Origin of the sequence: Pseudalkalibacillus hwajinpoensis, from assembly GCF_039851965.1 — a bacterium.
Lineage (GTDB): Bacteria > Bacillota > Bacilli > Bacillales > Guptibacillaceae > Guptibacillus > Guptibacillus hwajinpoensis_E.
This window is the reverse complement of record NZ_CP156674.1, coordinates 1611553-1842238: the sequence shown is the minus strand read 5'-3', so window position 1 is coordinate 1842238 and position 230686 is coordinate 1611553. Positions and strand designations below refer to the sequence as shown.

Here is a 230686-nt window from a genome sequence, read left to right as displayed (position 1 = left end):
ATAAAAATTTGGAAAAATACCGTATTTTCAGACAGCTTTTATACGAAGATAGATTCCGAAGCATAAAAATCTATTATACATGGCTAGAGAAGCATTTAATATAAAAAGTGTAACATAATCTTACGTTGTAAAATTACTGATTTAATTATTTTTACTAAAAATAAATTATCATTACTAGTAATGATAACTTTTTCAGTAATTCTAAGGAGGAATTATGAGTAAATCCAAAGCAAATACAATGTTACATCCCATCAGGTTGAAGATTGTTCAAACACTAATTAATGGAAGGAGGTAGACAGTTCTCTAAGGAAAACAGCAGTTGAAGACCTGATGTCCGCCATAATGAGCGATTACAAACATCAGGTAAAGCATCCTGTAGATCAGGAACTGAAAAATATTATTGCTGAATGGTTACGGAAACACATGTGAATCAAGAAAAGACTCATTTGTTGAAAGGATAACATCGTAAGTTGAAGCAACGCGTGTAAGAAGCACTTTTTCAATCCCTTGAATTGTTCTCTTTCTTCATATGGATGAGAGTGGTAAAATAAAAGTGGAAGCAATTAAATTAAGCTCTTCCAGGGAGGTATTCCAATGATCGAGCAACCCCAGAGTGTTACCGTTATCTCGAATCAACGACATATCCAATTACGTGTGGAGAGGCTCGCAATTCATCATAGAATTAAGATTCTTGAAGCCGTGAAGGGAAATGGAAGCAAATTTTATCTCTTCTTTTATAAAGATGATTTCATCACTGGAAAAACCGCAGACGTGAAAAGTGGATCTCTCATCGAAAAAGCTTTTCAGAATGGGATTGTGCTTAAATCTCCTCATCCGCTCATTGATCGCTTTCTTTTCGAAAAAACATTCCATCTAAAATCCACAAAGCAGGTCTTTCATTCTGTTCAAAAACGATACACTCCCCAGGAAACAGCCTTTATTTTCTCATATTTTGACTCTTTTCTTTCCGCAGACACCATTATAAAACTCATGAAAAAACACTTTTACGAATATAGAAGAAATGGCCAGATGCGTCTTGCCTTTCAAATCCTTGCGACGTTGCTTCATTTTGACCCCGTCAATAAATGGGCCAGAGAGCTTACTCGAAAGTTAGAATACCAGAAAGTGAGAAGTCTCTATGATGGAGGAGTCCATGAATTAAGTGAGGCTGACCCACTATTTGCTGAAATATACGCTTATGATGATCTTAGGAATCATCACGCTTACCTTGAATCCCTTTTTTTGAAAGAAAAACGTAACACTGATCTTTCTGCATTACGCCTTCAGCTTTACCTTCTATCCTCAGACAATAATGAAATTGATCCACTGGCCATAATCGACGATCAATTTTCTGAATCAGAACGTGCACTCCTATTATGGAATATGCATAGAGAGGCACCTCATCATCCAACTCTTCGGAAGAATGCTTTTCAAGCCTTCATGTATTTAAAGAAAACAAGCGAAGCCATTAATTTGCTGACTGAACGTCAGGATACCATTACAAAAAGTGAGTGTGCTCTTCTTATCACGGCTATAGAAGATCAAGAAACAACGTTCTCTTCTATTAACCTCGATATGCTTCAATCCTGTCTTCGAGTAAAGGGTAATCAGAACTATCTCGATCAATTGCTCCATGCATTAATTCCGAGAATGCTTCATGAATTTGATCTCACATATGTCTACAACTGGGTGAAACCTCTCGATAATGATAATCAAGATATTTCCATTCTATCGACAATCCAAACTATGGCTGAAATTCAGGATGATCCAGATAAACAGTTTCAACTTGGAAAGCTCTATCACAAACTAAAGCAATATGATGAAGCTATCACTTGCTTTGATTGGGAGATGGAACTTCATCCAACAGACCCTACACCGGTTCAGTGGTTAACAAAGGTCTACCGCGAAATGGGGAAGGTAGAAGAATCGAACACCTATATGTCAATTTACTCGAAAATGCAGAGAGTATCGAATTAAACAAAAGCGCCGGCTTAAGCCGGCGCTTTTGTTTATGGGCCTAAATATGCAGATCTATGTAGAACGAGTTAAAAGTATCATTCTCTTTCGTTCCGAAGAATGATTTGATATAACCTATATAGTTCAGATAAACTAAAAAGTAATTGCTACTCTATTATTTCAGTCCTGACAGGAGCGAACAATGGAAAAACAAACTAGTTATGTATATGACGTTATTAAAGTATGCCTGTTAGCCGGAAAAGTAATGCTACAGAATGGTGGTGAAACATACCGGGTAGAGGATACAATGACAAGGATTGCGGACGCGTATGGGGCCACGCAGTCGAATAGTTACGTAACACCTACAGGCATCATTTTTTCTGTTGAAGGGCCGGAACCATCCAAAACACAGTTAATCCGTATTTCGGATCGTACAACGGATCTTTATAAAGTAACGAAGGTAAATAGTATATCTCGAAGAATTAGCAGTGGAGAATTATCTATACAAGAAGCGTATTATGAGTTAGATAAACTCGACAAAATGACAGAGAGGTATACGTTCCCAAAACAACTTGTTGCAGCAGCGGTTGCAAGCGGTTGTTTTCTTATTATGTTTCAAGGTGTATGGGGTGATTTCATCCCTGCTGTTCTCGCTGGAGGGGGAGGCTTTTTCAGTGTGACCCTATTTAATCGTCTCGTGCCAATTAAATTCTTTTCCGAGTTTCTAGCTTCTTTTGTGATTGGCCTTCTAGCTGTGTTGTTTGTTTCCCTGGGACTAGGCGAACAACTTGATAAAATTATTATTGGTTCTGTTATGCCACTTGTACCGGGCCTTCTCATTACAAATGCAGTTCGAGATTTGATGGCAGGGCATCTTATTTCGGGTTTATCAAAAGGGGCTGAGGCATTCCTGACTGCCTTCGCAATTGGAGCAGGTATTGCTCTGGTTGTGTCATTTCTGTAGAAAGGGAGTGGGGATATGACTATAATGGCTCAAGTCTTTACGAGTTTTATTGCTAGTGCTGCGTTTGGTTTGCTCTTTAACGCACCTAAGTCTTCCCTCTTAAAGGGTGGGTTTGTTGGCATGTGCGGATGGATGATTTACTACGGTATGGAAGCCTCTGGGATTGATCCTGTTATTGCCACAGTAACAGCTTCATTTTTTATTGCGGTTATCAGCCAGTTTTTCGCTAAAAAGTATCGAACTCCCGTCATCATTTTCAGTGTTGCCGGTATTATTCCGCTTGTCCCTGGTGGGCTTGCATATGATGCGATGAGAAACTTTGTACAAAATGATTACAATACTGCTATTAACCTTGCTGCTCGAGCATTTATGATATCTGGATCAATTGCAGTTGGTTTAGTCTTTTCTGAGGTAATTAATCAAATTATTCGTCACTCTACCTTTACGAGAAGGCAAAAACAGCGTTGAAATAAGTCATAGTTCTTTTGCAATCCATACGTACACTATGATAAATTTTAAAAGGATCACTGTGTCGAACGGTGTTAAATAATGTTAATATCTAGGGAGGAACTATGATGAAAACCTATCCCCATCTCGGGTTGTTAACAATTCGTTTGGTAGTAGGTATGCTTTTTTTTGCTCATGGATTTTTGAAGTTCTCTGAAGGTATTGCAAGTACAGTTGCTTTCTTTGAAACAATAGGGTTGTCAGGTTTCCTTGCCTATATTGTTGGCTTTATTGAATTAACAGGTGGAATTGTAATGATTCTTGGAGTAGGAACTCGGATTGTGAGTGTCCTGTTTTCAATGATCTTGATCGGTGCTCTTACAACTGTGAAACGCTCAACAGGTATGCTCGGCGGATATGAATTAGACATAGCTCTTCTAGCGATGTCCGTCTCTCTTTTTCTTAGTGGGGGTGGACCATACAGTCTCTGGACGTTCATGAAAAACAGAGGATGGTCTTTGCCAATCATTCAACAAAAGAAGGACTAGGGAAGTGACAGGATGGCCAAGTCAAAAAAGAAATTAAAGCGCAGTTCAAAGTGGATGCTTTCACTCGTGGCAATTATCATTCTACTTATGACAGTGTATTTTATGAACCAATCTACTTCTACGAAAGGTTTCAAAATAGAAGCTCAACCCCATTTGGGCGAGGAAACAGCTCCGGTTGAAATCATCCAGTTTGGGGATTATAAATGTCCTTCTTGCAAAACCTTTACCGAGTCTTTCTTTCCGTTAATTCAGGATGAATTAATCGCAACAGGGAAAGCAAGGTTTTATTTCGTGAATGACCCGTTTATTCAGGCGGATTCAAAACGAGCTGCAGAATTTGCAGAGACGGTGTATCACGAGCTCGGCAATGATGTATTCTGGCAGTTCCATCACGTTCTTTATGAGCAACAACCCAAAGATAAAGAATTAGAAAAGCAGGAAGTATATACTCCCAAATTCTTAATAGAGACGCTTAGTGGCTTAGTTAGTGAAGAAGATACAAATCAAGTGATTAAAGCGTTTAAAAAAGGAGCCGGAGAAGGTGCAGTTAAAACCGATCGTTCATTTGCAGATGAAATGAATGTATCTGGAACACCAGCGCTTTTTGTTGATGGCAAACGGTTTAAAGGATCTACTATTTCAGAATTAAAAGAGATGGTAGATCAATCTACAAATGAATAATGTGAAGTTTCTATAAGACGAGTCAACCCTTTGATGATGGAATAAATAAGAAGGCATTTCAAATTGGAATGTCTTTTCTTAATGGAGACGGGATGGATGTTAAATAAACGTTTGTTTAAGGAAACGCCCAAAGGCTATACATTGTTAAACAAACGTTTGATTAAGGCAAGGGATTGACTTTGTCTTATAAAACGTAAAGAATAGAGTTGTACAATTCAATAATATGGAAAAGGTACGCTGATCCAGCGTTTAATAGGGAAGTTGGTGAAAATCCAATGCGGTCCCGCCACTGTAAGAAGGAATAAGAAGGTGCATGATCCACTTATCAAGGATAGGGAAGGAGCGCCGTTAATAACCTTCAAGCCAGGAGACCTGCCTTTTCTAAAACACTGTTTACCTACGGTCGATAGGAGGTGTCGCTTGAAGGACTATTTGTATTGTCTATTCATTGCGCATACTTTCTGATAGAAAGTATGCGCCTTTTTATTATCTACATAGGGGGAAACCAATGAAGAAACAAGTAAAAGAATCGAGAGTGTATAAGAGTAGTCGAATTTTTCCACCTGATCTAAATAGCCATGGGACGTTGTTTGGAGGAAAACTTCTTGCGGATATGGATATGCTTGCCTCTATAGCTGCGACGAGACATTCCCGTCTTGAATGTGTAACTGTTTCTATGGATACTGTTGAATTTCTCCATCCGATAACGGAGGAAGACTATGTCCATTATGAAGCGTTTGTGATTTGGACTGGGAAAAGTTCAATGGAGGTGTTTGTAAAAGTGACTGCCGAACAACTATTAACAGGTGACCAACGGATTGCTGCTACCTGTTTTATCACATTTGTCGCGTTAATCGATGGAAGGACAGCGACTGTTCCTGGGATTAAGCCTGATACAGAAGGTGAAAAGCACCTTCATGATCTTGCAAGACAGCGAGCTCAGAAAAGAATTGACCGAAAAGCCACAAGTGAAAATTTAGCCCATATCTTAACGATGCTATAAAGTAAGGCTAGCTATTGGAGCTATAATCTGCTGATAAGGATTGGAAAGTTAAAACAGAACCATAATGGTTCTGTTTTTATTTTTAGGTCTGTTTATAGTAGGATATTCAAACTATTTATTATTTTTTCTTGAATGTAAGTTATGAATCGATGGATGTGTGGTATATGAAAAGTGCGACTAAACTTTATTAAGGAGACTGCCTATGTGGATCAAGCACGACTTTTTTAAATATATCACCGGTATTATACTTGTCCTTATTTGTATTTATTTTCTTACGGAACTTGATTTACTGAAACCTTTGAAAACAATTATTGGAACACTCTTCTATCCAGTGTTGATAGCCGGATTTCTCTACTATGCGATAAAACCCCTTGTTCGTTTAATAAAGAAGCTACCGTTTGTGGCAGACATAACAGCGATTTTAATCGTTTTCTTAAGTATCGCTGGTTTGTTATATACTGCTTTTACATTTCTTGCAAACCCTATTCAAACACAGATCTCCAAGCTCACGAAAGAGCTACCTGAGAAGCTTAAGCAGTCAGCGAGCGAAGCTGAAAAAATGATGGAGAAGAATGACATGGGCATGCTTTCTATGGAGAATTTGAGGCAAAAAGCCACAGGCTTTCTCGGAGATCTCACACAAAATCTTGGAGATCATCTGATGCAGGTTATTGGTGCTGTTACAAGCGCCACAACTGTTCTTGTTATCGTGCCATTTGTATTATTTTACTTTCTTAAAGATGACCACAAGCTAAAGCCCTTCTTGTTGAATTTTCTTCCTTCGAATCATCAGGAAGAAGGTAGAAAGGTTTTGCGAAATATAGACCAGACTCTTTCGGCTTATATTATTGGTCAAATTATTGTCGCGGTAGTTGATGGTACACTGATGTATATTGGTTATCTCATCATTGGATTACCTTATGCATTAATACTTGGTCTGTTCGTCGCTCTTACTGCAGTTGTGCCATTTTTTGGACCGATTATAGGGGTGATTCCTGCACTTGTAGTTGCTTTAACTCAGGATCCCATCATGGCTTTTTACGTCCTCATTATCATGGTAGTGGTTCAGCAGCTTGAAGGGAATCTTGTGGCTCCAGTTGTACTGGGGAATCGCCTGAACATTCATCCATTAACAATAATCTTGCTATTAATTGTAGCGGCAGCATTGTATGGGTTTATCGGTATGCTGATTGCCATTCCTTTATATTCTGTTGCAAAAGTAACACTGAAGAACTTCTATCAAATCTATCGATTGCGTCATACTCGTATTGAAAGTGAATAGTTGCAAAACCCCCAAACATTAATGGCGTTGGGGGTTTTGTATGTTATTTATTATAAATAGTAGCCAGTCGTTCATAAGAATTCCTTCGTTCCTCATAGCTGTGAAGGTTCGTAAGCACCATAAATTCGTTTGTTCCGTAAAGCTTTGAAAGTTCGTCGATTTGTTGTTTTACAGTTTCATGGGAACCAATTACCATTCGGCTTCTGTTATTTTTTATTCGTACTTCATCTGTTTTAGAATAATGATGGTGTTTTGCTTCTTCAATAGAAGGCACGCGACTATCGAGCCCCTTTTCAACTCGTAGAAGCCATAGGTCCTGGCTCAGTGCCAGATCCTCAGCATGTTCGCCCGTTTCACCACAGACAACAAAAATGGCAATGATCGCCTCCGGTTGTGAACTGTAATAGGAAGGTTGGAACAATTGATGATAGGTTTTTAATGCATTTGGGCCACGATCAGGCTTAATAAAATGGCCGAAGACGTAGCCGATGCCAAGCTCAGCAGCAAGCTCTGCGCTATTTTCTCCCATACCAAGAAGCCAGAGCGCGGGAGGCTTTTCTGTGTGGGGAGAGGCTTTAATTCCGGCATATTGATGGTCACGTGGCATGGTATCTGTCAAATAATGAGACAAGTCTTTTAATTGACGTGGGAATTCATTCAGACTCCTAACCATCTGTTAGTGCAAGTCTCGTTTTTGCCGTTCCACCTGGTGAACGTCCAACTCCGAGGTCAATTCGTTCAGGGTGAAGGGCTTCAAGTTGACGGAAGTTTTCAGCGACTTTGAAAGGGCTATATTGGGGCAGTAAGACACCACCTGAGCCTACTTTTAGTTTAGATGTACTCGCTGCAATATTAGCCATCATTATTTCTGGAGAAGTACTTGCCAGCCCTTTTGTACTGTGATGCTCTGCAAACCAGTATCGCTTATAACCCAGTTTCTCAGCAAGAATAGCTAAATCACGCGTATGCGTAAGTGTTGTATAGGAATCGCTTCCTTTAGGGATGGGTACCTGATCAAGAATACTTAAAGAAATCAATGAGGAGCAACTCCTTTTCGTTAACAGTATGTTCATTTATTTTCTATCCTAACGCGATAGAAGTAGAAGGGGTAATATTTTGCTTTAAAGGCAAACGCGAATAAATTGTGAAATATTGAGCAAACATGTTGCAACTCTCCTTAAGATCACATATACTAAGAATATAGAAATTGTGAAATTAATCACAAATTATAAGCATTTATGTGAAATCATTCACAATAAATTGAGGAGGAATCATTTATGAAAGTAGCAGTTGTAGGTTGTACACATGCTGGAACAGCAGCAGTTTCGAATATAGCTAATTTTTATCCTGAAGCGGAAATCACAGTTTATGAACGAAATGATAATGTGTCCTTTTTATCATGTGGTATCGCGCTCTATGTTGGTGGAGTTGTAAAGGATCCACAGCGGCTTTTCTATTCCTCTCCTGAAAAGTTAGAAGAGATGGGCGTTTCAATGAAAATGAAGCATGAAGTGCTTGAAGTCGATACGGAAAACAAGCGAATCAAAGTAAAAAATTTAGTGACGAAAGAAGTGCTGGATGATGCGTATGATAAGCTTGTGATGGCTACTGGATCATGGCCCATTGTTCCACCAATTGAAGGAATTAACCTTAACAATATTTTACTATCCAAAAACTATAACCAGGCAAATACGATTATAGAAAGAGCTAAAGATGCGAAACGAGTAACGGTCATTGGAGCAGGTTATATCGGTGTTGAATTAGTCGAAGCCTTTCATAAATACGGTAAGGAAGTCACGTTAGTTGATGGTGAAGACCGTATTTTAAGTAAATACCTTGACCCGGAATTTACAGACGTGATTGAAGAGGATTTCAGAAATCGTGGCATTCGATTATCTCTTAATGAGACAGTTACGCGTTTTGAAGGGCAGGGAACGGTATCGAAAGTTGTTACAACAAAGGGAGAGTATGAGACAGATCTGGTTATTCTTTGTGTAGGTTTCCGTCCGAATACAGAACTTGTTAAAGGACAGGTCGATATGTTGCCAAACGGTGCGATAACCGTAGATGAGTACATGCAAACAAGTAAAAAAGATGTCTATGCTGCAGGTGATAGCTGTGCTATTCGCTATAATCCGACTGGAGAACATGCATATATTCCGCTTGCAACAAATGCTGTCCGGATGGGAACGCTTGTTGGACGGAATATAATGAAACCAACAATCAAATATATGGGTACGCAGGGAACATCTGGTCTACACCTATTTGATCTTAGTATGGCTTCGACTGGATTAACAGAGAAAGCAGCTCTTCTTGTAGCTAATAATGTGAAAACAATCACAATTGAGGAAAATAATCGTCCGGAGTTTATGCCAGATTATGAATTGATTACGTTAAAAGTGGTTTATGAAGAAGAAAGCAGGAGAATCCTTGGAGCACAGGTAATTTCTAAAGCCGATGTTACGCAGTCAATTAATACACTGTCTGTCTGTATCCAAAATAAAATGACTGTGGATGAACTTGGATTCATAGATTTCTTTTTCCAACCACATTTCAATAAGCCATGGAACTTCCTTAACCAGGCCGGTCTTCAGGCTGCACAGTAACATGTAAACCGCTCGCTGGCATGCGGCGGTTTATTGGCCGATTTCTTGCATCATAACCGTGTGAAAGACATAATAAAAGCATCAAAGTATGTAGGAGAGATTGAAATGATGTTATTCATTAAGAAAGTAATCCGGGGCAAGGCGGAAATGCTATGACGCGAGTCTACCTTGTTAGACACGGTGAGAGTGAGTGGAATGCAGCAGGTGACCTTTATTGCGGACGGACCGATATTGGGTTATCGCAACTGGGTAGGAAGCAGGCAGAGAAAGCAGGTCAGTTTTTAAGTGATGTGTCATTTGATGCTGTCTACTCTTCGCCTTTAATCCGAGCGAGAGATACAGCGACACTTATTATGGGTAAAAATGATCACCCTGTTAAAACAGATGAAAGGATCTTTGAGGGGGATTTTGGCGAATGGGAAGGAAGGTCTAAGAAGGAGTTTATTGCTGAAGACCCAGAATCATGGGAAAGCTGGATGGCTGATCCCTGGCAGACAAAGGCTGGTAGGACCGGGGAGACAGCAAAAGAAATGCATGACCGGGCATCGTCCTTTTTTGAAGAAATTGGTAACAAGCATCCAGACGAAACGATTCTTGTTGTTGCACATAATAATACTATTCGCTTCTTTCTTGCTGGTGTGCTTGGAATGCCATTCGCAAATTACCGTAAACTCTTCCAGGACAATACTGGAATAAATATTTTTGATATGCAAGGGGCTTCGATTATTATTAAGAGCCTTAACGTAAGCGCCCATCTCGGTTAAGGGATATTAAAAAACGAGACACTAACTAGTTAGTGTCTCGTTTTTTTTAGATTGATAATTCTTTATATGTTTTTTTCACAATGCTACTTAATCCGATCAGAGCGATAACGTTAGGTAAAACCATAAATGCGTTGAACGTATCAGCAAGCTGCCATACAAATGGAACATTTAACACAGTTCCGCCAATGATGAAAAGAAGAACGGCGGCCCGATAATAGGGAATTCCTTTATCACCGAATAAATAACTAACATTTGTTTCACCGAAATATGCCCAGCCAAGTATCGTTGTAAAACTGAAGAATAATAAGCTGAAGGCGATGAAATAAACTCCGAAGCTGCCAAGTCCGCTTGTAAAGCTTGCTTGTGTAAGCTCGATTCCGGTAAGATTCGAATTTGCGCCATCCGTTACAAGAATTACGAGAGCTGTTACAGTACAAATAATAACCGTATCAATTAAAACACCAACCATCGCAACAAATCCCTGCTGGGTTGGGTGCTTCACTTCAGCTATAGCATGTGCGTGTGGCGTAGAGCCCATGCCTGCTTCATTTGAGAATAAACCTCGAGCAACCCCATAACGGATCGCTTCTTTAATAGATGCCCCAAGAACGCCTCCTCCAGCAGATTCGGGAGTGAAAGCAGATTCGACAATGAGAGAAAGTGCAGGGAGCACCTGATCAAACTGCAGGATTAAAATAACGAGCGCACCGATAATGTAAAGAAGCGCCATGATTGGTACAACGTTACCAGCGAATTTTGCAATCCGGTTAATACCACCGAACAGAATTAAACTGATGAGAAACGCTACCGAAATCCCGATTACTAACGGTGGAATTTCAAAAGCGGTATGGAATGCTTCTGCAATTGAGTTGGACTGTACCATATTGCCAACGAATCCAAGAGCGGCAATAATGGCCACTGCGAAAAATGCGGCTAATTTCTTACTACCGAGACCATCACGGATGTAGTAAGCCGGTCCGCCTTTTACTGTACCATTTTCCTTAACACGGAATTTCTGAGCTAGAACGGCTTCAGCAAATATAGTGGCCATGCCGAGAAAGGATGAAATCCACATCCAGAAAATTGCGCCAGGACCACCAGCGGCGATTGCTGTTGCGACACCGGCTAAATTCCCTGTCCCAACTTGTGCCGCAATGGCGGTAGAGAGCGCCTGATAGGAAGAAATACCTTCCTGCTTCTTTTTAGAAAATAATGGGCCGAATGTTTGACGTATTCCTTCTTTTAAACCTGTAAACTGAATAAAGCCGAGACGGACCGTGAAAAATAGTCCAGTTCCAAGAAGAAGGGTAATCATGATTGGTCCCCATAGGATGCTATTTATTGCCTCAATTACTTGCATAGTTGTCAACTCGCTCTCATGAAAAAATAAGATTCTCCAATAATAGCTTATTCTTTCATGATACTTCAACCCATTAAATCGCTATGGTAAGCATTTCCTTAATAGTCGGTTTGAGATTTGTAATTTTTTTCGGGTTTTCTTTGCTTTTGAATCCATTGATAGAAAAGCATAATGGCAATCACAAAAATGCCGAGAATCATATAAAGGTTGGCGTAACCCAATGTTGTGACGATAATACCGAGCACGTAAGACCCGGCTGCAATTCCGGTATCGAAGAACGTAAAGAAGGTTGCTGTTGCATGAGCGCTTCGCGATTCAGGTGCAGCCTGTATTGCGAGCGTCTGGAAGCTCGGTACGATTGAGCCATAACCTAAGCCAATGAAAGCCCCTGCAAGAAGGAGCATCCAGGCGTAGTTGGTGAAGCTGAGTGTAACTAGGCCAATTGCAAATAGAACAAAGGCAGGTAAGATAACGGTGTTAGGGCCTCTCATATCAAACAATCTTCCAGTGAATGGTCGTGATACTAGCATCGCTACAGCGAAAACAGCAAAGAAAAAGCCTGCTGTTTCTAAAAGTCCGAGCGATTTTGCATATAGAGATATAAATGAAATCACGCTCGCATATGAGAAAGCGACAAAGAGTCCAACGAATGCAATTGGAAATGATCGTCTTTCAAATAAGTCATCAAATGATAGCTTCGTTTTCTTAACTGGTTCACCCGTTTCGACCGTCTTTACCCCAAGTGTACATAAAAGTCCAATCACAATAATGCCACATAGAACTAGAAAGATCGTCACATAGGAGACAAATTGAAGTAGTGTGAGGGCAAGGAACGGCCCAGTAACAACTGCTAGATTCATAGACATGGCAAAGTAACCAAGCCCTTCCCCGCGCCTCTCTCGTGGGATTGAGTCTGCGGCAATAGCACCCGCAGCAGTAGTCACGATGCTGAACCACACACCATGGAAGAAGCGAAGTACGAGTAGAGTCTCGTACTGCTCGATGAAAGGATAGAGAAAGGATGCGCAAGCAAACATACCAGCACTCGTAACAAGCATTTTCTTCTTTCCAAATCGATCAATTAATCTTCCAGAAAAGGGACGAACAATAATGGCAGATAGCAAGAAAATGGTAATGATTAAACCTGCCTGTGACTCACTACCACCAACTACATCTGTAACATAAATCGGTAGCAATGTTAGTAAGGCATAGAAAACAATGAAGATAAAGAGATTACTAATGGATATATTTACAAAGCTTTTTGTCCAGATTGGTCGTTTAGCGGACATAAGTTCCAGACCCTTCCTTAAAACCGATTTGATTCAAGAGGTGAAGAAAAAGCTCTCTCTCTTCTAAAGAAAGCTGTTCTAGAAGTAACTTTTCCATTTCATGAATCGATGTTTTGATTTCTGGTAGAAGTTCTTCAGCGTTTTTGGTTAAACTTACGATCCTCTCGCGCTTATCTGATCCCTGTTCGCGATGAATCCAGTTGTTTTTTTCCATTCTGACAAGGGTTCGCGTCGTGGTAGGCGCTTCTACATTTAAATACTGCCAGATCTCAGTCTGTTTCATTGGACCAAATTGATCAAGGCAGTAAAGAATGGACCATTGTGAACTATACAGGTTATAGGCCTTCAAGCGTTCGTTTGCTTCTTTGGTTACAAAACGAACTTGTTGATGAAGCGTGTGAAAAATAGAAGTTGTTGATGTCATATGTTCCTCCGTTCCAAAAGTTACCTGGGTAAATAATGATATAATTATACATTTTACAAGGATTATGAACGGTTGTAAAGAAAGGAGGCGGGAGATTTATATCATAACAAAAGTCAGAAACGTTACCGTTTCTGACTAAAGAAAGCATAATCTTAAGTGATGTAGGTTTCTACTCAAGTTCACCTGTTAGGTCTATAAGGGGTTTTTCAGCGGGACCTTCAACTACCTGACCATCAATATTAAAGCGCGATCCATGGCATGGACAGTCCCAGGTCCTATCATCATCATTCCAGGCTACTTCACAATGCAGATGTGTACATGTAGTATCAACGACGTGTAACTTGCCATGTTTATCTTTATAAGCTCCTGCTTTTTTTCCATTTACTCGTACAACAGCAGCTTCATCAATATTCAGATCAGAAACCTGTTTAGTTGGAAAAGAAAGTTTCCCTTTAACGAACTGTCCTGCCACATCGGCATTTTGAACAAGGAAGGTTTTAATACTTGGATCAGCATAAAAACGTGACGGTGTAAATAAATCGAGATACGGATTGGTCTTTTCAAGAATGTAATCTCTAAAAAGTAATGCAGCTGCCGTCCCGTTCGTCATCCCCCATTTATGGAAACCAGTCGCGATGAGAATGTTTGGCTCACTCTTGGTGACGGGTCCTATGTACGGCAACTTATCGAGAGTGAAAAGATCCTGGGCGGACCATCTGTACAAAACCTCTGTAAGGCCAAATGTCTCTTCTCCGAAAAACTTTAGCGCCTGATAATGATCGCTCATTCGATGCCCCTGTCCTGTCTTGTGGCTCTCACCACCAAAGAGGACAAGTTTTTCACCGCCTAACGTGTGGCTTCTCAATGACCGCTTTGGGTTTTCTGCACTTAAATACATGCCACCTGGATATGCCTTTTTTGTTTTGGCAGCAAGTACGTAAGATCGCTCGGCGTACATTCTAGAAAAATAAAGAGCATTCCCATCATAAAAAGGGAAATGCGTGGAAGCAATGATGGTTTCACACGTTATTTTTGCTCCGGTTTTTGTAATTATGACTGGGTTTGAACCTTTTTCAACATCGATGGCTACGGTTTGCTCGAATACTTGCCCTCCTTTTTCTTTGAAATTTTGAATGAGGGGAGCAAGATAGGCGATAGGATCAAATTGTCCCTGATTTTTCATTGAAATGGCAGCTTTAACAGAAACATCAATTGGGATGCTGTTCATGAATTCTCCTTGAATGCCTAGTTTCTGGTAGGCACGCATTTCGTTTGACAGTTTTCGAGCATACTCCTCTGTACTAGCATACAAATAGGCATCTTCCTCTGAGTAAGAACAAGAAATAGATAACGTATCAACTGTTTGTTTAATAAATTGTAAAGCATCGTTATTTGCTTCATAGTAGAGCTTTGCCTTCTCTTGCCCAAAATGATTAAGAAATTCATCATAGATCAAATCGTGCTGAGCGGTTATTTTGGCTGATGTGTGCCCAGTGGTACCATTGAGAAGCCGATCAGACTCAATGATAATGACCTTCTTGCCTTCATTAGCAAGAAGATACCCTGCAGTTATTCCAGTTATCCCTCCGCCAACGATCACAACATCTGTGGACATGTCTTCTCTAAGGGGGGGATGGGCTTCAAGAGAATTTTCCACTTTCCAGAGAGGTTCTGGAGCATTTGGCCACGTATGATTTGAATTCAATACGATCTCCTCCTTTAATGGTGGTTCAATATCCACCTATTTTTTCCATTAGAAAAAAATTCATTCATCCGCATGTATTGAATTCGAAATATTACACAATGAATCTTGTAGAAGACTCTAAACTAAATTATGATGATATTATTTGAGGATTTAAAAAAATCCACTCTTGATATCAAGGGGGGAGGCTTTAAATTGGAGAAGTACAAGAAGAAATTTGTTTCTAATATGAAAGAAAAATATGAGGATATAAAGACTAGAAATAAGAGGATTACAGAGAAGGAGATGTAACAGCTACTGGGACTGTTGGCTATCACGAAGCGGCAGAAAAGGCAGAAGCATTGCTTTCGAAATTTGAATTGGAAAGCGAGCGTTTACTTACTAATGAAGAAACCATCAAGCTGCTAGACTTGAGTGATTGAGGTAATTCCTGAAGCAGCTGAGGTAAATAAAGGCATGAATGAAATTCCACTTATTTTAACAGATTCAGAGAATTCCATTCCCAATCGAATCAAAGGTTATCGTTTTGGTGCGGATGATTTTCTGGACCAAGATGTTTCTATTGAAGAGTATTTGTTAAGAGTTAATCGAAAAATTTCAAAACGAAAAATGATTGTTCATTCTGTTCTAACAGACGAATTGACAGGTGCATATAATCGGAAATTTCTGGACAGTCAGCTGAATTACATGCGTTATGACCTTGTCCGAAATGGTGAAAAGGCCACACTCGAATGGCCATTGTTAAGTCCCTAGTGAACAAAAACAACAATGGGAAGATCCTTATTCCTGATTACTCAATTGAAGACATAAAAGAAGGCTTGTCCAAATAATCGGATAAGCCTTCTTTCTTGTTTATATTACTAAACTAATTTAGTTGTCCAATCCTCACAGTTCCACACGTCTGTTGCAATGTCCTGATAAAATTCAGGTTCGTGTGAAATGAGAATGATGCTGCCTTTGTATTCGTTCAATGCCCGCTTTAGCTCTGCTTTTGCTTCAACGTCAAGGTGGTTAGTAGGCTCATCAAAAACGAGTAAATTTGATTCGTTGTTCATGAGTTTACAAAGTCTTAGTTTGGCCTTTTCTCCACCACTGAGAACATCAACCTTGCTTTCAATGTGTTTGGTCGTTAATCCACATTTGGAAAGCGCTGCACGTATTTGTGCCTGGCTATAATGAGGGAATTCTCTCCAGAGTTCTTCGATACACGTGTTAGACGTCCTTGTCTTGATCTCCTGTTCGAAATAGCCTGTGTAGAGGTAATCACCAAGTTCAACTGAACCGCTAATTGGTTTGATTTCACCAAGAATGCTGCGGAGAAGGGTTGTTTTACCGATCCCGTTTGCTCCCATTAGCGCAATTTTTTGGCCTCTTTCCATAGAAAGATTTAATGGACGAGACAATGGCTCATCATATCCGATAACGAGATCTTTTGTTTCAAAAATAAGCTTTCCAGATGCACGTGCTTGCTTGAAATAAAATTCTGGCTTCGGTTTTTCTTTAGCGATCTCTATGACATCCATCTTATCCAGCTTCTTTTGCCTGGACATGGCCATGTTACGTGTCGCAACTCTCGCTTTGTTTCTTGCCACAAAGTCTTTTAGTTGCGAAATTTCCTGCTGCTGCTTTTTAAACGCTGCTTCTACCTGCTGTTTCTTTACTTCGTACACGGAAAGGAAATTATCATAGTCCCCTACATATCTTGTTAACTCTTGACTTTCCATATGGTAGATCAGATTAATAACGCTGTTTAAAAATGGGATATCATGGGAAATTAAAATAAATGCATTTTCATATTCCTGCAAATAGCGTCTTAGCCAGACAATGTGCTGCTCATCAAGGTAGTTTGTAGGCTCATCGAGCAACAGAATATCAGGTTTTTCTAAAAGAAGCTTAGCAAGAAGCACTTTGGTTCTCTGGCCGCCACTTAAATCCTGAACATCTTTCTCCAGACCAATCTCATCAAGACCGAGTCCACGTGCGATTTCTTCAATCTTCGCGTCAATTACATAGAAGTCATTGTTAGCGAGCATATCCTGCATCGTACCTGTTTCTTCAAGTAATTTCTCCAGCTCTTCTGGGGAAGCTTCACCCATCTTGTTAAATAGCTCATTCATTTCAGCTTCGTAATCAAAAAGGTATTGAAAGGCCCCTTTTAAAGCGTCGCGAATGGACATGCCGCGTTCAAGAACTGTGTGTTGATCAAGGTAACCCACCCTCACATTTTTTGACCATTCCACAGTTCCTTCATCAGGTTCAAGCTTACCTGTGATAATGTTCATGAAAGTAGATTTTCCTTCACCGTTTGCGCCAACTAGTCCAATATGCTCGCCTTTTAGGAGACGGAATGATACATCTTCAAAAATGGCACGGTCACCGAATCCGTGCGTAAGGTTTTTCACGGTCAATATACTCATAGGAAAACACCCTTTATTAATTGTTTAGCAATCCTCATTGATTATATCTGACAACGGACCGGGATGAAAGTCAGGAAGGGGGGAAATCGATGGGAATTTTATTTGAAATAATTTAAGTAGTAAAAAAGGCATTGAATTAAATAGTTGTATTACGTTAGTCCTATGAAAAATAAAGGAACATTTACATCGTGTTTCCGCTAGCTTAATAGTGTAGGTTTAAGCTAGAAGGAGCTTCATATGATGGGAGCTATTACGAAGGGGAGGATAATCAATGAACAACACACGTCGTCGTACGTATGGCACGGTTGCATTCATGGTTGTTGTATCACTTGTCATCATGTATTTTTCGATTACACCATCACATGCGACCGGCACAGGAACATCATCTTCACCTTATACAGTTGCACAGGGAATAGCGAATCAGGGAAGCTCACAGGTTAACGTAGAAGGGTATATTGTTGGTAAGCCGGTTTCCTCATCTTCAATTACAACAAGTGATTTTTCTGATGATTATGCGGTCGCGATTGCCGATGATGTGAATGAAACAAATGTAAATGAGATGCTTTTTGTTCAAATTCCATCTTCATTTAGAAGCAATTATGGGTTGCAAAGCAATCCTGACTTAATGGGGGAAATGATTGAAGTCAGTGGCTCTTTAACAGCCTATTTCGCTCACCCGGGTGTGAAAAGTGTTTCCGATATGTTAACTAGTGGAGATGTCAGTGATCCTGGTTCTGGTGGTACTCCTCCTTATGATGATACATATTACAATTCAGCTATCGGGAAGACAGGTAATTCACTTAAGACAGAGTTACACATGATTATTGATGATCATGTAGAACTTTCTTATAGTGATGTCTGGAATGCCCTTCGTGTTACAGATGAAGACCCATCGAATCCAAACAATGTCCTTCTTCTTTACAGTGGCAAATCACAAAGTAAATTTGATAATGGTGGAAACGTCGATGACTGGAATCGTGAGCACGTCTGGGCAAAGTCCCATGGCGATTTCGGAACTTCAATGGGGCCAGGGACAGACATTCATCATTTACGGCCAACAGATGTAACAGTGAACAGCTCTCGAGGTAATCTGGATTTTGATAATGGTGGTACTGAACATGGTGAAGCACCTGGAAATTATTACGACGGGGATTCATGGGAGCCACGTGATAGCGTAAAAGGTGATGTGGCCAGAATGATTTTCTACATGGCGGTACGTTATGAAGGAGATAGCGGTGAAGTTGATCTTGAAGTGAATAATATTGTCGATAATGGATCAGCTCCATATATCGGTAAAGTTTCGGTACTGAAAGCATGGAACGAAATGGATCCAGTTGACTCGTTTGAGGAGAATCGCAATAACATGATTTACGATCAGTTCCAGCACAACCGCAATCCGTTTATTGATCATCCTGAATGGGTTGAAGCAATCTGGTAGAAAGAAGCACCTGTCTCCCCGAGGAGTACAGGTGCTTTTCTATTGATCGGATTTATCAGGATACTGAAAAGAAATCTGCTTTCTAAGGTGCTAGAAATGATAAGATATAACTGTCGAACTATTCAAAAATGAATAACACATGATTTCCTTTAATTAAAGGGGAGACTGCATGTTTAAGTCATCACTATTCAAAAATGAATAAAGAGGTGTTTAAATGACAGAATGGAACGAATATAAAGCGATCTTTCATTCCTTACAGGAAGATATCCTTGTAACGGATCTGAATGGGATCATCGTTAAAGTAAGTGAAGGGACAGGAATGGTTTATGGTGTTAAAGCGGATGATTTAATGGGGAGGTCCGTTTTTGAGCTTGAAAAGGAAGGGTTATTCACACCACTTGCAACGCCGATGGTCGTAAAATCAAGGAAGCGCGTCACTTTTGTCCAAACGGGTCCTGATGGCAAAAAACTCCTTGTGACAGGATTGCCTGTATTTGATGGGAGCGGAAAGCTTGTACGAATTGTGAGCTACTCACATGATATTACGGAATTAATGGAAATCAAAGCGGGCATGGAGGAGATGTCTGTAGAGATGGAGCGTGTCAGAGGTGAGCTTGAGCGTCTTAAGCAGCGACAGGATGACGGCGGTATTGTCGCAAGAAGTGAGGCAATGAGGAAAGTCATGGCAACAGGGAAACAGGTGGCAGGAGTTGATGTTAATGTATTGCTCCTCGGCGAGTCAGGTGTAGGGAAAACCGAAATGGCACAATACATCCATCACAAAAGTAGCCGTAGAAGTGGTCCTTTTATTGAAGTGAATTGTGGAGCCATTCCAGAGGCGCTATTTGAAGCTGAATTATTTGGATATGAAGAGGGCTCATTTACGGGCGCTAGAAAAGGGGGGCGTATGGGACTTGCAGAAATGGCCACGTCAGGAACGCTATTTCTAGATGAAATCGGTGAGCTTTCACTACAGAATCAAGTGAAAGTATTAAAGCTCATCCAGGAAAAACGTTTCTATCGCCTTGGAGGAAGAAAAGAAATTCACTCTGATTTTCGACTTATAAGTGCCACAAATAAAGATCTGGATCTTTCCGTGCGGGAGAAATCGTTTCGAGAGGATTTATTCTTTCGGCTGAACGTGGTCCCACTAATGATCCCGCCACTTCGAGAACGTAGAGAAGACATTCCACCCCTTATCCAATCATTTGTTGATCGCTTTTGTGAACAGTATAAACGAATGCGTCTATTGAATAAATTTGTCCTCCATGAGCTCAGTCAGAATGAATGGAGAGGAAATGTACGGGAGCTGATGAACTTAATTGAGCGACTGATTGTTACTTCAGATTCATTCATTATACAGGTTGAAGACTTGCCGAAATCATACAGGATTAAAGAAGAGCGTTATTCAAAAATGAATAATTTTAATGAGACGTTACAGGAAACAATTGAAAGAGTTGAAAAAGAGCGATTAGAGCAAGCAAAAAAACAATTCCGCACCACAACTAAGATTGCTGATGCACTGGGGATGAGCCAGCCAACGGTAGTCAGGAAACTCAGAAAATACAGAATAAAATGATATCTGGCATAATACTTGCATGTTAAAAGAAGCAAGAAATGAAAATTTCTCTTGCTTCTTTTCTGATTTATATGCAAAGATATGCATTAATATTAAAAATGTCGAAGGAGAGTGAAATATGGAAGTAAAACAAGAAAAGTCCTATTCGCTAAAAGATGACAATCAATCTGCAAAAGCTTCACATTCTAATAGCACGTATGCATGGTTTCTCATCCCGTCTTTAATTGGTATTTTATTATTTCTCGTACCTGTCCCTTTCAACGGAAAGATTACGATTGGGGTCGGGATCATGGCGGAATCAATCCAGACCGCGCTAGCTCCAATCTTGCCAGGCTTTATGACCGCTATTCTCGTTTTGTCAGCTCTTATTCCAATTATTGCAAAAGCATTTGAACCAAAAGTCATTATGCTCCGCCCGTTCTTAAAGCAATTATTCTATGTTAACTGGTTCTGGATTGGTACAAGAATCATAGGTGCACTTTTTGCGGTGATGACATTGCTTCAATTTGGCCCAAGCTTCATTATTTCTGATGTTTCCGGCGGAACAATGCTTTACGCGCTCGTTCCCGTCCTTGCAGCGTGGTTCCTTTTCGCTGGACTATTAATGCCTTTACTTCTTGAATTCGGGTTAATGGATTTTATAGGGACCGCACTTCGAAAAGTGATGCGTCCATTATTTAAGCTTCCTGGTCGCTCTTCAATTGATGCACTCGCATCATGGATGGGTGCAGGAACAGTAGGGGTTCTAATCACGACAAAGCAATATGAAGAAGGGTACTATACAAAACGAGAAGCTGCTGTTATTGCAACAAACTTTTCGATTAACTCAATTGCTTTCAGTCTTGTAGTCATTAGCTTCATCGGATTAGAAGATATGTTCGTTCCATTTTATTTCACCGTTGTTGTCGCTGGTCTAATAGCTGCGATTATTTGCCCGCGTATACCGCCTCTTTCGAGAAAGGCTGATACGTATTATGAAGGGACAGGTAAACAAATTTCTGAAGATGTACCAGAAGGAGTATCAAGTTATCAGTGGGGGCTCCAAAAAGCCTTAGAAAAAGCTTCCGAAGTAAAAGGAGTTAAGCAGGTTGCCCAACAGGGAGTAAACACAGTGCTTGATATTTATTTTGCCCTGATCCCACTCGTTATGGCGCTTGGAACAATTGCATTGATTATTGCTGAATTCACACCATTCTTTACTTATCTATCCTTACCAATCGTTCCAATTCTTGAATTGATGCAAATTCCTGAAGCCGCTGCCGCTGCTCCTGCCATGCTTGTCGGGTTTGCGGATATGTTCTTGCCGGCGGTCATTGGTACGGGAATTGAAAGTGAACTCACTCGCTTCGTAATTGCAGCTGTTTCATTAACCCAGCTTATCTATATGTCTGAGATTGGTATTTTACTAGTGAAATCTAAAATTCCAATTTCTGTTCTTGAACTCGCAATTATTTTCCTGCAACGTACGGTTATCACTCTACCTATTATCGTAGTTATGGCTCATTTCTTTTTATAAAGAGAGAATCAAAAGGAGGATACCTAAAATGTCGACATCATTTGAAGCACGATACAACAGAATGTCAGAACTATTAGCACCCAGTATGGCGAAGGATCATCCAAACCTACCTGTGGTAAAGGAAGAAGGTTGCTATTATTACGGAGCTGATGGCAAAAAGTATCTTGATTTCACATCTGGGATTGCCGTAGCCAATACGGGACACCGCCATCCGAAGGTCGTTCAGGCAATTAAAGATGGAGCGGATTCCCTTATGCACGGACCGTCTGGCGTGATAATGTATGATTCCATTCTCGAGCTCGCTGAACGTCTGCAGGGGATTATGCCAGAGAACCTTGACTGCTTTTTCTTCGCAAACAGCGGTACAGAAGCAATTGAAGGGGCGATGAAACTGGCGAAGTATGTGACGAAACGACCATACGTTGTCTCGTTTACGGGATGTTTCCACGGTCGCTCACTTGGCGCTCTCGGGGTAAGTACATCAAAAAGTAAATACCGTAAATTTCTTCAACCGAATGGGCTAACCTATCAAATTCCCTATGCAGATGTACAGGGATGTCCTGAAGGAGAGAAGGTTGCAGACTATTGTGTGAACGAACTTGAGAAAGACTTTGAGCGTCTCTTTGATCATCAGGTGACATCAGAAGAGGTGGCATGCGTGATAGTAGAGCCAGTTCTTGGCGAAGGAGGCTATTTAATCCCTCCAAAAGAGTGGCTTCAGAAAATAAGGGAGATATGTGACCGTCATGGGATGCTGCTGATCTTTGATGAGGTTCAGACGGGATTCGGTCGAACTGGTGACTGGTTTGCTGCCCAAACATTTGATGTCACACCTGACATTATGGCGATCGCAAAAGGAATTGCTTCAGGGATGCCGCTTAGTGCTACGGTCGCTTCGAAAGAGTTAATGAGCCAGTGGCCAATGGGGACACACGGGACAACGTTCGGCGGGAACCCGATTGCCTGTTCAGCCGCACTTGCTACGCTTGATGTAATAGAAGAAGAGGAGTTGCTTGAAAATTCTCGTAAAATGGGTGCATATGCACTGAAAGGACTTGCGGAAATTAAAGAGAAACACGATTGTGTTGGGAAGGTCCGAGGAATAGGGCTTATGATTGGGATCGAAATCGTTGATCCTGAGACGGGAGCCCCTGACGGAAACGGTATGATGAGGATCCTTGATCTATCTCTTGAAAAAGGGGTCTTGTTCTATCTCTGTGGGAAACATCAGGAAGTGATCCGTATGATCCCACCGCTTATTGTCACGAAAGAGCAAATTGATAAAGGTCTTTGCATTTTTGAAGAAGCTGTTACCGCATTTGAACAGGAGAAACAGGTAGTACCTGTTGGTTAGGAAGTGATCCCCCATCGCGCTGCAGGCGGTGGGGGTATTTTACGAGAAAGTTGCATTTTCGCGAAAATGTGGTTTAGAGGAAATATTCGTTTTTCCGCGGAAATATATATAAAAATCGCGGATAATTCGTCAAAATAATGCAATTAAAGTGAAAATGGAAGATTAAAACAGTGTTACAACGGTTTCAAGCTCGATTTTCAGGGAATTTAAAGAGGAGTAATAAATTGAGAATAAAGGAGACCCACTATGCTGGAATTTCTGATTAGTTTCCTGAAGGAGCTTGGAATCTGGGGCCTTTTCATAAGCAACGCTATAGAAGCATCATTATTACCCTTTCCCGGGGGAATGATGACACTAACGTACGGTTATTTATTAAATCCATCATTTCTTGAAATGGTTGGATTTGCGTTTCTCACGAGTGTTATTTACACCTTATTTAGCTTTATTCCATATGGTATTGGTTTAAAAGTGAAGGACAAAGTGGAGAAAAAGTTAAAGAAGAAGAAGGTAGAGCGTGTCCAGAAATGGTTTCGAAAGTGTGGTTCATGGAGCATTGCGATCACGCGCCCGCTTGGAGTTGGAAACTACGTCTCATATGTTTCAGGTATGAGTAAAGTGAAGCCATGGATTTTTGGTTCTTTAACATTTATAGGTATTTTCCCTTGGACGATTGCGATGTTATGGATTGGTCGTAACGGAAACATTAAATCGGTGCAGGCGATTTTTGGAAGCATTCAAAAATATGTCTTTTTGTTCATAGCAGTAGCTATAATCGGCTATATCGGGTACCGATATTACCGTAAGAGGTGTAAAATAAATAGTGAAAGACAGGTCGTTCATACAGATCAAACGTAATGGTTTTAGTAGAGTAAGAGAGGATGGATGGTGTTGAACTACCAACTCGAAATTCCAGGAAGTGTGAATGTAACACTCGAACAGTTGATTAACCAAAAGAAATCAATGGTGGTTTTTGTTCGTCATCTTGGCTGACCAGTCTGTCGAGCATATCTTACGCAGTTGCGTGAGCGTGTGAATGAAATTGAAAAACAAGGTTTCCAGGTAATTGCCATAGCGCCTTCAAATGCTAAATATATCAGCCAGTTTGAAGATGCGTTTGGCGAGTTCCCATTTGTGATAGCTGGTGATCCAAAACGAGAAGCATATCGTGGAATGGGTCACCACACGATGCCGAAATGGAAGTTACTTGGACGGGCATTTGTTGGTTTTGTTACTCGTAAAATGGATGGGTTTATCCCTAAAGAACAAAAGAAAAAGGATTTTGTTCTTAAATCGATGAAAACTCAAGATGTTTATATCCAAGGTGGAACATGGATTTATGATGAAAAGGGGAAGCTGATCTGGAAACATATTGATCAGTCTCCTGAAGATCATGCGAAGATTGACTCGGTGATTGATGTTCTGAAAAAAGAAAACTAGTGAAAAAGCGCATCTGTATTTAAGCAGATGCGCTCTCTTTTATAATGACCAGACTCTTATGCGTTTATCGGCAGAGGCGAGAGCTAGCCATTTTCCGTTTGGAGAAAAGTTCATGTTGTAATTTCCTTTTGCCTGAACATCTAGTGAACTTATTTTATCGAGCGTTTCCAGCGTATAAAGTTGAACGGAATAAGGCATGCAGACGGCGATTGTTTTTTGATCAGGTGATAATGCGAGGGAGTAATAGCCACAATCACCAATTTTTATTGTTTTTAACGCTATTTCCGATTCAAGATTCCAGAAAGTCAGGTCACTGTTGTACCCAATTGAGATGGCTTTTCCCGCATCAAGAAACTGAAACGACATGACCGCGGTTTCGTGCGCTTCTATAGAGGAAGCGAGGTGGCCATCAGTAAGGGAAAAGAAACGAACTTGGTTTCCAAGTCCCCCAATAGCAGCAAGCTGCTTTTCGTGACAAATATCCATAACACCAAGGTTTTTGGCATCGCTTTTTACTTGCAGGGTAGCTGAAAGATCTTCTGTAGATAAGAGAGAAAGCATATATTTTGGTGTACCAACTACAGCGAATCCTGGCACAGTTCGCAGTGACCCTGCACCTTTTTTGTCAATTAGGATTTCCTGAAGAAGTTCTCCGGACTTTGCCTGCCATTTCATCACTGAACCATCTGCAGCGCATGATAAAAGCGTATCGTCACACAATACTTCAATGCCATTAACGGATTTGGTATGTCCAATAAAATCGTGAGATTGGTCCCAATTTTCGGTCGACCAGGCTCTAAGTTCACCGCTGAATCCAGCTGAGAAAAGAAGCTTTGAATCATTTGAGAATTTCACTTTATTCACGTGTGAAGAGTGAGCTTGAAGTGTGATTGGTTTCATACTACATCCTACCTCTCATCATATAGGTTTAGTATACACCTATAAACAAATGAAAAAAGACAGAGAAGCCTCGCTTCTCTGTCTTTTCATATTTATTAAAAGGAGGAACTCATGAATTATTGATTAATCATTCTTCTTCTGATAGCAAATGCAGAACCTGCTGCTAGGGAGCCAAGTGTGATCCATAGTGCAATTAGATCTTTTGACTGTTCACTTGCACCACCCATACCTGTTTTCGGCATGTTACCAGGCATCGTTTCTCCTGCAAATTTTTCAGGCATTTGTGTTACGATGGCACCACCAAGAGATTGACCTACACCGAACATGATTGCATAGCCTTTACGGAATTGGTCTGTTGAAGCCTGGTAGTCTCCATTCATGTAAGATTCAAATGAACCCACAACTTGCTTTTCATGTGTCATTAGCGCTTCTGTAGCAGCATCGGTTGGCAAGTTCTCTGCTGTAGCTGAGCCAAGGAAAGCACCAAGGTTTTTAGGGAACGTTGTAAGGAGACGTTCTTTTGCCATTTTTATTGATTCTTCGTCTTCTGAAAGTGATGCTACGACAAGGTCAGCTTACGCTCCGATGTGATCTTCCTGCCAGATTTTTTCAAATTGAGCAGCATCTTCATCACCATAAATTGAAGCAATCGCTGCTTTAAAGTCAGCAGTATTTCGATCTTCAGCCCAGTTTACAAAGTCATAGTCTTCAGCCTGATCATATCCTTTTTCAAGACCTAATGAAGATAGGGTAAAGTGTTCAGATGCAAGACTATTAAGTGTTGAGCGTAAGTCAGCGGCTGGCGTATCAGCTTTTGTATTCTCAAATTTATCAGGCATTTGCGTTACGATTGCACTAGATAGTGCTTTACTGATCGCAAACATGTGCTTGTGTCCTTCACGGAATGTTGTGTAAGCAGCTTCGTAATTTCCTTCAGTGTATTCATCGAATGTTGTAAGAACTTGATCCTCGTGAACTTCTAATACTTCTGAAGCTGCTTCTTTCGGAAGGTTACCTTCAGTAGCTGTATCAAGGAAAGTTGAGAACTCATCAACAAATTCATCGACTTCCATCTCAGCTTCTTTACGAAGCTCTGCGTCATCTTCTGTTGCGGCTTGTACAAAGTCAGCAGAATAGTCATTATCTCCTCTGAAAATTTCTTCGAACTGTGCAGCGGCCTCATCACCGTAAACAGAAGCGATGGCTGGCGTCATGTCAGCCGCATTCTGGTCAAGCGCTTCGGTTACTTCTTCAGCATCTTCAGCTCCATCATACGACTTTGTCATAGAAGTAACAGCTAATACAAAGTGTTCAGATAAAAGCTGGTCAAGAGTAGCTCGCAAATCTGCTGCTGGTGTGTTTACGGTTGGCTCAGCACTACCTGCACCTGCGACTGTTGGGAATAAAAGGGTAAGACCTAATGCTGGAACCATGAGCTTTTTAAATGCTTTCTTAAGATTCATGTTATTGTTCACTCTCCTTTTTTATTTACCGTACTCTTTTGATTACATACAGCTAACGAGAGGCGAATAGATTTGGATCAGTTTTTATGTATAATTTTTATAAGTATAAATGCTTTATTTTGAAGTTTCAAAAAACTCTTTGGTAAACGTTCTATTTTATGATAGGATTAATATTCTGTCTCGGGTATTTGAGACAAATCTCATAAGGAGGTAACTGATCTTGGAAGATAAGTATCAAAGTGCCTATCGGAAAGAGAAGCAGCAACTCGCTAACATCGCTGCCGAGATTTCAAAACAACAGAAAAAGCTAGAACGTTATCCTCGTTATTCTGGAGACAACGTAACCGAGCAAGTATTAGAAAGCATCCGGGAAGAAAATCGGACATCGCTTCGTATTGCAGCAAAGGAACCTTATTTTGCGAGGATGGATTTTCAAGAAGATGATAAAGATACGTGTCCTTACTACATAGGTAAGGTGGGGCTCGCACATGAAGATTCGCAAGAATCAATTGTAGTTGATTGGCGGGCTCCTGTAGCAAGTATGTTCTATGCATTTACGGGGGGAGAAGAAGATGTCTACTACGTTTCTCCTGAAGGGGTGATTGAAGGAAACATTGAGCTCAAACGCAATATTGTCATCCGGAATCAGGAACTTCAGAGAGTGGTGGATACGTATGTGGAAGGCAGCGATGACTTAAGTGGTTCAGATGAGTTTCTCATTTATCGACTGAGTGAAAATAAGGATAATCGCCTGCGCGATATTGTTTCGACGATTCAAGCGAAGCAAAACGATATTATTCGAGCGGAGCGGACGAAGCCGCTTATTATTCAGGGAGCCGCGGGTAGTGGAAAAACCACTGTTGCACTCCACCGACTTGCCTTTCTTCTATATGAGTATCGAGATACAATCCAAGCTAGTAGAATGATCATTTTCGCACCGAACCGCATGTTCCTGGATTATATTTCGGGCGTTCTACCTGAATTGGGTGTAGGTGGGATACAGCAATCTACTTTTTCAGATTGGACGCTAAGGTTACTTGAAGAAAAAGTACAGTTCGATGAGTCACAACATGATCTGGAAAAATGGTTCGGTAATAAACGACCTGCTGTTGAAGAAGCAGAGGGAAGGATAAAAGGGTCACTTGCTTTTAAAGAATGGATTGATGAAGCAATTAAAAGGTTTGCATCATCGGTTAGTCCTGAAGGTTCGTTCATTCCGTTTGAAGGGGCAAGTCTTTCTGAGCAGAAAATTCAACAGTGGCTGGTTGACCTTGGATCTTATCCGATCGGGAGAAAGCGTGAAATGATTGTTAATCGTTTCAGAATATGGATAAAAGATGAGGTTAAGAAGATTGAAGGAAGTCATCTTCAAAAAGAATATCGAAAGCAAGCAAATGAGCAGCTAAAAGCTTATTTTAAAAAATGGCCAAAGCAGTCAGCGATATCTTTCTATACATCACTTTTTCAAGGGAATGTGCCTTCGTATGTATCTGAGAGAGCTGGGATCATAAATGAGCCATTACTGACAGACACGGCTAAGCGTCTGAAAAAGAAACAGGTTACTGCTGACGATCTTGCTCCACTTCTTTATATCCAATTTAAGCTAAATGGCATTAGCAAAGAGAATGTATTTCAGCATGTTGTGATTGATGAAGCACAGGATTTCTCGCCGTTTCAGCTTGCGCTATTACTAGAAGTAAATCGAAGCCGTTCATTTACAATTCTTGGGGACCTTGCGCAGGGCATTCACGCCTATAAAGGCATTCATCGCTGGGAAGAAATTCAGGAAATTTTCAATGGAAAAGAGCTTTATATCGAGCTTGAACAGAGTTACCGTTCAACAGTGGAAATTATTGAATTTGCGAATGAAATCATTTCACATGCGAACATTCCCGTACAACCCGCGGTTCCTGTCTTTAGAAGCGGAGAGAGCGTGAAGGTAGAAAAGACGGAACGATACGAGCATATCAGTACATTATTAACTTCTTCTAAAGAAATGAAAAAGCGTGGAATGAAAACGATTGCCATTGTAGGAAGAAGTGAAGAAGAATGCAGGGAGCTCTTTCGTGAAGTAAGTAAACTTGATAAAGAGGCAAATCTTATTACACCTGAAGATCGATCATATGCGGGTGGTGTATCGATCGTTCCTATTTATCTTACTAAAGGCCTCGAATTCGATGGGGTTATCATCGCGGATGCATGTGAGGAAATGTATACCAAAGATGCCGAACATGCGAAGCTACTTTACGTCGGGTGTACACGCGCACTACATGAATTGAACATCTTCTATATCGAAAAGCCTTCTCTGCTGCTTCCTTTCTAATTAAACGTTTTATTAATAGGTTATAAGAGGGGTCAGACCCCAACCTGACCCCACCTTCTCTTGGCTATGGGACACGCGCCAAATTGAAACAAAACCTGAGGAAGGTGCTTCGGTTTCTAGAGCAAAAACAGGTTCTGAGTCTTCCTCCGCACTAAGTAGTTTCTCAATCCATTATCTCGATAGCTGGTCAACATTGAAACCATAATCATGAAAACACCCCGGGCTTATATGCTCGGGGTGTTTCACTTTGTCCCACCCATAAGAGGCAGTAAATCCCACCTTAACAGGGAAGGGAAACTGTAAGTTTAGGTGGAATCAACAGCCTCTAAGGGTCCGATTAGTTCAACTAACCATCAGAAAAGCCCCCTTCTGATGGTTAGTTGAACTTTAAAGTATCGTTTTTACACGTCCAACCTGTCCATCCTCAAGACGCACTTTAATTCCATGCGGGTGAGTTGGTGACTTGGTCAGAATGTCTTTCACAATTCCCTTTGTCGTTTTACCAGTTCGCTGATCCTGCTTTAGTACAATTTCTACCGTTTTACCTGGTGATATATTACTTCGATTCTGTCCGTTCATGTTTAACCTCTTTCTCTGTCGATTCATTACGGTGTTCCTCAGGCAACGGATCAACAGTATGTTTTACACTGTACCCTTTTGATACAGCAAGTCCAAAAGCTGCGGCAATGACAATTGTCATGATGACAACAACAATTATTGTAATTGTAATAACCATCCCCGGGCTCCTTTCCGTGGTGTCTGCTTACACTTTACCATGATTAGCTAAGTTAGGATAGAAGATGCTTAGTTAGTGGGGGATTCCTGTCATTATTATTGTCTCCACCGTTTTCAATTTTGAGGGATCCAGTGCCAGCCGGGTCTAACCGGGAGCTTTTGCTTTTCATTAGCCTTATCTTTACTAAGCCTCTGGTCCTACTAAAAGATATAGCTCTGGCTCGTTATGCAATATAGTGGGGGGAGATAAAATGGGAGTATGAAAGGAGGCGAGGATGGTGAAGAAAGCAAGCTTACTGATACTGGGCGTGATTGCTGCTATTGTTCTACTTTCGAATCTCGGTTCGTTAGTAGGTATGGCAATCAGTCTTGGGATCCTATATGTGGCGGTTAAGCAGTTTATTAAAACTGATTCAACAGCAGGCAAAGTCATCTGGGGAATCGTTGGATTCGTCGGTTTAAGTATAACAGTAGCTAATGTGCCGGCTATTCTAGGAATCGTAGCGATTTATGTTCTCTATGTTGTGTATAAAAAGTGGAATGCAACAGGTGAAGACAAGCAAGCGAACGATCCGTTTACGAACTTCGAGAAGCAATGGAACGAATTAAAACGCAGCTAAATAATAATGAATAAGGGAGAGAGAAGCATGGCAAATTTACTTAATCGCATTAAGGATACAATTGAAGCAGATTTTCACAGTATGCTTGATCATAAGGAGCAGAAAAATCCTATATCCCTTTTGAATCACTATCTAAGGCAATGTGAAAAGGAAGTGGAGAAAGCTCGAAAGCTAGTCGAGCGCCAGGCAACGCTTCAGGGAGAGTTTAGAAGAGAGCTTGAGAAGGCTAGAAAGTATGCTGAGAAGCGAGCTGGACAAGCAGAACTGGCTAATGAAGCTGCTGAAATGGATCTATACGAATTTGCTAAGCAGGAACAGTTACAATTCGAAGAGCGCGCAGATCGACTTTCCCAGGTAATGGATGAAGCGGGAATAGAGCTTAAAAGACTTGAACAAAAATATGAGAAAATGAAGCACAAGCTCAAGGATATGTCGATTAAGCGCATGGAGCTGATGGGTAAAGAAAACAGTGTACGGGCCCATCATAAAATGGATCTTGTTCTGGAAAATAGCAGTCCAAACCAACCATTTAATCGTTTCGATGAGATGGAAAGTTATATCGATCAGTTAGAAAAAAAGGTCAACAGGGATTACTATATGTCCAGCATCGATGCAAGATTTGTAGCACTAGAAAAAGGTGTGGAAAAACAGGAAAGTCATTCAAGTACTTAAAGAAATAGTGGTATTCTATAAGAGGCACAGTCAGTGCCTTTTTTACACGTGATAATAACTTAGCGTCATCATTAAATGACATGGATGGAGGGACGCCTGTGTGGAAGGGTCGAAATATTGATACCGTGAATGGACTCCTGATTGTTGGAGTTATTCTCCTTTTACTTGAAATATCCTTAAACGGCGGCCTTCTATTCTTATTTGTTATAGCCGCGCTATTTATATATATGGGGAGAAAGCGACTACCGAAGACATCTGGTAAGGTGTTTATCGGCATTGGACTATTCTTCTTTCTAACCACCATCATGAATATGGTTGTAGTGAAGTTCTTTCTTCTTGTTCTTCTCATTTACCTAGGCTTCCAGTTTTATCAGTCCAAACAGAAGCCTAAGAAAATCAGGCCAGTGTTAGAACAGCCGGTTGAAAAAGAGGAAGGAATTCTCAAGCAGGAACCTCTTTTTCAAAATAAATGGTCAGGACGTCAGAAAACGCATGATCATGTTTATGAGTGGGACGATGTTAACATCCAGACTGGTTTTGGTGAAACAATCATTGATTTAAGTTATACCGTTCTCCCAAAAGGAGAGTCGGTTATTATGATACGAAACGTTGTAGGGAATGTTCAGATTCTTGTTCCTTATGAACTTGAGGTGAGTATTCATCATTCAGCTATGGTAGGCTCGGCATCTCTTTTTCACCATGAAGAACCAAGGGTTTTTAACCAGGTGCTTTCATATAAAACGAAGGGGTATGAGGAAGCATCTGAAAAGGTGAAGCTTGTCACATCAATGTTTGCAGGTGATATTGAGGTGAAGCGGATATGAATGTGATTCAGCGTCATATGTTTGTTGGTGCCTCATTATCTCTCATCCTGCTTCTATTTTTTTCAATCGTCTATTTCACTGTTTTTCCTCCAGCTACCCTTGCTCTCCTATTTAATAAGGAGTTAATGGACTTGCCTTTTGGCTTCATTGTTCCTATTGTGACGATAATGATTGGAATGCTAGTGGGCTTTCTTTCAGGTATCTATTCAAGAAAAGAGCTTCAATTCGTTGCAGATACACTTGAGGAGCTTGATAAAGGGAGGCCGATACATAATAAAAGCGGTCCAAGTCTTGAGGGGATCTTTCTTCAGGTTGGCAAACTTCAGCATCGCATCAATGAGCAGGTTAGGCTTGCACAGAAGTTGGCGAATGAAAAGGCAGAGGATCATGAGAAGCGTGTCCAGCAGGTCGTCTCTGAAGAAAGAAACCGGCTCGCTCGGGAGCTACATGATTCAGTCAGTCAGCAGTTGTTTGCAGCGTCAATGCTGATGAGTGCCATAACCGAAACCCGCGAATCACAGGATGACAGGGAAACAAAGCACCTAAAGATGGTGGAAGAAACAATTCACCAATCACAGTTAGAAATGCGTGCGCTTCTCCTTCATCTAAGGCCAGCTGCGCTCAAAGGAAAGTCACTTGAAGAAGGAATTAAGGAGCTATTAAACGAATTATCTCAAAAGGTACCGATTGAAGTGAAATGGAAGCTCGAATCGATTGAACTTGATAAAGGGGTAGAAGACCATCTTTTTCGCATTTTACAGGAATCAGTTTCGAACACTCTCAGACATGCTAAAGCGACCACACTTGATGTTCTTCTAATTCATAGAGAGGAACGGATTATTTTGCGTATTGTCGATAACGGCGTTGGTTTTAAAATGGATGAGCATAAAACTGCGTCATATGGCCTTCAAAACATGCACGAACGAGCACTTGAAATTGGGGGAGCGCTTAAATTAGTAAGCCTTCCACAAAAAGGTACAAGGTTGGAAGTGAGTGTACCACTGGTTGGGGGGGAACGGAATGATTAACGTATTATTTGTCGATGATCATGAGATGGTGCGAATTGGAGTATCTTCCTACTTATCGACTCAACCTGATATTGAAGTAGTTGGGGAAGCTGATAATGGGAGAAGGGGAGTAGAGCTTGCCCTTTCTCTTCGGCCTGACATCATTTTAATGGATTTAGTTATGGAAGAAATGGACGGCATTGAAGCAACGAAAGATATTATCGAAAAGTGGCCTGAGGCGAAGATTATAATCGTAACAAGCTTTCTCGACGATGAGAAAGTATATCCGGCGTTAGAAGCTGGTGCGACTAGTTATATGCTTAAAACCTCTAAAGCAGTCGAAATTGCGAATGCTGTTCGAAAAACGTATCATGGTGAATCTGTTTTAGAGCCAGAAGTAACGGGCAAGATGATGTCACGTATGCGGAGTCGTGCAAATACTCCTGCGCATGAGGAACTGACAGAAAGGGAAATGGAGATACTCTTGCTGATGGCACAGGGGAAAACGAACCAGGCCATAGCGGATGAACTGTTTATTGCTCTTAAAACGGTGAAGGTGCATGTTAGTAACATTCTCAGTAAGCTTGAAGTACACGATCGTACACAGGCAGTGATTTATGCTTTTAAACATGCACTGGTGAAATAAACTAGAGTTTGCACAGGGTCAAGTAAGTGTTCCTGTGTTTTTTTATTAAATGATCAATGGGTGAAAAACTATTGATTTGCAAACGTTTCTGGAACGGAATATTTGGAATGTTTGTGTATATTCGTGTCGAAATACACAAAACTCATAGTTCTTATTGCCTGTTTTTAGAGTGAAACCGCTTCATTATAAAATCTTAGGTTTAGGTTGTTTACAAAGCTCTAAATCCCTATTATAATCCCGATTGTGCTTATGAAACGAAAACAAAACAACGGGAGGGATAATAGATGCTTCATCACATCAAAACTTATCTGCTAATTACGCTGGGGGCGCTCGGAGTTGCCACCCATGTTCATTTTTTCCTATCTCCTAATAACCTTGCAACCGGGGGAGTCAGTGGTTTGTCGATTTTGATGAACCATCTAGTCCCGGACATGTCAGTCGGAATGTTTATGATTATTTTGAACGCAGTACTTTTGTTAGTTGGAATTCTTTTTCTCGGTCCTAAATTCGGTGTTAAAACCATCTATGCAAGTTTTGCTTTATCTCTTGCAGTTTGGGCATTTGAGCGTTTTATCCCGGTGACAGAGCCATTCAGCCAGGATATTTTGATCCAATTGATCATCGGACAGTGTATCGCAGCGGCGGGTATGGGTCTTGTCTTCCATCAGAAAGCCTCTACTGGAGGTACTGATATTATTGCGATGATCCTTAACAAATACTTTTCAATGGAAGTTGGTAAAGCCGTTCTTATATCTGATATTTCGATTGCTTTATTTTCAGTGGCCCTGTTCGGACCAGAAATCGGTATGTATGCCATCTTCGGCGTTATTTTAAATGGTTTAGTGATCGATTATACGCTTCAGAGTTTCGAGGCGAAGAAAGAGATCGTCATTATTAGCAAAGAGAGCGAAATGATTCGCACATTTATCGTTGAGGAAATCGGCAAGGGTGCAACGATTCATACTGCCCGAGGCGCATTCACTTCAGACGAAAAGGAAGTAATCACTACTATTCTCGGTAGAAAAGATCTTCTTAAATTGAAAAAACATGTTGGTGTTGTTGATCAAAAAGCCTTTATCACTGTTCACAGTATGAAGGAAATTCTCGGTCAGGATTTTAAGTCACTTGCATAATAGAACAAAGCCCCTTTTCCCAGTTGGAGAAGGGGCTTTGTAATGGGTTACCTGTTTCATATATGAGGGTAATGATAAAAATCAGAGCTGCGAGTATATAAGAAGAGTAAACAACTAAAGGGACATCTCCATTCTGGTTTTTCACACCAATCCCAATAAAGGCCGAGACAAAGATGAGTGGGTAGACCCAATTATTCTCACTTTTCAAGAAGAACAGTGCAAGAATGGTTGCAATGATTAGTAGAAGAAATGTTTTCTTAAATTAGGATATAACAAATAGAAGATATAGAAACACCCGCTCTATGAATTGAGCGGGTGTTTAGTATTAACTGTTTAGCGTGGCGTATTCAGGATCAGCAACTTTAACAAGCTGTTTCCCAAGGTTAGTACCTTCAAAAAGACCGAGGAAAGCGTCAGGAATATTTTCGAAACCTTCTACAATTGTTTCCTCGTATTTTAACTTGCCTTCCTGAAGCCATTTGCCGAGTTCGGCAGCACCTTCATGTAAACGATCTGAATAATCGCCTACAACAAAGCCTTTCATAAGGGCACTGGATTGAATAAGCTTCGTTTGAACACGTGGTCCAAGATCAGCTTCTTTTTTGTTATATGAAGAAATAGCACCACACACAGGGATACGAGCAAACTTGTTTAGTAAACTAATGGCCGCATCGCCAATTTCTCCACCAACGTTTTCGTAATAAACATCAATGCCATCTGGACAAGCATCTTTTAGTGCCTTATATACGTCCTGTGTTTTGTAGTTAATCCCTTCATCGAAACCAAGTTCATTTTTAATATAGTCGATCTTGTCATCTGAACCTGCAATTCCGACTACTCTGCATCCTTTGATTTTTGCAATTTGACCTACAACGGACCCTACTGCACCAGCTGCGCCGGAAACAACAACGGTTTCGCCTTCTTTTGGTTGACCAATATCAAGTAAACCAAAATACGCTGTTTGACCTGGCATTCCAAGAATCCCTAGGTGAGATGAAATTGGGGCTACGCTTGGGTCAATTTTACGAAGATGCTTTTCCTTCGCTACAGAGTATTCCTGCCAGCTAAGGTGCCCAATCACGATATCACCCTGACTGAATTTAGAAGAATTCGACTCGGTGACCTCTGCAATAACGCCACCATTAAGAGGTTCATTGACCTGAAAAGGTGCAACGTAAGATTTTGCATCTCTCATACGACCTCTCATATAAGGGTCTACCGATAAATAAAGTGTGCGAAGTAGTACTTCACCTTTCCCAGGTGAAGGAATTTCAGCTTCAACGAAATTGAAATGTTCCATTGAAGGCATGCCCTCCGGACGTTTTGCGAGATGAATTTGTCTTTGTTTACTCATTCAATATCCCTCCATTTTTATGATTGAATCTTCATTCATATCAAAGCTGTTTCCCCTAAACGGTATCACATATGGTTACAGTTTATCAAAGTTTTCGCATTGTAAAATCATTTCAAAGATAGCGTGTATCAGCTTGCGGTATTAGGCCTATGTGAATACTGCTAACACATCGAAAAATTCTTCTTTATTGAACAAAATGCACAATATTGGCTATGCTATATTAAAAGAGGGGGAGATCAAAATGAAAAGTAGGAAGAATGGCTGGATTATGAAACAAACGTGGGAGAATCTTCTGTTTCTTCACTGGCCAGTAGAGGCTTCCTGGCTACAATCATTGCTTCCTCCAAAATTAGAGCCAGATACATTCAATGGACGCGCCTGGATTGGAATAGTTTCTTTTGAAATGAATCACATCAGATTTAGAGGTCTCCCGCCAGTCCCGTATGCTTCCCGATTGCTGGAATTAAATGTGAGAACGTACGTTAAATATGGGAACAAGCAGGGAGTTTATTTCTTTAGTCTTGATGCAAGTCATAATCTTGGTGTATCTATCGCGAGAAACATTTTCCATCTGCCATACTTCCGTGCAACCATGTCGGTATCTATTGATGCAGAGCGAGTAAACTTTTCATCACATCGAACTCATAAAGGAGCAAGAGAAGCAGATTATCAGCTTACATACAGACCAATTTCTGATCCCTATGAAGCACAGGGAGGCAATCTGGATTACTGGCTGACAGAAAGGGATCGGTTATTTATTGTACGGAAAGGGAAGGTCTTTCAAGGGAAAATCAAACATAAGAAATGGCCACTTCAACAAGCTGATAATGATGTTCTTCTTGACTCGTTATCACAGCCATATAAGTATCAAAAAGATGAGGCGATTGCTCACTTTTCAAAATCTGTAACAACATATCTCTGGCCACTTCAGAATGTAACTCATACATGAAAAACCCACACAAGGAAGTGTGGGTTTTTCATGGCGTGTTTACGATTCGAAAGATTGCTTCGCTTGAAAATATCTCGGTTCAATTCTGCGGAAGAACTTTGTGCGAGCGAGTGTGAAGATCAAGAGAGCTATCCAGATCAAAGCGAAGCTTATCAAGTGAGCAGATGTAAAAGTTTCTCCGTATAGAAATACACCCTGAATCAACATAAGGGTTGGTGCTATATATTGAAGAAAGCCAATCATCGAAAGGGAAATACGGTTTGCCCCACTTGCGAAGAGTAAGAGTGGAACAGCTGTTACAATTCCAGCACCAAGCAATAAAGCCGTGATCCCGGTATCCGATACATACAGAGCATCTGTAAGGCTATCTCCTGCCGTAATGAGGTAGATCAAGGCAAATGGTGTAATGAGTAACGTTTCAATTGTGAGGCCTGTTAATGCACCGAGTCTCGCTGTCTTCTTGAGTAGACCATAAATTCCAAAGCTTAAGGCAAGAACAAGTGACACCCATGGCACTTCTCCGAAACGAAAGACAAGGTTGAGCACACCAATGGCAGCCAGCGCGAACGAAATCATCTGCCAGAAGGATAGTCGTTCTTTTAGAAAAAAAATACCGAGTAAAACGCTAATTAATGGATTGATATAATAGCCAAGGCTTGTTTGGATAACATGATCGTGGTTCACTGCCCAAATAAACGCAAACCAATTTATTGTAATAAATAATGAAGCGAACGTGATTGCAGTAAGTTTTTTTGGTTGTTTAAAAATCGAAATTAGTTCTTTTTGGAAAGATGGTAATTTTCCTAACAGCAGAAGTATCACGATCATAAAGACAAACGACCAGATAATCCTGTGGGCGAGCACTTCTTCAGATGGCACTTCTGCAACAAGCTTCCAATATAAAGGGAGAATTCCCCACATGAAATACGCCCCGGCACCAGCAGCAATGCCGAATTTATGTTCTCGATCTATTCCAACCATAGCTTTTCCCCTTTTCAATAGTTTCACTTTACTAAGTTTAGCTTCCTTTCCAGATCATTACAATGAAAATGGGCCGGAACCTTAACATAGACTACCAAAGAGAGGGGATGGTCATGATTAGGAATGAACGGATTATATTAGATCAAAAAGTCGGAGATGTCACGGGAGATGGAATTCCTGATAGAGTCGTTATTACAGGAGTAAAGCCTTATGGTAGTGAGTCGCCCTTTGTAGATGAAGTGATATTAACGATTAGAAATGGTTCAACCTCCGATGCATCTTTCGCTCTACCGGGAAGCAGCGGATATAACCCGACACTATATCTTGGGGATTTTACTGGAAACAAAGTGAACGAAATATTGGTGCGTTCCGATTCAGGAGGGAGCGGAGGGATCACGTATGATTTTCTTTATTCCTATTTGAATCAATCATTAAGGCTCCTATTTGATCAACAAGGTTTCTATAACGCTTTTACGTATTCCGTAAATTACCTGGATTACTATCAGGCCAAAGTAGAAAATCAAACATTAAAGAACACCTATATTGTGAGTCTTTTATATAAAGGGGAAGAATACTTATCAGAAATTTACGATGAAGATGGAAAGTTGAAACAGCCAGTTCGTGGCGACGTTCTGCCGCCAGGAGGTGTTTATCCAATTGATTTACAACGAGATGGCATTGATGAGTTGCTCGTTTATCAGAGGGTAATTGGAAGATACAATGCGGATGGTCTTGGCTTTCTATCTACACCAATCCAGTGGCAGGGAAATCAATTTGTACCAATGTATCAGACATTATGTATTTTCGGGTAGTGATTATGTAAAAAGGGAAGATCTCTCTTCCCTTTATCGTATTATTGTTTTTCAAGAAGAGAAGCAAGTACGTGTTTCTTGAACTTTTCAGTCTTGCGTCCTTCGACATAACGTACATCGTGTTTTTTAAGCTGTTCAACGTACCAGCCTTTACTTGCGTAATGCATCGAACCATCCTTTCTCTAATGAAAGTTCTATAAGGATTATTCAAATAAACCCTAACCGAAAACCATGTTAACATCCATACCCTACTTATGAAAAGGGTGAAAACTAAGTTTTTAATAATAAATTTGCGATGGAATTCATGACAAATCACCTTGAAAATTAGATAATAAAAATAAGGAGGGATGAGGATGGATTTCGCCTGGCTTGTTGCAGAAGATAAAATTAAAACTTCGATGAAGAACGGTGAATTTGATGATTTACCTGGAAAAGGTAAGCCAAAAAAGCTTGATGATTTATCCATGATTCCAGAAGAATTGCGCATTGCATACAAAGTACTTAAAAACAGTGGATATCTTCCAGAGAATGTTCAATTGCAAAAAGAGTTAGTATCACTCGAGGAGCTACTGAGGTTCTGTGGTGACGAAGAAGAACGGATGCATCTAAAAAAACGGATCTCTGAAAAAAGCTACGCTATAAACAGCTCTCGAGCGAGCGACGATCCAGACTTGCCCCGGAGTATCGTAATAAAGTAGAAAATAAATTAACTGAATCTTGAGCCAGGACCCTTATCAGCAGATAAGGGTCCGCAGTCAGTGCCTCCAAAACCCGTTAGCACTGATTAACATAGTGAACTCGCACAGGTTGTGCGGGTTGTTTGCATTATAGCGTAATGGCTCTCAAGAAAAAACGATGTGAAGGGAAATCGATGTACCCCTTTTCGATGATTTCCTTATGAATTTGGTAAAGCCCATCTCGATAGAAGCGGGTATACGGAAATTCCTCTTTTGCATCAATTATTTTAAACCCAACTCCTTCAAGCTCATCAACAGCATAAGTGAGGCTCCAGTGCTCAAATGGCGAGTCAACTGGTGCACCAAGCTTGCGATTAAGTTCGCTCATATCCTTTCCGCCAACCTGTTGCGTGATAAATACGCCATTATCCGTCAATATTCGTCTGAGCTCATGAGGGGAATAGGATTCATGCTTATTCATCACTAATGAAAAGGAGAGGTCATCAAAAGGTAATCTACTGTCCTCTTCAAAACCGTAAACATTCACGCCAAGTGGTTCAAGTCGTTCTTTTGCAATTGCATACCCTTCAGTAGCTGATAGTTTTTCAGGAAATGGCTGAAGCGTTTCAAGGAATTCACCACCGCCTGTCCCCATATCCAGTACACTTTTGCTTTCTCGGAACCTAGTAAGGACTTGTGATCTATACGACCACGTTAGTGGCTCCGAGATGGTCCGCTCGGTAGTTGTAATGTAGGAAAAATCCCAACCAGAAAATGGAGTCTCCATTTCAGACAAATGATATTCAAACAAAGTATTAGTAATCAAAACCCACCCCTGTCATTTCTTACCATTGTATCAAAACAGTTTAAATTAAGGGGAAATGCTTCTTAAAAGATTTAAAAATGTCAGTAATAGGGTAAAACAAGATATGCATGAGAATCTTTCAACTAGTGGCTATACCGGTCCATGATGAAAGAGCATTGAAAGTAGTTTAAAGGACGTGACGACATTGAACAATGATAAAATATACGATCTTGCCGGGATTGGGATTGGACCATTTAATCTCGGGATGGCAGCACTGGCTGAACAATCAGAATTAGATGCGATCTATTTTGATAAAAAGGCGGAATTCAATTGGCATCCAGGGATGTTAATTGATGGGATGGATCTTCAAGTTCCTTTTCTAGCCGATCTAGTTACAATTGCAGATCCCAAAAGTCCTTATACATTTCTTAATTACCTGCATGAACATAATCGCCTTTACCAATTCTATTTTTTTAATAAATTAGATATACCGAGAAAAGAATACAATGCTTACACGCGGTGGGTTGCAGGCAATCTTTCAAATTGTCACTTCGGTAAAGAAGTCATTGACGTCGTATATCGTGATGGGGAGCAGTACTATGAAGTGACTATAAAAGATGTACAAACGTCACGAAACCAGGTGGTAAAAGTAAAACATGTTGTGCTGGGTACAGGTAGTGTGCCAAATATTCCAGAAGGATTTGATCAGTATCCGATTGAAGATGTTCTTCATACAAACCACTATCTTTATCATGAGAAAGATATGAAGCAAACGAAATCAGTCACTGTAGTAGGATCTGGCCAAAGTGCAGCTGAAGTGTTCTACGATTTGTTGCATGATCAAGAGAGATATGGCTACAGCTTAACGTGGCTAACTCGTTCTCCGGGGTTCTTTCAGCTTGAATCTGCTAAACTTGGACAGGAAGTATTTTCACCTGACTACGTCAGCTATTTTCACGGTCTTCCTTTTGAAGAACGAAAAGAAGCGCTCGGAACGCTTGGAACGCTTAGAAAAGGAATTGATCCTACAACACTGAAATCTATTTATCATCTTCTATATCATCGATCTACTGAGGTGCAGCTTGACGTCACAATACAACCGTTAACAGAAGTGAATGCCATTACTAAAGTTGGTCACTGCTATCGGCTTTCATGCAGACAGTGGCAGGAAGATCACGAATTCACCGTTGATTCAGACAAAATTGTACTTGCGACTGGATATAAGCCACATTTTCCTGAATGGTTTGTTCGAATTGGAGAAGAAATTGAATGGGAAGATGACAAACGTTTTAAAGTAGGAATGGACCAGGAGCTTATCTTTAAGGATGGTCGAGAGAACCATGTGTTTACTCTTACAAACCTGGACCATTCTCATGGAGCTGGAGCTACAAACCTTGCTTTATCTGTTGAGCGCAATAAGCGTGTGCTAAACTTTATAGCTGGTAAAGAGTTGTATTCGGTGAATATGAACACTGTATTTCAACAATTTTCCAGTAAAAAGATGTGAGAAGTACTGTTATACAGCGCTTCTTTTTTATTGTGATGTGCTTCATTCCTTGGCGTCGAATGATGTATATTACTTGACTAAAGATGGGGGAATCAAATTTTTCCAACAGTATCAAGAGATAATAAACGTCAGGACGGAACTTCTTTTATGGCTGAAAGCTATTGCTTCTGGAAACAAAAAAACTGAGAGCTAAGCCTCAGTTTTTCTCGTTATCGATGGGAACAATTTTGAACCCTTCCAGCTGTACAACATGATTAATTCCCTGTCGAAATGTAGCGAAGGTAGGAATTGAAGGGTCAAGATCGATTGTCATGAGCCATTGTATTTTGTCATCGTTTCACACAATATTCGCGCTGATCTTTCTCCCATTTCGGCTAAATCAGAAAAATCGAACAGTACATAATCAGTTCCGTGAGTTGCACAATAGTTGAGAACGCTCTCTACTAGCCTTTCAGAGCGAACATCAGTCATTTTGCCGATACATGGTACCAGTATGGCATTGTCGATTATTGTAGGAATAACAGCTGTCGATAATTCGTTTACAAGCTTTTTATTTTCTTCAAAGTCCTTTTGCTTTTCGGTAACGTATCGCCAAACAAGTAAATAACCAATCTTTTGATTGAATTCACTAAGGAATTCAGAAACCACGATATTGGCTGCAAATCGACCGAACAACGTAATCGTACTTTCATATTTTATTTAATAACGAATCGAAAAGGAAAGCTCATTTTCCAATACTTCTTTATCCTCCGTAGTGACTTCTTCTACAGAAGAGTAGGGGCTACCGGTACGAATAGCTGAAATAAACCGCTCAAGCTTCTGTTCATCTCCTTGGGCTTCGATACCAACAGATCCATCCATATGATTCATAACGTGACCACTTACCTCATATTGAGCTGCCTTTTGTTGAGTGAAAGCTCGAAATCCAACTCCCTGAACTTTTCCTTTCACAATAAGATAATACCGCTTCATCTGGATTCATCCTTTCAATCTCTTTATAGTAATTCATTTCCTTTTTAGTTAACTACTAAACGAAGAGATCTTTCTTCGTGTTTTGTTTAACCATTTGGAGAAAGTAAAAGGCAAATATAGAAGATGAAAAGCTACAATTGCTACACCTTCTAGTGAAAGCAAGTACCAAGGCCAGGGACCAAGGTAAGCAAATAGTGTATTACTTAAGGGCTTTTCCATTAAAAACATATAGTTTGCATTAAGTGTGATGTTCAGAATGAAGATGAGTGTTACATACGCATTTAAAGCAAAGAAGGCTTTCCAGATTGACCGATAAGAAGGTACAAATCCTTCAACGATAATCATGGACCATGTGGCAATAACAATTCCTCCATGTGCAACAAAAAAGTGAAAGAAACGAAAATGTGGGTAACCATAAACACCAAGATCGGGTGTAAGCATAGCAAGAATGGCACTTCCTGCACCTGCGAAATAGGTGATTTCAAAAAGGCTTCTGTTTTTCGTAAGAACAAGAAAAACAGCCAGAAATAGGGAAATGCTACTGAGTTGAAGAGGTAACCCAACTGCAACATCCCATTCATTATGATAAATGAACCAGATGTGAAAGCTAGCTTCAGACAGAAGAATAATAATCGCAATCCCTATTCTGAAGATAAAGTTTAAGGAATGCTCTCTTAAGTTATTTCTAAAGAGGAACATAAGAATCATCATCACTACAATTGTGCCGAGTACCACAAGATGCTCGTTTGAAAAAAGAGAGAAATCGTGATCAGTGGACCATGAGAAAAAGGCATGCATAGGCGGAACCTCTATTCTGAAAATAAATAGCAAAATGGTTTAAAGGAATGGAGCTTAACGCTATGATAAAAGATGGAAAGGGGATTATTATGAAAAAGATACTTGTACTTGAAGGAAGCGGTAGAAGTAATGGTAATACGGAAGCCCTTACGAACCATGTCCTTGATGGATTAGAGCGCACTAAAGATCCATTTGAGGGAATTATCGGTTCAGCCCATTCATGATCAACGCCATAACGAGGGTGGTTTCACTCCTGTGGAAGATGACCACCATCAAGTAGTAAAAGCAATTCTTTCGAGCGATATTATTCTTTTCTCTACACCCTTATACTGGTATGGCATGTCAGGTATTATGAAAAACACAGTGGATCGCCTCTCACAGGCTATGCGCGATGACCGTTATGAGCTTAGAAATCAGCTAAAGGGCAAGGAAGTATACGTTATTGTATGTGGCGGCGACCAACCACGCTTGAAAGCTCTTCCGCTTATTCAACAATTCCAGTATATCTGCGATTTTCTTGGAATGACTATGAAGAGTTATTTAATCGGTGAAGCCGGTAAGCCTGGTGAGATTGAAAAGGATGAAAGAGCCCTACAGGAGGCTAGAGCGTTAAATGCAGCAATTAAGATTAAAATATAGTTTAAGGAGGAAGAAGCTTTCGAACACTGTTTCGAAAGCTTCTTCGGTAACATTCATTTCAAAAGCATGAGTTGCTGCTCTGTTATTGAATAGACACCAGGGCCTGCTTAACAGATGAAAAGCTTTTAACGGTTGAGAGGGAGAAGTCTGACTCTATGCCCTCCAAAATAAACTCTGGTCTGATCCCTGTAATCATGAGCATAGCACCCATTAACTTTATAAGCTGGTTAAGTTGGTAAACTCCTTTATGAAGCTGACTTGTAAAGTGGCTAACTCCAGACAAGTCCAGAATTAAATACTCATCACCGCTTTTTTGAATATGAGCACTAACATTATGAAGCAGAAGTTCAAGACGTTCATCATCAATTTCCCCTACAACCGGAACGATAGAAACATTGCGATCGATTGGAACGATAGGGGTTGAAAGGCGCTTTACTTGTTCAAGATAGTGGTCAGATCGCTCTTCTGCATACTTCCGTTTCGAAACATCCTGCTGCACTCCTACAAAGTAGGTCTGGTGCTCACTTTCAATAAATACCGGGTAGATTTGAAGTTCATTCCAGAATACTTCACCATTCTTCCGATAATTTTTTATTTCGAGTTTTATTTTCTCTTTATTACTAATCGCTAAACGTAGCTTGTCGATGTCATCCTGATTTGTATCTTGTCCTTGAAGGAAACGACAGTTGTATCCAATGGTTTCGTCAGCTGAATACCCGCTGAGTTTTTCAAACCCATTATTTGTGTAAACAATCGGATTATCAGGGAGCTCTGGATCCGTTATGACTACTCCGGCGTCTACATATTCAATTGCAGTTCTGACAAATTCATTCTTCTTCATTCGCTTTAATTGATCTTTATTTACCCTCATTTTTACATCTCCATGACTGAACAATTCTCATTCGATCATCACCTTTTGCATTCATTTTACTACTAGTATAAAACGCTCACGGATAAATTCCAACGATAAGTCCACTAATTCAGGTGAATTTGGGCAAAATTGTATCGTCAATTGGTGAGAATTTTTGCTCAATAGTGAGTGATTTTAAAAAGGCAACGCAAGGTTCATGATATAATAATAGTATTTATTTTGATCCGTGGGAGGGGTTATGTAATGGATGCACTTGATGTAATGGGAAAGAAAGATAAGATCTTCCCATACTTTCAACCGATTGTTAGCGCTGATAAGCAGCAAATTATTGGGTACGAAGTCCTTGGAAGAATCCGTACTGAGGAGGGTATTAAAAGCCTGGGATTCTTCTTTGAGGATTCTTCGATACCAGAAGAGTATATACTTGAAATTGATACTCATATACGTAATGCAGCGATCGATTATTTTCAGAAGAGAGAAAGTGATCAAAGCTTATTTTTAAACTGTAATGCAAGACACCTTCTTTACGACCACGGTGAAACCATTACGAACTCTCTGGAGGACTATGCTACTAGTGGCATCTCTTATGGGAAAATCGTGATTGAAGTTTCAGGATATGACGTAGAGGATGACCAACTCCAGAAGCTACAGCATATTCTGACCTATTATAAAAGTCTTGGTGTTCAAGTGGCCATTAGTCATGCAGGGAGCACAATGAGTAATATTGAGAAGATCGCCTTCCTTAATCCAAATATCATCAAAGTTGATTTAACAAACTTAAAAGACAAAGGCATGCCTCCTGAGTATCGGGAAGTGCTTTATGCTCTTTCTATGCTTGGCCGAAAAATCGGGGCAACCCTTCTATTCGAAGGGATTGAAGGAATCGGTCAACTCAAATATGCCTGGGAAAATGGCGGACGCTATTATCAGGGATACTACCTTGGCAGGCCGGGACCCGAATTCCTTTCGGTTGATAAGTGCAAACCACTATTAACAAAGGAGTTCCATCACTTTATTGAGCATGAGAGAAAGCGCTTGCTGTCTCTCTACACCTTATCGCAAAATTTTAATCACCATTTGCAGCAGCAGGTAAAGCGTACGAAGCACAACGATTGGAATGTCATCGTATCTGAAGCAGCGCAGTCTCTTGGAGAAGCATGTTTTAGAGGGTATATTTGTGATGAAGACGGTCGACAAGTATCTGCCAACTATTATCGCAATGGAGAAGGGATCTGGGAATCTCAGCCTGAATATGAGGGGGATAACTGGAGTTGGCGCCCTTATTTTCTTGAAAATATCGTTAGGATGAGACATGAACAGGTCGGCATTCTTTCCGATTTATATAGTGACATAGAAACAAATGAGCTGATTCGAACCTACTCCTATCCAATTAACGAGACGCATTATTTGTTTTTGGATATCCCCTATCTTTACCTTTATGAACGTGATGATTATTAATGGATATAAATGGATATAGAAGAGTAATTGATCAATTGAATGAAAAGAGCGGAAGAAGGGTAGTACAAGTATAGTGACATTGGGAGGGATGGAGATGTTAAAACGAATTTCTGTAAAAACAAATCAGCGAGATGAGATGCAGGACATTACTTCTGAAGTAAGGAGCGCACTTAAAGAAGACAGTTTTCGAAACGGCATTGTTATCGTCTATTCAGCACATACGACCGCAGGCATCACCATAAATGAAAATGCAGACCCTGATGTGAAACACGATATGCTAATGAGGCTGGATGAAGTGTATCCATGGGAGCATCCTAAATACAGACACGGTGAAGGGAACTCTGCTTCTCATTTAAAGACGAGCACAGTGGGAGCATCACAGACAATCATTGTTGAAGACGGCAATATGATATTAGGTACATGGCAGGGCATTTATTTCTGTGAATTTGATGGGCCACGTAACCGTACAGTTTACATCAAAACATTGGAGGGATAACGATGATCCGTGTATTGTTCGTTTGTCTGGGAAATATTTGCCGCTCACCAATGGCAGAAGCGATTTTTCGCTCTAAGGTCAAGAAAGCTGGATTGAATCAACAACTTGAAGTAGATTCGGCCGGAACAGGAGACTGGCATATTGGTGAACCACCACACGAAGGTACGTCGGAAATTTTGTTTAAGCAAAGCATTCCGACGGACGGAATTAAGGCAAGGCAGGTCAAGCAAACGGATCTTGATACGTTTGACTATATTGTAGCGATGGACGCTGGAAACTTAGGAGAACTCCATGAAATGGCGGGAATGAAGTCGACTGGTTCCATTTCTCGTTTAATGGACTACGTTACAGACAGTGAGTTTGAAGACGTCCCTGATCCTTATTTTGATGGTAATTTTGAAGAAGTATACGAAATGGTTGAAGTAGGGTGCGAGAAACTGCTTCAGCATATTCAGAATGAAAAAAGCTTATGAAACAGGCAATAGAAATGGCATTGAGTAAAATTGGTGACGAAACAAGCATCGTGAAATGGGAATCCGTTTCTGGTGGGTCAATTAATCAAGCCTTCTATGTGAGTACAGGCAAGCAGGAATACTTTGCGAAACTGAATCGCACTGCACCGGATGGTTTCTTCAAGGCGGAGGAAAAAGGTCTTAACATTCTTTCCAGTCACGGTATTCGGGTTCCTAAACCACTTGTGCTGTTACCTCGCGGTGAAACGGAAATGGTTTTTCTAATGGAATGGATTTCCCCAGCAAGATCAAATAAACAAAGTGAGCGTTCGCTTGGTCGTCTTGTCGCAAATATGCATCATAATACCGTGGATATGGCAGGGCTAGATCACTCCAATTACATTGGCGAACTTCATCAGGAAAATAATCAGACAGATGATTGGGTCACCTTTTACCGGGATCAGCGACTCGGTATCATGCAAGACATAGCCAATGAAGCAGGAGTCCTTTCTGGAGACCGAGATCGCCGCTTAACAAAGATGAGAGAAAGGTTGGACTTATTCATTGGACATAAGCCTGACTTTTCACTCCTGCATGGTGATTTATGGGATGGAAACAGGCTTGTGAATGAAAATGACGAGCCTTACTTAATTGACCCTGCAGTTTACTACGGTGATCGAGAAATTGACATTGCTTTTACATATTTATTTGGAGGATATACAGAGGGTTTCTATGCGCAGTATGATGCGGATTACCCCCTTGAGAAGGAATGGGAGGATCGTATTCCTGTTTATCAGTTGTATTATCTTCTTGTTCATCTTGTCCTATTTGGGGAAAGCTATGGAAGTGCCGTGGATCGCATTCTTCAAAAATATACCACTTGATGGTAATATTTGCGTTTCAAGGTGATCAATAGAGGGAAATTAATCTCATCTTTATAAATCGAGGAGGAAATCAAATGAGTCAGACATATCAGAGTCGAAATCAAAATAAATTGTTTAAGGCAGTCCTTATCGGTGGACTGGCAGGTGCTTTAATTTCACTTCTGGATAGCGGTACAAGGTCGTCGATTAAAAGTGGTTCTAAACGCGCAGGAACAATTCTCCGAGATGTTAAAAACAATCCTTCCTACTACACTGATAAATGGAAGCAGACGGTTGACGATGCGAGTGAATTAATGAAGGAAGTGCAGGATGATATTTCCACTCTTTCTGAGAAGTTTAGTGGTCTAAAGGACAGTTCAGTTGAAGCTTTTAACCTCGTGAAGGAAACGCAGCATGACTTAAAAGAAATCGGTTCGAGAGTCGTTGAAGCAGGTGAAGAGCTAACAGGAAACAATGATGGATCAATAACGCACTAATCGAGCCGCAGGAGGGTATATGGTGGATGTATCACTAACTAGGTTTTCAAAACAGCTTTTCTCAAGAATGAATGAACACCAGGTGACAGACTTATCAGCACAGCTTGCCTACTATTTCTTACTGTCGCTTTTTCCGTTCTTAATCTTTGCCATTACCCTTCTGGCTCATTTTGATTTTTCTCAGGAACAGATTCTCGACCTAATCGCCCAATATGCGCCATCTGAATCATTCGTAGCCATTCAAGAGAATCTTATTCTGGAGGATGGGGCACGGAAAGGGCTTTTGTCCTTTGGGATCATTGCAACAATCTGGTCTGCATCTAATGCGATTAATGCCATTATTAAGTCACTTAATCGAGCTTACAATGTGCATGAGAGTAGACATTTTTTATTAGCGCGCGGACTATCGATCTTATTATCAATCGCGATGATTTTTGTAATCGTTATTGCGTTAATTTTACCGGTTTTTGGTGAAACGCTCTGGCGTTTCTTCGTGTCATTTTTTGATATTTCCGAATCGTTTGGATTTATGTTCGCTATTATTCGCTGGGTTTTGAGTCTTTCCATTATGATTGTCGTGTTTATGTTTATCTACTATTACGCTCCGAATAAGCGCTTGCATTATAAAGACGTTTTGATAGGATCTGTTTTTGCTTCGGTACTCTGGCAGCTTGTTTCACTTCTGTTTTCTTATTACATTAACAATTTCAGTAACTATTCTGCTACATATGGCAGTCTTGGTGGGGTGATTGCGCTAATGCTCTGGTTCTATTTGACCGGGCTTGTGATTATTGTAGGTGGAGAAGTGAACGCGACATCTAATTATTTTCGGAAAAAATCCCAGTCTTAAGAAAACAGCAGCCATTTTGGCTGCTGTTTTCTAGTTATTTTAGTAATCGAAGGCCATTCAGAATAACAAGGATCGTACTGCCTTCATGTCCGAGGACACCTAGTGGAAGAGATAAGAACTGAAAGAAGTTAGATACGATGAGGAGCAGGATGACAACAATTGAGAATATAACATTTTGTTTTACGATTTGATTTAGACGATTCGAAAGGCTTACTGCTCTCGTTAGCTTTCCGAGGTCATTTTTCATTAAAACAACATCTGCTGTTTCAAGGGCTACGTCAGTGCCCTGGCCCATTGCAATACCTACATCTGAAACAGCCAGAGCAGGTGCGTCGTTTATGCCATCTCCGATCATACCAACTGACCCATATTGTTCTTTCAACTCCTGCATTTTTGTTACTTTATCTTCAGGCAGGCAATTTGCATAGAAGGTTTTGATTCCAACTTCTTCTGCAATTGCTTTTGCTGTTTGTTCACTATCTCCGGTCAGCATAACGGGTTCAATACCGCGATACATTAATGCTTTTACCATTTCCGCTGATTCGCTTCTTACTTTATCTTTTAGTGCAATCATTCCAGCGATTCCGTTTTGGTCAGATGCAAGGACGATTGTTTTCCCGTTTTTTTGGAGTCGATTGTATTGAGTTTCAAAAGAGTCGAACCCAACTGCAGTAGCGAAGAATTCCAATTTCCCAACCTTCCACGTTGTTTCATTGATTTTCGCTTCAACACCCCATCCCGAGTGATCTACCATTTCATCAGGTTCAAACCATTTGACTGATCCAGCATAGGTGACAATCGCTTTAGCGAGTGGGTGAGTCGATTGGCGTTCAATTGACGCCACGGCTTTGATAAAATCATCTTCGTTCACGTCGTGCCGTGTGAGAACATCTGTTACCACAGGTGATCCTTCAGTAAGTGTACCTGTTTTGTCAAGCGCTACAGCCTTCATTGACCCAAGTTGCTCAAGGTGGACGCCACCTTTAAAGAGAATCCCGTTTCTTGCACCTGCAGAAATGGCTGATAATGTTGCTGGCATAATCGATGCAACGAGGGCACATGGTGAAGCTACAACAAGAAAGACCATCGCTCGGTAAATGGTTTCCTCCCATGTCCAACCGAATGTGTAATGAGGAAGAACCATCAGGAGAGCACCTGTTAAAAGAACAATTTTTACATACCAGCCTTCAAGTTTTTCAATAAATAGTTGTGAAGGGGCTTTTTGGTCCTGTGCTTCCTGTACGAGCGAGATGATTTTCTGGAAAACAGTATCTTCACTCCGCTTAGTCATTTCTACTGTTAGATGTCCTGAAATGTTTAATGTGCCAGCAAATACGTCATCATCAATTCGTTTAATAACAGGAATTGATTCTCCTGTTATCGCTGCCTGATCAAGTGATGTCTGCCCTTTCCTGATCACGCCATCAGCCGGTACACGCTCACCAGGTCGAATGAGGATGGTATCTCCAATCGATAAGGAGGAAGATGGAACGACTTTTTCTATGCCATTTCTAACAACCGTTGCAGTTTCTGGCTGTATTTCCATTAAAGACTCAAGTTCACGTTCACTTTTGTTTAAAGTATAGGTTTCCAGTGCCCCACTTAGCGCAAAAATAAAAATGAGAATAGCGCCTTCTGTCCAATAGCCAATGCTACCGGCTCCAATCGCCGCAATAATCATAAGAAGTTCTACATTCACATCTCTGTCCGCGATCGAATCCTCGATGCCTTCTTTTGCTTTTGCAAAGCCGCCAATGACAAACGCTGTGATATAGAGGATGGATTCAATAGAAGGAGTAAAAGTACCTTCCATTACCCAAGCGAATGCAATGATAAATCCACTTAATAAAGCAGCTGCAAGCTCACCGTGTTGTTTCATCGCCTGCCACCAGAAGGAAGTGTGCGATTGATATGCGTGTGATTGAATATTTACCTGTTCCATTATCATTCCTCCTTTTTCTAATTGAGAAAGATAGTCATCTTCATTTGCCTTATAAACATGCAATGCTGCGACCATTGAACAGGTCACAGCAAATTTAGGACTGATAAATCAATTTTTTATAATGCTTATTGAGAATGCTTTTCATTAGATTAGAATAATTATCATGTTTTAATAATTTCATTCTACCATAAACCATTCTCATTGACTATATCTAATCTTACAATTAGATACGTATTATCTTACGTTTAAAATCAGGAAAAGAAAGGGAATGGAATTATTAACAAAGAGAACAAGAGGAGGAGATAACATGTTATTAACAGAAAAGCTTGATCAACTAAAACGTGCACAGGTGCAAAAACCAGATAAAGTCTTTACCCTATATTTAAATACAGACCGTCGTGATGCAGATCGCCAAAACGGCGAATGGAAGATCCAATTGAAAAATGGCTTCCGAAACTTTGAAGATTACTTGAAGCAGAGTGACAATAAAGAAGAGATGGCTAATTTTGAAAAAGTAAAAGAAAAGGTTCAGGATGAGATTAATCGTATAGAAAATGACTTAAAGCGCGGACTGGTTATCATTGCATCTTCAGACGATCAAATCTGGTTCGTTGAGAGAACGCAGGTACCGGTTGAAACCAACCTTTACTGGGAAGAAGAAGCACAGCTAGATCAGTTAGAAGAGTTGAGGAATCACTATCCGAACACAGGTATTATCCTCGTGCATTATGACTATGTACGTATCCTTGAAACGGAGCTTGGCTTCCTTACAAAAAGTGAAGAATACGCATGGGACCCTGATCAAGATAACTGGAGAATATATGAAGGGACGACTGGAAACGAGAACATTGCCGGTAACGGTAGTACCGCCCAACGCGAGCTTTATGAAGATCGCGTAAAAGCAAATCGGGAAAGATGGTACAAATCGATGGCAGCGAAGCTTGATAAAAAAGCAAAAAGCCGTCAATGGGAGAAAATTTACGTAGCTGGCGAAAAAGAAGAAGCAGGCGAATTAAACGAGTTGATGAACAAAGAAGCGGTTGTAGTTGGTAAAAATTATGCAGACAAACGAGATGATGAAGTAATTGATGCACTTGTATCATAATGTAAAAAGCACCCTTTATGGGGTGCTTTTTGTTGGTTTTATCCTCCTTAAGGGCAGTAACTCCACCTAAAGGTCCGATTGGTTCAACTAACCATTAGAGGGGATGTAGGAAGCCCCCCTCTGATGGAAGTTACTGTTTCATAGCCTTAACGGTAAACACTTTTGGGATACCACGGTCATTAAGTTTTATATTCGGTTCCTCAACGACTTGCCTGATAATAAGACTTTCATCCGCCATGCTTGTTAACACTTCTCCAAGCGTCCACTTTCGCTGAAGAACGACGTTTCCATCTTCGCTCGACAAATGTTTTTCATAAGCAACGCCTATTTTATGGATGGATGGATCAAAATAATTCCCATCTACCTTATGTTTCTTCCCTTTAGAAGTTATCAGTTTAGTAGAAACCGGGTGGAAATCCTGGAGAATGAATGTACCTTCTGGTGAAAGAAGACGTTTAACTACTTTGAAAAGCGGATGTAGATCAAGAAAGTAATGTAAGATCCCGAGTTCCATAACTACTACATCGAATTTTCCATTATGTTCAGGACCCAGTTTTAGAATATCTGATACATAGTATGAGATAGTGACACCACTTGCAACAGCCAGTTCTTTGGCGTAACGTTCATTCTCATAAGAAAAATCGATGACTGTAACGTCCGCTCCAAGTAATCCCATTGAAGTGGCTTTCATTCCGTGTGAACCCATTAAATTAGCCACCTGTTTTCCTTCTAGAGGAGGAAGATAGGGAATAAGAGATTTTAAACGTCCGGTTGGGTTCTCTTTTAATTTTACTGCTGCTTCCTGTGGAGATCCGAAACGATTAAGAAGAGCTTCATAATTCTGCTGGTTCCATGAAACTTGATTTTGCTCTGTCATGTTGTCCTGCATTGTTTTAAGATGCTCATTTACGATTTTAGTCCATTTAGGAAATGGTTGATAATAATAGAGCGAAAGACACGGTATTGTGTGATCGTTAAAGGGAACTTCGATTAAATAAGGGTTTGTACGAACGACTGTATTGTACGTGCATTCAACATTTACCATGTAGCCGTCGATCTCATAAACAACACAAGATCGGTCGGTAGAATGGATCGGTATAGAACCCCCGTATCGGTTGTTTAATTCTTTTGTGACGGACTCAAAACCATCCCATTGAACCGAAATCGCTATAGAATCAAGTTCAGTAAGGGCTCCTTGAAGCCAGAGTGCGGTTTCATTTATAAAGAAATAAGGAATGTTATAGTTGTTTAGTGCTGAAGAAAGCTGTAATATGACGTTTTCCTTTTGGTCAGGCATTTTTCCACCTCAATTTTGTTACATGAACATATTTTGTATAGAATACTATAGCATAAATGCAGGCCATCAGGCATCTTGAGAATAGGAGAGAAACATGAACTATGCAGACTCAGAATGAAGATGTACAAGCGGGGAAATGGATGAAGAAGAGTGGTGCATTCGCTTTATGTATTTACTTATTCGCTCTTTTCTACGCAACATTGTTTATTTATAATTACTATCCATATGGAAAATCGGTTAATCTCGTTTTGTTCGACAGTATCAAGCTGATGTGGGAGAGTGGGAGTTACTGGCTAATCTTCAAAAACATTATTGGCAATATATTACTCTTTATGCCGCTTGGTTTTTTAGTGCCAGTTGTTAGTAAAAAAGGTGAATCGATTCTACTCATCGCCATCATCGGATTAGTAACGAGTACTATTATTGAACTGCTTCAATATTTTATCGCTCAACGGATTTTTGATATTGATGATATTCTATTGAATGCTCTCGGTGCAGTTGTAGGCTATTTGGCCTTTAAGCTTTCGTTAAAGTTGTATAAAGTGATAAGGAAGACAAAATAAACAGGCAGTGATAAGCTGCCTGTTTATTAGTTCTAGTCTTCTTTTTTTGCTTTATCTAGAAGTTTAGTGATTCGTTTTGTTAGCATTTTGCGTCCTTCTCCACCAGCCTGGAAGTGGCGAAGCTTACCTTCTGAATCGAATACATAATATGCTGGGACGTACTGGTTCTCAAATGCGTCAGTAAGCTTGTGGTCACTGTCGACAAAGATTGGCTGACTAATATCGTGTTGATCTGCCACTTGTTTGATTTCATCAAGGTCCAGATCTTTTTCAGAACGAGGCATGTGCACAGCAACGACGTTCATGTCGTCCTTATATTCGTCACGGAATTCATTTACCATCGGCATTGCTTCTTTACATAGTCCACAGCTGATAGACCAGAAGTGAACAAGTGTGAGTGGTTTATTTCCTACTAGGTCCGCTTTTGCAACTTCTCCGTTAAACCATGCTTTCGCGCCTTCGAATTCAGGCATTTCTTCACGTAATTTCATCCTGTATCGACTCCTTTATCGGGAATTAATTATAATAATTATCAGATAATCACAATTATTATTATAGAATACATTCTATCAATAAGTCAACGAAAAGGGTTTTTGATTATAGTATTAAAATGGCTAATTAGATGTTTCTTTACTCATGATGAAGTTGAATAATTTGCAGTGTGGTCCTGACTGCGATGCATGGCAGTAGCGGTAAATAAGAATAGCAACATCCCACTGATGGCATAAAAGATACTACCTTCTCTAAACCAATCGATGAAGACTCCACCAAAATACGGTCCGAGTATACTACCAATGCCAAAGAATATACCAGCTAGAATGTTCCCTGTTGGTAGCAGGTTGTTTGGAAGGAGATCAGCTAAGTACGTAATACTTAAAGAAAACAATGATCCAACCATCATGCCTGCAAGAAAGAATAGGATAAAGAGAATAGGTACAGATGTAGTGAAAATGGCACCTGAGAAGCAAAGCCATCCAATTGAAATACTAATAAGTAAAATGGTTTTACGACCATATTTATCGCTTAGGATTCCTAGTGGCATTTGAAAAATGAGACTTCCAACGACAAATGCTGGGAGAAGAATAGAAACCGCATGTACATCAAGTCCTGCTCTAAGGGCGTAAACCGGGAAATTTCCGTGAAGAGAAGCTTCTAGAAACCCATAGCCGAAGGAAGGGAGCAGTGCTGCCCATCCAATTTTAAGAACATGACCGTATTTCGAGAACACTCTCCCTGAGCCCTCTGTTAGTGAATCTGGAAATTCATTTCGAATTCTTGCTAACATTAGCCACGTGAGTAGAGCAATTCCTGAAGCAAGGAGGAATGGTAAGTAGATAGAAAAGTTAACAAGAATGGTCGAGAGTGGTCCTGCAGCAAAGCCAAGACCGAATGCTGATCCATAAATAGCAATTTTTCGTCCCCGTTTTTCTTGTGGGGTAGTTGTCGTAATCCATAGTTGTGTAGCAAAGTGAAGCAGGTTGTCGCCAATTCCAACGATAATTCGAAGAACAAACCAGAACCAGAACGCCTGCCAGAATGGAATCAGCGTGATCGACACGATTACAAGAAGAAGTCCAACAGAAATGGCTGGTTTGTAGCCGAACTTGCGCACCGGTTTTTCGATGAAAGGTGATGCAAACAAAATGCCGATGTAGAGTGCAGAGGCATTTAATCCATTCATGCTGGAGGAAACGCCTGCTTCTTCTAACAATATAGATAAGAGAGGCAGTAGCATCCCTTGAGAATAACCAGAGATAAAAACAATGGAAATAAGGACGATAAAACGATAGCGATTTGTTTCAAACAAATAGTTCACACTCCATCTGGCCAAAAAAAGGAATTCTTATCAGTGCCATTATAATGGAATTGTTTGAAAAGAGCCACCGTTCGCATTTTCTCAACTGCTGTTTTAAAATAAGATCAAAGCTGATAAATAGGAGTGAGTAAATTGGAATTTAAAATGAAAAAAGAAGAAACTGGTTTTACAGCTGATTTTGAATACGGTAGGTTACATATTTCAGGTGATGAACAGTTTGGTTTTCGGCCATACCAGCTTCTTGTTTCATCCGTAGCGGTTTGCAGCGGTGGTGTGCTTCGTCAGATTCTGGATAAAAAGCGTATGGTATATAAAGATATCAAAATTAAAGCAGACGTTACCCGTAATGCCGAAGAAGCTAATCGGGTTGAGAAAATCAACCTTCACTTTACGCTAATAGGTGACCTTGATGAACAAAAGGTTGAGCGAGCACTCAAATTAACAAAGAAACACTGTTCGATGGCTCAATCCATCATAGGAAGTATTGATTTAGAAGAAACATTTGATATTGTTTATAGCGAATAACAAAAAGGGACACCAGACGAGGTGTCCCTTTTTGTGTTAGTACACAACTTCACTTATCTATAACTCAAGTGTTTCAGGTGTATTTTCTCCTTCATTCATAAGGCGAATCGTATCCGGAGTGATTTTAAGGACAACGTAGTTTGGATCCTCTGGAGATTCGAACCAGCGCTTCAATTGATCTCCCCATAACTTTTCCTTAGTTTCTTTTGAATCGTCAATTGTTACGTGACCCTGGACTTCTACATAGCGATCGTGCCAACCTTCGCCATCATATCCGAGAAGAACATGGACGTTGTGGTTCTGTTCAATATCTTCAACCTTATGTGTCTCTTTACTTGTTGGTGTCATTAACGTTAGTTCGTCATGGAAAAACGTCATGAATCTTGAATGTGGTTTATTATCCTTGACCGTGCTGAGTGTACCTACATAATGAGAATCAAAGATGTTCAGTACTTTATTTTTAATTTCAGATTGTGACATTGCCATTGGTAATTCTCCTTTCGAATTTAACTCCAGTCTTAATCTTCCTCTATTTATGAATTAATATGCCATTATTTACTATAGGTTATTGAAGCACATCGTTCCGTTTTTTCGGTGATGTACGAGGGTATACCAAATAGAGACTCTAATTTGAACTAAAGAAGGTAATCAGATGAATAAAAGCTACGATTTTACTCAGGGAAATATTACGAAGCAAATGGTTTATTTTTCTTTACCTATCTTTTTAACGAACCTCCTTCAAACGTCATATCAATTTATCGATAGCATCTGGGTAGGGAATTTACTTGGCTCCAATGCACTTGGGGCTATTTCAATAGCAGCACCGGTCATTTTCACAGTCCTTTCATTTATTATAGGTGTTAATAGCGCAACACTTACTGTTTTATCCCAACGCAAAGGGTCTGGTGATAAAAGAGGCTTAGTTGAATCATTAAATGCATTTGTCGTCGCTTTAACCATCCTATCGGTTACATTTGGGATTATCGGATTTATTTTCACTGATTCTATCCTGAGATTTTTAGGAACTCCAGATGAAATTTTCAACAGTACGAAAGTGTACCTTCGCATTAACTTCCTTGGAATTCTCTTTCTATTTGGTTACAACTTTATAGGGACAGTGCTTCGCGCACTTGGGGATAGTAAAACGCCGATTCGGTTTGTGTTCTTTGCGGTTATTTTAAATGCAGGTCTCGATCCGCTCTTTATCAGCTATTTCAACTGGGGAATTGAAGGTGCGGCATATGCTACCATTCTTTCTCAAAGTGCCGCCTTTTTGTACGGTGTGATTTATTCAGTCTGGAAGTCGAAGGTGCCCTTTACCATTCCTCATTTTCCAGATATGAAAGAGCTCAAGCTGATATCTAAACTCGGATTCCCTGCTGGTCTCCAGATGATGACGGTATCTGCAGGTGTAACAGCTATAATGGGAATTGTTGCAGGGTTTGGAACTCAAGTTGTCGCCGGTTTTGGGGCAGCGCAGCGTCTTGATCGGATCATTATGTTACCCGCCTTCACGCTGGGAGCAGCTGTTAACAGTATGGCTGGACAGAACATTGGTTCAGGTAAATGGGGGCGTGTTTCGGATATTTCAAAAAACGGGATTATTCTTATTTTGACCGTTTCTTTTACGATAAGTGCAATCATTTTTCTAAGCGCAGAATCAATGATTCGATTATTTATTAATGATCCAAAAACAATTGCCTTTGGTGAAACGTACTTAAAAACAGTCGCGTTTTTCTATCCTTTTCTAGGCATTAATTTTGTTTTAAATGGTGTTGTGAAAGCAGCAGGAGCAATGTTCCAGGTTCTTGTGCTTAATATTATTTCGTTCTGGGTACTCCGTGTGCCATTAACCTATTTATTCTCTCAATGGCTTGGTGCAGAAGGGATCGCTTATGGAATCGGAGTAAGCTTCGTGATTTCAAGTATTTTCGCGATTGGTTATTACCGTTTTGGCAAGTGGCGGACTATTGAGATCTTTGACAAAGAGCAAGAATCGAACAAAGAGCGCGATGAGGTTCCTGAAGGAAATAAAGCTTAAGAAATTGGAGTGGAAGTATCGTCTTATAGCTGTCATCTAAGGTACAATAACGAATGGGTGTATAGCGATAGAGAGGATGCGGAAGTTGAAAATAAAACGGTTCTTGTTCTATGTAATCGGTCTTTTTGTATTAACGGCAGGTATAACATTTACAATTAAATCAGATATCGGAGCGGGGGCATGGGATGCTCTCAACGTTGGATTAGCTGATACGATTGGATTGACGGTGGGAAGCTGGGTCATTATTGTAGGTATCATACTAATGTTTGTGAATGCTTTTCTGATAAAAGCATGGCCTGATTTTTTTGCTCTAATTACTATTTTGGTTACTGGAGTGTTTATTGATTTCTGGCTGCTTTATGTGTTTGAAAGCTGGATAGTGGAAGACGTTTTCCTTGCTTATGGCATTTTTATTGTTGGAATGATTTTCATTGGTCTTGGTATTGCCATTTATCTTCAGGCTAAATTTGCGGTTATTCCAATCGACGGGCTTATGCTAGCGATTCATCAGAAGACTGGATTAAGCATTCGAACATCCAAGACGATTGGAGAACTTATTGCCCTTCTGGCTGCCGTTCTATTTAGTGGTCCAATTGGTATGGGGACTCTTTTCATTACATTTGGCATTGGGCCACTCGTACAGTTCTTCTATCCTACTTTCGAAAAAATGAACGCTTAGGCGTTCTTTTTTTGTGGATAAATTCAGAAGGAATTCTATTTGAATGGAGAGAGTAAAGCCCTTTCTAATTTCTTGGATAAAAGATCTGCTTCTAGAAAAAAATACTCATAAGAGTCTGATGTGTTCCTTATGAACAGATGTATACAAAGGAGAATTGATATGAAGAAAATAGTTCTTATGATCTTCCTTTTAACCATGATCTTACCGTTAACAACGATGGCTAAGGAAGATAAGACGGCAGAAAAGAAATTAAAAGTTCCTGATTCTGCTGTTAATATCTCAAAAGAAAATACGTACCCAAACCCAACACAGGACCTTCCGACACTGCAGCCAAGTGAGTTGACAAAAGAATTAACGGAATCGACAGAGGTGACAATCGATAATCCTGAACTTATCCAGATACTGAATGATTCGTCGATTTCACCATCAAAACTAGCGATTGGATATCGAGCAAGCATTTACCTTGGTAAATGGGCCTTGAATTATGAATCGCATGAAACAAATGTCAACTGGCAATACAAACAGTCGAATGTGAATAGAGTTGACAATAGAGGTGGAACAGGCCCGGTGCAAATAACTTACCGCCAGGAAGAAGAAAAGAAGGTGAACGGTGGTTTAACAGCCTCGATACCGGATAGTGAAGATGTAAAGAAGATGATGATGATGAAGGCATCTGAGAAAACGAAGCTTTCACTTTCATTCCAGACGATGATTGGAAGAGATACAAAGAAAAGTAACGTCTACAATGTTGGTCCAAAGCATTATGGTACGCTTACAAGCTATGTGCCCGCTGTTAATGAAAAAGGTAAAGTAACGTACGGTGAAGTGTACCTTGTGTTAAAAGGAAGCAAGAAGAAAATAGAAGTGCGAAATGTAACCCAGCAGGGAATCGGTGCGTGGATCCCTGTGCAGGATTACTTGAGTTTTGAATTTTATACACGCCAATAACCAGCAGACATGCTGGTTTTCTATCGAAGAATGCCGTAGTAAAGGAGGGGCAATATGAGGATGGTGGCAATTGTTTTTGCCCTGCTCGTGAGCTTTACGTCAGTAGAAGCCCAAGCAGTAAGCAATGAGTCGCATGATTGGTATTTTAAACGAAGTAATGATCACGCTCCTGCAACAACGGAGCCCGAGTTCTTAGAAATGCTAACAAAATCAGGTGGGTATTTTATTGGAAACACTGATCAAAGAGAATTGTATCTTACGTTTGACAATGGGTATGAAAATGGCTATACAAGCGATATTTTGGATATTCTCAAGCAAGAGGAGGTGCCGGCGGCTTTCTTTGTAACGGGCCATTATTTAACGGATCAACCGGATCTTGTAAAACGAATGGTGAAGGAAGGTCACATTGTTGGTAACCATTCCTGGAGTCATCCTGATATGACAGCTATTTCTGACGACAGGATAAGAGAAGAATTGCAAAAGGTAAAAGAAGAATACACACGACTAACAGGTGATAAATCGATGCAGTACTTGAGACCGCCAAGAGGGGTTTTTAGTGAAAGGTCTCTCGCAACCTCAAGAGAAGAAGGATACCGCAATATCTTCTGGTCACTTGCTTATAAAGATTGGGAAACTAATAACCAGAAGGGCAGTAAATATGCTTATGATTCCATTATGAAACAGGTCCATCCTGGAGCTATTATGCTTCTTCATACTGTTTCAAAAGATAATGCAGAGGCGCTGCAAAAGGTGCTCCGCGATTTAAAGAAGGATGGGTATCAATTTAAAAGTCTCGATGAGCTCGTGTTTACTCGCACGCTACCGCGACCGCTTGCGCCTTAAGAGGACTGCCAGAAATGGCGGTCTTTTTTGATTGATTCAAGAAATATCTACTCTAACCGATTCCGCTTTTTGGATCTAGGCTGCAGTGCCTGACGGATCTAACCGGCCACTTTCGCTTTTCCTGGTCTTTTGCGATAATAAAGACTATATAACATGATCGGGGGCGATTAAATGTGGACTGTGAGCATATATCCTCAAGTACCGTATAATGTTGAAAGGTTATTTGACAGGGTTCGTATGGATCCTCTTCAATATATGGATTATGATAGAAGATTGCTGAAAGTTCCGCTTGTACTTAATAGTGGTGAAGCTGTGATCTCGGTTCAAGCTAAGGGAACAACAGAAAATCCTTTATTTGAGATTTCAGGAGAAGATGAAAGGCAGAAGGATGAAGTGATCAATTACGTGTCTTTTATCTTTGATTTTAATATGAATACACAGCATATTTCCGAAAGGCGTGGGACCATGGACGGTTGAGTGTGTGCTTCTTTTTGGTCTGGGCAGGAAAGATATTTTGCCAGCAGGTGACGTCGGCATTCAAAACGCGATAAAGAAGTGGTTTAAACTTTCTACCAAACCATCAAAAGAGGAACTTTACGAATATAATAATAAATGGTCGCCGTATTCGAGCTATGTGTCCATGTATTTATGGGAAAGCTTAAGCGGGTAGATAGAAGGAGCGATGAAAGTGAATAACAAAGAGGTAAAGGGGACAGGCCTTACGAAAGGGCAAACAATTCCCCTTACAATAAAACGATTGGGTATAAATGGAGAAGGTGTAGGATTTTTTAAGCGCACAGTCGTCTTTGTACCTGGGGCATTACCAGGTGAAGAAGTTACAGCAGAAATCACCACTGTTTTCCCGAATCGGGCTGAAGCAAAAGTGAAACGACTTCGCAAAAAATCAGGTGATCGAGTCACTGCTCCATGTCCTGTATATGAAGAGTGCGGGGGCTGCCAGCTACAGCATCTTAGTTATGAAGGACAACTTCGTGAAAAGCGAGATATTGTGGTTCAATCGTTTGAGCGGCATGCGAAGTTAAGTGAAAAGGACATTACAATCAAGCCGGTGATTGGAATGGAAGACCCGTGGAACTATAGAAACAAGAGTCAGCTTCAGGTTAGAAAACAGCAGGGCAAAGTGATTGCCGGTTTATATGGTGCTGGTTCACATGAACTAGTTGAACTTACAAACTGTCTCATTCAACATTCTGAAACAAACCGAGTTACTCGCCAGGTTGTCAAGATTCTGGAAGGTTTAAATATATCGATCTATCATGAAAAGAAACGGAAGGGGCTTGTTCGGACGATTGTAACGCGAGTAGGCTTTGAAACAGGTCAGCTTCAGCTTGTGCTCGTTACGTCTGAAGAGAACATCCCACGAAAAGAATTATTAATCAAAGAAATTAAAAAGCGACTTCCAGAAGTGAATTCAGTTATACAAAATGTAAATGGAAAGCGAACTTCGCTCATATTTGGGGAACAAACTTTTGTGCTTGAAGGAGAAGAGGTTATTCAGGAGTCTCTTGGTGACCTGCACTTTGAATTATCCGCACGTGCATTCTTCCAGCTAAATCCTATTCAAACAGTGAAATTGTACAATGAGGTTAAAAAAGCAGCTGAACTTTCCGGTCGTGAAAACGTGATTGATGCTTACTGTGGGGTTGGAACAATTGGGTTATGGCTTGCTCCTGATGCGAAAGAAGTTCGTGGGATGGACGTTATAAAAGAGTCAATTGATGATGCACGTAAAAATGCGAAACGGCATGGTTACGATTCCTTTGTGCAATATAAAGTTGGAAAAGCAGAAGAGTTAGTGCCGAACTGGATTAAAGAGGGCTTTAAACCGGATGTGATTGTTGTGGACCCACCACGAACAGGCTGTGATGATAAATTGTTATCCACAATGGTGAAAGCAAAGCCGAACAAAATCGTTTATGTTTCCTGTAATCCATCCACACTTGCGAAGGACGCCGCATTTTTAAGGAAGAGAGGATTTGAAATTGAGCAGCTACAGCCTGTCGATATGTTTCCTCAAACAGCTCATGTGGAAGTAGTGTCTGTATTCAAGCGAAAAGAGGTTATAAATTAAAGCTACCGCTATAGCGGTAGTTTTTCCAAAAAGTTTGTCTTTTCTTAACATTGTGACTGTTAACTTAAAATAGTCATTAACACTTTCCACAAGGTTATAAACATAATAAACAGTGTTATAGTGCGTTATACACAACTTTATGCACACTATCCACAGGTTAATGAAGTTTTTATCCACAATCCTTTGTGTTTATAACCACATGTGCTAGATAAAGGCTTGTTTGAATTATCCACATTGTTAACAGTGTGGGGATAAAGATGTCCACAACGTGCTTCGTTATAAAAAGGACCTAAGTAGGTCCTTTTAATTTATCTATTCTTTTTTGCTCGCTGATCAGCAGATCTTGCTCTTTCCGCTGCTTTTGCATCAGCAGTGTCAAATTCACTTGCGAATTCTACATCTTCATTCTGTGCTGCCGGAATTGGGTTTTGCGCCTGTCGCTTTTGTTTACCTTCTGATTCATTTGGACGCTTTGTCATCTTAATCAGCTCCTGTAAGTGTTTGGAGATCATCTCTCCACTAATTAGGATGGCATTTTCATATCATATTATTCATGAAAACTACTTTTGTCCAGCTCGATCAGCTCGTTTAAATTCACGACCAAACAATACATCCTGCGTTTTCGTAAGGGTCATTTTTGATTCTTTATTTTCTCTTCCTTTTTTCTTATCTATTCTAATCCCTCTCTTCCTTAAGATGGTACTAGCATTGCCATCATGAAGAGATCTATTCAGATGATGTTGGAGTGAAAGTTATCGAAATAAAAAAAGTTCCTACAAGTAGGAACTCAAGCTTCGAGTTGAACTTCAACTGATTCTCCACGATCGCGCATCGTGTGGAGTAAATAGTTGTCGCGTTCAATTTCGTATAGGTGATAGGATTTTTCTCCGGAGTTGATCTTCTCATATATTTCGGGCCATTTCTCGTTTGCTCTTCCTATATAAGGGATTTTTTCAGCAGCCTTTTGAGAGCGCACGTTGTCTTTATTAATCCGCATAAAGATGGTTTGAATGTGGTTATTGAAGAATAACTCACTGAAAAAGGCATCTTTCGCTAGTTGATTATAGCCTTTTCCATGATAGGGTGTTCCAATCCACGTGCCAAGAAACCCGGTTTGTTGTTCAATGTCAAACAGGTTAATGGTACCAATTGGGGCTCCCCATTCATCAAGGATCGTTCGTGAGATGAGTTCACCTTGTTCTTCAGCCTCGATTAGCTGTTTAGTTAAGAACAGGTATTCTTCGTAAGAGCTTGCTTTATGACGTACAAATGGGAAGACAGCTGGGTCAACCATCAAGTCAAATAACACATGACATTCCGACAGGTCACGATGTTTAATCATGAGTTTCCCTCCTGTCGAGGGCAGACTTTACCCCACCCTCGAATAATAGTATGTTGAATTATTATTCGGGGTGGGAATCGAACCCACTAGAACCAGTCATTGCTGGTGGCGCACCAATTGCCTTCCCATATTCATTTATCCCACCTTAAGGGGCATTAACCCTAAAGGTCCGATTGGTTCAACTAACCATCAAAGGGATAAATGAAAACTCCCTTTGATGGAAGTTTCACTTTTATGAAGTTGTTAGTTCATTTTATTTTAATTACAAAAGTATAATACTCGATTTTATTTAAAAAAGATACTATCTTTTCGTTTATTTTTTATGAATAATTTTACCATCAATCATCGTTAAAAGTGGACGTGCTTCGTAATGAAAAGGATGATGTGACCATAGCACTAAGTCGGCATCCTTGCCTGTGTCAATGCTACCTATACGGCTGTCTACGCCAAGGCTTTTAGCAGGGTTAAGAGTAATCCCTTCAAGGGCTTTTTCTTCACTTAATCCTTCACGAACCGCAAGGGCAGCACAAACATTGAGGTATTGAATCGGCACGTATGGATGATCGGTTGTAATGGAAACTTCTATCCCATGATTGTTTAGAATGCCATAAGTTGCCCATGTCTTGTTTTTTAACTCGATTTTGGATCGTCTTGTCATTGATGGACCGACAGTTACTTTTAAGTTCTGACCACTAAGCTCATCAGCGATCAAGTGCCCTTCCGTGCAGTGCTCAATCCTAAGGTCTAGATTGAATTCACGAGCGAACCTTACAGCGGTCAGGATATCATCAGCTCTGTGTGCATGGATCCGTACCGGAATCTCTCGTTTAAGTGCTGCAATAATGGGAGCAATACGAGGATGCTCCTTTCGATCAGAACGACTTGCATGATAGAATGCTTCACGTAGAAGTCCCATGATGCCCATGCGAGTAATGGAATCATTGTTAGAGTTACTATGAACTCGTTTTGGGTTTTCTCCAAGCGCAATTTTGAGTCCAGCGGTTTCCCTGACGATCATTTTCTCTACGTTCTTACCATATGTTTTTAAAACCGTCGTGGTACCACCAATAATGTTAGCGCTCCCGGGCATAACCTGAACAGATGTAACGCCAAATGTAATGGCATCCTTGAAGGCGACGTCAAGTGGATTTACGCCGTCAATCGCTCGAACGTGTGGTGTTAATGCTTCTACCGTTTCATTGGCATCATTGCCTGCCCATCCTGTACCTTCATCATAAAGACCGACATGTGTATGAGCATCGATTAAACCTGGAAGAAGGTGAAACCCTTTCCCATCAATCACTTTCATATCAGGATCTTCTGCAATAGAGGGAGCAACTTCATGAATCAGCCCTTCTTTTACAAGTACATCAGCACAAGGAAGAACAGGGGAAGAGATAGGATACACTCGTGCTTGTTTAATTAATATTGCCACATTATTCACCTATTATCTGTTAGTTTTTGTAGTGGGCAAAGTGCCCTAATTAGCTAGTTAATTTATTATATCCATTTACAATTTTGGATGCCAGGTCATTTGAAAAGTTATGCATATAGCGATAAATAAAACCTGCTGGTCTAGACCAGCAGGTTCTCAAGAGCATCTTTTAACTTAATATAGCGGAATGGGTACCCTAATTCTTTAGCTTTTTGAGGAAGAACGCACTGGCCTTTAAGAACAATGCCGCTTTTCTCGCCAAGTGCCGCTTGGACTGGGGCTTCAGGGACAGGCATCCAGTGAGGACGGTTGAGAACTTCCGCTACGGTTTTTCCAAAATCATTCATTCGTTTTGGCTCAGGAGCGGTCACGTTTAAGGGACCCTGAACTGATTCATGATCGACAGCAAAGCGGATCATTCCGATTACGTCACGGATATGTACCCAAGAATACCACTGACGACCGTCACCAAGCTTTCCTCCCATAAATAGTTTATATGGTAGAACCATCAATGGTAGTGCCCCTTCTTCACCAAGAACAATTCCAAACCGAGCCAGGACAGTACGAACACCGTGGTTCTGTGCATTCATTGCTTCATCTTCCCATTTCTTAGATACGTCTGCTAGAAAGTCTGTTCCGGGTTCGGTATCATTCTCTGTAAATGATCGGTCAAGTGATGAACCATAAAATCCCGTAGCGGATGCATTAACGAGAACACGTGGCTTTTGATCAAGTTTCTGAATGATGGAAATAATTTCTCGAGTTGAGGAAATTCGGCTATCCAGGATTCGTTGTTTTCGTTCTTCAGTCCAGCGACCACTATTAATGGATTCTCCTGCAAGGTTCACGACAGCGTGAAGATTAGTTAGTTCTTTTTCTGGCTCAGCATCTTCCTGAAGCCATTTTACATACGTGACGCTCTTTTTTGCTGGTTTATCGTCGGGATTGCGTGTCAGAATGTAAACAGAATGACCATCGTTAACGAATGATTCTGTAAGAGCACTTCCGACAAATCCTGTTCCACCTGTAATAGCAATCTTCATATTATTCTTCCTCCTCATGCTCGGTGTGTTTATAATAACTTCTTTACCCGTATTGATAATCCTCTAATCAAATGCTCTTACTTCAAAAGTGCTACAATAATATTGGAGGTGAGTGCATTGGTCAAGATTACGCGTATCACAACACAGAAAAATAACAATGAGCGATTTTCGATTTTTATAGAAAAGGGCGTTGGTGAAGAATTCGCGTTTGGAGTCGACATAGACGTCATGATTAACTATGGCCTTCATAAGGGAGTTGAACTGGACGACGAAATGCTTGAAGGGATCCAGTTTGAAGATCAGGTTAAGAAAGGCATGAACTTCGCGTTAAATTACCTGTCTTACCGTATGCGCTCTGAAAAAGAGGTGAATGACTACCTTCTTAAGAAAGAAATGCCTGAAGAAGCAATCCCATCTATTTTCGAAAAGCTTAAGCGTTATGGTTATTTAAACGATCTGGAATTCGCAAAAGCATTCGTAAGAACCAAAATAAACGCAGGTGGCAAAGGTCCTTTTGTTATTGGACAGGAGCTCAAACAAAAAGGAGTTAATAAAAACATGGCTGATAAAGCACTTGAAGAATATTCATATGAGCAGCAGCTAGAACATGCCCGTACTGCAGCAGAGAAAAAAGCAAACAAGCTCAAAAAAGCATCTTCCACGGAGCTTAGACAGAAAGTGAATCAGGAATTAAGAGCCAAAGGCTTTGATCGTGATATTATCCAGGAAGTCATGCAGGAAATTGAGCTTGAAAAAAGTGCCGATGAAGAATGGGAAGCGCTTGTGTTACAAGCACAGAAAGCTGAACGTCGGTATAGCAACCTTGATCGTAGAGAATTTGATCATAAGATGAAGCAGTTTCTATACCGAAAAGGGTTTCCTTTCCCACTCATTAATCGGTACCTGGAACAACTTAACGATCAATAAAGATTTCTGACTGTCCTTCGTCCTGATTAATAATTTGTTTCGCTTTTTCTAATGGTGATTTTAACCTGGTCGAATCCTTTACATGATCTGTATTCGACCAGAAAGGTGTATTCATGCCACCCATATAGACAGCGGTTGCACTTACGCTCGTTCCTTCAAGTTCCTTCCAGAGACTCTCTGTAAATCCTCGCACCGCATACTTTGAAGCAACGTAAACTGCTTCATGATTTTTCCCTTTAAGACCTGCAGTGGAAATGATGTTCATGATACGTCCGCTAACCTCTTTTAAATGAGGAAGAAAAGCCTGAGTCATAAAAATTGTTCCTTTTACATTCGTGTCAATTACGGTATGTACATCTTCTGTTTCAATATCTTCGATTGCTCCAAAAGCTCCCACTCCAGCATTATTCACAACCAAGTCAACAGATAATCCGTCTTGTTTGATTGATTCCTTCATCCGAGCGATTTCTGATGGAACAGTGATGTCGCATAAATAAATTGAGCTCAAGCCATTATTGTTGCTAATGGTCCTGTTAACTTCTTTAAGCGTTTGTCCGGTTCTTCCAACTAAAATGATGTGACTTCCTTTAGATGCCCATTCTTTCGCAAGTGCAGCTCCAAGGCCAGAACCAGCCCCAGTAATTAATATTGTTCTCATTGTATATCACTCCTCTTTGTAAGCGTAGCATATTTTTGTCATAAGCCTTAAAATAAACTATACTTAGGGGAATAGTGAACCATAAGTAATGGAGGCTTGACATGGAAAAGCGTTTCAGTGAAATGAGTGAACAGGAACTGCGAAGTTCTATTGCATTATTAAGCGAGAAAGCACGTCGAGCTGAGCAAATGGGAATGGTGAATGAGTTTTCAGTTCACGAACGCAGAATTGCCCTCGCTAAATCTTATTTGTTAAACCCTGATGATTTTGTTGCAGGTGAACAATATGAAATTGATGGTGACCCTGGTTCGACTTTCATGATCGATTATGTGAACGGAACATTTGCCTGGGGTTATCGGACAGGAAATCGTGAAATAGAAGCATTTCCGATTTCAATGCTCATTAAGAAAGAGCAGCAGTAAAGCTGCTCTTCATTTAGAACTATGATCGTTTTCTGGTTTGAACCTGGAGAACGATATCGTTGTATGCCTGTTGAGTTTGTCCGTTTACCTGATGATGGGCGTGTTTTGGATTGGCGTGAGGAGCTTGAAATGGATCTTGATATTTCGGATGAAGTCGATCACGGTTATCTTTACCCAAAGGTACCGCCTCCTGTTGAAATGAGAGTTAACCCTGTCGATTAGCTGTACGGTTTGAAGCGTTCATACGCTCCTGTGGTTGAGTATTTGTAGTCCCGTCAGCCCGTTTCGATGCAAACTCTTCTTTTGCACGTGGTTCACCTGAAAATTTAGCATCTGGAAATCCCGTTTTCTTATTTCTCATGTTTCTGCGCCCCTTTCAACGATTAGTCCTTAACAGGCACAGAATTAGTATGTGGATATACGATGAGAGATATGTGAGAACGGCGAATCTTATCGACCCGGAAAGCAATGGAAAACAACATGAAAGGAGAATGCCTGATGGAAGATCTATTTCAAAGGCTTACTCACAACCTTCTTGAAAAAAATGACCATCTCTCGTATGGACAGGCGAGAACGATGGTTGAACTGCTCTGGGAAGATTTTGAGGCTTCACGAGCAAAGGCTGGAAGAGAATATAAAGGCAGTGATGTAACAGAGAAAATTGTAAAGCAGTGGATTGATTATTATGGCCCTGTTTTACATGATTTTATGATGAATAACCCCAAATATAAGGGATATTTCGGAGATGATCGAAGCATCAAGCACTAATACAAAACCGGTTGGACATTTGTCCAGCCGGTTTCTATTTTGGTCAAACATTCGAAGTGTGACTTAGTCGACAGCAGGGTCTAATTTTTTCCTTAAAGTGTCTTCGCTGTAAACCCAGCCTGTATAAGAGCTTGTAATTTCAAGCTGGTCTTCCATCTGTACGACTGCTACGAACGGATAGTGACCTTTATTTCGGTAACGAAGATCAATGAAGCGAACTTCGTAACCGACTTCCTTTTCTTCAATTTCCCAGCGATAAACAGGGGAGAATGAGAGGAAGGCACTTAAATTTGGATCTTCTTTAGCGGACTCAAGTACTGGTGTCTTCGGAACAGGAACGCGATCGAATTCATCCTGAACATGAATGGTGGTTCCTTCAGCACGAGCAACATAGAATTGTGTTTCAGATTTTACAGCAATATGCCATCTGCTCCACCGTATTGTAGGTGAAACAATGACTTCAACAGCGTCCGGAATGCGTTCTTTAACGGCAGAGATGACTTTGTGTTGTTCGTAAATCCTCCAACAATAATACAGGATCATTATTCCATATATTGCCAGGAAAGTATAACCGGGATTAAAACCGAAATACCAGAGGATCAGTCCACCAATGTGACTTAAGAAGATAAATGGATCAAATATATTGATTACGCCAAGCGCTACCCATCTATTCGAAAGGGGTCTAATTGCCTGTGTTCCATAAGCATTAAAAATATCAACAAATACATGGAGAAAGACAGCTAGAAATGTCCAGAGCCAGAGGTGGAGCCAGTTAGTTTCTGGATAGAAAAGCATGATCCCGCTGCTTATAATGATTGGCCATGAGAGAACAGCCGGAATGGAATGTGTTATCCCACGATGGTGGCGGATGTAAACCGCATTGTTCTTTAGTTTAAGCACTGTGTCAAAATCCGGTGCCTGGGATCCAATCAATGCTCCGATTAGAACGCTTTGAGCGGTAATGGGGTCCTGCGCGATAGCTGGATCCAATGTTGCAAGAGCTCCAATCCCAAGTCCCATGACCACATGTGTCCCAGTATCCATAGGGTAAGAATCCTCCTTATGAGACGCTTCCGTAAAAATTCGTATACAGAATTTGTAGCGGTAACATTAAATCAATAATTTTCGTTCGTTCTATACTTAGTTATACCCAAATAGTCGCATAGTGAAAAGTTAAAAGGTGATTGAAAAGGTATGATACGTTATTATATGTGTTAGAAGAAATTTGAGGAAGTTTGAGAGAAAAGTGAAATAATTCTTTACATTACCATTACTATACCATATCGGAGAGTTGATTCATGCCTGATAAAGTGACAGACCTTCTACAATTTATTGATAAAAAGCAATTTCAAAAGGATTTAATTTCCTGGTACCAACAAGAAAAAAGGGAACTGCCATGGCGGGAGAATCAGGATCCATATCGAATATGGGTTTCTGAAATTATGCTTCAACAAACGAGAGTAGATACTGTCATTCCTTATTTCGAGCGATTTATGAATAAGTTTCCCACAATAGAGGCGCTTGCTTATGCAAATGAATCAGATGTATTAAAAGCCTGGGAGGGACTTGGCTATTATTCAAGAGCAAGAAACCTGCAAAGCGCCGTTCGAGAAGTAGCAGAAACTTATAATGGAACTGTTCCGAATAATCCTGATGAAATAGCCAGGCTTAAGGGGGTTGGGCCTTATACAGCGGGGGCAGTTCTTAGTATTGCCTATAATATCCCAGAGCCTGCAGTTGATGGAAACGTGATGCGAGTCCTATCCAGAATTATTGGAATATGGGAAGATATAGCAAAACCATCAGCGAGAAAAACATTTGAGGAAGCAACGAGGCAGCTTATTTCTAAAAAAGACCCTTCTTCGTTCAATCAAGGAATGATGGAACTTGGTGCATTAATTTGTACCCCCAAGTCACCGTCTTGTCTACTTTGTCCTGTCCAGGACCATTGTCTGGCCTTTCAAGAAGGATCACAGGAAGAGCTGCCTATTAAATCTAAGAAGAAAGCCCCGAGACCAGTGCCTATTGCAGGTGTCGCTCTCCAGGATTCAAGCGGTAAATATCTCATACGGAAACGGCCTGAAACTGGTCTTCTTGCTAGCCTTTGGGAATTTCCGAATGTTGAATTAACAGATGTAGGGCCAAAAGAAGAGCAATTAAAAAGACATCTACACGATATGCATGAAGTCGAAGCCACAATTGAGGATGAAATATCATCCTATCACCATATTTTCAGTCATCTTAAGTGGCATTTAACTATCTATAAAGGTAAATGCAATGGGCTTATTGAGAGCGAGAACATTAAATTAGTGGATGTTAATGAAATGAATCAATATGCTTTTCCGGTAGCCCACCAAAAAATTGTAGCTATCATTAAGAAAGGGGAGTAGAAAATGGATTTAAACTTAAAAAACCGGAGGGTTTTAATAACCGGGGGATCAAAAGGAATAGGAAAAGCGATTGCAAAAGCATTTTACGAAGAAGGTGCCAAAGTAGGCATATGTGCTAGAAATCGAGAAGATCTAGAACAAGCAAAAAGTGAAATTGGAGAAAACCTTGCCATATTCGAAGCTGATATTACGGAAGAACGGACACGTGCTCAGCTTATTGAATCATTCTTGGTGGCGTTTGGTTCAATCGATATTCTAGTTAATAACGCTGGTGGAAGTAGCGGGACAACAATTATGGAAACGGAGGTATCTCAATTTCATAAAGCAATGGAATTGAATTTCTACTCAGCCGTACATCTCAGTCAGATGGCTGCAGCTGAAATGAAGAACAGAGGAAATAGGGCAATCGTAAATATCTCTTCTATTTATGGTCGGGAATCCGGCGGCAAACCTACTTATAATAATTCTAAGGCTGCGATGATTAGCTTTACGAAAGCAATGGCAGATGAGCTTATTGGCTCAGGCATACGTGTTAATGGCGTGGCTCCCGGAGCCATTCTTCATCCATCAGGTAACTGGCAAAAGCGTCTTAATGAAAACCCTGAGAAAATCAATGCTTTTGTTGAACGAGAAATTCCTGGAGGCAGATTTGGCACACCCGAGGAAGTCGCGAGTACAGTCGTCTTTCTCGCTTCAGATAAAGCTTCGTGGATTGCTGGTGCGACAATCAATGTTGATGGTGGTCAGTCAAAATCGAATTTCTAATAACGAAAAAGTAGCACTCCTTAACAAGAGTGCTACTTTTTTCGTTATTAATCGGGAATAAAGGCTGAGAGACCGCCTCGCTGTTCAATTTCTTTCATTATTTCTTTGTGTATTGCGACGCCTTCGCTGTTTAAATAGGGGGCAATTTGCTGAAGGCTATAATGGAAAAAAGCCAGTTCATCATCTGCCCAGTCATCTTTTGCCATCATTGAAAGTTCTGTCATATCTCTATGGTGGTTCATACTATTTCCTCCTTTTTTATCAACTTAGTGTGCAGCATAATCAAACAGGCTATGAACGAACAAATTAAAAATATTAGGATTTCCTTTTTTAAAATATCGTACATAACAATGTGATAACTGGTTATTCTATTGTTTGTGGGAGGTGATAAGCCATGGCAAAGAAACCAGGACAAACACAAGCTGGAACAAGCATTCAACAAGTGAAACAGCAGAACCAACAAGCTTCTGCTGGTAAAGCAGGTCAGCAACAATACGGTGCTGAATTTGGTAGTGAAACGGATGCTCAAGAAGTAAAAGCTCGTAATGCGAAGTCTGCTCAAAACAAACAGCAAGCTTCTTCTAACAATCAGCAACAACAATAATGTACTCCCAGGCAGGGCTGACTAGCCCTGCTTTTTAATTTGGATTCTAATAGGAAACGGTGTCGATCTTTTTGGATCATTTATGCTACATGAGGAAGAATTCCTCCTCTGAGATAACAGGAATTTCGGTAATGACGACGAACCAAATAACTTAAGGAGTAGGAGGGGTTTTATGTGCGGTCGATTTTCACTAACAACAGAACTTGATGCGTTACTTGAACGCTTTCAAATTGAAGAAATTAGTATGGAAGACACCGGTCCAAGGTACAATATTGCACCTGCACAGCAGATTCCTGCTGTCATTCGGGCGAATAACAGAAATCGGATGGGGACGTTACGGTGGGGATTGATTCCATTTTGGGCAAAGGATGCTTCTATTTCAAATAAATTAATCAATGCACGGAGCGAAACAGCAGATGAGAAAGCAAGCTTTAAACATGCGCTTCAAAAACGTCGGTGCTTAATTCTTGCTGATGGATTTTATGAATGGAAGCAAACGGCAGATCGTAAAGTTCCTATGCGTATTCAGATTAATGGGGGTGAACCGTTTGCGATGGCAGGATTGTGGGAGAAATGGAAGGACGGAGAAGAGTCGATTTATACATGCACGATTTTGACAACAGGTGCCAATGCGTTTATGGAGAACATACATAGTCGAATGCCAGTGATTTTAACAAAAGAGATGGAAGAGATCTGGCTTGATACAAATGGTGAAGATATGCAAATAGTAAAAGACTGTATGCATGCCTATCCATCAGAACAAATGCATGCCTATGAAGTGTCGACACTCGTTAATTCACCTAAAAATGATGTCCTTGAGTGTATAGAGCCAATTGAAAACATGTGACAAAACTTCCTACTTCTCTACACAAATAGCCAAAGGAGATCCTCTTTCATTATTGAATTTCTTTTCTGATGACAAATTGGTTTAACGAAATGAGGATGAAAGGAGAGGTCGCATGGACCGATTCGATGAGCTCATTCAACAGCAACTTAAGCTTGCCGATCAACTGATTCATACGAGGGAAGAAATTCAACAATTAGAGGTCCTTGATTATTCTGAAGCAAGGAAAAGCATGTTAATAGAAAGAAAAAACGATCTATCCAGGATGGAAAATGATTTTGAAAGTCTTATTTCAGCAGTAATAACCTGTTTTGAAAAAACGCCGATTTAAGGAAAACGGGCAGCGCCATTCACCTCGAATGGCGCTTTTATTTTAATTTTAATTTGTTAAGCGTTATAATAGAGAAGAATATAGATGAGGTGTAAAATTTTGATGGTATGTATTGAACGGTAAGAAAGAAAGGATGCTGTGAGTCTGCCTGTTTGTAAAAGGCATTCATCGTTTTCCGGAATTTCTTAAGAAAGGAGAAGAAGATGAGTTTCCCAACGACCGGGACGAGAATTCAAATTCAAAGCTATAAACATCGCGGAACGTTACATCGTACATGGGAAGAAAGCATTGTACTTAAAGGTACTTCTAAAGAAATAATTGGGGGCAACGATCGTATTCTCGTGACAGAAGCGGATGGAAGACAGTGGAGAACGCGTGAACCTGCGATTTGCTATTTTAGTGCCAACCACTGGTTCAACGTCATAGGTATGATTAGAACGGATGGGTTATACTACTACTGTAATCTTGGAACTCCGTTTACCTACGATGAAGAAGCATTAAAGTATATCGATTACGATCTTGATATTAAGATTTACCCTGATATGACGTTTAAGCTTCTAGACGAAGATGAGTACGAAGTGCACCGTGAGGAAATGAATTATCCCGAAGCGATTGACCGCATCATACAACAGAATGTTAAGGAGCTGATGAATTGGATTCATCAGCGTAAAGGCCCGTTTGCACCAGGGTTTGTAGATCAGTGGTATGAACAATTTCTTCAATATAGGTAAGAAAAACCTGTTGAATATTATTCAACAGGTTTTTATATGATAACTCTGTGGAAAGCGGTCACTAGACAGTTAGCACAGTCTCTATGAAAAAACAACTTGTTCTGCAAAGGACGTGTTTAGCTAAAGGATGATGTCATCTGGGTAGTATAAAAAGATATATGACGTTTGTCAGACCTTATCGTAAACAAATTGGTATAACCATTGGAATTGGGATATTAAAATTTGGAATTCCGCTTCTTTTACCTTTGATATTAAAATATGTGATTGATGATGTTATCAATGCAGAAATGCCGGTTGGTGATAAATATGAACAACTTATGTGGTTAATGGGGGGAGCTTTCTTCCTCTTTGTTATTGTAAGACCACCGGTGGAATATTTCAGGCAATATTACGCGCAATGGATTGGTAGTAAAATTCTTTATGATATTCGAGATAAGCTTTTTGCCCATATTCAACAACTCAGTTTAAAGTTTTATTCAAATAATAAAGCAGGCGAAATTATTTCAAGGGTTATTAATGATGTCGAACAAACAAAGACATTCGTTATTACAGGAATGATGAATGTCTGGCTTGATCTTATTACGATTATTATTATTATCGTGATCCTGTCGTTTATGAATATTTGGTTAACCCTTGCTGCGATCATCCTTCTCCCATTGTATGGATTATCAGTTAAATTTTTCTATAAGAGATTACGTGATTTAACGAAGGATCGCTCACAGGCTCTTGCAGAAGTTCAAGGTCATCTTCATGAACGTGTTCAGGGCATGTCGGTGATTCGGAGCTTTGCGCTTGAAGATTATGAACAAGAACAATTTAATAAACGCAATTCAAAATTCCTGGATCGAGCGCTGGACCATACACGATGGAACGCAAAAACATTTGCAGTGGTCAATACAATTACAGATGTTGCTCCCCTTATTGTGATTGCGTTCTCAGCATACCTCGTAATTTCTGGTAGCCTGCAAATCGGGGAGATGGTCGCGTTTGTCACGTATATGGATCGTCTTTACAGTCCGCTGCGTCGTCTGGTGAACTCTTCTACAACGCTTACCCAGTCAATCGCATCAATGGATCGCGTGTTTGAATTTGTGGATGAGAAATATGATGTTGTTGACCGTGATGATGCTAGAACGTTAACAAATGTAAAAGGTGATATTAGCTTTCAGGATGTGTCATTTAAATACAATGAAAACGATCTTCCGGTGTTAAAGGGAATTAACCTTGATGTTCATGCAGGGGAAACCATTGCACTAGTAGGAATGAGCGGGGGAGGTAAGTCTTCGCTCGTAAGTTTAATTCCAAGATTTTATGATGTTACAGGGGGAAGTGTGCTTATTGATGGCACTGATATCCGCGATTATCAGGCTAGGAGTGTTCGCGATAATATTGGAATGGTTCTTCAGGATAATATATTATTTAGTGAATCTGTTCGAATGAATATTATGATGGGTAATCCGGAAGCTTCAGAAGAAGCTGTCATCCAGGCGGCTAAAGCCGCGAATGCTCACGAGTTTATCTCAAATCTTCCAGAAGGATATGATACACCTGTTGGGGAACGTGGCGTTAAGTTATCAGGAGGACAAAAACAGCGTATTGCTATTGCGAGAGTTTTCCTTAAGAATCCACCAATTCTCGTTCTAGATGAAGCGACGTCAGCACTAGATCTTGAAAGTGAACATCTGATTCAGGAAGCACTTCAAGATCTTGCAAAGGATCGAACAACGTTTATCGTTGCTCATCGTCTGGCAACCGTTACTCATGCAGATCGCATCGTGGTAGTGGAAAATGGCCAAATTTCAGAAAGTGGTAATCACCTGGAATTAATGAAGAGAAAAGGGTCATACCATAATTTATTCCAGGTTCAAAACTTATGAAATCACATCAAAAAAGCACCCGAATCGGGTGCTTTTTTGTGTTTAAGAGCACATTATCGCATAAAAGCGTCAAAAAAAGACAGAAAATTACCTCAATACACATTGCTAATCTGTCAAATTAATGTAATAATGATAAACAGATTTTAGTTAAATTAAAAAATTCTGAATTTGGTGAAAGGGGTGAGAGAGTGGAACAGCCCGTGTTAAACGTCAGCAGGTTAGAAACTCACTTTTTTACCGATGACGGTGAAATTCCGGCAGTCGACTCCGTAGATTTTCATGTTAATAAAGGAGAAGTACTTGGGATTGTAGGCGAATCGGGTTCGGGGAAAAGCGTAACATCATTATCCATCATGCAGCTCATACAGGCACCGGGAAAAGTTGTGGGTGGAGAAATTACATACAAAGGCGAAAACCTGCTTACGAAATCGGAAAAAGAAATGCGGAAAATTAGAGGGAATGAAATCGGGATGATTTTTCAGGAGCCGATGACATCGCTTAATCCTGTGTTTCGAATTGGAAATCAGCTTATCGAAGGTATTCGAATACATAAGAAATGGGACAAAAAGAAATCGTGGGCACACGCGATTTCCATACTTAAGCTTGTAGGACTTCCGAGAGCTGAGGAGCTAATGAATGAATATCCGCATCAACTTTCTGGCGGGATGAGGCAGCGTGTCATGATTGCCATGGCGATGGCATGTGATCCTGAGGTTTTAATCGCGGATGAACCGACAACGGCACTTGATGTAACGATTCAGGCTCAAATTCTTGAATTAATGAAGAAATTGAATCGAGAGATGAATACATCGATTATTTTAATTACCCATGATTTAGGCGTGGTGGCAGAAATTTGCGATCGGATTGTTGTGATGTACTCAGGAAAGATTGTTGAACAGGGAAAGACAAATGACATATTTCAACATCCAAAGCACCCGTATACGATTGGTCTTATTGAATCAGTTCCAGATGTTCGTGTTCGAAAAGACCGACTTTATTCTATTCCGGGAAACGTACCGAAGCCAGGATCAATTAAAAAAGGGTGTCACTTTGCACCGCGTTGCAGCTTTGCCTTTGATAAGTGCTATGAAGAAACCCCAGTGTTACTCGATGCAGGGTCTGCTCAGCAGGCAAGATGCTGGCTTCATGAAGAAGAGGGTAAAGCAGCTGTATTAGATAGAGTAAATAGCTAAAGGAGGCGCCTATATTGCAGGAAGCATTACTGGAAGTAAAACAGCTTAAGAAGCATTTCCCAATCGAGGGAGGCGTGCTCAAACAGCAGATAGGGACAGTAAAAGCCGTTGATGATGTAACCTTCACGCTACATAAAGGGGAAACTTTCGGACTGGTTGGTGAAAGTGGGTGTGGAAAGTCCACTACAGGGCGTATGTTGATGCGTCTTTTAGAACCCAGTGAAGGAGAAGTACTTTTCGATGGAAAGGAAATGACTTCACTGAATAAAAAGGATCTACGTCATCTCAGGAAGGATATCCAGATGGTGTTTCAAGATCCATTTGCTTCGCTTAATCCCAGGCATACCGTTGAGAAAATTATTGAAGAACCTCTCATTGTTCATAAGCTTGGTAACAAAAATGAACGAAAAAAACGTGTAAGAGAACTTCTCGATATTGTAGGACTTAGCTCTTATCATGCAAAAAGGTACCCGCACCAATTCAGCGGAGGGCAGAGACAAAGAATCGGGATAGCACGCGCTCTTGCTGTTAATCCGAAACTGATTATTGCAGATGAACCAGTTTCAGCACTGGATGTATCAATTCAGGCTCAAGTACTCAATCTTCTTGAGGATCTCCAGAAGGAGCTTGGATTAACATATTTGTTTATTGCTCACGACCTTGGAGTTGTAAGGCACATTAGTGATCGGGTCGGAGTGATGTACCTTGGCCGCATCGTTGAGATGGCAGATAGTGAAAAGCTTTATCTCAACGCTAAACATCCGTATACACAGGCTCTTCTTTCAGCAGTGCCAGTTCCAGATCCTGAATATGGGAAAGATAGAATTATACTTACAGGGGATGTGCCAAGCCCGTCTAATCCGCCAGCTGGATGCCCGTTCCATACCAGGTGCCCGAAGGCGATGGATGTGTGCAGCTCAGTTGTTCCTGAATTCAGGGAAGTTGAACCGGGACACCATACAGCGTGTCACCTGTATGAAGAAGACCTTGTATAAATAACAAACATGACTAAAGGGGGAAGACGATGAAGAAGACTATTTATTCGTTAGTATTTGTATTGCTTCTTTCGATTGGACTTGCTGGTTGCGGCGGTTCAAACGAAACGAATGGCAACGGTGGGGGCGACTCAGAAGGAGGCGAAGCTTCCGGCGGTACGCTAATCTTTGGACGTGGTGGAGACTCCGTTTCTCTAGATCCTGCGTCTGTAACAGATGGGGAATCATTTAAAGTAACAAAGAACATTTTCGATACACTACTTGATTATGGCGATGATAATACGGATGTCCAGGAAGCTCTTGCAAAAGACTGGGAAGTTTCCGAAGATGGTAAAACGTATACATTCACTCTACGCGAAGGCGTTAAGTTCCACGATGGTACTGATTTCAACGCTGATGCTGTTGTGTACAACTTCGAGCGCTGGATGAATGGTACGGAAGAAGCGTTCTATTATTACAAATCCATGTTTGGTGGATTTAAAGGCGATGAAGGACACGTTATTGAAAGCGTTACAGCAACAGACGATTACACGGTTGAATTTAAGTTGAAGCGTCCACAGGCGCCATTCCTTAAAAATATCGCGATGTCACCATTTGCAATTGCAAGTCCTGATGCACTTGAGAAACAGGGGGACAAGTTTGGTGAGAATCCTGTAGGTACTGGTCCATTTGTGTTTGATCAATGGAGCCGAAATGACAAAATTGTACTTAATAAGAATGAGGACTATTGGATGGAAGGTTATCCGAAGCTTGATAGTGTCATTTTCAGAGCGATCCCTGATAACTCAGCACGCCTGAATGCACTGATGGCCGGCGAGATTGACTTGATGGATGGACTTAACCCATCTGATGTACAACAGGTAGAAGATAATCCAGATCTTCAAACATTCTTCCGCCCGTCTATGAACGTAGGGTATCTTGGTTTGACAACAAATCGTGGTCCATTAAAAGACAAGCTTGTTCGTCAGGCTTTAAACCATGCTGTTGATAAGCAGGCGCTTATTGATTCGTTCTACGCAGGTCAGGCAGAGCCGGCAAAAAACCCAATGCCTCCTGTTATCGGTGGCTATAATGATGAAATCGAACCTTACGAATATGATGTAGAGAAGGCGAAAGAACTTCTTAAAGAAGCTGGCTATGAAGATGGATTCGAAATGGAACTTTGGGCAATGCCAGTTCCACGTCCATATATGCCAGATGGTCAAAAAGTAGCTGAAGTTCTTCAAAAGAACTTTGCTGAAATTGGTGTAAAAGCTGAGATCAAATCTTATGAGTGGGCAACGTATCTCGAGAAGGCTCGTAATGGTGAAGCGGATAGTTTCCTTCTTGGTTGGACTGGAGATAACGGTGACGCTGATAACTTCCTATATGTTTTGCTTGACCAGGATAACATCGGAAGTAATAACTACACGTATTATGAAAATCAAGAGCTTCATGACATTCTGATTGAAGCACAATCAACTCCAGATGAAGAAGAACGGAATAAGCTATATGCAGAGGCGCAGGAAATCATCCATGAAGATGCACCGTGGATTCCACTTGTACACTCCAAGCCAGCACTTGGTGGTAAAAGTTCAATCGAAGGGTTTACTCCACACCCAACTGGCTCTGACAAACTTACTAAAGTAACAATAGAGTAGAAAAAGGGAGGGGAGTAACTCACTCCCCTTTATTACATAACTGATTGCATTCATGAATTGTACATAAGGAAGAAGAGGTGAGTACATGCTTGCTTATACAGTAAGAAGACTGTTAATGCTTATCCCTGTTTTATTTGGGATGACACTGATCGTGTTTTTCATGATTCGAGCGATTCCTGGAGACCCAGCACAGGTTATTCTTGGTCAACAGGCAACAGAGGAAGCGATTAAGAGTTTAACGAAACAGCTTGGACTCGATCAGCCATGGTATCTTCAATATGTAGACTATATTAAAAACTTATTTACCGGCGACCTTGGCACGTCTCTTAGAACGAGTTCAGACATTAGCGGAGAGATCTGGCCGTACCTTGCTGCAACTCTCGAATTATCACTTGTAGCCATGGTTATTGCGATCTTTATCGGTGTTAATGCGGGAATCATTAGTGCATGGTTTCAAAATTCATGGTTTGACTACACCGCAATGGTACTTGCGCTTGTTGGGGTTTCGATGCCGGTTTTCTGGCTTGGTTTGATGGAACAGTGGGCATTCTCCCTTGAGCTTGGTTGGCTACCATCAACAGGTCGTGAAAATGTACGAAATCCGGTTGAAGCGATCACTCATCTTTATCTCATTGATACGCTTATCCAGGGTAGAATGGATCAGTTTGTTGAAGTGATTAAGCACTTGATCTTGCCAGGAATTGCACTCGGAACGATTCCGATGGCAATCATTGCTAGAATGACGCGATCAAGCATGCTTGAAGTAATGCGTTCTGATTTCGTACGTACTGCACGAGCGAAAGGAACAGGTATGTTCTGGGTCGTGTACAAGCACTCTCTTAAAAATGCATTTATTCCTGTATTAACCGTCATTGGTTTGCAAATGGGGCTTTTGCTTGGTGGTGCTATTCTGACAGAAACCATCTTTGGCTGGCCTGGTATTGGACGTTATATTTACGATGCTATTAACTTCAGAGATTACCCGGTTATTCAATCTGGTATCTTAATTGTTGCGATTATCTTTGTGTTTATTAATTTAATTGTCGATCTGCTATATGCTGCAATTGATCCTCGAATCAAATACAACTAAGGGGGCTTCGAAATGGCTGAAATTGCTCCGCAAAAGCAAGTGAATGTATCAAAGCAACCAGACGAAGAAGTAATATCACCATGGCGTGAAGCCTGGAAGGGATTCAGGAGAAATAAGCTGGCAATGGTCGGTATGGGAATCGTTCTCTTTTTTATTCTTCTTGCCATATTTGCCGGAGTGATTGCTCCGGAGGGAATCAATGAACAGAAATTATCTGAGCGACTTCAATCGCCATCAGCCAGTCACTGGTTTGGAACTGACGATTTTGGTCGGGATATTTTGTCGAGAATTATCTACGGTGCGCGCATCTCATTATGGGTAGGATTCTTTGCCGTTCTCGGTTCAGCAGCAGTAGGAAGCTTACTTGGTATGATTGCAGGTTATTATGGACGACTTGTAGATACAATTATTTCTCGTATCTTTGACATCATGCTTGCCTTCCCGAGTATTCTTCTTGCGATCGCTGTTGTAGCTGTACTTGGACCGTCACTCAGGAATGCTTTGATCGCGATTGCGATCATTAATATTCCGAACTTTGGGCGGCTTGTTCGTTCAAGGGTGTTAAGTGTAAAACAGGAGGAGTACGTGATGGCGGCGCGGGCTGTTGGAATGAAAGATTCAAGGATCATTTTTCATCACGTGTTGCCAAACTCTCTTGCACCCATTATAGTTCAGGGTACGCTTGCGATTGCAACGGCAATCCTTGAAGCGGCAGCACTTAGCTTCCTTGGTCTTGGAGCACAGGCACCGCAACCAGAGTGGGGAAAGATGCTTGCAGACTCTCGCTCCTATATCATTCAAGCACCATGGACGGTATTCTTTCCGGGGCTAGCGATCATGTTAACGGTCCTCGGATTTAATTTACTCGGAGATGGTCTTCGTGACGCACTTGATCCAAAAATGAAGAAATAAAAAAATCAGCCGAGGCTGATTTTTTTATTTTGCGTGAAGTTCCTGGATGTCGACTTCATTTTCTTCTTGATGATATGAATGGAAACTATCTACGAGCAAATCGAGGTGTTCAAGATGATCGTTATAATCAATAATCATCCCGATTAAAGGGAAGATGGTCATCCAGAGCTCACGGTTACACTCGCCACTTTCATAGAGATCCACATAGAGTTCAGTTAAAGTAGATTCCCCTGATCCTACGTTATTCAACATTTCCTCAGGTGACTGATGTCTTACTTTTCCGATATACTTCAGGTGAATACGTTCATGATAATTCGTTAACTGATCAAGGTGAGTTTGAATTAACCTTCTTACTTCATCTGGCATGATTAATATTTTAACGTCAAGCTGGTCGAGCATTTTTAGAATAGCAAGCGACTTTTCGGTCGTTGCAATCATCTGTCTGAACAGAACTAGCTTTCGCGCCTTTACATAGTCACGTCTCTTGAAGTAGGTACGTTCTTCTTTATAAAGAAGAAAATATTGATCACTCTTAACCGTATCTTCTTTTAATTTAATTAGATTCTCTTTAAGCACTTTGTGCTCAGCATCGTTCCTGGTTGCAAGCCTTATCCATTGCGAAATGTATTCCGTATTGCTAACAATTTTATGAAACAACTTCGTTTCATATTTCGGGGGGAGGAATATTAGGTTTACAAAAAAAGAACTAATTACCCCGATCATAATAACTGAAAAGCGGTTTAAAGCAAACGATATGAATTCCTCTTGAGGCGCGTTCATGATCAGAATAACCGTTACAATGGCTAGCGGGATTGTGCTTTCTATTTTTAATTTAATATTAATCGCGATAATAAGGATGGCACCAAGGCCGATTACAATGGGCTGGTTGCCGAATAAAAGGACAAGGATCACGGCTAAAAATGCACCTATGATATTTGATTGGAATTGTTCAATAATGGATTGATATGATCTGTAAATAGATGGCTGAATCGCAAATAAAGCGGCTACTCCAGCAAAAGACGGTGGCTCTAAACCAAGCCAGGTTGCAATGTAAAGTGCGATTGTAATCGCAAGCCCTGTTTTAAAAATACGGGCACCAAACTTCATTCTATTCTAAGTCCTTTCGTCGAGTACTTTAGTATAAAGAGTGTCCTCTATTTACTCTTTTAAACATATGAGACGTACTAGTTATACATCGGAATGGTCAGGATAGCAAGCCCTATTTTATGTGAAATAGAAGAATAGTAGAAAAGACAGAATGAAGTAGTTCCATTCTGTCTTTTGTTTTGAAATGATAAATCCATGCTTACTGAAGACCATTCCCACTATTCATTTCATGAAGTCATCTTATGAAAGACGCGTTTAACAGCTTCTAGCGTATCATCAATATCTTTATCAGTGTGTTCTGTTGTTAAGAACCATGCTTCATATTTTGAAGGGGCGAGGTTGATCCCTTCCTTCAGCATTAGTTTAAAGAACCTGGCGAACTGTTCGCCGTTAGAGTTTTCAGCTTGTTCGTAATTGACGACTTTTTCATCATTGAAGTAGACAGTTAGTGCCCCTTTTAAGCGATTGGTTGTAATTCGAACTCCAGCATCTTTCGCATGTGTCAGGATGCCATTTTCAAGACGCTCACCAAGATAGTCAAGGTGTTCATATACCCCTTTTTCTTGAAGAACTTCAAGACAGGCAATACCAGCCGAAATTGATGCAGGGTTACCTGCCATTGTTCCTGCCTGGTAAGCAGGGCCAAGTGGTGCAACGTGTTCCATGATCTCGCGTTTACCACCGTAGGCACCAATCGGAAGGCCGCCTCCAATTATTTTGCCAAGTGCCGTCATGTCGGGTTCAACACCAAGGAGGTTCTGTGCACCGCCATACATAAAGCGGAATGCTGTGATAACTTCATCATAGATCACAAGTGCCCCGTGCTGATGAGTAATCTCATTTACTTGCTCGAGGAAGTCTTCTTCAGGTTCAACAATACCGAAGTTACCTACGATCGGTTCGACGAGTACACCTGCGATTTCCTCTCCCCATTTATCCATCGCTTCCTTATAAGCCTCAATATCATTAAATGGTACTGTAATCACTTCTCTTGCGATGCTCTTCGGAACACCCGCTGAATCCGGGCTGCCAAGCGTAGCTGGACCTGATCCTGCTGCAACAAGAACAAGATCAGAATGCCCGTGATAGCAACCTGCGAATTTCACGATTTTGTCGCGTCCTGTATACGCTCTTGCCACACGAATCGTTGTCATGACTGCTTCAGTACCTGAATTTACAAAGCGGACTCGTTCTAAAGATGGTATGGCTTCCTGAAGCATGGAGCCAAAGCGATTTTCAAGGACGGTAGGTGTTCCGTATAACACGCCATTTTCCGCGGCTTTTGTAATTGCTTTCGTAATGTGAGGGTGAGCATGTCCTGTAATAATCGGACCGTAAGCAGCAAGATAGTCTATGTACTTATTGCCATCAACGTCCCAAAAGTAAGGTCCTTTTGCTTTTTCCATAAAAACAGGAATGCCGCCCCCAACTCCTTTATAAGAACGAGATGGACTGTTGACACCGCCCAACATAATATCTAGTGATTCTTTATGGTGTTCCTCGGATTTAGTGAAATTCATGTTTGCCTCCTTGTAATGCTTGTTCACACTTCATTGTAGCATGACTAAAGAAAATAGAAACACTATTGCAAGTTCGTACATATCAATTGTTTAATAGAACAGGCTCTTGTAAACTAGATTGGTGTGTTAAAAGGAGGAAGACGTATGGAAAAGGTTATTGATGTGCAGTCACTGCGTAAAGATTTCAAATCTCACTCGAGTCGGTCAGGACTAAAAGGAGCGTTTCGGGATTTATTTACTCGTAATTATAAAATCATTTCAGCCGTAAAAGATATATCTTTTACAGTCAATGAAGGTGAAATGGTTGGATACATTGGCGAAAACGGTGCAGGAAAATCAACGAGTATTAAAATGTTGACGGGTATTCTAACTCCTACATCTGGAACTGTTCGTGTTAATGGCATGGATCCTCATAGAGAACGGGAGAAATTTGTTCGTTCAATCGGTGTAGTGTTTGGTCAGCGGTCACAGTTGTGGTGGGATATTGCAGTTCAAGAATCGTTTCGATTATTAAAGAAGGTGTACAATGTACCGGATGATGTTTACTACGATCATATGAATCATGTGATTGAATCGCTTGATATCGGTCCATTGCTTGATAAACCAGTTCGAAAGCTATCGCTTGGTCAACGCATGCGGTGTGAGCTTGCAGCTGCGCTCCTCCATAATCCAAAGTTGCTGTTTCTTGATGAACCAACAATTGGCCTTGATGTGTTAGTGAAATTGAAAATCCGTAACTTTCTAAAAGAAATTAATGAGAAATATAAAACAACTATTTTACTAACGACGCACGATTTAACAGATATTGAAGCGCTATGTGAACGTGTCGTGATGCTCGATGAAGGACAGATTATTTATGATGGTAAACTCGCTAACCTACGTTCAAATTGGGGAGAAGGGAAGCAGATTGAATTTCAGTTTGGCGAACAGGTGGATGGTGAACAACTTAAGCCATTATTGAAAGAGCTAGAAGCCGAGTGGACAAAAGGGGATCGAGAGAACGTCTGGATCGCAAATGTCATTAATGAAGAACATGTGATTTCGGAAGTTATTGGACGAGTTGTTGCAGCGAATCGAATTACAGATATAAAGATTCACGAAATTTCAACAGAAGAAATCATTAGAAATATTTATGAAGAGGGCGTTATCAATGGGCAAATACATTGAAATGATTCGAGTCCGCTTCTTAATGATGCTTGCCTATCGGACAAATTATTATAGCGGTATCCTAATTTACAGCATTAACATTGGCGCTTATTATTTCCTTTGGAATGCGATCTACGGAGGAAAGGGAGAGATTGAAGGACTATCAGTTGTTCAAATGACAACGTATGTAGCAGTCGCATGGATGGCACGGGCGTTTTATTTTAACAACATCGACCGAGAAATTGCTCAGGAGATTAAAGAAGGGAAAGTAGCGGTTGAATTTATCCGGCCCTATCATTATTTAATGATGAAAACGATGCAAGGACTTGGGGAAGGGATTTTTCGATTAAGCTTTTTCTCTATTCCAGGCATGGTCATTGTTGGACTCATTTTTCCAATTGAATTTTCAGCAGCATTTTCAACATGGATGTTCTTTATGATTGCTATTATTCTTAGTTTCATTGTTAATACACAGATCAATTTACTAACGGGTGTACTAACGTTCTTCTTCTTTAATAATGACGGACTAATTCGAGCTAAGCGGGTCGTAATTGATTTGTTTTCAGGACTTTTACTGCCCATCAGTTTCTACCCGGGGTGGGCCCAGGATGTTATGGACTTCCTCCCGTTTCAAGCGATTAGCTACATCCCAAGTATGATTTTTACAGAAGGATTTACTGGAAGTGCTGTTTGGGAAGCGATTCTTTTCCAGCTTGTTTGGGTGATTATTCTCATTTTACCAATTCAAGCGCTATGGGTAATTGCAAAAAAACGACTAATTGTACAGGGAGGGTAACAGATGAAGCATGCAACGATTTTCCTTCTATATGTAGCACAGTACATGAAAACCAGATTAACATACCGAGTGGATATGCTTATGGAAATCATGTCTGATCTGCTGTTTCAAGCTGTTAACCTGATTTTTATCCTTGTTGTGTTTGGTCACACGGATATGCTAAGCGGCTGGTCAAAAGACGAAATTATTTTCATTTATGGATTTTTTCTGGTTCCTTTTGCAATCTTCGGTGCGTTCTTTAACATTTGGGATTTCAATGAACGGTATATTGTTAAAGGCGAGATGGATCGAATTCTCACAAGACCTGTTCATAGTTTATTTCAGATCATACTTGAACGAATGGAACTCGAGTCCTTATTTGGGGTTATCACAGGAATAGCAGTAATGGTTTACGCGGGGAAGCAACTTGATCTAACTTTGTCCTGGTACGATCCTTTTGTTTTCCTGTTTATGGTGCTAGGTGGAGCATTTGTATATGCTGGCATCTTCATTCTACTTGCGAGCATCAGCTTCTGGTCTGATAGTAGAACGAGTATAATGCCAATGATGTACAATATCGGTAACTACGGTAGGTACCCGGTCGATATTTATAATAAGGTGATTCGCTTTGTATTAACATGGATTCTGCCATTTGCATTTGTGGGTGTTTACCCATCTGCCTATTTCCTTGGGCGTGAAGAATGGTATGGTTATGCCTTTCTTACCCCGGTGATGGGAGCTGCCTTCTTTGGCATTGCGATTTTGATGTGGAATATCGGGGTAACGAAATATAGAGGTGCAGGTAATTAAAAGTCCAGAGGCGGAAGTAAAATGTACCCTATAGTGTAGACACGTAAAAAAAGTCTACCTATGGGGTGCTTTTTTGTATAATGAAACATAGACAACTTTGTATAGACTGGGGAAAACATCATGAGTAAAAAGACATTTACAGAGAAAGAAATTAAACAATTATCCACTAATCCTTATGTGAAAGTGCTCAGCACAAAGGCAATCACGTATACGGATGAATTCAAACGGATATTTATAGCTGAGAAGGAAAAAGGAAAGTTCTCAAGGCAGATCTTTGAAGAGTGTGGATTTGATACGAATATTATCGGAATGACACGTATTCAAGCCGCAAGTAAAAGGTGGAGTGCAGCTTATAAAAAGAATGGCGTTATCGGGCTAAATGACACAAGGAAAGGCCATTCTGGGAGACCTAGAGAAAGAGATATGTCCCTTGATGAAAAGAACGCTCGACTGGAAGCACAAATCAACTTACTTAAGGCTGAAAATGAACTCTTAAAAAAGATTCGTTTTGCGGAAAGGGGGCTAAAGAAGTAGTCCTCTCGCCAAGCCAAAAGTTTATTCTTATCCGTTCCGTGATTGAGAAATATCAGCTGAAAAACATGGTGAGATACCTTTGTGGAGTAGCTGGAGTTTCTAAAAGTGGATATTATAATTACTTTTCTCTTAAGGCACAAGAACGCAGAAAACACAGAGAAGCTAGGGATGAAGAAGTAAAAGAGATCATTTTAAATGCATACCGATATAAACGACGCAAAAAAGGTGCACGCCAAATAAAAATGACCTTGGCAGGCAAATTTAAGATTATTTATAACTTGAAAAGAATACGACGAATCATGAAAAAATATAATATTGTCTGCCCTATTAGGAAAGCAAATCCTTACAGACGTTTAATGAAAGCTACCCAGGAACACTCAGTGGCCCCTAACTTATTAGAGCGTCAATTCAACCAAGGAGAGCCCGGGAAAGTCCTATTAACAGACATCACCTATTTGAGCTTTGGGAGAAATTCTAGAGCTTATTTATCAATGATATTGGATGGGGCCAGTGGAGAGGCTCTCGCCTATCATGTCTCAGACCGGATAACCATGGACTTAGCTACAGATACACTCCAAAAACTTAAGAAGAATAGAAAATTCAAGAAACATAAGGATGCGCTCATTCACTCAGATCAAGGAACTCACTATACTCATCCCGAATATCAAAGGATGGTAAAAAGACTTGGGTTCCGTCAATCAATGTCTAGAAGAGGAAACTGTTGGGACAATGCCCCAATCGAGTCATTCTTTGGACACTTGAAAGACGAAACCTATTTTAAGGCATGCCTAACATTAGAAGATGTTCACAAGGAAATCAAACAATACATGATCTACTATAACCACCATAGATATCAATGGAATCGAAAAAAGATGACCCCTGTACAATACAGAGATCATCTTTCACAAGCTGCTTAGACTTTTTTTAAACTGTCCTTTACAAAGGGTACATATTAAAGCTCGCCTCTGGACTTTTTTTATGAAAGAACTACACAAGATCGAGTAAAGAAACTTCCAGCGTTTCTCAGAGCTTTTTTATGGCAAGGAGCACTGGGCTTTTAACAGTCCCAGAGTGGGATCTTCTTTTTAGAAGCTACTTCGGATTGAGAGTAACATCTAAATAGATCAGTTTAACAGCATGAACTGATTACCTGTATAGAAGACTTCAATCGAAGCGCAGGAACAAACGAAGAGTGGATGGTTGTTTATTCCGTTCTAGCTTCTTCCTAAGACCGTCCTATTTTATCAGACCACCTCATATTAGTAGGATGAGGTGGTTTTGATGTTTATTATGATCGTAGCTTTTATTATTATTGCTGTGATTGGCGTATGGGAAAGTATGATTTCCCTTATGAAAAGGACGAGGGTACCAGGGAGTTTACTTTCAGTATATAAAATGTTTCTTCTATTTATTGTATATCTAACGATGATTGTAGCCTTTGGGAGTATTTATTTATGTCTCGTTATGATTGATATCCCGGTTCTTCAGGAGGGAGCGGTGAATCTATCTGATCTTTCATTAACGCCACTCGTCAAAATTCAGTCTGTCCTTTATTTTAGTGCTGTTACTCTGCTCTCCGTTGGTTATGGTGACCTAACACCAATCGGGATTGGAAGATGGATTGCCATTTTGGAGGCATTGATTGGTTATTTAATGCCCGCAGCTTTTTTTGTCACGACAATAGTAGATTATCGAAGCAGCTCAAAGTTGTAAGTTTTTCCGAATTTGGTTACGCTTATTTTAGAAGATACTAAAGGAGGCGTTATAATGAGCATTGAAGTTGGTCAAAAAGCACCTGACTTTAAATTAGAAGCCAGTACTGGAGAAAGTGTATCCCTGTCTGATTATAAGGGGAAAAACATTGTTCTCTATTTCTATCCAAAAGACATGACTCCTGGCTGTACGACAGAAGCATGTGATTTTCGCGATCACATTGAAGGATTTGAAGAACTTGATACAGTTATTATAGGAGTGAGTCCAGATCGTGTTGAAAAGCACAAGAAGTTTATCGATAAATACGACCTGCCGTTCCTTCTTCTTGCAGACGAAGACCATGTTGTTGCAGAAGCTTATGATGTATGGCAGCTAAAGAAAAATTTCGGCAAAGAATATATGGGGATCGTCCGCTCTACGTTTGTTATTGATCGGCAAGGAAACCTCGTAAAAGAATGGCGTAAAGTTCGTGTTAAAGACCATGTTGAATCTGCATTAAATTATATAAAAGAAAATCTTTCTTAAGAAGATTGTCTATAGGGCATCCGACTATACGTAAGGAACCTTTATACATATAGTATAAGTAGATCATATCTTCAGTTCTGAGCGCCACATGCGCTCTTTTTTTTGTACTATAAAAAGCATAAGAATAAACATCACAAAAAAGACGCGGATTATTACAAAAGGGTTACGTAATTATAGGAATTAAGAAAGTAAATACAAAAAGGGGTACTTTTGTTCATTTTACATTTCCTTTTGATAACCCTTCCATTAAATGTAATCGAAGTAGAGGTGAGAATGTGAAAATGACATTCAAGAAAACAATTCTTTCTTCAGCACTTGCATTTTCGATGGTTATCACAGCTGTTGTTGCCCCTCAGGCGCTCGCTGTAACTCAACCGCATCCGGATGAGCCATTGAATAAACCGGAAGCAAAGAAAATGCTTAAAGTACAGTCTGTAGAAAACTAGATAATGGTATCATGGGGACGCTTGATCAAGGTCAGAAAGCAACGACTCGATTATTTGCAGAAGGTCTTGTCAAGGTTTCTATTCTCGAAAGTGGTCAGGAAGAAAGCTATTCTCCTGGTATCGCTAAGATTGGGAAGTTCCGGACTTTGAGGTAAAAGAAGAGAATGGCACAAAAACCCTAAAAACAGATGAAATTACTGTGATGGTGAACAAAGCACTATTCGGCGTTAAGATGCTTGATAAAGAAGGAAATGTCATCAATGAAGATGCCATGAATTATGGTTCTGGTTATGCAGATGATAAGCCTTACGTCTTTAAGAAAACGGAAGAAGATGAAAACTTCTACGGCTTCGGAGAGCAATCAGGAGAGTTTAACAAACGTGGCGAAAGCATTGGAATGTTCAATACAGATGCGTATGCTTACGGTAAAGATACAAAGTACTTATACACTTCTATTCCTTTCTTTATTGGATTAAAATATGAAAAAGCATATGGCATATTCTTTGATAATACATACCGAACTTATTTTGAAATGGCGAGTGAAAGCGACGACGACTACTACTTTTATGCTGATGGCGGAGAACTTACATATTATATGATGTACGGTCCTGAAATTCAGGATGTACTTGATCGCTACACTGAACTTACTGGTAAAATGCCGAAACCTGCTAAATGGACACTTGGTCTCCATCAAAGTAAATGGCAGTATTGAAGAAGATATTGAATGTGTAGCAGAAACATACCGTGAAAAGAAATTCCAATTGATACAATTTGTGTATCAGTTCCAGGAAGATGAAAAAACGTATGATATTAATGATCAATTTATGTTTGGTGAATCACTAATGGCGGCACCTGTGGTGGAAGAGGGTGTAACGAAACGTGAAGTATACCTTCCTGAAAATGCATCGTGGGTAGATTTCTGGACTGGGGAAGAGTTTGAAGGTGGACAAACCATTTCTCGTGAGGCAGATCTTGGTACAATGCCACTATTTGTGAAACAGGATTCAATTGTTCCTACACGTGAAGTGCAACAGTACACAGGCGAACTACCACTTGAAAACTTAATTCTTGATACGTATCTTGATGATGAAGCGACATATTCGTTCTACGAAGATGATGGTGCAACTGAAGATTATAAAGACGGCGAATATAACGTAACGAACTTCAAGATTGAAAAGAAAAACAAGAAAATCGAGTTTACTCGTGAGCAAAAAGTACAGAAAAACGACACAGATCTTTCTTCTTATACTTTAAAGCTCCATGATCAAACAAAGCCTAAGAAAGTACAGGCAGCAAAAAGTAAGTATAAAGAGGTCAATAGTATTGAAGATGTGAAAGCAACAAGTGAGTCTTATTTCTTTGATAATAAAGACAGCACTCTCTATGTCAAGGTCCCTACAACTGAAGATAAAAAAGTCCAAATTAAATTTTAATAAGTCGAGAGTCAGCGGAATCTTCCTGCTGGCTCTTTTGCAATTGAATGGGTTTTCACTTATGGCATAAAGGGAATTCAGCTATACTTGAAGAAGCAGTTACACATTAACAAAAAGAGGTGAAATTATGAAGGTTATATCATCAGGAAAACTACGTACAGCTATTAAAGAGCATCTAATAAAAACCTATCCTGACATCACGTTTCAGTTCCTCTCTTCAATGAAGGAAGCGGAAACTTATTTACCTGAAGCGGAGATTCTTCTTACATATGGAGAAGACTTAACCCAGGCTTTGATTCAAAAAGCATCGCAGCTGAAATGGATTATGGTCCTTTCTGCAGGACTTGAAAGGATGCCGTTAGAGGCAATTAAAGAAAGAAACATCCTTATTACAAATGCACGAGGCATACACAGTATCCCAATGGCAGAGTACACCATTTCTGTGATGCTTCAGGAAGCAAGAAATACTAAGCAAATGATATTAAATGAATCAGCAAAAGTCTGGGATAAAAAACTACCGATGCAAGAAATCACCGGGAAAACAATCGGGATTATTGGTACAGGTGCGATTGGCAGTGAAATCGCACGTGTGGCCAGGGCATTCCGGATGAAAACACTTGGAGTGAATCGATCCGGTCATAAAGCAGAACATTTTAACGCTATTTATGAGAATAAAGACATTCTTTCGATGCTACCACTGTGTGATTACGTAGTTGGGGTACTGCCAAGCACGAAAGAAACGAAAAACTACTTTAAGAAGGAACATTTTGAGGCAATGAAGGAATCTTCCGTATTCATTAACATTGGGAGAGGAGATACTGTAGATGAGGAGGATCTAATAGATGCTCTCAGGCAAAACAGACTCAAACATGCTGTTCTAGATGTGTTCAAAAATGAGCCGCTTGCTCCATCTCATCCTTTCTGGGAGATGGAGAATGTGACTGTAACGCCACATCACTCAGCCATTTCAAGTGGCTACCAACCTAGGGCAATTGAGATCTTTGAATATAACTTAAAAGAATTTCAAAGTGACAGTGGTGAAATGAAAAATGTTATTGATCCTGATAGGGGGTATTAGAAGTGAAGATTTATACGAAAACAGGAGATAAAGGTGAAACATCACTGATTTACGGGGAACGAGTACCTAAAAATGATATTCGCGTTGAAGCATACGGAACTTGTGATGAAGCAAACTCGCAAATTGGACTTGCTCTAAGCTACGTGGCAGCAGCACATTTCGATGGAAAAGAAGAATGGGAGCATATTTTTCATAAAATACAAACATGGCTTTTCCATGTAGGCGCTGAACTTGCGACGCCTAAGGGGAAAAAAGTAGGATGGTCCATTGAAGAAGCGCATATTAATGAAATGGAAAAGCAAATTGATGCATGGGATAAACAGTTAGAGCCACTGCGGAATTTTATTCTGCCAGGAGGTCACCCGGCAGGAGCTGGTCTTCATGTAGCTCGTACGATCGTTCGTCGGGCGGAACGAAGTACAACGATGGCTAACGACACAAATCCACTTGTTCTTTCTTTCTTGAATCGTCTTTCAGACTTTTTGTTTGTAGCAGCCAGATTCATTAACTATCACATGGGTGAAAAGGAATCTGTACTGCACCAGAGTGAAAAGTAGTAATCAGTTCTATAAGCAGGCTAGGATTGACAGAATACCCCTTTACCATGTACACTAATTATAAACATTACAAAGTAAGAATGCTTGTTGAAAGCGAGGTGCATGACGATGGCTGAAGAAAAACTGCATGAAGCAATTGATGCAATGAAAAATTCGGGAGTGCGTATTACCCCGCAGCGTCATGCCATTCTGGAGCATTTAATCCAGTCCATGGCCCATCCTACAGCAGATGAAATATATAAATCTCTTGAAGGAAAATTTCCTAATATGAGTGTAGCCACTGTTTATAATAACCTAAGAGTATTTAAGGAAATTGGACTTGTAAAAGAATTAACGTACGGAGATGCTTCAAGCCGGTTTGATTGTGTGACAACTGATCATTATCATATTATTTGTGATGATTGTGGTAAGATTGTAGACTTTCATTATCCTGGATTGGATGAGGTAGAAACGCTTGCTGAACAGGTAACTGGTTTCCGGGTTGGCGATCACAGAATGGAAATTTACGGAACGTGCCCCGGTTGTCAGAAAGAAAAGCACTAGATAATAAGAAAGAAGGCTTCCATCGTTAACGGTGGAAGCCTTCTTTCTTATTATCAACTTTTCTTTTGAATCTTTTTGATGTTGTATTTTTCATCGAAGTCTTTTCCATCCAGGTCAGGGTCCATTGTTAATGGTTGTCTGCAATGCATACATGCGTCAACACGTCCCAGAACTTTCGTCGGTTTGTCACAGTTTGGACATGTTACCTGAATAGCTTTGGTGGAAAGCATGCCAATCCAGAAATAAACGACTGCACTGGCAATCGTAGCAAGAAAACCAATTAGCATAAATGCAGTCATAAGGAAAACGGACGTTTTGAAGAATATACCTATATACATAATCGCGATCCCGATAAACACAAGGCTCAGTGCGAACGTACGAATTTTATTAATCTTGTTAGTATACTTTAATTGCATGACGAGTCCCTCCTGAAAACAAGTATAGCACATGAGTATTGTGGAAGCACTTTCCTTTCTTGACGATATAATGTGATTTCCCAAAGCTGGATTTTTCATTATATCACTGATAGTTAGGGGGGGAATTGAATCATCAATTAAGTTTATACTTCAACTTAACGTCTTGATTAGGTACTATCTTGAGAGGGTTCCGTAATTCAGAATTTAAAAAGATCAAATTTGGGATTGCTTAATTTGTTACAGGATTTATAATATTGTCTGTTGAATACTTAGGGATATAGAGGAAAATGGATCGATTGAGTACCTGAGTACTGAACACGGCATGAAAAGTATATGTACTTCTGGAGGATAGAATGATGGAAAACCTATTGAGACCGATTTACCAGGAGAGAGCGAGTCACCCAGGCACTCTTGGTGTTCTAGTGATAGAAAAGACAAAACCGTTTCATCCACTAACGGATAATTTTGATGTTGTTTTATTAATCATTGTAAGTGATAATGAAAAGCCGTGGTTTGTTAAGCACTATGAGTTTGAAGGTAAGAAGGCTGCTATGCACGTAGTCTCAGAGGAGCAAGTAAATGAGTGGTTGATTTCAGGCAGTCATCGTCGCCTGGTAGCATGGCTTGTAAATGGAAAAATCATTTTTGATCGCAATGAATACATAGCAGGGCTAAAAGAGCGGATACGCGAGTTCCCTTTTGAAGAACGCACACGTAAGATTGGCGTGGAATTCGCAAGGCTTATTCGCAGATATACCGATGGGAAAGAATTATTTGCGTCCAAACAGTACATGGACGCCTACAATTTTATTCTCCACGCTCTTCATCATCTAGCTCGCTTATCGGTGATTGAACATGGTTTTCATCCAGAGATTACGGTTTGGAATCAGGTGAAACATATAGAACCTGAAATTTTCAAACTGTATACAGAACTACTTTCAGGTGAAGATCCACTTGATAAGCGATTGGAATTACTTCTTCTAGCTAACGATTTTTCCCTCTCATCTAAGTCCGTAAATGCAACCTCGCATATTCGAAATGTAATGAAAGAGCGTGAAGGTGTATGGAGTTATCAGGAATTAATGGAAGATGAACAGCTAAATGAATATGGGATAGACCTTGGGGCTCTTCTTGAATATATGATTGAAAAAGATTTGATACAGGTCCATATGAGTGAGACAAAAGGGAGCGGTATTTTCATTCGTCAATACAGGGCTGTCTAAATAATTAATAATGCGGAGAAAAAATATTAAAAAAGTATTGACCCCATTTTTTCTCCGTGGTATATTATTACTTGTCGCCGCGAAGGAATAACGTGGCAGCAAAATAGAATCAATAATGTTATTGACACCGAACGAGTTGATGTGGTAAATTAATAAAGTCGCTGTTAACGACGTTGAAAGAAACAAATCGATCTTTGAAAACTGAACGAAACGCCATGTAAGTAGTTGTTTCTACGGAAACAAATATTGTTTTAAAAGCTAGATTAAGCTTTCTATCGGAGAGTTTGATCCTGGCTCAGGACGAACGCTGGCGGCGTGCCTAATACATGCAAGTCGAGCGAAGATTTGGGAGCTTGCTCCTAAATCTTAGCGGCGGACGGGTGAGTAACACGTGGGCAACCTGCCCTGCAGACTGGGATAACTCCGGGAAACCGGAGCTAATACCGGGTAATACATCGCACCGCATGGTGTGATGTTGAAAGTTGGCCTCTGGCTAACACTGCAGGATGGGCCCGCGGCGCATTAGCTAGTTGGTAAGGTAATGGCTTACCAAGGCGACGATGCGTAGCCGACCTGAGAGGGTGATCGGCCACACTGGGACTGAGACACGGCCCAGACTCCTACGGGAGGCAGCAGTAGGGAATCTTCCGCAATGGACGAAAGTCTGACGGAGCAACGCCGCGTGAGTGACGAAGGCCTTCGGGTCGTAAAGCTCTGTTGTTAGGGAAGAACAAGTACCGTTCGAATAGGGCGGTACCTTGACGGTACCTAACCAGAAAGCCACGGCTAACTACGTGCCAGCAGCCGCGGTAATACGTAGGTGGCAAGCGTTGTCCGGAATTATTGGGCGTAAAGCGCGCGCAGGCGGTCCTTTAAGTCTGATGTGAAAGCCCACGGCTCAACCGTGGAGGGTCATTGGAAACTGGGGGACTTGAGTGCAGAAGAGGAGAGTGGAATTCCACGTGTAGCGGTGAAATGCGTAGATATGTGGAGGAACACCAGTGGCGAAGGCGGCTCTCTGGTCTGTAACTGACGCTGAGGCGCGAAAGCGTGGGGAGCAAACAGGATTAGATACCCTGGTAGTCCACGCCGTAAACGATGAGTGCTAGGTGTTGGGGGGTTCCACCCTCAGTGCTGAAGTTAACACATTAAGCACTCCGCCTGGGGAGTACGACCGCAAGGTTGAAACTCAAAGGAATTGACGGGGGCCCGCACAAGCAGTGGAGCATGTGGTTTAATTCGAAGCAACGCGAAGAACCTTACCAGGTCTTGACATCCTCTGACAATCCTGGAGACAGGACGTTCCCCTTCGGGGGACAGAGTGACAGGTGGTGCATGGTTGTCGTCAGCTCGTGTCGTGAGATGTTGGGTTAAGTCCCGCAACGAGCGCAACCCTTGATCTTAGTTGCCAGCATTCAGTTGGGCACTCTAAGGTGACTGCCGGTGACAAACCGGAGGAAGGTGGGGATGACGTCAAATCATCATGCCCCTTATGACCTGGGCTACACACGTGCTACAATGGACGGTACAAAGGGCAGCAACACCGCGAGGTGAAGCGAATCCCATAAAGCCGTTCTCAGTTCGGATTGCAGGCTGCAACTCGCCTGCATGAAGCCGGAATTGCTAGTAATCGCGGATCAGCATGCCGCGGTGAATACGTTCCCGGGCCTTGTACACACCGCCCGTCACACCACGAGAGTTTGTAACACCCGAAGTCGGTGGGGTAACCTTTATGGAGCCAGCCGCCGAAGGTGGGACAAATGATTGGGGTGAAGTCGTAACAAGGTAGCCGTATCGGAAGGTGCGGCTGGATCACCTCCTTTCTATGGAGAATTACGAGGTAACATTGGTTACCAACCTTACATGAGCGTTTCGTTTAGTTTTGAAAGAATGATTTACTTCTTTCAAAACAGGCTAGTCGAAGAAGCAGCAATGCCGATTCGAGTGATAGCCTTGTTCCTTGAAAACTAGATAGCATAAACAACGACATCCAATAATTATTATTTTTTTGCGTTAAATCTTTAGTAGTTAGTCACATCTAACGATGTGCATCGACGAAGTTAGAAGCGTTAAGCGACTAATGTAGTCTAAGGTTAAGCTACTAAGGGCGCACGGTGGATGCCTTGGCACTAGAAGCCTAAGAAGGACGGGACGAACACCGATATGCTTCGGGGAGCTGTAAGTACGCTTTGATCCGGAGATTTCCGAATGGGGGAACCCACCATCCGTAATGGGATGGTATCCATTTCTGAATACATAGGGAATGGAAGGCAGACCCGGGGAACTGAAACATCTCATTACCCGGAGGAAGAGAAAGCAAATGCGATTTCCTGAGTAGCGGCGAGCGAAACGGAATCAGCCCAAACCAGAGGGCTTGCCCTCTGGGGTTGTAGGACGTCTCTTTGGAGTTACAAAGGCACGGATAGACGAAGCGACCTGGAAAGGTCCATCACAGAAGGTAACAATCCTGTAGTCAAAATCCGCTGCCCTCCGAGACGGATCCTGAGTACGGCGGGACACGTGAAACCCCGTCGGAATCTGGGAGGACCATCTCCCAAGGCTAAATACTCTCTAGTGACCGATAGTGAACCAGTACCGTGAGGGAAAGGTGAAAAGCACCCCGGAAGGGGAGTGAAAGAGAACCTGAAACCGTGTGCCTACAACTAGTTGGAGCCCGTTAATGGGTGACAGCGTGCCTTTTGTAGAATGAACCGGCGAGTTACGATCCCGTGCAAGGTTAAGCTGATAAGGCGGAGCCGCAGCGAAAGCGAGTCTGAATAGGGCGACAGAGTACGTGGTTGTAGACCCGAAACCGGGTGATCTACCCATGTCCAGGGTGAAGTTCAGGTAACACTGAATGGAGGCCCGAACCCACGCATGTTGAAAAATGCGGGGATGAGGTGTGGGTAGCGGTGAAATGCCAATCGAACCCGGAGATAGCTGGTTCTCTCCGAAATAGCTTTAGGGCTAGCCTCGCGGCAAGAATCTTGGAGGTAGAGCACTGATTGGACTAGGGGTCCTTACCGGATTACCGAATCCAGTCAAACTCCGAATGCCAACGATTTATCCGCGGGAGTCAGACTGCGAGTGATAAGATCCGTAGTCGAGAGGGAAACAGCCCAGACCACCAGCTAAGGTCCCAAAGTATACGTTAAGTGGAAAAGGATGTGGCGTTGCTTAGACAACCAGGATGTTGGCTTAGAAGCAGCCATCATTTAAAGAGTGCGTAATAGCTCACTGGTCGAGTGACGCTGCGCCGAAAATGTACCGGGGCTAAACGTATCACCGAAGCTGTGGATTGTCTTACGACAATGGTAGGAGAGCGTTCTAAGGGCTGTGAAGTCAGACCGAAAGGACTGGTGGAGCGCTTAGAAGTGAGAATGCCGGTATGAGTAGCGAAAGACAAGTGAGAATCTTGTCCGTCGAAAGCCCAAGGTTTCCTGAGGAAGGCTCGTCCGCTCAGGGTTAGTCGGGACCTAAGCCGAGGCCGAAAGGCGTAGGCGATGGATAACAGGTTGATATTCCTGTACCACCTCCTTTCCGTTTGAACGACGGGGGGACGCAGGAAGATAGGGAGAGCGCGCTGTTGGAAATGCGCGTCCAAGCGATTAGGCTGGTGAATAGGCAAATCCGTTCACCGTGAAGGCTGAGTCGTGATGGCGAGGGAAATTAAGTACCGAAGTCCCTGATTCTACACTGCCAAGAAAAGCCTCTAGTGAGGAAAGAGGTGCCCGTACCGCAAACCGACACAGGTAGGCGAGGAGAGAATCCTAAGACGATCGGGAGAACTCTCGTTAAGGAACTCGGCAAAATGACCCCGTAACTTCGGGAGAAGGGGTGCTTCCTCGGGTGAATAGCCCAGGGGAGCCGCAGTGAAAAGATCCAAGCGACTGTTTAGCAAAAACACAGGTCTCTGCAAAGCCGTAAGGCGAAGTATAGGGGCTGACACCTGCCCGGTGCTGGAAGGTTAAGAGGAGGGGTTATCCCTTACGGGAGAAGCTCTGAATCGAAGCCCCAGTAAACGGCGGCCGTAACTATAACGGTCCTAAGGTAGCGAAATTCCTTGTCGGGTAAGTTCCGACCCGCACGAAAGGTGCAACGACTTGGATACTGTCTCAACGAGAGACCCGGTGAAATTATAGTACCTGTGAAGATGCAGGTTACCCGCGACAGGACGGAAAGACCCCATGGAGCTTTACTGTAGCCTGATATTGGATTTTGGTACAGCTTGTACAGGATAGGTAGGAGCCATAGAAGTCGGACCGCCAGGTTCGATGGAGGCGTCGGTGGGATACTACCCTGGCTGTACTGACATTCTAACCCAGCACCGTGATCCGGTGCGGAGACAGTGTCAGGTGGGCAGTTTGACTGGGGCGGTCGCCTCCTAAAGTGTAACGGAGGCGCCCAAAGGTTCCCTCAGAATGGTTGGAAATCATTCGCAGAGTGTAAAGGCACAAGGGAGCTTGACTGCGAGACCTACAAGTCGAGCAGGGACGAAAGTCGGGCTTAGTGATCCGGTGGTTCCGCATGGAAGGGCCATCGCTCAACGGATAAAAGCTACCCTGGGGATAACAGGCTTATCTCCCCCAAGAGTCCACATCGACGGGGAGGTTTGGCACCTCGATGTCGGCTCATCGCATCCTGGGGCTGAAGTAGGTCCCAAGGGTTGGGCTGTTCGCCCATTAAAGCGGTACGCGAGCTGGGTTCAGAACGTCGTGAGACAGTTCGGTCCCTATCCGTCGCGGGCGCAGGAAATTTGAGAGGAGCTGTCCTTAGTACGAGAGGACCGGGATGGACACACCGCTGGTGTACCAGTTGTTCCGCCAGGAGCATAGCTGGGTAGCTACGTGTGGAAGGGATAAGTGCTGAAAGCATCTAAGCATGAAGCCCCCCTCGAGATGAGATTTCCCACAGCATGAAGCTGGTAAGATCCCTTAGAGATGATGAGGTAGATAGGTTCGGGGTGGAAGCGTGGCAACACGTGGAGCTGACGAATACTAATCGATCGAGGGCTTAACCTAAAAACGAAAAGCGAAGTAAGCCGTTTACATCCGATAAGCGTTGGAAGCTTTTGAGTCAGACGCGCTTTATGCGTCGTCAGGCGAAAAAGGTGAAACCATCGAGGATTTGGCTTACGTAGCTGGACAACGAAAAGCGAAGCAGGCTTGGTCACATTCGTAGACCATTGGAGATCTTGAACGTAAGGCGTTTTTCGCCTGAAGTGAAAGAGCGAAATGGGCAAAAATGTAGCCTGCGGAACTGGACAGCGCAGAAAAGATTATTGGAAAACGTTGTACGTGCTATCTAGTTTTCAGGGAATAAAAAATTCTCTTGATAACAAAGGCTAAATATAGTATGATATATTTTGTCTCTGGCTAATCACTACATAGTGGAAGTCAGTCATAAGTCTGGTAATGATGGCGAAGAGGTCACACCCGTTCCCATGCCGAACACGGAAGTTAAGCTCTTCAGCGCCGATGGTAGTTGGGGGATCTCCCCCTGCAAGAGTAGGACGTTGCCAGGCTAAAATTATTCCACAGTAGCTCAGTGGTAGAGCTATCGGCTGTTAACCGATCGGTCGTAGGTTCGAATCCTACCTGTGGAGCCATGGAGAGCTGTCCGAGTGGCCGAAGGAGCACGATTGGAAATCGTGTAGGCGGTCAAAGCCGTCTCGAGGGTTCGAATCCCTCGCTCTCCGCCACCACCCTACATAATAGAACTGGCCCGTTGGTCAAGCGGTTAAGACACCGCCCTTTCACGGCGGTATCACGGGTTCGAATCCCGTACGGGTCACCAATTTTATTCACATATAATATTTACTCTGTGGAGGATTAGCTCAGCTGGGAGAGCATCTGCCTTACAAGCAGAGGGTCGGCGGTTCGAGCCCGTCATCCTCCACCATTTTCTAAGGTCCCGTGGTGTAGCGGTTAACATGCCTGCCTGTCACGCAGGAGATCGCGGGTTCGATTCCCGTCGGGACCGCCATTTTCATTTTCATAAATTGTCGCGGGGTGGAGCAACGAGCGATACATCAATGAAACAACATCGAGTTGTTTCGTCGGATACACATCGTAGCATAACCTTGTAGAGTAAGAAACAGTACACTGCATATTGAAGCAGGTACAGCATGAAATCATTCATATTGTCGCGGGGTGGAGCAGTTCGGTAGCTCGTTGGGCTCATAACCCAAAGGTCGCAGGTTCAAATCCTGCCCCCGCAACCAATAAAATTCATTTACATCGAATAATTTTCTATGATGAATTTATTAATCATAAACATGGCTCTGTAGCTCAGTCGGTAGAGCAGAGGACTGAAAATCCTCGTGTCGGCGGTTCGATTCCGTCCGGAGCCACCATGTTGCCGGTCTAGCTCAATTGGTAGAGCAACTGACTTGTAATCAGTAGGTTGGGGGTTCAAGTCCTCTGGCCGGCACCATTTTTTCGGAAAGGGATCAATTTCCATTGCGCTATCATACGATGTGTATTACAATGGTAATTGTCAATTTGGAGGGGTAGCGAAGTGGCTAAACGCGGCGGACTGTAAATCCGCTCCCTCAGGGTTCGGCGGTTCGAATCCGTCCCCCTCCACCATTTTGATAGGGGTATAGTTTAAAGGTAGAACAGAGGTCTCCAAAACCTCCGGTGTGGGTTCGAGTCCTACTACCCCTGCCAATTTAACTAAAATCAGATTTTGTGGCGGTTGTGGCGAAGTGGTTAACGCACCGGATTGTGATTCCGGCATTCGTGGGTTCAATTCCCATCAGCCGCCCCATTTTTGGGCTATAGCCAAGCGGTAAGGCAACGGATTTTGATTCCGTCATGCGCTGGTTCGAATCCAGCTAGCCCAGCCATTTTGTTGCGGAAGTAGTTCAGTGGTAGAACATCACCTTGCCAAGGTGGGGGTCGCGGGTTCGAATCCCGTCTTCCGCTCCATATTTTAAGGCGGCATAGCCAAGTGGTAAGGCACGGGTCTGCAAAACCCTTACGCCCCGGTTCAAATCCGGGTGCCGCCTCCAAATATAATATTTTTTTTAAAAGTCCTGCCGGAGTGGCGGAATTGGCAGACGCACAGGACTTAAAATCCTGCGGAGGGTGTACCTCCGTGCCGGTTCGAGCCCGGCCTCCGGCACCACTAATTTTTCTGCCTGAATTGAATATGGTACTTTGCCGGTGTGGCGGAATTGGCAGACGCGCACGACTCAAAATCGTGTTCCGAGAGGAGTGTCGGTTCGAACCCGACCACCGGTACCATTACATACATCATATCAAGACTTCAACGTTCTCGTTGAGGTCTTTTTTTATTTGTTTTGCTTTCCACTTACATTTTCTCTTTAATAGACTTCTCCAATCAGACATAATGAATGAGATGTCGGAACGACTTTTCTATGCCTTTTTCACAGAATCGAGAAACATAGGTGATTATGAAACACTTGCAGCACTTGGTGAAGAGCTTGGTCTTGAGTCTTGAGGCTCTAGATATCAAACGAATGCTAAGTACAGAAGAGTTTAAAAAAGAAGTACGTTAGGATGAATCGATGGGTAGTCAACTTGGCATTCAAGGCGTTCCATTCTTTGTATTTGATGAAAAGTACGCGGTATCAGGTGCACAACCCTCGGAAGTGTTTGAACAGGCACTAGTAAAGGCATGGGGGAGAAAGCAAGAACCTTGATGTTGTTGGTGGAGATGCAGAAGCATGCTCGGCTGATTCCTGCGATATCGATGTAAAATAACGAGAAATGCTCTCTTTTTACAAGAGAGCATTCTTCTTAAGCGTCTGTATTTTCTTGTTTGATTGCTTTATAGGCAGCATCTAAATTTCGTATGCGGCGAACAATCTCAGAGTTCTTATTTAAGTTGTCATATATCATCGAAGAGACAACAGATCGGTAATAGCTGTTCATGGCTTCAAGTTTGGAGAAAACGTCTCTATTCTTCTGTATGTACTGACGAAAGTTCTCTTCAAAAAATGGTGTAGAGAATGGTTCCATAAGTATACTCCTTTCTACTTGTCTCCTTGATTATAGAGTGGGGTTTGTGGAAAGGTCAATCATGGAATCAATTTATTGATCAGTATGATATTAATAAAATGTAAGCAAGTTATGAAGAATTTATAAATATCTATTGTTTGTTAAGAGGATTATGTGTTATTCTATCTACATCAGCGAGGGATGTAGAAATTCCTCGAATTATCACCATTTACCCAACGCAGTGTTTCGTTATGATTAACGAAGCGTTGCGTTTTTTATTATGCATTTATTTTTGTGGAAACATCGTAGTTGTATTGACCTCCATGAATCTGATTGAACATTTCTGCAGAAGACTTGATTAGTTTCTGAGCTTCGTTGACTGGGAGAGAAGGTTGAATATAGAAAATCTGAATAGCATTTTTTGTCGTTTCAGTTACAGCCGTTCGTTTCGAATCGACAATCGGACTGCCGAACGGACCTCGAGCATCCGCGGAAAGTAGCTTGTTGGTAAATATCATATTGCGCCCGTTCAATCCCTCATAGGAAGTTGATTCATTACCTACTTTAATGGTAATACTGCCTTCTATCTCATCCAGATCATATATACCGATTGGAATTTTATACTGAAGAGATAGAAGGTTGTTAATATCAGCAGCAGAATGGATGGGAGGCAACACTTCACCTTTTTTTAATCGACGTAATAAAGCCTCTGATGATGGGCGGTAGTGAGCAGGATCAGTTCCGAACTTCTTAAAGACGGAACGCCATTCTGTGACCGCTGGATAAACGCTTAAGTTTACTTCTTCAAGGTCCATCATCATCGTTTCCTGATAAAATTGAAACCGGCCGCGAACCATTTGCGGTGAATTTTCAACCACGATATTATGATAAGTAGCATATCCAATTTTGAATTCCGGAATCTCAGTTGTGATGGATGGAGAGAGGATTACTTTTGTCATTTCTTTTTCCTCCAAACGGTTCATTTTCCGTCCATTTTATCACATTCACCATACTGAAGCTTAAAAGGAGGCTCGCCTCAGATGAAGAAACTGAAAGAGCTACTGCAGAAAATTGATGGTAAAGGTTACAAAGCATATAAAGATATTAGGGGAAGTTATCGTTTCCCGAAGTTCACGCTGTCTATTGATTACGTTCAAGGTGACCCTTTCGCAAGCCCTTCAAGACTTAGAGTGGTTATACCACGTCTGCAAACAATTGTAGATGAAGAATGGTTCCACACAGCAGTGAGAAGAATTCGAACGGAAGATGAGATAGCGAGAAAAGTGGATGACGCTATTCATGGACACAGTGGACGTTCTAAGGGCACTGGAAAGAGTGGCCTCATCCACATCGATGTACCGGGCCAAAAAGTGATTGAGCGATCAGCTGTGACGATTTCAGAGGAGACCATTACCGTTTGTTTGTCACTTGGTTTACCTGCACAGGGAAGGCGAGTCCTCGGGAAGCAAGCTGAACAAATGTTGCTTCACCAATTGCCTGAGATATTAGATAAGTCCTTATTTTCATTAAAAGCACAAACCGTAACGAAAGCACTACACCTGGCTGATCAACAGCAGGCAATCCGGGAGTACCTGGTTGAGAACGGATACGTAGCTTTTGTGGCAAACGATGCAATACTTCCGCGTGAGAGTGGCATTAGCGATCGGCCTCTAACGAGTAAGGTGATCCCATTTCAGTCGCCAGCCTCGATGGAAATAGCTTTACCGATTCCCCATCGTGATGAACCTTTAGAAGGCATGGCGATAAAGGAAGGGATTACGTTGATTGTTGGCGGAGGCTATCATGGTAAAAGTACCCTTTTGCATGCGATGGAACACGGCGTGTATAATCATATCGCGGGAGATGGCCGAGAGTTTGTTGTAGCGAATGAGCGTGCTATGAAAATTCGTTCTGAAGATGGTAGAAAAGTAACAGGGGTAGATATTTCCCCCTTTATACAAAACCTCCCCTATGGCAAGGATACTCGTTCATTTACTTCAGAAAATGCAAGTGGAAGTACTTCCCAGGCTGCAAATATCATTGAAGCAATTGAAGCAGGGGCTGAGACGCTGCTTATTGATGAAGATACAAGTGCTACAAATTTTATGATTCGTGATTATCGTATGCAACAACTTGTCGCAAAGGAGAAGGAGCCGATTACCCCATTCATTGATCGGGTGAGACAGCTTTATACAGAACACAATACTTCCACAGTTCTTGTAATGGGTGGATCTGGCGATTATTTTGAAGTAGCTGATAACGTCATCCTTATGGAAAATTACCTTCCTTATAATGTTACGGAAGAAGCAAAGCGCATATCAGAACAACCTGCTCGAACAAGAAAGCGAGAAGGCGGAGAACGCTTTGGTGAATTGAGAAGAAGAATTCCTGAAAGAAGAAGCTTGAACAGCCAAAAAGGGAAAAGGTCCAAGGTTTCAGCGAAAGGAAAGCATCACATCCTCTATGGCCAGACAGATATTTCGCTACTTCAGGTAGAACAGCTGGTAGATGCTAGCCAGACGAGGCTTGCAACAGATGTGCTTTATTATCTAGAAAGCAAAAACAAGCTTGGTGAGCAAACGATTCCTGAGCTTCTGGATATCATTGAAAGAAAAATGAATGAAGAAGGTATTGGCTCATTTTCTGTTTTTCCAAACCAGCATCCAGGAGATGTAGCGCGTATTAGAAGAACTGAGATGGCAGCTGTACTCAATAGACTTAGGACTTTGAAAATAAGATAATATTTTAAAGAAATTGAAGAAGGGAGGGAGCAGGATGACAAGTGCACAATTGAAAAAAGACATTGTTGCATACAGTAAAAGCATTGGCATTGATAAAATAGGATTTGCGGCTGCAGATCCATTCAAAACATTGAAAGAGCGACTGAAGCGACAGCAGGAATTGGGCTATCAATCAGGATTTGAAGAGTCTGATATTGAAAAGCGGACTGAGCCTGAGCTTTTGCTTAGTGGTGCGGCAACAATATTATCAGTTGCGATCGCATACCCTTCTAAGATGAAGGATAGTCCGAGAAGCAAGCGTGGCGAACGCAGAGGTCTTTTCTGCAGGGCCTCCTGGGGTGTCGATTATCATCATGTGCTTAGAGAGAAACTCTCCCTTCTTGATGCATATATTAAATCAAGGGTGCCTACAGCCAAAACAAGTTCCATGGTGGACACAGGTGAACTATCTGATAGAGCTGTGGCTGAAAGAGCAGGCATTGGATTCAGCGGTAAGAATACAATGATGATAACCGAAGAATTCGGGTCATGGGTTTATCTTGGAGAAATGATTACAGATCTATTTTTAGAACCGGATGAACCTGTTGAAGAAGGCTGTGGAGATTGTAATATTTGCGTAGATGCCTGTCCAACTGGAGCTCTAATTGAAGGTGGACAGCTTAATGCAAACAAGTGTATTGCATTTCTAACTCAAACAAAAGGGTTTCTTCCAGAAGAGTACCGCGCTAAGCTAGGTAATCGCCTCTATGGTTGCGATACTTGTCAGCTTGTTTGTCCAAAGAATAAGGGAAAGGATTTCCATCACCATCCTGAACTTGAACCGGATCCGGAAATGGTTAAACCGATATTAATTCCTCTGTTAACAATGAGCAATCGGGAGTTTAAAGAAAAATTTGGGAAGGCGGCAGGTTCCTGGCGTGGGAAGAAGCCAATTCAGCGAAATGCGATTCTTGCGCTTGCTCATTATAAGGATGAAACGTCTGTGGACACTTTAATTGAGCTAATGCAGAAAGATCCTCGTCCTGTCATACGTGGTACTTCTGCTTGGGCACTTGGGAAAATTGGAGGAGAAAAGGCTGTTAACGCCCTTATCAATGAGCAAATGAGAGAAAAGGACATTGATGTTGCCGATGAGATAGCGAGAGGCCTGTCAATGCTTCAAAATAAGCCGTAATGCGGATGGTCAAAGGTTAGTATCCGTTGTAAGATGGTGAAAAATGTACAATAAAGAAGGGATAACATGGAGAAACAAGTGATTAATTATGGGGAGTTACAATCACCGATCGGCGCCATAACTGTTTTTACTAGTTCTCGAGGTGTTAGTAGGATTGATTTTGGTTTTGCGGAGAATGTGCTGCCTGCTGCTGATACCTGGTACAAAAAGCATCTTGTAAAAGCAGACCTTGTTTTTAATCCTGAAGCCATTGAACCAATCGTGATTCAGCTTGAAGAATATTTTAACAAAAAAAGAAATTTTTTTGATCTTAATCTCGATATGAGTGGTACTGTTTTTCAGAAAAAAGTATGGCAAAGCCTATCAGAAATCCCATATGGTGAAACCAGATCTTATAGAGACGTAGCTGTCGCCATTGCAGCTCCAAAAGCGGTTCGTGCGATTGGTTCAGCTAATAACCGCAATCCTCTTCCAATCATAGTTCCCTGCCACCGAGTAATTGGAAGCAATGGGGCACTAGTTGGTTATGGTGGAGGCGTTGATAAGAAAGAATATTTATTGTCCCTAGAACAGCAGCATACCATGCATGCCGCTCTCCCGTAAGGAAAGTAAAGCCTGCGTACTTCGGAAATTTAGAAGTGCGCAGGCTTTTTTATCTAGTTATGCACACCTGATCAAAGGAACAAATAGGAGTAAATCCTATAAAAAACCTCGAGTTTCTTGTAAAATAACCTTTGTGACTTAAAATATAGAAATTTGTATACGAGGTACAATGATCGTTTGCATCTAAGGAGTGAAAAAATGAACAGCTTTGTTTCCAGAAGTCTTATTTATGTTGGTGGATTATTTACACTGGCTCTCGGGGTTGTATTGTTAATCAATGCAGATGTAGGCATCGCTCCATGGGATGCTCTTTATGTTGCCCTTTCTGACCAGATTGGCTTTACCGTTGGATCATGGGTTTTTATTGTAGGCGGAGTTTTAATTTTTATTAACAGTTTGATAATGATGAGAAAGCCAAACCTGGCAGGTTTTATACCAATTGTTCTACTTGGCCTGTTCGTAGACCTTTTAAATTTAAAAATACTTTCATTTATTGAAGTGGATGGAATCGTTCCCAGGTGGATCCTATTCATGGTTGGGATTATTATTATGGGGCTTGGCATTGCAGTTTACTTACATGCTTCTCTCGCTTCTATTCCCAATGATGAATTAATGCTTGCTCTAACGGAACAAACTGGCTGGAGTATTGGTATCACGAAAACCTTAACCGAAGCTCTTGCATTTGTATTTGCGTTTATTTTGAATGGTCCAATTGGAGCAGGGACATTTGTAGAAGTGCTTCTCCTTGGTTTCTTAGTTGGGTGGTTTGATAAACTGATAAAAAAAATAAACCATTCTTCTTCCTCAGAACCAGTAGTCAACCATTCATAGCAATTTACCAGTTTAAATTCATAACTACTCAAATTTGGATAATTCTGAGTCATGTGTTTGTATCCCCTCACATAAAGTGCGATGAGGGGGGACGAAAATGGGGTGGGGAGAACAGCTTAAGCCCTTTTGGGAGGAAGAAGCGAATCGTTTAATGAATTGTACGGGACATTTTAGAGTAGGATTACGACCAGCGCAAGAAGAAGAGGCTGCAAACCGATATATAAAGCAATGTTTCACAAGAGAGGCCACTGTGCTTCGGATAAAACACAGAGGGATACTTCTTGGAAAAAAAGACCTTGTAAGTACGCAGTTCTACGATTATGTTCTTCACCATCACTATCTCATAAAGCAGGGTAAGAAAATCTATCAAGAAGAACGGGTAGAAAAAAGGTTAGCAAAAGTGAAGGATGGAGAACTTATTCTTGATCGGTCGATCGAGGTGGAGGGGAAAGCAAATCAAGTAGAGATAAGTGAAGGCATTATTAACGATAATCGCTTGAAAGGCTCCTATTATGACCGCCTTTCTGCAGTGAAATATGCGGAACGCTGGTGGGATGATTACAATCCTGCTTATCATGCATTTGATGTCGATTGTACGAATTACATTTCTCAATGTTTGCACGCTGGAAAGGCGCCAATGCGGGGGTATCCTGATCGAACAAAGGGATGGTGGGCACAGGGCAATAATTGGAGTTATTCCTGGTCAGTTGCACATGCGCTCCGCTGGTACTTAAGTGGTTCTAAGAACGGTCTTCGAGCACTTGAAGTGTCACATGCTGATGATCTGGTTCCCGGTGATGTCATTTGTTATGACTTTGATGGGGATGGCCACTGGCAGCATACGACAGTTGTAGTGGATCATGATGAGAAAGGACAGCCACTTGTAAATGCGCATACTACAAACAGTCGCATGCGTTACTGGGCTTATGAAGACTCAACAGCATGGACCCCTGAAATAAAGTATAAGTTTTTTCATATTGAAGATTAGCGATTCTATCTTCGCTAACAAAACATGCTATAATAGATGTGTTTTGAAGCGGAGGTGAATGATTATGTCTTTAAATATCGTCCTTTTTCAACCTGAAATACCAGCTAATACGGGAAATATTGCTCGTACGTGTGCGGCGACGAATACCAGCCTTCATTTAATTCGTCCACTTGGCTTTTCTACAGATGACAAAATGCTCAAGCGTGCGGGACTTGATTACTGGCAGTATGCTGATGTTCACTATTATGATTCCCTTGACGATTTCTTCGAGAAAAATCGGGATGGGGAGTATTACTATATTACGAAATATGGTACCAATACGCATACTGATTTTGATTACTCGGACGAAAACAAAAACACATATTTTGTTTTCGGGAGAGAAACAAATGGATTGCCAGATGAGTTAATCCAGAATAATAAGGAACGTTGCTTGCGTCTTCCTATGACGGAGCATGTACGTGCGCTGAACCTTTCAAACACAGCAGCGATCATGGTATATGAAGCGCTCAGACAGCAAAGTTATCCTGGTATGGAATAAAAAAGAACGATCTCCCTGTAAAGTAAGGGGATCGTTCTTTTTTTGTTTGAAATTGTGAGTCTAACCGGCAGCTTCCGCTTTTCTTGTCTAGCTTTAGCCCTCAGGCCCCCTCGGTCACTTCAGCAATCACTCTGAACACAGAAACCGTGTTCAAATTGATTGCCTCCAGTGCCTGACGGGTCTAATCGAGGGCTTCCGCTTTTCTTGTCTAGCTGCAGTGGCCAGACCCTCTGTCACTTCTGCTTTTCTTGTTTATCGACTGCCTTTTTTGGTTTTGGTTGGTCGGTCGTTGTATCCAGCTGTAAAGATGGCTGCAAGAAAAGCTAGAATTACTACTAAAATACCCAGGAAACTCATGGTCTCATCCTCCTCAGGTAAAATTGTGTCCAAATCTATCTCTCATTATAAACCATGTAAGGGGAGGTGTGAATGTTTTGAGGGTAATTCATGGTGAATCAGGTAGGTTGAATTGGAAAAATACTCCGGAATCCGATAGGATAAAGGGAGAAACATAAAGGAGGATTTACGTATGTATGTTGTAATGAACGAATTAAAAGTTCCTGATGAAGCGAAAGACATGATGAAGCAGCGTTTTGGAAAAAGTGCTGAGAGTATGAAGAATGTAGAAGGGTGTATAGAATTTATGTTTCTGGAACAATCGGCTGAGAATGGTAAACTCATTGTCTTTACGAAGTGGGAGAATGAAGAAGCTTACCAGAATTGGGTGCATTCAGATTCTTTCAAGAAAGCACATCAGGAGAAGCGGGAGTCAAAAGAGAAGTCCCCAGCATCTGGAAACGAATTAAGTGAATTTACAGTAGTGTATCATACGTAAGAATGAGAACCGGCTCTGCCGGTTCTTTTTTTGTTCTCTCAATTAGAAAGTTTTGAAGCCTGTTTATCTGAAGAAATGGTTGTAGCTTAGCATGTTATTGTCAAGAGATTCAGGTGAAAAGAAAGCCGAATGTTATAGGACATCCCCGCATAACATGTATTAAATCCGATGAATCAAACTTGGAGGGGGCTCGTAATGGATATCTTACGTAAAATCCAGCAGCATCGAGACGAGGAAAGGCGGCTGAAGTGGGAAGGGACCTTCGGTGAGTATTTAGAAATTATTCGCGAACGACCTGAAGTAGCGCAGTCAGCTCATTCACGTGTTTATAATATGATTAAAGATGCTGGGATCCAGGAAATAGAAGGCAAGAAAAGCTACTCCTTTTTTTCTGAAGAGTTATATGGTCTCGAAGAAGCGATTGAACGATTGGTAGAAGAGTATTTTCATCCAGCGGCAAAACGCTTAGACGTTCGAAAACGAATCCTGTTGTTAATGGGTCCTGTTAGTGGAGGGAAATCCACGCTTGTGACTGTTTTGAAAAGGGGTCTGGAGAAATATTCTCACCAAGATTCCGGAGCCGTCTATGCGATTAAAGGTTGTCCGATGCATGAGGATCCGCTTCATCTGATTCCACACCATTTAAGAGATGAATTCCATAATGAATATGGTATCCGGATTGAAGGAAGTCTTTCACCGCTGAATGTCATGCGACTTGAGAAGGAATACGGAGGAAGAATTGAAGATGTGATGGTTGAGCGTATTTTCTTTAACGAGGATAAAAGGACAGGTATTGGAACGTTTAGTCCTTCTGATCCAAAATCCCAGGACATTGCAGATTTAACTGGAAGCATCGATTTTTCAACGATCGCTGAATTTGGTTCAGAATCTGACCCAAGAGCTTACCGTTTTGACGGTGAATTAAACAAGGCGAACCGTGGAATGATGGAGTTTCAGGAAATGCTGAAGTGTGATGAGAAGTTTCTATGGCATTTACTGTCACTAACGCAAGAAGGAAACTTTAAAGCAGGGCGGTTTGCGCTAATTTCCGCTGATGAATTGGTAGTGGCTCATACGAACGAAGCGGAGTATCGTTCATTCATTTCGAATAAGAAGAATGAAGCACTTCACTCCCGAATTATTGTCATGCCTGTCCCGTACAATCTAAAAGTGAGTCAGGAAGAACGGATCTATGAAAAAATGATTCGTGAGAGTGATGTTTCTGATGTGCATATCGCGCCACATGCTCTGAGGGTAGCTGCTATTTTCTCAATTCTGACAAGGCTTAAAGATACAAATCGCCAGGGTGTTGATCTGGTTAAAAAAATGCGTCTTTATGATGGGGAAATAGTTGAAGGCTTTAACCAGGTTGATGTGGATGAACTGCAGAAAGAGCATTCAGATGAAGGAATGAGCGGGATTGACCCACGTTATGTCATTAACAGAATCTCGTCAACAATCATTCGTAAAGAAGTCCCGTCTATTAATGCACTCGATGTTCTTCGTTCTTTAAAAGATGGTCTGGATCAACATGCATCGATTTCGAAAGAAGATAAAGAACGCTACATGAACTTCATCTCGATTGCTCGAAAAGAATATGATGAAATTGCTAAGAAAGAGGTTCAGAAAGCATTTGTGTATTCATACGAAGAAAGTGCCAAGACGCTCATGGACAATTACCTCGATAATGTGGAAGCCTATTGCAATAAAAACAAGCTTCGTGATCCGCTGACTGGAGAAGAGATGAGTCCGGATGATAAGCTGATGCGATCGATTGAAGAGCAGATCGGTATTTCAGAAAATGCAAAAAAAGCATTCCGAGAAGAAATACTGATTCGCATTTCAGCCTACGCACGGAAAGGGAAGAAATTTGATTACAATTCACACGAACGATTAAGAGAAGCCATCCAGAAAAAACTGTTTGCTGACTTAAAAGACGTTGTGAAAATCACAACTTCTTCTAAGACGCCAAATGAAAATCAATTGAAGAAAATTAACGAGGTGATTGCCCGTCTCATTGATGAACATGGGTATAACTCGATTTCAGCAAACGAACTGCTTCGTTATGTCGGTAGTTTATTAAATCGATAACATGTAAAAAGCATGCCTCGCGAGGTATGCTTTTTACTTTGGCATGGCCGGGAATATAAAAGGGGCATTGAAATCGCTTACAATATCGCGTAAGCTTGTGCCTGTCGATTATGAGTGATAGATTATACGTAAAGAACGTATCGAAAAGAGGTTTAACATGAATAAGGAGCGCAGTCCGCTATGGGAATGGGTCAAGGCTTTTTCTATAGCTGTCGTACTGGCGATTGTTATACGTGAATTTCTCATCACAAACTATGTGGTTCACGGTGAGTCCATGATGCCCACGATTCAAGATGGGAATCGGTTAATTATTAATAAAATCGGATATGAAGTTTCTGAACCAGATCGGTTTGACCTCGTTGTTTTTCATGCAAATGAACAAGAGGATTACATTAAAAGAGTGATCGGTCTTCCAGGTGATACAATTGAATATAAAAATGATGTCCTCTATATTAATGGAAAGAAATTAGAAGAGCCATATCTTGAAAGATTTCAAAAAGATATTTTTAATGGTAATCTGACGGAAAATTTTAAACTAGAAGATAAGACAGGAAAAACAAAAGTACCTGAAGGATATTTATTCTTGATGGGAGATAATCGACGTCATAGCTATGATAGTCGGCACATTGGATTTGTCCCGATGGATCAGGTCGTTGGAAAAGTAAATCTCCGTTATTGGCCAATAGAGGAATTTGATTTTAAATTCCAGAAATAACCTTATATTTAGGTTGAAGAAAAGGCGAATCGGGTACTACACTTATGAGGTGATTCATTGTGGCAGATCGTAAAGAAAAGCCTGAAAACAGTTCGATGGCAATGGATGAGAAAGAAATGAGAGAGCTCGGCAAGGAAATGGAAGAGCTCAATACGAATGACCAATTAAAGAAAGACGGACAGAGACCTGATCCTGTTCAACATGAGAAAAAGAAAAAACATGAATAACTCCCAACCAGGGGGTTATTTTTTTGTGGATCATTTGGTGTCTATCTTCTGTCTGATTCCATAATTAAGTACTAAAAAGCTTTATTTGTCAGAATTAATTGTCAATTATCGCTTGTATTTGCATAGGATAAAGTATACTATTCAACGCTGCCATAGGATGTCCACTTTAGGAATTCTGTTTTTGAACAATCACCATGAGCGATCATCGATCATTGAATAAATTTCCGATAGAAACTTTATTTTTTAAGGAGGGGAATAAGGCATGAAAGACAAGAGTTCCAAAAACTTCGTCGTCTCTCAGGAGAATTGGTCCCTCCACCGAAAAGGCTATCAGGATCAACAACGCCATGCCGAAAAAGTTCAGGATGCGATCCATAACAATCTTCCGGATCTCATCAGTGAAGAGAACATTATTCTTTCCAACGGTCGAGATGTCATTAAAATACCAATTCGCTCTCTGGATGAATATAAAATTCGTTATAACTATGATAAATCTAAACACGTTGGGCAAGGAGAAGGCGATAGCCAGGTGGGAGACGTAGTAGCACGTGATGGTTCTGGAGAGAAGCAGCCGGGTGCTGGCAAGGGTGAAGGAGCAGGCGATCAGCCAGGCGAAGATTACTATGAAGCAGAAGTTTCCCTTGTTGAATTACAAGATATTCTTTTCAAGGAACTTGAACTCCCAGATTTGCGTGAAAAAGAAACAGCTGAAGTCGTAAAGAAAAAAGTTGAGTTTAATGATATCCGAAAAACAGGTTTGATGGGTAACATTGATAAGAAGCGAACCATTCTAACAGCCTATAAACGGAATGCAATTAGTGGAAAACCAGGTATATCTCCAATTTATCAAGACGATCTTCGCTTTAAGACCTGGAATGAGGAAATCAAACGCGAATCAAAAGCTGTTGTTCTCGCAATGATGGATACAAGTGGGTCGATGGGGAAATGGGAGAAGTACATGGCGCGAAGCTTTTTCTTCTGGATGTCTCGTTTTCTGAGGTCCAAATATGAGACGGTTGAAATTGAGTTTATTGCTCACCATACCGAAGCGAAAGTCGTCACAGAAGACGATTTTTTTTCAAAAGGAGAGAGTGGTGGAACCATTTGTTCTTCCGCATATCGTAAAGCGATAGAACTGATTGATGAGAAATACTCTCCAGCACGCTACAACATTTACCCATTTCACTTCTCGGATGGTGATAATCTAACTTCTGACAATACCCGTTGCGTCAAACTTGTGAATCAAATTATGAAGGTTTCCAACATGTTCGGTTATGGAGAGGTAAATGCATATAATCGACATTCTACATTAATGAGTGCTTATAAGAATATCCATGATCCGAAGTTCAGGAATTATATTTTAAAAGAAAAGAAAGACGTTTATCACGCAATGAAAAGTTTCTTCCGAAAAGAAGAAGTTTCATCATAAGCTTTCCCAATTGGGAAAGCTTTTTTCTTTTATGTATGAAAGAAACGCGCATACTAGAAACAAGAAAAGCTCTGGAGGATTTAATATGAGATATGCTGCAATTCTTTTTTCCTCCCTCATTATATTATTACACATGCCCTATGATGTGACAGCTCAAGCAAATGAAGCTGAGATCCATTTTATTGATGTTGGACAGGCGGATAGCATCCTTGTCACTCATGAAGGGAAAACGATGTTAATTGATGCGGGGGATAATGGTGATGGTGGGGCTGTATCCACTTATTTAAAAAAACTTGGTATTCATCAACTTGATTATGTAGTTGCTACCCATCCTCACCACGACCACATTGGTGGAATGGACACCGTACTGAAAAAATTTGAAGTTGAAAAAGTCGTCATGCCTGATGTTTCTTATCCAACAGGTCATTATAAGGCCCTAATGAAAGTGATAAAAAAGAAAGGGATTAGCATAATGACAGCGCAAAAAGGCAAGAAACTGAAGCTAGGTCAGCAAATGTCTGTGAAAATTTTATCACCTACAAAGCATGCCGAATATGAGGATTTTAATGATTACAGCGCTGTCCTACAAATTCGTCATGAAGAAAATACGTTTTTGCTTATGGGTGATGCAGGTATTGAAATTGAAAAGCAGTTGCTGGCAGGTTTGAAAGAAAAGAAAATGAAGTCAGATGTATTGAAAATTGGGCATCATGGAGCTAATTCAGCAACGACGGATGCGTTTCTAAAAGCAGTTGATCCAGAAACCGCCGTTATTTCCGTAGGCAGAAACAATCGTTATCACTTCCCGGATGGGCTTGTGCTCCAACGATTAAAAGGGCTAAACATTTCCATTCTTCGAACAGATCAAGATGGTACAGTTGTTGCAAAAAGCGATGGGAAACAGATTGTTTTTCTTGAAGAAAATAAAATACACCCACAAAAAAAGGAAAAATAATTTGTGCTGAGCAAGTCTACACTAGATGATGAAAGGCAAAGGTCTTTCAAGTCTTCACAATCAAAAACCTCGGGAGGAATGTTTGTGCAAAACAATCTGCAAAATCTCATGTCAAAGAATATTATTTCTGTTACTCCAGAACAATCCATTCAGGAAGCAGCAGCGTTAATGAATCAGCATAATGTTGGTTCATTACCAGTAATAAGTAATGGACAACTCTGTGGCATCATCACTGACAGAGACATTACAACACGTGCAACTGCTACTGGTGGAGGAGCGAATTCTCAGGTGAGCCAGTGTATGTCTGATCACATTGTCTCAGCTACCGCAAACATGAGTGCAGAAGAAGCAGCGGCCCTAATGGCTCAGAACCAGATCCGACGTCTCCCTGTTGTTGAGAACAATCAGGTTGTCGGAATGGTATCGCTTGGTGACTTTGCTACAAAAACTCCTGATCAGCAAGAAGCCGGGCCTGCGCTATCCAGCATTTCTCAGAACGAAACGAATCGAGCGTAAAGACAGAGAGGCTGACGCATGTCAGCCTCTTCTTTTTTTGAAATTTCATATGATAAAATCAGGATAGAACGTCGAACAAATAGGGTACATAGTAAGATAGAGGCGGAGGGAAAAGCAAATGTCAGAATTAGATGTATCAAAGTTTGAGAAAAAGATTGAAATTAGGCCGATTCGGCATGGAGATATTGATGAAATCCTTGCTTTACAGAAGAAGTGTTTCCCAGGCATGGAACCCTGGAAACGTGAGCACCTGGAAAGCCACCTTGCTATATTTCCGGAAGGTCAGTTTTGTGTAGAGCTTGAGGGAGAAATCATTGGCTCATGTTCTAGTCTCATGGTGAACTTTGATGAGTATGATGATCAGCATACATGGGATGATATTACGGATGAGGGATATATTACGAATCATAATCCAGATGGATATAACTTATATGGCATTGAAGTAATGGTGCACCCTGAGTATCGAAGGATGAAAATCGGAAAGCGTCTGTATGATGAGCGTAAAGATCTAGCACGTGAGTTGAACGTGAAAAGTATCATTATCGGCGGACGCATTCCGAATTATCATAAACATTCGAATGAAATGAAAGCGTCGGAATACGTAGAAGAAGTGAAATTCCAGAACATCTATGATCCCGTCTTAACGTTCCAATTGATGAACGGGTTTAATGTAATGAGGATTAATCCGAATTATTTACCGGATGATAAAGCATCGAAACAATTTGCTACATTAATGGAATGGAATAACGTTGAGTATAAAGCAAAAACAAGACGACATTTTCGTTCTTCATTCCCTGTCCGAATTTGTGCGATTCAGTACGCGATGAAGAAGATCTCTTCATTTGAAGAATTCGCGAACCAGGTGGAGTATTACGTAGACGTAGCGGCTGATTTTGGGTCTGACTTCGCTGTTTTTCCGGAAATTTTCACTACCCAGCTAATGTCATTTATGGATGAGAAAATCCCTAGTAAAGCGGTTCGGCGTTTGACGGAATACACTGAGCCTTATATCGAGCTTTTCACAGATCTTGCGGTTAAATACAATGTGAATATCATTGGAGGATCTCACTTTGTTTTAGAGGATGAAAAGATCTATAACATTGCGTACTTATTTAGAAGAGATGGAACGATTGAAAAGCAATATAAAATTCACGTCACACCAAACGAACGTCGCTGGTGGGGAATCCACGGATCCGATGGGATTGAAGTTTTCGATACGGACTGTGGAAAGATTGCCATTCAAATCTGCTATGATATTGAATTCCCGGAACTTGGGCGTATCGCAACTGATAAAGGGGCCAACATCCTCTTCACGCCTTTTTGTACAGACGATCGTCAGGGTTACTTGCGCGTACGTTATTGTGCTCAGGCACGAGCAGTCGAAAATCAGATTTATACGGTTATAGCTGGTACGATCGGTAACTTATCTCAGGTTGAGAACATGGATGTTCAATATGCTCAATCCGGAATTTTTACGCCATCTGATTTCGCATTTTCTAGAGACGGCATTGCCGGGGAGTGTCATCCAAACATTGAGACCGTCGTTGTTGGGGATGTTGACCTTGAAATACTCAGAAGACAACGTCAGTCCGGTACCGTACGTCAGTTACGTGATCGAAGAAAAGATTTATATGAAATTCACTACAAAAAGTAAGCTGTTTTCTGGCTTGCTTTTTTATTTTGTAATAGATGACTTTTCCAAAACGTCATTGGCATATTTTTCAATCCATATTATGATAAATGGGGGAGTAGAGAATAGAGGATAAAATCTTGAGCAATGGCAGGATTCTTAAACTGAGTCTCGAAACTATACAACTAAAGAACTATACATAACAGGAGGCCAAAATGGACTGGAAAAACGAATACACACGATGGACAACAGCAACTAATTTAGATGAGGAATTAAAACGAGATCTTGAAGCATTAAAAGGACAGGAAAAAACAATAGAGGATGCTTTTTATAAGAATCTTGAGTTTGGGACGGGGGGCATGCGTGGTGAAATTGGCCCCGGTACAAACCGAATGAATATCTACACGATTCGAAAAGCATCTGAAGGGCTTGCTCAATACATAGACGCACAAGGTGAAGAGTCGAAGAAACTTGGGGTTGCTATTGCGTACGATTCACGTCACAAGTCCCCTGAGTTCGCAATGGAAGCCGCAAAGACGTTAGCTACCCATGGCATCCAAACGTATGTATTTGAAGAGCTACGCCCAACTCCAGAGCTTTCTTTCGCTGTAAGAAAGTTGAAAGCCTGCGCTGGAATCGTTATTACTGCCAGTCATAATCCTCCTGAATATAATGGATACAAAGTATACGGAGAAGATGGTGGGCAGCTACCTCCTAAAGCGGCAGCTGAAGTAATTTCATATGTCGATGGTGTAGCCAATGAATTGGAAGTACCCGTATCTTCTGAACAGGAGTTGAAAGAAAAAGGTCTTATTCAGATGATCGGTGCAGAGATTGATGCGCAATACGTAAAACAGTTGAAAACACTTCGCGTCAATCCAACGCTTCTTGACGAGATGGGCGATCAGCTGAAGATTGTATTCACACCGCTGCACGGAACGGCCAATCTCCCAGTGCGTGAAGGTCTTAAAGCGTATGGTTTCAAGCATGTAACTATTGTAGAAGAACAGGAACTTCCTGATCCAAACTTCTCCACTGTATCATCACCAAATCCGGAGGAACATGCAGCATTTGAGCTTGCGATTCAGTACGGTGAAAAAGAGGATGCGGATATTCTACTAGCGACAGATCCAGACGCAGACCGCGTTGGAGTAGCGGTTAAAAATAAAGAGGGCAAGTATGTGGTTCTGACAGGAAACCAGACCGGTGCCCTTCTGTTGAACTACATTATTACTCAGAAGAAAGAAAATGGCGTTCTCCCGGAAAACGGCGCTGTTCTTAAGACGATTGTAACGTCTGAAATTGGACGCAAGATTGCTGAAGACAATGGTCTTACATCTTATGATACGCTAACTGGATTTAAATTCATTGGTGAAAAAATCAAAGAATTTGAAACGACGGGTAAACACACCTTCTTGTTTGGCTATGAAGAAAGTTATGGTTATCTTGTAGGTGATTTTGTACGGGATAAAGACGCGGTCCAAGCATGCCTTGTAGCAGCTGAGGTAGCTGCTTTCTATAAATCCAAAGGGATGACCCTATATGAGGGGTTACTTGAAGTATTCGAGCAGTACGGCTACTATCAGGAAGGTCTTGAATCATTAACGTTAAAAGGAAAAGAAGGCGCTGAGAAAATTGTCTCCCTGCTCGCTCAATTCCGAGAACAGCCACCAACGGATGCTGCTGGATTAACCGTCCACAGTGTTGAGGACTATCAAACAAGTACGAGAACATACCTGAACAAAGAAAAGAGCGAGACAATCGATCTTCCAAAATCCAACGTTCTAAAATACAAGCTAGAAGACGGCTCATGGTTCTGTCTCCGTCCATCCGGAACAGAGCCAAAAGTGAAATTCTATTTCGGAGTTAATAGCGACAACCTTGTAAACAGCCAATCCAAGCTTGCTGAACTCAGAACCTCTGTCATGAGTAAAGTTCAGGAGCGATTAGGGTAGCATAAATAAAACCAGGACACCATCGTCCTGGTTTTATTATATGGGTATTATAAAACGTGCCTATAAAATTTACTTATAGTGTGTTAGAGAATAAAGAAAACCGGCTATAGCAGCCGGCTTTTCTATTATTGATGAAGCTGTTGTTTATTTAGTTGCTGTTCGTATTCAGCTTTATTCATACGAATAAGATTAAATACTTTGTCTTTCGTTTCGTTATCCAATTTCTCAAGAATTTTACCTGCTTTGTACTCATTTGAGGTAACTATTTTCCTATAAATTTTAGATAACCGTTTATCATCTTCGGATAAATCCAAAAGACATTGCCTCCTTATAATTAGCTAAACCTTTTTCCTATCCTTAAATTATGATTTATTTTACAATATATGAAGAGAAGTAGCAAGAAATTAATTTAATTGCGACAGAATATTCTTAATAACTCATACTATAAAATGTGAAAGGGAGTCATATGATGGAATATACAAATGAGATGAAGAACCGGTTGAAAAGGGTTGAAGGTCAAATTAGAGGTGTTCTGCGCATGCTTGAAGAAGAAAAAGATTGTAAGGACGTTATCACTCAATTATCTGCGAGTCGAACTGCAATTGATCGTACAATCGGTTTAATTGTAGGATCTAATCTTGAAGAATGCATTCGCGAGCAGCTTGATAAAGGTGAGCCAACGAAGGATGTCGTTAAAGAAGCCGTAGAGCTTCTCGTAAAAAGCCGTTAAATTTTTATTTCTTATTTTAAATACCCATATTGGTATAAGAAGGAATTCTTTCAGTCTTAGTAAATGGGGCAAAGGAGCAACGAACTCATGTTGGGATTTGGACAGGTTAAGATTCCTGAGCAATGGTTATGGATCGGGATCGCCCTAGTTCTTACTTTATTAATAATTTATTTCGTCGAGAAAAAGTGGTGTGAGAGGGCATTGGCATCTTCTCTTGCTTATGAGATTGTCCTTTTATTTATCATTTCTTGGAAAGCAAGTCTCATTCTATTGAATCTCTCTCTTGTTCTAACATCCCCATTGTCCCTCTTGTATTTTACAGGAGGGAGTACAGGATTCATAATTGCTCTGTTGTTCAGTACCGGGTATGCTGTATGGAAAATCTGGAAGACTAATAATCAACGGGTAATGATGTTCTTGTTATTTGCCGCTCTTGAAATGACTGCAGCGACAATAGGAGTATTTGCATGGTTGTTAGACAGTGGCTCGATTTGGGTGGTTCTTTTGCATGCTATTCTTATTGGTCTTCTACTCATTTGGAAATCTAAAGAATGGAGATTTCTTGATTTCGCTGTCTGGGGCGGTATTCTTTTTATCATTCTGGAATACGTCTATGGTAACCCCATGGTTCTTGGACTTTCAGAATGGCAATGGATTTACCTGATTGTTTCCGGAAGTGCAGCGTTAATGAATCTTCATATAGTTTCAAGGAGGAGTGAATATTGAAACGGTCAATAATTGGGTTAGTTGTTCTCATCTGCCTTTTCGCTTACGGTGTATTTTCATCTAATATGACACAATCTACAGAAGCCGAAAAAGAAACGATACCTACAGCCTCTGAGTTAGTGGAGGTGGGTATTAAGGTGGGGGATAAGGCTCCAAATTTCACACTTTCTTCTTTGGAAGGGATGGAAGTGAAGCTTTCAGATTATAAGGGTAAGACCGTATTCGTTAACTTTTGGGCAACCTGGTGTCCTCCATGTAGAGCTGAAATGCCACATATGCAGGAATTCTATAGTGAAAGCTCTAACGAGTATCAAACAGAGATTCTCGCTGTAAACATTACATCTGATGAATCATCTACGAAGGTCGTTAAAGATTTTGTTAGGCAGTATGGAATTACTTTTCCTGTGTTAATGGACATGGAAGGGGAACAGGCAGAAATGTTTGCTGCTATTACAATTCCTACCACCTATTTGATTGACAAAAATGGTATAATTAAGAAAAGAATAGTCGGACCAATGAGCAAAGAGCGAATGATTGAACTTGTAACATCCATTGAATAAAGAGTATCAATCCAATCATTCGCTAAATTGTTCGTTTTAGGGAACTTCTATTGATTTTATGTTAAAAGTAATACATAGACAGAGGTTCAAGTTAGGGGGGATACTGTGACAAATTTAGCATTCGGGATTATTTTATTTCTGATACTTGGATTTGTTCAGTATAGTTGGTTTTACGATCCAAATAATGGAGTTGCAATTGATTTCAAATCAAAAAGCTCTTATATCATCACCACAATAGTGCTCGGGGCCCTGGTTGGTTATTTAATTACAACCGGAATTTTTCAGTCTTATTAGTAACCGGTTTGAATGCCAAAGGGCCAGGCCCAGCTATAAGCATTTTGTGATGGAAAGGATCGATAAAAGATTCATTGACAGTAAAGTGTTTTGAGATTATTCTTTAGAAAGAGTGTGCTAAAACCAGTTGCCATGCTGGATGACGATTTTTCTAAAAGGCGAGCCTTTTATTTTCATCGTCCTTCGTCGATTATTCGATGGGGGGCGATTTTTTTATTTCACTGGTTCTTCTAGTGAGTAATTTTATAAACAACCATGAGGAGTGTACATATGAAGTGGAAGTACATGATACTTGTTTTGTTAGCCGGATGTTGTGTGGGGTCTCTTTCCACCATCACGAAAATAGGAATTGCGAACGGCTATACAGTTGGGGAGCTGTTAGCGGGACAGTTTATTATTGGGTGGATTTTATTAATAGTGCTTGGACTCTGTTCAAAAAATAAAACTGCCTTTAAAGAATTGACCTTGCTGGTAGTCGGCGGGATTGCCATCGGCTGCGTGTCGATCTTTTACACGCTCTCAGTATCAATGCTCCCTGCTTCTATCGCCGTGCTTCTCCTTTTTCAATTTACTTGGATCGGCATTGTGATTGATTCTGTGGCGATGAAAAAGTGGCCTGAAAAAAGAACGGTTTTTTCTGTTGTTGTCATTTTGGGAGGAACGTTCCTGGCAAGTGGAATGATGGAAAGTAGAGTATTACAGTATGACCCACTCGGGGTCTTACTTGGGCTCCTTGCCGCTGTTTCATTTGCTGTATATATATTCGTTATGGGACGAACGTCTGCTGAAGTACCTGCTATTCAAAAAAGCTTGTTTATGATGACGACGGCAGGTATTCTTGTTCTTACCGTATTTTCACCCTTTTCCCTCGTTCAAGATGGAGTATCGGAAGAATGGTTGTTATATAGTCTATTTCTAGCTCTTCTCGGAAATATTTTCCCTGTTTTGTTTATGTCAATTGGTGTCCCAAAGATTGGATCAAGTATGGGGACGATTCTAAGCTCCTCGGAGTTACCGGCAGCAGTTCTTCTTTCTGCTGTTGTTTTAAATGAAACGATTGGTCGTTTGCAGTGGATTGGTGTTTTAATGATATTTGCTGCTATCGTAGTTTCACAATGGTCCCCGGTTAGGAAAAAGAAAATTAAAAAAGCAGCTTAATTACGACTGTCAGATAGAGCGAAGTAGCAACGAATGTTTATGGTTATAACTTATTTTTGCAAAGGGGAAATTGCGTAATGGAGTTATTACGTAGTCAGGAAACATGGATTCAATTGGGTATTGCACTTGGAATTTTTCTTATTTTTCTCATCTTGAGAAAAATATTCGCAAAGTATATCTTTAATCTGTTTCTTAAGTTAAGTAGAAAATCTTCTACAGAGTTTTTTACTCATCTTTTCCTTGCATTTGAAAGACCGGTCCGAATGCTTTTTGTCATTATAGGTTTGTATATTTCCGTTCGGTATGTGCCATTCTGGAATCATCATAATGACATTTTTCTTCAGATTTTACGATCGGCCTTAATTTTCCTTGCTGCATGGGGGCTGTATAATTTTTCATCGGCTTCTTCGTTATTTTTCCATACAGTAAACGATAAATATAACTTAAAAATCGATTCTTTATTAATTCCGTTCTTATCAAAGACTATTCGCTTCTTAATTGTAGCGATGACGTTCAGTGTCATTGCGGGGGAATTTAACTACGATGTGAATGGATTCATCACAGGACTCGGGCTTGGTGGTCTTGCTTTTGCATTAGCTGCAAAAGAAACAATCGAAAACTTTTTTGGAGGCGTCGTGATCATTACTGAGAAGCCTTTTTCGATTGGAGAATGGATTAAGACGCCAAGTGTTGAAGGTGTTGTAGAAGATATCACATTTAGAAGTACAAAGATCCGTACATTCGCTCAAGCGCTTGTGACGGTGCCGAATGCAAGGCTAGCTAATGAAAACATTACAAACTGGTCTAAGATGGGCAAGCGTCAAATCACCTTTCATCTTGGCGTCACATATGATACGTCTTCCGATCGACTAGAAACATGTATTAATCGAATTGAGAGAATGCTTCGGGACCATGAAGAGATTCATCCAGAAACGATCTTTGTTTCGTTTGACGAGTTTAATCAAAGTAGCCTTGACATCTTTTTGTATTTCTTTACGAATACGACCACGTGGGGAGACTTCTTGAACGTAAAGCAGGATGTAAACTTTAAAATCATGAGGATTCTTGAAGAAGAGAACGTCTCGTTTGCTTTCCCTACGCAAACACTTCATGTTGAAAATATGCCATCTAATAAAGAAGAAAAAATGTATAGTTAATAAAAAGGCAGGTCCTCTGATGAGAGACCTGCCTTTTTCTATGCACTTTTTCTTTTCGGTTCTCTTTTTTGTGTAGGCTCGCTGGTTTTACTCCAAATTGTTGCAAGAATTGGCCCTGAAATATTATGCCATACGCTAAAGATGGCACTCGGTACGGCAGCGATCGGATTAAAATGAGCTGCTGCAAGAGCAGCACCTAGGCCCGAATTCTGCATGCCTACCTCAATTGAGATGGCACGTTGATCGGATGCGTTTAGACGAAGTACCTTTGCCAGCCAGTAGCCAATGACAAGTCCAAGTAAATTATGGAGGATGACAATAGAAAAGATTAGAAGTCCTGTCTCAGCAATGCGATCTTTACTCGCCCCAACTACAGCTGCGACAATCGCTACAATGGAGATAACTGAAATAAGTGGTAGGGCTGTGACACTTTTTGCTACTTTCTCCTTAAATACCATCTTAACAATCACGCCGAGTGTAATTGGAATCACGACCATTTGTAGAATGGAAAGGAAGAGATCCCCTGCAGATACGGGAAGCCACTGGCTTGCGAACAATAAAACAAGTGCTGGCGTTAGGAGTGGCGCTAACAAGGTAGAAACAGCTGTAATGGCAACGGATAAGGCGGTGTTTCCTTTTGCAAGAAACGTAATAACGTTAGAGGCTGTGCCGCCGGGACAACAACCAACAAGAATAACCCCTACAGCTATTTCAGCAGGTAATTGAAAAGCAACTGCCAGTCCATATGCAAGTAGTGGCATCACAATAAATTGGGCAGCTACGCCAATCGCCACGCTCTTCGGTTGTTTAACGACTTCTTTAAAATCACTACCGGAGAGAGTCATGCCCATGCCGAACATAATAATTCCTAGCAAAATCGTTATATAAGAAGTAATCCAAGTGAATCCTTCAGGAAATAAAAAGCCAAGTACAGCGAAGAGAAGAACCCATACTGCAAAAGTATTTCCTGCAAATCGACTCGCGTTTTCAAGCAGTCTCAAATCATCACATCCTTAGAAATTTAATTTTGATTATACGCCTATTGATAGAATTTTCAATACATTTTGATGAATAATGTAGATTATTTAATTTGATACTGTTTGTTTTTATCCCTCACTCATGAACCTACTTGTCCGCTCATACATATTAGTAAGCAATTCATTAGGAGGGAATGACATGACGACAGAGAAAGAAATATTTTACGCTATTGAAGAGATTACAGAAATAGCGAAAGGGTTCGGGCTAGATTTCTATCCGATGCGTTATGAAATTTGTCCGGCAGATATTATTTATACTTTCGGTGCATATGGTATGCCTACACGTTTTTCTCACTGGAGTTTCGGAAAGCAATTTCATAAAATGAAGCTTCAATATGATCTGGGATTAAGTAAAATTTATGAGCTTGTGATTAACTCTGATCCTTGTTACGCGTTTCTATTAGATACGAACAGTCTTATTCAGAACAAGTTAATCATTGCTCATGTACTTGCTCACTGTGATTTCTTCAAAAATAATGTTCGATTTTCAAATACAAGACGCGATATGGTTGAAAGCATGACGGCTACTGCAGAGCGGATTTCTTATTATGAGCACCATTATGGAAAAGCAGAGGTAGAAAGCTTTCTCGATGCTGTTCTTTCCATTCAGGAGCATATTGACCCTTCTATAATGAGACCAAGGCTGACGTATAACCTGCAGGAGGAAGAAACGACTAGAGTAAGAGGTGGCTCGCCATATCACGATTTATGGGAGCTTGATAAAGAGGGGAAGGAGGACGAGCCAGAACCGAAGAAAAAAAAGAAATTTCCACCTCATCCCGAAAAGGACCTTCTCCTTTTCATACAGGAATATAGCAGTGAGCTTGAAGACTGGCAGCGAGATATCATGACGATGATGCGTGAAGAAATGCTTTATTTCTGGCCTCAACTGGAAACGAAAATTATGAACGAGGGATGGGCGAGTTATTGGCATCAACGTATTCTTCGTGAAATGGATTTAACAACTGAGGAGTCGATTGAATTTGCGTCTCTTAACGCAAATGTTGTTCAGCCTTCTAGAACGAGAATTAATCCTTATTACCTTGGTTTGAAGATTTTTGAACACATTGAAGAAGTTTATGATAATCCCACAATGGACATGAAGCAAAGAGGTGTAGAGTCTGGTAGTGGACGGGAGAAGATGTTTGAAGTTCGTGAAGTGGAAGCAGATATTTCTTTTATCCGTAACTATCTAACAAAAGACCTTGTTTATAAGGAGGATTTATACTTATTTCAGAAAAAAGGCAGGGACTATAAAATTGTGGATAAAGAGTGGGAGCATATACGAGATCAATTGGTTACGATGAGAGTGAACGGAGGTTTCCCATACTTAACAGTAACCGATGGAAACTATATGAAGGCAGGAGAGATGTACGTTCATCATTCTTTTGAGGACACTGAGCTTGACCTTCAATATCTTGAGCGTGTTCTTCCGTATATTCATCAGCTATGGGGCCGCCCTGTACACATGGAAACGAAGGTGGAAGATAAAGAAGTCTTATTTTCCTATGACGGCAAGAAAATGCATCGTCGCTATTTGTAGAAGATGGAGATGGCAACTGAATTAATGACTGATTTTTGGCGTTATGTTCTGTTCGTTGCCGCTGCTGGGGCACTTGGTGGCATTGGTAATATTCTCATATCGGGTGAGTTTCAGCCTTGGCGAAAAGTGGTTAACCGAGAGAGTCATACGGTACATTATAGTATAGGGTCAGTCAAAGAACCTTTTGTTGGAGCAATTGGTGGAGTCCTAACTACTCTTTTGTTTGTTGAAACAGCTTCTGCTCAGTATTTATTGTACATCTCTATGCTGACTGGTTTTGGTAGCAGTGCCTTTTTAAAACGCTACATTGACCAAAAGACGGACCAGATAATTGAGCAAAGTAATACAAAGCTTGAGGGGGAGAACATTCAATCTTATCAAGTAAATGATGAGGGTTCGGGTGACAAGGTTTCAATGGTGAAGGGAGTTATGAGCCCGTCTCCTGCTTATCTGACTGAAGAAGAACAAAAACGGCTTGCGGATTTACAATCCAGTCTTGGAGAAGCAATCGGACCAAAAGAAGCGAAGGTATACCAATGTGAAATTAATGCCCTGATCAATCGGGGTAAACAGCGCTCGTACTAAGAGGTTTGTACACTATATGAAACGGTAAAAATATCAAGAAGAATTAAAGAGCTGCTTAAATACGGCTCTTTTTTGTTTGCACATTTTTCAGGGGTAGTCTTTTGGGAGGCAGAGAGGACATCCCTTCTTATACAGAGATGCTTTCATTAATCTATAAATGGAATAAGGAATAGAACATGTGAAGATTCTCAATAATGGAGGGTATAGGAAAAGACATTGACAGATAGCTTATATGGGTTAAGATAGGGAATGTGATTATCCCACCCCTAAGGGCAGTAAAACCCCCACCAAACGTAGATCAATTAACGTTTTGGTGGGGGTCAACTGCCCCTAAAGGGCCGATTGGTTCAGCTAACGATAAGAGGGGTTAAATCCCGCTCTGATGGAAGTTTCATTCTATATGAAAAGGCAGTGGATGCTTTGTTAAGATCTCGTTTTCGACGTATACGATTAACCTCTGTACAGTTAATTGTTTTATTTTATTTAGTAGCAGTGACAATATCGACTATATTAATAAGTTTGCCTATTGCTCATCAGCCTGGCATAGAGATATCCTTTATTGATGCACTATTTACAGCAGTGAGTGCTGTTAGTGTAACTGGCCTCACTGTGTTTTCAACTTCTGATACATTTAATGTTACAGGTACGTTTATTATTGCTTTCGTCCTTCAGTTTGGCGGAATTGGCATTATGACGCTTGGAACTTTTGTTTGGTTGGTGATGGGGAAAAAAATAGGGCTCAAAGAACGACAGCTTATTATGACTGATCAAAATCAGTCAACGCTTTCAGGTCTTGTTCAACTGATGAAACAGATTATTGCTCTTATTTTCCTTGTGGAAGCAATAGGGGCACTTATACTGGGCACTTATTATCTTCGTTTTTTTGAAACATGGCAGGAGGCCTTTCTTCAGGGGTTCTTTGCTTCTGTGAGTGCGACTACCAATGCTGGTTTTGATATTACTGGTCAATCTCTGCAGCCTTTTGCAGGTGATTACTTTATTCAATTTATTCATATTATACTTATTGTTACAGGAGCGATTGGTTTCCCGGTTTTAATAGAAGTGAAGAATTTCTTGTTTTCAAACCAAAATGATGTTAAATATAGATTTTCGTTATTTACGAAGCTAACTACAATGACTTTTTTTGTTCTAGTCGTGGCCGGTGCATTTCTAATATGGGCTTTTGAGGCAAATAATTTCTTCCGTGATAAATCATGGCATGAAACCTTGTTCTATTCTGTTTTTCAATCTGTAACGACTCGTAGTGCTGGTTTGTCTACAATGGATGTAAATCAATTTCAGGAACCTACACAGCTGATGTTGTCAGCTTTAATGTTCGTTGGAGCATCTCCAAGTAGTGTAGGTGGTGGAGTTCGAACCACCACCTTTGCAATTGTCTTACTGGCAATTTTCTTTTTTGCCAAAGGCGCTTCTTCTATTAAAATATTTGGAAGAGAACTTCATCCAGAAGATATTCATAAAGCATTTGTTGTATTTAGCGTTGCTTCAATGGTTTGTGGGGCAGCGATTATTATACTTTCAATTTCAGAACCATTTCCAATTGTAGCAATCATCTTTGAAGTTACATCTGCTTTCGGTACTACAGGACTTTCCATGGGAATAACTCCAGGATTAAGTACTTTTGCAAAAATTATTATTATTTGTCTTATGTTCATCGGACGGATTGGAATTCTTTCATTTCTTTTCCTAATTCGAGGAACCGTTCTTCGTGAACGATACCATTATCCAACTGAACGAGTGATTATAGGCTGAAGCAAGGGGAGATGTTCCTCTTGCTTTTTTTATTTGCCTTCTTAGTTATTCATAAGGCTCCAGCGCCTACTACTCGCAGAAACTCCGATATTTCACTCTTTCCCCGAAACACAGAAAGCGTGTTCAAGAGTTTCAATATCTCCGTTTCTAAACGCTCGTCTTCGCTTTTCGTGAGATCCAGCTGCAGTGGCCAGACACTCGGTCACTTCACCTTCCAACTCGAACACAAAGAACGTGTTCAATTTGGAAGGTTCCAGTGTCTGACGGGTCTAAACGGCCACTTCTGCTTTTCATGAGATCCAGCTACTACTCGCAGACACTCCGATATTTCACTCTTTCACCGAAACATAGAAAGCGTGTTTCAGTTCAAGAGTTCCAATATATCTCCGTTTCTAAAACGCTCGTCTTCGCTTTTCGTGGCTATAATTACCAAATGTTTTTGGTATATAATATTTGAGATTTCACAAACTAGTTGTACAAAGGAGGTGATTGACATGGCTCAACAAAACAGACAAGGAAGCTCTAACAACCTTGTAGTACCTGGTGTGGCTCAAGCTATCGACCAGATGAAGTATGAAATCGCTACTGAATTCGGAGTGCAACTTGGTCCGGACTCAACTTCTCGCGCTAACGGATCTGTTGGTGGAGAAATCACTAAACGTTTGGTTCAAATGGCTGAACAACAGCTTGGCGGTTACCAACAACAATAATTATATACCATGGCTGTAAGGGATGGACGAGTCCATCCCTTCTTATGTGAGTAGTACATAATGCAAAGGAGAACCGTGTATGGCTTTTGAATGTCCACTGTGTAATAGCTTTGCCGCAATTGAGATGGCATGTCCTGTGTGCGAATCCTCGCGTTTGAAGGATCAGGGTAGGGAAGCCGACTATTACGATGATTATAGCCCATACATTGCTATTGAGGGATTAAAGAAGACAGACGGATACCAAACTGACTCCTATGAATGCCCACATCTTTTAGCATGCCCTACTTGTGGGATGAGTAATGTTTATTTGATCGAAGAGTGGATGACATAGAAAAAGAGCTGCAAACTTATATGCAGCTCTTTTCATGATGATGGAATATATAACTTTTTTTCCAAAAAACTTTGGATGATGTTAAGAATTGTTGTAAAGAACCAATAAATTAGCGCAGCTGTTAATAAGATAGGTAGCACTTCATAGCTAGACGCAGCAATTTGGTCTGCATTATAGGTTAATTCGGATATTGTAAGTACAGAAGCAAGTGATGAAGCTTTCACAATATCGATTAGAGAATTCCATACTGGGGGAATCGCTCTTCTCCATGCTTGCGGCAATATGACTTCTTTATAAATTAACGATTTTTTCATACCGAGAGACATTGCAGCTTCCCATTGTCCTTTTGAAAGGGAAAGGATTGCAGCTCGAAATGATTCTGAAATATAGGCCCCAAAATGTAATATAAGTCCTGTATAAGCAGCCTGCCATGCTGATAGTTGAATATCGACTGAGACAAGGCCATAATACAAAATAAATAATTGAATAAGAAGCGGTGTCCCTCTAAAGAATGAGACGTACAGCTTTGCTAATCCGATTGCGATTTTGCTTTTTGAAATTCGTAACAAAGCAATGACGAGACCAACCATTAAGGCACCAAAGATGGAGAAAAAGCTTAGAAGAAGAGTATTCTTTGCCCCTTCAAGGAGAAAGGGCAAAGAATTAATAAGGACATCAATAGTTTCACTCACTTACATTCTCTCCATCAAAATACTTCTTTGAAATTTCAGCAAGCGTACCATCTTCCTTCATTTCCTTTAGTGCACCATTCATTTTCTCTATTAACTCTTCGTTACCTTTTGGCAAAGCAAAGCCCATTTTTGTTGTGTTGAATGTTTCACCGACACCTTTTACGTTGTAATCAGTTTTAGGAAGTTCAGTTAGAATGAATAGGCGGTCATTCATGGCAGCATCAATGTTACGATCGTTGCTCAAATCAGTAAGTGCCTGATTGGCGCCTGAATAAATTTTAGTTTTTGCACCTGCGTCTTTGGCAGCTTTTTCATAGTTACTACCCTGAGTTGTGCCGACTGTCTTTCCTTTAAGATCGTCTATTCCCTTGATGTCATTATTATTTTTGTTTACGATAACTTGACCACCTGAATAGGTATATGGTGTTGTGAAATCAAATTTTTCTTTGCGTTCATCTGTAATGGTTACCTGGTTAGCAACCATATCAATTCGCTCTGTTTCAAGAGAAGAAAGAAGTCCTTTCCATTCGATCGCTTTAAATTCCGCTTCCATCCCAATGCGATTTGCTACTTCGCGGGCTACTTCAACGTCATACCCTGTAATTTCATTATTATCATCGCGATAGCTAAATGGCGGATATGTTGCTTCCGTTCCAATTAAAAGCGTTTCTTTTTCATCTGAGCTTTCCCCAGCGTTCTCTGTATCTTCATTACCGCCGCATGCTGAAAGCACACTCAGTGCTATAACAAATAACAACCCCAGCATCCATTTCTTATTCAAGATAAGTCCTCCTTTAATTCCTACAAGTTTGATGTGAATTATAGGTTTATTGTAGTGAGCATTGGCCTGAAAGTCAATTAAGAAACATTATTGACGAGTTAGGAGTCGTTCATGCAGGGTTCCAAACAAAAAAGCATGTTCTCGGTGAGGAGAACGTGCTTTTATTAATTAACGAATGCGAAGTTCAGATTCTGTATCAAAGAAATGACATTTATTCATATCAAAAGCGAGATTGATGTCCTGACCGTTATGGATATCAGTACGGGAATCAACACGTGCTACGAAATCTTGATCAGCTACTTTAGAGTAAAGGTATGTTTCTGCACCCATTAATTCTGCAACGTCAATCACTGCGTTCACTCTTGTATCTTGAGAGGCTTCAATAAAGACAGGCTCATCATGGATATCTTCAGGACGAATACCGAGCATAAGCTCTTTATTTAAGAATCCGTTCTCGCGAAGAGTTTTCATCTTACCTTCAGGAACTTTTACTTTAACGTCTTCCATTTTGAAATAGCCATCCTCAAGCGTACCACGGAAGAAGTTCATAGCAGGAGATCCGATAAATCCACCAACGAAGATGTTATCAGGTGCATCGTATACTTCTTTCGGTGAGCCAACCTGCTGGATGACACCGTCTTTCATAATAACAATTCTTGTAGCCATCGTCATTGCTTCAGTCTGGTCATGTGTAACGTAAATTGTTGTTGTTTGCAGACGCTGGTGCAGTTTGGAAATTTCAGCACGCATTTGAACACGTAGTTTTGCGTCAAGGTTAGAAAGTGGCTCATCCATCAAGAATACCTGTGGATCACGAACAATGGCACGACCAAGTGCAACACGCTGACGCTGACCACCAGAAAGTGCTTTTGGTTTGCGGTCAAGAAGACTTTCAAGACCAAGGATACGAGCAGCATCCGTTACGCGACGTTCGATTTCTTTCTTGTCGAATTTACGAAGCTTAAGCCCGAAAGCCATGTTATCGTAAACATTCATGTGGGGGTAAAGAGCGTAGTTCTGGAAAACCATTGCGATATCGCGGTCTTTTGGGGCTACATCATTCACACGACGGTCTCCAATAACAAGATCACCGTCAGAAATATCTTCAAGACCGGCAATCATTCGAAGAGTCGTTGATTTACCGCAACCGGAAGGACCTACAAATACGATAAATTCTTTATCTTTAATATCCAGATTAAAATCTTTTACTGCTTCAAACTTGTTATCGTATCTTTTGTAAATGTGATTGAGTGTAATCTCTGACATTTTAAAGCCTCCTATGAAATGAACTCCTTTTGATAGTTCTAAGTCTACTCTATGAAAACGCTATCGTAAATTGGAAGCGTGCACAAAAATAGACAGGCATTTTGTGCATTTTGAACGAATTCATCTTTTTTTGGTGAATTTCCTCAGAAATTGAAAACACAGAAGCTGGGAATTATCTCCTTAGCTCCTGTGCAAGAAGTGATAAGTAGACCATGACAGCTCCTTTAAAGCTTTTCACATCAATACCTGTTTTTTCTATAAATTTATCAACCCGATATTGGAGACTGTTTCGATGGACATATAATTGTTTCGCGGCAAGGGTGATGTTTAGGTTGGACTCGAGGTAAACCCGAATGCTTTTTAACAGCTCGTCTTCTTCCTTTACAGGTTCGATGAGCTTAATTAAATAATTAATCGTGTCTTTACTTGCTTCATTAAATAGAATAGCGGGAATAACATCCTGATGAGTGAATACCATTTGAGATGGCATGAGCTCAAGTCCTGCAAAGAACCATTTCTTTTCAGCTGAATAGGTACGCGTGAAATCGTTTTGATCAGTTTGATACATGGTTTGCCCGATAAAAAGGGACATACCCGTGAAGAAGTCGGCTGTCAGTGCTGCTGCCACCTGTTCAAGTTCATCAGCGATGTGTTCATCGAAAGTTTCTAGCTGAATGAGAAGTCCTTCTTTATCATTCTCAAATAAAAGGACTGCGTCTTCAGAAAATAGACCGGTCATGGCTTCTGTAAAATTGATCATATCTGAAGGAGTCTCTTGTAAATAAAAGTGTATGTAGCGAACCGGTCCTTTTACTTTTAGATCAACGTCGTGATTATTATGAAATAATAAAGATGACCATTTCTTTTGGAGAGGATTTAACCATTCGTGTTCAAGTTTTATAGAAGGGAAAAGGGCGTTTAGAAGATCTTTCTCTCTTGTTGTTAAACGTGTCTTCCGGATTCCAAAACGTTCACCGTCTTGTGTTCTATACCAGTAGAACTGGTCCGGTTTATCGGATGTCATTGCAAAGTCGTTTCCATATAGTTCAGCTAGTTCTGCATTCACCTGGGGACCCTCCTAATTGACCTATTACTATTTAGTATAACGTAACACGGCAATCAACTTAACAGGTATGGGAAATAAGAAAGAACCTCTGGGGTTATGCCAGAGGTTCACAGGTTGGTTAAGTAAAAGCAAAAATCATTTAATGATAAAACTATGAGCGGTCTTTAGGAGTACGATCGGGCTCACAATGGTGAGGTGGCTCTTGTTTCATGACAGGTATCGCTTCTTCAATTTGGGCCTGTTTGTAGCTCTGATGCACAGCGCCACCAGCCATTCCCTCGTTAACCATGCGATCGATATCCATATCAAACTTATCTCGGCCCTCATGCATAGAATCAGTTTTGTTTTGAGGCATATCCTTCAACTCCCTGTTTAGTTGGATAGGGTTAGTATGCGAAGGAGGATGCTTAATTATGAATCCTGTTTCTCATAAATGTGGAAAAGCATCAGTTCGTGAAGCTGGGATTGAATTTTTTTCTTTTCATCCTCAGGTGGGGAAGGATCAAACCATTCAAATTCTCCAGTATGAAGATATAAAGCGCGATAGTATGCTCCACGATAAAAGAATGAGATTTCCCATTTTGGTTTTCGAACTTTCGACCCGACAGATTTATATTGAAAATGTGAAATCATCTAACTCCCCCCAAACATCTTTTTCCATTATCATACCATAAGCGGTTAGAATGCTGAAAAGGTTCGAAAGGTACTGATGAGAGATTGAATATACTCCCTGTGAATAGCTGGTTCGTCAAATCTCATTGGCTTTGAATTTGCTTCAAAGATCCAGAAGTGCCCATCTGTGTCCTTCCCGATATCCATTGAACATTCTTTGATATCTTCTCTTTCTTCAATAACTTCAGCAGCCAAAATCGCGATCTTTGTAAGAATTAGAGAATCTTTCTCATCAGCAAGCTTATGAAAAGCAACGATTCTGCCACCTCTTGGGACATGGGTGGTGAGGCTATTATCAAAGCCTACACGAATTCCGATTCCGGTTACCGTCCAGTAATTTAACGGCTTTTGAAGCATGATTCTAAAATCATAGGGATGATTATTGTAAGTGGAAAGTTGGATTTCCTTTTGCACTAAATATTTCTCATGTAGAAACGGAGCAATGTGAGTGTGTAATGCAGTAATGGAAGAAAAATAACGTGTCATTTCATGATCTTCATATTGGTAGCCGGTGGGAAGTTTCTTTACCCTGAAAATCCCTCTGCCTTTACTACCCGAAGATGGTTTGCAAAACACGGATGGAAATTTATGAAGCAATGGATCAAGATTTTCGATGGTTAACTCGATAGTCTCAGGGATATGAAGAGTCAAGTATTCATGACTAGAAAGGTATGAAAAGATATCTAGTTTTTGAAAGAATGAACGATTAAAGAAGGGAATATCTTTTTGCTTAAATAAAGCAAAAAGGGAAGAAACCATATTTGTCAGTTCTTCTTCTCGGTCAGGGATTCGATTATAGATCACATTTGGGTAGGGAAAGTGATAACCTGTCCATTTTTTCGTATCCTCATCGTAAAGGTAACCTTGAATATGTGTTCGATAGACATCACCCGGGGTGAAAACATAGGATAGTCCGCCGTGATTTGTTATTTCCCTTTGTATGTCTTTAAAGATCGAAGCATTTCCACTAAAGTGATGAAATGGATTCGTTCCTGCAATAATGCCCACTAGCGGTCGAATTGAGTTTTTAGCTGATTCGATTTGAATAACTCTCTTCGTAGAAAAAGAAGAGGGTGGGGGATAGAGGCGTTTTTGATCTTTCCCCCAGTAGAGATAGCGATAAGTACTTTTCTGATACCATCTATTGGATTCAGAACAATACATAAGATCGATCATACTGGTGTAACCAACTGCTTTTCAATGGCCGTTTTCGCGAGATATATAGCATATTCCATTGGGAGAAGCCGTGTTCTTGCTTCCTCAGCTTTCAATCTAGAATGAGCGAAAATCCCTCTACCTGGCTTAGAATTTGCCTCGAATAGAAAAACACTTCCTTCTTTCGTGATACCTAAATCAAATCCAATTTCCCCGATGAAACCAGGGACTTTTAAATCGATTGCACGACTTAGTTGCAATGCAGCTTCCATTAAACTTCTTTCAACTTGCTTGGAAACACCATATTCTGAAGCTAGCTCACTTATCGTTTTGACTGTTCCACTTGAGGCCATGTGTGTCGTTAAACTGCCGGCACCTGCTATTTTTGCAGCGATTGCGCTAACTTCCCATTTACCATCTTTGTTTTTGTTTGTATGAACCCGATAATCCATCGGCCTTTGATTGATGCGATGAAGATCAATTCCCTGTTGCACGATTAAACCGCTTATTCCATTCGGGTATTGCATTTTGATAAGCCGAGAAAGGGAAGAGTATCTTCGAAGGCGATTTTCTTTCTCAGTGCGGAATCTGCAATAGTAGAACTTTTCGTTTGCCGGCTTTAGAATCTGTTGAATACCAAGACCAAGGCTGCCGTTCGCTGGTTTAATAAATACTTGCTCATAATCGTTAAGCATACGTGAAAGAACGCTTGTCTTGGGAGCCAATACGGTTTCTGGTAAGTATTTTTTAACGGATGTAACACCACTAAGCTTCTGGAACATCGTCCATTTGTCAAAGAAACCTGGATTAAACCATGGTGTGAAGTATTGGGACTGAAGTTTCTGCATCGTAGTAGATACCTGTTCGATCGCTTCTGAGCTCCGGTTTGGGAGCCGGTCATAAACCACGTCAGGCATGGGAACCGTTACCCTATGCCAGCCTCTTTTGTTATACATTAGCCCTTTTATGATCCCTGTTTTCCAATTGATCTGGTGCGCACCAAAAACAAAGCCAAAAGCCCCACACTTTGCTGAAGCTGAAAGTAGTCTTGCAAAATACATACTTCGCTCACCGATTGGTCTAATCGTATCTTTAGTGAATCCAGCTGTGAAAATACCGATAAGAGGTCCGATGTGAAGTGAATTGCCACGTTCAAACATGTGGACCTGGAGTTCTTCAGGTATCCCAAGCACCTTCCACAGGTCCTCCGATAGCAAATATTCTTCTTTGTTTTCTGGGTGAGGGGAAACGGTACAAAAAGACCTCCTCGATCCGAAACAAACATGATTTGGAAAAGAGACATGTTCGACCCAGCGTTTAAATTGAGCAGATGGAACATAAAAAGTTCCCGAAGAAGATGAATCCTTTTTTAAAAGAAATGTTGTCATATTTCCTCAACTCCTTCTTTCTCATTTAAGAGGGATCGGCAGTACTGAAATGGTAAACGGGGATACAGGGTCTGGTTTTGAATAATCCTGTGGCCCGGCTTGGAGTTTGCTTCAAGTAACCAGACTTTACCTGAATGATCGATCCCAAAATCGAGTCCGAGTTCGAATAATGGCGGGAAAGATTTCTCGAGCTCTGTAGCAATGACTTGAGAAAGCTTGGTTATTTTTTCATCTGCTGCTAAAAGAACAGTGGCAGATAAAGCTAGTTCCTTATCGCTTAAAATGCAGCCTCCACTATGCAAGTTGGAAACAAACGAATGCTTTTGTCCTACACGCATAGCGCGACCTTGCTCAATCCAGCTTGTTGTTGTATTCTTCATCATCACCACTCTTCGATCGAAGGGTTTACTGTTCTGGTCAAGCAGTATAAGTTTTTCCTGAATAAGGTATTCGCGGTTTTTTATTATTCCTGAAATAAGCTGAAGAAAATGACTGGTTGTATCATAAGTATGTTGAAGGACATTCCCTTTATGATTGATTTGAACAGAGATCCCACTAAGTTCCTGTGTAATGAGAATGATGCCGTTTCCTTGCGATCCATGTATTGGCTTCACAATGAATTCTTTATGCGTTTGTAACCACTCTTTTAAAACAGTTAGAGCTGTAGGGAAGGGTAGTTTTGCTGTTAATGGAAGGTGCTCACGAACAAATGGATTGGTTCGTAATACTTTGTAAACAGCCCATTTTCCTGAAAGACCATAACCTAGAAAGCATGCATGTGTTTTGTTTTTTAACCAGTGAATAAATCGAAGTGAAGGAGCTTTTCTGAAATTTGAATGGAAGCAACGATCATAAATAAATTCCGGAACTGGGAAATTGGCTTTTCGCCATGTATGTGATCTTTCGTCGTATTTCAAACCTTCTATTTCAATTCCGGGTGATTGGTGGGGAACAAAACGATAGACCTTGAATCCTGATTCAGTACCTGCTGCTCCAAGTTTGTTAAGATATGTTTGCTCATGTGTGAACGAATATTGCATGATACCGAATGAATTCATATGTTCCTCCTAGGAAGACGTACACCAGGTAATAAAGCGAATAAGCGCTTTAACTGATGGACGGTAAGTGTTATTGGTGATGCCTTCAAATGTTTTGGAAGGCTTTGTATTTACTTCAATGATCCAGGGATGGCCGTTTTGATCAACAGAGAGGTCTATTCCAAGCTCGCCAAAAAAACCTTCTGTTTCAAGATCAATGATTTGCGAGACCTCTCGAGCAAGTTCTGGGAGGATTCGTTTCGTTTGCTTCTGAATACCTTCCTCAAACTGGACAAGACCTTCCTCAAACCGCTTTAACTGTGCGCCTCGCGCGACATTAGATACAAATTGGTCCCTGGACTCCGCAATTCGAGCTACAGCAGAAACCACTTGCCATTTCTCACCAGTACCTTTTAAACATAGGATACGAAAATCTACCGGACAATCATTTATTTTATGAAGTGGAATACCTTGTTGGACGAGATAAGGAACGTGTTTGGAACGTGCTCGAATAGCGGGGTATAGCCCAGTTAGTGTTGGTGAAGAGACCGTCTGATTTCCATTGAAACTGGAATAATCCAAATGATATAAAGCATTCATGTAGCTGATCCGAAAAATATGTTTACCCTGACTTCCGTTCAGTGGTTTTAAATAAAGGGTTTGATATTTAGTAAGCATGGCTTGGATCGTATCAATTGATTCAAGTAGAACAGTGTCTGGAAGATACGGAGCTATTTCCTCATGAGATAAAAGCCTTTCATGAACTTCCCATTTATTAAGGAAGGATTCATTGAAATAGGGAATGCGTTGCTCCTTCCAAAGCGCTTTTAACTTTTGAATAGATTGTGATTGTTCGAGTTTCCTTGAGTGAATACGGTTATAGATCATAGAGGGCTTTGGAAGGTTCCATTCAACCCATTCTCGTTGATTCCAGATCCTACCAGTAACTGAATCTTTCCCCCACGTTTTGAATGTATAGACATAAAAGAGGATATGATGATTTTCACAATAATCGGCCACTTCTCTACAAAAAGCGGTGTATGCTCCAAATGGTGATGTTTCGTCACCTGTTGTGTTTGTGACCAGACAGAATATTGGACCAAACGAAAGGATTTGTTCCTGATGACAATAAGTAAGAACAAGTGGGATCGTTTGATATGGCAAATTGAGTGTTGTAAGTAGAGAAGGCGAACAATATACCGTATGGCTTGATGGTGATGGGTATACCTGAATGGTAATGACTTCTTCAAGATCCATATACCGAAACAAAGTGGTACTACTTGTTAGATTCCATTTTGCGGCGATCTTTTCTGGAATGGAAAGGATACGTAACGTGTTATTTTCATTTACAGGTTGTAAAATAACTTTTTCTGCAAGTTTCATTCCTGACCCTCGTTCAACTTGTTTTTCTGATTTTTTGCTTTCCTATAACTGGATAGGCAATAGCGGATATCGTATACTATGAAGATGGAGTTTACTATGTGAACGTGTTTATGTTTGGTAGAAAGGTTGAGATATGATGTCGTCTATACTGATAACAATTCTATTTATGATAGTGATTGGCGCTGTTATAGGTGGGTTTACGAATTCATTGGCAATTAAAATGCTGTTCAGGCCATATGAAGCTCGGTATATCGGAAAGTGGAAGATTCCCTTTACCCCCGGTCTAATTCCAAAGCGGAGAGATGAATTGGCTGTTCAGCTTGGGAAGATGGTTGTTGAGCACCTTCTAACAGCTGAAGGAATTCAGCAGAAAATGCATGATCCTGTTTTTAAACGTACAATGATCGAATACTCTCAGAAGGAAGTCCTTCATATCCTTGAATCGGACGAGTCTATTGAGGAGCTACTGAAAAAAGGACTTCATCTAGAGAACCCTGCAGTAGAAATGAAAAGGAAAGCTTCCTCTTATATTAGCGGTATACTTGAAACAAGGCTCGAGGAGCTAAAGCATAAAGAGCTTGAGGAAATCATTCCAGAGAAGATGCAAGCGAGGATCGATGAAGCCATTGAACCTTTTTCAGAGCTTATCCTAACTAAAATAAGCGAGTATATTGCTTCAACAGAAGGAAAACAGAAGCTGGCCGTGATGATTGACCGCTATCTTGCAGATCGCGGTACACTCGGGAGCATGATTAATATGTTCTTTACAAATACGCGACTTGTCGATAAAGTACAGCCAGAATTACTAAGGCTTCTCAAGCAAAATGACATTCAGAATGTCATCATTACAATGCTACAAAAGCAATGGGATGACCTGAAGGAAACAAAGATCGAAACGTTTGAGGATAAATTTAATTCAAACAAAATGGTGAATGAAGTTACGGTAATAATCGTAAATGAGCTTCCAATTGATCGTATGATGAAACTACCTTTGTCGGAAGCTGTAGCGCCATATAAAGAGCGGATTATTGAAGATATCGTACCACGCATTGTAGATGCTGCTGGAAAATATTTAAGTAATAATCTTCAACCGCTTATGGAACAATTGCATCTTGCAGAAGTTGTAAAAGGTCAGGTTGAAACCTTCTCAGTAGGCCGTTTAGAGGAGATGGTCTTGTCTATTTCAAGAAGGGAATTTAAGATGATTACGTATCTTGGAGCCGTTCTTGGTGGGGTGATTGGACTCATTCAGGGAGTCATCATTACCCTTATTGGATGAATTTCATCTCAGTCTTTGTTATAGTGGGGAAGTAAAAGGGTTATGAGAGCGAAATAATCCTCATTTTCTTAGGAGGTAGATACAATGGCAGAGAAAAATCTTTATGACGTAGCATATGAATTAGAAAGCGCAATGCGTGACCATGAGGACTATACGAAATTAAAAGAGTTATACGATCAAGTAAATCAGGATGAAGTATCTAAGAAACTATTTGATAACTTCCGTAACATGCAAATGGAGCTTCAACAAAAGCAAATGAGTGGTCAACAGATCTCAGAAGAAGAAGCTCAGAAAGCACAGCAACAGGTTGAACTTGTGCAACAGCATGAAGTAATTTCTCAGTTAATGCAGCAAGAGCAGCGTATGAGCCAAGTTATTCAGGATATCAACAAAATTGTAACGAAACCTCTAGAAGATCTTTACGGTAGTCCTGAAGAAGACATTCAGCAGTAAAATCATTTAAAAAGAACGCTCGCCATTTCTGGTGAGCGTTCTTTTTATTATAATTTAGTCCTAATATTTAGCTCATTCGAGTGAAACTTCGTTTTCACTCGAATGAGCTAAATATCGTTCAAAAATGATTTAAATGAAGGATAAGTGCAATAAACTATGAAGCATTTTCGATAACGCCTACGACTTCAAACTTCTTTGGATGATTAGTAATTCGTTCTGCCACTTCGCATTGTGGGCAGTGAAGCTGATGTTCTCTTTCTTCGGTTACACCAATTTCCCCTCTAAATTCATGATCACATACTGAACATTTGTAAATGTGAGGTTCACTTAACGTTCCAACACAGTCAAATCGAATTCTCTCTTTCCCTTTCGTCATACCCGTCTACCCCTTTCTTTTATTGTAATACATTTGTAATATAATTGGTTTCGTATTAAAACTTCCCACAGCTTAACAATTCTAAACCACTAATTTTTAGACTAAGCCACCTAAAGCAATTTTCTGTGATAAGACAAGAATGACGTGTCATAAGGATAAGTGACAGGAGGACTACTTTTAGCTAAGGGGAGATCCGAATGGTATATCAACTTCTGGCATTAGATATCGATGGAACGTTACTAAGGTCTAATCACAAAATTGATAAAGAAACAAAGGAAGCTATTAGTTATGTAAGGGAAAAAGGCGTTTATGTGACCCTGACAACCAGTCGAAATTTCGCTTCTGCTAAAAAGATTGCAAAAGCTGTGAAGCTTGATGATGCCATTTTGATTACGCACAGCGGGGCTTTTATTGCTAAAGAGGTGCAGAAGCCTGTATACGAGGAACGAATCTCGAGCAGCGATGTGAACGAAATTGTCCAGATCCTTGAGGAATTCGATTGTCATATTAGAATTATTCATGAGAAGCTAGCTGTGGGCAATCGCGTGAAACATAATCATTATTTATCAGCGAAGATGACGCTTGGTGTAGGAGATCCATTATTTTATCCGGTGAATTTTGTAGAAACGCTAAGTGAATATCTTGAGAAAAAAGATCTTTCTCCACCAAAAATTGATGCTCATTTCTTTAATGAGAAAGAACGACAAGAAGCAAGACTCCTTCTTGAAGAGCGTATTCCATCCATTTCTGTTGTCCGTTCGACAAAATGTAACTTCGGTATCATTCCTAAAGAGGTATCTAAAGCAAAAGGTCTTCGCATTATAGGCGAAAAACTAGGAATATCTGTAGAGGAAATGGTTGTAATCGGCGATGCGGATTGTGATGCAGAGATGATCCGGCAGGCAGGGCTAGGGGTAGCGATGGGCAATGCCCCTTATGAATTAAAGCGCCTTGCTGATTGGGTGACAAGGTCCAATGATCAGCAAGGTGTATCTTATACGGTAAAGGAAGTATTTCGTAGACAGATGCGTCTCCAGCTTAAAAAGTAAAACGGGAAAATTCGTTAACGCTCTCTCGATCCCTGACATTTAAATGGGGAAAGAGGGCGTTTTTCTGTGACTTTTGGCACATTTTAATCAAAATGAAAAGGCTTTCACGAAAAAACAGCTAATATGTATAATGTTTGATAATTTTGAATTCTGGAGGGATCGATCGTATGCAAAAAATTCTCGACTTGAATCCGAAGGTAGCTGAATTTCTAAAAGGAACGAAACAACTTTACATTAATGGACAATGGAAGGATTCTCTATCAGGAAGAACATTTGATACCCTTAACCCCTCAACTGGTGAAGTACTGGCAACAGTTAGTGAAGCAATGAAGGATGATATTGATGAAGCTGTAATGGCAGCTCGAAAAGCATTCGACAGTGGTCCATGGTCGAAAATGTCTGCTTCTGCAAGAAGTCGCTTAATTTATAAACTTGCAGATTTAATGGAAGAGAACAAAGAAGAGCTAGCTATGTTAGATACGCTGGATAATGGTAAGCCGATTCGCGAGACACAGAATGCTGACGTACCACTTGCAATCGAACATTTTCGCTACTATGCAGGATGGTCTACAAAAATTATGGGACAAACCATTCCTGTAAATGGTCCGTTTTTTAACTATACTCGCCATGAAGCGCTCGGAGTTGTTGGGCAAATTATTCCGTGGAATTTCCCACTACTGATGGCTGCATGGAAACTGGGAGCAGCCCTTGCGACAGGGTGTACAGTTGTGTTGAAGCCAGCTGAACAAACGCCACTATCAGCACTTTATCTTGCACAGCTAATGGAAGAAGCAGGTTTTCCAGAAGGCGTTGTGAACGTCGTTCCAGGTTATGGTGAAACTGCAGGTGATGCACTTGTAAAGCATCCAAATGTGGATAAAATTGCATTTACTGGATCCACGGAGGTTGGTAAATATATAATGAGTCAGGCTTCCAATGATCTGAAGCGGGTAACCCTTGAGCTTGGTGGGAAGTCTCCAAACATTATTTTACCTGATGCGGATATGACAAAAGCTGTACCTGGCGCTTTGAGCGGAATTATGTTTAACCAGGGTCAGGTGTGCTGTGCTGGTTCAAGATTGTTTGTTCAGAAAAAAGCTTATGACAATGTGATGGCTGATCTTGTCAGCCATAGTCAGAAGATTAAGCAGGGATCTGGTCTTGATCCAGATACAGAGATGGGACCGCTAGTATCTGCAGAGCAGCATCAGCGCGTCATGAATTACATTTCAAAAGGACAGGATGAGGGTGCTGAATTACTAACCGGCGGACAGGTTCCATATGATAAAGGGTATTATGTTCAGCCAACCATTTTCTCTGACGTGGATGACAAAATGACAATTGCGAAAGAGGAAATCTTTGGTCCGGTTGTAGCAGCAATGCCTTTCGAAGATCTGGATGAAGTAATTGAACGTGCTAATGATTCGAACTATGGCCTTGCAGCTGGGCTCTGGACAGAAAATCTGAAGTCAGCGCACTATGTAGCTAATAAATTAAAAGCTGGTACTGTCTGGGTAAACTGCTACAATGCCTTTGATGCAGCTTCTCCTTTCGGTGGGTACAAGCAGTCTGGAATGGGAAGAGAAATGGGGTCTTACGCACTGAATAACTATACAGAAGTGAAGAGCGTCTGGATTAACTTGAAATAAAGAATTAGAAACCGCCTACCCGAATCGGGGCAGGCGGTTTGTTTTGGTGTAGAATAGCGAATAGCTCTTGGTTACTTCATCCATTCAGTTGACAAAAAGCGTCTCATCTTCACGGGCTCCAACATCCTGCGGATTTAAACAAGCCCGCTCCGCTTTTCATCTTTGAAATACAATTAGTTTTCCTTGTGATGAGACTACTCTTGCTGAGTGTTTTTCGAGTCCTTTTTCTTTTAGTAGTTCCTGGCCGATTTTTTTGGCGTCTTTGTCGTCCTGTGCTTCGAAGGTTTCGTCGAGGACGTTGGTTCCGTTCTTTTCGAATGCTGTGATAATATATTTTTCCATTGTTATCCCTCCTGCTAGTTTCTATTTTAACGATTTGGGTTTTTGGTGTCACTTTTTTCTGAATAAATGAATCTTTTGAGCTTGGGAATCGTTATACTATTTAAGGAAAGAGTTGCGGCTATTAATGTTTAGTTATAGGAGGAAGTTATGCTTCAGTTTAAAGAGGTAACGAAACGATTTGGAGCTTTTACGGCAGTAAATGGGTTGAGTTTATCGATACCGCAAAATGAAATTTTTGGTTTACTTGGGGGAAATGGTGCGGGTAAGACGACGACATTTCGAATGCTTTTACGCTTAATTGATCAAACAGAAGGGACGATTACCTGGAAGAATGAATCGATTTCTTATGATTCAAGTCATTTGATCGGCTATTTGCCCGAGGAGAGAGGACTCTATCCAAAAATGAAAGTGAAAGAACAGCTCATCTACCTTGGTAAGCTTCGTGGAATGAAGAAATTTGAGATTGAGAAGGAAGTCAGTTTATGGCTCGAGCGATTTAATGTTCCAGAATACAGCGATAAGAAAGTAGAAGAGCTTTCGAAAGGGAATCAACAAAAAATCCAGTTTATTGCAGCTGTCATTCATAAACCTGAATTGCTTATCCTTGATGAACCATTCAGCGGTCTCGATCCTGTAAATGTGGAATTGTTGAAGAAGGCAGTTCTTGAGCTTAAAACCTCCGGGACAACGATTCTTTTTTCCAGTCACCGGATGGAGCACGTCGAAGAGCTTTGTGAACATTTGTGTATTTTACATAAAGGTAAGCCTGTAGTATCGGGAAATTTAAAAGAAATCAAGCGTTCTTATGGGAGGAAGAATATATTAATAGACGCTGATTTTAATCTTACTTTTCTTGAACAATTAAGTGGCGTTCATCATGTGAAAGAAGGAATGAATTTTACTACGGTTCAAATTGAGAATGAGCAAGTTTCTCAGGACATTTTATACCAGCTCATTCAGCGCGGATTTGTTCGAAGATTTGAGCTCGAGGAACCATCACTGAATGATATTTTCATTGAGAAAGTAGGTGCAGCATATGAATAAGTTCTTCATTGTGCTTTCTCAAACATACATTAACCGACTGAAGTCGAAATCATTTCTTGTTACAACTGCGCTGACTATTCTTATGGTTTTCCTGATTTCGAATCTTTCAGGTATTTTTGAGCGATTTGATACGAGCGAAGCTGACAGGGTCGGAGTTGTTGATGCGAATGATTATTACCCACTTCTTGAAAATCAGTTGAAAATGATGGAGTCAGAAATCGTTCTTGAACCATTTGATGGAACTGAAAATGAAGCACTGCAGGCAGTTGAAGAAGGTGAACTTGATAGCCTGTTATTTTTAGAAGAAAATAACGCAGGAGTACCTGTTGCCACATATAAGGCACAAACCGTAGCGGAACAGCAGACGCCTCAAGTGCTAGAAGCTGCACTTCAACAGATTAAGAGTTCAATTGCAGCTGAGAAAGCAGGAGTAACGAGCGAACAGCTCCTCGAAATTGATCAACCTGTTCAGTTTGAAAAAATCGCTCTTGAAGAAGGTGCGAAAACGGAAGATGAGTTGGCTCAGGCGAGGGTTTTCGTGTATATCCTTTTGTTCGTTATTTATTTTTCAGTGATTTTCTATGGAAACATGGTTGCGGTGGAAGTCGCAACAGAGAAATCATCACGTGTGATGGAGATTCTCATATCCAGTGTTTCTCCGGTTAAACAGATGTTTGGAAAAATACTTGGCGTTGCTCTCCTTGGATTAACTCAGTACGGTATCATTATTTTATGCGGCTATCTGTTTATGCAGGGTAATGATGACAATGTCACACAAACCGGTTTTCTATCATTTCTTGATTTTAGCAATCTGTCCCCTTCACTTGTCATTTATGCGATTGTTTTCTTCATTCTGGGTTATCTGCTTTATGCGACGATTCTGGCTATGGTAGGATCCCTGGTAAGTCGAGCAGAGGAAGTGCAGCAGTTAATATTGCCGGTGCAGTTCTTGATTATTATTGCTTTCTTTATTGCCATGTTTGGCCTTGGTAATCCTTCTGCACCATTCGTTACCATTGCATCCTATATTCCGTTTTTCACCCCGGTAGTGATGTTTCTTCGAATTGGAATGCTGGCCGTTCCTTTCTGGGAAATCGCAATAAGCCTTTCTCTGCTAATTGGAGCGATTGTCTTATTCGGAATATTAGGTGCAAAAGTCTACAGAGGAGGAGTACTAATGTATGGTAAATCCTCTTCCTTAAAAGATATAAGTAAAGCACTAAAGCTATCAAAAAAATAACATAATACGATGACCACCTGGGGGGAATCCCCGGGTGCTTTTTGGATTCAAAGGATTTCTTCGGGGGAAGAAGGAACCTAAGAGAGAGGGAAGTAAGGTGCAAACTAATCTTATAACATACGAACGTGCGCTCTAATCAATATGGTAAACTAATAGGAAGAGAGCAATAGAAGGAGTGATAAGTATGACAGAAATGTCCTTCGTGCATTGTGCGGATCTTCATTTAGATAGACCTTTTTCAGGAGCAAATCGTCTACCGAACTCAATTCATGAATTTGTACGAGATAGTGCTTTTCGTTCGCTTAGTAAGATAATCGATCTTGCTATTTCGAATCGTGTAGATTTCGTTCTATTCGTAGGTGATTTATTTGATAGTAGCTATCGAAGTCTCCAGGCCCAAATGACTCTTTTACACCAACTGCAGAGGCTTGATGAAGCGGGGATATACAGTTACCTTTCACATGGAAATCATGATGCACTTGATGGAGAGTGGATCAGCTTAACTTGGCCTGATAGTAGCTATTTTTTTGGGCCGAAGGTAGAAGCTGTTCCTTATTACCGAAACCGTATAAGAGTAGCAGATATACATAGCTTTAGTTATCCTACAAGACACGTTAATGAAAAGATGACGGAACAATATCAGAAAGGCGGCGAGGGGCACTACCAGATTGGCATGCTTCATGGCAATCTAGAAGGACGTACAGAGCATTCTTCTTACGCTCCATTTACAATTCAGGATTTAGTTGAAAAAGATTTCGATTATTGGGCGCTTGGCCATATTCATCAAAGATCACACCTTAACGAAGAACCACCGATTCTGTATCCGGGCAACATTCAGGGGGCTCATAGAAAAGAAACAGGAGAAAAAGGTTGTTATCTTGTAACGCTTCGTAACGGTTTAGCGTCGACGACGTTCTATCAAACCTCCGATGTAACATGGCACAGACCTGAAATTGATTTGGGCCAGTTTGAAACGATACAGCCTCTTCTTCAAGCATGTGAGGATCTTCTCGATCATGAAAGCTATGCTTTTGGTGGGCATTTAGTAGAAATTGCATTGATCGGGATCAGTCACCTTCATACAGAGCTTCTTCAGGAAGAGCAACTCGATGATCTACTACAAGCGCTACAAATTAATAGGGACGTTAATAATAACGAGTTTGTCTGGCCATATAAAATTACACTGAAATCAAAACCGGCATGGGATCGTCAGGAATTGAAACAACAGGGAGGCTTTGTTCAGGACATCCTGTTGACGTCTGATAACTACCAGGGAAAAGATGTAAAAGAAACACTTGCGCCTCTCTATGAGCACCGACGTGCCCGCAAAGCACTTCAACCAATGGAAGATTATGAGGAACTCTTAAAAGAAGCGGAAGAGCTGCTGCTTTCATACCTTTTGGAGTCAGATGGGGGGAGTATGGAATGAAGCTAATTGGCTTACACATTTATGGCTTTGGGAAATTTGAAGATTACCAATTAACGAATATTTCCTCTCGTCTTCAACTCATTTTTGGTGAGAATGAAGCTGGTAAATCAACACTTCTTGCTTTCATCGACTGTATTCTGTTTGGGTTTCCGAATCGAAATGAAGATCCTCACGCGGTTCATGGCCGTTATGGAGGTAAGATCTCGATTGAATACGATGGTGATGAGCTACTCATTGAACGTACGAAAGGAAAGGCATCAGGTGATGTCACTGTTCATTATTCGAATGGTACAACAGGAAACGAGGAAGATCTAAAGCGCCTTTTAAAAGGAATGAATCGAACGAGCTTCAGGCAAATTTATTTTTGTGACCTGACTACACTGAATGATTACAAACATTATGATGAGAATAGCTGGAATCAGGTTCTTTACGAAGCGGGTATGACTGGAGGAGCATCCCTTTTATCTGTAGAAAAGAGCTTTGAGAAACGTATGGGAGATCTGTTCAAGCCCGGAGGAAGAAAGCCTGCTTTGAACGTTGAGGTAGAACAGTGGGAATCTCTTCAAAAAAGAACCCGTGAGTGGGAGAAGAAAAATGGAGAGTTTAATAAACTCGAAAAAAAGCTAGAGAATTTAGAGGAAGAAATCACAGCGAAAGCGGATCGTCTCGAACAATTGCAGGGTGAACGACGTAAGCTCGATCGAGAGAAGACAGTTCACCCACTATTAAAAGAAAGGCGTAGGCTTGAAAGCCAGCTTCAAAATCTTCCTGAATCAGATCCCTTTCCTGAAGGCGGTCTTGAGAGAATGGAAAAATGGAAAGAACAGGTAGTCCTTCAAACCGGAGAAGCAGCGAGTATTGAAAAAAGGCAGCGTAGACTGAAGGAAGAAATGGATGGATATGAAATCAATTCAGAATGGAAAATGTTTCTTCACGAAGTAAACAGCTGGAAAGAGCAAATGACCTTGTATCGGGCGAGACTGGAAGAGCGTAAAGTTCTTGAACGGGAAATCGCTGCTCTTAAGTCAAAGCTTACGATCGAGCTAGACGAGCTTGGATATTCAGAAGAACAGCTGTCGATGCTGATTACAACCTTTGCTGCAAGAGAAGAACTGAAGCAAATCATGGAAGGCAGGCAACGATCAGATCAGCAATACGAGTATTTGAATGAAGGTTTCTTATCAGCTCGGGATGAATTAGTAAAAGAAGAGAGTGAATATGAGCGTTTGAAAGCAAGGCTTCCGTCAGAGGCCAAGTCAAAACATCCTGAGGAAGAAAGCAACAAAGCCCCTTCAGGAAAGAACAGGAAAGGACAGGCGATGATGGCGCTTATCGCTTTGCTTCTTTTAATAGGAATTGGATTCTATGAGAATTGGATACTTGGTTTTATAGTAGCAGCTATTGTCCTTGTAGGAGCGTTCTTCATCGATCGAATTGACGGGGGAACAGAGCAGGCTGTAGAAGACATGGAGCTAAGAAGGAGATTAGAGCAAGCAAAAGAGCAGATTGAACGATTGAACCGAAACTATTTAAAAGCTGCTGAGAAAGTGGATCACTGGGAAGCAGAACGGTTTCGAATAGAGAAGGCAGTAAGCAACTGGAAGTCGGCTTATTCGTTCCCTGAGAGCCTTCCAGCCCACTCTATGCTTGATGCTTTTGATCGAACAGCTTCTATCAAAAAGGTAGAGTATGAAATCCAACATAAGAATGAGCAACTAGAGGAGCTTGACTACAGTTTAAAGGTAGTTGAAGATGGAATTAGGAAACTATGTGAATCGACCAATATTGCTTATCATAATCCTGAGAAAGCGATTCAACAATTGGTTCAGAAGACGGAAGATCACAGAGAAACGAGTCGCATTATGGAAAAGCTAAAGGATCAATTTGCTACCCTCGAGGAGCATGCAGTTGATACGCGCGAAAAGCTTGTTGCGTGTCAAGAAGAGGTCAAGCAGTTACTGCAGGCAGCAGAGACTGAAAATGAAGAAGCATTTTTAATTAAAGGTCATGCTCATAAAGAAAAAATGGATCTCGCGCGCCAGCTTGTAACGATAGATTCGCAGCTCGATCAATCGGATTTAGCCACTCATCGTTCTTCTATAGAAGAAATCGAGGAAGAGCAAGTCGCCACTAAACGTGAAGAAAATTCATTAATGAAGGTGCAGCAGGAGCTTTACCAGCAATTGGCTGTAGAGCGGGAACAAATTCGCCAGCTAACAGAAGAAGGGACGTACGAAGACCTATTGCTACAGCGAAAGCAAAAGGAAGATGAAATGAATGATCTAGCCTGGAAATGGTCAGTAGTAAAGGTAGCATCTGACCTTCTATCAAAAGCAAAGGCGAGGTATCAGGAAGAACGCCTTCCAGCTGTTTTGAAAAAAGCTGAACATTATTTTAGCTTGCTAACAGAAGGCCGCTATACAGCTATTTTCCCACCTTCAAATGATTCCGGATTTCGCGTTATGCATGAAGAAGGACGTGCATACAGGCCATCAGAACTTAGCAGGGGGACTAGAGAACAACTATACCTATGCATCCGCCTCGCATTAGCATCGATTTCATCAGTTTCACTCCCTATTTTTCTTGATGATATTTTTGTGAACTTTGATGCAAAAAGGGCTGCGAGGGCGAAAGAGTTTATTATCGAATTTTCTAAAGATCATCAGGTGATTTTATTAACCTGCCATAAGGAGACCATAGTCGGTCTTGGGGAAAATGTGCATATTCTCGAGCGGACAGGTTCTTCAAAGAAGGTACAATAAGATGGGGTGAAGAAGATGGAAGAAAACTATAAAGTGCATCTGGTGGAAGATGAGGAAAACCTGGTGCAAATTCTTAGAACGTATATGGAAAAAGAAGGGTTTCAAGTAAAAACGTTTACTAGTGGTGAGGAAGCGATGGAAAGTATTCATGAGTCCTGTCATCTCTGGATTCTTGATATTATGTTGCCTGGAATAGATGGGTATGAGCTATTGAAGAAAATTAAAGCCGAGGAAGATGTGCCTGTTATCTTTATATCCGCAAGAGATGAAGATCTTGATCGCATCGTTGGTCTTGAATTAGGTAGCGACGATTACATTGCTAAACCGTTTATGCCAAGAGAATTGATTATTAGAGCTAAAAAGCTGTTGAAGAGAGTCTATCAGCAGTCCTCTTCTCAGAAAAAGTTTGAAATCGTTGAGTATGAAATTGATCCTATCGGCCGAAAAGTTCTCGACCGTGGGGAACAAATTGAATTAACCACAAAAGAAATGGATTTAATTCTATATCTTGTGGAGCATGTAAATCAGACGTTAACACGTGAACAAATACTGACCCATGTCTGGGGAGATGATTATGTTGGGTCGGATCGAGCGGTTGACGATGTTATTAGAAGGGTTCGTAAGAAGATGCCTCGCATGAATCTAGAAACCTCTTACGGTCTTGGTTACCGGTTGATTACATGATTCGCCTCAATTTAACTAAACGCATCTGGCTTTCCTTCATGATCCTTGTCTTACTTGTTGGCGTCGTCATTGCGGTTATATATCCTCTGTCGATTAAAGGAACGTTAACAGAAGAAACATACCAGATCATTGAAAGTGAGCAGCAACGTTATACGTTCCCGGATCAAGATGGTCCATTACCTCCAGAAACTGATCAGGATTTTATTGAGCGAAGAGACGCAGAACGTTCGGTTGGTCACACTTTAATTACAAGACTTTATCGAGGACCATTGCAGGGGGATCCTATTCCGGATGAGGTTATTATCGAAATGCGCAAGAATGCGCTCGATCAGGAAGAAGATAAGGCCCGATATGAATTAACTTATAATAACCAGGCCTCCCTTTTTTATGTTATTTCAAAGGTTGAGGTAAATGGTCAAGAAGCTTACTTTATCTCATATATGTGGGATACGTATCGCAATCAGATGATCGATCGCTTATGGTGGAGATTAATCATTATTCTCCTTTTCGCTATGCTGCTTAGTCTATTACCTGCAGCATGGATTGCAAGATATTTGCGGAGACCGTTAACTGTGCTTGGGGAGCGATTCGAACAAATAGCCAATCGAAATTGGAAAGAGCCTTTCCGGTGGGAAGGTGATGAAGAATTTCAGAAGCTCTCCAATCAATTTGAGTCGATGAGACAAAATTTAATGCGATATGATAAAGCGCAGAAAACGTTTATTCAACATGCGTCACATGAATTGAAGACACCGATTATGGTGATCAAAAGCTATGCTCAATCCATTAAAGATGGCGTGATGCCTGATTCGCTTGATAATACGATGACGATTATTTTAAATGAATCAGACCGGATGGACCAGCGGGTCAAAGCTATGCTTACGTATATTAAGCTTGACTCTATTGATGAGCCTGAGGGTAATCGAGAAACATTTCGATTTGGTGTGCTTGCTGAAGAGATTAGTGAACGATTCATGTATCAGAGAGATGATGTATCCTTTACGATTTCAGGTGAACAGCTACAGCTTACAGCTGATCATGAACAAATGCTTACAGCAATGGACAACCTTGTTCAGAATGCGCTACGGTACGCGAAAAGTAAAATTGAGATGAGCGCAATTCAAGAAGAAAATCACGTGAGAATTGCCGTTTATAACGATGGGGAACCGATCTCATTTCAAACAGTGGACAAGGAGCGTTTGTTTGAACCTTTTCAGAAAGGTGATAAAGGTCAGTTTGGAATCGGTCTAGCGATTGTGAAGAAAATTGCCGAGCGCCATGAAGGTTCAGCAGAAGTGATTAATTTAGAAAATGGTGTGACGTTTTCACTCCTGATTCCAAATAAAATAAGCAAATAATGGATAGTCCTAATGGGTGGTTAGGGGCTATGCTATACTAGGGAAATAGATTTTGCCTCGGAGGTGGAAAGATGAAGGAATTTAAAGGGATTGGCCATTATCGTGTAGGTGATCAGGTTGATCACTATTTATTAATAAAATCATCAGTGAAAGGCGTTGCGAGCAACGGAAAGCCTTTTCTAACCTTGATACTTCAAGATAAATCAGGTGATATTGAAGCAAAGCTATGGGACGCTTCTCCTGATGATGAAGAGAGTTTTGATGCACAGCAAATTATTAAAGTAAAAGGTGACGTTACAAGTTATCGAGGACGAAACCAGTTGAGAATCAAATCGCTTCGTTTAGCTACTGAAATGGATCAGGTGAAAGTTAGTGATTTTGTTGAGTCAGCTCCGCTTGAAGTGAATGAGATCATGGAGAAGATTACACAATATGTGTTTGAAATGCGTAACCCAAACATACAGCGTATCACTCGCCACCTTGTAAAGAAGCATCAAAACGATTTTCTAACGTTCCCTGCTGCAACGAAAAACCATCATGAGTTTGTTTCGGGATTATCCTATCATGTTGTATCCATGCTTGATATTGCGAAATCTTTATCGGCTCTTTACCCATCACTTGATACGGATCTATTATATGGTGGAATTATTCTCCATGATCTTGGGAAAGTGGTAGAGCTTTCAGGATCAATAGCTGCAAGCTATACGAACGAAGGAAAACTTCTTGGCCATATATCCATTATGGTGAACGAAATCGGACAGGCTGCAAAGGAACTTGAAATTGAAGGAGAAGAAGTGATGCTTCTTCAACACTTGATTTTAAGCCATCATGGGAAAGCTGAGTGGGGCAGTCCTAAGCCACCGATGATTCGAGAGGCAGAAATTCTTCATATGATTGATAATATTGATGCGAAAATGAATATGCTTGATCGAGCTCTGGATAAAGTTGAGCCTGGTGAATTCACTGATCGAGTTTTTGCTTTAGACAATCGTACTTTCTATAAGCCACAAATTCCAATTGTAAAAAGCGAACAGATGAAGAGATAAAGGCAAGCGAATGGTAGAGAAGCGCGCTCATGTGCCGCTTCTCTATTTTAATGCCTTCATATTATGTTTGTTCACCCGATGAGAGGAGGACTGACTGCATTTGAAAATAAAAGAATGGGATCGTAATTTAAAGATCCGTTTATTTGGTGAAGGGATGATGAACGTTCTATTCTGGATGTTCTTTCCATTCATGGCAATCTATTTTTCGGAATCATTTGGAAAGGGGATTGCCGGTCTTCTCCTTGTTCTATCACAGGTAATTGCCGTCATAGCAAACCTTATTGGTGGTTATTGCGCGGATCAGTTTGGACGAAAACGCATAATGTTCCTCTCTGCCCTGGGGCAGGGAATCACGTTTGTTGTTTTTGCTCTTGCGAATTCACCATGGCTCATGTCTCCAACTCTGACATTCATCAGTTTTTCAATACTCGGTATTTTCGGCTCGTTATACTGGCCTGCTAGCCATGCAATGGTCGCAGACGTCGTAGAAGAACAAGATCGAAATACCGTCTTTGCTGTATTCTATACAGCACTTAATATTTCTGTTGTAGTCGGACCGATCCTTGGTGGAATTTTTTTCTTTGAACATCGATTTGAACTGCTCCTTATTGCAGCAGTTGTTAGCTTTGGGGTATCCATGCTTATTGCTGTCTTTATACGAGAAACAGTGCCTGAAAAGATGGAAAAGAAGCTGGTTACAGAACCTTCTACAAAATGGAAAGCTTTTATAAGCGACCAGCTTAAGGATTATAGAGTAATTGTAGAGGACAAAGTGTTCCTATTGTTTATTCTTGCAGGCATACTTGTAGCTCAAACCTTCATGCAACTCGATTTGCTTATTGCTGTCTATTTAAGTGAATCAGTACCCGAACAGCAAGTTGTAAACCTTTTTAACTTAAATGTTACTGCAGATGGTAATCGTATTTTCAGCTGGCTTATATCAGAAAATGGTCTTCTTGTTGCTTTATTAACTGTTTATATGACGGCTAAGATGAGCAGGTTCAATGAACGAAATGTATTTGTCGCATCGTGTTTGATCTATGCCGCAAGTATGGTGATGTTTGGTAACACTGATCACGTATGGTTGCTTGCGTTTGCGATGTTTGTTTTCACAATGGGAGAACTAATGGTGGTCGGTATTCAGGAAGGTTTTGTTTCACGTCTTGCTCCTCCACACATGCGAGGTCAATACTTTGCTGCTGGAAGTCTCCGTTTTACACTAGGAAAGGACGCTTGCCCCTGCTGCTATCCCTCTAACAGCTGTTGTTGGCTTTCAGATGACGTTCTATCTTATTAGTGTTCTGGCAATCGCTGCAGCTTTAATCTATGCTACGATGTTTAGGCTCCATAATGCTCAGTCTGGTAGTGAAGTACAAACGGATCCTTAAACGTCAAAAAGTCATACTTCCTTTCTTTCTTGCATATAGTGTACTAATCCAATGGGCTTGTACGAACGATGGAAGGGGAGTGGCTTAGCTTTGAGAAAAGGTATTCTAATCATTCTTGGCTTCTTACTTATTCTAAGTGTATTTCAGCTTACTGAAGTTTCCTCATCAATATCCGGTTTCTTCTCAACATTTCCGTGGTGGCTCTATTTTGTGCTAGCTGGAATTATTTTCAGCGGGTACAAAACAATGCAGCTTACGGCAGAAGAGAGAAAAGTAGACCAGATCCATATTGAAGAAGAAGGACGAGTGTATGTTGAACGAATGGAAAAAGAACGTGAACGCAGAAAGCAAAGAGTTACCGAACATTAAATCGTGAGCTGTGAATAAGAAAAAGGGAAAACGCCAGATGGCGCTTCCCTTTTTTTATTCATTCGATTCAGTTGTACCTTCATCTGTAGCTGGCTCTTCTTCAGCAGCCGGCTCTTCAGTATTCTCCTCACCTTTGAAGAGGTCTTTGAATTGATCATCTTTTACTTTAACATCAGCGTCTTTAATCAATTCATCAATGACAGTTGGAACGTCTTTTGCGTTCTGTACCATGTATTGTTCCTTGACCTGGTCTTTCGCTTCTTCAAATGGCATAACGGTCTTTTTCTTTAGCTTAATGATGTGATAACCGAATTGAGATTGAACAATATCACTCACTTCGCCTTCTTCTAATGCGAAGGCAGCCTCTTCAAACTCAGCTACCATATCCCCTTTCTTGAAAATCCCAAGATCGCCGCCATTTTCAGCAGAACCATCTTTAGAATATTCTTTAGCAAGTTCAGCAAAAACCCCACCATTGTCAAGCTTCTGCTTAACTTCTTTGGCTGTTTTTTCATCATCGACAAGAATGTGGCTAGCTTCTAACTCAGTAAAGAGATCTTTATTTTCTTCATAGAATTCCTTGAGTTTTTCGTCTGTAACTTCTACACCTTCTGTAGCGGCTTTCTGAGCAAGAAGCTGCTTACGTACATCAACTTTGAATTGTTCAATGTCTTTGTATCCATTGGATTGAAGGGCTTGTTCAAGCTGTTCGTCTGTTTCGAAGTTTTCTTTGATTTTATCAAGCTCTGCTTCAACTTCTTTATCTGAAACATCATATTTATCTTCAAGAATTTTAGTTTGTACGAGATCACTTAACACAGCTTCGCCAGCCTGGTCTTTCATCGCCTTGTAAAATTCTTCCTTCGTAACATTACCAGCACTTGTCTCAACAACGACTTCAGAATTCTCCGCATTGTTGCTACATGCAGATATCGCCAGAATTGCGACGAAAACAGAAAGCATAATGAACATTTTTTTCATCAAACATACACTCCTAAAGGGTTAGTTAAATTTAACATTCGTGTGACACAGTTAATACTATAGCACAGAAAGTCATATGAAGTTAAATGCAATTGGAAATATGAGAAAAATTACACAAAACATAGGAGAAATGAGCGGGATTGATACGATATAAAGTTCCCAATCATGCTTTCAACAAGCAACTGCCTACATTGAGATAAAAAAAAGATGAGGACCATGGCCACATCTTTTTTGATAGTTGTTCTTGTTATATAACGCTTTTATGTGAAGAGAATTTCAACATATGAGGAGATCAGCAGGATGGTGATGAGAACATTAATCGTTCTGAAAACATTAGGTTGCTTTTCCTCGGGAATGTTTTTCTTTAAACATAGCGCATTTGTCATTGAATTAAATGTTACCAGGATTAATGTGGCAAACAGGATGAAGAACAATCCAATAATAGTCATTTAAGAACCTCCCAGAGTTCACTTCGATTATTCGAAGGGATATTTAACGGTTTACCTTAACTTATCTTTCTATCCGTAGTATGATGGAAAATATTCATCCCACAAGGAGCTGTTTGAAATGTTTAAAAACCGATGGAAGGCGGCCTTTCTTATTCTTTTAGCTGCTGTCATCCTTTTGTTTGCAGGAATAGTAGGATTCTACCAATACTATTTTCCTGAAAGTGAGATTGCCAAACTCTCTGATGAGAGTTCTTCAGAAGAGACCTTTGAAACAACATTTTCCATCCAGATGAAAAAAGATGAATTGAATGAGATCATTAATCGAGAGCTTGAAAAGTATAGTGAAGAGCAAGAAAACATCGGATATAGCGTTAATCTCGATGAGCTTGCAACATTTCAAGGATATGTGACGATTTTCGATCGTAAAGTTGACTTTTTTCTTAAATTTGAGCCACAGGTACAGCCAAATGGTGATCTTTTATTAAAGGAAGAGTCCTTTCAAATTGGTCTTCTTGAGTTGCCAAGTGATAAAGTGCTCTCCTTTATAAAAAAACAGGCCTCACTGCCGCCTGAAATAACGATTGATGCCGATGAAGGAACTATCTACATGGCCGTAAGCGATCTGGAGTTGAAGAATGACATGAAGCTAAGAGCGCGTTCATTCGATCTTCCAAATGATGAGATCATTTTTGATGCCTACTATCCTATTAACTAGATCTTTATCCTATTGTTATTATGAAGGAAGTCTTATGATAATTCAATACTGGCGACTGCGAGGGCAATGTAAAGTAAACCTCCCAATCTAAGGCTTGTTGTGATAAAGAAACAGAGCGCTTGTAATCAGCGCTCTGTTTTCATTTTATCATTAAATTGATCATTACCCTTAACTTAATCCTATTTGATCCCTTAAGAGGCTTGCTTTATAAGGATATGGAAGCCCTCACTTCGATCTTCTACAAAAGCATGTTTCGGTGCACGAAGCACCTGAGAAGCATATAGAAAATCACTAAAGCTAAATCCAAGGTTTAAAGCTGCCAGGATTGAGAAGAACGATACATAGGTTGGGAGGTAAATCGCTGCAGTTATTGCGGCACCTGTGATGATAACAGCTGGTGAAAGTGCTGCAACTAAAAAGAGATTACGTGAGATCGGGTTGCATGTCTCACAGCGCATCGTTGGTACCATCACTATCCCTTTTTCTAATTTCATAGTAGCTTTCAGTCCGGCTATTGTTAAAGGAAGCCAGTGAATAATCTTATGAATCGGGAAAAGGACAGCTACTGAGCCTAGAAAAGGCAAAATAGGTACGATCGCATGTTTTGTTGTCGGGTATAACATACTGAATACAAGATAAAACGCAATAAAGTATAATAATGTTAATAGCATCGAGAAGATTGTTAGACGATGTGTCCCAAACTCGCGCTGTAGGTAAATCGATTTCCAACAATTCATAAGAATCACCTGCTTCCGTAGCTTTATTTCGGTTTGAATTTTAATGAATACTCGTATACTGTACAGCGATTTTCTAAAGAAATCAACACGTTTTTTTATAAAGAAATTAGTCAAAATTTTTTTGACAAAATCAGCGTTTTTTCGCGTTGGATTAGTCTGGAAAATACATATCAATTTACACCTCGTTCCGTTAAACTAGAAGTACACTTGATCGCAGAGTAAGGAGTTAAGTTAAGTATGGAATCCATTCACAAACGCTTAGATAAAATAGAATTTCACATGCGTTTACTTGCTAAGATGAAAGGAGAAGGGGAGTACCCATTCTATCGCCTCGCGATTGAACAGGGACTTACAGAGGAAGAAGTGAGTGCAGTATACCAGCTGTGTATTGAAGTAAATGCAAAAATGCATGAACAGATTGAGGAGGGACTGCTAAGTCGATCCTCATTGCTCACACATTTTGTAGGGATGCTGAATATGAAGTTAGAGCCGCTCTCTGCAATTAAAGCATTGCGCGCTCAAGAAGAGCATTATCATGAACTGATGGAAACACTTTTGAGGCTTTCCCCTTACCGTTAAAGTGGATTAGGGCGGTTTTCTTCCTCAACCTGATCCCTAGAGAATTCACTTTCAAGTTTACTAAACGACTTCTGGAAAATTTCCATGAAATCTTCACCATAAAGGCCTTTTATAACGCACATCATCTCAGTAAACTCAGGGAACTTACCATAAAGGTCTCGAATCGGCATGGAAGCCTTTAAGACACTGTCACGGCCGGGTGAATAATGTTTCCAGGTCTCTTTGAGAAGTTGCTCACCTTCTTTTGTAAGTTGTACATATGTATTCCGTTTATCATTCTCTTTTTTCGAAAAGGTAAGCAGAGAACGCGATTCGAGCTTTTTTGAAAAGTTAAATGCTGTGGAGACATGCATTACACCAAACTTGGCAATGTCAGAAATAGAAGACCCGTCAAGATGATAGGCAATTGAGAGAATGTGGTGCTCGTTAATGTTCAGGTCAAAGGGCTTAAGCCATTCCTGCCAGTCTCGCTCAACAGACTTCCAGAGTGCTTTACTCAATTGCCCAATTCTGTGGCTGAAAATCATTGCTTCTTGAATGGATATCTCCTGTTTTTCAATCATAAATGGCCTCCTTTACTAACAATACCTTCAAGCTATATTAGAATATTGATACTTATTTGTAAAAAGACCGGCTATTTTGAAGCCGGGCTGTTTACTTCTTCTTTAACTGTATCAAGGGTCTTCTGCATTTCCTCTACATCTTCCTTTAATCTCGAAAGGTTCGGCTCAATATCTTCTTGATAAGAGGAGATCGAGCGTTTCAGATCTGCCGCTACTTCCTGAAAGATCTCTTTACCTTCAGCAGAAAGTTGTTTAACCTGCGTCGATAAGTCATTAAAATCATTTTTTAATTTTGCAAATCCTTCTTTTATGTCATCGCTTTTATCCTTCGCATCTGCAATTAACTCTTTTCCAGGTTTCGGGGTTGTTATAAGAACTGAAGCCGCTGTAACAACGCCTCCAAATACAAACCCGGTAATTAGTGCCTTAGCTTTTCCCATGATGTTCATCCTTTCTTAATCCAATCCTTAAACTTCTACTTAACACATAAGTTCGCCAGTAACCTATAATCTCCTTCTTTCTTTTTGCTTTTACTTAATCTAACCAGCGGCATGAAAACGCTGAAATCTACATATACCTTGTAATAAACGTTATGCAAAAGGGAGGAAACAGGTATGGTTGGATTTATCTTTTTCCTTATTGCGGCAGGTAGTCTCCTACTGACTGCAATGGTAAGTAGACTTCTGCTTATTAGGAAATATTCATTTCATAACGAGCAACTGATTCGCAAACAAAAGAATGCTTACGTTTTTGGAACGTGTGCCATTGTGTTTCTTGTTTTAGGACTCTCGATGGCAGTGCTCTTATTTTAACCCGACCTTATCCTATTTTCCCCACGGCTTACCAGCCACAAACATAGAATATCAGTTTTAATGTTAGAAACACGCTCATTTGAGGTATCTTATAGAGAGAAGGGTAGTTAAAGGAGCGTGTTTAAATGAATCGAATGGTCAGAAGTGTTTTTAAACGAATGACGCGTAAAGCGGTATCGGTGGTGAAGGATAAAGACCGGATGCAAGAAATTTCAATGGACTCCTTGAAAAAAGGAGCTCTATACAAAGGTCGAAAAGGTATGGATGATATGTGGGTCGATGTAAAAACATTTTCGCGACTTGTTCAGGAAGTACGAAAAGGTACTTACCGGGATATTTCGAGAAAATCAATTATCCTCATCGTAGGTGGTTTGCTTTACTTTGTTAGCCCAATTGATGCCGTTCCAGACCTTTTGGCAGGGGTCGGATTACTGGATGATGTAGCAGTAATTGGCTTTATTGCAGGTCAATTAAAACAGGAGCTTGAAAAGTTTCGTGAGTGGGAGACTGGAGTGAAGATATAACAAAACCGGCCATATATTTGGCCGGTTTCTTAATGTGTTTCTATATTAAAATGCAAAGCTCGTGCGTTTAAGAATAGATTGTACAACTGGATAAATGAGTACGATCGCAATTGTATTGACTGCAGCTGTTGGAAGGACAACGGTTAAGAATAAACCTGTAAAGGCAGCTCCACCAGGTAAACCTGTAAACACAAGTGCAGCTCCGAGGAATATAGCTCCGCTTATCATTGTTCCGATTGCTGTTAATACGCCCGCTGTGATTAATGACTGACCGAAGCGCTTAACGAGCATAAAGAGTCCAAAAAAGGCAAAAGCCGTAATCGGCTTATCTATCATGTTTGCAAGCTGTCCGCCAGGAAATGTTGTAGTCGCAGCAGAAATGACACCCGTTGCAAGCCCGAGAACAAGCACGCTTTTACGTTCAGGGAACAGTAATATTCCTAGAAACATCATTGTAAGCAACATGTCATTCTTCATACCAGAAATTAACCCGGGGATAATAGCGTGAAGAATTGTCCCAATACCCAGTAATAATGCCATTAGTACTAAATTTTTTGTTTTCATGTTGAAAATCTCTCCTCTTCTCATCTCATTGTCCGCCATTTGACGGTATTCTCTCCAACAATGCGCTATGTGCCTGCTGCGAAAGAACTATTTTATTTATCATAACAAACGAAGTTTGTTGAAAAGTGTTAAATATTGTGTTTGTGATGGAAAGTATGCATGAAATCGCTTAGTGCTTTTACGGACTCGATTGGAACAGCGTTGTAAATGGATGCTCGACAGCCACCGATGGAACGATGCCCTTTCAAGCCAATAAAGCCTTCTTCTTCAGCTTCTTTTAGGAAAAGAGCTTCAAGCTCTTCGCTCGGTAAGTTGAAGGTTACATTCATTGAAGAGCGGCTTTCCTCTTCTGCTGTTCCACTGTAGAACCCTTTGCTTCCGTCAATCGTATTATAAAGAATTTTTGTCTTGTCTTTATTAAGCTCTTCGATTGCACTGATTCCCCCTTTGTTCTTCGTCCATTCCAGAACAAGAGAAAGCATGTAAATAGCGAAAGATGGCGGTGTGTTGTATAGAGACTGCTTGTCCACATGTGTGCGATAATCAAGCATCGTCGGAAGTCTGTCGGGGATGTTCTTTAACATGTCCTTCTTCAAAATAACGACGGTAACACCAGCCGGGCCAAGGTTCTTCTGTGCACCCGCATAGATAAGGCCAAATTGATTAATAGGAAGAGTGCGGCTTAGAATATCACTCGACATATCTGCGATGAACGTAGACTGAGGTCGATCAGGGAAGGTTTTCCACTGTGTTCCATGAATAGTGTTATTAGACGTAAGGTGTACATAAGCATCAGTATTGCTATACTTTAATGTTTCAAAATTCGGGATGCGACGGAAGTGTAAGTCTTTACTACTGCCTCCTACATACGTGTTACCAACTTTTTCGGCTTCTTTTAACGCTTTTTGGGACCAGCTTCCTGTGATGATATAGTTGGCCTGCTGTTCAGGAGAGAGGAAGTTCATTGGAATCATGGAAAATTGCAAACTTGCTCCACCCTGGAGAAACAGGACTTCATAATCGTCTGGAATGTGAAGAAGCTCTCTTAAAAGTTCATTGGCTCCATCGTGAATCTTCTGGTACTCTTTGCTGCGGTGACTGAATTCCATAATTGACATACCAAGCTGCTGATAGCTGAGAAGCTCTGATTGAGCATGATCCAGCACATCCAGTGGTAGTGCTGAAGGGCCGGCATTAAAATTATAACGACGTTCCACTAGTAGACACTCCTTTAGCATTGTAATTCGATACCTTAAATTTGCTTGTAATCATCCTATCATTAAAGGTTTCGTCGGTGCTATGCTTTTTTCTAATCTTTTCGAAAATTTAGTATTGATGAGATATTTGCTCCTATTGCGTATTTTGCTATTCTAATAGAAGAGAAAGTATAGAAAGTGGTGTAAACAATGTATCGCGAAAACAAACCAATACATATCGGACCCTATGACCATCCAGATATTTATCCAGGACCACGACCTTCATCTTCTTTTCTTTACCATAACGGTAAAGCACATAGAATTGATGAAAGAGTAAACGTATCAGTAGAAAAACAAATAGTTCACTATGCGAGAGGAGAGGACGTTTCTGGTTCACTCGCCTTCGCCTCAACAGAACAATTTACGGTAGAGGAACTTTTAGGAACTGAGGGCCTGTCTCCTATTGAGGATCGTATTCCACTTCTTGCATATGGTTCGAATGTTTGCCTTGCTCAACTCAGGTACAAATTTAGTCTTAATCCAGATCTAAATGATTTTATTCTTTATTACCGTGCCGAGATAACCGATACCGATGTGGTAGCTGGATCTTTTCTTGCACCATATGGGGCGATTCCAGCTGTGATTGCCCCGGTACCTGGTGCAAAGACAGAAGTGTGGGTGACGTTTGTTGATCGAGAGCAGCTGGAATTATTAAATCGAACGGAGGGAGGCTATGTTCTTCGTGAGCACCGTCATGGAAAATTAACACTGAAGACAGGCGAGCATTTTGAGCGAGTATATGCTTATTATTATCCTCATGCCTATAAACGTGATGGCTCATTCGTTCGATTTATTGATATACCAGGAGAATCAACAGTCACTTCCATGTGGCAGGCAGATTTATTAAATGAACTGAAAAGCATGCTTGGTTATGGAGGGCATAGAGAAGAGTTTATTCATGAATTGCGTTGGAATGATAATTTACGATCAAAAATATCGACAATGCTTAGTGGAATGGATGAAACGTTTGATCATCCTGATTGGGTTGAACCGAATGGTTTTCATACATTAAATGAAATGACGCGTTCATAAATAAACAGGAGACCTTAGTTGGCCTCCTGTTTTCGTATTTCGTTATGATTTCAATTGAGAACGAACACCTTCAGCGAGCCGCTGTAATGTATCGGCATCATAATCATTCTCGTGTGTTTTCCAAACCGCACCAAAACCATCCCCCTTGCCGTAACGCGGAATAAGGTGGAGGTGATAATGAAAGACAGATTGTCCAGCAATAGCTTCATTATTATTTAAAATATTCATGCCTTCAGGGGTGAAATTCGCTCGTAGGGCATTTGCGATTTTAGGAACGGCAGCAAATAGTTTAGACGCTGTGTCGGATTCAAGCTCATAAATATTTTGCTGATGCTTTTTTGGAATGACGAGCGTGTGTCCTTCAGTTACTTGAGTGAGATCAAGAAATGCGAGTACATCCTCGTTCTCATAAACTTTTGCAGAAGGAATGTCTCCATTAACAATTTTGCAGAAGATGCAATCAGGCGAGTGGCTCATAATTATCATCCTTTCAATCTTTTTATTCATCGTACCATAATTTTCATATACACTTGTCCTTACATCTATTATTGGGATTGAATTTTAACAGAAAATAAGGGAGGAAAGGTGATCTAAACAGTAAAATGGGCCCTGCCGGGGGTGCAGAGCCCTGGGTGCAACTTGTTTAAGGGAAGACGTTGCACCCTATAATAAGGATGTTCGCAAATGATTAAATCTATTCAACTATTTTCAACCGTTTGCTGAACAATGGAGGATTCTTGTAGAAACGCCAGATGAAACAGGGTAAGATGTGAACAAGTATTGAGACGGAGGATTAAAGTGTAACTTCCATCAGAAGGGGATTCATCCCCTGTGAGGGGATATAGTAATGCGACCCCAATGCCAATACCCGAGAGTGGACTGGGCAGTTACTCCACTCAAAGGGATAAAGTTTGTTAAAATGAAGTCAAATGAAGAAATGAGAGGACCTCTATGACAAATTCAATATTAGAAGTAAACAATCTTACTGGTGGGTATCAGGCCAATAAGCCTGTCCTGCATGACCTATCACTTAACGTTAAGTCGAACGAAATCGTAGGGTTAATTGGTTTAAATGGTGCAGGGAAAAGTACGACAATCAAGCATATTCTTGGTCTGCTTGATCCAATGAAAGGGAGTATTCGTGTTGCAGGAAGCACGTTTTCTGAGAATAAAGATAGCTACCGCAAACAATTTTCTTACATACCTGAGACCCCGTTATTATATGACGAACTTACTCTCTGGGAGCACTTACAATTGACTGCCCTTGCTTATGAGCTTGGTGAAGAGTCGAAGGAGAGAGCGGAAGAGCTTCTTAAAGAGTTTCGGATGACGAATATGAAAAAGTGGTTTCCTGGTCATTTTTCTAAAGGGATGAGACAGAAAGTGATGATTATGTGTGCCTTTCTAGTTAAACCTTCCCTATACATCGTTGATGAACCATTCGTCGGCCTTGATCCTATTGGTATTCAGTCTTTTCTTGATACTATGCTTCAAATGAAAGAAGAAGGTGCAGGTGTGTTAATGTCAACGCATATTCTTTCCACAGCGGAGCGGTACTGCGACCGTTTTATTATTCTCCATGATGGAGAAATTGTGATGTCAGGCACAATGACAGAATTGCGGAAAGAAATTGGTCAGTCAACAGCTACGCTTGATGATATTTATATTAAAGCGACCAGGAGCGGGAAATGATGCAGCTTGATACGTTATGGAAGGAACGAGCTGGTGCGTTCTGGAAGATTGCGCTCAGGTATTTTCGATTAATAGGAAACAGCAGTTTTCTATTCACGCTCGTTCTGACACTCATATTTGGGGCGTATTATTACAGTGAACTGCTGAAAGTACTACCAGATGCTTTCCCTGGTCTTGCTATCATGACGGTTATTGCTGCGGCTGTAATCGTGCGTACACCGCTTCGCTTCTTTCTTTCTGAAGCGGATCTAGTCTTTTTGTTACCTGCCGAAGACCGTTTAGCTGGCTATTTTCGTAAATCACTTCTTTACAGCTTTCTACTTCAGGTTTTTATTACCGTTGTTGTCTTAACAATTCTTGCGCCATTATACCAGCATGAAACGAATGCTGGAACGGCCTATTATGTGTTCGTCATAACTGTGCTTGTTCTATTAAAAGGGGTAAATGTTGTTATGAAGTGGATGGAACTTCATCTACCGGCACACCAATCAGTTATTGGCTATACATTCATTCGATTAGTGCTAACGATGCTGGTAACTTACATGTTGCTCATACAGGCACTGTGGATATATGTGGCTCTAGCTGCTGGAATCATTGTAGCGACACTATTTTTCGTTTTTTATCCTCTCCAACGTAACTATGCCATTAAATGGGATAATCTACTGAAACTCGATGAAAAACAGAGTATGAAGTTTTATCGGACTGCAAATTTGTTTACTGATGTACCTAAATTAAAGCAGTCTGTTAAACAAAGGCGTACAATAAGTGCGATGGCAGAGAAACTACTTCCGTCGAATACGGTTTATGAGACCCTTTATCAAAAAGCATTTATACGGAGTAATGAATATTTTGGAATTTATATTCGCCTGCTATTTATTGGATTTATAGTCATTGCTTTTGTACCGGGTATAACGGGAAGAATGATTGGAGCTGCGCTCATTGTTTATATGACTGCTGTTCAGTTGCGCACGCTTTATCCGCATTTTCAAGCTCATGTCATGGTGAAGCTCTATCCGGTTTCTGAAACGGAACAAGGGAAAGCCTATCGTGCTCTTCTAGTAAGACTGCTTGGTGTTCAGGCGACTTCTTTTGCAGTTCTTTCCTTTCTTCTTCGTTTCAATGTAATTGAGTTATTTTTAGTTGCACTTGCCGGGGCTCTGGCGGTTTCTTTTGCATCACTTAGAGGTGCAAAGGGTAAGCTGAAAGCTGTTAACTAACATAAAAGGAAGTATGCCATGAACGATTATTATGATGAGGTTAAAGAAGAGTTAGAGTCATGGGAGAGAAGCATGAAGAAAAAATCATCAATGTTCTCACGCTCTGCCAAAAACGTTCAGACTCGCATCAATCGGGCGATTCCAGAACGTGTACATGCTCTTGTAACTAACAGTGTGAAAACAATGGTTCAGGCAGTACTTAAAGGAAATACGTATACGGTTAAAGAGCCTATTCAAAATCAATCGATGGTATTTAGAGATAAGCAGGCGAGACAGGCTATTGTAACCTACAAGCGAGTTGCAGCGGCTGAAGGCGCAGGTACAGGAGCTGGTGGCATTTTTCTGGGATTGGCTGATTTCCCACTGCTATTGTCGATAAAAATGAAAATGCTGTTTGATATCGCCAGTATATATGGATATGATGCGAAGAAGTTACGAGAGCGAGTATTTATTCTTCATGTTTTTCAATTGGCTTTTTCATCTAATAGCTTCAGAAAAGAAGTGTATAAACGTATGCAGAACTGGGATCAGGCTTCTACAGAGAAGAATAAATTTAATGATGAGCATGATTGGAAAGCTTTTCAAATGGAGTATAGAGACTATATTGATCTTCCAAAGTTTCTTCAGATGATTCCTGGGATTGGAGCGGTAGTAGGAGCTCTTGTAAATTATCACTTTATTGATTGGCTGGGTGAAAATGCCATGAATGCGTATCGCCAGCGAATCATTCTCTCCGAATCAGTAGAAAAATAAAAAAAGAGCGAGCCAATATAAAATCGGCTCGCTCTTTTATATTACGATCTATTCGAAACGTGAATCGCTAAGGATGCGATCCATTTCTTCCATATGGTGTGTTTCATCAGAAATCATGTCATCAAGTTTAACAACTAGCTCTGTATATCCAAGCTCTTCAGCTTGCTTTTTACGCTTTTCATATCGGTCAATAGTTTCCTTTTCAGCGCCTCGAGCTTCTAGAAGCATTTCTTTTACATCTGTTAGCTGTTTGACTTCTGCAGGAGCAGTTGTTGGCGTGCCACCAAGTACTTTAATTTTCTCTGCAAGATATAGTGCGTGTCCCAGTTCATCTGCAATTTCGCTCTCGAAGAAAGGTTTCAATGTTTGGCGGTATAATCCTGAAACAACTGCCGCATTGTAAGTATACATAATACTTGCCGCATACTCATTCGCAAGGTCTACATTTAGTCCATCAATAAGTTCTTGTTTTTTGTCTGCCATTCTAAACATCCTTTCTAATTCAATTCAGTTTCGGTTCCATACTAATTTTACCCTTACTCCCGTGCAATAAAACATAAATATGAGAAAACTAATGAACAATATAAAGAATGTTTGACAGATAGAAGGGGGGGTAATAATCAACTATGTAAAGTATAATAGCACATATAGGAGGGCTTCAATTGAGTAAGGTAGCTATACTTATGACAAGCATGTTTGAGGATGTAGAATATACAAAACCAGCTGAGCAATTTAAGAGTACAGGTCATTCTCTTACTGTTATCAGCCATCAAGCAGGAGAAGAACTGACAGGTAAACAGGGAGATGCTAAAGTAATTTCTGATAAAGGCATTGACGATGTGAAGCCTGAGGAGTTTGATGTACTATTTATACCTGGAGGAGTGTCTCCAGATGAACTACGTGCTGATGATCGTTTTGTAGCATTCACGAAGAAGATGGCATTTATGAACAAGAAAACACTGGTCATATGCCACGGACCACAGTTGCTTATTTCAGCTGAAGTGTTAAACGGACGTAACATTACTGGATTTAAATCTATTCAAACCGATCTTAAGAATGCAGGGGCTATTGTCTACGATGAAGAGGTAGTCGTTTGTGGAGGGAATCTTGTAAGTAGCCGTAATCCTGACGATATTCCAGCGTTTATTGAAAAATCCCTGTCTGTCATGGACAGCTAATCAGGAGTGTTTAATCATGAGTGAAAAGAATCATCTTGTCGACAAAGATAGTAATCTAAATGTTAATAAAGTAGACGATACAATAGACCGAATGAGTGAAGATCGTAAGGAAGACATTTTATCGAACTTTGAAGGCTTTAAAGACTATCTCGCTAAAAGAGTTGAGATCGGAGAGAAATTAGGGCTTAGCGAAGAGATGTTAGCTCAGGCTGCTGAGAAAGTAGCGGGGTATCTCGCTCAGAAAGAAGAACCTAAGAACCGTGAAGAGAAACTTCTTCAGGAGCTCTGGCTTGTAGGCAATAAAGAGCAACGCCATGAGCTTGCGCATCTTCTTGTACGCATGGTAAATAAAGTTAAGTAGTTGAAAAGCCGCTGCTAGTCAGCGGCTTTTTTTAAAATTGTTCTGTTTACTACTTTTATCCCAGCCTTAAGGGGCAGTAAAACCCCCACCTCAAAATGTAAATCAATCGAGAGGTTTAGGTGGGGGTCAACTGCCCCTAAAGGTCCGATTGGTTCAACTAACCATCAGAGGGGGATGAAGCAAAACTCCCTCTGATGGAAGTTTCACTTTATAAGGACTTATAATTTTCGATCATAGATATTTTGCAACGGCATTTAAATTTTGAACGAAAGGCGAGATCTGCATGAATAAAAACGAGTTTTTCAGATCTTTTCCAGGTGTCCTGAAGCAAAAGAAGGTCTTGTATCCCCTGGTTTTGAACGCATTTGGCCTCATTGTTGCCATTCTAGCTATTATGTTGTTTTCAGAGCTTGCAGAAGAAATTTTGGAGAAAGAAACGCTTGATTTTGATCAGGCAATTATTTCAGGAATTGATGTAGTTCGTTCAGATTGGCTGCTTAATTTAATGGAAATTATTACAGAGCTTGGATCTGTGTGGTGGATAACGGTCGTCACGATCGCAACCATTGCGATCCTATGGTTTAAAAAGAAAGATCTCTGGAGTATTATATCCTTTGTTATAGCGCAAGGAGCGGGAGGTCTCTTAACAACGGTTCTTAAGAATTTCTTTGAACGTTCAAGACCTACAGTAGATGCAGCATATGATGCGGTGGGATACAGCTTTCCAAGCGGACATTCAATGGGATCATTTATTTTGTACGGTTTTCTCGGATATCTCATTGTAAGAAGCCAGAGAGGTAGGACAACTAAATGGATCAGTGCGGTACTGGTTTTCCTATTCATATTGCTGATTGGGTTTAGTAGGATTTACCTCGGCGTTCATTATCCAAGTGATGTCCTGGCAGGTTATTCAGCAGGAGCACTCTGGCTATTTGCTTGTATTTTCTCATTGGAATGGTTGCTATGGATTAAACGATCGTCCGTTAGCTTTGGATCATTCAAAAAAGTTTTCTCCAGTAAGGACAGTTAAATATCCTGGTAAAACTTCGAGTGTAGACGGGGTTGTGAAGTTTCGCTCTCCGTCACAGTCGATAGTTTGGTTAGGTGTAGTCGATACGGTTAAGTTTTTCGCTTGAAAATGGATAATAGCTTCATTAAACCGCGACTGTTTAAACATTTTTGATTGAAAAATGGACCAGAATGTTGGAAGAGACGTTTCCTTTATAATGAGAATATCAAATTCTTCATCCTTAAGGTTGTTTTGTGGAAAAAAGGCTTGAATCCCCCCCGTAAATGGGCCATTCCCTACGATCATCATAACAGCTTCTCCTTCAAAATTGGCTTCATCAGCTTCCACTTTAAGGTGAAAGGGGACAGGATTATTAATCGTTTGGGCTGTGCTAATGTAATATGACAGTCGCCCAAATAATTCCTTGGTATCTGGATTAATATTTTCTGAAGCTTGAGTGATTAAGCCAATTCCCCAGAAATTTAGAAAGTATTCATCATTCGACTTTCCAACATCTATTAGTGATCGATGATCCTCCAGGAGTTGTTCAACGGCTTGAAGCGGATTCTGATTGATACCAAGTGCTCTAGAGAAATCATTGCATGTTCCACCAGGGATCACGCCAAATACTGGACGTTTACCTCTTTGGCAAATGGCATTAGCCAGTTCGTAAATGGTGCCATCTCCGCCAGCCCCAATCAATACATCAACTTTATCAGCTAATTGTTCTACTAATTCAGCCCCGTGACCAGGGTATTCTGTTTTATATAGAGTGACATTTCCGAACTTAACTTTTAGTCTCTCCTGGATGATATCGATTTGGTCAACCAATTTCACATTTCCCGCTTTAGGGTTTAAGATGATTGCTGTACGTGTCAATGCCATTCCCCTTTCTCTTAATCTTCTCCTCTTATTCCCTTATCGACAAAAGTCTACACCCTATTAGAAGACTTAGTCTATCTTTCATTCATGAATAGGAAAAAGGAGCAGATTTGCACTGCTCCTTTTTCCTATTCCGCTTCTTCTCTTGGAAAAGCTTCTTCATTTATTTCTTCTTTAAAAGCATAAGTGAACGTAAGGGCAACTAAAATCCCTCCGCCAATTAAATTACCTATACTCGCAGGAACGAGGTTGAAAAATAGAAACTCTACCCATGTATACTCAGCACCATGGATAAACGAAGTGCTGAAATACCCCATATTCGCCACGCTGTGTTGAAAGTTTCCGGCTACAAATATAATAACAGGAAGTGTTGTAGCCAGTACTTTCCCAGTCAAATCGCGTGCTGCAGTTGCAAGGAATGCAGCCATTCCGATTAACCAGTTAGCGATGACTCCAGAGAGCATGATTTGAAACCATCCCAACGTCCCCTTCGATAGGAATTTCATCTTATGCTCAGTGTATGTGTTTAATTCTGTATAAAATTCAGGTGTAAGGGAGCCTGATGCTACAACGAGAGCACCAACGAGAAGGGCACCCAATAAATTCCCTAGATAACAAACGACCCAGAATTTCATAATATTCTTCGGAATCCAGAATTTTCTTTGTAAAATATACGTGGGAAGAAGAACGTTTACCTCTGTAAACAATATTGCGCCAGATATAAAAACGATCGCATATCCTGTTACAAAACCAATCCCAGCAAGAAGGTTATGAATGCCTTCTGTTTCGACCCCGAGTGCAATGAGCACGGAAAAGATAGCTCCAAACGTAACAAAAGCGCCTGCTAATATGGAAAGAATAAATTGACGATTGAGAGGACGATCACTATGTGCTTCGCCTTTTGCAATAAACGTTTCTACAATTTGCGCTGGGAAGTAAAACTGCCTCTCAGGATACTTTGCTTTTTGATTTTTCTTGTTTGATTTCTCCACAAAAAAGCTCCTATCTATCTCTTTTTTCTACGGTTTTCCTTTTTATTTAGTATAGTAAACGGATGAATAGGCTGGTTTATTGTTGAATGGTTGTTCTCCCAATGCGCCGCCTGCTGTCAAACGGTAGGATTTCCTGGGAAATTAGTTCACTCTTTGTCTGAAATAAGCGAGGTGGAAGACCACCTCGCTTGTTATTAAAATTCCCAGTATCCTCTTTTTCCATAGTGCAAGTGAAGATTTTCTTCAAATCGACGGGAAATGGGTTCGTTAAGCCGAAACTCAGGCGAATTTCTGATCGCCTCCTGTGGTATATCGACATGTACCGTGCGATCTTGCCAGTGGATGTCTGAAATCCAATGGGTAGAAACCAACACTTGTTTACCAGGGAGCCAGTTTTTCGTATCAACTACGAAATAGCGAAGTTTCCATGTTTCTTCGTCGAAAATAAAATCTTCCACGTGACCAATCTCTCCGTCAATCGCCTGGATATGGTAACCAGAAACTTCTTTTGTACTGCGTAAATGGCTTTCTTCCTCATTATCTGAAGGTTGAAGAGGGGATTCTTCTTCGACCATATCCTCTGCCATGAAAGGTCTCGGGTACATACCACCACCCCAAGCGCCGGTTCCTACCCAGTAATATGGCCAGCTGAAGTGGCGATTGATCTCCATTTCGTGCTTTCGAGAAATAGGTTGCTCTGTATCTGTATCAGGACTGTTTTTCACTTCTTCACTTGTAAGGGAAACGGATATTGTTTCTTTAACGTGATTCAAACGTTCTATTGAAATCGGAGAAAGAAGGACTTTACGACCTGGAAGCCATTTGTGTGTATCAACAACAAGATAGCGGATGGCCCAGTGTTCATCATCAAAATAGAACTGCTTTACACTACCCTTTTTACCATCACTCGTGTCCAGACTATAGCGATAAACTTCACTTTCGCTTACTAGCATTACGATCACTCCTGTATGAATTAGGCTATCCCTGCCTCTGTACCCGGGTATAATGGTGATTAAACAAGACCGTTCTTTTCGACTTGATACGTTTTTAGATATGGTTTTCCTGAAAAGATAGTCTTTGGTAATCCTTTGCTTGTATTTCTGTTTTTGTGGGCAGCATCGTATGCTTCAGACGATTGCCAATTCTTAAAATCCTTCTCGCTATCCCAGAAAGTAGCGACGATATAAGGGTCGTTGTGAAGCGGCCTGAGTATGCGAATACCCTGACAGCCGGGTTCGCTTTCAACCTTGCCTGCTCGATTTTTAAATCGGTCTTCGAAAACAGCACGTTCGCTTTCTTCAACTGGAATGTGATTTAAAACCACAAAGCCAGGATCAGAAACCCCACCTTTTTGATCCATTAGCTCATAGCTTTTTGCATTCTTGAAAAAGGTTTTTGAAGGAGTTTCATGATAAAGAGCAGCTCCATCTGGATTAGATAACAGCATGACACCTTTCTCGTTGTGATCTTCTTTTAACTTTGACAAATATTCGTACGTCCCATATGTAACATAAACGTTCATTCCACTCATCCTTTCAAAAAGTGATCTGGCAGAATTACGTGATACTTTACCCTTATTTGGCAAAAACTAAACCAAATCGTCATTGTAGATGGTACAAAAATACGTTTTTTTATTGTAAGCTTAGCTTTAATTCAACGTTATCTAAGGAGTGCCTCATAGAATGAAGAAACTTGGAATAGGGATGGTTATCACAACAGCAGTTTTTGTTATAGGGTTATTAGGCTATTTAGGTATTCTGCTTGCAGGGAATTACGTGATCGATGAAAAAAAGCTTGTGATGAACTCTGCTTCACAGCTTGTTGATTCTAATGGGGAACTTATTACTAAACTTTATTTTGAAAATCGTGATCCCATATCAATAGATGACATTCCTAATCATGTGGAAGATGCGTTTATTGCTACAGAAGATAGTCGGTTCTATGATCACCATGGTGTGGATGTGAAGGCGATCGGCCGCGCGCTCTATCGTGACATCCTTGCAGGAGAGAAAGTAGAGGGTGGAAGTACAATTACCCAACAACTAGCAAAGAATGTGTTTTTAACAAACGATAAATCGTGGCTGCGAAAAACAAAAGAAGCTGTGATTGCGATTAACCTCGAACGAAATTATAGCAAAGATAAAATACTTGAAATGTATTTGAACCAGATTTATTTTGGGCATGGTGCATATGGGATTCAGTCTGCTTCAAAAATGTTCTTCAATAAATCAGCTTCTGAATTAAGTATGGAGGAAGGAGCCATGCTTGCTGGTTTACCTAAAGCGCCATCCACGTATTCACCAATTAATAATCCTGATAAAAGTAAAGAGCGGAGAGATCTCGTTCTCTCATTAATGGAGAAGCATGATTATGTGACCCCTGAGGAAGCAGTCCGTCTTCAGGGTAAGACGCTTTCACTTGATGTAGCAGAGGTGACGAAGGAGCCGGCTTTTCTAACCTATATTGATATGACGCTTCAAGAAGCAAAAACGAAATACAATCTTTCAAATGAAGAAGTATTAAGAGGCGGTTATAAAATTGTAGTACCAATGGATGTTAAGCTCCAAAAGACTGCTTATGATCAATTTCAGAATAGTAGCCTCTTCCCTGGAAGCGTCAAGAATGAGCCCCCTGAAGGTGCCCTAACCATGATGGATGTTAAAACCGGTGGTGTTGCAGTTGTACAGGGAGGAAGAGAGTATGTACAGAAGGGACTTAACCATGTCACTGCTAAAAGGCAACCTGGATCTTCATTAAAGCCTGTAGCTGTGTATGGTCCAGCGCTTGAAAAGAAGGAGTACAGTCCTTACACGTTATTAAAAGATGAAAAAATTGATTATGATGGGTATTCACCATCAAATTACAACAATCAATATAAAGGCCAGCTTTCCCTTTATGATGCAGTTCGGATATCGGCAAATGCTCCTGCCGTCTGGTTATTAAATGAAATTGGGATTAATTACTCAAAAACGTATTTAGAGAAAAATGGTATTGATGTAGAAGATAACGATCTCAAAATCGCTCTTGGAGGAATTGATAAGGGTGTTTCCCCTTTCGAAATGATGGAAGCCTATAGTCCCTTTGTTGCGGAAGGTAAACGGGTGGATCCTCACTTTATAACCGAGATCTACGATCATGATGGCGAGCTTGTGGGAAAGGCGAAGCTAGATGAAGAAAAAGTTTATTCAAAACAAACAGCGTGGTATATGACGAGAATTCTAGAAGGAGTTGTCCAAAACGGTACGGCAACGAGCGGTGAGGTAAAGGTGTCTGTTGCGGGCAAAACAGGTACGACCACATTTGAAGGTGTTCCAGGTGGGGCACGTGATGCCTGGTTTGTTGGTTTTACACCTGAGCTAGTTGGTGCGGTTTGGATGGGGTATGATCGTACAACAGAAGAAAAATATCTAACAGGTGGCAGTGAATATCCGGTTCAACTTTTTAAGAAAGTGGTTAATGCTAGTATTAATAAGAATAGTCTGAAAGAATTTAACAAGCCTTCTGACGTAAACGACATGGAGAAACCGATCTCACTTAATAATATCAACGATCTAAGTGCGGAATTTGATCTTTTATATGGATTACCAGCGGTGAAGCTGAACTGGACGTCATCAGAAGACGACCGAGTCATCTATCACATCTATGAAATAAAAGATGGGGAACGGAAACAGATTGACGAAGTACAGGGGAAGGGGGAGTATACTAGAAATTCAATATCTTTCTTTGGTTCAGTATCGTACGAAGTCATTCCATACAATCCCTTGACGGATCAAGAAGGGAATCCTTCTAATGAGGCTTCGGTTAGCTTGCTTGATAGGTTTAGAAACGACGAAAATGAGAAAAGGGATATAGAGTAGCTTGCAGAGAAAGAAATTGACCTAAAAAACAGTGATGACTATCACATTATGGCATATACCGTTATGATAAGGTATAAGTGAAAACGGCTTCAAACATGGACAATTTTATGACATTTTATCGGATTATCTGTACACTAAAGGCATCAATCGCTATAGTATGTAGGGATATAAAAATGAACGTTTTGTATTAGGAAGGTGGACAAGCATGAGTAAAGCACCATTTAATGATCAATTTCTTCGGGCATGCCGGGGAGAAGAGACAGACCATACACCTGTATGGTATATGAGACAAGCGGGTCGATATCAGGCTGAATATAGAAAAATTCGCGAAAAATATTCCTTTCATGAAATGAATTTAAATCCAGAAGTAGCTGCAGAGGTAACGCGATTTGCGGTAGAACAGCTTGGTGTTGATTCAGCGATCCTGTTCGCTGATATTATGACCCCACTCCCATCAATTGGAGTAGACGTTGAAATAAAATCAGGTGTCGGTCCTGTCATCGACAATCCGATTAAGACGAGGTCGGACATTGATCGTCTTGGGGAACTGGACCCGCTGAAAGATATTCCTTATGTAATGGAAACGATCAAGATGCTAAGAGAGCAGCTATCGGTACCGTTAATTGGATTTAGTGGTGCGCCGTTTACTGTAGCGAGCTATATGATTGAAGGTGGCCCTTCAAAAAACTATTATAAGACAAAAGCATTTATGTACTCTGATCCAGAGGGCTGGCATCGTCTCATGAATAAACTTGGTGACATGACAATTGCTTATTTAACGGCTCAGGTTCAGGCAGGCGCCCAGGCGATTCAATTGTTTGATTCGTGGGTTGGCGCTTTAAATGAAGCGGACTATCGCACTTATATTGCACCGATTATGAATAAAATCTTTTCTTCCCTTAAAGAGCTAGGTGTTCCACTTTTAATGTTTGGAGTTGGTGCGAGCCATCTCATTCAGGAGTGGAATAAACTTCCTTTAGATGTGATTGGGATTGACTGGCGTATAACCATCAAGAAAGCACGAGAAATCGAGGGCATTACAAGGCCGTTAATGGGAAATCTTGAGCCTGCACTACTTCTTGCTCCCTGGGAAGTAATCGAGGAGCGCACGAAAGAAATACTTGATCAAGGAATGGAAACGCCTGGATATATCTTCAATTTAGGACATGGAGTTTTCCCACAGGTTAAGGTAGAAACTCTTCAGCGCTTAACAAACTTTGTACACGATTATACACGTAAGAACAGCTAAGGAATTGGGGGAATCGGGAGGTGCAGTATGAAGCGAACGATTGGCCTTCTTGTAATGGCTTATGGGACACCGCGAAGTGAAAAGGAGATTGAACCATATTATACTCATATTCAACGAGGGAAAAAACCTACAGAAGAAATGTTGCAGGATTTAATCGAAAGATATGAGGCAATAGGTGGTATCTCACCTTTAGCAGATATTACAAAAGCACAGGCTCAAAAGCTTGAAGATCGAATGAACGAACAGTACGGTGAAGAAGTTCAGTTTAAGAGCTATTTAGGATTAAAACATATTGAACCATTTGTAGAAGATGCTGTTAAAAGTATGCAAAAAGATGGAGTAACAGAGGCGATCAGCATTGTGCTTGCTCCACATTATTCTACTGTTGGTGTAAAAACTTATAACGAACGTGCGAAAGCAGAAGCAAATAAAAAGGGCTTTCCAGTTATTCATTCGATTGACCAGTGGTACAATGAGCCCAAGTTCATTCAGTACTGGGTTAATGAATTGAAATCATGTTTAAGTGAAATGGATGAAGATGAGAAAAAGAAAACCATAGTGATTTTTTCCGCTCATAGTTTACCTGAGAAAATATTGCAGGATGGAGATCCATATCCTGCTCAGCTTCAGGAGACGGCAAAACATATTGCTGACGCAGCGGGAATTAAACATTACGCAATCGGCTGGCAGAGCGAGGGAAATACTCCTGACCCATGGATTGGTCCTGACATTCAGGATTTGACACGTGATCTATTTGAACAGGAGGGATACACCGGTTTTATCTATTGTCCTGTTGGTTTTGTGGCCGATCATCTTGAAGTACTATATGATAACGACTATGAATGCAGACAAATGACAGATGAACTCGGTGCAGCTTACCATCGTCCTGATATGCCAAATGCCAGTAATGAATTTATTGAAATTCTAGCTACAGTCGTGACTCGTGAATTAATGAAAAAGAAGATGATCAATGATGAGTGAAAATAAAAAGAAAATAGTTATTGTTGGAGGCGGCATTACTGGTTTGACAGCAGCCTATTATCTTCAGAAAGATATGAAGACAGCGAACCTTCCTTACCAAATTACCTTATTAGAAGGTACCGATCGACTCGGCGGAAAAATCCAGACTGATACAACGAATGGTTTTGTTATTGAGCGAGGACCTGATTCTTTTCTTGAGAGGAAAGAAAGTGCAGCTCGACTGGTAAAGGAAGTTGGTATGGAAAATGAACTTGTACCGAATTCAACCGGACAGGCATTTGTGCTTAATAATGATCAGCTTTATCCTATACCGGGCGGAGCGGTGATGGGAATTCCCACTGAACTTTCTCCTTTTATTTCTACAAATCTCTTTTCATTGAAAGGAAAGGCAAGAGCAGCTGGGGATTTGGTTCTTCCGAGGAGAGAAGATGATGGAAATGATCAATCACTTGGATTGTTCTTCCGAAGGAGACTTGGAAGCGAAGTTGTTGAAAACTTAATCGAACCACTCCTGTCAGGCATATACGCTGGAGACATTGATAAGTTGAGCTTAATGTCTACTTTTCCTCAATTTTATGAGGTGGAGAAAAAGTATCGTAGTTTAATTTTGGGGATGAAAAAGACGACACCAGCTTCAAGAAGAAGCACAGGTAAGAAAAAACCGGCTTTTCTAACAGTGAAGTCTGGTTTACAGTCATTCGTTAGAGCTATCGAAGAGAAATTGACTGATGTGATTATAAGAAAGAATGTAAAGATCGATCACTTACAAAGGTCAGAAGGAACCTATTTACTTACAACGACGAATGGTGAGGAAATTCCAGCTGATGCAATCATTGTTACGACGCCTCATCAACAGGTTTATCACATGTTGAGAGACCAAAAAGCTGTCGCTCCTTTAAATGAAATGCCTTCAACAACAGTAGCAACTGTCGCGATGGCATTCCCTGAGGAAGCAGTCAAAAAGTCAATGGATGGAACAGGATTTGTTGTTTCGCGAAATGCCGACTATACGATAACAGCTTGCACATGGACACATCGCAAATGGAAGCACTCTGCTCCAGCAGGGAAAGTCCTCCTGCGCTGTTATGTTGGAAGAGCAGGTAAAGAAGAGATAGTTGAAAAAAGCGATGAAGAAATCGTTCAAACAGTTCTAAATGATTTAAATCAGATTATGGAAATAGAAGGGCATCCTGAGTTTTATCGCATCACAAGATGGAGACAATCCATGCCCCAATACGAGGTGGGTCATAAGAAAAGGATTGAATCTGTAAAGGCCGGGGTGGAAAAGGATATGCCAGGTGTATTCCTTGCCGGTGCTTCCTATCATGGTGTGGGGTTACCTGATTGTATTGATCAAGGAAAAGACGCTGTCACGGCCGTTAAGAACTTTTTATAATGTACCACTAAAGAATCCTCCCTCAGGGTGGGTTTTTTTTATGCTTAGACGTTAAAGGTGAATTAATAAGGCTAATTAGGAAGCTGAGGACCTTCAAGACAATTGGATGCCCGTGATTATTGCCAATAATAGTGAGGTAGACAAAGTTTTAAGGTGTTCATTAGGCTAACTTGGTGTCTAATGGTAGAATGTTAATGGCAACAAATAGTAATAAAGGAGAAATAGTGATGTTGGACATGGCAAGACCTCTACTCATAAATATAGCAATGCTCTTCTCAGTATTATTCATCTGGAATATGGTCATGCCATTTACACGCTCCAGTTCAATCAACTTAAAAGTGAAACTCATATTCGGCGCCGTTAGTTCATTAATGGCGCTCCTCTGTATGCTCTTCCCACTTGAGAAATTTGGTGATACAGTTTTTGACCTAAGAGTTGTACCACTTATTTTAGTCACGATTTACGGTGGAGGTTTACCCGGGTTTATTTGCACTGCAACAATCTCCTTTACTCGTCTATCGCTTGGAGGAGAATATGCATGGGTTGGTGTTCTAATCGCAATAGTAGGTTTCATCATCGCATATTGTTTTAATGGGTATTTTCAGAGATCCATTAGAAAATGGAAAGTAATTCTCCTCACAGGGGGAATCTTTTTGATGGCCTATTTAACGATCGTTTTGTTGTTTATTAATCCTTTAGAAAGCTATTTTTATCCGATTTATTTCGCTGCATTTGCCATTGCTTATTTCATGATTTTCTACCTTACTGAACGCCTAGTTATAATAAATATTCAGCTTCAGGAAACAGTCTATCTCGAGAAGCTTTCTGTTGCAGGGAAAATGGCTGCGGCAATCGCACATGAAATTCGAAATCCACTGACAACAGTAAGGGGTCTTCTTCAGTTTATTGCTACTGATACGAAAGATAAAAAGGTTCAAAATTATGCTCCGCTTATGTTAGAAGAGATTGATCGAACAAATAAGATTATTACGGATTATCTTATGCTTATTAAACCTTCTAAAGACCAGTATGAAGCCATGGATTTAAATCAAGTCGTCAAAGATACAACAGATTTAATCGCGGTATTAGCATCTTACCACGCAGTGGAAATTCAGTATGAAGAAAAAGATGATTTCCGAATACTCGGTAATCCTCAAGAATTGAAACAGTGCTTAGTTAATTTAATGAAAAACGCAATTGAAGCGATAGAGGAAGATGGAATCATTCAAGTGGTTTTACAATATGGAATTAAAAAAGGTACCGTAGACATCGTGATTAGCGATAATGGAGTTGGAATGAGGAAGGAGGATCTTGAAAAAGTGGGTCTTCCATTTTATACCACGAAATCTAAAGGGACTGGTCTCGGTACAATGATCACGAATAGGCTTATTCGTAATATCGGTGGGAAAATCAATTATACAAGTACAGAAGGGGTCGGTACAACGGTGACAGTCACCCTACTGATAACAGTATAAGAAGGGGGGAATGATTGTGTTTGATCGAAGAAAAAGTATATTAGAAGCGGCAGAGAAGTCATTTTCCATGTTTGGGTATAAAGCTACTACTATGGATCAAGTAGCGAAGATTGCGAATGTTGGAAAAGGGACGATCTATACATTTTTTAAAAATAAAGAAGAGCTTTTCTATGAAGTTGTAAGCAGTATGGTGCATGAGATGAAAGAACTTGCCCAGACATCTATGAAGGAGGAGAAGACCTTCTTTGAGAACTTGCACCGTGCTCTTTATAGCGTTCTTGAACATCGTAGGCAACATCAGCTTGCGATTAAACTCTCACAGGAAGTAAGGGAAATCGGAACACCTGCTGCAATCGAGGCCCTGGATCTTGTCGAACAAGCGATCCTCTTCTTTCTTGAACAGGAAATCGCGAGGGGGATTGCAAATGATGAAGTGAAGAAATGCGATCCGTCTCTTACCGCTTTTCTCATGTTCAAAATGTATATTGCGCTAATTTTTGATTGGGAAAAATCCCATCAATCGTTTAGCAAAGAGGAGATTGCGAATCACCTGGAATTTTATATGATGACTGGTATTAAACCAGAATAGCTGTTTAGCCATAAAGCTAAATCCTGCTATTGCTATTCTAAAAAAAGGATGTTATATTACTATCTGTATTAAAAGTGACTAAAATTATATAATGGTCATTTAAGAGGTTGTATTAATAAACAGTAGTATGACTCTTTTTTTGTTTTAAAATGACCGAATGAGAATAATGGTCATATAGACAGGAGGAAATATATTATGAAGAAATCATCCCAACTATTCCGTTCCGAATGGGCGTCGCTCTTTAGTAATAAGAAAATACTAATACCGGTTATTGCAGTTTTGTTTATTCCGGTTTTATATAGCGGAATGTTTCTTTGGGCATTCTGGGATCCATATGAAAATCTTAATCAGATTCCAGTTGCAATTGTGAACAATGATGAAGGTGCTGATTTTGAAGGTGAACATATAGAGATTGGCAGTGAGTTGGTCGATAAGTTAAAAGATGAACCGGAATTTAAATGGGATTTTGTGGATGAAGAAGAAGCAAACATGGGGCTTGAAGATCAGACCTATTATATGAAAATCAAGATTCCTGAGGATTTTTCACAAAAATCAACAACGGTTCTTGATGAGCATCCTGATAAGCTAAACCTCGAATATGTCCCAAATGAGAGTTTTAACTTTCTTGCCGGTCAAATAGGTGGAACAGCGGTTAGTGAAATCAAATCTCAGATTGCGAACAACATCACTGAAAATTACAGCGAGCTTGTTTTTGACAAGTTTAGTGAAATTGCTGGTGGATTATCAGATGCAACCGACGGGGCAGGAGAAATTGCAGACGGGTCTTTAGAACTGAAAAATGGAACAAAGCGTTTAAAAGATAACCTGGCTGAACTTAACGAAGGATCGATCGAATTAAGCGACCGTTTAAGTTCTGCTGAAAGCAAGTCATATGAACTTGCCTCAGGGATGAGTAAAGCAAGTCAAGGGACAACTGATTTATTCGAGGGATTGAAACATAAGCAAGCTGATATTAGACAACTAGCTGATGGAGCAAATCAAGTGAGTAATGGTATTGGTGAGCTTGGCAATGGGATGGATCAATTAAAATCAGGACAAGAAAAAATTCTAGTCGGAGTACAGGATAGCAAGGCCGGTTCAAGGCAATTGGTGGAAGGGCTAAATGCATCTGTTGAAGCCTTGGAAACGAGTTCCATACCTGAAGTTGATACTCAAGGATTGAAACAATCATTAACAAGTGGCGTGACGAATGCAACAGCAATTCCAAAAGAGCTTCAGGGCGTGATTGAGTCAATTCAAGCTAGTAACCAATACACTGAAGAGCAAAAACAGGCGTTAATTAGTCAACTGAAACCTATTGCTGAAAAGTCAGGTTCAGCAGCAAAATCTGTCGGTGAAGTGGCAACAACCTTTTCTTCCTTATCAAATAAGCTGTCAGGTACGTCTACAAATGTAAATGCACTTATAGAAGGACAACGCCAACTTGCGGAAGGTGCTACTGCACTTTATCAAGGCCAAGAACGACTTGAAAAAGCACTAGTGAGTTATGGAGAAGGTATAAATGAAGCTAATAAGAGCGTTGATTTACTTCATAATGGATCAACTGAGGTTGCGAATGGGAACAGTGAAGTTGCTTCCGGTTGGAATTCCATAGTCTCTCAAGTGGGTGAATTAAACTCAGGAATGAATGAGTTAAACGCAGGTTCAACTAAACTAGCTGATGGACTAACAAAGTTATCAGGTGGGTCAAATGAATTGTCATCAGGTGCTGGGAAGCTAGCAGATGGATCTAAGGAGCTAGATAGTGGTGCACAAAAATTAACAGAGGGTTCAGAAGAGCTTCGTGAAAAGCTCGGCGAAGCTGCAGACGAAACATCTAAGACGAAAGCGGACGATGAAACGTATAATATGTTCGCTGATCCAGTAAATGTAGACACCGAAGCCATTTCTTCAGTTCCCAACTACGGCACAGGGTTTGCACCTTATTTCCTTTCACTTGGATTATTTGTTGGTGCATTATTGATGTCAATCGTCTTCCCACTTCATGATCCTGCTGGAGATCCACGTTCAGCTATTGGATGGTTTATGAGTAAGTATGGCATTCTCCTATCCGTAGGAATTATTCAGGCACTCATTTCAGATGCTGTTTTATTATATGGGCTTGGGATTGAAGTACAAAGCATATCACTGTTCTTCTTATTTTCGGTGGTATCGAGTCTCGTCTACATGGCATTGATTCAGTTTTGTGTTACAACAATGGGAGACCCCGGCCGATTTGTAGCCATTATCATTTTGATATTGCAGCTGACAACAAGTGCCGGTACGTTCCCACTTGAATTAATTCCAGAAGGACTGCAAATCTTTAATACATGGCTGCCAATGACTTATACAGTTTCAGGTTTAAAAGCTGTTATCTCAAGCGGCGATATTGAATTCATGTGGAAGAATGTTTATATACTATTAGGCTTTACTGCGATATTTGCAATTGGAACGATCCTATTCTTCTTTATTGAAATGAAAACGCGTAAAAAACAAGAATTTGAACCAGCCTTAAATGAATAGAAGTATACAAAAGCCTTCTCTGTCGACAGAGAAGGCTTTTTTCTTTGAAAACTCTCCTGTAAAACGCTACAGTAATAGTAAGAAAGTTGTGATAGAGCAGGTTAATTGGTTTAATTAATATCTATAATAGGGTAAAAAGGTAAAAGAACTGATTTTGGGGAGGCAGGAGAAAGAGTAGAATGATTACATTCGAGCATGTTAACAAAAAGTTTCCTGATGGCACAGAGGCATTGAAAGATATCAATCTACATATTGGGAAGGGCGAATTAGTAACATTAATTGGACCAAGTGGCTGTGGGAAAACAACAACCATGAAGATGATCAATAGATTAATCGAGCCAAGTGGTGGACAAATCTATATTGATGGAAAAACTGTTTCAGAGCAGGATCCTGTAGAACTTAGAAGAAGCATAGGGTACGTGATTCAACAGATCGGACTTCTTCCACATATGACAATTGCTGAGAATATTGCCTTAATCCCGAAATTAAAAAAATGGGATAAAGGTAAAATTGATAAAAGAGTCGATGAAATGCTCGAACTTGTTGGACTTGAACCGTCCGTGTTTCGAACCCGGTATCCACTTGAATTAAGTGGGGGACAACAACAAAGGGTCGGGGTTATCCGGGCACTTGCGGCTGAGCCACCCATCATACTAATGGATGAGCCATTTAGTGCGCTTGATCCTATTAGTCGTGAACAGCTTCAGGATGAACTTGTTAAATTACAGAAAGAGATTCAAAAGACAATCGTTTTCGTAACACATGATATGGACGAAGCGATGAAAATTGCTGACCGAATTGCAATTATGAAAGATGGCGAAATTCTACAGTTCGATACACCAGATCGTTTACTTCGTCATCCCAAAAATGAGTTTGTTCGTAACTTTATTGGTGATGAGCGTATGGCAATGGGACAGCCCCCTTCTGCTATTGATTTAATGTTTAAGAAGGTGGCCACTATTAAGGAAAGCCGTGGTCTTGCCGAAGCGTTTCGATTAATGAAATCAGACCGGGTTGATAGCCTCGTTGTTACTGGCCCGGCTCAAGAGTATAAAGGAATTGTAACACTTGAACATGTGCAAAAACATTTTAGCGATGATAAGAAACGGATTCAGGATGTTATTGAGGAGATTGAACCCGTTAAAACCAATACGCTATATCCGGAAATCGCAAAACAATTTGCTGAAAATCAGTTGATTAACATTCCTGTGGTAGAAGGCGAGAAACTGGTGGGTCTAATCACAAGAAGCAGCATGATGCGTGGACTTGCAGGGCTTGAACAGTTCAGTTATGGAAAGGAGGGTGCTTTGAATGAATAATGAAAACTTTTTCGTCCTGTTTATTGAAACAGTGCAAAGCAGGTGGGATGATATTTTTGTTGCGCTTCAAGAGCACCTTTTCCTTTCGTTAATATCTATTGTGATTGCCATATTGATATCTGTTCCGCTTGGTATTTTTATATCACGAAGAAAGAAACTGGCAGAACCATTCATTGCTGTGGCTTCTATTTTTCAAACTGTTCCAAGCCTTGCCTTATTCGGTTTCTTAATACCTTTTCTCGGAATCGGAAATGTGACGGCTATTATCGCTTTAACTGTATATGCACTTCTGCCAATCTTGAGAAACACCTATACTGGCATTACTTCTGTTGATCAATCTTCTATTGAAGCAGGAAGAGGGATGGGGATGACCAACATGCAAATTCTTACGAAAATTGAAGTGCCGCTCTCCCTTCCGGTCATTATGGCTGGAGTACGAACTGCCACCGTTTTAACAATTGGTGTAGCAACCCTTGCTACGTTTGTTGGAGCTGGAGGTCTTGGTGATATCATCTATAGAGGTCTTACATCTAATAAAGACGAACTGGTCCTAGCGGGTGCACTTCCAGCAACCGTTCTAGCACTTACATTTGATTTAATTCTTAAACTGTTAGAAAATGCAGCAACTCCTAAGGGAGTTAAAGTAAAAAAATAAAAGGGGAGATTCGATTGAAGAGAGTTACGATGCTTTTGCTCGGATTTGTGATGGTGCTTTCTGCATGTGGAGGAGGCAGTAGTGGGAGTGAGGAAAGTGATCCTATCGTTATTTCAGGGAAACCATGGACAGAACAATATATCCTACCACATCTTCTTGCAGAATACATAAAAGCAAACAGTGATTATGAAGTTGAAGTAGATGCGGGTATTGGCGAAGTGAATATTCTTCAACAGGCACTGATTGATGGCGACATTGATATGTATGTTGAATATACAGGTACTGGTCTTGAAGCTGTATTAAAAGAAAGCGCTGATCCAGATGCAAACGCAGATGAAATTTTTGAACGTGTAAAAAAAGGATACAAGGATGAATATAACCTTGTTTGGCTTGAGCCACTTGGATTTGAAAATGGATATACGCTTGCAATGACGCCGGAAACGAATGAGGAGTTAAAAGCAGAGACCTTCTCCGATATTGTCCCAGCATCAAGTGAAATGGTGTTTGGTGCACCCCATACATTTTATGAGCGTGAGGATGGTTATGATGCAATGGTGGAAGCCTATGGATTTAACTTTAAGGATGAAGTGAGTCTTGATCCTAACATTATGTACGATGCCCTGAATGAGGGGGAAGTAGATGTTATCCCTGCGTTTACAACAGATGGTCGCATTGCACGTTATAACCTTGCTACAACGAAGGACGACAAGCAGTTCTTCCCACCATATTATGCCGCTCCAGTTGTACGACAAGAAGTTCTTGACTCACATCCAGAGCTTGAAGAGGTCGTAAATGAATTTGCTGGCAGTATTTCAGAAGAAGAAATGTCTGAGATGAATGCAAAAGTTGATATGGATGGCGAGGAGCCAGAAGATGTAGCAGTTGAATTCTTGAAAGAAAAAGGACTTATTGACTAATGAAAGAAAGTGCTGGCAAATTTGTCAGCACTTTCTTTCATGGAAGATCTTATTTTGTTAGAAAAAGCGCCTGATCCAGAAGGATAGGCGCTTTAAATATCTATTATTCAGCAGGCTTTAAATCTTCAATAGAGTCTGCTTCTACATAAGATGGAACGACAAGGCCGGTTTTTGCACCTTCAAGGTTTGGTCCAAGATGCTCCATTGTGTCACCGTACTCGTCTAGAAGGTCAGCGTGAGTGATTGGAAGCCATCCAGCAACCATTGCATCAGCATCACCTTCTGATACAGCGATAAACATAGAAGCTGCATCAAGTTGTGTGAGTTCTACTGTGTATCCCATGCTTTCAAGAACTTTAGCTACAACGTTGGTACTTGCTATTTCAGAATCCCATGCAACGTAAGCTAGTGAAATTTCTTCCCCGTTTACTTCTTCAGCACCATTCGTCCATTCTTCTACCTTATCCGAGTTTTCTTTAACCCAGTTTTGAGCTGCTTCTTCAGGCTTAGCACCATCATGAATTTCAACCATTACAGAACTCATATCTTCTGGAGTCCAGTGGAACTGGTCAAGAATGGTATGAGCAGAAGGTTGCTCTTCTTTCAGACCCTGACGTGCGAATGTTTCAATGTTTTCTTCTCCCCCATAGAGGCCTTTAGGATCTTCTAGATATTTAAGATCATATTTCGCGAACATCCAGTGTGGTGTCCATCCTGTAACAATAATTGGTTCCTCGTCTTCAATTGCCTTACCAAGCTCTGCAGCCATTGCAGCTGATGATGATTCGATAAGTTCCCATCCTGCAAGGCTATCGTACTCTTCGAATGCAGATGTTGTTGCCTTCATAATTCCGGCTCCTGGCTCAATACCAACGATTTCATAATCCATTTCTTCACCAATTGCTGTGCTACCTGAGCCTTCGCTGCTGTCACTACTGTCACTGCTATTGTTTCCGCCGCAAGCAGCAAGAATCAAGGTGAGTGACAAGAATAGTGCAAGTCCTGTTAATCCTTTTTTAAAATTAAACATATAATTCCCCCTTAGTTTTTTGTTTTACCTATATTTTGAGAAATCCGGTCAAGCATAATCGCTAGAATAACAATAGCAAGACCAGCTTCAAAACCAATACCAACTTTAATTTGCGTTACAGCTCGGTAAACATCCGCACCGAGTCCTGGCGCTCCAACTAGAGATGCAATTACAACCATTGATAGAGAAAGCATTATGCTCTGATTGATTCCCGCCATGATCGTCGGAGTTGCGAGTGGGAGCTGAATTTTAAACAACTTCTGTTTCGTTGTGGATCCAAAAGCATTTGAAGCTTCAATCAGATCTTCAGGCACCTGACGAATTCCGAGATTCGTTAAACGAATTGTAGGAGGCATCGCGAAAATAACAGATGCAATGATTCCAGGCACCATTCCGATTCCAAAGAATAGAATAGCTGGAATCAAGTAGACAAATGCAGGCATCGTCTGCATGAAATCTAAAATTGGGGTGATAATCCCTCTAACACGATCACTTTGTGATGCCCAGATACCGAGTGGTACGCCGAGAACAATGGATATAATCACTGATGTTAAAACAAGGGCAAGCGTTTCAATTGTTGGTTCCCAGTAACCCAGGTTATCGATTAATAAGAGCCCCAGTAAGGTGAAAACCCCAACCGGCCAGCGGCTTGACCACCATGCAAGTATCGTAAAGATGGCGATAAGTACTAATGCTGGAGGAAACCCTAATATGGAAACGATTCCTTCTACGAACCAATCAATCCCTGATGTAATCCCGTCAAAAACAGGTTCAAGGTTATCTGTTAACATGTCTACAAAGCTATCAACCCAGTCAGCTAGTGGAATTTTGGGGAAAAGTTGCATTTAGCTCACCTCGCCTTTCGTCGATTCAGTCTCGTTGCCTGCTAGTGCTCCGATAACTGCACCGCGAACAATGATGCCTCTAAATTTATCGGCTTCATCCACGACAGGAAGAGGAAGAGAAGAGCTTGCCATCTTCACAAACATATCTGTTAATAAGGTATCTGGTGTTACCGAAGGAAGATCTGTGATTAAAATGTCGTCTATTTCTTTTTTTGCTTCAATTGCTTTCGCCGCATCGTCAGCTGTTATGGCTCCTAAAAGCTTCTGCTTCTTATCAATAATATAGAGACTTGAAAGTTTCTGATCTCTCATGAGCTGCAGCGCAACTCTAGGTCCGCGATCTGCTCGTAAGGTTTCTGCGCGTTTCATAACATGAGAGGCAGTTAATACCTTTGATAGATCTACATCTTCGACGAAACGTTCCACGTAATCATTTGCGGGATTCGTCATAATTTCTTCTGGAGATCCAATTTGGACGATTGAACCGTCTTTCATTAAGGCAATACGATCTCCGATACGAAGAGCTTCATCAAGATCATGTGTAATAAACACAATGGTTTTTTCCATTTTTTCTTGAAGCTCAAGTAATTCATCCTGCATATCTTTTCTAATAAGGGGGTCAAGCGCACTGAATGCTTCGTCCATCAAAAGGACATCAGGGTCATTTGCAAGTGCACGTGCTAGACCTACACGTTGTTGCATTCCGCCACTTAGTTCAGATGGATAGCTATGTTCATATCCTTTTAATCCAACGAGTTCGAGCGACTCCTGTGCTTTCTTCGCACGATTTTCTTTTCCGATGTTTTGCACCTCAAGTCCGTATTCCGTATTTTGAAGTACGGTACGGTGTGGGAAGAGGGCAAAGCGCTGAAATACCATACTGAGCTTCTTTCGTCTAACTTCTCGAAGCTGTTCAGGTTTCATCCTGACGATATCTTCGTCATCAATAAGAACTTGACCAGATGTTGGTTCAATTAATCGATTGAGCAATCGAACAAGTGTAGATTTACCACTTCCTGAAAGCCCCATGATGACAAAGATTTCACCGGGATAAACGTCGAAGCTTGCACGATTAACACCCACGGTCATTCCTGATTCTTTTAGAATGTCACTTTTTGATTTGCCCTGATCTAGCAGCTTAACTGCTTGTTTGGGCGATTTGCCAAATACTTTTGTTACATCTTTTACAGTAATTTTGGCTTTCTCCATAGTTTCACCTCTACCTTTATTTCAAAATTCAACGGTTAAAGTTACAAAAATCACTGAAATATGTCGAAATTTACGATAATCAGTCATTTACTAGTCTTTTTTTACCGGCTTATTAAGTATAGAGTTTAGGTACTTCATCCTACAACCGGCGTGAGAGGGCAAATTCAGGTAATTCAGTACATACAGAAAAAACTGTACAAACTAAACAGGTATATCCTTAAGTTTCGTCTAGAATGCTAGTACATGCTACAAGCTTCACAAGTAAACTTTACATTTTATCTGGTTAACACTAAACTATGAAAAGACAAATGATAGTAAAAGTGGGTGTATAGTTTGCAGGATAGTAGAGTTGAGAATGCTAGAGAGCGAGTCATCGACTCCATCTCTAAAAACATGGACATTTATAGTGTAACGCCTTCTGTAGGAAGGTTATATGGTGCAATGTTTTTTGAAAAAGGCCCAATGACTCTTGATGATATGAAAGATAAGCTTCAAATGAGCAAGACTAGTATGTCGACTGGTGTCCGGACTTTAATTGACCTAAATATGGTGGAGAAAGTATGGAAAAAAGGTGAGCGTAAAGATCTTTACGAGGTAAAATCAGATTGGTATCAAACATTTACAGACTTCTTTTGTATTCACTGGCGTAAAGGAATTGAAATGAATCGGGATGCATGCAAAGAGTCCATTGCTGAGCTTTTGGCAGTGCTGGAAGAAGAAGTAGTACATGAGGAAAGAAAAGTAGTGGAAGATGATTTAGATAAAATGTCATACGCGCTCGGATATTATGAATGGCTAAATCAAGTTGTTGATTTATTTGAATCAAGGAAAATATTTGATGTCATTGATAACGAAGAAAAATTGTGAGAAATGCCAACAACATTCCCGATGCTGGCAATTCTCATGACTTGATCGTTATAGTCTTCAAAAATGGCCATATACAAAGCGTGCAGGGTAATCCCTGCACGCTTTGTTATAGAATTTTGCTTAAAAAAGCTTTAGTGCGTTCATTTTGAGGGTTTGAGAATAGCTCTTCAGGAACATTCTCTTCAACAATGTAACCGCCATCCATGAAGATAACACGGTCACCAACTTCACGAGCAAAGCCCATTTCATGTGTCACGACGACCATCGTCATGCCTTCTTTCGCGAGCTGTTTCATGACTTCAAGAACTTCACCAATCATTTCTGGATCAAGTGCAGAAGTGGGCTCATCGAACAGCATGACACTCGGTTCCATGGCAAGAGCTCTCGCAATAGCTACACGCTGTTTTTGACCACCGGAAAGCTCACCTGGATAGCTGTTAGCTTTTTCTTTAAGACCAACCTTTTCAAGCAAGTTTTGCGCTTTTTTGACTGAATTGCTCTTACCATCACCTTTTACTTTTAGAGGTGCAAGGGTAATATTTTCAAGCACTGTTTTATGTGGAAAAAGGTTAAAATGCTGAAAGACCATTCCAACATCCTGACGAACCTTATTTATGTTGGTTTTAGGGTTGGCAATATCGTGCCCATTGACGACGACGCTGCCTCCTGTAATCTCCTCTAATTTATTCAGACAACGAAGAAACGTACTTTTGCCTGATCCTGAAGGACCAACTACACAAACCACTTCTTTTTCCTTTACTTCTGTGTTGATATTTCTTAGAACTTCTAAATCACCAAATGATTTCTTTAAATCTTTAACTTGAATAATGCTCATCGTAACTTGTTTCTCCTCTCGACATAGTTCCCTGGCTAAATAAGGAGGTAAATGGACGTACATTACATTATACCAATTATTTATTTCATTATAAAAGATCATGCCTTACATTCAATATATCTAATGCTGGTAGTCCATAAAGCAAGCTGCCAATATGGAAGCGTGGGAACATAATATCATCCCCATTCATTATCAGGTGAGGTGATTAGGATTGAAAATGTCTTTTCGAGGGAAGATAATCTTGTGATGTGAGACTAGAAATGTGAATGGTTTCCTTTTTCTTTTTTGAATTGTATTGTATAATAAGTGATGTACATTTGTTCAAAGCTATTTTTACTAAATTTCAATATAAAAAGAAGGAGTGTATACATATGACAACGACTCAAATGGATTCACTTGCGGTTAACACGATTCGTACGCTAGCAATCGATGCGGTTGAGAAAGCAAACTCAGGGCATCCTGGTATGCCGATGGGAGCTGCACCTATGGCTTACACGCTATGGAGTCAGTTCATGAATCACAATCCATCTAACCCAGAATGGTTTAACCGTGATCGCTTTGTTCTTTCTGCAGGACATGGTTCAGCTCTTCTATACAGCATGCTACATTTGTTCGGCTATGACGTAACAATGGATGATCTAAAATCTTTCCGCCAATGGGGAAGCAATACTCCAGGACATCCTGAATATGGTGAAACTCCAGGAGTTGATGCAACGACAGGTCCGCTCGGACAAGGACTTGCAATGGCAACAGGAATGGCAATGGCTGAACGTCATTTAGCTGCAACTTATAACCGCGATGACTTTAATATTATTGATCATTATACTTACAGCATTTGTGGTGATGGTGACTTAATGGAAGGTGTATCTTCAGAATCAGCCTCACTTGCAGCACACTTAAAGTTGGGACGTCTTATTGTGATGTACGATTCCAATGATATCTCTCTAGATGGTGATCTTGATCAGTCCTTCTCAGAGAACGTCCAACAGCGTTATGAAGCTTACGGCTGGCAGGTAATCCGAGTTGAAGATGGCAATGATATGGCTGCTATTGCTGATGCTCTTAAGCAAGCGAAAAGTAATAGTGAACAACCAACATTGATTGAAGTGAAAACTACAATTGGGTATGGTTCACCTAATAAAGGTGGCAAAAACACCTCCCATGGTGCACCATTAGGTAAAGATGAAATTTCACTTGTTAAAGAAAATTACAAGTGGACATTCGATGAAGATTTCTATATTCCTGAAGAAGTGAAAGGCCAATTTGCTGATTTTAAAGAAGCTGGAAGCAAGAAAGAACAGGAATGGAATGAGCTTTTCGAAAAATATGAAGCACAATATCCTGAGCTTGCTAAGCAATTAACGGCAGCTCTAAATAACGAACTTCCTGAAGGCTGGGACAGCGAAATTCCTTCTTATGAAAGAGGAACGAGTACAGCATCTCGTGCAGCATCTGGAGAAGTTCTAAATGCAATTGCCAAAAACAACAAGCAAATCTTCGGTGGATCTGCTGACCTTGCATCTTCTAACAAAACAATGTTAAAGGACGAACAGGACTTCTCACCGGCGGATTACAGCGGACGCAACATCTGGTTCGGAGTTCGTGAATTCGGAATGGCTGCAGCTATGAACGGCATCGCCCTTCATAAAGGTCTTCGAATCTTTGGTGCGACATTCTTCGTATTCTCTGACTATCTCCGTCCAGCTCTACGTCTTTCTGCTCTAATGGGAGTACCGGTAACTTATGTATTCACTCATGATAGCGTAGCTGTAGGGGAAGATGGCCCAACTCATGAACCGGTTGAACAGCTTGCGTCTCTTCGTGCAATGCCTGGTCTATCTGTTATTCGACCAGCTGATGGGAATGAAACAGCGGCAGCATGGAAGCTTTCTGTAGAATCAACTGACCAACCTACAGCCCTTGTGCTTTCTCGTCAGAACCTTCCAGTTGTGACAGATTCACATGAACAAGCTTACGAAGGTGTTAAACGTGGTGCATACGTAGTTGCAGGCGGAGATAACGCTGAAGCAATCCTACTAGCATCTGGATCTGAAGTGGGTCTTGCTGTTGAAGCACAGGAGCTTCTTGAAAAAGACGGTATCTCTGCTTCGGTTGTCAGCATGCCAAGCTGGGATCGCTTTGACAAGCAGTCAGCTGATTATAAACAAAGCATATTGCCTGACAATGTAACAGCTCGTCTTGGTATTGAAATGGGCGTATCATTCGGCTGGGATAAATACGTTGGTCAAAAAGGTGACATTCTTGCGATTGATCGTTTCGGAGCTTCGGCACCTGGTGATACAGTTATAAAAGAATTCGGCTTTACAGCAGAAAACGTTGTAAATAAAGTAAAAGCAATGCTATCAAGGTAAAGTGGCATTTCCCGGAGTGAGTGTTTTATGGCTCATTAAGGGGAGATAAAAACTTGACAGTGAGAGGCTTTCAGAAGGCGAAAATGGTCTTTCTGAAAGCCTTTTTCTTACCGAGGAAAAAGGCAGTTAAATATTTGAATATACAGGTGTTGCTATGGATAAAGATAAACTCGCAAAAGTAGTAGAAGCAGCCCGCTTGTATTATCAGTTGGATTACAGTCAACAGGAGATCGCAAAGAAGCTTTCTGTTTCGAGACCAACTGTTTCCAGATTACTAAAGCAGGCGAAAGCGGAAGGTGTAGTCGAGATCACCATTCACGACCCCTCACAAGATGTTGATTTACTCGCTGCAGAACTCGCCAAAGCGTATAGTCTTCTTGATGCGAAAGTAGCGATTGTCCCTCAATTTGACGATGCTATTGTGAAGAAACATATTGGAAAAGTAGCGGCGGCTTATATGAACGCTACTATTCAAGATCATGATTTAATTGGTGTTTCATGGGGGACCACGCTAAATGAAATTGGAAAAAACTTGCGCCATAAGCTTTTGAAAAATGTTTCAGTGGTGCAGTTAAATGGTGGGATCAGCTATTCGGAAACAAATACGTATGCGTACGAAGTGATCCAGATGCTGAGTCGCGCTTTTCACGCGACAAGTCATTTTTTGCCAGTTCCGGCGATTGTGGATCATCTTCTAGTTAAGCAAACAATGGAGAAGGACAGACATATTCGTAAAGTGCTGGATATGGGAATGAATGCAAATATCGCCCTTTTTAGTGTAGGCATTCCAACAAACGATTCTGTCATTGTTCAAGCCGATTATGTTTCTAAAAAAGAACTGGAGACGATCCATTCTAAATCGGTTGGTGAAATTTGTTCACGCTTTTTTGATGAAAAGGGAAAGCTTATTCATAAAGAGCTCAATGACCGGACGATCGGGATTGACCTTGAAGAATTGTCTCGAAAAGAAAAATCGATTCTGGCTGCGGGTGGTCCAAATAAGGTGGACGCAGTATATGGTGCGCTTCAGGGCGGGTATGCGAATATTCTTGTAACAGATCACTATACCGCGCGCGCTCTATTAGAAAAGAAGAAACAGGGGAGTGAAACGTTTTGAAGGTAACAATTCTTGGACCTTGGGGAGGTTATCCTAAAGCAGGGGAAGCAAGTGCTGGATATCTCGTCCAACATGATAGGTGCAATTTACTTATTGATTGCGGAAGCGGTGTTTTATCGCAGCTTCAGCATTATCTTCGAGTCGAAGATCTTGATGGTGTTGTGATTAGTCACTATCATCCAGATCATATTGCGGATACAGGCGTGCTGTACCACGGACGACTGATTCAGTCCAAAATCAACGCAGAGCTTCCTGTTCTACCGATTTACAGTCACCCCTACGATGAAGCTGCCTTTCAAAGCCTTGATCATAAGCCTTACACGGAAGCAAGGTCTTACAGAGAAGAAGACCAGCTCGAGATAGGGCCCTTTACGATCACCTTTCTAAAAACGAAGCATCCTGTAACATGTTATGCGATGAGGATTACTGATGGAGAGCATGTGATGGTCTTTACAGCTGATTCCAGTTATATAAAAGAGTTTGAAACATTCTCAAAAGGTGCGGACCTCCTTATTTCGGAGTGTAATCTTTACAGTGACATGGACGGTTCAGGAATGGGTCATATGAATAGCACGGATGCGGCAACAATCGCTCAAGCAGCTAGCGTATCAACCTTGATCTTAACTCATCTCCCTCATTTTGGAGACCTTTCAGAGCTAGAAAAAGACGCAAAAAAGCATTTTGATGGAGAGGTTAAACTGGCTTCGACAGGGCTAGTTTGGGAATCCGTAGAGTAAGAAAAGGCCTGAAGGAATTTCCTTCAGGCCTTTTAAGCGATTTTACTCACCCAATGTAGCGTCCAACTTTCCGTTCATGTCCATCAAAAATCCAATTTCTCGGCCGAGTAGTCTTGCTAGTTCCTTTGATTTCTTTTCGCCTTCAGATTTGATTTGTTCTATAGTCAGGCTTGAATTCAGGTTTGAAGCCCCTACAACTACAGGGATTTCACCTTTTTCATAATAAACAATTTTCATAATGCTCCTCCTCATAAATACGTTTGCTTACAATATTCGTAGAGCAAAACGTAGGAACGGGTAGGAGGCTTTCCATTTTTCATACTTTTGTACGAGGGTCATAAGTAACAGCTTTTGATTCCGCTAGCGCAATTCATTAGAATAGAAAGAGAATGAACAGGAGGGAACATCATGCTTTATATCGATAATGAGAACATTATGGACGCAGGGATTAACCTTGCAATTGAGGAATATATTCTTAAAGAACTTGATCCAGAAGAAACCTATCTATTATTTTACTCCATGAATCCTACCGTCATTGTAGGGAAAAACCAGAATACGATTGAACAAATTGATACGAATTATATTCGTGAAAATGAAGTAGATGTTATTCGGCGTCTATCAGGTGGAGGCGCTGTTTACAATGATCAGGGTAACTTGAGCTTTAGCATTATTACAAAAGACGATGGAAATAGCTTTCATAATTATAAGAAGTTTACCGATCCAGTTGTAAAGGCACTTGGAAAGTTAGGAGTAGACGCAGAGCTTAGCGGGCGAAATGACCTTCTCGTTAATGGTAAAAAGATTTCTGGTAATGCACAGTTTTCTACAAAAGGAAGAATGTATAGCCACGGCACGCTCATGTTTAATGTCAATTTAGAAAATGTCGTGAGAGCACTTAAAGTAAACAAAGAGAAAATTGAGTCAAAGGGTATTAAGTCGATTCGAAGCAGAGTTACAAATATCAGTGAGCATATGGATCAGGAAATGACACGGGAGGAATTTAAACAAACGCTTCTTCATTATATTTTTGAAGGAGAGGATCGCATTCCTTCGTATACATTAACAGAAGAAGATTGGTCTGCTATTCATAGAATTGCAAAGGAACGTTATAAAAATTGGGACTGGAACTATGGCCGTTCACCCAGGTTTAATGTTCAGCATTCAAAACGTTTTCCGATTGGTTCAATTGATGTTCGCCTTGAGGTGAAGAAAGGGTATATTAACGAGGCCACCATTTTTGGAGACTTTTTTGGAGTTGGTGATGTAAACGAAATTGAAGAACGTCTATCAGGTGTTCGCTACGAACCTGGCTCGCTTGAAGAAGCACTTTCTGATATCAATGTTGCACATTACTTTGGTAACATAACAAAAGAAGAATTTATTAATCTTCTCTATTAATAGGAAGTGCGATTAGGATTAAGAAGAAGTTTCCTGATGATGGGGTATAAACACTACGCAAACGCCCGTATATACGGGCGTTTGCGATTTTTTGTACGCTTTCACCCTACTACCCTTAAGGCGCATTAAAACCACCACTTCAAAACGCAGGTCAAATTCAGGATGTTTAGGTGCGGTTAACTGCCCCTAAAGGTCTGAAATGTTCACTTTATTATGAAGTTTTGTCTGTTCCCCTTGCTAGAGAAATTTTCTTCCAATATAATATATTTAGAAAATTAAAAATGAATGATTATTCATTCACATAGGAGGAGAGCGTATGAACTTAACTCAGAAACTGACAGAGACGGCAAAAACTTATCCGGATAAACAGGCTTATATTTTTGAGGATCAAGAGGTTACGTACAAGCAGCTTGACGATAAAGTGTCAATGTTTGCGGCTAGCTTATCTTCAGAAGGAATTCAAAAGGGGGATCATGTTGCTCTCATTCTTGGTAATTCTCCGGAGTTTCTCATTGGTTATTATGGCGCACTTCGAGCAGGCGCAGTAGTCATTCCGATCAATCCGATCTATACACCAGATGAGATAGGTTATCTTCTTCACAATGGAGATGTTAAAGCAGTCATTATGCTTGAACAGGCTCTTCCTCTTGTTGAAAAAATGACGAACCAGCTACCAGATATTGCCCTTGTTGCATACACAGGTGAAGGAACAGAAGAGAAGGTTATTTCAAATACAAAATTGAAAACGTTTACAACTATGATTGAAGACAATGGTGGAACTGTGCCAGAACAGTCTATTGCTGAAGATGATCTCGCGGTTATTCTCTACACCTCAGGAACCACTGGTAAACCTAAAGGCGCAATGCTCTCCCATAATAATTTGTATAGCAATGCTTCAGATACAGGAGCCTACTTACAGATTACCTCTGAGGATGTTGTGATCACAGCTTTACCGATGTTTCATGTTTTTTGTATGACTGTTGTCATGAATGCACCGCTTATTTCAGGCGGAACACTCCTCATCCTTCCTAAATTCAGTCCTCAAGAAGTTTTCCGTGTAGCAGAAAAGTATAAAGCTACGATCTTTGCAGGCGTTCCAACTATGTATAATTTCCTATATCAATTTCCTGAGGGACGTGCAGAGTACTTTAACCATATACGCATTTGTATTTCAGGCGGCTCTTCTTTACCAGTCGCTCTCCTGCACCGATTTGAGAAGAAATTTAATGTTCGTATTTCGGAAGGGTATGGTCTTTCAGAAGCCTCTCCTGTCACATGTTTTAACCCTCTAGATCGTCCTCGTAAAGCCGGATCTATTGGTACAAACATTAGGAATGTTGAGAATAAAGTTGTTGATGAACTGGGGCAGGAACTACCTACAGGGACAGTCGGAGAGCTTGCTGTAAAGGGCCCGAATGTAATGAAAGGTTATTATAAAATGCCTGAAGATACAGCGGTTACAATTAAAGGAGGATGGCTCTTTACTGGGGATCTCGCCAGTATGGATGATGAAGGCTACTTCTATATCGTCGATCGAAAAAAAGATATGGTAATCGTTGGTGGGTACAATGTGTATCCAAGGGAAGTGGAAGAAGTTCTCTACGAGCATCCAGATATCATCGAGGCTGCAGTAGTAGGAGTTCCTGATCCTAACTTTGGCGAGGCTGTCCAGGCCTTTATTGTCACGAAACAGACGATGACAGCAGAAGATGTGTTAACCTATTGTGGAGAGCACCTTGCTAAATACAAGTGTCCAACCATTGTAGAGTTCATTGAAGAGCTACCAAAGAATACGACCGGGAAAATTCTACGAAAAGCGCTTCGTAAACAGGTAAATGCGTAAATGCAGCCGATCCGCAAAGGGTCGGTTTTTTTATCGGAATAAAATAGTCAGAAATATTTGATATTTATATAACAATAAAATATAATGACGTTAAATATACGTTATATAGGAGGTGTGTTTAATGGATGTGGATTCAGAACAAAAAATGAAACAATTCATGGAACGAATTGATCGGGGCGATAAAATTGAGGTGGATGATTGGATGCCTGAAGACTATCGTGATGCATTAATTCGCTTGATTTCAATGCATGGCATAAGTGAGATCATGGGTGCTCTCCCGGAGAAGGAGTGGGTTCCTAAAGCGCCGACCCTGTATCGAAAGCTTGCTATCATGGCAAAGGTCCAGGATGAGATGGGGCATGGTCAGCTTCTGCTTCGGGTCGCTGAGGATTTAATGGAACCACTGGGTAAGAACCGGGATGATTTGATGGAAGACTTATTTTCTGGAAAGCTCAAGTTTCATAATGTATTTCATATGGAGGCACCAACATGGGGAGATGCTGGAATCATCGCATGGCTTGTTGATGGGGCAGCCATTATTTCTCAGACAATGATGCTTGGGACCTCGTATGGGCCTTATGGCCGTGCATTGAAACGAATTTGTGCAGAAGAGGTATTTCACGCCCAGCACGGTGAGAGCATCATTATGGCTCTTGCTGAAGGGACTGAGGAGCAAAGAGCGTTATTGCAGGGTTCAATTAATAGGTGGTGGCCTTCACTCTTAATGTTCTTTGGTCCACCTTCAAAAGCTGAAACAGGTCATACGAATCAGGATAAAAACATGCGATACAAACTTAGAACGAAAACAAATGAACAGCTGCGTCAAGAGTTTTTAACAAAATATGTCCCTCGAATTTGGGCGTTAGGATTAACCGTACCTGATCCGTCACTCAGGTTAAATGAAGATGCTGAATGGGAATACGCTCAACCCGATTGGAAGGAATTTAAGCAAATTGTTACTGGTCATGGGCCTAAATCAAAAGAACGGTTGGCGCTGCGAGTACGATCATATGAAATGAATAGCTGGGTCAGAGATGCTTTAGGAAAACGTGCACAGCCAATATAGTGAGGTGGTAAGCCATGAGTGAAACAGATAATGGATTCTATCAAGTATTTGAAGTGTTTAGTAAAAAGACAGATGCTTCCTCACTTCAACACCAGTTCAGTCTCCTTGCTCCGAACAGGGAACTCGCTTTTATTATGGCGAAGGAAAATTTCTTCAGGAGAGAACAGGCTGCTGACATCTGGGTAGTAAAACGCGACGATATTAAGCGTATGACGCAGGAAGAACGTGAGGCTGTGAAGCATCTTAACAAAGACTACCGTGAAACAAAGGGATACGGTTATTTAAAGAAAAAGTGGAGACAGTACGAGCAGGAGCAGTTAACGGAAAAAGATATCATAGGGGGTGGTGATGCCTGATGGAATCTGTTGAATATCGCAGTTGTTTAATAGAGTTACTTTATCAGCTAGCAGACGATGATTTTATTCTAGCGTATCGTGGATCAGAGTGGCTCGGGCTCGCTCCTCATATTGAAGAAGATGTGGCTTTCTCTTCGATCAGCCAGGATTTAATGGGGCATGCTTCCCTTTATTATTCTCTATTAGAAGAATTAGGCGAAGGAATGGCAGATGAACTCACGCATCAGAGACCTCCGGAAAAGTTTCGAAATGCGATTCTTCTTGAACTACCGAATGGAACGGGCACATTTCTTGAGAATCCATACTATGATTGGGCATTTACCGTCGTACGAAATTATTTATACACTCTAGCCAAAAAGGTTCGACTTGATTCGATTAAGAAAGAATCATACACCCCTTTACAGCATCTTGCCCAAAAAATTTCGATTGAAATGAGCTATCACTTGATGCACTGGGAAACTTGGTTCAGACAGTTGATGAACAGTACGCCTGAAGCTCGGGAACGGATGGAGTCAGCTGTGAGAATAGTACTTGGAGACTTAGGTGGGGTCTTTTCATATGGTGATGTGGGGGATGCTATGGTGAGGCTGGCCCTAATGGAGAGTGAAGATATCCTCAAAGAGCGTTTTAGAAACATACTCAAACAGGTTCAGTTGGAATTTAAAATGAAACAGGGTAATGGAAGAAATGGTGTTCACACGGAACACTTAACTGCTGCATTAGCGACTCTTTCAGAAGTCTATCAGTCTATTCCAGCTGCTGAGTGGTAGGGGAGAGATATCAGTGATCCTTAAAGAGAAGGTTATGCAGGCCCTTGAAACAGTAAAAGATCCAGAGATTCCATCAATCAGTGTTGTTGACCTTGGAATGGTTTATGATGTGAGGACGCTGGATGGTCATGTGGAAATTGATGCGATGCCAACATTCTCCGGTTGTCCTGCTTTAGATATCATCAAGAGGAATTTGACGATGGTTGTGGAAGGTATTCCAGGGGTGAGTTCGGCCACTGTTACGTTTATCCGGCACCCTATCTGGACAACGGATCGAGTCTCAGAAAAAGGGAGGCGTGAGTTGAAGAAGTTTGGAATCGCACCGCCTGAAGATCATGAGGGGAGTGAGTGGCGCATACCATGCCCATATTGCGGATCCGTTTATACTACGATGGAAAATCTTTTCGGTCCAGCGGCATGTAGAAGTATCCTGTATTGCAAGGCCTGCAAAAATCCATTTGAAGCGATGAAGCCTGTATCTATTTAACTAAACCTCAGAAAGGTTGATGAATGATGGTTAAAGTGATCGCCTTGTACAAACAGCCGGAGAACGAGCAGAAGTTTGATGAGCATTATTTTAATACGCACGCGCCAATCACATCAAAAATTCCTGGATTAAAGAAAATGGATGTCACCAAAATCGTAGGCTCTCCAATGGGGAAAAGCGAATATTACTTAATGTGTGAAATGTATTATGAAGATCATGAGTCAATGAAGGCTGGAATGAAATCACAGGAAGGAAAAGCATCAGGGAAAGATTTAATGAGCTTTGCTGGCGACCTGGTGACGCTTATGATTGGAGAAGAAGTCGGCAAAACGGCAGATACAAAGAATTAGAAGGCGGGGCAAAAGAGATGTTTGAGACGATTGAATATGAGGTGAAGGAGCGAGTCAGCTGGATTCGTTTAAATCGACCGGATAAATTGAATGCGTTTACATTCAGGATGAACGAAGAAGTAAAGGAAGCTGTGAAAAAGGCGACGGATGATCAGGATGTGCGTTGTATCGTCATAACGGGAAATGGAAGAGCTTTTTGTTCAGGGCAGGATTTAAATGGAGTAGAAGAGGGATTGGATCATGGAGAAATGCTCCGGACTGCCTACAACCCAATGGTGAAGCAGATTGTATCCTCGAGTAAGCCGGTCGTAGCAGCTATTAATGGCGTTGCCGCAGGGGCAGGGATGAGCCTTGCTCTTGCCTGTGATTTTCGTCTCGCGCATGAGAGTGCCAGTTTTATTGAGGCATTTGTTCACGTAGGGCTTGTGCCTGATTCCGGAAGCACGTACTTCTTACCCCGTCTGATCGGTCATGCAAAGGCGCTGGAGCTTGCTATGCTGGGGGAAAAAGTAAGTGCGCCGGACGCGAAAGAACTTGGTCTTGTCACGGAAATCTTTTCTGATGAACAATGGGAGCAGGGAATCGTTGAATTTGCGAATCGCCTTGCTGGACTTCCGCCTAAAGCAGCGGCTCTTATCAAACAAACCCTCATAAAAAGCTTTGAAAGCAGTCTTGATGAGGTACTTGAGTCAGAAGCTGTAGCCCAACGTGAAGCGGGGCAAACAAATGACCATATAGAAGGCATTAAGGCGTTTACCGAAAAGAGAAAACCGATTTTTCATGGCAGTTAAGTTCAAGAAATAGAAAAAAGCAGGAACTTGGGGGATAATCCAGAATAGATGATGATGGAGAAAGCAGCCGTTGAAGATGATTGAACGCCGATCACCTTCTCGGCTCTTTCATGTGCATACAATCATAGAGGAGGCTATTCAAAATGGCAGTTGTTACATACGAAGTGAAGAATCAGGTCGGATACGTTACACTTAATCGTCCTGACGTACTAAATTGTTTTAACTATGAAACACTCTCTGTACTACAGGGAATCGTGGATGAGATTTATATAGATCGAGAGATAAGGGCAGTTATTTTTATGGGCGCAGGTGAAAAGGCTTTCAGCGCTGGCGCTGACTTGAAGGAAAGAAGGACATTAACCGACAGTGAAGTACGTCGAAACGTAAAGAAAATTCGCGAAGTTTTTTCATCCGTTGAATCTCTTCCACAGCCGACAATTGCAGCGCTGAATGGTTATGCGTTCGGCGGTGGTTTTGAGCTTGCGCTTGCATGTGACTTTCGTTATTCCGTAGAAGGAACCAAAATGGGGCTAACAGAAACGAGTCTGGGCATTATTCCTGGTGCAGGTGGCACGCAACGCCTTCCACGACTAATTGGCACTGCGAAAGCAATGGAACTAGTGTTAACAGCTCGTAAACTATCATCAGAAGAAGCGCATGAATATGGGATTTTAAACGGGGTTATAAAACGTGACGCCTTACTGCCAACCTGTGAGAATCTTGCTTTTGAAATATGCCGCAATGCGCCAGTTGCCGTACAGCAGGCGAAATTTGCTGTGAGAGAAGGTATGAATGTAGATCGTCATACCGGTATGGCTATTGAATCAAAGGCATATGAAGTAACCATTCCTACAAAAGATCGCCTGGAAGCGCTGAATGCATTCGCTGAGAAGCGCAAGCCTGAATTTAAAGGAGAGTAAGAGTTGCAGATAGGCTCTTGGTAGTATAACATCATATTTGAGCTGCGTGTATGTAACGGTATGCGTTTATAAACGAGCGGAGGTATGATGATGAATGAAAGCTTAAACACGCGATCAATGATCTTCACTTTATATGGAGAATACATTAGACATTATGGTAATGAAATTTGGATTGGAAGTCTTATTCGGCTCTTGAAAGAATTTGGACACAATGATCAATCTGTTCGAGCAGCCATCTCTAGAATGAACAAGCAGGGCTGGGTCCAGTCAAGAAAAGAAGGTAATAAAAGCTTTTACTATCTGACAGAGCGTGGTGTGAAGCGGATGGATGAAGCGGCAAAGAGGATTTTTAAGCTACAGCCTTCCGAATGGGATGGCAGGTGGCGGATGCTGCTTTATACGATTCCAGAAGAAAAACGGCACATTCGAGACGAGCTTCGTAAAGAGCTTGTTTGGAGTGGGTTCGGAAGCTCATCAGCTAGTCTATGGATGTCCCCGAACCACCTTGAAGAACAGGTAGAGCTGCTGATCGAGAAGTATGACATTAGTGAACATGTTCATTTCTTTGTTGCTGACTATAAAGGACCTCATGAGAGCAGAGCACTTGTGGAAGAATGCTGGGACTTAAATGATATCAGTGAGAAGTATCGTGAGTTTATTAAAACTTACAGTGAACGTTATGTCGTGGACCGAAGTAAGATTGAAAAAGGTAAAATGAGTGACGGCGAATGCTTTGTTGAACGAGCCAGACTGGTTCATGAATACCGGAAGTTTTTATTCGTAGATCCCGGACTTCCACCAGAGCTTCTTCCGCATGAATGGCCTGGAGAACATGCAGCGATGTTATTTAGCGATTATTACAAAACGCTTGCACATCCTGCTTCACAGTTTTTTGAAAAAGTTTTCAAAGAAGGTAACGAGTTAAACAAGGACAACGGCTACGATGCGCTGCAACATCCGCTGCTTATAGATCGTATTTAAAAAGAAGGAACGGTGCACCGTTCCTTCTTTTGTCTTATATTTTGCTTGTAATGTGCTGCTCTTTAAATTCTTTTCCCTTTGTCTTATATGTTTCAATTGTTAGGGCAATTAATTCCTTGTCTCTGGCCGAAAGCCCCCTGATTACTTTGCCTGGTGACCCGAGCACCATGGAATTCGGTGGAATTTTCTTGCCTGATGGGATGAGGGTATTAGCTCCAATGAGTGATCCTTCTCCAATTTCTGCCCCATCAAGGACGATAGATCCCATCCCAATTAACGCACCCCTCCTGATGGTGCAACCATGCAGAATGGCGTTGTGACCAACGGATACTTCGTCTTCCAATACAAGTGGAAATCCTTCAAAAAGATGGCAGGTGCAGTTGTCCTGAATATTGCATCCTTTCCCGATACGGATAGGTGCTTCGTCTCCTCGGAGAACAGCATTAAACCACACGCTCGACTCCTTTCCAATTGTCACATCACCAATGATTTTAGCTCCAGGCGCTATAAATACATCTTCATAAATAGCGGGCTTTTTACCATTATACGAAAATAACATATTAAAGCTAATCTCCTTTCTTTGATCCTTTGCAGGAATTTGAAGGTTCTTCTTTGAATGTATTTATAAGTATAACACTAAAAATAAACAACGTATGATAATCGTTATATTTAGAAAGGAGAAAAACATGAGTCGTGTATGTGAGTTGCTCTCGATTCGATACCCAATAATTCAAGGGGGAATGGGAAATATTTCGAGCCCGATTTTAGCCTCTGCGGTTTCTGAAGCGGGAGGACTTGGTACGCTTGGAACAGGAACCTTGGATCCAGATAAAGTGGAGGGTCTGATTTTGGATATGAAGGAACGTACATCAAAGCCGTTTGCGCTTAACATTCCTATCACGGTCACAGGTCATTTAAAAGAAATAGGTGAGCTTGCAATTACGCATGAAATTCCAGTTGTTTCACTTTCTGCGGGAAATCCAGCCCCATACATCCCTTATTTGAAAGAGAAAGGGATTATCGTGATTTGTGTAACGGCGAGTGTGAAACATGCAGTTAAGGCTGAGAAGGCTGGAGCAGATCTAGTCGTAGGGGAAGGATTTGAGGCAGCAGGCATCAACTCCCACCTTGAAATAACAACCATGACTCTGATTCCACAGCTAGCGACAAACGTATCTATCCCAGTGATCGCTGCAGGAGGGATAGGAGACGGGCGTGGACTAGCTGCTGCACTTGCGCTTGGAGCGGATGGAGTTCAATTGGGAACAAGACTGATTGCAACAAAAGAATCCCCGTATCACAAGCATTATATGGAACGGATACTGAATGCGAATGATACAGATACGGTAATCGTGGGAAGACGTGCAGGCAAGGTGCGACGAATTTTGAAAACGAGTTACGCAGATCGATTGCAGGAAGCAGAAGCGAATGAAATGAATCCTGAAGAATTCGAGAGGCTGACAGGTGAAGACAGACATAGTGTTGGTGCGATTGAGGGACGTCTTGACGAAGGGTTTCTTAATGGTGGACAAATCAGTGGTTTACTGACTACTACTCCAACTGTAGTCGAACTATTTGAAGAGATGATAGTTGATGCTTTTCGTATACTGGAGACGCAAGCCGCCACGTGTAAGAAATTCACATGAATGAAATGGAGATAGTTTACCGCAATATTATATTAGAAAATATAAAATAGTTATAATTATTTGACTTCTCGTTGACAAGCTAGATAACCCGGTGTACCATAACGATACAATATACTGGTTTTAGCGTTCTCAGTTTATAAACAAATAAAATATAATAAGTTTCGATAACTTATTTGGGGGAGGACTTGCGTTTGAAATCCTGGAAAAAGTGGATGGGAATATCTCTTGTTAGCGTAATGGCTCTTACGGGTTGTGGCTCAAATAACACGTCAAGCTCGGATGCTGGTGGGGATGGTGGCGAGGAAAAAGAATCATATACCATTGGTGTCACACAGATTGTTGAACATCCTTCTCTAGACGCTGCTTTTGAAGGATTTAAAATGGCGCTTGAGGAAAATGGATTTACAGAAGGTGAGAACGTGAACTATGACGTTCAGAACGCACAAAATGATATGAACAACAGCAATACAATTGCACAGAATTTAGTTGGAGACGAAGTGGATTTAATCTTTGCCAACTCAACACCGAGTGCACAGTCTGCATTAAATGCAACTTCAGATATTCCGATCATTTTCACTTCAGTTACGGATCCAGTTGGTGCAAAGCTTGTTGAAGATTTTGATACACCTGGGGAGAATATTACAGGAACAACGGATACTCATCCAGATGCTATTCCTAAAACAATTGAGTTTATTGCTAATGAATTTGACGCAAAAACAGTAGGGTTGATTTACAATGCAGGCGAGCAAAATTCAGTAGCACAGGTGGATATTGTAAAAGCAGCAATGGAAGGTACCGACCTTGAAGCTGTTGAGAAAAGCGTGTCAACATCTGCAGAAGTGAAACAGGCTGCGGAAGCCCTCGTTGGAAAAGCCGATGTGATTTACATTGTTACAGATAATACGGTGGTATCAGCACTCGAATCTGTTATAAGCGTAGCAAATGATCAGGATATACCGATGTTTGCAGGAGAATTTGACTCGGTTAGTCGGGGCGCTTTTGCAGCATATGGCTTTGATTATAAAGATATTGGGTATGAAGCGGGTCAAATGGCAGCAGACATTTTGAACGGTGAAGCAACAGCTGCTGATATCCCTGTTCAGTATCCACAGAATTTGAAACTGAAAATGAATAAAAAAGCAGCAGAAGAAATGGGCATCGAAGTCAAGCCGGAATGGGAAGAATTGGGGGAATATACAGAGTAAGCGAAAAGGTTCGAAAAAGAGGGCATCTTCTTTTTCGAACCTTTTTTAGGAAGTAGGTTGAAAGTTTCAATGTTTAAGGAAGAGGAGGAAAAGTAGGTATGGGCTCAGCGATGTTTGGTGCAGTAGAATCTGGCATTATCTATGCGATTATGGCACTTGGTGTGTATTTGTCATTTCGTATTCTCGATTTTCCGGATTTAACGGTTGATGGTAGTTTCGTTACAGGTGCAGCAATTGCTGCCATTCTTATTGTAAATGGTACAAACCCATTTTTTGCAACACTTTTGGCGATTGGAGCGGGTTTTCTGGCCGGGTGCATGACGGGCCTTCTGCATACGAAAGGAAAAATCAATCCGTTACTTGCTGGAATTTTGATGATGATTGCACTTTATTCAATTAACTTAAGGATTATGGGAAGATCGAACGTACCGCTCTTAAATGAAGAGTCGGTTTTTACACATATAGAAAGTGTGTTTGAAGGGATCGGCCTTGATGCACTTCTTGGAAATGTTGCATCAGCAATCGGTCTTGATAACCTCACGTCAACGTGGTCTGTTTTAATTATCATGCTATTTGTAACAGCACTTATTAAAATAATCACCGACTTATTTTTGAGGACGCAGATTGGGCTCGCGCTAAGGGCTACAGGAGACAACAAACGGATGATTCGCAGCTTTTCAGCAAACACGGATCAGTTAACGATTCTTGGGCTTGGTCTATCCAATGCGCTCGTTGCGCTTGCAGGTGCGCTAATTGCTCAGTATAGCTCATTTGCGGATGTTGGGATGGGAATCGGAATGATTATCATTGGCCTTGCTTCCGTCATTATAGGAGAAGCGATTTTTGGAACAAGGACTATTGCCATTACAACATTTGCTGTTGTCGGTGGAGCAATTGTATATCGTATCGTTGTAAGTCTCGCACTTCGTGTTGATTTTCTTGAAACAGGTGATATGAAGCTAATTACAGCTGTTATTGTTATTGCGGCTCTTGTACTACCTCAATTAATTGACGGACAGAAAGAACGTAGTCGTAAGAAGAGAAAGCGTCTCCAGCAAGAAATGAATTTGAAAAAAAAGAAGAATGGGGGCGAAGATTATGCTTCAACTAAATCAGATTCACAAAGTATTTAACGAAGGGACGCTTGATGAGAAAATCGCTTTAGAAGATATTAACTTAACACTGGAGTCAGGTGATTTTGTAACGGTTATTGGAAGTAACGGCGCTGGGAAATCTACACTGATGAATATGATATCAGGCGTGCTAACCCCGGATGTTGGGGATGTGTTTATTGATGAAAAGAAGATTACGAATTTACCGGAGTATAAGCGTTCGCGATTAATCGGCCGAGTCTTCCAGGACCCGATGGCCGGAACAGCGCCTTCTATGACGATTCAGGAAAACCTTGCTCTTGCCTACAACAGAAATCGCAGGCGGACATTAATGAAGGGCGTAACGAAAAAGCTCAAAACGACATTTCAGGAAGCGCTAGAGACGCTTCATCTAGGTCTAGAAGATCGGCTCTCTGCAAAGGTCGGGTTGCTTTCAGGTGGAGAACGGCAGGCGCTTTCCCTTTTAATGGCGACGTTTACAGATCCCAAAATGCTGCTCTTAGATGAGCATACGGCTGCACTTGATCCTGCAAGAGCTGCCCTTATTACGAAGTTAACTGGAGAAATAGTGGAGCGCACTCAATTGACGACGCTGATGGTAACCCATAATATGCAACAGGCCCTCGATCTCGGGAATCGTTTAATCATGATGGATAGTGGAAAAATCATTCTTGAAGTCGATGGAGAAGATAAACAAAACCTAACAATTGAAGCTTTACTGCATGAATTCCAACGAATTAAAGGTTCCAAGATGACGAATGATCGAGCGATCTTGGGCTAAAGGGAAAGAACCAATCAAGCAGATTGGTTCTTTCGTAATTTTTTGACAATTAATTGACGATTTATTATACGTAATGTTATTATATCGTTAAATAAACGTCATATATTTTAGTGTAATGGGTGGGGGTTAAAACCGATGAAAGACGGAATTTCAATTGGTCAACAGGCGGTTATCAATGCAGAAATAACGACTGAGATGTATGCACAATTTGAAGGTGAAATTATCCATCCCGCTTATTCAACTGTTTCAATGGTTTACCATATGGAATGGGCATCAAGACAGTTGATCCTTCCTTATTTAGAGGATGGAGAGGAAGGAATTGGTGGTGGAATAGAGATGAAACACCTTGGTTCTGCTAGCGCAGGGCAGTCGATAGAGGTGATTGCCACCATCATTAGTCTGACGCGTAAATCTGTTATCAGCAGCGTAGAAGTTCGAAGGGGTACAACTCTAATCGGGACCGGTCAGGTGGTTCAGTTTATTCTTCCTAAGAATGTTATTGAGGATAAATTAAAGAACATAAAAATGTAAGCGATTTCATAAAGGGGGGAGAATCGTGTTTGATCGGATTGTAGAGCATGAACAGGTACTTTTTTGCAATGATGCGGATACAGGGCTGAAGGCAATTATCGCCATACATAATACAACACTTGGCCCTGCGCTTGGCGGATGTAGAATGCGACCATATGAAACGGTTGATGACGCTATTGAAGATGTTTTACGACTGTCAAAAGGGATGACCTATAAATGTGCAGCAGCAGATGTGGATTTTGGTGGGGGGAAAGCAGTGATTATCGGGGATCCACTGAAAGACAGTACCCCTGAGCTTTTTCGAGCGTTTGGACAATTTGTAGAATCATTGAATGGGAGATTTTACACAGGTACCGATATGGGAACAACACCAGATAATTTCGTACATTCTTTACGAGAGAGTAATTGTATTGTTGGGGTACCCGAAGAATATGGCGGGAGTGGCGATTCATCAATCCCGACAGCGAATGGCGTATTGTATGGGATTCAGGCGACAAACAAGACGGTTTTCGGTTCTGAGGAATTTGGTGGTAGGACGTATGCGATTCAAGGACTTGGTAAAGTAGGTTTTAAAGTAGCGGAGATGCTTTTGGAAAAAGGGGCAGATCTCATTGTTTCAGATATTAATCCGCATGCGGTTGATCGTTTAATTCAGCGAGCGATTGAATTGAAACGCGGTGTGAAGGTGGCTTCTGGAGATGACATTTATGACTCGGATGCTGATGTGTTTGTACCATGTGCGCTTGGAGGTGGCATTAACGACCACACAATCCATAAGCTAAAGGTCAAGGCGGTTGTTGGTTCAGCGAACAATCAGCTTCTAACAAACGCTCATGGTGACCAACTTAACGAGCGAGGCATTCTTTTCGCACCTGATTATATTGTGAATAGCGGTGGGTTAATTCAGGTGTCAGATGAGTTATATTCCCCAAATCCGATGAGGGTTCTTCAGAAAACAAAAGCGATCTATGATACGCTACTCACGATTTTTGAACAGGCGGAAGCCCACTCATTATCCACGATTAAAGCAGCCAATTTTTTCTGTGAGCAGCGTATCGAAAGCAGGAAGCGGAGGAACAGTTTCTATGCTCATAAGAAACCTGGTAAATGGACTGTGCACTCCTAAATTTTAGTGCAGAGGGTGAACTTGAATGGATCTAATAGAGCAATTTCCGATGAGGCAACTTGTTGATGGAGATGGGAGACAAATCGAGGCCAATTCACATGTCACAATGGAGAATGCAAAACGGTTCTATGAACAAATGATGTTTTCCCGCATGTTCGATCAAAAGGCAATAAATCTTCAGCGACAGGGGAGAATTGGCACTTATGCGCCTTTTGAAGGTCAGGAGGCATCACAGATCGGAAGTGCTCTGGCCCTTGAAGATGGTGATTGGATGTTTCCAACCTATCGTGATCACGCGGCAACTGCCGCCTTCGGCCATTCTTTAGAGAGTATCTTCCTTTACTGGAAAGGGTGTATTGAAGGGTGTGTTCCGCCACCTGGAAAGCATATATTTCCGCCTTCCGTACCAATTGCATCGCAGATTCTTCATGCTGCAGGAGCGGCATGGGCTGAGAAAAAGAAGGGGAGCGATCGAGTTTCGCTCGTTTACTTTGGTGATGGGGCGACGTCTGAAGGGGACTTTCACGAAGGTTTAAATTTTGCGAGTGTTTTTCAAATACCTGTCGTGTTTTTTAATCAAAATAATGGTTATGCCATCAGCGTGCCACTTGAGCGGCAGATGAATTCAAAAACAATTGCACAAAAGTCTCTTGCCTATGATATGCCAGGAGTTCGAGTAGATGGGAACGATGTCTTTGCTGTTTATGCTGAAACAATGAAGGCAGTGGAGAGAGCGAGAAGAGGTACAGGACCAACGCTTATTGAAGCGGTAACTTGGCGATATGGAGCACATACGACGACTGATGAGCCATCGAAATATCGGGATCAGTCAGAAAGTGATCAGAGAAGAGAAACAGAGGATCCGATTTTGAGATTGGAGCGGTTTCTAAGAATAGAAAATGAATGGGACGAAGAGTGGGCACAACATATTAAAGAGAAGGCGAAAGAAAGGTTAAATGAAGCTGTAACCGAGATGGAAAAAACAGTGAAATCGGATGAAGCAATTATGTTCGATCATGTGTTTGGAACAGAAATTTGGCCTATTCAGGAGCAAAGGCATCGCTTTTTTCATGAGAGGAGTGAGAAAGCATGAGCATTGCGGTGAACTTGAAAAAGATGACGATGGTCCAGGCAATCACAGAAGCACTTAAAGTAATGCTTGAAGAAGATGAAGCTGTTATCGTCCTTGGTGAGGATGTAGGAAGAAACGGGGGCGTTTTTCGAGCAACAGATGGTCTATTTGATATTTTTGGAGATGACCGTGTGATTGATACGCCGCTTGCTGAATCTGGTTTAATCGGAACTTCAATCGGTCTTGCAATGAATGGCTTTAAGCCGGTTGTTGAAATTCAGTTTCTGGGGTTTATTTATCCTGGCTTTAATCAGCTAATTACGCATGCAACGCGAATTAGGACGAGAACACAAAGTCGTTATACTGTTCCACTAACGATCCGCGTTCCCTATGGTGCAGGTGTTAGAGCCCCGGAAATTCACAGTGATAGTACTGAAGCACTGTTTACTCATATTCCTGGTCTGAAGGTAGTCGTTCCTTCAAATCCTCATGATGCAAAGGGTCTTCTTATTAGTAGTATGAGAGATCCTGATCCTGTCCTTTTTCTTGAACCTATGAAAATGTATCGTTCAGGGAAAGGGGATGTCCCAACAGGAAGCTACTCGATTCCGCTTGGAAAAGCGTTCAGGCGTTGTGAAGGCGGAGACATTTCGGTTTTTGCCTGGGGTGCGATGGTGAAGGTCGCTGAAAAAGCAGCTGAAATGGCTAGTGAGAAGGGAATTGAATGCGACGTGATTGATCTTAGGACGCTTTATCCGCTTGATAAAGAAATGATTGCTGAATCTGTACAGAAAACAGGAAGAGCGGTCATTGTTCATGAAGCCCCTTCTTCTGGGGGTGTGGGCAGTGACGTAATCACGATTATCAACGATACATCTTTCCTTTACATGAAGGCGCCCATTAAGAAAGTAACGGGCTACGATACGCCTGTACCGCTTTTTACACTTGAAGATGATTATCTCCCGGATGACAGAAAGGTATTTCGAGCGATTGAGGAAACAGCTCGTTTTTAAAACGGAGGTGAGAGAATTTGGAAGTGAAGTTACACGACATTGGGGAAGGAATGGCAGAAGGTGAAGTTGTTCAGCTCCTTGTTGGCGCGGGGGATCTGGTTACAGTCGATCAGCCTCTTATTGAAGTTCAGACTGATAAAGTAACGGCTGAAATTCCTTCTCCCGTTGCAGGGAAAATTGACAATATACATGTTTCACCTGGAGAGATGGTAGAAGTAGGTGGTGTGTTGGTGACGATCTCTCCTATTCAGGAGATGAAAGAGAAAGAGAAAGCAAAACCTATGAAGCGGATTTTAGCTGCGCCTTTTACAAGGAAAATTGCGCGGGAGCTCGGTGTGGATATTGAAAAGATAACAGGAAGTGGTCCTGCCGGGCGGGTAATAGATGAAGATGTGATGAAGTATCTCGAGAACAATAGAGAGGACGAGCCAGCCCCAGCCGTCATAGAAGGGGCAACACAATCTATCTCGTTTACAAATCGTCGAAAACAAATTTCAGCAAAAATGTCTAAATCAATGCTCACGATTCCCCATGTCACCCATTTTGATGAAGCGGATGTGACAAATATACTGGAGATGAAGCAAGAGCTGAAAGAAAAAGGCGTCTCACTTTCAATTGTGGCTTTTTACATTAAGGCAGTGTGTACAGCGCTTAAGGACTTTCCCATTTTCAACTCTGAATTGAATGAAGAAGCCGGGCTTATTTATATGAAGCCACATATTAATATTGGAATTGCGGTCGATACGAAAGAGGGGCTCATCGTGCCTGTCATTCATCACTGTGACAAACTTTCCATCCGAGACATACATACAAAAATGAAGCAACTGAATGAAGAGGCATCACAAAATGGGCTTCGGTCAGAACAGCTTTCTGGTGGGACGTTTACGATTAGTAACACGGGTCCGCTTGGAAGTACTGGTGCGACGCCGATCATCAATTATCCTGAAGTAGGATTAATGGCGTTTCACAAAACAAAAAGAATGCCAGTTGTCATTAAGGAAGAGATTATGATCCGCTCCATCATGAATGTGTCCATGACGTTTGATCATCGAATTGCTGATGGAGGCACATCGATGCGTTTTACGAACCGAGTAATTGAATTGATTGCACATCCTTCCCTGCTTTTAACGGAGCTTACGTAATGGTAGTTGGAGAAATCATTCACGAAAAGGATCTCGTTGTTATTGGGGCAGGGCCAGCAGGGTATGAAGCAGCCATTCGAGCAGCAGAGTATGGCAGAGATGTCACACTTGTCGATCGCTCAAAAGCGGGTGGTGCTTGTCTCCACAGTGGATGTATTCCATCCAAGCTTCTGGCAATATCAGCAAGGAAAATGTGGGAGACAGCACCGGGTGTCAGGATGGAGCGAACGTTCTCCATGACAGACTGGCAAAGTGAAAAAACAGCTGTTATCGAATCGTTGAAAAAGGGGCTACATGGAAAGTTTAAATCGCAGGGGATTGAACTGGTAACAGGAAGTGCCTCTTTTCTATCAAAAAAGCGTCTCGGTGTTGAGCAAGGTGAAAAATTCGAAGTCTGGACATTTCAGAACGTAATCCTTGCTACGGGAAGTACCCCTCGTATTCCGATTTTTTTAAAGGAAGTTACTGATAAAGTGATACCCATAGAAGGGCTTTATAATCTACCTAGGATTCCACGCAAGCTGATAATCTTTGGGGCTGATACTTATTCGACTGAAGCAGCTAGCAGTTTTCAAGCACTCGGAGCTGACGTTACTCTGATAACGGAAGAGCGGACCCTGATGGGAGAACTGGATGAATCAATTGGACGGGAGCTAAAGCGTCAGTTTAAAAAGCAGGAAATCCGAGTAATAGCTGGTGCGAAGGATATTAAAGTGAATGAAGACGGTGAGTTGTTGAGCGTTGCGGTCATCGCTTCGGGAGAGCCCGTTCATTTGAGTGCTGATACTATAGGCTTTTCATCAGGTCGTAACAGCAATGTTCAATCACTCGGGCTGAAACAGGCCGATATTACGCTTACAGAGGATAATCACATCGAAATAAAAGAAACGTGTGAAACATCTATCTCCGGAATTTATGCGTGTGGCGATATAACGTTGGGAGCACCACTTGCAGCGAAAGCGATCCAGCAGGGGAAAACGGCTGCAGATCATTGTTGCGGTGTAGCAGCTGCTTTTTCACTGGATTTCATTCCTACAGTTGTTCATACTCAAACTCCAATTTCTTCTGTAGGCTTGACGGAAAGAGAAGCGGTAGAGGCGGGATACGAGGTTAGTACGAAGAGTCTTCCAATGCGTGCGAATGGATACGCAGCATTAAATCGCATGACAGAGGGGGTAGTGAAAGTCATCCGAGATCAAGAAAGCCATCTACTCCTGGGTTTTCATGTTATGGGAGCTGGAGCAGTCGAACTGATTGAAAAAGCTACCCTTGCCCTAGAAATGGCAGCCAGAGATGAAGATTTCACCTATCCTTATGTTCCACACCCTGGGTTTGGAGAATTATGGACGGAAGCAATTGACCTGTCTATTCAGAAGATAAGGAATGAAGAAATTATCGGAAAATCATTCTAAACAAAAACGCTCACCATTACGGGAGCGTTTTTCTAGTTATCCTATCTGATGGAAGAAGGATAGTGAATAATCATCATGGCTTTGCATAAGCCACCAGAGGGATTTCGATAGCAGTGTGGGTAATTGGCTGTGAATCTTAAACTTTCCCCTTCTGTTATTGTGTAAGAGTAGGTATCAAGATCAAGACGTATCGTTCCTTCCTCCACAAACAAATATTCTTCTACACCATCTGGATGTGGGTTAGAGTGATACTCACATCCAGGATCAAGTGTAATGTAGAACGCTTCGAATGATTTTCCAGGCTCCATTGGAAAAAGGGGAACGACTTTCATTTTTCCTGTTTCTTCAATGAGTGGCTCAATGTTATTTCGATTCACTTTTTTAATAATAGGCTGTTCCTCATCAAGGAACGCTGTAAATGAAACGCCGAGACCATTTGCAATTTTCCATAAAGTGTTGACAGTAGGATTTGATGCACCTTTCTCGATTTGGGCAAGCATAGGCTTACTAACAGAGCACCGAGCGGAAAGTTGGTCAAGACTTAATTTATTTTCAAGACGGAGCTTTTTGAGCTTCTCACCAATTTGCCTGGTCAACGAATGATTTTCCATAGGATTCTCCTATTCTCTAGTTGAAGATATGTAAAATATAACATACAATTAGTTTAATATATTTTACAGGTTGTTACAATGGGAGGGTTTTTATGCAAGCGATGACTGGTGTGATGAAAGGCGACTCTGGATTTACGCAGGGGCTTAAGGCTGGGGTTAGTATAGCCATTGGGTATATGCCTGTTGCTCTGACATTCGGATTACTGGCAAGAACAACAGGTCTCACTCTATATGAGTCGGTTTTAATGAGTCTACTCGTTTTTGCAGGGGCGGCACAGTATATTACTCTTAGCCTGCTCGCTATTGGAACGGGGGCATTTGAAATTATTTTTACGATTTTTATCGTCAATATTCGCCATTTATTAATGAGTGCCTCTATAAATGAAAAAGTAATCGATGATCTACCGTGGAAAAAAGCGCTGTATGCTTTTGGTATAACAGATGAAACTTTTACAGTAGCAGCTACAAAAGCTGGCTCGCTTACAACAGGTTATATGTATGGGTTATGTGTCATTTCATACTCAAGTTGGGTCATTTTTACTGGAGCTGGATATGTAGCAGGTGCTTCACTTCCAGGTGTTATTCAGCAAGGGATGAGCGTGGCGTTGTATGCGATGTTTGTTGGGCTGCTAATTCCCTCCGCTAAAAAAAGTCGTAAGGTGCTGGTTTTAGCAGGAATCGCTGCCTTACTAAATAGTGTTTTCGCAGCGGCGAGCTTATCAACAGGTTGGTCAATTGTTCTTGCAACCCTTCTCTCTTCAATTCTTGTTGAGTGGGTTATAGGGAGGAGACATCATGAATAGTACAATGCTCCTGATTATTTTAGGTTGTGCTGTTGTCACATACATTCCAAGAATGATTCCACTTGTGTTTTTTAAATCGGAAAACATTCCTTCCATCGTTCAAAATGTGTTAAAGAACGTTCCATTTGCCATTTTAGGTGCACTGATCTTCCCCGGCATTCTTACGATCAGCGATGACATCATGTTTGGTGTGATTGGAGCAGTGGCTGCTTTTCTAGTGGCGTATCTTGGTGCGAATCTCATTGTGGTAGTGATGTTTTCGGTTGGTGTTTTAAGCGTTTATGCTTACTTTTTTTAGTGAAAACACAATTGTTTTTATTCAATAATTAAGAATTTTGTGATATAAATAATTGAAACCCATTAATTGAGGTTACAAGGAGGAATGGCTATGCATTTGTTTCGCATCTTGATGGTTGGCTTCTTCTCAATGACTGCTTTGTCTCTTGTGTGGTTCCAATCAGTCGAAATCCTTTCCTCATTCATTGACTTCTTCTTTCATAATAAGAGGTAACGCTTACAAAAGAGCTTGTTTAAAAGCTCTTTTTTTTCTTTTGGAGGAAACTACTGCTACAATGATGCTGAGTTAGGTTAAAATAATCAAACAAGACGAAGAAAAGGATGTTGTTCAAATGAGATGTATTTCAATTGATATGGATGGAACTCTTTTAACAAAAGAACAAACGGTAAGCTATGAGAATGTGAATGCAATCCGAGAGGCGCAGAGTCAGGACATAACAGTTGTTCTGAATACAGGGAGAGCCTATGACGGAGCGATGAAGCCACTTGAAGGAAGCGGGTTAACGCTTCCGGTTATTTGTTATAATGGAGCAGAAATTCGTTCTAATGAGGGTGAAATACTCCACGCTATTTACCTTAGTGATGAACAGGTTCAATCAGTAAAAGAGATCTTGGATAACGAAGGCATCTATTACCAGCTTTTCACAAATAAGGGAGTCTTTACTCACGATTATGAGGGGACACTGGATTTAATTGTGGATATGATGAAAAGTTCAAACCCTGAGTTAACCAAAGAGGAATTAAAAGTTGGTTCAGAGCGGCAGTTTGAAAGCTTATCACTTAAGATTATTGATGACTTTAACAATCTACTTGGCGATAAAGATCTTCATGTCTATAAGTTCCTAAGTTTTTCATTTGATGAAGAGCGTTTACAGCGTGCTTCGGTTGAAACGGATAAGGTTAAGAAGACCGTTGTTACATCATCTGGAAAAGAAAACCTTGAAATTAACCACGAAGATGCACAAAAGGGTATTGCCCTCGAAACCTTTATAACTCAGCATGGGCTTGATATGAAGAAAACAGCAGCGATTGGTGATAATTACAACGATCTATCCATGCTAAAAATGGCAGCATATTCTGTTGCAATGGGGAACGCTGATCAAGAAATTAAAAACCATGCCTCATTTGTAACAAAAAACAATGAACATGATGGGGTAGCCCATGCGATCTATAAAATAATGGATGAGGATTTATTGGCGTAAACCACTTCATCTTTCGCAAAATGTTTGATTTTCGTAGCAGCGGGAATCCCTATTTACAGGAAGGGATTCCCAACTAAATGGAGGGTTTCCGGTACCTTTTACTTGCAGTCTTTGAAATACTCTGCCAAAGGAGCTGGAAACAATTATGATGAAACCAACTGAAATTGAAGAGAAAGCCACCTGTAGAATGTGTGACACTGAGTACACCTGGTTTATCCCTCTTGCTAAGAAGGAAAGTCCTCCTCAGGACGCACGGGTTGAAGCAACAGGGATTACTACGAAAAGTAGCCAGGCACCTATTGTCGAACTTCACGTCCTTGCAGAATGCCCGACATGTGGCATTGTAAATCGATTTGACCACACCTATGATCGTTCAAATGTATACGTTGAAAGTGAATAAATAGTAGGGAAGCCGACATATGAGTCGGCTTCTTTTTTTACCATCTAACGGGAGTCGGCTTGCTTCGATCACCACAACTGGATATGATGAAGCAAAGCTAGTTCTAAAATGATGATTTGCTCGTACTATTGATAGAGAGATCGCATCGGGAGGAGAATGATCATGAAGAAACGGATAACCTGGATTATTCTAAGCTTCTTCGTATATGCCCTCTTCATGGGGCTTTATTTGTTTTACTGGGCTGACTTTGGCGTGCCAGAAGCCTATCAGGGAACAGCTGCAGATCCCGCAACTTTTATGACTGAGCGACAGCTGGAATTATCTGAAGAATATTCACGTTACAGAAGTTTCTTATCATTTATTGCGATACCGTATGAATGGCTAATTTATCTTGGTATTCTTGGCTTCGGACTATCAAGGCTGTTCAAGCAATTTAGTGAAGGTGTTTCCCGAAAAAGGTTCATTATCATCCCTTTGTATATGATTCTATTGACGGCTTTTACATGGATTTTAACCTTCCCTCTCCACTATTGGGCAAGATCATTATCAGTTCGGTATGGCATTAATACTCAGTCATTTTCAGGATGGATGAAAGATGAAATGATATCATTCTGGATTGATGTAGCACTTACGTCGCTTATCATAGGTGTCCTTTACGCCCTTATGAAACGCTTCAAAAAGAAATGGTGGCTTGCGGCATGGGGGTTGATGATACCCTATCTTGCTTTTATGATGTACATTCAGCCGGTTCTCATTGATCCCCTATATAATGACTTTACATCGTTATCAGATAAAGCGCTGGAAGAACAAATTCTTTCGATGGCAGAAACAGCTGATATTCCAGCCGACCGGGTATTTGAAGTGAACATGTCAGAGAAGACCAATGCGATGAATGCATATGTATCAGGAATTGGCTCTAACTTACGAATAGTGCTATGGGATACAACAACGAATAAGTTAGATGACGATGAAGTTCTCTTTATAATGGCTCATGAAATGGGCCACTATGTCATGAATCACCTGTATGGAAACCTGTTTGGTGCCCTTGTTTCAAGTTTAATTGGACTTTATCTTGCTTATCGCCTTCTAGGTGGCATGGTAAGGAAATGGGGGGATTCATGGGGGGTTTCGTCCGCTTCTGATCTCGCATCTCTACCTGCGTTGTTTCTTTTATTCTCGATGATGTCCTTTATTGCAAGTCCTCTTGAGCTTGCGATTTCAAGGAATGCGGAAATGAAAGCAGATCAGTATGCTATTGAAATGACTGGCGACGTTGATGCAGCGGTTGGATCGTTCCAAACGCTAACCGTCAATAGCTTGAACGAAGTGAATCCGCCATTTCTTGTGAAATATTTAAAATATGGTCATCCAACGATGATGGAACGGCTCGTAATGCTAAACGAGTATGAAAAAGACGCTCATTCTGAATAATTCAGAGTGAGCGTTTTTCTTTCACTTTAAGAATCGTTCAAATTATTATAGGATTAACATATAAGTAAAATGAAACTTTAGCCAGAACATGGCATTGAATGATAACTCTGTGAGAAAATAGAAGTATTCTTTCAAGATGAGGTGGCAAACGTGAACGAAGACATTAAGCGAGTACTTGATGCAGGTATACATGGCACGCCAGAATTAAAGCCTGCAGAAAAAGCACTATATTTATCAACGTTCAGAGAGCGAGTTTATGTTGCATTAACAAAGAGACAGGTTGCTCAAAAGGACGTTTATAAGGAAGTTAGTGACGAGATGAAGCGAGTTCGTAGCGGCATTCTTTATCTTAATGGTGACTTGCCCTATTCGATGCTCTCGAAATACATTAAAGAAGCGAGCAAAAACAATCTTTCATTTACGATTGTAAATGATAAAGAAACAGATACGCCGCTTGGCCTTGTGCTCGCTTCAAAACAAAATGCGATTGAGCGAGAAGAAGTGTTTGTTCGCGATGATCGCTTTCAATTGGATTGAATATGACTAAGAAAGAACGCAAGCAGATGCTGAAAAAATTTGTTCTGGTTGTTCTTGCTATTGCGCTTGGCTGGGGCATATATAGCACAATCATAGCGGACAGAAGCGTAGGTACAGAAGTTGGCGATAAAGCCGCAGACTTTACTCTAACTACGCTTGAAGGGGAAGAAGTGACGCTTTCGGATTATGAAGGAAAGCCTGTGTTTTTAAATTTCTGGGCAACCTGGTGCCCGCCATGTAAAGAAGAAATGCCGGACATACAGAATTTCGCTGATGTGCACGGTGAAGAGGTGACTGTTCTGTCTGTTAACTTCACGAAGTTTGAGCCTGATAAAGAAGCGATTCCTGCATTTGTAGATTCAAATCAACTCAGGTTTCCAATTTTGATGGATAGAGAAGGTACAGTAGGCGAGAAGCTTTACAAGGTTATTTCAATGCCAACCTCATTTATGATTGATGGTGAAGGAATCATACGTGAGAAAAGAGTAGGTCCGCTCACACTAGAGGATATGGAAAACTGGCTTGATCAAGTAAAATAAAACGGCCTTAATTGAGGCCGTTTTTCATATGCTCTTAAAATAAAAATGGTGAAAGATTAAGGACGTTCAAGCGGCTTGAACGCCTCATGAAAGCCGGTAGCAAAAGAAAGTTTTTCAAGCTTCTCGTTAATGAAACGGCGATCAAACTCATCTAGAACGTTCGGGTCAAAGCCTCTTATAACAAATTGACCAAATTCCCAGATCGTTTCATGAGTATCATGCTTATTGCCATCGGCTGCAAGCTCCAACGAGTGAAGGATAGAGCCAAGAACAGAAACGTCTTCTCTCGCATAATGCCGTATTTGATAAAAACTTTTATAAAGATACGTACTATACATTACAGGTTTTGTGATCACTCGAAGGTTTTTATGTTCATCGTGGTAAAGAGGATGTGGAATATGTTTTTGACCAAGCAGGGACAGTACTCTTCCAAGCCTGTTAATACAGTTAATAGCAGTGTTAGGATCATTTATTCCAGGTGAAATTGCTCTGAGGGCAATTTCAACTAGCTTTTGAATTCCATATTCGATGTCTTGATCGGTTGTTCGTTCTGTTCCTAAGGAAAGCGCATTGAGTAGTTTATTATGGTCCGGCGTATCCATAGTTGTCCAATAAGAAAAGATGACTGTCCCCTCATCTACAAATTCACCAATGTCTCTCTCAAGCCGTATAATAAAATCTTGTCTTGTAGCGGTTTGTATTAATTCCGTTATATCCATATTTTGAAGATAGCCAGACTTTGTTGAGCGTATAGTTACTGGGTTCTTCATTTTAATCTCTTCGATTTCCCAGGAGTCAAAGGAGGCAATATCACCTTGATTCGCCTTTTCAAAATCTTTGAAAGTCCGATTAATTGTTGTAAGTGTGTTACTCGTTATATGTTGAATTAAATTTCCAACAAGAATCCAGTTCGAGACATGATGAATGAAGAATACGAAAAAAGCGACGCACACAATGGCGTAAATCACTGCAAAGACAGGTGCAAGGTAGACGACATCTTTCTGACTGCTTTGCTCAATTAATAGCAAAAGGATAATAAAATAAATAATTCCGCCGACGAAAATACCTAAAACGCGTTTGGTGATGCGATCGGTAATGAAGTTCTGAAGTGTACGAGGAGAAAAATTGGATAGATAAGTAGTAAGAACAACCATAATGGTAGAGAACGTAATCGTAGTCATAGTTAACATAGATGAAACAAGTGTGCTTAGAATCGTAACGCTCGTATCATAGGATGCAAAGAAGAAGTAAGGTAGCCCCACCGCATCTCCCCCGATGATATACCTATCAAAAAGAAGTGTGATAATTGCTGCGACAAATGCTCCTGCACCATAAAAAGTAGGGATAAACCAGAAACTAGAACGAATTCTTTTGAATTTATTGTGCTCCATAGATGACCCTTTCCTTCACAACCAGGTTTATACATTAGTATGTGAAAAGAGGCGGCTTTTTCATACAAAAATCCTTTCAGCATTTAGAAAAGCATTTTATTTAGCTGTCGATAGGGGTATAGAAAAAAGAAAAAGCTATAGGAAGGGGAACGAAGCATGAGGATAGATCAAACGGGGCTATATGGGAATGTGCAAGATAAAAGGTATGAGTACTGGGTTGTTGAATCGGATCATATAAAAATTATGGTTTCCTGGATTAGCTGGGGTGTTCCACAGGACCAAATTGAAAAGTGGAAAGAACAAATGATGTTATCAGGCACGTCTTCCTGAATATTAAAAATCAAACCTCCCTTTACAAGGAGGTCATTTTTTTGCTTCTTTTTCCATAAGCCTTTTAACAGTGTCTTTTGGTTCCCAGCAATTAAATTGATAGGTTGGTCTGGTTTCAAAACCTAGCCTCGCACAACGATAAGAAGTTCGCTTCTGTTTAATGACCTTAAAATGAATGCACGTAGCACAGCAGTGAAAACGAGAATGGAGGTAAGACACGATTAAATATTCCCTTCAAAAAAGAGGTGTTCCATTGAGACAAGTTGATCATCTTCAAAACAAAGACAGTAAACATCAGGATTAGTAAGTCCCTTCCATGCTTGAAAACCATAAGTATTGTCGAAATGATTCAAAATTAAAGTAAAAAGGTTACCGTGTGTCATTACAAGGGCAAATTCTTTAGTGATGTCTAATGCTTCAAGGACTGTTTCGATGCCCCTATTGGCAGCTTTTTCACTGGACTCTCCCCCCTGAAGTTTGTAAGTAAAGTCATTGAAGGTTTTCTCGAGCTCTTCATGCCAGTTTTCAAGCTGCTCTCCTGATAAGCGTCTTTCTTCCAGACGGTCATCGAGTGTAATTGGCTTATCCAATTGAAGAGCTAGGGGTTCAATTGATTGAATTGCTCTCAGGAAAGGGGAGCTAAATAGTTTATCGAAAGGAATTGATGCAAGCTTTTGGGCCAATTCAACGGCCTGATTTCTACCTTCTGGGGATAAAGAAGCATCAGCCTCCTGTCCTTCTGCTGCGCAGTGCCTGGTAAGGTAAAGTTTTTTTAACAACACAATCACTCCCGATTTAGCGCTCTTATTAAAATTTTATCATGAGAGAATAAAAACAAAAAGAATTTCGAGAATAATGAAACTTTTTCATCGGTTAATCGTCTAAAGATAGACCCCTTTTTAATAAATACCCCTGCTTAGAGAGCGCATGTCCGCGTTCTTTAAGCCTTTTTTTTAAAGCTTATTGAATGGAGTGACAATAGTGGAGGAGTTTCCCGTCCTTTTTACTGATCGATTGAAGTTAAGAGAATTAAATGATGGAGATATCCTGGTTTTACTATCGATTTTTTCGAATCCCCATACAATGAAATATTACGGTAGTGATGTTATGGAAGGGTTAGAAGAAGCAGAAGGCATGGTAATGAGCTTTCGTAATGGTTTTGAAAATCAACAGGTTTTCCGATGGGGAATCGAGCGACGAGACAATGGCGAGATAATTGGCACTTGTGGTTTTCATAATCGTGCTAAACGGGTGAGACGAATTGAGATGGGTTATGAACTTAACGAAGATGAAGAAGGCAAAGGGTATATGACGGAAGCTATGTCTGCCATCATTCCCTTTGCCTTTGATCATCTTCATGTAAATCGGATTGGCGCTCTCATTCATCCCAATAATTTGCCTTCACGTAAACTTGTGAAAAGACTTGGGTTTCAGGAAGAAGGATTACTTCGAGAATATGTGTACGCTGGAGGAGCTTATATGGATTTAATCATGCATTCACTTTTGAAAAGAGAATGGCCTCTTTAAAGTACAGGTGAGAAAAGCCTTGCGAATGATTCCTTAGTGCGGTGCATCAATCCACGCTCACTATAGGAATCTTTCGTCACTTTAATAGAATCATTTAAGTCATTATTATAGGCTTTCAACAAGTCGCTAACAGTACTTGCTTGAATAAGAAATAAGTTCACTTCAAAATTCAAATTCAATGAGCGCATATCCATATTTGCCGTCCCAACAGTAGCGAGGTCATCATCAACAATCATGATTTTTTGATGAAGGAAACCCCTCTGGTACATATAAATTTCTACGCCATTATCTAGCAGCTCTGAGAAGTATGACCTCGTTCCGTATTGTGTTAGAAATCCATCACTAATTTCAGGAACGATGAGCTTAACGTCAATTCCTCTCATCGAGGCCATTGCGAGTGCCGTTCGAATCGCTTTATTTGGAACAAAATAAGGTGTTGCAATCCATACGCGTTCTCTTGCATTGGTAATTAAACTAAAGTACAGATCTGACATCGCGCCACGTTTTGTATCCGGTCCGCTTGCAACGAGCTGAGTACCACCATCTCCTTTTACGTCGTATGTTTCAAGATATTTACCTGTGAGCAGTTCTTCTCCACACATATATGACCAGTCCATTAGGAAAACGCCGTGCAGTGCGGAGAGTATTTCACCTTTCACAAGAAGATGCGTGTCACGCCAGTACCGCATGTTGTTCATATCACCCGCATATTCATCGCCAATATTGAGACCCCCGACAAAGCCTGCTTTTCCATCAATTACGATGATTTTACGGTGATTACGGAAGTTAACGGTTTGATTCACAAACCCATATTTTATCGGAAGAAATTGCTGAACTTTAGCGCCTGCATCTCTTAAAGCATTTTTAGAAGCCCTTGAAAGATTATGACTACCAATTGAGTCATAAAGGACTCTTACTTCAACGCCTTCTTTTGCTTTTTGTACAAGTAAGTTAATAATTGAAGTCCCTAACTTATCTGAACGGAACGTATAATATTCCATATGGATATAGGTTTCTGCTTTACTAATTTCTTCTTTAATAGTAGAGAAAGTCTCGCCTCCATTTAGTAAAAGCTTCGTACTTGAACGCATGCTAATCGGGCTTGATACCATCGTCGCAATTAAATTTGAAAAGTTTTGGTTCCGCTCTGTCAACTCATACCATTGATCGGAGGCTGGGAAATTGACGTATTGTTTGAAGAATTCAAGTCCATTCGTTCGCTTCTCTTTAAATAAATGTCCTTTTACCTCAAGTTGGCCAGAAAATAGAAAGAATACGTAGCCGATAATCGGAAAGAAGATTAATACATAAATCCAGAGAAGGGTTTTATATGGAGAACGTCCTTCAAGTAAAAGTACAAATAGGATTGACATAAGGATTGCAATATAGAGGAATCCTGAGAACCATTTCATTTCTTGAGATAAGGATGTAAAAAAAATAATATAGAGAGAAGTTGTCATGAGCAGGAAAAAAATAATTTGTCTCGTTTGCTTCATAAATAGACCACCTAATTAGAAATTTGGACGAAAAAAAGTAAGGGCTATGCCCTTACTCCGCTTGTTTTGTCTTTCGTTTAACGCGGTAGCGGCCCCACAAATCGATGAGCTTATCACCAATTTCAGTGATTTCAGAGTCAGAGGTCTCACGTTGAGGATTTGGTGTGTTATTAATAGATGAGATAAGCCTTTTGAAAGGTGCAGGTGTTGCTTTTGCAGTTTGAATAACGCCCTGAACGGTTTCTTTCTTTGTTTGGATGCCTTCAGAAATTTGTGTTGTAGTTTCAGTTAGCTGATTTGTTTCAGTGTTAATTTGATCAACTTTTTCTTGGAACCTTGCTGCTGTTTCTGAAAGATCATTAATAGACTGCTTCGTTTCCTTAAGATTTTTAACAGCTATGTATCCAAGATAGGCAAGGGAAAGAACAA

At 40.9% G+C, this 230686-nt stretch carries 240 protein-coding genes, 16 tRNA genes, 3 rRNA genes, 3 pseudogenes and 1 riboswitch (1 of these 263 cut by a window edge); of the genes and pseudogenes, 185 read left to right on the top strand and 77 right to left on the bottom strand.

Annotation, left to right across the window (positions count from 1 at the left end):
- The first annotated feature begins 594 nt into the window (after positions 1 to 594).
- The 7 genes from ABFG93_RS09565 (at position 595) to ABFG93_RS09535 (ending at position 6881) form a co-directional block, all read left to right on the top strand.
- On the top strand, positions 595 to 1977 hold the full coding sequence (locus ABFG93_RS09565) for a tetratricopeptide repeat protein (protein ID WP_347552544.1): 1383 nt from the start codon (positions 595 to 597) through the stop codon (positions 1975 to 1977).
- Between the two features lie 181 nt (positions 1978 to 2158).
- A complete protein-coding gene (locus ABFG93_RS09560; RefSeq protein WP_347552543.1) occupies positions 2159 to 2920 on the top strand; it encodes a threonine/serine exporter family protein in 762 nt (253 codons plus the stop codon).
- Positions 2921 to 2935: 15 nt separating this feature from the next.
- Positions 2936 to 3388, top strand: coding sequence for a threonine/serine exporter family protein (locus ABFG93_RS09555; protein WP_347552542.1), 453 nt, complete (start codon positions 2936 to 2938; stop codon positions 3386 to 3388).
- A gap of 104 nt (positions 3389 to 3492) precedes the next feature.
- Positions 3493 to 3915 carry a DoxX family protein gene (locus tag ABFG93_RS09550; protein WP_347552541.1) on the top strand — a complete coding sequence of 141 codons (423 nt, stop codon included), beginning with the start codon at positions 3493 to 3495 and terminating at the stop codon, positions 3913 to 3915.
- Between the two features lie 12 nt (positions 3916 to 3927).
- Complete coding sequence (locus ABFG93_RS09545) at positions 3928 to 4596, top strand: DsbA family protein (protein ID WP_347552540.1); 669 nt, start codon at positions 3928 to 3930, stop codon at positions 4594 to 4596.
- A 213-nt stretch (positions 4597 to 4809) separates the two neighbouring features.
- Positions 4810 to 4990, top strand: a riboswitch (cobalamin riboswitch).
- Positions 4991 to 5104: 114 nt separating this feature from the next.
- Positions 5105 to 5599: an acyl-CoA thioesterase gene (locus ABFG93_RS09540; protein ID WP_347552539.1), complete on the top strand. Its 495-nt coding sequence runs from the start codon at positions 5105 to 5107 to the stop codon at positions 5597 to 5599.
- Positions 5600 to 5801: 202 nt separating this feature from the next.
- A complete protein-coding gene (locus ABFG93_RS09535; RefSeq protein ID WP_347552538.1) occupies positions 5802 to 6881 on the top strand; it encodes an AI-2E family transporter in 1080 nt (359 codons plus the stop codon).
- 43 nt (positions 6882 to 6924) lie between these two features.
- Here the strand turns inward: ABFG93_RS09535 and ABFG93_RS09530 are convergent.
- Positions 6925 to 7918 (bottom strand): annotated as a pseudogene (locus ABFG93_RS09530) (LLM class flavin-dependent oxidoreductase).
- A gap of 240 nt (positions 7919 to 8158) precedes the next feature.
- Here ABFG93_RS09530 and ABFG93_RS09525 point away from each other — a divergent pair.
- Both ABFG93_RS09525 and ABFG93_RS09520 read left to right on the top strand, forming a co-directional pair.
- The gene (locus ABFG93_RS09525) at positions 8159 to 9487 is read left to right on the top strand and encodes a CoA-disulfide reductase (protein WP_347552537.1); all 1329 of its coding nucleotides are present in this window, start codon (positions 8159 to 8161) and stop codon (positions 9485 to 9487) included.
- A gap of 152 nt (positions 9488 to 9639) precedes the next feature.
- Positions 9640 to 10251 (top strand): histidine phosphatase family protein, encoded by a 612-nt coding sequence (locus ABFG93_RS09520; RefSeq protein WP_347552536.1) that lies wholly within the window; start codon positions 9640 to 9642, stop codon positions 10249 to 10251.
- Positions 10252 to 10297: 46 nt separating this feature from the next.
- Here ABFG93_RS09520 and ABFG93_RS09515 read toward each other — a convergent pair whose 3' ends face one another.
- From ABFG93_RS09515 to ABFG93_RS09500, 4 genes are all read right to left on the bottom strand, one after another.
- Complete coding sequence (locus ABFG93_RS09515; RefSeq protein WP_347552804.1) at positions 10298 to 11611, bottom strand: alanine/glycine:cation symporter family protein; 1314 nt, start codon at positions 11609 to 11611, stop codon at positions 10298 to 10300.
- Positions 11612 to 11709: 98 nt separating this feature from the next.
- Positions 11710 to 12900, bottom strand: coding sequence for an MFS transporter (locus tag ABFG93_RS09510; protein ID WP_347552535.1), 1191 nt, complete (start codon positions 12898 to 12900; stop codon positions 11710 to 11712).
- Positions 12890 to 13324: a MarR family transcriptional regulator gene (locus tag ABFG93_RS09505; protein ID WP_347552534.1), complete on the bottom strand. Its 435-nt coding sequence runs from the start codon at positions 13322 to 13324 to the stop codon at positions 12890 to 12892. The genes ABFG93_RS09510 and ABFG93_RS09505 overlap by 11 nt, the downstream gene beginning before the upstream one ends.
- Before the next feature lie 169 nt (positions 13325 to 13493).
- On the bottom strand, positions 13494 to 15029 hold the full coding sequence (locus ABFG93_RS09500) for an FAD-dependent oxidoreductase (RefSeq protein ID WP_431522068.1): 1536 nt from the start codon (positions 15027 to 15029) through the stop codon (positions 13494 to 13496).
- A gap of 411 nt (positions 15030 to 15440) precedes the next feature.
- Between ABFG93_RS09500 and ABFG93_RS09495 the strand changes: the two genes are divergently transcribed.
- A complete protein-coding gene (locus tag ABFG93_RS09495; RefSeq protein WP_347552533.1) occupies positions 15441 to 15779 on the top strand; it encodes a hypothetical protein in 339 nt (112 codons plus the stop codon).
- A 107-nt stretch (positions 15780 to 15886) separates the two neighbouring features.
- On the opposite strand, the gene abc-f is transcribed toward ABFG93_RS09495, so the two are convergent.
- On the bottom strand, positions 15887 to 17443 hold the full coding sequence (abc-f, locus tag ABFG93_RS09490; RefSeq protein WP_347552532.1) for a ribosomal protection-like ABC-F family protein: 1557 nt from the start codon (positions 17441 to 17443) through the stop codon (positions 15887 to 15889).
- Positions 17444 to 17714: 271 nt separating this feature from the next.
- Here abc-f and ABFG93_RS09485 point away from each other — a divergent pair, with 271 nt between their 5' ends.
- The 6 genes from ABFG93_RS09485 (at position 17715) to ABFG93_RS09460 (ending at position 24767) form a co-directional block, all read left to right on the top strand.
- Positions 17715 to 18881 (top strand): endonuclease, encoded by a 1167-nt coding sequence (locus tag ABFG93_RS09485; RefSeq protein ID WP_347552531.1) that lies wholly within the window; start codon positions 17715 to 17717, stop codon positions 18879 to 18881.
- Between the two features lie 214 nt (positions 18882 to 19095).
- On the top strand, positions 19096 to 20460 hold the full coding sequence (locus ABFG93_RS09480) for a sigma-54 interaction domain-containing protein (RefSeq protein WP_347552530.1): 1365 nt from the start codon (positions 19096 to 19098) through the stop codon (positions 20458 to 20460).
- 118 nt (positions 20461 to 20578) lie between these two features.
- The gene (locus ABFG93_RS09475; RefSeq protein ID WP_347552529.1) at positions 20579 to 21976 is read left to right on the top strand and encodes a YjiH family protein; all 1398 of its coding nucleotides are present in this window, start codon (positions 20579 to 20581) and stop codon (positions 21974 to 21976) included.
- A gap of 28 nt (positions 21977 to 22004) precedes the next feature.
- A complete protein-coding gene (locus tag ABFG93_RS09470; protein ID WP_347552528.1) occupies positions 22005 to 23330 on the top strand; it encodes an aspartate aminotransferase family protein in 1326 nt (441 codons plus the stop codon).
- Positions 23331 to 23576: 246 nt separating this feature from the next.
- Positions 23577 to 24185, top strand: coding sequence for a DedA family protein (locus ABFG93_RS09465; protein WP_347552527.1), 609 nt, complete (start codon positions 23577 to 23579; stop codon positions 24183 to 24185).
- A 174-nt stretch (positions 24186 to 24359) separates the two neighbouring features.
- Positions 24360 to 24767, top strand: coding sequence for a peroxiredoxin-like family protein (locus tag ABFG93_RS09460; RefSeq protein ID WP_347552526.1), 408 nt, complete (start codon positions 24360 to 24362; stop codon positions 24765 to 24767).
- A gap of 39 nt (positions 24768 to 24806) precedes the next feature.
- Here the strand turns inward: ABFG93_RS09460 and ABFG93_RS09455 are convergent, their stop codons facing one another.
- The 3 genes from ABFG93_RS09455 to ABFG93_RS09445 all read right to left on the bottom strand — a co-directional run bounded on the left by ABFG93_RS09455 (position 24807) and on the right by ABFG93_RS09445 (position 27130).
- Positions 24807 to 25667, bottom strand: a complete 861-nt coding sequence (locus ABFG93_RS09455; RefSeq protein WP_347552525.1) for a WD40 repeat domain-containing protein — start codon at positions 25665 to 25667, stop codon at positions 24807 to 24809.
- A gap of 116 nt (positions 25668 to 25783) precedes the next feature.
- Positions 25784 to 26194 carry a hypothetical protein gene (locus tag ABFG93_RS09450; protein ID WP_347552524.1) on the bottom strand — a complete coding sequence of 137 codons (411 nt, stop codon included), beginning with the start codon at positions 26192 to 26194 and terminating at the stop codon, positions 25784 to 25786.
- 48 nt (positions 26195 to 26242) lie between these two features.
- Positions 26243 to 27130, bottom strand: coding sequence for a hypothetical protein (locus ABFG93_RS09445; protein ID WP_347552523.1), 888 nt, complete (start codon positions 27128 to 27130; stop codon positions 26243 to 26245).
- Between the two features lie 220 nt (positions 27131 to 27350).
- Between ABFG93_RS09445 and ABFG93_RS09440 the strand changes: the two genes are divergently transcribed.
- Positions 27351 to 29453: a HelD family protein gene (locus ABFG93_RS09440; protein ID WP_347552522.1), complete on the top strand. Its 2103-nt coding sequence runs from the start codon at positions 27351 to 27353 to the stop codon at positions 29451 to 29453.
- Between the two features lie 387 nt (positions 29454 to 29840).
- Here ABFG93_RS09440 and ABFG93_RS09435 read toward each other — a convergent pair whose 3' ends face one another.
- Both ABFG93_RS09435 and ytzI read right to left on the bottom strand, forming a co-directional pair.
- Positions 29841 to 30032, bottom strand: coding sequence for a YwbE family protein (locus ABFG93_RS09435; protein WP_347552521.1), 192 nt, complete (start codon positions 30030 to 30032; stop codon positions 29841 to 29843).
- Positions 30010 to 30189, bottom strand: coding sequence for a YtzI protein (gene ytzI / locus ABFG93_RS09430; protein WP_347552520.1), 180 nt, complete (start codon positions 30187 to 30189; stop codon positions 30010 to 30012). Before ytzI ends, ABFG93_RS09435 begins: the two co-directional genes overlap by 23 nt.
- 274 nt (positions 30190 to 30463) lie before the next feature.
- Between ytzI and ABFG93_RS09425 the strand changes: the two genes are divergently transcribed.
- The 6 genes from ABFG93_RS09425 to ABFG93_RS09400 all read left to right on the top strand — a co-directional run bounded on the left by ABFG93_RS09425 (position 30464) and on the right by ABFG93_RS09400 (position 35090).
- Complete coding sequence (locus tag ABFG93_RS09425) at positions 30464 to 30808, top strand: flagellar basal body rod protein (RefSeq protein WP_347552519.1); 345 nt, start codon at positions 30464 to 30466, stop codon at positions 30806 to 30808.
- A 27-nt stretch (positions 30809 to 30835) separates the two neighbouring features.
- Positions 30836 to 31480 (top strand): PspA/IM30 family protein, encoded by a 645-nt coding sequence (locus tag ABFG93_RS09420; protein ID WP_347552518.1) that lies wholly within the window; start codon positions 30836 to 30838, stop codon positions 31478 to 31480.
- Positions 31481 to 31578: 98 nt separating this feature from the next.
- On the top strand, positions 31579 to 32304 hold the full coding sequence (gene liaF / locus ABFG93_RS09415; RefSeq protein ID WP_347552517.1) for a cell wall-active antibiotics response protein LiaF: 726 nt from the start codon (positions 31579 to 31581) through the stop codon (positions 32302 to 32304).
- The gene (locus tag ABFG93_RS09410; RefSeq protein ID WP_347552516.1) at positions 32301 to 33332 is read left to right on the top strand and encodes a sensor histidine kinase; all 1032 of its coding nucleotides are present in this window, start codon (positions 32301 to 32303) and stop codon (positions 33330 to 33332) included. The genes liaF and ABFG93_RS09410 overlap by 4 nt, the downstream gene beginning before the upstream one ends.
- Complete coding sequence (locus ABFG93_RS09405; protein ID WP_347552515.1) at positions 33325 to 33957, top strand: response regulator transcription factor; 633 nt, start codon at positions 33325 to 33327, stop codon at positions 33955 to 33957. Before ABFG93_RS09410 ends, ABFG93_RS09405 begins: the two co-directional genes overlap by 8 nt.
- Before the next feature lie 284 nt (positions 33958 to 34241).
- Complete coding sequence (locus tag ABFG93_RS09400; RefSeq protein WP_347552514.1) at positions 34242 to 35090, top strand: YitT family protein; 849 nt, start codon at positions 34242 to 34244, stop codon at positions 35088 to 35090.
- A gap of 325 nt (positions 35091 to 35415) precedes the next feature.
- Here ABFG93_RS09400 and ABFG93_RS09395 read toward each other — a convergent pair whose 3' ends face one another.
- Positions 35416 to 36444 carry an NADP-dependent oxidoreductase gene (locus ABFG93_RS09395; RefSeq protein WP_347552513.1) on the bottom strand — a complete coding sequence of 343 codons (1029 nt, stop codon included), beginning with the start codon at positions 36442 to 36444 and terminating at the stop codon, positions 35416 to 35418.
- A 241-nt stretch (positions 36445 to 36685) separates the two neighbouring features.
- Here ABFG93_RS09395 and ABFG93_RS09390 point away from each other — a divergent pair, with 241 nt between their 5' ends.
- Positions 36686 to 37393, top strand: a complete 708-nt coding sequence (locus ABFG93_RS09390) for a YqjF family protein (protein WP_347552512.1) — start codon at positions 36686 to 36688, stop codon at positions 37391 to 37393.
- A 39-nt stretch (positions 37394 to 37432) separates the two neighbouring features.
- On the opposite strand, the gene rarD is transcribed toward ABFG93_RS09390, so the two are convergent.
- Positions 37433 to 38374, bottom strand: coding sequence for an EamA family transporter RarD (rarD, locus tag ABFG93_RS09385; RefSeq protein WP_347552511.1), 942 nt, complete (start codon positions 38372 to 38374; stop codon positions 37433 to 37435).
- 113 nt (positions 38375 to 38487) lie between these two features.
- Here rarD and ABFG93_RS09380 point away from each other — a divergent pair, with 113 nt between their 5' ends.
- Positions 38488 to 39186, top strand: a complete 699-nt coding sequence (locus ABFG93_RS09380; RefSeq protein ID WP_347552510.1) for a VCBS repeat-containing protein — start codon at positions 38488 to 38490, stop codon at positions 39184 to 39186.
- Between the two features lie 41 nt (positions 39187 to 39227).
- On the opposite strand, the gene ABFG93_RS09375 is transcribed toward ABFG93_RS09380, so the two are convergent.
- Positions 39228 to 39353, bottom strand: a complete 126-nt coding sequence (locus ABFG93_RS09375; RefSeq protein ID WP_347552509.1) for a DUF2639 domain-containing protein — start codon at positions 39351 to 39353, stop codon at positions 39228 to 39230.
- 186 nt (positions 39354 to 39539) lie between these two features.
- Here ABFG93_RS09375 and ABFG93_RS09370 point away from each other — a divergent pair, with 186 nt between their 5' ends.
- Positions 39540 to 39884, top strand: coding sequence for a DUF1992 domain-containing protein (locus ABFG93_RS09370; protein ID WP_347552508.1), 345 nt, complete (start codon positions 39540 to 39542; stop codon positions 39882 to 39884).
- Between the two features lie 127 nt (positions 39885 to 40011).
- On the opposite strand, the gene ABFG93_RS09365 is transcribed toward ABFG93_RS09370, so the two are convergent.
- Positions 40012 to 40689, bottom strand: coding sequence for a class I SAM-dependent methyltransferase (locus tag ABFG93_RS09365; protein ID WP_431522067.1), 678 nt, complete (start codon positions 40687 to 40689; stop codon positions 40012 to 40014).
- 244 nt (positions 40690 to 40933) lie between these two features.
- Here ABFG93_RS09365 and ABFG93_RS09360 point away from each other — a divergent pair, with 244 nt between their 5' ends.
- A complete protein-coding gene (locus tag ABFG93_RS09360; protein ID WP_347552801.1) occupies positions 40934 to 42175 on the top strand; it encodes a lysine N(6)-hydroxylase/L-ornithine N(5)-oxygenase family protein in 1242 nt (413 codons plus the stop codon).
- A 309-nt stretch (positions 42176 to 42484) separates the two neighbouring features.
- Here ABFG93_RS09360 and ABFG93_RS09355 read toward each other — a convergent pair whose 3' ends face one another.
- Genes ABFG93_RS09355 through ABFG93_RS09345 form a run of 3 tightly spaced genes read right to left on the bottom strand, consistent with a single transcriptional unit; the run spans position 42485 to position 43945 of the window.
- On the bottom strand, positions 42485 to 42850 hold the full coding sequence (locus ABFG93_RS09355; RefSeq protein ID WP_347552507.1) for an STAS domain-containing protein: 366 nt from the start codon (positions 42848 to 42850) through the stop codon (positions 42485 to 42487).
- A 24-nt stretch (positions 42851 to 42874) separates the two neighbouring features.
- The gene (locus ABFG93_RS09350; RefSeq protein ID WP_347552506.1) at positions 42875 to 43147 is read right to left on the bottom strand and encodes an acylphosphatase; all 273 of its coding nucleotides are present in this window, start codon (positions 43145 to 43147) and stop codon (positions 42875 to 42877) included.
- Between the two features lie 48 nt (positions 43148 to 43195).
- Complete coding sequence (locus tag ABFG93_RS09345; protein ID WP_347552505.1) at positions 43196 to 43945, bottom strand: TIGR02206 family membrane protein; 750 nt, start codon at positions 43943 to 43945, stop codon at positions 43196 to 43198.
- Positions 43946 to 44043: 98 nt separating this feature from the next.
- Here ABFG93_RS09345 and ABFG93_RS09340 point away from each other — a divergent pair.
- Positions 44044 to 44584, top strand: a pseudogene (locus tag ABFG93_RS09340) (flavodoxin family protein).
- Between the two features lie 82 nt (positions 44585 to 44666).
- On the opposite strand, the gene ABFG93_RS09335 reads toward ABFG93_RS09340, so the two are convergent.
- A complete protein-coding gene (locus ABFG93_RS09335) occupies positions 44667 to 45455 on the bottom strand; it encodes a PAS domain-containing protein (protein ID WP_347552504.1) in 789 nt (262 codons plus the stop codon).
- Positions 45456 to 45698: 243 nt separating this feature from the next.
- On the opposite strand from ABFG93_RS09335, the gene ABFG93_RS09330 reads away from it, so the two are divergent.
- From ABFG93_RS09330 to ABFG93_RS09305, 6 genes are all read left to right on the top strand, one after another.
- Positions 45699 to 46913 carry an EAL domain-containing protein gene (locus tag ABFG93_RS09330; protein ID WP_347552503.1) on the top strand — a complete coding sequence of 405 codons (1215 nt, stop codon included), beginning with the start codon at positions 45699 to 45701 and terminating at the stop codon, positions 46911 to 46913.
- A gap of 94 nt (positions 46914 to 47007) precedes the next feature.
- Positions 47008 to 47409: a secondary thiamine-phosphate synthase enzyme YjbQ gene (locus ABFG93_RS09325; RefSeq protein ID WP_347552502.1), complete on the top strand. Its 402-nt coding sequence runs from the start codon at positions 47008 to 47010 to the stop codon at positions 47407 to 47409.
- Between the two features lie 2 nt (positions 47410 to 47411).
- Positions 47412 to 47882, top strand: coding sequence for a low molecular weight protein-tyrosine-phosphatase (locus tag ABFG93_RS09320; protein WP_347552501.1), 471 nt, complete (start codon positions 47412 to 47414; stop codon positions 47880 to 47882).
- Complete coding sequence (locus ABFG93_RS09315; protein WP_347552500.1) at positions 47879 to 48745, top strand: fructosamine kinase family protein; 867 nt, start codon at positions 47879 to 47881, stop codon at positions 48743 to 48745. Before ABFG93_RS09320 ends, ABFG93_RS09315 begins: the two co-directional genes overlap by 4 nt.
- A gap of 74 nt (positions 48746 to 48819) precedes the next feature.
- Positions 48820 to 49221 carry a YtxH domain-containing protein gene (locus ABFG93_RS09310; protein ID WP_347552499.1) on the top strand — a complete coding sequence of 134 codons (402 nt, stop codon included), beginning with the start codon at positions 48820 to 48822 and terminating at the stop codon, positions 49219 to 49221.
- Positions 49222 to 49240: 19 nt separating this feature from the next.
- The gene (locus ABFG93_RS09305; protein ID WP_347552498.1) at positions 49241 to 50071 is read left to right on the top strand and encodes a YihY/virulence factor BrkB family protein; all 831 of its coding nucleotides are present in this window, start codon (positions 49241 to 49243) and stop codon (positions 50069 to 50071) included.
- A gap of 34 nt (positions 50072 to 50105) precedes the next feature.
- On the opposite strand, the gene ABFG93_RS09300 is transcribed toward ABFG93_RS09305, so the two are convergent.
- On the bottom strand, positions 50106 to 52013 hold the full coding sequence (locus ABFG93_RS09300) for a heavy metal translocating P-type ATPase (protein ID WP_431522066.1): 1908 nt from the start codon (positions 52011 to 52013) through the stop codon (positions 50106 to 50108).
- 307 nt (positions 52014 to 52320) lie between these two features.
- Between ABFG93_RS09300 and ABFG93_RS09295 the strand changes: the two genes are divergently transcribed.
- On the top strand, positions 52321 to 53118 hold the full coding sequence (locus ABFG93_RS09295; protein ID WP_347552496.1) for a VLRF1 family aeRF1-type release factor: 798 nt from the start codon (positions 52321 to 52323) through the stop codon (positions 53116 to 53118).
- 130 nt (positions 53119 to 53248) lie between these two features.
- Here the strand turns inward: ABFG93_RS09295 and ABFG93_RS09290 are convergent, their stop codons facing one another.
- Positions 53249 to 54415 (bottom strand): class I SAM-dependent methyltransferase, encoded by a 1167-nt coding sequence (locus ABFG93_RS09290; protein WP_347552495.1) that lies wholly within the window; start codon positions 54413 to 54415, stop codon positions 53249 to 53251.
- 101 nt (positions 54416 to 54516) lie between these two features.
- On the opposite strand from ABFG93_RS09290, the gene ABFG93_RS09285 reads away from it, so the two are divergent.
- Positions 54517 to 54978, top strand: coding sequence for a VanZ family protein (locus ABFG93_RS09285; protein ID WP_347552494.1), 462 nt, complete (start codon positions 54517 to 54519; stop codon positions 54976 to 54978).
- Positions 54979 to 55010: 32 nt separating this feature from the next.
- Here the strand turns inward: ABFG93_RS09285 and ABFG93_RS09280 are convergent, their stop codons facing one another.
- Positions 55011 to 55469 carry a TlpA disulfide reductase family protein gene (locus tag ABFG93_RS09280; protein ID WP_347552493.1) on the bottom strand — a complete coding sequence of 153 codons (459 nt, stop codon included), beginning with the start codon at positions 55467 to 55469 and terminating at the stop codon, positions 55011 to 55013.
- Between the two features lie 143 nt (positions 55470 to 55612).
- Entirely contained in the window at positions 55613 to 56794 is a 1182-nt protein-coding gene (locus tag ABFG93_RS09275; protein WP_431522086.1) for an MFS transporter, read from the bottom strand.
- A 132-nt stretch (positions 56795 to 56926) separates the two neighbouring features.
- Here ABFG93_RS09275 and ABFG93_RS09270 point away from each other — a divergent pair, with 132 nt between their 5' ends.
- Entirely contained in the window at positions 56927 to 57319 is a 393-nt protein-coding gene (locus ABFG93_RS09270) for an OsmC family protein (protein WP_347552491.1), read from the top strand.
- Positions 57320 to 57376: 57 nt separating this feature from the next.
- Here the strand turns inward: ABFG93_RS09270 and ABFG93_RS09265 are convergent, their stop codons facing one another.
- The gene (locus ABFG93_RS09265; protein WP_347552800.1) at positions 57377 to 57799 is read right to left on the bottom strand and encodes a pyridoxamine 5'-phosphate oxidase family protein; all 423 of its coding nucleotides are present in this window, start codon (positions 57797 to 57799) and stop codon (positions 57377 to 57379) included.
- Between the two features lie 172 nt (positions 57800 to 57971).
- On the opposite strand from ABFG93_RS09265, the gene ABFG93_RS09260 reads away from it, so the two are divergent.
- From ABFG93_RS09260 to rlmD, 6 genes are all read left to right on the top strand, one after another.
- Positions 57972 to 59360: an MATE family efflux transporter gene (locus tag ABFG93_RS09260; RefSeq protein WP_347552490.1), complete on the top strand. Its 1389-nt coding sequence runs from the start codon at positions 57972 to 57974 to the stop codon at positions 59358 to 59360.
- Between the two features lie 76 nt (positions 59361 to 59436).
- On the top strand, positions 59437 to 60039 hold the full coding sequence (locus tag ABFG93_RS09255; protein WP_347552489.1) for a YczE/YyaS/YitT family protein: 603 nt from the start codon (positions 59437 to 59439) through the stop codon (positions 60037 to 60039).
- 159 nt (positions 60040 to 60198) lie between these two features.
- Positions 60199 to 60987 (top strand): YfkD famly protein, encoded by a 789-nt coding sequence (locus ABFG93_RS09250; protein ID WP_347552488.1) that lies wholly within the window; start codon positions 60199 to 60201, stop codon positions 60985 to 60987.
- A gap of 60 nt (positions 60988 to 61047) precedes the next feature.
- The gene (gene pdaA / locus ABFG93_RS09245; protein ID WP_431522085.1) at positions 61048 to 61830 is read left to right on the top strand and encodes a delta-lactam-biosynthetic de-N-acetylase; all 783 of its coding nucleotides are present in this window, start codon (positions 61048 to 61050) and stop codon (positions 61828 to 61830) included.
- Between the two features lie 171 nt (positions 61831 to 62001).
- Entirely contained in the window at positions 62002 to 62307 is a 306-nt protein-coding gene (locus ABFG93_RS09240) for a hypothetical protein (RefSeq protein ID WP_347552486.1), read from the top strand.
- Between the two features lie 205 nt (positions 62308 to 62512).
- Positions 62513 to 63922 carry a 23S rRNA (uracil(1939)-C(5))-methyltransferase RlmD gene (rlmD, locus tag ABFG93_RS09235; RefSeq protein WP_347552485.1) on the top strand — a complete coding sequence of 470 codons (1410 nt, stop codon included), beginning with the start codon at positions 62513 to 62515 and terminating at the stop codon, positions 63920 to 63922.
- Between the two features lie 308 nt (positions 63923 to 64230).
- Here the strand turns inward: rlmD and ABFG93_RS09230 are convergent, their stop codons facing one another.
- The 5 genes from ABFG93_RS09230 to ABFG93_RS09210 all read right to left on the bottom strand — a co-directional run bounded on the left by ABFG93_RS09230 (position 64231) and on the right by ABFG93_RS09210 (position 67742).
- Entirely contained in the window at positions 64231 to 64401 is a 171-nt protein-coding gene (locus tag ABFG93_RS09230; RefSeq protein WP_347552484.1) for a YfhD family protein, read from the bottom strand.
- 81 nt (positions 64402 to 64482) lie between these two features.
- A complete protein-coding gene (locus ABFG93_RS09225) occupies positions 64483 to 64557 on the bottom strand; it encodes a YfhE family protein (protein ID WP_347552799.1) in 75 nt (24 codons plus the stop codon).
- A 152-nt stretch (positions 64558 to 64709) separates the two neighbouring features.
- Positions 64710 to 65264: a GNAT family N-acetyltransferase gene (locus ABFG93_RS09220; protein WP_347552483.1), complete on the bottom strand. Its 555-nt coding sequence runs from the start codon at positions 65262 to 65264 to the stop codon at positions 64710 to 64712.
- 313 nt (positions 65265 to 65577) lie between these two features.
- The gene (locus ABFG93_RS09215) at positions 65578 to 66699 is read right to left on the bottom strand and encodes an amidohydrolase (RefSeq protein ID WP_347552482.1); all 1122 of its coding nucleotides are present in this window, start codon (positions 66697 to 66699) and stop codon (positions 65578 to 65580) included.
- A gap of 140 nt (positions 66700 to 66839) precedes the next feature.
- On the bottom strand, positions 66840 to 67742 hold the full coding sequence (locus ABFG93_RS09210; protein WP_347552481.1) for a TIGR01777 family oxidoreductase: 903 nt from the start codon (positions 67740 to 67742) through the stop codon (positions 66840 to 66842).
- A 117-nt stretch (positions 67743 to 67859) separates the two neighbouring features.
- On the opposite strand from ABFG93_RS09210, the gene recX reads away from it, so the two are divergent.
- A complete protein-coding gene (recX, locus tag ABFG93_RS09205; RefSeq protein WP_347552480.1) occupies positions 67860 to 68669 on the top strand; it encodes a recombination regulator RecX in 810 nt (269 codons plus the stop codon).
- Here recX and ABFG93_RS09200 read toward each other — a convergent pair.
- Positions 68656 to 69327: an SDR family NAD(P)-dependent oxidoreductase gene (locus tag ABFG93_RS09200; RefSeq protein WP_347552479.1), complete on the bottom strand. Its 672-nt coding sequence runs from the start codon at positions 69325 to 69327 to the stop codon at positions 68656 to 68658. The genes recX and ABFG93_RS09200 overlap by 14 nt on opposite strands.
- 101 nt (positions 69328 to 69428) lie before the next feature.
- On the opposite strand from ABFG93_RS09200, the gene ABFG93_RS09195 reads away from it, so the two are divergent.
- The gene (locus tag ABFG93_RS09195; RefSeq protein WP_347552478.1) at positions 69429 to 69749 is read left to right on the top strand and encodes a YfhH family protein; all 321 of its coding nucleotides are present in this window, start codon (positions 69429 to 69431) and stop codon (positions 69747 to 69749) included.
- A 19-nt stretch (positions 69750 to 69768) separates the two neighbouring features.
- Here ABFG93_RS09195 and ABFG93_RS09190 read toward each other — a convergent pair whose 3' ends face one another.
- A complete protein-coding gene (locus ABFG93_RS09190) occupies positions 69769 to 69927 on the bottom strand; it encodes a YpzG family protein (RefSeq protein ID WP_347552477.1) in 159 nt (52 codons plus the stop codon).
- A gap of 27 nt (positions 69928 to 69954) precedes the next feature.
- Positions 69955 to 70110, bottom strand: a complete 156-nt coding sequence (gene sspK, locus ABFG93_RS09185) for a small, acid-soluble spore protein K (RefSeq protein WP_347552476.1) — start codon at positions 70108 to 70110, stop codon at positions 69955 to 69957.
- A 137-nt stretch (positions 70111 to 70247) separates the two neighbouring features.
- Here sspK and ABFG93_RS09180 point away from each other — a divergent pair, with 137 nt between their 5' ends.
- Positions 70248 to 70517 (top strand): YfhJ family protein, encoded by a 270-nt coding sequence (locus tag ABFG93_RS09180; protein WP_347552475.1) that lies wholly within the window; start codon positions 70248 to 70250, stop codon positions 70515 to 70517.
- Between the two features lie 63 nt (positions 70518 to 70580).
- On the opposite strand, the gene ABFG93_RS09175 is transcribed toward ABFG93_RS09180, so the two are convergent.
- The gene (locus ABFG93_RS09175) at positions 70581 to 71561 is read right to left on the bottom strand and encodes a metal-dependent hydrolase (RefSeq protein ID WP_347552474.1); all 981 of its coding nucleotides are present in this window, start codon (positions 71559 to 71561) and stop codon (positions 70581 to 70583) included.
- A gap of 254 nt (positions 71562 to 71815) precedes the next feature.
- Here ABFG93_RS09175 and mutY point away from each other — a divergent pair, with 254 nt between their 5' ends.
- Positions 71816 to 72907: an A/G-specific adenine glycosylase gene (gene mutY, locus ABFG93_RS09170; RefSeq protein WP_347552473.1), complete on the top strand. Its 1092-nt coding sequence runs from the start codon at positions 71816 to 71818 to the stop codon at positions 72905 to 72907.
- Positions 72908 to 72910: 3 nt separating this feature from the next.
- Positions 72911 to 73672 (top strand): SDR family NAD(P)-dependent oxidoreductase, encoded by a 762-nt coding sequence (locus ABFG93_RS09165; RefSeq protein WP_347552472.1) that lies wholly within the window; start codon positions 72911 to 72913, stop codon positions 73670 to 73672.
- Positions 73673 to 73719: 47 nt separating this feature from the next.
- On the opposite strand, the gene ABFG93_RS09160 is transcribed toward ABFG93_RS09165, so the two are convergent.
- Positions 73720 to 73914 carry a hypothetical protein gene (locus tag ABFG93_RS09160; protein WP_347552471.1) on the bottom strand — a complete coding sequence of 65 codons (195 nt, stop codon included), beginning with the start codon at positions 73912 to 73914 and terminating at the stop codon, positions 73720 to 73722.
- 152 nt (positions 73915 to 74066) lie between these two features.
- Between ABFG93_RS09160 and ABFG93_RS09155 the strand changes: the two genes are divergently transcribed.
- The 10 genes from ABFG93_RS09155 to nikC all read left to right on the top strand — a co-directional run bounded on the left by ABFG93_RS09155 (position 74067) and on the right by nikC (position 83889).
- Positions 74067 to 74276 carry a gamma-type small acid-soluble spore protein gene (locus ABFG93_RS09155; protein ID WP_347552470.1) on the top strand — a complete coding sequence of 70 codons (210 nt, stop codon included), beginning with the start codon at positions 74067 to 74069 and terminating at the stop codon, positions 74274 to 74276.
- A gap of 172 nt (positions 74277 to 74448) precedes the next feature.
- Complete coding sequence (locus tag ABFG93_RS09150) at positions 74449 to 75123, top strand: SOS response-associated peptidase (protein ID WP_347552469.1); 675 nt, start codon at positions 74449 to 74451, stop codon at positions 75121 to 75123.
- A 112-nt stretch (positions 75124 to 75235) separates the two neighbouring features.
- Positions 75236 to 75451, top strand: a complete 216-nt coding sequence (locus tag ABFG93_RS09145; protein ID WP_347552468.1) for a hypothetical protein — start codon at positions 75236 to 75238, stop codon at positions 75449 to 75451.
- Between the two features lie 203 nt (positions 75452 to 75654).
- Positions 75655 to 76182 carry a nucleoside tri-diphosphate phosphatase gene (gene ntdP / locus ABFG93_RS09140; protein WP_347552467.1) on the top strand — a complete coding sequence of 176 codons (528 nt, stop codon included), beginning with the start codon at positions 75655 to 75657 and terminating at the stop codon, positions 76180 to 76182.
- A gap of 158 nt (positions 76183 to 76340) precedes the next feature.
- A complete protein-coding gene (locus ABFG93_RS09135; RefSeq protein ID WP_347552466.1) occupies positions 76341 to 78059 on the top strand; it encodes an ABC transporter ATP-binding protein in 1719 nt (572 codons plus the stop codon).
- Between the two features lie 188 nt (positions 78060 to 78247).
- Complete coding sequence (locus ABFG93_RS09130) at positions 78248 to 79252, top strand: ABC transporter ATP-binding protein (RefSeq protein ID WP_347552465.1); 1005 nt, start codon at positions 78248 to 78250, stop codon at positions 79250 to 79252.
- Between the two features lie 14 nt (positions 79253 to 79266).
- The gene (locus tag ABFG93_RS09125) at positions 79267 to 80247 is read left to right on the top strand and encodes an ABC transporter ATP-binding protein (RefSeq protein WP_347552464.1); all 981 of its coding nucleotides are present in this window, start codon (positions 79267 to 79269) and stop codon (positions 80245 to 80247) included.
- A 29-nt stretch (positions 80248 to 80276) separates the two neighbouring features.
- Complete coding sequence (locus ABFG93_RS09120) at positions 80277 to 81887, top strand: ABC transporter substrate-binding protein (RefSeq protein ID WP_347552463.1); 1611 nt, start codon at positions 80277 to 80279, stop codon at positions 81885 to 81887.
- Positions 81888 to 81972: 85 nt separating this feature from the next.
- Positions 81973 to 82977 (top strand): ABC transporter permease, encoded by a 1005-nt coding sequence (locus tag ABFG93_RS09115; protein ID WP_347552462.1) that lies wholly within the window; start codon positions 81973 to 81975, stop codon positions 82975 to 82977.
- A gap of 12 nt (positions 82978 to 82989) precedes the next feature.
- The gene (nikC, locus tag ABFG93_RS09110; RefSeq protein WP_347552461.1) at positions 82990 to 83889 is read left to right on the top strand and encodes a nickel transporter permease; all 900 of its coding nucleotides are present in this window, start codon (positions 82990 to 82992) and stop codon (positions 83887 to 83889) included.
- Between the two features lie 24 nt (positions 83890 to 83913).
- Here the strand turns inward: nikC and ABFG93_RS09105 are convergent, their stop codons facing one another.
- Together ABFG93_RS09105 and ABFG93_RS09100 are read right to left on the bottom strand one after the other, a co-directional pair.
- Positions 83914 to 84996: an FUSC family protein gene (locus ABFG93_RS09105; RefSeq protein WP_347552460.1), complete on the bottom strand. Its 1083-nt coding sequence runs from the start codon at positions 84994 to 84996 to the stop codon at positions 83914 to 83916.
- Positions 84997 to 85223: 227 nt separating this feature from the next.
- Positions 85224 to 86516: a glutamate-1-semialdehyde 2,1-aminomutase gene (locus ABFG93_RS09100; protein WP_347552459.1), complete on the bottom strand. Its 1293-nt coding sequence runs from the start codon at positions 86514 to 86516 to the stop codon at positions 85224 to 85226.
- 144 nt (positions 86517 to 86660) lie between these two features.
- On the opposite strand from ABFG93_RS09100, the gene ABFG93_RS09095 reads away from it, so the two are divergent.
- The 12 genes and pseudogenes from ABFG93_RS09095 (at position 86661) to perR (ending at position 96076) form a co-directional block, all read left to right on the top strand.
- Positions 86661 to 87683: an ABC transporter ATP-binding protein gene (locus ABFG93_RS09095; RefSeq protein ID WP_347552458.1), complete on the top strand. Its 1023-nt coding sequence runs from the start codon at positions 86661 to 86663 to the stop codon at positions 87681 to 87683.
- Complete coding sequence (locus ABFG93_RS09090; RefSeq protein WP_347552457.1) at positions 87667 to 88458, top strand: ABC transporter permease; 792 nt, start codon at positions 87667 to 87669, stop codon at positions 88456 to 88458. Before ABFG93_RS09095 ends, ABFG93_RS09090 begins: the two co-directional genes overlap by 17 nt.
- Positions 88459 to 88461: 3 nt before the next feature.
- A complete protein-coding gene (locus ABFG93_RS09085) occupies positions 88462 to 89247 on the top strand; it encodes an ABC transporter permease (RefSeq protein ID WP_347552456.1) in 786 nt (261 codons plus the stop codon).
- A gap of 120 nt (positions 89248 to 89367) precedes the next feature.
- Positions 89368 to 90698, top strand: a protein-coding gene (locus ABFG93_RS09080; RefSeq protein ID WP_431522057.1) for an IS3 family transposase whose coding sequence is annotated in 2 segments (ribosomal slippage) — positions 89368 to 89749 and positions 89749 to 90698 — 1332 coding nt in all. Because the reading frame shifts where the segments join, the coding sequence is not laid out codon by codon here.
- 364 nt (positions 90699 to 91062) lie between these two features.
- On the top strand, positions 91063 to 91494 hold the full coding sequence (locus ABFG93_RS09075) for an ion channel (RefSeq protein ID WP_347552455.1): 432 nt from the start codon (positions 91063 to 91065) through the stop codon (positions 91492 to 91494).
- Positions 91495 to 91548: 54 nt separating this feature from the next.
- Positions 91549 to 92019: a thioredoxin-dependent thiol peroxidase gene (gene bcp / locus ABFG93_RS09070; protein ID WP_347552454.1), complete on the top strand. Its 471-nt coding sequence runs from the start codon at positions 91549 to 91551 to the stop codon at positions 92017 to 92019.
- 275 nt (positions 92020 to 92294) lie between these two features.
- Complete coding sequence (locus tag ABFG93_RS09065; RefSeq protein WP_347552453.1) at positions 92295 to 92465, top strand: hypothetical protein; 171 nt, start codon at positions 92295 to 92297, stop codon at positions 92463 to 92465.
- A gap of 190 nt (positions 92466 to 92655) precedes the next feature.
- Positions 92656 to 93177 (top strand): annotated as a pseudogene (locus ABFG93_RS09060) (alpha-glucosidase); the annotation flags it as partial.
- Positions 93146 to 93898, top strand: a complete 753-nt coding sequence (locus ABFG93_RS09055; protein ID WP_347552452.1) for a DUF5110 domain-containing protein — start codon at positions 93146 to 93148, stop codon at positions 93896 to 93898. The pseudogene ABFG93_RS09060 and the gene ABFG93_RS09055, both read left to right, overlap by 32 nt.
- A gap of 127 nt (positions 93899 to 94025) precedes the next feature.
- The gene (locus ABFG93_RS09050; RefSeq protein WP_347552451.1) at positions 94026 to 94976 is read left to right on the top strand and encodes a D-2-hydroxyacid dehydrogenase; all 951 of its coding nucleotides are present in this window, start codon (positions 94026 to 94028) and stop codon (positions 94974 to 94976) included.
- A gap of 2 nt (positions 94977 to 94978) precedes the next feature.
- Positions 94979 to 95533: a cob(I)yrinic acid a,c-diamide adenosyltransferase gene (locus ABFG93_RS09045; protein ID WP_347552450.1), complete on the top strand. Its 555-nt coding sequence runs from the start codon at positions 94979 to 94981 to the stop codon at positions 95531 to 95533.
- A gap of 108 nt (positions 95534 to 95641) precedes the next feature.
- Positions 95642 to 96076 (top strand): peroxide-responsive transcriptional repressor PerR, encoded by a 435-nt coding sequence (perR, locus tag ABFG93_RS09040; RefSeq protein ID WP_347552449.1) that lies wholly within the window; start codon positions 95642 to 95644, stop codon positions 96074 to 96076.
- Positions 96077 to 96129: 53 nt separating this feature from the next.
- Here the strand turns inward: perR and ABFG93_RS09035 are convergent, their stop codons facing one another.
- Positions 96130 to 96492, bottom strand: coding sequence for a YgzB family protein (locus ABFG93_RS09035; protein ID WP_347552448.1), 363 nt, complete (start codon positions 96490 to 96492; stop codon positions 96130 to 96132).
- Positions 96493 to 96848: 356 nt separating this feature from the next.
- Between ABFG93_RS09035 and ABFG93_RS09030 the strand changes: the two genes are divergently transcribed.
- The 21 genes from ABFG93_RS09030 to ABFG93_RS08930 all read left to right on the top strand — a co-directional run bounded on the left by ABFG93_RS09030 (position 96849) and on the right by ABFG93_RS08930 (position 105384).
- A complete protein-coding gene (locus tag ABFG93_RS09030; RefSeq protein ID WP_347552798.1) occupies positions 96849 to 97715 on the top strand; it encodes a nucleotidyltransferase-like protein in 867 nt (288 codons plus the stop codon).
- Between the two features lie 272 nt (positions 97716 to 97987).
- Positions 97988 to 99538, top strand: a 16S ribosomal RNA gene (locus ABFG93_RS09025).
- Positions 99539 to 99806: 268 nt separating this feature from the next.
- Positions 99807 to 102736: ribosomal RNA gene (locus ABFG93_RS09020) — 23S ribosomal RNA — on the top strand.
- A gap of 386 nt (positions 102737 to 103122) precedes the next feature.
- Positions 103123 to 103239 (top strand): 5S ribosomal RNA (rrf, locus tag ABFG93_RS09015).
- Together the 16S, 23S and 5S rRNA genes with 16 tRNA genes alongside form the textbook arrangement of a ribosomal RNA operon.
- A 9-nt stretch (positions 103240 to 103248) precedes the next feature.
- Positions 103249 to 103323, top strand: a tRNA-Asn gene (locus ABFG93_RS09010).
- 1 nt (position 103324) lies between these two features.
- Positions 103325 to 103416: transfer RNA gene (locus tag ABFG93_RS09005), tRNA-Ser, on the top strand.
- A gap of 20 nt (positions 103417 to 103436) precedes the next feature.
- Positions 103437 to 103511 (top strand) — tRNA-Glu (locus ABFG93_RS09000).
- 29 nt (positions 103512 to 103540) lie between these two features.
- Positions 103541 to 103616 (top strand) — tRNA-Val (locus ABFG93_RS08995).
- Positions 103617 to 103624: 8 nt separating this feature from the next.
- A tRNA-Asp gene (locus tag ABFG93_RS08990) sits at positions 103625 to 103700 on the top strand.
- Positions 103701 to 103861: 161 nt separating this feature from the next.
- Positions 103862 to 103938 (top strand) — tRNA-Met (locus ABFG93_RS08985).
- 56 nt (positions 103939 to 103994) lie between these two features.
- A tRNA-Phe gene (locus ABFG93_RS08980) sits at positions 103995 to 104070 on the top strand.
- A 4-nt stretch (positions 104071 to 104074) separates the two neighbouring features.
- Positions 104075 to 104150, top strand: a tRNA-Thr gene (locus ABFG93_RS08975).
- A 70-nt stretch (positions 104151 to 104220) separates the two neighbouring features.
- Positions 104221 to 104305: transfer RNA gene (locus ABFG93_RS08970), tRNA-Tyr, on the top strand.
- A 7-nt stretch (positions 104306 to 104312) separates the two neighbouring features.
- Positions 104313 to 104386 (top strand) — tRNA-Trp (locus tag ABFG93_RS08965).
- Positions 104387 to 104410: 24 nt separating this feature from the next.
- A tRNA-His gene (locus tag ABFG93_RS08960) sits at positions 104411 to 104486 on the top strand.
- A gap of 4 nt (positions 104487 to 104490) precedes the next feature.
- Positions 104491 to 104565: transfer RNA gene (locus tag ABFG93_RS08955), tRNA-Gln, on the top strand.
- Positions 104566 to 104572: 7 nt separating this feature from the next.
- Positions 104573 to 104647 (top strand) — tRNA-Gly (locus ABFG93_RS08950).
- 8 nt (positions 104648 to 104655) lie between these two features.
- Positions 104656 to 104730, top strand: a tRNA-Cys gene (locus ABFG93_RS08945).
- 26 nt (positions 104731 to 104756) lie between these two features.
- Positions 104757 to 104846, top strand: a tRNA-Leu gene (locus ABFG93_RS08940).
- Positions 104847 to 104880: 34 nt separating this feature from the next.
- Positions 104881 to 104965: transfer RNA gene (locus ABFG93_RS08935), tRNA-Leu, on the top strand.
- 284 nt (positions 104966 to 105249) lie between these two features.
- Entirely contained in the window at positions 105250 to 105384 is a 135-nt protein-coding gene (locus ABFG93_RS08930) for a DsbA family oxidoreductase (RefSeq protein WP_347552447.1), read from the top strand.
- Between the two features lie 97 nt (positions 105385 to 105481).
- On the opposite strand, the gene yvfG is transcribed toward ABFG93_RS08930, so the two are convergent.
- Both yvfG and ABFG93_RS08920 read right to left on the bottom strand, forming a co-directional pair.
- Complete coding sequence (gene yvfG, locus ABFG93_RS08925; protein WP_347552446.1) at positions 105482 to 105703, bottom strand: protein YvfG; 222 nt, start codon at positions 105701 to 105703, stop codon at positions 105482 to 105484.
- 257 nt (positions 105704 to 105960) lie between these two features.
- A complete protein-coding gene (locus ABFG93_RS08920; protein ID WP_347552445.1) occupies positions 105961 to 106641 on the bottom strand; it encodes a B3/B4 domain-containing protein in 681 nt (226 codons plus the stop codon).
- Between the two features lie 81 nt (positions 106642 to 106722).
- Here ABFG93_RS08920 and ABFG93_RS08915 point away from each other — a divergent pair, with 81 nt between their 5' ends.
- The 15 genes from ABFG93_RS08915 (at position 106723) to ABFG93_RS08845 (ending at position 122910) form a co-directional block, all read left to right on the top strand.
- On the top strand, positions 106723 to 108423 hold the full coding sequence (locus tag ABFG93_RS08915; protein WP_347552444.1) for an ABC-ATPase domain-containing protein: 1701 nt from the start codon (positions 106723 to 106725) through the stop codon (positions 108421 to 108423).
- A 34-nt stretch (positions 108424 to 108457) separates the two neighbouring features.
- Positions 108458 to 109597 carry a tRNA epoxyqueuosine(34) reductase QueG gene (gene queG, locus ABFG93_RS08910; RefSeq protein ID WP_347552443.1) on the top strand — a complete coding sequence of 380 codons (1140 nt, stop codon included), beginning with the start codon at positions 108458 to 108460 and terminating at the stop codon, positions 109595 to 109597.
- Between the two features lie 66 nt (positions 109598 to 109663).
- Entirely contained in the window at positions 109664 to 110200 is a 537-nt protein-coding gene (locus tag ABFG93_RS08905) for a methylated-DNA--[protein]-cysteine S-methyltransferase (protein ID WP_347552442.1), read from the top strand.
- Positions 110201 to 110398: 198 nt separating this feature from the next.
- On the top strand, positions 110399 to 111031 hold the full coding sequence (locus ABFG93_RS08900) for a YczE/YyaS/YitT family protein (RefSeq protein WP_347552441.1): 633 nt from the start codon (positions 110399 to 110401) through the stop codon (positions 111029 to 111031).
- A gap of 97 nt (positions 111032 to 111128) precedes the next feature.
- A complete protein-coding gene (locus tag ABFG93_RS08895; RefSeq protein ID WP_347552440.1) occupies positions 111129 to 112019 on the top strand; it encodes an amidase domain-containing protein in 891 nt (296 codons plus the stop codon).
- Between the two features lie 64 nt (positions 112020 to 112083).
- A complete protein-coding gene (gene trmL / locus ABFG93_RS08890) occupies positions 112084 to 112557 on the top strand; it encodes a tRNA (uridine(34)/cytosine(34)/5-carboxymethylaminomethyluridine(34)-2'-O)-methyltransferase TrmL (protein WP_347552439.1) in 474 nt (157 codons plus the stop codon).
- Between the two features lie 529 nt (positions 112558 to 113086).
- Positions 113087 to 113392 carry an antibiotic biosynthesis monooxygenase family protein gene (locus tag ABFG93_RS08885; protein ID WP_347552438.1) on the top strand — a complete coding sequence of 102 codons (306 nt, stop codon included), beginning with the start codon at positions 113087 to 113089 and terminating at the stop codon, positions 113390 to 113392.
- A 195-nt stretch (positions 113393 to 113587) separates the two neighbouring features.
- Positions 113588 to 115483 carry a PrkA family serine protein kinase gene (locus ABFG93_RS08880; protein WP_347552437.1) on the top strand — a complete coding sequence of 632 codons (1896 nt, stop codon included), beginning with the start codon at positions 113588 to 113590 and terminating at the stop codon, positions 115481 to 115483.
- A gap of 157 nt (positions 115484 to 115640) precedes the next feature.
- Entirely contained in the window at positions 115641 to 116198 is a 558-nt protein-coding gene (gene lepB / locus ABFG93_RS08875) for a signal peptidase I (RefSeq protein WP_347552436.1), read from the top strand.
- 59 nt (positions 116199 to 116257) lie between these two features.
- Positions 116258 to 116425: a hypothetical protein gene (locus tag ABFG93_RS08870; protein ID WP_347552435.1), complete on the top strand. Its 168-nt coding sequence runs from the start codon at positions 116258 to 116260 to the stop codon at positions 116423 to 116425.
- Positions 116426 to 116687: 262 nt separating this feature from the next.
- The gene (yhbH, locus tag ABFG93_RS08865; RefSeq protein WP_347552434.1) at positions 116688 to 117854 is read left to right on the top strand and encodes a sporulation protein YhbH; all 1167 of its coding nucleotides are present in this window, start codon (positions 116688 to 116690) and stop codon (positions 117852 to 117854) included.
- 85 nt (positions 117855 to 117939) lie between these two features.
- Complete coding sequence (locus ABFG93_RS08860) at positions 117940 to 118809, top strand: ComEC/Rec2 family competence protein (protein WP_347552433.1); 870 nt, start codon at positions 117940 to 117942, stop codon at positions 118807 to 118809.
- A gap of 78 nt (positions 118810 to 118887) precedes the next feature.
- Positions 118888 to 119325, top strand: a complete 438-nt coding sequence (locus ABFG93_RS08855) for a CBS domain-containing protein (protein WP_347552432.1) — start codon at positions 118888 to 118890, stop codon at positions 119323 to 119325.
- Between the two features lie 118 nt (positions 119326 to 119443).
- Positions 119444 to 120979 carry a bifunctional GNAT family N-acetyltransferase/carbon-nitrogen hydrolase family protein gene (locus ABFG93_RS08850; RefSeq protein WP_347552431.1) on the top strand — a complete coding sequence of 512 codons (1536 nt, stop codon included), beginning with the start codon at positions 119444 to 119446 and terminating at the stop codon, positions 120977 to 120979.
- Positions 120980 to 121170: 191 nt separating this feature from the next.
- On the top strand, positions 121171 to 122910 hold the full coding sequence (locus ABFG93_RS08845; RefSeq protein WP_347552430.1) for a phospho-sugar mutase: 1740 nt from the start codon (positions 121171 to 121173) through the stop codon (positions 122908 to 122910).
- Between the two features lie 125 nt (positions 122911 to 123035).
- Here the strand turns inward: ABFG93_RS08845 and ABFG93_RS08840 are convergent, their stop codons facing one another.
- The gene (locus tag ABFG93_RS08840; RefSeq protein WP_347552429.1) at positions 123036 to 123224 is read right to left on the bottom strand and encodes a hypothetical protein; all 189 of its coding nucleotides are present in this window, start codon (positions 123222 to 123224) and stop codon (positions 123036 to 123038) included.
- Between the two features lie 155 nt (positions 123225 to 123379).
- Here ABFG93_RS08840 and ABFG93_RS08835 point away from each other — a divergent pair, with 155 nt between their 5' ends.
- The 6 genes from ABFG93_RS08835 to ABFG93_RS08810 all read left to right on the top strand — a co-directional run bounded on the left by ABFG93_RS08835 (position 123380) and on the right by ABFG93_RS08810 (position 127535).
- The gene (locus ABFG93_RS08835) at positions 123380 to 123640 is read left to right on the top strand and encodes a metal-sensitive transcriptional regulator (protein WP_347552797.1); all 261 of its coding nucleotides are present in this window, start codon (positions 123380 to 123382) and stop codon (positions 123638 to 123640) included.
- A gap of 87 nt (positions 123641 to 123727) precedes the next feature.
- Positions 123728 to 124366: a hypothetical protein gene (locus ABFG93_RS08830; RefSeq protein ID WP_347552428.1), complete on the top strand. Its 639-nt coding sequence runs from the start codon at positions 123728 to 123730 to the stop codon at positions 124364 to 124366.
- Entirely contained in the window at positions 124363 to 124926 is a 564-nt protein-coding gene (locus ABFG93_RS08825; RefSeq protein WP_347552426.1) for a redoxin domain-containing protein, read from the top strand. The genes ABFG93_RS08830 and ABFG93_RS08825 overlap by 4 nt, the downstream gene beginning before the upstream one ends.
- 105 nt (positions 124927 to 125031) lie before the next feature.
- On the top strand, positions 125032 to 125220 hold the full coding sequence (locus ABFG93_RS08820) for a hypothetical protein (RefSeq protein WP_347552424.1): 189 nt from the start codon (positions 125032 to 125034) through the stop codon (positions 125218 to 125220).
- A gap of 270 nt (positions 125221 to 125490) precedes the next feature.
- Positions 125491 to 126378 (top strand): EamA family transporter, encoded by an 888-nt coding sequence (locus ABFG93_RS08815; RefSeq protein ID WP_347552422.1) that lies wholly within the window; start codon positions 125491 to 125493, stop codon positions 126376 to 126378.
- Between the two features lie 77 nt (positions 126379 to 126455).
- Positions 126456 to 127535 carry a mechanosensitive ion channel family protein gene (locus ABFG93_RS08810; protein ID WP_347552420.1) on the top strand — a complete coding sequence of 360 codons (1080 nt, stop codon included), beginning with the start codon at positions 126456 to 126458 and terminating at the stop codon, positions 127533 to 127535.
- Between the two features lie 38 nt (positions 127536 to 127573).
- On the opposite strand, the gene ABFG93_RS08805 is transcribed toward ABFG93_RS08810, so the two are convergent.
- A complete protein-coding gene (locus ABFG93_RS08805) occupies positions 127574 to 128536 on the bottom strand; it encodes a bile acid:sodium symporter family protein (RefSeq protein ID WP_347552419.1) in 963 nt (320 codons plus the stop codon).
- A 175-nt stretch (positions 128537 to 128711) separates the two neighbouring features.
- On the opposite strand from ABFG93_RS08805, the gene ABFG93_RS08800 reads away from it, so the two are divergent.
- The 5 genes from ABFG93_RS08800 (at position 128712) to ABFG93_RS08780 (ending at position 133514) form a co-directional block, all read left to right on the top strand.
- Positions 128712 to 130115, top strand: a complete 1404-nt coding sequence (locus tag ABFG93_RS08800; protein ID WP_347552417.1) for a SpoVR family protein — start codon at positions 128712 to 128714, stop codon at positions 130113 to 130115.
- Between the two features lie 9 nt (positions 130116 to 130124).
- Positions 130125 to 130700 (top strand): hypothetical protein, encoded by a 576-nt coding sequence (locus ABFG93_RS08795; RefSeq protein WP_347552416.1) that lies wholly within the window; start codon positions 130125 to 130127, stop codon positions 130698 to 130700.
- A 420-nt stretch (positions 130701 to 131120) separates the two neighbouring features.
- Positions 131121 to 132473, top strand: coding sequence for a TrkH family potassium uptake protein (locus ABFG93_RS08790; RefSeq protein WP_431522065.1), 1353 nt, complete (start codon positions 131121 to 131123; stop codon positions 132471 to 132473).
- A gap of 494 nt (positions 132474 to 132967) precedes the next feature.
- On the top strand, positions 132968 to 133183 hold the full coding sequence (locus ABFG93_RS08785; RefSeq protein ID WP_347552414.1) for an alpha/beta-type small acid-soluble spore protein: 216 nt from the start codon (positions 132968 to 132970) through the stop codon (positions 133181 to 133183).
- 79 nt (positions 133184 to 133262) lie between these two features.
- Positions 133263 to 133514, top strand: coding sequence for a hypothetical protein (locus ABFG93_RS08780; protein WP_347552412.1), 252 nt, complete (start codon positions 133263 to 133265; stop codon positions 133512 to 133514).
- Between the two features lie 32 nt (positions 133515 to 133546).
- On the opposite strand, the gene ABFG93_RS08775 is transcribed toward ABFG93_RS08780, so the two are convergent.
- From ABFG93_RS08775 to ABFG93_RS08730, 10 genes are all read right to left on the bottom strand, one after another.
- Positions 133547 to 134206, bottom strand: coding sequence for an amino acid ABC transporter permease (locus ABFG93_RS08775; protein ID WP_347552410.1), 660 nt, complete (start codon positions 134204 to 134206; stop codon positions 133547 to 133549).
- Positions 134199 to 134987: a transporter substrate-binding domain-containing protein gene (locus tag ABFG93_RS08770; RefSeq protein ID WP_347552408.1), complete on the bottom strand. Its 789-nt coding sequence runs from the start codon at positions 134985 to 134987 to the stop codon at positions 134199 to 134201. Before ABFG93_RS08770 ends, ABFG93_RS08775 begins: the two co-directional genes overlap by 8 nt.
- 168 nt (positions 134988 to 135155) lie before the next feature.
- Complete coding sequence (locus ABFG93_RS08765; RefSeq protein ID WP_347552406.1) at positions 135156 to 136253, bottom strand: ABC transporter ATP-binding protein; 1098 nt, start codon at positions 136251 to 136253, stop codon at positions 135156 to 135158.
- A gap of 172 nt (positions 136254 to 136425) precedes the next feature.
- A complete protein-coding gene (locus ABFG93_RS08760; protein WP_347552404.1) occupies positions 136426 to 137319 on the bottom strand; it encodes a PucR family transcriptional regulator in 894 nt (297 codons plus the stop codon).
- Between the two features lie 151 nt (positions 137320 to 137470).
- Positions 137471 to 137674 (bottom strand): hypothetical protein, encoded by a 204-nt coding sequence (locus ABFG93_RS08755; RefSeq protein ID WP_347552402.1) that lies wholly within the window; start codon positions 137672 to 137674, stop codon positions 137471 to 137473.
- Between the two features lie 56 nt (positions 137675 to 137730).
- Positions 137731 to 137952: a DUF5342 family protein gene (locus ABFG93_RS08750; RefSeq protein WP_347552400.1), complete on the bottom strand. Its 222-nt coding sequence runs from the start codon at positions 137950 to 137952 to the stop codon at positions 137731 to 137733.
- A 45-nt stretch (positions 137953 to 137997) separates the two neighbouring features.
- Positions 137998 to 139167 carry a YheC/YheD family protein gene (locus ABFG93_RS08745; RefSeq protein WP_347552398.1) on the bottom strand — a complete coding sequence of 390 codons (1170 nt, stop codon included), beginning with the start codon at positions 139165 to 139167 and terminating at the stop codon, positions 137998 to 138000.
- A complete protein-coding gene (locus ABFG93_RS08740; RefSeq protein ID WP_347552396.1) occupies positions 139164 to 140534 on the bottom strand; it encodes a YheC/YheD family protein in 1371 nt (456 codons plus the stop codon). The genes ABFG93_RS08745 and ABFG93_RS08740 overlap by 4 nt, the downstream gene beginning before the upstream one ends.
- Positions 140531 to 141592, bottom strand: coding sequence for a YheC/YheD family protein (locus tag ABFG93_RS08735; RefSeq protein WP_347552394.1), 1062 nt, complete (start codon positions 141590 to 141592; stop codon positions 140531 to 140533). Before ABFG93_RS08735 ends, ABFG93_RS08740 begins: the two co-directional genes overlap by 4 nt.
- A 9-nt stretch (positions 141593 to 141601) precedes the next feature.
- Positions 141602 to 142954 (bottom strand): YheC/YheD family protein, encoded by a 1353-nt coding sequence (locus tag ABFG93_RS08730; RefSeq protein ID WP_347552392.1) that lies wholly within the window; start codon positions 142952 to 142954, stop codon positions 141602 to 141604.
- A gap of 133 nt (positions 142955 to 143087) precedes the next feature.
- Between ABFG93_RS08730 and ABFG93_RS08725 the strand changes: the two genes are divergently transcribed.
- On the top strand, positions 143088 to 144233 hold the full coding sequence (locus ABFG93_RS08725) for a DUF445 domain-containing protein (protein ID WP_347552390.1): 1146 nt from the start codon (positions 143088 to 143090) through the stop codon (positions 144231 to 144233).
- Between the two features lie 84 nt (positions 144234 to 144317).
- Complete coding sequence (locus tag ABFG93_RS08720; protein ID WP_347552388.1) at positions 144318 to 144686, top strand: YlbF family regulator; 369 nt, start codon at positions 144318 to 144320, stop codon at positions 144684 to 144686.
- A gap of 154 nt (positions 144687 to 144840) precedes the next feature.
- Here the strand turns inward: ABFG93_RS08720 and ABFG93_RS08715 are convergent, their stop codons facing one another.
- Entirely contained in the window at positions 144841 to 145062 is a 222-nt protein-coding gene (locus ABFG93_RS08715; protein ID WP_347552386.1) for a hypothetical protein, read from the bottom strand.
- 197 nt (positions 145063 to 145259) lie between these two features.
- Between ABFG93_RS08715 and ABFG93_RS08710 the strand changes: the two genes are divergently transcribed.
- Positions 145260 to 146111 (top strand): Cof-type HAD-IIB family hydrolase, encoded by an 852-nt coding sequence (locus ABFG93_RS08710; protein ID WP_347552384.1) that lies wholly within the window; start codon positions 145260 to 145262, stop codon positions 146109 to 146111.
- Between the two features lie 167 nt (positions 146112 to 146278).
- Positions 146279 to 147760, top strand: a complete 1482-nt coding sequence (locus tag ABFG93_RS08705; RefSeq protein ID WP_347552382.1) for an aldehyde dehydrogenase family protein — start codon at positions 146279 to 146281, stop codon at positions 147758 to 147760.
- Positions 147761 to 147916: 156 nt separating this feature from the next.
- Here the strand turns inward: ABFG93_RS08705 and ABFG93_RS08700 are convergent, their stop codons facing one another.
- Positions 147917 to 148102 carry a YhzD family protein gene (locus tag ABFG93_RS08700; protein WP_347552380.1) on the bottom strand — a complete coding sequence of 62 codons (186 nt, stop codon included), beginning with the start codon at positions 148100 to 148102 and terminating at the stop codon, positions 147917 to 147919.
- Between the two features lie 147 nt (positions 148103 to 148249).
- Here ABFG93_RS08700 and ABFG93_RS08695 point away from each other — a divergent pair, with 147 nt between their 5' ends.
- The 9 genes from ABFG93_RS08695 (at position 148250) to ABFG93_RS08655 (ending at position 159422) form a co-directional block, all read left to right on the top strand.
- Positions 148250 to 149146, top strand: a complete 897-nt coding sequence (locus ABFG93_RS08695) for an ABC transporter ATP-binding protein (RefSeq protein WP_347552378.1) — start codon at positions 148250 to 148252, stop codon at positions 149144 to 149146.
- Positions 149139 to 150386 (top strand): ABC transporter permease, encoded by a 1248-nt coding sequence (locus tag ABFG93_RS08690; protein WP_347552376.1) that lies wholly within the window; start codon positions 149139 to 149141, stop codon positions 150384 to 150386. Before ABFG93_RS08695 ends, ABFG93_RS08690 begins: the two co-directional genes overlap by 8 nt.
- Before the next feature lie 184 nt (positions 150387 to 150570).
- Positions 150571 to 151815, top strand: a complete 1245-nt coding sequence (locus tag ABFG93_RS08685) for a metallophosphoesterase family protein (protein ID WP_347552374.1) — start codon at positions 150571 to 150573, stop codon at positions 151813 to 151815.
- Positions 151812 to 154577, top strand: coding sequence for an ATP-binding protein (locus tag ABFG93_RS08680; RefSeq protein WP_347552373.1), 2766 nt, complete (start codon positions 151812 to 151814; stop codon positions 154575 to 154577). Before ABFG93_RS08685 ends, ABFG93_RS08680 begins: the two co-directional genes overlap by 4 nt.
- Before the next feature lie 15 nt (positions 154578 to 154592).
- Complete coding sequence (locus ABFG93_RS08675) at positions 154593 to 155261, top strand: response regulator transcription factor (protein WP_347552372.1); 669 nt, start codon at positions 154593 to 154595, stop codon at positions 155259 to 155261.
- Positions 155258 to 156619, top strand: a complete 1362-nt coding sequence (locus ABFG93_RS08670; protein ID WP_347552371.1) for a sensor histidine kinase — start codon at positions 155258 to 155260, stop codon at positions 156617 to 156619. The genes ABFG93_RS08675 and ABFG93_RS08670 overlap by 4 nt, the downstream gene beginning before the upstream one ends.
- 71 nt (positions 156620 to 156690) lie before the next feature.
- Positions 156691 to 157665, top strand: coding sequence for a 3'-5' exoribonuclease YhaM (gene yhaM / locus ABFG93_RS08665; RefSeq protein WP_347552369.1), 975 nt, complete (start codon positions 156691 to 156693; stop codon positions 157663 to 157665).
- A 100-nt stretch (positions 157666 to 157765) separates the two neighbouring features.
- Positions 157766 to 158962 (top strand): MDR family MFS transporter, encoded by a 1197-nt coding sequence (locus tag ABFG93_RS08660; RefSeq protein WP_347552367.1) that lies wholly within the window; start codon positions 157766 to 157768, stop codon positions 158960 to 158962.
- Between the two features lie 181 nt (positions 158963 to 159143).
- On the top strand, positions 159144 to 159422 hold the full coding sequence (locus ABFG93_RS08655; protein ID WP_347552365.1) for a sporulation YhaL family protein: 279 nt from the start codon (positions 159144 to 159146) through the stop codon (positions 159420 to 159422).
- 54 nt (positions 159423 to 159476) lie between these two features.
- On the opposite strand, the gene ABFG93_RS08650 is transcribed toward ABFG93_RS08655, so the two are convergent.
- Both ABFG93_RS08650 and ABFG93_RS08645 read right to left on the bottom strand, forming a co-directional pair.
- The gene (locus tag ABFG93_RS08650; protein WP_347552363.1) at positions 159477 to 160403 is read right to left on the bottom strand and encodes a peptidylprolyl isomerase; all 927 of its coding nucleotides are present in this window, start codon (positions 160401 to 160403) and stop codon (positions 159477 to 159479) included.
- Between the two features lie 260 nt (positions 160404 to 160663).
- Positions 160664 to 160843 (bottom strand): hypothetical protein, encoded by a 180-nt coding sequence (locus ABFG93_RS08645; RefSeq protein WP_347552795.1) that lies wholly within the window; start codon positions 160841 to 160843, stop codon positions 160664 to 160666.
- A gap of 127 nt (positions 160844 to 160970) precedes the next feature.
- Between ABFG93_RS08645 and ABFG93_RS08640 the strand changes: the two genes are divergently transcribed.
- Positions 160971 to 161567 carry a YpmS family protein gene (locus ABFG93_RS08640; protein ID WP_347552361.1) on the top strand — a complete coding sequence of 199 codons (597 nt, stop codon included), beginning with the start codon at positions 160971 to 160973 and terminating at the stop codon, positions 161565 to 161567.
- Between the two features lie 191 nt (positions 161568 to 161758).
- On the opposite strand, the gene ABFG93_RS08635 is transcribed toward ABFG93_RS08640, so the two are convergent.
- Positions 161759 to 162304: a DUF3267 domain-containing protein gene (locus tag ABFG93_RS08635; protein ID WP_347552359.1), complete on the bottom strand. Its 546-nt coding sequence runs from the start codon at positions 162302 to 162304 to the stop codon at positions 161759 to 161761.
- 237 nt (positions 162305 to 162541) lie between these two features.
- On the opposite strand from ABFG93_RS08635, the gene ABFG93_RS08630 reads away from it, so the two are divergent.
- Complete coding sequence (locus ABFG93_RS08630; RefSeq protein WP_347552357.1) at positions 162542 to 162883, top strand: DUF1878 family protein; 342 nt, start codon at positions 162542 to 162544, stop codon at positions 162881 to 162883.
- On the opposite strand, the gene ABFG93_RS08625 is transcribed toward ABFG93_RS08630, so the two are convergent.
- Positions 162880 to 163446 carry an HTH-type transcriptional regulator Hpr gene (locus ABFG93_RS08625; RefSeq protein WP_347552355.1) on the bottom strand — a complete coding sequence of 189 codons (567 nt, stop codon included), beginning with the start codon at positions 163444 to 163446 and terminating at the stop codon, positions 162880 to 162882. The two genes, ABFG93_RS08630 and ABFG93_RS08625, sit on opposite strands and share 4 nt — an antisense overlap.
- A 71-nt stretch (positions 163447 to 163517) precedes the next feature.
- Positions 163518 to 163886 carry a YtxH domain-containing protein gene (locus ABFG93_RS08620; protein ID WP_347552353.1) on the bottom strand — a complete coding sequence of 123 codons (369 nt, stop codon included), beginning with the start codon at positions 163884 to 163886 and terminating at the stop codon, positions 163518 to 163520.
- Between the two features lie 174 nt (positions 163887 to 164060).
- Between ABFG93_RS08620 and ABFG93_RS08615 the strand changes: the two genes are divergently transcribed.
- Positions 164061 to 164258, top strand: coding sequence for a hypothetical protein (locus tag ABFG93_RS08615; protein WP_347552352.1), 198 nt, complete (start codon positions 164061 to 164063; stop codon positions 164256 to 164258).
- 125 nt (positions 164259 to 164383) lie between these two features.
- Entirely contained in the window at positions 164384 to 164782 is a 399-nt protein-coding gene (locus tag ABFG93_RS08610; protein WP_347552350.1) for a YkvA family protein, read from the top strand.
- A gap of 45 nt (positions 164783 to 164827) precedes the next feature.
- Here the strand turns inward: ABFG93_RS08610 and ABFG93_RS08605 are convergent, their stop codons facing one another.
- Both ABFG93_RS08605 and serC read right to left on the bottom strand, forming a co-directional pair.
- A complete protein-coding gene (locus tag ABFG93_RS08605; protein ID WP_347552348.1) occupies positions 164828 to 165346 on the bottom strand; it encodes a tryptophan transporter in 519 nt (172 codons plus the stop codon).
- Between the two features lie 128 nt (positions 165347 to 165474).
- A complete protein-coding gene (gene serC / locus ABFG93_RS08600; protein WP_347552346.1) occupies positions 165475 to 166563 on the bottom strand; it encodes a 3-phosphoserine/phosphohydroxythreonine transaminase in 1089 nt (362 codons plus the stop codon).
- Between the two features lie 189 nt (positions 166564 to 166752).
- Between serC and ABFG93_RS08595 the strand changes: the two genes are divergently transcribed.
- Positions 166753 to 167634, top strand: coding sequence for a hypothetical protein (locus tag ABFG93_RS08595; protein WP_347552344.1), 882 nt, complete (start codon positions 166753 to 166755; stop codon positions 167632 to 167634).
- Between the two features lie 42 nt (positions 167635 to 167676).
- Here the strand turns inward: ABFG93_RS08595 and ABFG93_RS08590 are convergent, their stop codons facing one another.
- Complete coding sequence (locus tag ABFG93_RS08590) at positions 167677 to 168111, bottom strand: HIT family protein (protein WP_347552342.1); 435 nt, start codon at positions 168109 to 168111, stop codon at positions 167677 to 167679.
- 474 nt (positions 168112 to 168585) lie between these two features.
- On the opposite strand from ABFG93_RS08590, the gene ABFG93_RS08585 reads away from it, so the two are divergent.
- The 3 genes from ABFG93_RS08585 to ABFG93_RS08575 are packed head-to-tail and all read left to right on the top strand — an operon-like array spanning position 168586 to position 171296.
- Positions 168586 to 169326: an ABC transporter ATP-binding protein gene (locus ABFG93_RS08585; RefSeq protein ID WP_347552340.1), complete on the top strand. Its 741-nt coding sequence runs from the start codon at positions 168586 to 168588 to the stop codon at positions 169324 to 169326.
- Positions 169323 to 170543 carry an ABC transporter permease gene (locus ABFG93_RS08580; RefSeq protein ID WP_347552338.1) on the top strand — a complete coding sequence of 407 codons (1221 nt, stop codon included), beginning with the start codon at positions 169323 to 169325 and terminating at the stop codon, positions 170541 to 170543. Before ABFG93_RS08585 ends, ABFG93_RS08580 begins: the two co-directional genes overlap by 4 nt.
- 18 nt (positions 170544 to 170561) lie before the next feature.
- The gene (locus ABFG93_RS08575; RefSeq protein ID WP_347552336.1) at positions 170562 to 171296 is read left to right on the top strand and encodes an EcsC family protein; all 735 of its coding nucleotides are present in this window, start codon (positions 170562 to 170564) and stop codon (positions 171294 to 171296) included.
- 48 nt (positions 171297 to 171344) lie between these two features.
- On the opposite strand, the gene ABFG93_RS08570 is transcribed toward ABFG93_RS08575, so the two are convergent.
- Entirely contained in the window at positions 171345 to 171779 is a 435-nt protein-coding gene (locus ABFG93_RS08570; protein WP_347552334.1) for a ferritin-like domain-containing protein, read from the bottom strand.
- 179 nt (positions 171780 to 171958) lie between these two features.
- Here ABFG93_RS08570 and ABFG93_RS08565 point away from each other — a divergent pair, with 179 nt between their 5' ends.
- The 3 genes from ABFG93_RS08565 (at position 171959) to ABFG93_RS08555 (ending at position 173865) form a co-directional block, all read left to right on the top strand.
- Complete coding sequence (locus ABFG93_RS08565; protein ID WP_347552333.1) at positions 171959 to 172474, top strand: type 1 glutamine amidotransferase domain-containing protein; 516 nt, start codon at positions 171959 to 171961, stop codon at positions 172472 to 172474.
- A 16-nt stretch (positions 172475 to 172490) separates the two neighbouring features.
- Positions 172491 to 172835, top strand: coding sequence for a DUF3243 domain-containing protein (locus ABFG93_RS08560; RefSeq protein ID WP_347552331.1), 345 nt, complete (start codon positions 172491 to 172493; stop codon positions 172833 to 172835).
- Positions 172836 to 173118: 283 nt separating this feature from the next.
- Positions 173119 to 173865, top strand: coding sequence for a phosphatase PAP2 family protein (locus ABFG93_RS08555; RefSeq protein WP_347552329.1), 747 nt, complete (start codon positions 173119 to 173121; stop codon positions 173863 to 173865).
- Here the strand turns inward: ABFG93_RS08555 and ABFG93_RS08550 are convergent.
- The 4 genes from ABFG93_RS08550 to ABFG93_RS08535 all read right to left on the bottom strand — a co-directional run bounded on the left by ABFG93_RS08550 (position 173830) and on the right by ABFG93_RS08535 (position 177240).
- Entirely contained in the window at positions 173830 to 174729 is a 900-nt protein-coding gene (locus ABFG93_RS08550; RefSeq protein WP_347552327.1) for a diacylglycerol/lipid kinase family protein, read from the bottom strand. The two genes, ABFG93_RS08555 and ABFG93_RS08550, sit on opposite strands and share 36 nt — an antisense overlap.
- A 125-nt stretch (positions 174730 to 174854) precedes the next feature.
- The gene (locus ABFG93_RS08545) at positions 174855 to 175718 is read right to left on the bottom strand and encodes a formate/nitrite transporter family protein (RefSeq protein ID WP_347552325.1); all 864 of its coding nucleotides are present in this window, start codon (positions 175716 to 175718) and stop codon (positions 174855 to 174857) included.
- Between the two features lie 194 nt (positions 175719 to 175912).
- Positions 175913 to 176671 carry a PRC-barrel domain-containing protein gene (locus ABFG93_RS08540; protein WP_347552323.1) on the bottom strand — a complete coding sequence of 253 codons (759 nt, stop codon included), beginning with the start codon at positions 176669 to 176671 and terminating at the stop codon, positions 175913 to 175915.
- Positions 176672 to 176730: 59 nt separating this feature from the next.
- Positions 176731 to 177240, bottom strand: a complete 510-nt coding sequence (locus tag ABFG93_RS08535; protein WP_347552321.1) for an antibiotic biosynthesis monooxygenase family protein — start codon at positions 177238 to 177240, stop codon at positions 176731 to 176733.
- A gap of 160 nt (positions 177241 to 177400) precedes the next feature.
- Between ABFG93_RS08535 and ABFG93_RS08530 the strand changes: the two genes are divergently transcribed.
- The 10 genes from ABFG93_RS08530 to ABFG93_RS08485 all read left to right on the top strand — a co-directional run bounded on the left by ABFG93_RS08530 (position 177401) and on the right by ABFG93_RS08485 (position 190679).
- The gene (locus ABFG93_RS08530; RefSeq protein ID WP_347552319.1) at positions 177401 to 179575 is read left to right on the top strand and encodes a transglycosylase domain-containing protein; all 2175 of its coding nucleotides are present in this window, start codon (positions 177401 to 177403) and stop codon (positions 179573 to 179575) included.
- A gap of 205 nt (positions 179576 to 179780) precedes the next feature.
- The gene (gene hemE, locus ABFG93_RS08525) at positions 179781 to 180824 is read left to right on the top strand and encodes a uroporphyrinogen decarboxylase (RefSeq protein ID WP_347552317.1); all 1044 of its coding nucleotides are present in this window, start codon (positions 179781 to 179783) and stop codon (positions 180822 to 180824) included.
- 27 nt (positions 180825 to 180851) lie between these two features.
- A complete protein-coding gene (gene hemH / locus ABFG93_RS08520; protein ID WP_347552315.1) occupies positions 180852 to 181805 on the top strand; it encodes a ferrochelatase in 954 nt (317 codons plus the stop codon).
- A complete protein-coding gene (gene hemY / locus ABFG93_RS08515) occupies positions 181798 to 183201 on the top strand; it encodes a protoporphyrinogen oxidase (protein ID WP_347552794.1) in 1404 nt (467 codons plus the stop codon). The genes hemH and hemY overlap by 8 nt, the downstream gene beginning before the upstream one ends.
- Before the next feature lie 227 nt (positions 183202 to 183428).
- Positions 183429 to 184676: an ATP-binding protein gene (locus tag ABFG93_RS08510; RefSeq protein WP_347552313.1), complete on the top strand. Its 1248-nt coding sequence runs from the start codon at positions 183429 to 183431 to the stop codon at positions 184674 to 184676.
- A 13-nt stretch (positions 184677 to 184689) separates the two neighbouring features.
- Complete coding sequence (locus ABFG93_RS08505; protein WP_347552793.1) at positions 184690 to 185265, top strand: TetR/AcrR family transcriptional regulator; 576 nt, start codon at positions 184690 to 184692, stop codon at positions 185263 to 185265.
- Between the two features lie 195 nt (positions 185266 to 185460).
- Positions 185461 to 187788 (top strand): YhgE/Pip domain-containing protein, encoded by a 2328-nt coding sequence (locus tag ABFG93_RS08500; RefSeq protein ID WP_347552311.1) that lies wholly within the window; start codon positions 185461 to 185463, stop codon positions 187786 to 187788.
- A 179-nt stretch (positions 187789 to 187967) separates the two neighbouring features.
- On the top strand, positions 187968 to 189107 hold the full coding sequence (locus tag ABFG93_RS08495) for an ABC transporter ATP-binding protein (protein WP_347552309.1): 1140 nt from the start codon (positions 187968 to 187970) through the stop codon (positions 189105 to 189107).
- A complete protein-coding gene (locus ABFG93_RS08490; protein ID WP_347552307.1) occupies positions 189100 to 189762 on the top strand; it encodes an ABC transporter permease in 663 nt (220 codons plus the stop codon). The genes ABFG93_RS08495 and ABFG93_RS08490 overlap by 8 nt, the downstream gene beginning before the upstream one ends.
- A gap of 14 nt (positions 189763 to 189776) precedes the next feature.
- The gene (locus ABFG93_RS08485) at positions 189777 to 190679 is read left to right on the top strand and encodes a glycine betaine ABC transporter substrate-binding protein (RefSeq protein ID WP_347552305.1); all 903 of its coding nucleotides are present in this window, start codon (positions 189777 to 189779) and stop codon (positions 190677 to 190679) included.
- 103 nt (positions 190680 to 190782) lie between these two features.
- On the opposite strand, the gene ABFG93_RS08480 is transcribed toward ABFG93_RS08485, so the two are convergent.
- From ABFG93_RS08480 to proV, 3 genes are read right to left on the bottom strand one after another with little or no spacing between them, the layout of a single operon-like run.
- Positions 190783 to 191709 carry a glycine betaine ABC transporter substrate-binding protein gene (locus tag ABFG93_RS08480; RefSeq protein WP_347552303.1) on the bottom strand — a complete coding sequence of 309 codons (927 nt, stop codon included), beginning with the start codon at positions 191707 to 191709 and terminating at the stop codon, positions 190783 to 190785.
- 11 nt (positions 191710 to 191720) lie between these two features.
- The gene (gene choW, locus ABFG93_RS08475) at positions 191721 to 192554 is read right to left on the bottom strand and encodes a choline ABC transporter permease subunit (protein WP_347552301.1); all 834 of its coding nucleotides are present in this window, start codon (positions 192552 to 192554) and stop codon (positions 191721 to 191723) included.
- On the bottom strand, positions 192555 to 193763 hold the full coding sequence (proV, locus tag ABFG93_RS08470) for a glycine betaine/L-proline ABC transporter ATP-binding protein ProV (RefSeq protein ID WP_347552299.1): 1209 nt from the start codon (positions 193761 to 193763) through the stop codon (positions 192555 to 192557). It lies immediately after the preceding gene.
- Positions 193764 to 194087: 324 nt separating this feature from the next.
- Here proV and ABFG93_RS08465 point away from each other — a divergent pair, with 324 nt between their 5' ends.
- The gene (locus tag ABFG93_RS08465; protein WP_347552297.1) at positions 194088 to 194630 is read left to right on the top strand and encodes a GbsR/MarR family transcriptional regulator; all 543 of its coding nucleotides are present in this window, start codon (positions 194088 to 194090) and stop codon (positions 194628 to 194630) included.
- Positions 194631 to 194736: 106 nt separating this feature from the next.
- Here the strand turns inward: ABFG93_RS08465 and ABFG93_RS08460 are convergent, their stop codons facing one another.
- Complete coding sequence (locus ABFG93_RS08460; RefSeq protein ID WP_347552295.1) at positions 194737 to 195465, bottom strand: amino acid ABC transporter ATP-binding protein; 729 nt, start codon at positions 195463 to 195465, stop codon at positions 194737 to 194739.
- 371 nt (positions 195466 to 195836) lie between these two features.
- Here ABFG93_RS08460 and tkt point away from each other — a divergent pair, with 371 nt between their 5' ends.
- From tkt to ABFG93_RS08445, 3 genes are all read left to right on the top strand, one after another.
- A complete protein-coding gene (gene tkt, locus ABFG93_RS08455) occupies positions 195837 to 197837 on the top strand; it encodes a transketolase (protein ID WP_347552293.1) in 2001 nt (666 codons plus the stop codon).
- 154 nt (positions 197838 to 197991) lie between these two features.
- Positions 197992 to 198954, top strand: coding sequence for a sugar-binding transcriptional regulator (locus ABFG93_RS08450; RefSeq protein WP_347552291.1), 963 nt, complete (start codon positions 197992 to 197994; stop codon positions 198952 to 198954).
- Complete coding sequence (locus tag ABFG93_RS08445; RefSeq protein ID WP_347552289.1) at positions 198951 to 199691, top strand: MBL fold metallo-hydrolase; 741 nt, start codon at positions 198951 to 198953, stop codon at positions 199689 to 199691. The genes ABFG93_RS08450 and ABFG93_RS08445 overlap by 4 nt, the downstream gene beginning before the upstream one ends.
- Positions 199692 to 199733: 42 nt before the next feature.
- Here ABFG93_RS08445 and ABFG93_RS08440 read toward each other — a convergent pair whose 3' ends face one another.
- The gene (locus tag ABFG93_RS08440; RefSeq protein WP_098446470.1) at positions 199734 to 199928 is read right to left on the bottom strand and encodes a hypothetical protein; all 195 of its coding nucleotides are present in this window, start codon (positions 199926 to 199928) and stop codon (positions 199734 to 199736) included.
- Positions 199929 to 200099: 171 nt separating this feature from the next.
- Between ABFG93_RS08440 and ABFG93_RS08435 the strand changes: the two genes are divergently transcribed.
- The 10 genes from ABFG93_RS08435 (at position 200100) to paaX (ending at position 208653) form a co-directional block, all read left to right on the top strand.
- Entirely contained in the window at positions 200100 to 201089 is a 990-nt protein-coding gene (locus ABFG93_RS08435; protein ID WP_347552287.1) for a lipoate--protein ligase, read from the top strand.
- Between the two features lie 316 nt (positions 201090 to 201405).
- Positions 201406 to 202932: a fatty acid--CoA ligase family protein gene (locus tag ABFG93_RS08430; protein WP_347552285.1), complete on the top strand. Its 1527-nt coding sequence runs from the start codon at positions 201406 to 201408 to the stop codon at positions 202930 to 202932.
- Positions 202933 to 203053: 121 nt separating this feature from the next.
- On the top strand, positions 203054 to 203998 hold the full coding sequence (gene paaA / locus ABFG93_RS08425; RefSeq protein WP_347552283.1) for a 1,2-phenylacetyl-CoA epoxidase subunit PaaA: 945 nt from the start codon (positions 203054 to 203056) through the stop codon (positions 203996 to 203998).
- 14 nt (positions 203999 to 204012) lie between these two features.
- The gene (gene paaB / locus ABFG93_RS08420) at positions 204013 to 204354 is read left to right on the top strand and encodes a 1,2-phenylacetyl-CoA epoxidase subunit PaaB (RefSeq protein ID WP_347552281.1); all 342 of its coding nucleotides are present in this window, start codon (positions 204013 to 204015) and stop codon (positions 204352 to 204354) included.
- Positions 204354 to 205124, top strand: coding sequence for a 1,2-phenylacetyl-CoA epoxidase subunit PaaC (gene paaC / locus ABFG93_RS08415; protein WP_347552279.1), 771 nt, complete (start codon positions 204354 to 204356; stop codon positions 205122 to 205124). Before paaB ends, paaC begins: the two co-directional genes overlap by 1 nt.
- 13 nt (positions 205125 to 205137) lie before the next feature.
- Positions 205138 to 205611 carry a 1,2-phenylacetyl-CoA epoxidase subunit PaaD gene (gene paaD, locus ABFG93_RS08410; RefSeq protein WP_431522064.1) on the top strand — a complete coding sequence of 158 codons (474 nt, stop codon included), beginning with the start codon at positions 205138 to 205140 and terminating at the stop codon, positions 205609 to 205611.
- Between the two features lie 26 nt (positions 205612 to 205637).
- Positions 205638 to 205961 (top strand): EthD family reductase, encoded by a 324-nt coding sequence (locus ABFG93_RS08405; protein ID WP_347552791.1) that lies wholly within the window; start codon positions 205638 to 205640, stop codon positions 205959 to 205961.
- A gap of 17 nt (positions 205962 to 205978) precedes the next feature.
- Positions 205979 to 206752: an enoyl-CoA hydratase-related protein gene (locus ABFG93_RS08400; protein ID WP_347552277.1), complete on the top strand. Its 774-nt coding sequence runs from the start codon at positions 205979 to 205981 to the stop codon at positions 206750 to 206752.
- A 143-nt stretch (positions 206753 to 206895) separates the two neighbouring features.
- Positions 206896 to 207672 (top strand): enoyl-CoA hydratase-related protein, encoded by a 777-nt coding sequence (locus tag ABFG93_RS08395; RefSeq protein ID WP_347552275.1) that lies wholly within the window; start codon positions 206896 to 206898, stop codon positions 207670 to 207672.
- 90 nt (positions 207673 to 207762) lie between these two features.
- Complete coding sequence (gene paaX / locus ABFG93_RS08390; RefSeq protein WP_347552790.1) at positions 207763 to 208653, top strand: phenylacetic acid degradation operon negative regulatory protein PaaX; 891 nt, start codon at positions 207763 to 207765, stop codon at positions 208651 to 208653.
- A gap of 34 nt (positions 208654 to 208687) precedes the next feature.
- Here paaX and ABFG93_RS08385 read toward each other — a convergent pair whose 3' ends face one another.
- On the bottom strand, positions 208688 to 209212 hold the full coding sequence (locus ABFG93_RS08385; protein WP_347552273.1) for a gamma carbonic anhydrase family protein: 525 nt from the start codon (positions 209210 to 209212) through the stop codon (positions 208688 to 208690).
- A gap of 127 nt (positions 209213 to 209339) precedes the next feature.
- On the opposite strand from ABFG93_RS08385, the gene ABFG93_RS08380 reads away from it, so the two are divergent.
- From ABFG93_RS08380 to ABFG93_RS08335, 10 genes are all read left to right on the top strand, one after another.
- Complete coding sequence (locus tag ABFG93_RS08380; RefSeq protein WP_347552271.1) at positions 209340 to 210299, top strand: NAD(P)H-dependent flavin oxidoreductase; 960 nt, start codon at positions 209340 to 209342, stop codon at positions 210297 to 210299.
- A 212-nt stretch (positions 210300 to 210511) separates the two neighbouring features.
- Positions 210512 to 211504 carry an ABC transporter substrate-binding protein gene (locus tag ABFG93_RS08375; protein WP_347552789.1) on the top strand — a complete coding sequence of 331 codons (993 nt, stop codon included), beginning with the start codon at positions 210512 to 210514 and terminating at the stop codon, positions 211502 to 211504.
- Between the two features lie 98 nt (positions 211505 to 211602).
- Complete coding sequence (locus ABFG93_RS08370; RefSeq protein ID WP_347552269.1) at positions 211603 to 212637, top strand: ABC transporter permease; 1035 nt, start codon at positions 211603 to 211605, stop codon at positions 212635 to 212637.
- Positions 212603 to 213397, top strand: a complete 795-nt coding sequence (locus ABFG93_RS08365) for an ABC transporter ATP-binding protein (protein ID WP_347552267.1) — start codon at positions 212603 to 212605, stop codon at positions 213395 to 213397. Before ABFG93_RS08370 ends, ABFG93_RS08365 begins: the two co-directional genes overlap by 35 nt.
- Positions 213398 to 213532: 135 nt before the next feature.
- Entirely contained in the window at positions 213533 to 213928 is a 396-nt protein-coding gene (locus ABFG93_RS08360; RefSeq protein ID WP_347552265.1) for a thioesterase family protein, read from the top strand.
- Between the two features lie 25 nt (positions 213929 to 213953).
- Complete coding sequence (locus ABFG93_RS08355) at positions 213954 to 215054, top strand: Glu/Leu/Phe/Val dehydrogenase dimerization domain-containing protein (RefSeq protein ID WP_347552263.1); 1101 nt, start codon at positions 213954 to 213956, stop codon at positions 215052 to 215054.
- 25 nt (positions 215055 to 215079) lie between these two features.
- Entirely contained in the window at positions 215080 to 216147 is a 1068-nt protein-coding gene (gene pdhA / locus ABFG93_RS08350) for a pyruvate dehydrogenase (acetyl-transferring) E1 component subunit alpha (protein WP_347552261.1), read from the top strand.
- Positions 216144 to 217139 (top strand): alpha-ketoacid dehydrogenase subunit beta, encoded by a 996-nt coding sequence (locus ABFG93_RS08345; protein WP_347552259.1) that lies wholly within the window; start codon positions 216144 to 216146, stop codon positions 217137 to 217139. The genes pdhA and ABFG93_RS08345 overlap by 4 nt, the downstream gene beginning before the upstream one ends.
- Before the next feature lie 23 nt (positions 217140 to 217162).
- A complete protein-coding gene (locus ABFG93_RS08340) occupies positions 217163 to 218281 on the top strand; it encodes a dihydrolipoamide acetyltransferase family protein (protein ID WP_347552788.1) in 1119 nt (372 codons plus the stop codon).
- Positions 218281 to 219693, top strand: coding sequence for a dihydrolipoyl dehydrogenase family protein (locus ABFG93_RS08335; RefSeq protein WP_347552257.1), 1413 nt, complete (start codon positions 218281 to 218283; stop codon positions 219691 to 219693). The genes ABFG93_RS08340 and ABFG93_RS08335 overlap by 1 nt, the downstream gene beginning before the upstream one ends.
- 41 nt (positions 219694 to 219734) lie before the next feature.
- Here the strand turns inward: ABFG93_RS08335 and ABFG93_RS08330 are convergent, their stop codons facing one another.
- Positions 219735 to 220304, bottom strand: a complete 570-nt coding sequence (locus ABFG93_RS08330; protein ID WP_347552255.1) for a helix-turn-helix domain-containing protein — start codon at positions 220302 to 220304, stop codon at positions 219735 to 219737.
- A gap of 101 nt (positions 220305 to 220405) precedes the next feature.
- Between ABFG93_RS08330 and ABFG93_RS08325 the strand changes: the two genes are divergently transcribed.
- The 8 genes from ABFG93_RS08325 (at position 220406) to ABFG93_RS08290 (ending at position 225513) form a co-directional block, all read left to right on the top strand.
- Positions 220406 to 221107: an AzlC family ABC transporter permease gene (locus ABFG93_RS08325; RefSeq protein ID WP_347552787.1), complete on the top strand. Its 702-nt coding sequence runs from the start codon at positions 220406 to 220408 to the stop codon at positions 221105 to 221107.
- A complete protein-coding gene (locus ABFG93_RS08320; protein ID WP_347552253.1) occupies positions 221100 to 221405 on the top strand; it encodes an AzlD domain-containing protein in 306 nt (101 codons plus the stop codon). The genes ABFG93_RS08325 and ABFG93_RS08320 overlap by 8 nt, the downstream gene beginning before the upstream one ends.
- Before the next feature lie 90 nt (positions 221406 to 221495).
- Positions 221496 to 221618: a hypothetical protein gene (locus ABFG93_RS08315; protein ID WP_347552252.1), complete on the top strand. Its 123-nt coding sequence runs from the start codon at positions 221496 to 221498 to the stop codon at positions 221616 to 221618.
- A 118-nt stretch (positions 221619 to 221736) separates the two neighbouring features.
- Positions 221737 to 222606 (top strand): Cof-type HAD-IIB family hydrolase, encoded by an 870-nt coding sequence (locus ABFG93_RS08310; RefSeq protein ID WP_347552250.1) that lies wholly within the window; start codon positions 221737 to 221739, stop codon positions 222604 to 222606.
- A gap of 145 nt (positions 222607 to 222751) precedes the next feature.
- Positions 222752 to 223006 (top strand): hypothetical protein, encoded by a 255-nt coding sequence (locus tag ABFG93_RS08305; protein WP_347552248.1) that lies wholly within the window; start codon positions 222752 to 222754, stop codon positions 223004 to 223006.
- A gap of 162 nt (positions 223007 to 223168) precedes the next feature.
- Positions 223169 to 224437 (top strand): M48 family metallopeptidase, encoded by a 1269-nt coding sequence (locus ABFG93_RS08300; protein ID WP_347552246.1) that lies wholly within the window; start codon positions 223169 to 223171, stop codon positions 224435 to 224437.
- Between the two features lie 150 nt (positions 224438 to 224587).
- On the top strand, positions 224588 to 224974 hold the full coding sequence (locus ABFG93_RS08295; protein ID WP_347552244.1) for a YueI family protein: 387 nt from the start codon (positions 224588 to 224590) through the stop codon (positions 224972 to 224974).
- Positions 224975 to 224976: 2 nt separating this feature from the next.
- Positions 224977 to 225513, top strand: coding sequence for a redoxin domain-containing protein (locus ABFG93_RS08290; RefSeq protein WP_347552242.1), 537 nt, complete (start codon positions 224977 to 224979; stop codon positions 225511 to 225513).
- Between the two features lie 56 nt (positions 225514 to 225569).
- Here the strand turns inward: ABFG93_RS08290 and ABFG93_RS08285 are convergent, their stop codons facing one another.
- Positions 225570 to 226904 carry a DUF2254 domain-containing protein gene (locus ABFG93_RS08285; protein ID WP_347552240.1) on the bottom strand — a complete coding sequence of 445 codons (1335 nt, stop codon included), beginning with the start codon at positions 226902 to 226904 and terminating at the stop codon, positions 225570 to 225572.
- Between the two features lie 156 nt (positions 226905 to 227060).
- Between ABFG93_RS08285 and ABFG93_RS08280 the strand changes: the two genes are divergently transcribed.
- Positions 227061 to 227234 carry a hypothetical protein gene (locus ABFG93_RS08280; protein ID WP_347552238.1) on the top strand — a complete coding sequence of 58 codons (174 nt, stop codon included), beginning with the start codon at positions 227061 to 227063 and terminating at the stop codon, positions 227232 to 227234.
- A 221-nt stretch (positions 227235 to 227455) separates the two neighbouring features.
- Here ABFG93_RS08280 and ABFG93_RS08270 read toward each other — a convergent pair whose 3' ends face one another.
- Complete coding sequence (locus tag ABFG93_RS08270) at positions 227456 to 228013, bottom strand: histidine phosphatase family protein (RefSeq protein ID WP_347552233.1); 558 nt, start codon at positions 228011 to 228013, stop codon at positions 227456 to 227458.
- A gap of 202 nt (positions 228014 to 228215) precedes the next feature.
- Here ABFG93_RS08270 and ABFG93_RS08265 point away from each other — a divergent pair, with 202 nt between their 5' ends.
- Positions 228216 to 228761, top strand: coding sequence for a GNAT family N-acetyltransferase (locus ABFG93_RS08265; protein WP_347552231.1), 546 nt, complete (start codon positions 228216 to 228218; stop codon positions 228759 to 228761).
- On the opposite strand, the gene cls is transcribed toward ABFG93_RS08265, so the two are convergent.
- Positions 228758 to 230257, bottom strand: coding sequence for a cardiolipin synthase (gene cls / locus ABFG93_RS08260; RefSeq protein ID WP_347552229.1), 1500 nt, complete (start codon positions 230255 to 230257; stop codon positions 228758 to 228760). The genes ABFG93_RS08265 and cls overlap by 4 nt on opposite strands.
- A gap of 52 nt (positions 230258 to 230309) precedes the next feature.
- On the bottom strand, positions 230310 to 230686 hold the 3' portion of the coding sequence (locus tag ABFG93_RS08255) for a DUF948 domain-containing protein (RefSeq protein ID WP_347552227.1). It continues 31 nt past the right edge of the window; the window shows 377 of its 408 coding nt (coding positions 32-408); its start codon lies off the right edge, out of view — the gene reads right to left on this strand; its stop codon occupies positions 230310 to 230312.

Bases quoted from the DNA above. Each gene is read 5' to 3' on its own strand.
- ABFG93_RS09515 (WP_347552804.1), bottom strand. From the start codon at position 11,611: ATGCAAGTAATTGAGGCAATAAATAGCATCCTATGGGGACCAATCATG.
- queG (WP_347552443.1), top strand. From the start codon at position 108,458: ATGACAAGTGCACAATTGAAAAAAGACATTGTTGCATACAGTAAAAGC.
- choW (WP_347552301.1), bottom strand. From the start codon at position 192,554: ATGCAACTTTTCCCCAAAATTCCACTAGCTGACTGGGTTGATAGCTTT.
- ABFG93_RS08690 (WP_347552376.1), top strand. From the start codon at position 149,139: ATGAATAAGTTCTTCATTGTGCTTTCTCAAACATACATTAACCGACTG.
- ABFG93_RS08385 (WP_347552273.1), bottom strand. From the start codon at position 209,212: ATGTTATTTTCGTATAATGGTAAAAAGCCCGCTATTTATGAAGATGTA.
- ABFG93_RS08335 (WP_347552257.1), top strand. From the start codon at position 218,281: ATGGTAGTTGGAGAAATCATTCACGAAAAGGATCTCGTTGTTATTGGG.
- ABFG93_RS09535 (WP_347552538.1), top strand. From the start codon at position 5,802: ATGTGGATCAAGCACGACTTTTTTAAATATATCACCGGTATTATACTT.
- ABFG93_RS08855 (WP_347552432.1), top strand. From the start codon at position 118,888: ATGTTTGTGCAAAACAATCTGCAAAATCTCATGTCAAAGAATATTATT.
- ABFG93_RS08375 (WP_347552789.1), top strand. From the start codon at position 210,512: ATGGGAATATCTCTTGTTAGCGTAATGGCTCTTACGGGTTGTGGCTCA.
- ABFG93_RS08595 (WP_347552344.1), top strand. From the start codon at position 166,753: ATGTATCGCGAAAACAAACCAATACATATCGGACCCTATGACCATCCA.
- ABFG93_RS08850 (WP_347552431.1), top strand. From the start codon at position 119,444: ATGTCAGAATTAGATGTATCAAAGTTTGAGAAAAAGATTGAAATTAGG.
- ABFG93_RS08625 (WP_347552355.1), bottom strand. From the start codon at position 163,446: ATGATTGAAAAACAGGAGATATCCATTCAAGAAGCAATGATTTTCAGC.
- paaB (WP_347552281.1), top strand. From the start codon at position 204,013: ATGAGTGAAACAGATAATGGATTCTATCAAGTATTTGAAGTGTTTAGT.
- ABFG93_RS09180 (WP_347552475.1), top strand. From the start codon at position 70,248: ATGGAAGATCTATTTCAAAGGCTTACTCACAACCTTCTTGAAAAAAAT.
- ABFG93_RS08495 (WP_347552309.1), top strand. From the start codon at position 187,968: ATGATTACATTCGAGCATGTTAACAAAAAGTTTCCTGATGGCACAGAG.
- ABFG93_RS08930 (WP_347552447.1), top strand. From the start codon at position 105,250: ATGGGTAGTCAACTTGGCATTCAAGGCGTTCCATTCTTTGTATTTGAT.
- ABFG93_RS09520 (WP_347552536.1), top strand. From the start codon at position 9,640: ATGACGCGAGTCTACCTTGTTAGACACGGTGAGAGTGAGTGGAATGCA.
- ABFG93_RS09330 (WP_347552503.1), top strand. From the start codon at position 45,699: ATGGATGCACTTGATGTAATGGGAAAGAAAGATAAGATCTTCCCATAC.
- ABFG93_RS09325 (WP_347552502.1), top strand. From the start codon at position 47,008: ATGTTAAAACGAATTTCTGTAAAAACAAATCAGCGAGATGAGATGCAG.
- ABFG93_RS08620 (WP_347552353.1), bottom strand. From the start codon at position 163,886: ATGGGAAAAGCTAAGGCACTAATTACCGGGTTTGTATTTGGAGGCGTT.
- ABFG93_RS09255 (WP_347552489.1), top strand. From the start codon at position 59,437: ATGCGGAAGTTGAAAATAAAACGGTTCTTGTTCTATGTAATCGGTCTT.
- ABFG93_RS08460 (WP_347552295.1), bottom strand. From the start codon at position 195,465: ATGAGCATTATTCAAGTTAAAGATTTAAAGAAATCATTTGGTGATTTA.
- ABFG93_RS08860 (WP_347552433.1), top strand. From the start codon at position 117,940: ATGAGATATGCTGCAATTCTTTTTTCCTCCCTCATTATATTATTACAC.
- ABFG93_RS09035 (WP_347552448.1), bottom strand. From the start codon at position 96,492: ATGCAATTAAAGTATACTAACAAGATTAATAAAATTCGTACGTTCGCA.
- ABFG93_RS08345 (WP_347552259.1), top strand. From the start codon at position 216,144: ATGAGCATTGCGGTGAACTTGAAAAAGATGACGATGGTCCAGGCAATC.
- ABFG93_RS09280 (WP_347552493.1), bottom strand. From the start codon at position 55,469: ATGAAATTACGTGAAGAAATGCCTGAATTCGAAGGCGCGAAAGCATGG.
- cls (WP_347552229.1), bottom strand. From the start codon at position 230,257: ATGAAGCAAACGAGACAAATTATTTTTTTCCTGCTCATGACAACTTCT.
- ABFG93_RS08780 (WP_347552412.1), top strand. From the start codon at position 133,263: ATGGCTTTTGAATGTCCACTGTGTAATAGCTTTGCCGCAATTGAGATG.
- ABFG93_RS09030 (WP_347552798.1), top strand. From the start codon at position 96,849: ATGGAAAACCTATTGAGACCGATTTACCAGGAGAGAGCGAGTCACCCA.
- ABFG93_RS09050 (WP_347552451.1), top strand. From the start codon at position 94,026: ATGAAGGTTATATCATCAGGAAAACTACGTACAGCTATTAAAGAGCAT.
- perR (WP_347552449.1), top strand. From the start codon at position 95,642: ATGGCTGAAGAAAAACTGCATGAAGCAATTGATGCAATGAAAAATTCG.
- ABFG93_RS09425 (WP_347552519.1), top strand. From the start codon at position 30,464: ATGGTGAAGAAAGCAAGCTTACTGATACTGGGCGTGATTGCTGCTATT.
- ABFG93_RS08500 (WP_347552311.1), top strand. From the start codon at position 185,461: ATGAAGAAATCATCCCAACTATTCCGTTCCGAATGGGCGTCGCTCTTT.
- ABFG93_RS09390 (WP_347552512.1), top strand. From the start codon at position 36,686: ATGAAAAGTAGGAAGAATGGCTGGATTATGAAACAAACGTGGGAGAAT.
- bcp (WP_347552454.1), top strand. From the start codon at position 91,549: ATGAGCATTGAAGTTGGTCAAAAAGCACCTGACTTTAAATTAGAAGCC.
- ABFG93_RS09350 (WP_347552506.1), bottom strand. From the start codon at position 43,147: ATGAAGCGGTATTATCTTATTGTGAAAGGAAAAGTTCAGGGAGTTGGA.
- ytzI (WP_347552520.1), bottom strand. From the start codon at position 30,189: ATGGTTATTACAATTACAATAATTGTTGTTGTCATCATGACAATTGTC.
- ABFG93_RS09265 (WP_347552800.1), bottom strand. From the start codon at position 57,799: ATGTCACAATCTGAAATTAAAAATAAAGTACTGAACATCTTTGATTCT.
- ABFG93_RS08585 (WP_347552340.1), top strand. From the start codon at position 168,586: ATGACAAATTCAATATTAGAAGTAAACAATCTTACTGGTGGGTATCAG.
- ABFG93_RS08745 (WP_347552398.1), bottom strand. From the start codon at position 139,167: ATGATCGATCTTATGTATTGTTCTGAATCCAATAGATGGTATCAGAAA.
- ABFG93_RS08695 (WP_347552378.1), top strand. From the start codon at position 148,250: ATGCTTCAGTTTAAAGAGGTAACGAAACGATTTGGAGCTTTTACGGCA.
- tkt (WP_347552293.1), top strand. From the start codon at position 195,837: ATGACAACGACTCAAATGGATTCACTTGCGGTTAACACGATTCGTACG.
- ABFG93_RS09560 (WP_347552543.1), top strand. From the start codon at position 2,159: ATGGAAAAACAAACTAGTTATGTATATGACGTTATTAAAGTATGCCTG.
- yhaM (WP_347552369.1), top strand. From the start codon at position 156,691: ATGAAGGAATTTAAAGGGATTGGCCATTATCGTGTAGGTGATCAGGTT.
- ABFG93_RS09305 (WP_347552498.1), top strand. From the start codon at position 49,241: ATGGTGGATGTATCACTAACTAGGTTTTCAAAACAGCTTTTCTCAAGA.
- ABFG93_RS08725 (WP_347552390.1), top strand. From the start codon at position 143,088: ATGATGTCGTCTATACTGATAACAATTCTATTTATGATAGTGATTGGC.
- ABFG93_RS08670 (WP_347552371.1), top strand. From the start codon at position 155,258: ATGATTCGCCTCAATTTAACTAAACGCATCTGGCTTTCCTTCATGATC.
- ABFG93_RS08795 (WP_347552416.1), top strand. From the start codon at position 130,125: ATGGCAACTGAATTAATGACTGATTTTTGGCGTTATGTTCTGTTCGTT.
- ABFG93_RS08360 (WP_347552265.1), top strand. From the start codon at position 213,533: ATGAAAGACGGAATTTCAATTGGTCAACAGGCGGTTATCAATGCAGAA.
- ABFG93_RS08370 (WP_347552269.1), top strand. From the start codon at position 211,603: ATGGGCTCAGCGATGTTTGGTGCAGTAGAATCTGGCATTATCTATGCG.
- ABFG93_RS09300 (WP_431522066.1), bottom strand. From the start codon at position 52,013: ATGGAACAGGTAAATATTCAATCACACGCATATCAATCGCACACTTCC.
- ABFG93_RS09175 (WP_347552474.1), bottom strand. From the start codon at position 71,561: ATGGATACTGGGACACATGTGGTCATGGGACTTGGGATTGGAGCTCTT.
- trmL (WP_347552439.1), top strand. From the start codon at position 112,084: ATGTCTTTAAATATCGTCCTTTTTCAACCTGAAATACCAGCTAATACG.
- ABFG93_RS08285 (WP_347552240.1), bottom strand. From the start codon at position 226,904: ATGGAGCACAATAAATTCAAAAGAATTCGTTCTAGTTTCTGGTTTATC.
- paaC (WP_347552279.1), top strand. From the start codon at position 204,354: ATGGAATCTGTTGAATATCGCAGTTGTTTAATAGAGTTACTTTATCAG.
- ABFG93_RS08650 (WP_347552363.1), bottom strand. From the start codon at position 160,403: ATGAAAAAAATGTTCATTATGCTTTCTGTTTTCGTCGCAATTCTGGCG.
- ABFG93_RS08310 (WP_347552250.1), top strand. From the start codon at position 221,737: ATGAGATGTATTTCAATTGATATGGATGGAACTCTTTTAACAAAAGAA.
- ABFG93_RS08550 (WP_347552327.1), bottom strand. From the start codon at position 174,729: ATGGCATTGACACGTACAGCAATCATCTTAAACCCTAAAGCGGGAAAT.
- ABFG93_RS09550 (WP_347552541.1), top strand. From the start codon at position 3,493: ATGATGAAAACCTATCCCCATCTCGGGTTGTTAACAATTCGTTTGGTA.
- rlmD (WP_347552485.1), top strand. From the start codon at position 62,513: ATGAAAGTGAATAACAAAGAGGTAAAGGGGACAGGCCTTACGAAAGGG.
- ABFG93_RS09155 (WP_347552470.1), top strand. From the start codon at position 74,067: ATGGCAAAGAAACCAGGACAAACACAAGCTGGAACAAGCATTCAACAA.
- ABFG93_RS08680 (WP_347552373.1), top strand. From the start codon at position 151,812: ATGAAGCTAATTGGCTTACACATTTATGGCTTTGGGAAATTTGAAGAT.
- ABFG93_RS08320 (WP_347552253.1), top strand. From the start codon at position 221,100: ATGAATAGTACAATGCTCCTGATTATTTTAGGTTGTGCTGTTGTCACA.
- rarD (WP_347552511.1), bottom strand. From the start codon at position 38,374: ATGGTTGGAATAGATCGAGAACATAAATTCGGCATTGCTGCTGGTGCC.
- ABFG93_RS08480 (WP_347552303.1), bottom strand. From the start codon at position 191,709: ATGTTTAATTTTAAAAAAGGATTAACAGGACTTGCACTATTCTTGTCA.
- sspK (WP_347552476.1), bottom strand. From the start codon at position 70,110: ATGAGAAATAAGAAAACGGGATTTCCAGATGCTAAATTTTCAGGTGAA.
- ABFG93_RS09200 (WP_347552479.1), bottom strand. From the start codon at position 69,327: ATGAGAACAATATTAATTACTGGGGCTGGTTCTGGCCTTGGAGCTGCA.
- yhbH (WP_347552434.1), top strand. From the start codon at position 116,688: ATGAAAGACAAGAGTTCCAAAAACTTCGTCGTCTCTCAGGAGAATTGG.
- ABFG93_RS09380 (WP_347552510.1), top strand. From the start codon at position 38,488: ATGATTAGGAATGAACGGATTATATTAGATCAAAAAGTCGGAGATGTC.
- ABFG93_RS08915 (WP_347552444.1), top strand. From the start codon at position 106,723: ATGAAGAAACTGAAAGAGCTACTGCAGAAAATTGATGGTAAAGGTTAC.
- ABFG93_RS08750 (WP_347552400.1), bottom strand. From the start codon at position 137,952: ATGATTTCACATTTTCAATATAAATCTGTCGGGTCGAAAGTTCGAAAA.
- ABFG93_RS08300 (WP_347552246.1), top strand. From the start codon at position 223,169: ATGAAGAAACGGATAACCTGGATTATTCTAAGCTTCTTCGTATATGCC.
- ABFG93_RS08510 (WP_347552313.1), top strand. From the start codon at position 183,429: ATGTTGGACATGGCAAGACCTCTACTCATAAATATAGCAATGCTCTTC.
- ABFG93_RS09420 (WP_347552518.1), top strand. From the start codon at position 30,836: ATGGCAAATTTACTTAATCGCATTAAGGATACAATTGAAGCAGATTTT.
- ABFG93_RS08700 (WP_347552380.1), bottom strand. From the start codon at position 148,102: ATGGAAAAATATATTATCACAGCATTCGAAAAGAACGGAACCAACGTC.
- ABFG93_RS08630 (WP_347552357.1), top strand. From the start codon at position 162,542: ATGGAATCCATTCACAAACGCTTAGATAAAATAGAATTTCACATGCGT.
- ABFG93_RS09345 (WP_347552505.1), bottom strand. From the start codon at position 43,945: ATGCATGCCTTTTTCTCATGGTCCACTGATCACGATTTCTCTCTTTTT.
- ABFG93_RS09100 (WP_347552459.1), bottom strand. From the start codon at position 86,516: ATGAATTTCACTAAATCCGAGGAACACCATAAAGAATCACTAGATATT.
- ABFG93_RS08815 (WP_347552422.1), top strand. From the start codon at position 125,491: ATGAAGTGGAAGTACATGATACTTGTTTTGTTAGCCGGATGTTGTGTG.
- ABFG93_RS08705 (WP_347552382.1), top strand. From the start codon at position 146,279: ATGCAAAAAATTCTCGACTTGAATCCGAAGGTAGCTGAATTTCTAAAA.
- ABFG93_RS08405 (WP_347552791.1), top strand. From the start codon at position 205,638: ATGGTTAAAGTGATCGCCTTGTACAAACAGCCGGAGAACGAGCAGAAG.
- ABFG93_RS09445 (WP_347552523.1), bottom strand. From the start codon at position 27,130: ATGAATCTTAAGAAAGCATTTAAAAAGCTCATGGTTCCAGCATTAGGT.
- abc-f (WP_347552532.1), bottom strand. From the start codon at position 17,443: ATGAGTATATTGACCGTGAAAAACCTTACGCACGGATTCGGTGACCGT.
- ABFG93_RS09085 (WP_347552456.1), top strand. From the start codon at position 88,462: ATGAAGCATGCAACGATTTTCCTTCTATATGTAGCACAGTACATGAAA.
- ABFG93_RS09145 (WP_347552468.1), top strand. From the start codon at position 75,236: ATGGACCGATTCGATGAGCTCATTCAACAGCAACTTAAGCTTGCCGAT.
- ABFG93_RS09250 (WP_347552488.1), top strand. From the start codon at position 60,199: ATGAAGAAAATAGTTCTTATGATCTTCCTTTTAACCATGATCTTACCG.
- ABFG93_RS08580 (WP_347552338.1), top strand. From the start codon at position 169,323: ATGATGCAGCTTGATACGTTATGGAAGGAACGAGCTGGTGCGTTCTGG.
- ABFG93_RS09335 (WP_347552504.1), bottom strand. From the start codon at position 45,455: ATGAGGGTAAATAAAGATCAATTAAAGCGAATGAAGAAGAATGAATTT.
- ABFG93_RS09295 (WP_347552496.1), top strand. From the start codon at position 52,321: ATGTTATTAACAGAAAAGCTTGATCAACTAAAACGTGCACAGGTGCAA.
- ABFG93_RS08610 (WP_347552350.1), top strand. From the start codon at position 164,384: ATGAATCGAATGGTCAGAAGTGTTTTTAAACGAATGACGCGTAAAGCG.
- ABFG93_RS09475 (WP_347552529.1), top strand. From the start codon at position 20,579: ATGGAAGTAAAACAAGAAAAGTCCTATTCGCTAAAAGATGACAATCAA.
- mutY (WP_347552473.1), top strand. From the start codon at position 71,816: ATGCCTGATAAAGTGACAGACCTTCTACAATTTATTGATAAAAAGCAA.
- proV (WP_347552299.1), bottom strand. From the start codon at position 193,763: ATGGAGAAAGCCAAAATTACTGTAAAAGATGTAACAAAAGTATTTGGC.
- ABFG93_RS09285 (WP_347552494.1), top strand. From the start codon at position 54,517: ATGCAGACTCAGAATGAAGATGTACAAGCGGGGAAATGGATGAAGAAG.
- ABFG93_RS09480 (WP_347552530.1), top strand. From the start codon at position 19,096: ATGACAGAATGGAACGAATATAAAGCGATCTTTCATTCCTTACAGGAA.
- ABFG93_RS08905 (WP_347552442.1), top strand. From the start codon at position 109,664: ATGGAGAAACAAGTGATTAATTATGGGGAGTTACAATCACCGATCGGC.
- ABFG93_RS09095 (WP_347552458.1), top strand. From the start codon at position 86,661: ATGGAAAAGGTTATTGATGTGCAGTCACTGCGTAAAGATTTCAAATCT.
- paaX (WP_347552790.1), top strand. From the start codon at position 207,763: ATGAATGAAAGCTTAAACACGCGATCAATGATCTTCACTTTATATGGA.
- ABFG93_RS09240 (WP_347552486.1), top strand. From the start codon at position 62,002: ATGTGGACTGTGAGCATATATCCTCAAGTACCGTATAATGTTGAAAGG.
- ABFG93_RS08785 (WP_347552414.1), top strand. From the start codon at position 132,968: ATGGCTCAACAAAACAGACAAGGAAGCTCTAACAACCTTGTAGTACCT.
- hemH (WP_347552315.1), top strand. From the start codon at position 180,852: ATGAAGCGAACGATTGGCCTTCTTGTAATGGCTTATGGGACACCGCGA.
- ABFG93_RS09465 (WP_347552527.1), top strand. From the start codon at position 23,577: ATGCTGGAATTTCTGATTAGTTTCCTGAAGGAGCTTGGAATCTGGGGC.
- ABFG93_RS08400 (WP_347552277.1), top strand. From the start codon at position 205,979: ATGTTTGAGACGATTGAATATGAGGTGAAGGAGCGAGTCAGCTGGATT.
- ABFG93_RS09450 (WP_347552524.1), bottom strand. From the start codon at position 26,194: ATGGCAAAAGAACGTCTCCTTACAACGTTCCCTAAAAACCTTGGTGCT.
- ABFG93_RS09395 (WP_347552513.1), bottom strand. From the start codon at position 36,444: ATGAGTAAACAAAGACAAATTCATCTCGCAAAACGTCCGGAGGGCATG.
- ABFG93_RS09120 (WP_347552463.1), top strand. From the start codon at position 80,277: ATGAAGAAGACTATTTATTCGTTAGTATTTGTATTGCTTCTTTCGATT.
- ABFG93_RS08325 (WP_347552787.1), top strand. From the start codon at position 220,406: ATGACTGGTGTGATGAAAGGCGACTCTGGATTTACGCAGGGGCTTAAG.
- ABFG93_RS09290 (WP_347552495.1), bottom strand. From the start codon at position 54,415: ATGCCTGACCAAAAGGAAAACGTCATATTACAGCTTTCTTCAGCACTA.
- ABFG93_RS08365 (WP_347552267.1), top strand. From the start codon at position 212,603: ATGCTTCAACTAAATCAGATTCACAAAGTATTTAACGAAGGGACGCTT.
- ABFG93_RS08730 (WP_347552392.1), bottom strand. From the start codon at position 142,954: ATGAAACTTGCAGAAAAAGTTATTTTACAACCTGTAAATGAAAATAAC.
- ABFG93_RS08740 (WP_347552396.1), bottom strand. From the start codon at position 140,534: ATGACAACATTTCTTTTAAAAAAGGATTCATCTTCTTCGGGAACTTTT.
- ABFG93_RS09555 (WP_347552542.1), top strand. From the start codon at position 2,936: ATGACTATAATGGCTCAAGTCTTTACGAGTTTTATTGCTAGTGCTGCG.
- ABFG93_RS08575 (WP_347552336.1), top strand. From the start codon at position 170,562: ATGAACGATTATTATGATGAGGTTAAAGAAGAGTTAGAGTCATGGGAG.
- ABFG93_RS08640 (WP_347552361.1), top strand. From the start codon at position 160,971: ATGTTTAAAAACCGATGGAAGGCGGCCTTTCTTATTCTTTTAGCTGCT.
- ABFG93_RS08535 (WP_347552321.1), bottom strand. From the start codon at position 177,240: ATGAACGTTTATGTTACATATGGGACGTACGAATATTTGTCAAAGTTA.
- ABFG93_RS08885 (WP_347552438.1), top strand. From the start codon at position 113,087: ATGTATGTTGTAATGAACGAATTAAAAGTTCCTGATGAAGCGAAAGAC.
- ABFG93_RS09565 (WP_347552544.1), top strand. From the start codon at position 595: ATGATCGAGCAACCCCAGAGTGTTACCGTTATCTCGAATCAACGACAT.
- ABFG93_RS09135 (WP_347552466.1), top strand. From the start codon at position 76,341: ATGACGTTTGTCAGACCTTATCGTAAACAAATTGGTATAACCATTGGA.
- ABFG93_RS08880 (WP_347552437.1), top strand. From the start codon at position 113,588: ATGGATATCTTACGTAAAATCCAGCAGCATCGAGACGAGGAAAGGCGG.
- ABFG93_RS08765 (WP_347552406.1), bottom strand. From the start codon at position 136,253: ATGTCAGAGATTACACTCAATCACATTTACAAAAGATACGATAACAAG.
- ABFG93_RS09320 (WP_347552501.1), top strand. From the start codon at position 47,412: ATGATCCGTGTATTGTTCGTTTGTCTGGGAAATATTTGCCGCTCACCA.
- ABFG93_RS08590 (WP_347552342.1), bottom strand. From the start codon at position 168,111: ATGAGCCACTCGCCTGATTGCATCTTCTGCAAAATTGTTAATGGAGAC.
- ABFG93_RS08560 (WP_347552331.1), top strand. From the start codon at position 172,491: ATGAGTGAAAAGAATCATCTTGTCGACAAAGATAGTAATCTAAATGTT.
- ABFG93_RS09510 (WP_347552535.1), bottom strand. From the start codon at position 12,900: ATGTCCGCTAAACGACCAATCTGGACAAAAAGCTTTGTAAATATATCC.
- ABFG93_RS08755 (WP_347552402.1), bottom strand. From the start codon at position 137,674: ATGCCTCAAAACAAAACTGATTCTATGCATGAGGGCCGAGATAAGTTT.
- ABFG93_RS09165 (WP_347552472.1), top strand. From the start codon at position 72,911: ATGGATTTAAACTTAAAAAACCGGAGGGTTTTAATAACCGGGGGATCA.
- ABFG93_RS09230 (WP_347552484.1), bottom strand. From the start codon at position 64,401: ATGACAAAGCGTCCAAATGAATCAGAAGGTAAACAAAAGCGACAGGCG.
- ABFG93_RS08280 (WP_347552238.1), top strand. From the start codon at position 227,061: ATGAGGATAGATCAAACGGGGCTATATGGGAATGTGCAAGATAAAAGG.
- ABFG93_RS09435 (WP_347552521.1), bottom strand. From the start codon at position 30,032: ATGAACGGACAGAATCGAAGTAATATATCACCAGGTAAAACGGTAGAA.
- ABFG93_RS08440 (WP_098446470.1), bottom strand. From the start codon at position 199,928: ATGAAAATTGTTTATTATGAAAAAGGTGAAATCCCTGTAGTTGTAGGG.
- hemE (WP_347552317.1), top strand. From the start codon at position 179,781: ATGAGTAAAGCACCATTTAATGATCAATTTCTTCGGGCATGCCGGGGA.
- ABFG93_RS09540 (WP_347552539.1), top strand. From the start codon at position 5,105: ATGAAGAAACAAGTAAAAGAATCGAGAGTGTATAAGAGTAGTCGAATT.
- ABFG93_RS09410 (WP_347552516.1), top strand. From the start codon at position 32,301: ATGAATGTGATTCAGCGTCATATGTTTGTTGGTGCCTCATTATCTCTC.
- ABFG93_RS08315 (WP_347552252.1), top strand. From the start codon at position 221,496: ATGCATTTGTTTCGCATCTTGATGGTTGGCTTCTTCTCAATGACTGCT.
- ABFG93_RS08920 (WP_347552445.1), bottom strand. From the start codon at position 106,641: ATGACAAAAGTAATCCTCTCTCCATCCATCACAACTGAGATTCCGGAA.
- ABFG93_RS08540 (WP_347552323.1), bottom strand. From the start codon at position 176,671: ATGCTAGTAAGCGAAAGTGAAGTTTATCGCTATAGTCTGGACACGAGT.
- ABFG93_RS09360 (WP_347552801.1), top strand. From the start codon at position 40,934: ATGGCAGCACTGGCTGAACAATCAGAATTAGATGCGATCTATTTTGAT.
- ABFG93_RS09370 (WP_347552508.1), top strand. From the start codon at position 39,540: ATGGATTTCGCCTGGCTTGTTGCAGAAGATAAAATTAAAACTTCGATG.
- ABFG93_RS08615 (WP_347552352.1), top strand. From the start codon at position 164,061: ATGGTTGGATTTATCTTTTTCCTTATTGCGGCAGGTAGTCTCCTACTG.
- lepB (WP_347552436.1), top strand. From the start codon at position 115,641: ATGAATAAGGAGCGCAGTCCGCTATGGGAATGGGTCAAGGCTTTTTCT.
- ABFG93_RS09115 (WP_347552462.1), top strand. From the start codon at position 81,973: ATGCTTGCTTATACAGTAAGAAGACTGTTAATGCTTATCCCTGTTTTA.
- ABFG93_RS09525 (WP_347552537.1), top strand. From the start codon at position 8,159: ATGAAAGTAGCAGTTGTAGGTTGTACACATGCTGGAACAGCAGCAGTT.
- hemY (WP_347552794.1), top strand. From the start codon at position 181,798: ATGAGTGAAAATAAAAAGAAAATAGTTATTGTTGGAGGCGGCATTACT.
- ABFG93_RS08830 (WP_347552428.1), top strand. From the start codon at position 123,728: ATGTTGGGATTTGGACAGGTTAAGATTCCTGAGCAATGGTTATGGATC.
- pdhA (WP_347552261.1), top strand. From the start codon at position 215,080: ATGGATCTAATAGAGCAATTTCCGATGAGGCAACTTGTTGATGGAGAT.
- ABFG93_RS08530 (WP_347552319.1), top strand. From the start codon at position 177,401: ATGAAGAAACTTGGAATAGGGATGGTTATCACAACAGCAGTTTTTGTT.
- ABFG93_RS08555 (WP_347552329.1), top strand. From the start codon at position 173,119: ATGAATAAAAACGAGTTTTTCAGATCTTTTCCAGGTGTCCTGAAGCAA.
- ABFG93_RS09105 (WP_347552460.1), bottom strand. From the start codon at position 84,996: ATGAAGTTTGGTGCCCGTATTTTTAAAACAGGGCTTGCGATTACAATC.
- ABFG93_RS08900 (WP_347552441.1), top strand. From the start codon at position 110,399: ATGAACAGCTTTGTTTCCAGAAGTCTTATTTATGTTGGTGGATTATTT.
- ABFG93_RS08800 (WP_347552417.1), top strand. From the start codon at position 128,712: ATGACGACAGAGAAAGAAATATTTTACGCTATTGAAGAGATTACAGAA.
- ABFG93_RS09260 (WP_347552490.1), top strand. From the start codon at position 57,972: ATGAATAAAAGCTACGATTTTACTCAGGGAAATATTACGAAGCAAATG.
- ABFG93_RS09405 (WP_347552515.1), top strand. From the start codon at position 33,325: ATGATTAACGTATTATTTGTCGATGATCATGAGATGGTGCGAATTGGA.
- ABFG93_RS08895 (WP_347552440.1), top strand. From the start codon at position 111,129: ATGGGGTGGGGAGAACAGCTTAAGCCCTTTTGGGAGGAAGAAGCGAAT.
- ABFG93_RS09310 (WP_347552499.1), top strand. From the start codon at position 48,820: ATGAGTCAGACATATCAGAGTCGAAATCAAAATAAATTGTTTAAGGCA.
- ABFG93_RS09470 (WP_347552528.1), top strand. From the start codon at position 22,005: ATGTCGACATCATTTGAAGCACGATACAACAGAATGTCAGAACTATTA.
- ABFG93_RS09485 (WP_347552531.1), top strand. From the start codon at position 17,715: ATGAACAACACACGTCGTCGTACGTATGGCACGGTTGCATTCATGGTT.
- ABFG93_RS08720 (WP_347552388.1), top strand. From the start codon at position 144,318: ATGGCAGAGAAAAATCTTTATGACGTAGCATATGAATTAGAAAGCGCA.
- ABFG93_RS09075 (WP_347552455.1), top strand. From the start codon at position 91,063: ATGTTTATTATGATCGTAGCTTTTATTATTATTGCTGTGATTGGCGTA.
- ABFG93_RS09090 (WP_347552457.1), top strand. From the start codon at position 87,667: ATGGGCAAATACATTGAAATGATTCGAGTCCGCTTCTTAATGATGCTT.
- paaA (WP_347552283.1), top strand. From the start codon at position 203,054: ATGGATGTGGATTCAGAACAAAAAATGAAACAATTCATGGAACGAATT.
- ABFG93_RS08685 (WP_347552374.1), top strand. From the start codon at position 150,571: ATGACAGAAATGTCCTTCGTGCATTGTGCGGATCTTCATTTAGATAGA.
- ABFG93_RS08675 (WP_347552372.1), top strand. From the start codon at position 154,593: ATGGAAGAAAACTATAAAGTGCATCTGGTGGAAGATGAGGAAAACCTG.
- ABFG93_RS09375 (WP_347552509.1), bottom strand. From the start codon at position 39,353: ATGCATTACGCAAGTAAAGGCTGGTACGTTGAACAGCTTAAAAAACAC.
- ABFG93_RS08490 (WP_347552307.1), top strand. From the start codon at position 189,100: ATGAATAATGAAAACTTTTTCGTCCTGTTTATTGAAACAGTGCAAAGC.
- ABFG93_RS08635 (WP_347552359.1), bottom strand. From the start codon at position 162,304: ATGAATTGTTGGAAATCGATTTACCTACAGCGCGAGTTTGGGACACAT.
- ABFG93_RS08735 (WP_347552394.1), bottom strand. From the start codon at position 141,592: ATGAATTCATTCGGTATCATGCAATATTCGTTCACACATGAGCAAACA.
- ABFG93_RS08845 (WP_347552430.1), top strand. From the start codon at position 121,171: ATGGACTGGAAAAACGAATACACACGATGGACAACAGCAACTAATTTA.
- ntdP (WP_347552467.1), top strand. From the start codon at position 75,655: ATGAGTTTCCCAACGACCGGGACGAGAATTCAAATTCAAAGCTATAAA.
- ABFG93_RS08330 (WP_347552255.1), bottom strand. From the start codon at position 220,304: ATGGAAAATCATTCGTTGACCAGGCAAATTGGTGAGAAGCTCAAAAAG.
- ABFG93_RS08810 (WP_347552420.1), top strand. From the start codon at position 126,456: ATGGAGTTATTACGTAGTCAGGAAACATGGATTCAATTGGGTATTGCA.
- ABFG93_RS08605 (WP_347552348.1), bottom strand. From the start codon at position 165,346: ATGAAAACAAAAAATTTAGTACTAATGGCATTATTACTGGGTATTGGG.
- ABFG93_RS08435 (WP_347552287.1), top strand. From the start codon at position 200,100: ATGCTTTATATCGATAATGAGAACATTATGGACGCAGGGATTAACCTT.
- ABFG93_RS08430 (WP_347552285.1), top strand. From the start codon at position 201,406: ATGAACTTAACTCAGAAACTGACAGAGACGGCAAAAACTTATCCGGAT.
- ABFG93_RS09505 (WP_347552534.1), bottom strand. From the start codon at position 13,324: ATGACATCAACAACTTCTATTTTTCACACGCTTCATCAACAAGTTCGT.
- ABFG93_RS09455 (WP_347552525.1), bottom strand. From the start codon at position 25,667: ATGAAACCAATCACACTTCAAGCTCACTCTTCACACGTGAATAAAGTG.
- ABFG93_RS09545 (WP_347552540.1), top strand. From the start codon at position 3,928: ATGGCCAAGTCAAAAAAGAAATTAAAGCGCAGTTCAAAGTGGATGCTT.
- ABFG93_RS08715 (WP_347552386.1), bottom strand. From the start codon at position 145,062: ATGACGAAAGGGAAAGAGAGAATTCGATTTGACTGTGTTGGAACGTTA.
- ABFG93_RS09315 (WP_347552500.1), top strand. From the start codon at position 47,879: ATGAAACAGGCAATAGAAATGGCATTGAGTAAAATTGGTGACGAAACA.
- pdaA (WP_431522085.1), top strand. From the start codon at position 61,048: ATGGTGGCAATTGTTTTTGCCCTGCTCGTGAGCTTTACGTCAGTAGAA.
- ABFG93_RS08305 (WP_347552248.1), top strand. From the start codon at position 222,752: ATGATGAAACCAACTGAAATTGAAGAGAAAGCCACCTGTAGAATGTGT.
- ABFG93_RS09195 (WP_347552478.1), top strand. From the start codon at position 69,429: ATGGAAAAGCGTTTCAGTGAAATGAGTGAACAGGAACTGCGAAGTTCT.
- ABFG93_RS08710 (WP_347552384.1), top strand. From the start codon at position 145,260: ATGGTATATCAACTTCTGGCATTAGATATCGATGGAACGTTACTAAGG.
- ABFG93_RS08395 (WP_347552275.1), top strand. From the start codon at position 206,896: ATGGCAGTTGTTACATACGAAGTGAAGAATCAGGTCGGATACGTTACA.
- ABFG93_RS08570 (WP_347552334.1), bottom strand. From the start codon at position 171,779: ATGGCAGACAAAAAACAAGAACTTATTGATGGACTAAATGTAGACCTT.
- yvfG (WP_347552446.1), bottom strand. From the start codon at position 105,703: ATGGAACCATTCTCTACACCATTTTTTGAAGAGAACTTTCGTCAGTAC.
- ABFG93_RS08380 (WP_347552271.1), top strand. From the start codon at position 209,340: ATGAGTCGTGTATGTGAGTTGCTCTCGATTCGATACCCAATAATTCAA.
- ABFG93_RS09220 (WP_347552483.1), bottom strand. From the start codon at position 65,264: ATGATTAAACATCGTGACCTGTCGGAATGTCATGTGTTATTTGACTTG.
- ABFG93_RS08290 (WP_347552242.1), top strand. From the start codon at position 224,977: ATGACTAAGAAAGAACGCAAGCAGATGCTGAAAAAATTTGTTCTGGTT.
- ABFG93_RS08835 (WP_347552797.1), top strand. From the start codon at position 123,380: ATGGAATATACAAATGAGATGAAGAACCGGTTGAAAAGGGTTGAAGGT.
- ABFG93_RS09150 (WP_347552469.1), top strand. From the start codon at position 74,449: ATGTGCGGTCGATTTTCACTAACAACAGAACTTGATGCGTTACTTGAA.
- ABFG93_RS08450 (WP_347552291.1), top strand. From the start codon at position 197,992: ATGGATAAAGATAAACTCGCAAAAGTAGTAGAAGCAGCCCGCTTGTAT.
- ABFG93_RS09400 (WP_347552514.1), top strand. From the start codon at position 34,242: ATGCTTCATCACATCAAAACTTATCTGCTAATTACGCTGGGGGCGCTC.
- ABFG93_RS09210 (WP_347552481.1), bottom strand. From the start codon at position 67,742: ATGAAGATTGCTATTACAGGTGGAACAGGATTTGTCGGAAGTGCTCTT.
- ABFG93_RS09160 (WP_347552471.1), bottom strand. From the start codon at position 73,914: ATGAACCACCATAGAGATATGACAGAACTTTCAATGATGGCAAAAGAT.
- nikC (WP_347552461.1), top strand. From the start codon at position 82,990: ATGGCTGAAATTGCTCCGCAAAAGCAAGTGAATGTATCAAAGCAACCA.